The organism is Nocardioides renjunii (assembly GCF_034661175.1).
Taxonomy (GTDB): domain Bacteria; phylum Actinomycetota; class Actinomycetes; order Propionibacteriales; family Nocardioidaceae; genus Nocardioides; species Nocardioides renjunii.
Genome location: NZ_CP141058.1, coordinates 3,716,129 through 3,941,103 on the forward strand (window position 1 = coordinate 3,716,129; position 224,975 = coordinate 3,941,103).

Consider the following 224,975-nt stretch of genomic DNA (forward strand, 5'->3'; position numbering starts at 1 on the left):
CCCGAGCGGCCGCCGCTCTTGGCCTCGACGCGGATGTCGGTGATCACGGCGGCCTTGTCGACGGCCTTGACCATGTCGACGACGGTCAGCGCGGCCACCGAGACGGCGGTTAGGGCCTCCATCTCCACGCCGGTGCGGTCGGTGGTGCGCACGGTCGCGGTGATGTCCACCGACGCGTCGGTGACGGCCAGGTCCACCGTGACGCCCGAGAGGGACAGCGGGTGGCAGAGCGGGACGAGGGCCGGGGTCTGCTTGGCGCCCATGATCCCGGCCACGCGCGCCACCGCAAGGGCGTCGCCCTTCGGCACGCCCTCCCCGCGGAGCAGCTCGACGACCGCCGGGCTGACGAGCACCCGCCCGGTCGCGGTCGCCGTACGCGCGGTGACGGCCTTGTCGCCGACGTCGACCATGCGCGCCGCGCCGGTCTCGTCGACGTGCGTCAGCCGCTCGGGCGTGGACGGCCCCATCAGAACTCCTCGTCGAGACGGCGGATGGCGACCATCTCGCCGGCCTGGATCGCGGTGACGTCGGCGGGCACCTCGATGAGGCAGTTGGCCGTGGCCAGGTCGCCGATCAGGTGCGAGCCGTGGCCGCCGACCGGTGAGACGAAGGTGCCGCCGCGGTCGGTCTCGTGGAGCCCACGGACGAGCTGCACCTTGCCCGCGGGCGAGGACAGGCCGTGGGTGAGGCGGGCCCGGGCGGTGGGCCGGACGTAGGGCAGCTTGCCCATCATCCGGCGGATCGCCGGGAGCACGAACATCTCGAAGGAGACGTAGGAGGAGACCGGGTTGCCCGGCAGGGTGAAGACGGGGGTGTCGTCCTCGCCGATCGTGCCGAAGCCCTGCGGCTTGCCGGGCTGCATGCCGACCCCGCCGAACCACATCGTGCCGTGCTGCGACAGCGACTCCTTGACGACGTCGAAGTCGCCCTCGCTCACTCCCCCGCTGGTCACGACGATGTCGGCGCGCACCAGCTGGTCGCTCAGCGACTCGGTGAAGGCGTGCGCCTCGTCCGGGACGATGCCGACGCGGTAGGCGATGGCGCCGGCGGCTCGCGCCGCGGCCGCGAGGAGGTAGGAGTTGCCGTCGTAGATGGAGTCGTGGCCGAGCGGGGTGCCCGGGTCGCGGAGCTCCGAGCCGGTCGAGATCACGACCACCCGGGGGCGCGGCCGCGTCCGGACGGTCGCACGCCCGACGGCGGCGAGCATGCCGAGGTGCCGCGGCCCGAGGACCGTGCCCTCCTCGAGCAGCATGTCGCCCTCGGTGATGTCGTCGCCGGTCGGACGGATGTGCTGGCCGGGGACGGCCGGGCGCGAGATGCGGACGCTCACCACGCCGCGGTCGGTCCACTCGTAGGGGACGACGGTGGTCGCACCCGCCGGGACGGGGGCGCCGGTCATGATCTTGACCGCCGTGCCGGGCGACATCGCGAGGATGGACGACCGCCCGGCGCCGATCTCGCCGACCACCGGGAGCGTCACGGGCTCGTCCTCGCTCGCGCCGGCCACGTCGTCGGCGACCACGGCGTAGCCGTCCATCGCGGAGTTGTCGAAGCTCGGCAGCGAGATGGGCGCGACGACGTCCTCGGCCAGCGCGAGCCCGAGGGCCTCCATGAGGGGCTGCGGGAACGCCTGGAGCGGGGAGACGGTGGCGAGGATGCGCTCGACGTGGTCGGCGACGGGGAGCAGGCCGGGCACCGCGTCAGCCATGCTGCTCCTGCTCGTCGAGGACGGTGCCGCCCTCGACCCGCTTGGCCGCCTTGGCGCTCAGGGTGACGTCGCCGACGACCTTCACGTCGCGCCCGAAGGTCCAGTCGCCGTGGACGGTGAACGAGTCGGCCTCGCGCAGCGACGGCGCACCCTCGGGGAACCGCTTGTCGAAGTCGCCGACCAGCTTGTAGAAGTCGCCGTCCAGCGAGACGTAGGGCACCTCGTCACCCGACTGGTCGAGCACGAAGTCGCGACCGAGCTGGTAGACGTCGGAGCGCAGCACGAGCAGGTCGTCGGTCGTCTTCACCGGGACGAACCGCTCGCGGCTCACCTCGATCGTGCGCGCGCCCTCGAAGACCTCGATCGCGGCGCCCATCGCGGTCTCGACCTGGATGACCTTCGGCGTCGTCGGGTCCGCCGGGTCGAGCGTCTTGACGTTGCGGATCAGCGGCAGGCCGAGGATGCCGCCGCGGGCGTCGAGGGCCTCGACCATCGCCTGCAGGTCGAACCAGAGGTTGTTGGTCGAGCAGAACTTGTGGCGGGTCAGGTCGGCCAGCGCCTCGCGGTCCCTGTCGAGCGTCTGCGCGGACTCGCGCAGCACGATCCGGCCGTCCTGCTTGCGGCGCGCGAAGTGGCCGCCCTTGCGGTCCGAGGGCGTGCGCCGCACGGCCTCGATGGCGAAGGGAGCCCCGCTGCCCGCGAACCAGCCGGCCACCCGCGCGTCCGGGACGGCGCCGAGGTTGTCGGAGTTGGAGACGAAGGCGTAGCGGTAGCCGGCCTCGATCAGGCGGGTCAGCAGGCCGGTGCCGCGTAGCGCGGTGTAGATGTCGCCGTGGCCGGGCGGGCACCACTCCAGGTCCGGCGCCTTGGGGTAGGCGGCCGGCATGAGGTCGGCCTCGAGGAGCTTGGGCTCCTTGTTCTGGAGGAACTCCAGCGGCAGGCCCTCGACGGGCAGGTCGTCGTAGCGGGCCAGCGCCGCCATGGTGTCGGCCGAGGTGCGGAAGGAGTTCATGAACAGCAGCGGCAGGGTGGCGTCGTACTCCTGGCGGAGGTGCAGCACCTGCCGGGCGATGATGTCGAGGAAGCTCAGGCCGCGGCGCACGCACAGCAGCGACTTCGCCCGGTCCATCCCCATCGACGTGCCGAGGCCGCCGTTGAGCTTGATGACCGCGGTGCTGCGGATCGCCTCCGCCGCGGTGTCCCCGGGGACGTCGACGTCGGCCAGCGCCTCCATGTCGAGCGGCTCGATGGTGTCCTCGGCGATCATGCCGGTCTCACCGTGCTCGAGCAGTCGGTAGTAGTGCGCGAAGGTGTCGATCGCGACCTCGTCGACGCCGGCCTGTCGCATCTTCTCGCGTGCGAGCTGGAGGCCGCGGGGGTTGCCCTTGCTTGCCATGCTTCGATCGTAGGCTGCTCAGGTGGACGCGTCATGGGGCGGGGACGATCGGACTGGGTCGGAGACCGACGGCACGGTGGCCAAGGGCGCCCTGCGCGACCAGGTGCGGGCCGCCCGCAAGCGCCGCCCGCTGGGCGAGGCGGCCGCCTTCGCGGCCGGTGTCGCGGACGTCGCCCTGACCTGGGACGAGGTACGCCGGGCGGCCACCGTGGCGGCGTACGTCTCCGTCGGCAGCGAGCCGGGCACCGGCCTCCTGCTCGACGCGCTGCTGGCGGCCGGCAAGCGCGTCCTGCTCCCCGTCGTCCTGCGCGGGCTCGACCTCGACTGGGCCGTCCACACCGGCCGCGAGGACCTGGCCCCCGCCGTCCGCGGGCTGCTCGAGCCGACCGGACCGCGGCTCGGGGTCGAGGCGATCGGCCGGGCCGACGTCGTCCTCGTGCCGGGGCTGGCCGTCTCGGGTGCGGGCGACCGGCTCGGCCAGGGCGGTGGCTGCTACGACCGGGCGCTGCCCCGGGTCGTGCCCGGCACGCCCGTGGCGGTCGTGCTCCACGACGACGAGGTCGGGCTCGCCGTGCCGACCGACCCGCACGACGTACGCGTCGGCTTTGCCCTGACCGACCGCGGCGTGCGGGTCCTGGGCTGAGGCCTCACCCGGCCGGGACCAGCACCAGCCGGTCCTCGGCCGCCTCCTCGACGGCGGCGCGGGTGTAGGCCCACGGCAGCGTCTCGCCCTCGACGTAGAGCTCGGTCTGGTCGGCGTAGTGCGAGGACGCCGGGTGCCCGGAGACGCCGGTCAGGTTGATCCAGCGCGAGTCGTCCCAGTCGGCCAGCGAGACGACCATCCGCATCGACGGCGCCGCGGTGACCTCGAAGCCCTCGACGGCGTTCCACGACGTGGCGTCGACGATCGAGGAACCGCCGCCGACCTCCCAGCCGTCGCGGTTGAACAGCCGCTCGACCGGCCCGACGCCCGACTCGCCCAGGGTGGCGTTGTGGAGGTTCATCCGGTGCAGCCGCCCCCACTCCCACAGCCGCGGGTCGCGCGCCTGCCGCCGGGTCATCTCGTCGCGCGCCTCGAGCATCGCCGCGCGCAGGATGTCGTCGCGCCGCTCGACCTCGTCGGTCTCGACGTCGTCCCACCACGCGCCGGCCGGCTCGCTGAGCATCCGGCTGACCACGAGGAACCAGCGGTCGCCGCCGTCGGGCCACGTGCGCTGGCGCAGCTCGTCGTGGAACGTCATCTCGAGCAGGGTGCGCCACACGACGTTGAAGTAGGCCGCCGCGGCGCTGTCGGCGGGCTGGGTGAAGTCCCAGTCGCGGAGCAGGTTCTGCGCGTTGCGGTAGTAGGGCGAGGGGAGGTCCTGGATGTCGAGCAGGTAGGGCACGAGCGTCTCGGCCATCGGGTTGGTCGAGTCGAGCTGGAGGTCGGCCATCTCCTGCACGGACAGCTCGCCCTCGGCGAGGAGGGCCTCGCGGATCCGGGTGGAGCGGTAGCCGTAGTCCCAGTCCCGGGTGAGGAGGTAGGGGTAGCGCTCGTCGACGACGGCCTGGTTGGCGGTCGCGATGAACCCCTCCTCCGGGTCGAGCACACTCGGCAGCCCGTCGAAGGGGATGAACTCGCCCGTCCAGTCGTTGGCGCTGACCCAGCCCTCGACCGGCATGGTCCCGTCGTTGCCCGCCCGACGGATGGGGATCCGGCCGGGCGACTGGTAGCCGATGTGGCCCTCGCGGTCGGCGTAGACCAGGTTCTGCGCCGGCACCGAGAAGTGGGAGGCGGCCTCGCGGAACTCGTCCCAGTCGGAGGCGCGGTTGAGCTGGAGGATCGCGTCGGCGGTCGGGGCGGGCTCGAGGGCGGTCCACGCCAGCGCGACGGCGTAGCCGCTGCCGCGCACGCCGGGCTCGTCGGTCGGGGCGTTGGCGCCGACGGTGGCGAACTCCGTCGACACGTCGCTGATCAGCGGGCCGTGGACGGTCTCGCGGACCCGGAGCTCGACGTCGGCCTCGCCGCGCACCTCGATCGTCTCGGTGCGGACGTCCATCGCCTCGGCGGCGCCGTCGCGGACGTAGCGGTCGTCGCCCTCGGTCTGCTCGAGGAACAGGTCGGTGACGTCGGGCCCGAGGTTCGTGAAGCCCCAGGCGATGTCGGCGTTGTGGCCGATGATCACCCCGGGGACGCCGGAGAACGTGAAGCCCGACGTGTCGAGCGTGCAGTCGGGGCCGGCCTCGCGGCAGTGCAGCCCCATCTGCATCCAGATCCCCGGCTGGCTGATGCCGAGGTGCGGGTCGTTGGCCAGCAGCGGCATGCCGGTCGCGCTGCGCTCGCCGTCGACGACCCACGAGTTGCTGCCGATGCCGCGCCCCTTGCCGACGAGGTCCGGCATCGCCGCGAGCTGGTCCTGCACCCGCTCGAGGGCGGCCACGACGCCCGGGGGGTACGCCGGGCGGCGCGGGTTGCGGGTGGCGTTGCCCGACGCGTTCTGCTCGAAGACGCCGTCGACGACGCCGCCCCCGGACACGATCGGCGGGTGGTCGTCGAAGGGGTAGTCCGGCCAGAGGGTGGCGATCTCCTCCTCGGTCCGGTCGAGCGAGAGCAGCACCCGGTCGACCTCGGCGTCCATGTTGCCGCGCAGGTCCCACGCCATCGCCTTGAGCCACGCGAGGGAGTCGATCGGCTCCCACTCCTCGGGGGCGTAGTCGAGACCGGTGAGCCCGAGCACGCTGTACTCGACGGCCAGCTCGGACGGCGAGCGGTCGGCGATGTAGGCGTTGACCCCCTCGGCGTAGGACGTCAGCGCGTCGCGCGTCGCCGGCTCGATCAGCGCCCACTCCTGCTCGGCGACCCGGCGCCAGCCCATGGTGCGGATCATCTTGTCGGTCTCGAGGGTGTCGGCGCCGAAGATCTCCGAGAGCCGGCCGGCGGTCACGTGCCGGCGGAAGTCCATCTCGAAGAACCGCTCCTGGGCGTGGACGTAGCCCTGGGCCCGCATCAGGTCGTCGTCGGTGTCGGCGTAGACCTGGGGGATGCCCTGCTCGTCGCGGACCACCTCGACCGAGGCCGAGAGGCCCGGCAGCTCCGCCTCGCCGTCGGCCTGCGGCAGCGGGCGGCGTACGACGCCCACGACGGCGGCGGCGAGCACGACGAGCAGCAGCACCAGGCCGAGGGCGATCCACGCCGTCCACCTCACCGCCCGGGGAGCGCGCTTGACGGTCTGCCACCAGCGGGCCCGGGACGGGTCGGCGGTGTCGGGGGCGGGGGTTGGTGACGGCTCGCTCATCGCGTCGCCCATTGTGCCGTACCATTGGCAGTCGAAGGGCTCGAGTGCCAGCGCGTCGCGCCGGCCCGGCCGATCGCCCCCAGATCGCTCCCTGAGCCAGCACCCCGAGGACGCACATGCCCACCTACCAGTACGCCTGCACCGAGTGCGGGCACGCCTTCGAGCAGTTCCAGAGCTTCAGCGACGACGCCCTGACCGTCTGCCCCGAGTGCAACGGCAGGCTGCGCAAGCTGTTCAACGCCGTCGGCGTGGTGTTCAAGGGCTCCGGCTTCTACCGCACCGACAGCCGCGAGGGTGCGAAGTCCGCGGCGCCGGCGTCGGGCTCGTCCGGCTCGTCGTCGTCCTCGGAGTCGTCGGGCTCGTCGGGCTCCTCCGGGTCGTCGTCCGGGTCGTCCTCCTCCGGTTCGTCCTCCTCCGGTTCGTCCTCGTCGGGCTCGTCCTCCTCGGGCTCGTCCTCGTCGAGCGGCTCGAGCAGCTCCTCGGCCTGAGACCCGGCCGGCCCGCCCGGCGCGCCACGTGAAGCCTGTGGAGAGGCGGAGCGGGCCGGCGCGGATCGTCCTAGCGTCGGGCCATGCTCGCCACGGGACTTCCACCGATGCGCCGCCGCGTGCGCGCCGTGCGCCACCAGCTGCGGCGCCGGCGCCGGCTGATCGCCGCCGCCCTGACCGCCGCGGCGGCGCTGAGCGCGCTGCGCACGCTCGCGCCTCCCCCGGTCGACACCGTCGAGGTCCTGGTCGCCGCCCGTGACCTGCCGTCGGGCACCGTGCTGGACGACGACGACCTCGCTGCCCGGGCGTTCCCGCGTGAGCTCGCGCCGACCGGCGCCGCGTCCGACGCGACCGGGCGGGTGCTCGCCGGCCCGCTCACCCGCGGCGAGGTCGTGACCGACGTACGCGTCGTCGGCCCGGGTCTCGCGCTCGCCCAGCCCGGCGACACGGTGCTGCCGGTCCGGCTGCCTGACGCCGGGATGGCCGGGCTGCTGCAGGCCGGGGACGAGGTCGACCTCGTGGCGACCGACCCCGCCGACGGCACCTCGACGGTGGTGGCGCAGGACGTCCGGGTGCTGGCCACGCCGACGGGCGTCCCCGACGGGCCGGCCGGCGCGTCCGGCGGCGCGCTGGTCGTCGTCGGCACGTCCGCCACGGAGGCGGTCGAGGTGGCCAGCGCCGCGCTGTCGCAATTCCTGACGGTCTCCTGGAGCCGCTAGCGTGGCCCGCGTCCACGCACGCGCGGCCTCTCGGGGCCCGACCAGAGGGAATCGACCATGAGCGGCTTCAAGAACTTCATCCTCCGCGGCAACCTCGTCGAGCTCGCCGTGGCCGTCATCATGGGCACGGCCTTCGCCGCCGTCGTCACCGCGTTCACCGGGATGCTGCTCTCGGCCATCGCCAAGGCCACCGGCGGCGCGCAGCCCAACTTCGACGACTACGCCCCCGGCGAGATCGAGGTGGGCCCGTTCCTGACCGCTCTCGTCGCGTTCCTCATCCTCGCGACCGTCGTCTACTTCTTCGTGGTCATGCCCTACACGAAGGCCAAGGACCGCTACTTCCCGACGGAGGAGGCCGGAACGCCCGCCGACGTCGCGCTCCTCGAGGAGATCCGCGACCTGCTCAAGGCGCGCAACGACTCCGTCTGACCCGGGACCCTCGCTGGCATTCCGTCCAGCCTCGGGGTGGTCCGCGTCCAACGGCTGGTGCGAGGCCAGCCCCGACCAGCATTTTCGTTACGGACTATCCGGGCGCGGGTCAGCCGTGGTGGGGCGGGACCTGGTCGCGGTACCAGTCGTCGCCCTTGCCGGCCGAGTCCTCGCGGGAGTCGCGGTCGTCGCTGGTCTGCTCCGGCACGGCGTCACCGAAGACCGCGGCGAGGCGCCGACGCCGCTCCCACTCCTCGGCGGGGATGCGCGGGTCGCGGGGTGCGCTCACGCGCAGACCCCGAAGATGCGCTCCTCGGGCGGCGTCGTCTCGGCGGGGGTCTCCGTCGGGGACTCCGAGGCGGTCTCGTCGGGTGTCTCGCTCGGGGTCTCGCTGGGGGTCTCGGACGGCGTCTCGGACGGGGACTCGCTGCCGGTCGGCGTCTCCGGGCTCGGCGACTCGGTCTCGGCGGCGCTCGCCGGCGGCTCCGCGCTGGTGCTGTTGCCCTTGAGCAGCCGGGCCGGGATCTCCTTGTCGGCCTTGATGAGCTCCCAGATCTCGTAGGCCTCGGGCGTCCAGAAGACCTTGCCCCGGAACTCGGAGTCGCTGGGGTAGTAGTCGGTCGGCAGGGTGACGAACTTGATCTCGTCGAGCCCGATGCCGCGCAGCTGCATGGCCACCTTGCCCAGGCGGGTGACGGAGGCGAACTCCTCGTCGGTGGTCAGCGACTCGGTGGCCGCGTCGAGGAACCGGACGACCTTGTCGAGCCGGGACAGCGTGCCGGCGGAGAGCACCTCGCGGACGAGGGCGCCGATGAACTCCTGCTGCCGCCGGATCCGCGAGATGTCGTTCTGCTCGACCAGGTCGCCGACGTAGCGGGCGCGGACGTAGTCGAGCGCCTCGTCGCCGGTGAGGACGGACGGGTTGCCCTTCGGCACGAAGATCTGGCGCGGCCGGTCGACGATGTCCTCGGGCACGCACACCGGGACGCCGCCGACGGCGTCGACCATGGAGCCGAAGCTGGCGAAGTCCACCAAGACGAAGTGGTCGACGTAGACGTCGGCGTTCTCCTCGACCTGCGCCATCGTGCAGACCGGGCCGCCGACGCCGTAGGCGGCGTTCCACATCACGTTGGTCGCGGCCGGCGAGTCGCCGTCGTTGCACTCGGGACGCGTGACGATCGAGTCGCGCGGGATCGAGACGGCGTACGCCCGGCTGCGGTCGGCGGAGAGGTGGACGAGGATCGTGGTGTCGGACCCACCGCCGCCCTCCTGGTCGATGCCGCACCCCTCGCACTCGCGCGAGTCCGAGCCCATGACGAGGACGTTGAGCGCCTCGCCGTTGCCGTTGTAGACCTTCTCGGGCCGCTCGGCGTCGCCGAGGGCGTCGAGGGAGACGCCCTCGATGTTGCCGTTGAGGTGGCGGATCAGGTAGACCGTGCCGAGGCTGGTGACCAGTGCGAGCACCAAGACGCTGACGAGGATGACCCGCCCGACGGTGTGCTTTCGAGCCACCTTGCCCTTGCGCTTGGGCGCGCTGACGGGAGCCTCCGGGCGTGACTCATCGGACACGGGGCTCACCTTCGACACAGGGCTGACGTAATGACCGGGACTGAACCTACTTCACCGCGCAAGTTTTCCCGCGCTCGCGACACGTCCCGATCCGGGCTCCGGCACCGCCGGGTGCGGGTCGACGTGGCTGCTCGTGGCAGGATGCTTCCCGCCGCAGCACCTCAGGGCGAGGCGGCACCGCCCCAGTAGCTCAGTGGATAGAGCAGCCGCCTCCTAAGCGAAAGGTCGCAAGTTCGACTCTTGCCTGGGGCACCACCACGACCTCCGGGTCAGAGGGTCTCGAAGCGCATCCCCGCCGCCTGCAGCCGGGCGAGCAGCGCGTCGCCCATCGCCTGGGCGGGCGTGACCTGGCCGGCCGTCGCGGGGTTGTCGTCGAGGGCCAGGCACAGCGCGGCCTCGGACAGCATCTTCGCGGTCTCGGTGTAGCCCGGGTCGCCGCCCGAGACCCGGGTGTGCACGGTCGTGCCGGCGGCCTCGCCGACGAAGTCGACGGTGAACCACGACCTCTCCCGCTTGGACTCGTCGGGTCCCGAGCCGACCGGGACCTTGTCCTTGAGCAGCTCGCGCAACGGCCCGACCTGTGCCGCGACGGTGAGCGCGCCGACCCCCAGGGCGCCGGCGGCGGCGTAGCGCAGGGTCTTCGTGCCGGCCCAGTGCGAGTAGCGGAACCGGGGGCCGTACGCCTCCAGCGCGGCGCCGCTGCGAGCGACGACGATCGGGTCGATCGTCGGCAGCGGGAGCAACCAGTAGCCGAGCACCGGGTCGCGGTGCGGCTTGCCGCCGACCGAGCGCGACGAGCGGCCCTCGGGACGCACCTCCGCGCGACGGCGGGCGGCGTACGTCTTCCTCATCTCCTTGGCGCGCGCGAACTGGTTGAGCGCGGAGTGGAAGGTGCCGCCGGAGAAGGTGCCGCCGGAGCGGACCACGCCGCGCAGGGTGATCGGCTCGTCGGACGGGAGCTGCTGCACGGTGTAGTAGGCGCCGAGGTCGTGCGGGACCGAGTCGAAGCCGCACGCGTGCACCAGGCGCGCGCCGGTGCGCAGCGCGGTGCGGTGGTGCTCGAGGAACATCCGGTCGACGAACTCCGGCTCACCGGTGAGGTCGAGGTAGTCGGTGCCGGCCTCGGCGCATGCGGCGACCAGCGGCCCGCCGTGGTCGAGGTAGGGGCCGATCGTGGTGGCGACCACGCGGGCCCGGCGGGCGATGTCGGCGAGCGCGGCGGCGTCGGTCGAGTCGGCGACCAGCACCTCGACGTCCGCGCCGAGCCTCCGTCGTACGGCGTCCAGCTTGTCGGCGTTGCGCCCGGCGATCGCCCACCGCAGGTCGGCCGGCGCGTGGGCGGCGAGGTAGTCGGCGGTGAGGCCGCCGGTGAACCCGGTCGCGCCGAAGAGCACCAGGTCCAGCTCCCGGGAGGGCTCACGGGACCGGTCACGGGCGAGATCGGGGGCGTCGCTCATCGCGCCATCGTGCCACGCGGAACCGCGCGTCCCGGCCCCTCGTCCCACGACCATGAGCCTGCGCACGATCACCACCGGCATCGCCGCCGTCGCCACCCTGACCGCTGCCGCAGGCGTCGGCTACGTCGTGGGGACCGGGTCCGACGGCGACGACCGCCCGCCCACCGGTCCCCCGATCGCGTTGGCCAACGCCGACCTGGTCGCCACGGCGAGCTGCGAGGAGCTCCTCGACTCCTACGTCGACCGGGCGCTCGGCCAGGTCGGTCCCTATGGCTGGGGCGGCGACCTGCCGGTCTTCGCGATGGAGTCCGGCGACGCCGGGAGCTCGGACGCCATGTCGTCCGGGGTGGAGCGCTCGGCGGCCGCGACGTCCCGGTCGACCAGCGGCGCGTCCGGCACCAACGTGCAGGAGGTCGGCGTGGACGAGTCCGACGTCGTCAAGGTGTCCGGCTCCCTGCTGCTGCGGATGCGCGACGGCCAGCTGCTGGCCTACGACGTCTCGGGCGACGAGCCGTCGCTCCTGTCGACGACCCGCCTCGACGACGCCCGCGGCAACGACTGGGTGGGCGACCCGGGCGGCGAGCTGGTCCTCGTGGGCGGTCGCGCCGTCGTGATCGGGTCCTCGGGCGACGGGCTCTCGACGACGATCACGACCGTCGACCTCGCCGACCCCACCGCTCCGAGCGTGGTGGACGCCACCACCGTCCGGGGACGGGCGTCGGCGGTCCGGCTGCACGGCGACGTGGTCCGGGTGGTGCTCAACAACGGCCTGCCCGAGCTCGACTTCTCCCACCCCGACGGCACGTTCGGCGAGATCCGCTCGCGACTGCGCAACCGCTCGCTCGTGCGCGACACCACGCTCGCCGACTGGCTGCCCACCGTCGCCGGCCAGCCGCTCGTCGCCTGCGAGGACGTCGCGGTCCCCGAGGACGAGGACCTCCCCCTCGGCACCACCACCGTGCTCGCCGTCGACCCGGCCGCCCCGACCACCCGGACCTCGACCGCCGTCGCCACGGACTCCGACACGGCGTACTTCTCCACCGACCGCTTCTACCTCGCCGCCGCCGCGCCCGGGTGGGGGCCGTGGACCGACTGCTTCGACTGCCGCTGGGCCGGCAGCACGGCGACCGGCACCACGCCGCTCTTCGCGTTCGCGCTCGACGGCATGGACGCGACGTACGTCGCCTCCGGCGAGGTGGAGGGCACGATCGCCGACCGCTGGTCGATGGACGCGGTCGGCGGCTCGTTGCGCGTCGCGGTAGGCCCGAGCAGCGAGACGGGCAACTTCAACTCCGTCCTCACCCTGCGCGAAGAGGGCGCCGACCTCGTCGAGGCGGGCCGGGTCGACGACCTCGGCGTCGGCGAGGAGATCACGTCGGTGCGATGGTTCGACGACCTCGCGATCGTGGTGACGTTCCGGCAGACCGACCCGCTCTACGCCGTCGACCTCACCGACCCCGACTCCCCCGCGCTGCTGGGCGAGCTCAAGATCCCGGGGTTCTCGGAGTACCTCCACCCGCTCGGCGAGCAGCGCCTCATCGGGGTCGGCCAGGACGCCTCGCTGCAGGGGGTGACCCGCGGCGCGCAGGCGGCGCTCTTCGACGTCACCGACCTGACCTCGCCCAGGCAGGTCGACGTCGTCCGCTACCCCGCCAACAGCCTCGCCGGCGCGGGCACCGACCCCCGCCAGTTCACCTGGTTGCCCGAGCAGCGGGTCGCCCTCACCGTCGTGTCGCAGGGCTGGACCGGCACCACCGGCTGGGTGTCGGTGCTGTCGCTCGACGACGGGTCGATGACCAACCGGATGGTCGAGGTCGAGCACGGCACCGACGTCGCCGACGTACGCCTGGTCCCGCTCGCGTCGGGCAAGGTGGCGCTGGTGACCGGCGACGACGTGAGCTTCTTCACCGTCTAGCGCGAGATGCGTACGCTCGTGGCATGTGCCGCAACATCCGACCGCTCAACAACTTCGAGCCGCCCGCGACACGTGACGAGGTCACCGCCGCCGCCCTGCAGTACGTCCGCAAGGTGGCCGGCACGACCAAGCCGTCGCAGGCCAACGAGGAGGTGTTCTACGCCGCCGTCAAGGAGATCGCCCACATCACCGAGCACCTGCTCGACGACCTGGTGACCGGCGCTCCGCCGAAGAACCGCGAGGTCGAGGCGGCGAAGGCGCGGGCCCGCGCGCAGGTGCGGTACGGCGCGTGACCCTGAGCCGTTCGGCGTACGCCGACGCGCCCGCCGAGCGACCTGACGTAGCCGCGGAGGTCGACCCGGCCGCGGTGGAGGCGGCGCTCGACCTGCTCGCCACGCGGCCGGTCGTCGTGCTGACCGGGGCCGGGCTGTCGACCGACTCCGGCATCCCGGACTACCGCGGGCCGGGCGCACCGGCGCGGGCACCGATGACCTACCAGGAGTTCGTGGCGACGCCCGAGGCGCAGCGGCGCTACTGGGCGCGCAGCCACGTCGGCTGGCAGCGGATGGGCCACGCCGTCCCCAACGACGGTCACCGGGCGCTGGCCGCGGTCGACCCGCTCATGCTCATCACCCAGAACGTCGACGGCCTGCACGAGGCCGCCGGCTCGCGACGACTGGTCGCGCTGCACGGCCGGGTCGCCGACGTGGTCTGCCTGGGCTGTCGGAGCACGTCCTCGCGCGCCGAGCTGGAGCGCGTGCTCGACGAGCTCAACCCCGACTGGGTCGAGCGGCACGCGTCGGTCGCGTCGAACCCCGACGGCGACGTCGACCTCGACGACACGGCGGACTTCGTCGTGCCGACGTGCGCGTGCGGCGGCCCGCTCAAGCCCGACGTCGTCTTCTTCGGCGAGAACGTGCCACCCGACCGGGTCGCCCGCTGCTACGCCGCCGTCGAGGCGCTGGGCACCGGCGGCGCGCTGCTCGTGGCCGGCTCGTCGCTGACGGTGATGAGCGGGCTGCGGTTCGTCAAGCGCGCGGCCCAGGGAGGCACGCCGATCGTCGTCGTGAACCGTGGCGCGACCCGCGGCGACCCGTTGGCGTCGTACAAGCTCGAGGTGGGGTGCAGCGACTTCCTGACCGCGCTTGCTGGGCGGGTGTCGTCGGTGTCGGGTCCCGGTGGTTTCCCCGCATAGGCGGGGAAGTTCGAACTTCTGGGGGCGTGCACGCCTCGAGAAGTTCGGGTTTCCCCGCATAGGCGGGGAAACCACCGACGGGACGGCCAGGGACGACCTCAGCGGCGCACGAAGATGTGCTCGGCCGCCTCGACCACCAGCTCGGCGGTCTCGCCGCCGGACCCGATGAGGATGCCCTCGTCGGTGCGCGCGATGGTCACGGTCTTGCCGGGCAGGGCGCCGACGCGGCGCAGCAACCCCATCAGCTCCTCGTCCTTCTGCATCTCCTCGGAGATGCGCTTGACGTGGACGCGCTGGTCCTCGGACACCGCGGCGCCCGAGAGCGGCTCGACGTTGTCCATGAAGTCCTCGCCGGCGACGTCGCCGAGCTCGTCGAGGCCCGGGATCGGGTTGCCGTAGGGCGACTCGGTGGGGTGGTCGAGCAGGTCGAGCAAGCGGCGCTCGACGGTCTCGGACATCACGTGCTCCCACCGGCACGCCTCGGCGTGGACGAGCTCCCAGTCGAGGCCGATGACGTCGGTGAGCAGCCGCTCGGCCAGCCGGTGCTTGCGCATCACACGGACGGCGAGGCGCTGGCCCTCCTCGGTCAGCTCGAGGTGGCGGTCGCCCTCGACGGTGAGCAGCCCGTCTCGCTCCATCCGCGCCACGGTCTGCGAGACCGTCGGCCCCGACTGGTGCAGGCGCTCGGCGATGCGCGCCCGCAGCGGGACGATGCCCTCCTCCACCAGCTCGAAGATGGTGCGCAGGTACATCTCGGTGGTGTCGATCAGGTCACTCACACCGGTCATTGTGTCCCATGCGGCAACCGGCTCCTCCCACCCGCCCACCCGCCGGCCGTGGCACAGTGAGGCGGGTGACCGAGATGATCGTGCCGCGCCGCTTCTGCGGGCCTCCCGACTCCGGCAACGGCGGCTGGACGGCGGGCGCCCTGGCCGCGCTGGTGGACGCCGGTCCCCCGTCCGACCGGTCCGACGGGTGGCCGGCGATCGAGGTGTCGCTGCGCCAGCCCCCACCCCTCGACGCGCCCTTCGCCGTCAGTGAGGACGCGGGCGTGACGACCGCGGCCGTCGCCGGTGCTGCGGTCGCGACGGCGCAGCGGGTCGAGCGTGCGCTGACCGAGGTCGAGCCGGTGGACCCGGCCACCGCGGCGGCCGCCGAGGCGTCGTACCCGGGCCACGACTTCCACCCCTTCCCCACCTGCTTCGCCTGCGGTACGGCGCGGGAGGAGGGCGACGGGCTGCGGATCTTCCCCGGCCGCGTCGGCGCGGGCCCGGCGGGCGACCTCGTCGCCGCCACCTGGACGCCACACCGCAGCCTGCACGAGGACTGGCATGCGTACGTCGACGAGCACCCGCGCGCCTCCGTGGCCGCGACCTGGGCGTCCCTCGACTGCGTCGGCGGCTGGGCCGGCGACCTCACCGAACGGTTGATGGTCCTCGGCCGGATGACCGCGCGGGTCGACACCCTGCCGGTGATCGGGGAGCCGCACGTCGTCGTCGGCGAGGGCCGCGGCCGGGACGGCCGCAAGACCTTCACCGCCTCGACCCTCTACGACACGGACGGCCGGGTCGTTGCCACGGCCGAGCACACCTGGATCGCCGTGGACCCGGCGCTGTTCGGTGGGCGGACGCCCGTCTCCGGCAGTTGACCCGCTCCCGGTGCCTGTTGAGAGGATGACGGCATGGCCGATTTGAACGATCCAAGGACCTACTGGTGGCGCAACGCCGTCGTCTACCAGGTCTACGTCCGCAGCTTCGCCGACAGCGACGGTGACGGCATCGGCGACCTGCCCGGCATCACCTCGCGGCTGCCGCACCTGGCCGAGCTGGGCGTCGACGCGCTCTGGATCACGCCGTTCTACACCTCCCCGCAGCACGACCACGGCTACGACGTCGCGGACTACACCGACGTCGACCCGCTCTTCGGCACGCTCGCCGACGCCGACGACCTCGTCGCCCGGGCCCACGAGCTGGGCCTGCGCGTGGTCGTCGACCTCGTGCCCAACCACACCTCCGAGGAGCACGCGTGGTTCCGGGCGGCACTGGCCGCCGGGCCCGGCAGCCCGGAGCGTGCGCGCTACCTCTTCCGCGACAGCGAGGACGGCCCGCCCAACAACTGGAGCTCCGTCTTCGGCGGCCCGGCCTGGACCCAGGTCGACGACGGCCAGTGGTACCTCCACCTCTTCGACTCCACCCAGCCCGACCTCGACTGGCGCAACCCCGAGGTGCCGGCCATGTTCGAGGGCGTCCTGCGCTTCTGGCTCGACCGTGGCGTCGACGGCTTCCGCGTCGACGTGGCGCACGGCCTCTTCAAGGAGGCAAGCCTGCGCGACCAGGTCGTCGCGGAGGGCGCCACGGCGAGCTCGGGGCAGGTCAACGCCGACCACTCGATGGTCGCCCGCGAGCTCAAGGACGAGCCGATGTGGGACCAGCCCGAGGTCCACGACGTCTACCGCTCGTGGCACGACATCCTCGACGAGGTGGGCCCGGACCGGATGGCCGTGGCAGAGGCGTGGACCCAGACGCCCGAGTCGACCGTCGCCTTCACCCGCCCCGACGAGCTCGACCAGGCCTTCAACTTCGCCTGGCTCCTCGCGGACTGGTCGGCCGCCGCCTTCTCCGAGGTCGTCACCAGCACGCTCGAGGCCGTGAAGCCGGTCGGCGCCTCGCCGACGTGGGTGCTCAGCAACCACGACGTCGTACGCCACGTGACCCGCTACGGCGGCGGCGAGCAGGGCCTCGCGCGCGGCCGCGCCGCGACGCTCACCATGCTCGCCCTGCCCGGCTCGAGCTACCTCTACCAGGGCGAGGAGCTCGGCCTCGAGCAGGTCGACGTGGCCCCGGAGCACCGCCAGGACCCGTCCTACCTGCGCACCGGCGAGCCGGGGCGCGACGGCTGCCGGGTCCCGATCCCGTGGAGCGGCACGCAGGCGCCGTACGGCTTCGGGCCCGGGACGTCGCAGGCGTGGATCCCGCAGCCGGCGGACTGGGCGGCGCTCACCGTGGAGGCGCAGGCCGCTGACCCGTCGTCGACCCTGGCGTTCTACCGCGAGGCCCTGCGGGTACGGCGCGAGTTCGCCTGGTCGGCGGGCGACGAGGTCGAGGTGCTCGACCTCGGCGCCGACGTGCTCGCCTTCCGGCGCGGTCCGCTCACAGTGGTGCTCAACTGCGGCGACGCTGCCGTCGAGCTCCCCGCGGGCGACCTGCTGCTGGCCAGCGGTCCGGTGGACGACAAGCTGCCGCCCGACACCGCCGCCTGGCTGCGCTGAGCCTCAGTCGTCGCCGAGCCTCAGTCGTCGCTGAGCCTCAGTCGTCGCTGAGCGCGGTGTTGTAGGTCGCCAGCTGGCGGGCGAACAGCGCCAGGTCGGCGTCGGTCCAGTCGGCGAGCCGCTCGTCGAATCGCTCGCTGCGGACCTGGATCATGTGCGCGAGCCGCTTGCGGCCCTCGTCGGACGCGTCGAGCAAGATCGCGCGCCGGTCCTCGGGAGCGGGCTTGCGCTCGACGAGGCCGAGGTCCACCAGCGTCTGCACCTGGCGGCTCACGCCGCCCTTGTCCATGTCGAAGGCGTCGGACAGGTCGGCGCCGCGCATGGGCCCGTTGGCGGCCAGGTGGCTGAGGATGAAGTAGGTCATCGGGTGCAGGTCGGGGTGGACCTCGCGGGCCCGCTCCCCCATCACCCGCTTGACGCGGCGGATGAGGGTGCCGACCTCGGCCTCGATGCGACGCAGGTCGTCGGCGCGGGTGCTCATCGCTGGGAGTCTGCCTCGGCCATGAGCTCATCCTCGCGCTTCACCGACGTGCGCAGGGGGACTTCCTTGATGAAGAGCACGGCGATGAGGGCACCGACGGCGAAGGGCAGCGCCACCAGGAAGATGTGACCGGTCGCGTCACCGAACGCGCTCTCGAAGATGGCGCGGATCGGGGCCGGCATGTCCGAGACGTCGGGGATGCCACCCGTGTCGTGGCCGACCTGCGAGGCGAGCTCGGGGTGCTGGGCGACCAGCTTGCGCAGGCCGGACTCGACCGCGTCGGCGACCTGGTGGGCCAGCACGGCCCCCAGGGCGGCGATGCCGACCGAGCCGCCGAGCGAGCGGAAGAACGCGACCACGGAGGAGCCGGCGCCCATGTCGGACAGGGCGATCGTGTTCTGCACGGCGAGGACGAGGTTCTGCATGGTGGCGCCGAGGCCCAGGCCGAGGACGGCCATGAACAGCCCGGTGCGCCACAGCGGCGTGCTGGCGTCGATCGTCGAGAGCAGCGCGATGCCGGCGATGACGGCGACCATGCCGCCGACGAGCCAGCGCTTCCACACGCCGGTGCGGGAGATGATCCGGCCGCTCAGGATGCTCGAGACGAGCAGGCCGCCGACCATGCAGATCGACATGAGGCCGGCCCCGGTCGGGGTCATGTCCTTGGCGCGCTGGAAGTAGAGGCTGAGGTAGACCGTCGAGCCGAACATCGCGAGGCCGATCAGCACGGACGCGACGGTGGCGAGGGTCAGCGTGCGGTCGCGGAAGAGCCGCAGCGGGATGACCGGGTCGGTGGCGACGTTGGCCTCGACGTGCACGGCAGCGCCGATGACGACGATCGAGGCGGCGACGAGCAGGCCGCTGGTCCACGAGACCCAGTCGAAGTTCTGACCGCCGAGCGAGACCCAGACCAGCAGGATCGAGATGCCGCCGACGAGCAGGAAGGCACCGAGGTAGTCGATGGAGACGTCACGCTTGATCACCGGCAGGCGCAGCGTCTTCTGGAGCACGACGAAGGCGAGAGCGGCGACCGGGAGCCCGGCGAAGAAGCACCAGCGCCAGCCGACGGTGTCCACCAGCACGCCGCCGACGAGCGGGCCGCTCACCGTGGCGAGCGCGAACACGGCGCCGATGTAGCCGCTGTAGCGGCCGCGCTCGCGCGGGGAGACCATCGTGGCGATGACGACCTGGACGAGCGCGGTGAGGCCACCGACGCCGAGGCCCTGGATCACGCGGGCGCCGATGAGCACCTCCATCGACGGCGCGAAGCCGGCGATGAGCGAGCCGATCGAGAAGATGACCAGCGCGGACTGCACGAGCAGCTTCTTGTCGAAGAGGTCGGCGAACTTGCCCCAGATCGGGGTGGTCGCGGTCATCGCGAGCATCGTCGCGACGACGACCCAGGTGTAGCCGGTCTGGCTGCCCTCGAGGTCGTCGACGATGGTCGGCAGTGCGTTGCTGACGATCGTGCTGGAGAGCATCGCGACGAACATCGCGAGGAGGAGGCCGCTCAGGGCCTCGAGCACCTGGCGGTGGGTCATCGCGCCGTTCTGCTCGGCGCTGACGGTGGGAGCCTGGGTCACTGCGTTCCTTCGATAGTGGTTGCGTACCGCAATGGTTGTACTCAACAACTATATGCCTATGGACGCGTCACCGCCAGCCGGCTTCGGCGAGACCTGGGACACACCGTTGGGCCGTCCTACGCCTTGAGTCGTCCAGAGACTCAACGCGTAGTCCGGGCGTGTCGCCGCGCTCCCTCGGCCCTGAGTCGTCCAGAGACTCAACGCGTAGTCCGGGCGTGTCGCGGCGCTCCCTCGGCGTTGAGTCGCCCAGAGACTCAACGCGTCGTCCGGGCGTGTCGCGGCGTACGCGGAGGCGGGCGACGGGGCGGAGGGCGGGCGGGGAGCGTGTACGTCCTCCGGACATGCAGCGACCCGCAGGCCTGCTGCTCCTCGGGTGAGGAGCCCCGGGGGATGACACCGGGGGCCTGCGGGTCGGGTGGCTGCAGTGGATTCGCCGGCAGCTGTCGGCGATGCCGGGGCTGCCTAGCGGGCAGCCACCTCACTCATCCGAAAAGAACTCATTCTTCGGACCACCTCCTTTCCGTGTGCCACCACCGTACGTCGCCGAGCGGGGCCACTCAATGGGATATTCGCGCGGGCCTCAGCCCACCGCCTCCTCGGCCGGGGCCTCGAACTGGGAGCGGTGCAGCCGGGCGTAGGCGCCGCCCGCCTCGAGCAGCTCGTCGTGCGAGCCCTGCTCGACGATCGAGCCGTCCTCCATGACCAGGATCAGGTCGGCGTCGCGGATCGTCGAGAGCCGGTGCGCGATCACGAACGACGTGCGGTCCGAGCGCAGGGCCGCCATCGCCCGCTGCAGGAGCAGCTCGGTGCGGGTGTCCACCGACGAGGTCGCCTCGTCGAGGATCAGCAGCGCCGGGTCGGACAGGAAGGCTCGCGCGATGGTGACCAGCTGGCGCTCGCCGGCCGACAGGTTCGAGCCGTCCTCGTCGATGACCGTGTCGTAGCCGTCGGGCAGCGAGTGCACGAAGCGGTCAACGAACGTGGCGCGCGACGCCTCGAGGATCTGCTCCTCCGTCGCCTCGGGCCGGCCGTAGGCGATGTTGTCCCGGATCGTCCCGGCGAAGAGCCAGGTGTCCTGCAGCACCATCCCGATCCGGCTGCGCAGCACGCCGCGCGGGACGGAGGTGATGTCGACGCCGTCGATGAGGATCCGGCCGGCCTGGGGGTCGTAGAACCGCATGACGAGGTTCACCATGGTGGTCTTCCCCGCCCCGGTCGGGCCCACGATCGCGACGGTGCTGCCCGGTCGGGCCACCAGCGACAGGCCCTCGATGAGCGGGCGCTCCGGGTCGTAGGAGAAGGAGACGTCCTCGAAGCGCACCTCACCCCGTGCCGCGGCGCCGGTGGCGGGCAGGCCGTCGGCGTCGGCCGACTCCTCCGGGGCGTCGAGCAGCTCGAAGACCCGCTCGGCGGACGCGACACCGGACTGCAGCAGGTTGAGCATCGAGGCGACCTGCGTCAGCGGCTGGGTGAACTGGCGGGAGTACTGGATGAACGCCTGGACGTCACCCAGCGACATCGTGCCGCTGGCGACCCGGAGCCCGCCGAGCACCGCGATGACGACGTAGTTGAGGTTCCCGACGAACATCATGATCGGCATGATCAGGCCGCTGACGAACTGGGCGCTGTACGACGCCTCGTAGAGCTCGTCGTTCTGCTCGGCGAACACCCGCTCGGACTCCGCCTGCCGGCCGTAGACCTTGACGATGGCGTGCCCGGAGAAGGTCTCCTCGATGTGGGAGTTGAGCGTCCCGGTGCGGCGCCACTGCTGGATGAACATCCCCTGAGACCGTTTCATCACCGCGGCGGTGATGACCATCGAGATCGGCACCGACACGAGCGCCACCATCGCGAGGAGCGGCGAGATCCAGAACATCATCCCGAGCACCGCCACGACGGTCAGCAGCGAGTTGAGCATCTGGCTCATCGTCTGCTGGAGCGTCTGGCTGATGTTGTCGATGTCGTTGGTGACGCGGCTCAGCAGCTCGCCGCGCGGCTGCTTGTCGAAGTAGCCCAGCGGAAGCCGGTGGACCTTGTCCTCGACCTCCGAGCGCATCCGCAGGACGGTGCCCTGCACGACGTCGTTGAGCAGGTAGCCGCCGAGCCACGCGAGCAGCGACGCGGCGACGTAGACCGCGAGCACCACGAGCAGCACGTCGGCGACGGCGGCGAAGTCGACGCCGTCGGTCAGCGTCATCGACTCGAGCATCTCCGCACGGTCGTCCTCGCCCTGCGCGCGGAGCGCCTCGACGGCCTGCTCCTGCGTGGCGCCGCCGGCGAGGACGTCCTTGCCGATGAGCCCCGCGAAGACGAGGTCGGTGGCCCGGCCGAGGATCCACGGACCCACGGCGGTGGCGGCGACGCTGAGCACGGTCAGGACCAGGACGGCGTACGACTTGTGGCGCTCGGGGTGCAGCCGGGCGAGCAGCCGCTTGAGCGAGGGCCAGAACGTGTCGGCCTTCTGCCCGATCATGCCGCCGCCCATCGGTCCCCGGCCGGGCCCGGGACCGGACTGCACGCGCTCGGTCTCCTTCAGGGTGCCGGGCTGGGTCCCGGGCTGGGTGCCGGGCTTGGCCTCTGCGTCGGTGCTCATGCCACTTCCTCCGCGGTCAGCTGGGACCGGACGATCTCCTGGTAGGTCGAGCAGCTCTCGAGGAGCTCCTCGTGGGTGCCGGTGCCGACGACGGCGCCGTCCTCCATCACCACGATCCGGTCGGCGTGGCGGATGGTCGCGACGCGCTGCGCCACGATCACCACCGTCGCGTCCCGGGTGACCGGTCTCAGCGCCGCCCGCAGCCGGGCGTCGGTCGTCAGGTCGAGCGCGGAGAACGAATCGTCGAAGAGGTAGATGTCGGGACGGCGGATGACCGCCCGGGCGATCGCCATGCGCTGGCGCTGGCCGCCGCTGAGGCTCGAGCCACCCTGCGAGATCTCGGCGTCGAGGCGGTCGGGCATGGCCTCCACGAACTCCCGCGCCTGGGCGATCTCGAGGGCCGCCCACATCTCCTCCTCGGTGGCGTCGGGCTTGCCGTAGCGCAGGTTGTCGGCCACGGTGCCGCGGAAGAGGAAGGCCTTCTGCGGCACCAGCCCCAGGCGCGACCACAGCGTCTCCATCTCGATGCGGCGCACGTCGACGCCGCCGATGCGGACGGCTCCGCCGGTGGCGTCGAACAGGCGGGGCACCAGGTTGACGAGCGTCGACTTGCCGGCGCCGGTCGAGCCGACCACGGCCACCGTCTCGCCGGGCCGGGCGGTCAGCCGGACGTCGCGGAGCACGGGCTCCTCCGCGCCGGGATAGGAGAACGTCACGCCGTCGAGCTCGAGGGAGAGCCGCTCGGGCAGCTCGCCGACCGGGTCGGCCGGCGGGACGACCGACGACTCGGTGTCGAGCACGTCGGTGATGCGCTCGGCGCAGACGGCGGCCCGCGGCACCATCATCAGCATGAACATCGCCATCATCACCGACATGACGATCTGCATCAGGTAGGAGATGTAGGCGGTCAGCGCGCCGACCTGCATGTGGCCGCCCTCGACGCGGTGGCCACCGAACCAGACGACCGCGACCGTGGCGACGTTGGCGACGATCATCACCGTCGGGAACACCGCGGCCTGCCAGCGACCGGCCCGGATCGCCACGTCGGTGAGCTGGGCGTTGGCGTCGCCGAAGCGCCGCGCCTCGTGCTCCTCGCGGACGAACGCCCGCACCACGCGTACGCCCGTGATCTGCTCGCGCAGCAGCCGGTTGACCTCGTCGATGCGCTCCTGCATCAGCCGGAAGCTCGGCACCATCTGGCGGACGATGAAGCCGATCGAGAGGCCGAGGACCGGCACGACGGCGAGCACCAGCCAGGACAGGCCGAGGTCCTCGCGGGCGGCCATAATGATCCCGCCGACCATCATGATCGGGGCCGAGACCATCAGCGTGCCGCCCATCAGCACCAGCATCTGCACCTGCTGGACGTCGTTGGTCTCGCGCGTGATCAGCGACGGCGCACCGAACTGCTGGACCTCACGGGCCGAGAAGGTGCCGACCCGGTGGAAGATCGACGCGCGCAGGTCGCGGCCGAAGCCCATCGCGTTGCGCGCCGAGAACCACACCGCGGCGATCGAGCAGACGATCTGCACCAGCGAGACGGCCAGCATCAGCCCGCCGTGGCTGATGATGTAGGCGGTGTCGCCGGTGACGACGCCACGGTCGATGATGTCGGCGTTGAGGCTCGGCAGGTAGAGCGCGGCCATCGTGCCGACGAACTGCAGCCCCACCACGGCGGCGAGCGGAGCGGCGTAGGGCCGCAGGTAGGTGCGGACGAGACGCAGCAGCATCAGGACTCCTTCTCCAGCACGCCGTCGAGCAGCGTCCCGACGATCTGGGCGGGCGTGAGGACGTGGCCGTCGCTGATGTGGGGGTGGGTGCCGGAGAAGGTGAGCATCCGGAGCATGTGGACGAGCTGGACCGGGGTGCAGGTGAGGTGGTCGGCGTCGGTCTCGACCACGGCGACCATGATCTTCTCGGCCCGCCGGCGACCGTCCTCCATGTGCCGGTGCGCCTTGGGCGGTCCGACCATGCCCATCGCGCTCATCAGCAGGAACATGCCACGGAACCGGTCCTGCAGGTGCGTGCAGAGCTCGGTGAGCCGACCACGCAGGTCCTGGTCGAGGTCGATCGACTCGAGGTCGGCGAGGAACGGCTCCATGTCCATGGCCTTCTCCACGGCCGCTGTCACCAGGTCGTCCTTGGAGTCGAAGACACGGAAGATGGTGCCCTCGGCGACCCCCGCGGCGTCGGCGATCTGCTTGGTGGTGACGCTGCGCCCGTGCTCGTGGAGCAACGGGATCGTCGCGTCGACCAGCGCCTCGCGCCGGTCCTCGGGAGTCATGGGGCGGGCACGCGGGGTCACCCGGGAAGGGTAGATGAGTGAGCACTCACTCACAAACGGTTTTCGGCCGAACGAAGCCGGCTCAGGGCGCGAGGCGTACGACGTCCCAGCCGGCGCCGCTGCGCCGGTAGACCAGCCGGTCGTGCATCCGGCTGCGTCGGCCCTGCCAGAACTCCACGACCTCGGGCACCACCAGGTAGCCACCCCAGTCGGGCGGGACAGGCACCTCGCCGTCGTCGTCGTCGGGGCCGAAGCGCTCCTCCATCGCCGCGTACGTCGCCGCGAGCTCCGCGCGCGACCCGACCGGCCGGGACTGGGCCGAGGCCCAGGCGCCGAGCTGGGCGCCGCGGGGGCGGGAGTGGAAGTAGCTCTCCACGCGAGTGGCGTCGAGGAGCCCGGCGGTCCCCTCCACCCGGACCTGGCGCTCGAGCGGGTGCCACGGGAAGAGCAGCGCGCACTGCGCGTTGGCCGCGAGCTCCTCGCCCTTGCGCGAGGCGTGGTTGGTGAAGAACACGAACCCGTCCGGACCGACGCCCTTGAGCAGGACCATCCGGCTCGACGGACGCCCCTCGGGCGTCGCGGTGGCGACCACCATCGCGTTGGGCTCGTGCACCCCGGCGGCGACCGCCTGCTCGAGCCAGCGCTCGAACATCTCGATCGGGTCGTCGGCCAGGTCGGGGAGGTCGAGACCCCCGCGGCCGTACTCCTCGCGCAGTCCGGAGAGGTCCATGCCGCCGAGGGTAGCCGCCGGGGACCGGCCCGGGCGGTCGTGCACAATGAGCCGTCCCGTGCTGTTCTCCGGGACTCCCTGATCCCGGAGGAGTGGCATGAGCGAGATCCAGCACGGCCTTGAAGGCGTCGTCGCGTTCGAGACGCAGATCGCCGAGCCCGACAAGGAGGGCTCGGCCCTCCGCTACCGCGGCGTCGACATCGAGGACCTCGTCGGCCGGGTGCCGTTCGAGAACGTCTGGGGCCTGCTCGTCGACGGCTCGTACGACCCCGGGCTGCCGCCCGCCGAGCCCTACAACATCTCCATCCACACCGGCGACGTGCGCGCCGACGTGCAGGCAGCGGTCGCGATGCTCGCGCCGATGCTGGGGATGGGCCAGACCTACGACATCTCCGACGAGCAGGCGCGCCTGGACCTGTCCCGCGTCGCCGTCATGGTGCTGTCGTACGCCGCCCAGTCCGCGCGCGGCCTCGGCCGGCCGGTCGTCACCCAGTCGGAGGTCGACCAGGGCCGCACCCTCGCCGAGCGGTTCCTCATCCGCTGGCGCGGGGAGGCCGACCCCCAGCACGCCCACGCGATCGACGCCTACTGGTCCTCGGCGGCCGAGCACGGCATGAACGCCTCGACCTTCACCGCGCGGGTGATCACCTCCACCGGTGCCGACGTGGCCGCCGCCTTCTCCGGCGCGATCGGTGCGATGTCGGGCCCGCTGCACGGCGGGGCGCCCTCACGCGTCCTCGGGATGATCGAGGAGGTCGAGAAGCGCGACGGCGACGCGTCGTCGTACGTCAAGGAGCTGCTCGACAACGGCGAGCGCCTGATGGGCTTCGGCCACCGCGTCTACCGCGCCGAGGACCCGCGCGCCCGGGTGCTGCGGCGCACCGCCAAGGAGCTCGACGCACCGCGCTACGAGGTGGCGGAGGCCCTGGAGAAGGCGGCCCTCGCGGAGCTCCGCGAGCGACGCCCCGACCGGGTGCTGGAGACCAACGTCGAGTTCTGGGCGGCCATCGTCCTCGACTTCGCCGAGGTCCCCCCGCACATGTTCACCTCGATGTTCACCTGTGCCCGCACGGGCGGCTGGTCGGCCCACATCCTCGAGCAGAAGACGACCGGCCGGTTGATCCGCCCGTCGGCGGTCTACGCCGGGCCGGGCACCCGACCGGCCAGCGAGGTCGACGGCTGGCACGAGGCCTGGGGCGCCTGAGCGTCGAACCCGACAGCGCTCGGCCGGGTGGCACCGGTCAGCCGGCGGCCGGCCGGTCCTCGAGCTTGCAGGCGGGTGTGCCGCCGGGGAGCTTCTCGCGGTTGTCGGCCACCCAGCGGTAGGCGCGACGGGCGACGGGGTCCACGACCGGGGTGGTCATGATCCGGGAGACGACGCGCCACGGCAGCGGCCCCGTCCGCAGGATCGCGGCGAAGGCGCGGTGGCCGTAGTCGACCCGGCCGTCGGGGTGGACGTAGGGCATCTCGACCTGCGCCCGCTCCGGGTCGACGCCGAGGGCGTCGAGGTCCGCCGACTGCACCGTCGCGGCGTCGACGTCCACGCCCAGACGCGGCACGAGCGCGGCGGTGCGCATGCAGAACCCGCAGTCGGCGTCGTTGAGCATCAGGCCGCGGTCCATGCCTCGAGCGTACGTCGCCGGTCGTCAGCCGCTCGTCACACGGGCGGCGGCTGGGCAAGGTACCAGGACGTCAGGCCCTTCGCGCCCTTGCGGGTCAGCGAGATGTGCATGTGGTCGCGGTGGCGCAGCGTCGGGGAGCACGTGCGGCGGCTGCGGCAGCCCGAGCTGAGGTAGCGCTTGGGGACGAACGCGTCGTAGGAGGCGTACATCGTGTCGTCCCAGATGACGTACATGATGCCCATCCGGCGGGCCAGGGCGTGCGGCTGGCCGGTGTCGTCGGGGGCGAGGACCTCGTCGAGGAGCGCCGTGGCGAGGGCCTGGTCGAGCGGGTCGTCGGCGTCGAGGAGCCAGTCGAAGGCACGGGCCTCCTTGTGCTCGCTCCTGCTCGACCCGGAGCAGGACCGCCCAATGGGTCCGTAGCCGCCGCCGCGCGCGGTGAGCCACGCGGCGAGGGCCAGCACCCCGGCCCGGGGCGTGGGCTTGCAGCCCGTCTGCGGCTGGTAGCCGGCGTACGGCTCCACGGGCATGAGGTAGGGCGCCGACGACGTGACGGTCCCGCGCCGGCTGGCGGCGTCGTCCGCCGAGGCCGCGGGGACGGCGCCCAGCACCAGCGCGAGGGTCAGCAGGAGCGCTCCCCGGAGCAGCCCGACAGCGCGCAGTGACGCTCCCACGAGTCGTCCCACCCTTCACTGAGATCACACCTGACCCAGCGACCGTAGGGGGCGCCCGCAGCGGGCGTCAGGGGTTCTCGTGAACCACAGGACTGTAGTTCTCGAGCACCCGTCCGAAGCACCGGCTGAGCTCCGAGCCGCAGTAGTAGCCGTAGCCCGGGATCGGCTCGTAGCCCGAGGAGAGGTAGAGCGCGATGGCCTCGGGCTGCTTGAGGCCGGTCTCCAGGACGAGCGCCTGGATCCCGGTCGACGCGGCCGTGGTCTCGAGGTGCGCGAGCATCCGGCGCGCGAGCCCGCGGCGCTGCGCCGCCGGGACGACGTACATCCGCTTGACCTCCGCAGTGACCTCGGCGCCGAGCGCCGTGACCGAGCTGCGCCGCCACGCGCCCGTCGCCACCGGGGCGTCGTCGAGGTAGCCGACGAAGAACTGTCCGAGCGGGTCCTCGAAGTCCGCGGGGTCGATCGGGGACTCGTCACGACCGCCGTAGCGCTCGACGTACTCCTCCTGGACGGCCTCGATGAGCGCCTGCGCGTCGGGGTGGGTGATGGCGACCCGCTCGATGCGGAGGCCGGCGTTCATCGGGGATCCCCCATCGTGAGACGAGCGTGGGCGGGTGACACAATAGAGGCCTCTGACAGCGTCGTCAGGACCGCCCGTTCCCTTCACCGTGAGGCCCTCCATGACCGACGCCCTGCAGATCCCCGCCGAGCTCCTCCCGGCCGATGGCCGCTTCGGCGCGGGTCCGTCCAAGATCCAGACCAGCCACCTCGACGCGCTCGCCGCGACCGGCGCGACGCTCATGGGCACCTCCCACCGACAGGCGCCGGTGAAGCAGACTGTCGGCCGGGTCCGCGAGGGGCTCACCGCGCTGTTCGACGTGCCCGAGGGCTACGAGGTGGTGCTCGGCAACGGCGGCGCCACCGCGTTCTGGGACATTGCCTGCTTCGGCCTGGTCCGGGAGAAGAGCCAGCACCTGTCCTTCGGTGAGTTCTCGTCCAAGTTCGCCACCTCGGCCAAGAAGGCACCGTGGCTGGCCGACCCCTCGGTCATCACGAGCGAGCCCGGCTCGCGCCCCGACGCGGTCGCCGAGGACGGCGTCGACACCTACGCGTGGGCGCACAACGAGACGTCCACCGCGGTGATGGCGCCCGTACGCCGCCCTGCCGGCGTCGCCGACGACGCGCTCGTCCTCGTGGACGCCACCTCCGGCGCCGGCGGCCTGCCGGTCGACCTCACCGAGGTGGACGCCTACTACTTCGCCCCGCAGAAGTGCTTCGCGTCCGACGGTGGCCTCTGGATCGCCCTCATGTCGCCGCGTGCCCTGGCCCGCGCGGAGGAGATCGCGTCGAGCGGACGCTACGTCCCGCCGTTCTTCGACCTGCCGACCGCCATCGACAACTCCTCGAAGAACCAGACCTACAACACCCCCTCGGTGGCCACGCTCTTCCTGATGGCCGAGCAGCTCGACTGGATGAACGCCCAGGGCGGGCTGAAGGGGATGGTCGAACGCACCACGGCCTCGTCCGACGCCCTCTACGGCTGGGCGGAGCGGACGGACTACACGACCCCCTACGTCGCCGAGCCGGCCGACCGCTCGCTCGTCATCGGCACCATCGACTTCGACGACAGCATCGACGCGGCCGCGATCGCGGCGACGCTGCGCGCCAACGGCATCGTCGACACCGAGCCCTACCGCAAGCTGGGCCGCAACCAGCTGCGCATCGCGATGTACCCCGCGATCGACCCGGCCGACGTCGAGAAGCTCACCGCGGCGATCGACCACGTGGTCGCCCACGGCTGAGACCCGTCCGGCGCCCGTCAGCCGGTGAGGAGCTTGAGCACCGCCCGCTCGAGCGCCGCCTGCCGGGCGTCGGAGGAGTCGTACTCGCCACGGACCGTGATGGTCTGACCGCGCTCGTAGGCCTCGACGACCCGCGGGTCGACGTAGGACGTGCGAGCCAGGGTCGGGGTGTTGCCGAGGAACTCCGAGACCTCCTTCATCGCGCTGGAGACGGCGCGCTTGCGCGAGGCCTTGGTCTGCCCCGGCTCGGAGGTGTCGGCGAGGGCGGCGGCCGCGATCACGGTGGCGTGCCAGGTGCGGAAGTCCTTGGCCGTCGCATCGATGCCGAAGCAGCCGCGGATGTAGTCGTTGACGTCGCTCGACGACAGGTCGCGCCAGCGCTTGCCGTCCTTCCAGGCCAGCAGCTCGTCACCCCCGCCGCGCCGGCGTCGCATCACCTCGAGCGCCTCGATCGCCGACGGGTCGTCGATCTCGATGTTGTGCTCCACGCCCGACTTGCCGACGAAGGCGAACCGCATGCGGTCGCCGTGCCGCGACACGTGCTCCTTGAGCAGCGTCGTCAGGCCGAAGGAGCCGTTGGTGTCGGTGTAGACGTCGTTGCCGATGCGGAAGTAGCCGAGGTCGAGCAGCCGCACCGCCACGGCGCACGCCCGCTCGAGCGACATCCCCTCGGCGCCGATGTCGGTGAGCACCCGCTCGCGCGCCTTGGACAGCGCCTTGCCGAAGTCGAGGATCCGGTCGAACTTGGCGGCGTCGCGGCTGGCGCGCCACTGCGGGTGGTAGAGGTACTGGCGCCGGCCGGCGTCGTCGGTGCCGACGGCCTGCAGGTGGCCGTGGGGGTAGGGCGTGATCCATACGTCGCGCCAGGCCGGGGGGATGACGAGCGCCTTGCAGCGCGCGACCTCCTCGGGTCCCAGCTTGTCGCCGTGCTGGTCGAGGTAGGTGAAGCCCTTGCCCGAGCGGCGACGCGTCCAACCGGGCTGGTGGGGAGCCGTCCGCCGCAGTCGAGGCATGCGGCGAACCTACTGGGCGCACGGTCGGCGACGTGCCACCCGGAGGGAGGGCATCGGTGGGGGCCCACCGTCGGTCCGCCGACGCGGAGCAGCAGCGCCCCGGGTGTCCCGTCCGGGACGCCCGGGGCGCTGCCTCGCCGGTGGGTCCGCTCCGCTCGGGAGCGGACCGGATCAGGCGCGGATCGTGATGGTGCGCACGACCGTGCCGTTCTTCTTGATGGTCACGACGTGCGCGCCGGAGGCCTTGGCGGCGCGGGCGGACACGACGTCCTCGTCACCGAGGCCCTGGGTCAGCTCGGCCAGCTTCTCGCCGTCGAGCTTGACGACCCACCGGACCTTCTTGCCCACGACGTCACCGGCCGCGCCGTCGTCGGTGGTGAGCGTGACCTTGATGCCGCGGTTCACCTTCGCGAACGAGAAGCGGCCCTCGGCGTCCACGACGGTGACGACGCCGTTGGCGCCGGCCGGCCCGGTCGCGCCGGCCGGGCCCGCGGGACCGACCGCGCCGGCGGGACCGGCAGGACCGGCAGGACCGGCAGGACCGGCAGGCCCGGTGGCGCCGTCCTGGCCGTCCGTACCGTCCTGACCGTCCATGCCGTCCACCCCGTCCTGCGCCTGCGCGAGGCTGGTGAACTCGTAGACGGTCGAGCCGTACTGCATCCGCTCGATGACGCCCTCACCCTTGACCCCCGAGCCCAGCGAGAACCCGCCGAACGCGACACGCGCCTGCGGCAGTGCGGCCTGCCACTCGGCCAGCGTGCCGTACCACTCCGAGCCCTGACCGCCGGCGGCGACGCCCGAGGGGTCGGCTGTCTTCGCGGTGGTGGACGACGACGACGTCAGCCACCACACGTTCCCGTAGACGGACTCGCCCACGAGGATGTTGTAGTCGTTGCCGTTGCCGGCGATGCCATCGGCGTCGAAGACCAGCTGCTTGCCGGGCTCGGGCTGGCTGCCGGCCCAGGTCATCGAGGCCGACGAGGGGATGCCGCCGGTGAGGGCGAAGTAGCCCGCGGCCTTGTCGGTGGACGTCGAGCCCTCGGTCCAGACGTGCAGGCCGTCGCGCAGGAACTCCACGTGTCCGGTGGCACGCGTGTCGGCGGTGTTGAGGTCGCCGGGACGGATGGTGGCCGAGGCGGCGTGGGCCGGGACGGTCGTTCCGGCGACGGCGATGGCCGCAGCGGTGGCAGTGGTGACGAGGGCCGCGAGACGGCGCGTGCGGGATGACATGAGTGGTTGACCCCTTCGAGGGCGAGCGGCACCGTGCCGCTGCGCTCGCACCACTGCGGGGCCTCGACGCCGAGGTCCACCGGCCAGGTGGTGCGGCGTCAAGGACACCCTGTCGTCTGCCACACCAGAGGCGCGTTCGGCCACTGCCCGTCCACCGTTCGACCACAGTGGACGTGTGCCTCCCGTGGGGATCGGCCACCCCCAGCGCGCGGTCTGCCTCAGCGCGCGGCCGGGCCGCCTCGCAGCACCCGCCGGGCGAGCTCGGCCTGGCTGGCGGACAACAGCTGCTCGGGGACGATGACCGGGTCGCGGCCCTCCACGACGAACGTGTAGGTGAACATGTCGGGCATCGGCGGCGTGCCCGTCGTCGGGGCCGTCACCACGGCCTCGTCGACCAGCGCGCGCAGGCCCGGCTCGACGGTGTCGTCGAGGTCGACCTCGACCGACTCCGTACGCCCGGCGAAGCCGCCGCTGCGCTCGACGCGGAGCCGGCCCGCCGGCGCCCCCGCGGGCACCGGCTGCTCCGCCGGGGTCGACGCACCCGTCGGCGCCGCCGGCTCCACGCCGACCTGCGCCCACGCCTGCCGCACCGCGTCGGCGTGCTGCCCGGCGACCGCGACGGTCGCCGCGGCGAAGGTGGCGAAGTCGGAGTCCGTCGGGACGTCGCCGCTGACGAGGGCGTCGTACCAGATGCGGCCGGCGCCCTCGATCGTGCGGCCCCCGATCGCCACCGCGGCGAGCTGGAAGGCCTTGTTGGGGATCCCGGAGTTGAGGTGGACGCCGCCGTTGTCGTTGGAGGTCTCGACGTAGTCGTCCATGTGGCCGACCTGCGGGTCGGTGCCGAGGTCGGGGTCGTCGTAGGCCGTGCCGGGAGCGGCCATGTCGCGCAGCGCCCGGGCCTGCACCGACGGCAGGAACAGGCCCTCGCCGATGAGCCAGTCCCCCGCGTCGGCCGTCTGCTCGAGCAGCCACTGCTTGAGGCAGGAGGCGAAGGCGTCGGCGACGGACTCGTTGAGCGCGCCCGACTGGTCCTGGTAGGCCAGGCCGGTGGTGTGCTCGATGACGGCGTGGGAGAACTCGTGGGCCAGCACGTCGACCGGCTTGGTGAAGCGCTCGAAGACCCGGCCGTCCCCGTCGCCGAAGACCAGCTGCGTGCCGTCCCAGAAGGCATTGTTGTAGGCCTCGCCGTAGTGCACGGTGATGCTCACCGTGGCGCCCGCGTCGTCGTGGGAGTCGCGCTGGAGGGCCTCGGCGAACATCCGGAGCGTCTGCTCGATCCCCGTGGCGGCCTCGTCGACCGCCGTGTCGCCGGTCGCCGGCTGGTCCGCCTCTCGCGCCGGCGTGCCGGGCAGGGTCGTCGTCGATCCCGCGTCGTGGACGATCCAGTCCGGTCCCGTCGCCACCTGCGGGCCGGCCGTCGGTGTCGAACGCGCCTCGAGGGCCCGCCGCGCACGGAGGGCCTCGTCGTGCGCCGCAGCCTCGGGTCCGTCGACGCGCTCGACGAGCCAGGGCGGGATGAAGGTGCACCGAGGTGCTGCGGCAACCAGGTCGGCGGAGGTGTCCCGAGGAGTCATGGGACAGGTCTACCGCCTCGCTCCGACACCCGGTAGGCCCGCCACCCGCCGGACAGGCCGTCCTCCGGCGTCGGCCCCTCGCTCACGAAGTCTCGATCTGACGCTGCGGCCACTAGACTTCTTGGCGCTGCGGCCCTGCTGGCCGCGCCCGGCCCCTGTGGCCGCCTCGTCTCCGCCCCGGAAGGCCCCTGCATGCCCACCCAGTCCCGCTCCGACCTGCGCAACGTCGCGATCGTCGCGCACGTCGACCACGGCAAGACCACGCTGGTCGACGCGATGCTGCGCCAGGCCGGCGCCTTCACCGCGCACCAGGCCGAGAGCGTCGCGGACCGCGTCATGGACTCCGGCGACCTCGAGCGCGAGAAGGGCATCACCATCCTCGCCAAGAACACCGCGGTCCACTACGCCGGTCCGGCCGGCGGCGGCCAGCCGATGGTCATCAACATCATCGACACCCCCGGCCACGCCGACTTCGGCGGCGAGGTCGAGCGCGGGCTGTCCATGGTCGACGGCATCGTGCTGCTCGTCGACGCCTCCGAGGGCCCGCTCCCCCAGACCCGGTTCGTGCTGCGCAAGGCGCTCAACGCCGACATGCCGGTGATCCTCGTCGTCAACAAGACCGACCGCAGCGACGCCCGCATCACCGAGGTCGTCGACGAGTCCTACGAGCTCTTCATGGACCTGCTCGACGACTCGCACAGCCAGGACGCGCTGGACTTCCCCGTCGTCTACGCCTCGGGCAAGGCCGGCATCGCCTCCCTCGAGCAGCCCGAGAACGGCTCGATGCCGGAGGGCTCCGACCTCGAGCCGCTGTTCAAGACGATCCTGGAGACCATCCCGGCCCCGCAGTACGACGACGAGGCTCCGCTGCAGGCGCACGTCACCAACCTCGACTCCTCGCCGTTCCTCGGCCGGCTCGCGCTGCTCCGCGTCCACCAGGGGACGCTCAAGAAGGGCCAGACCGTGGCCTGGATGCGTCGTGACGGCGAGGTCAAGAACGTCCGGATCACCGAGCTCCTCGTCACCGAGGGCCTCGAGCGCAAGCCCGGCGAGTCCGCCGGTCCCGGCGACATCGTCGCCATCGCGGGCATCCCCGACATCACCATCGGCGAGACCCTGGCCGACGCCGAGAACCCGATCGCGCTGCCGCTCATCCACGTCGACGAGCCCGCGATCTCGATGACCATCGGCACCAACACCTCGCCGCTGGTCGGCAAGGTGAAGGGCGCCAAGGTCACCGCCCGCCTGGTCAAGGACCGCCTCGACGCCGAGCTCGTCGGCAACGTCTCGCTGCGCGTCCTGCCGACCGAGCGTCCCGACGCCTGGGAGGTCCAGGGCCGCGGCGAGCTGGCGCTGGCGATCCTCGTCGAGCAGATGCGCCGCGAGGGCTTCGAGCTCACCGTCGGCAAGCCGCAGGTCGTCACCCGCGAGGTCGACGGCAAGGTCCACGAGCCCTACGAGCGCCTCACCATCGACGCGCCGGAGGAGTACCTCGGCACGATCACCGAGCTCCTCGCCGCCCGCAAGGGCCGCATGGAGGGCATGACCAACCACGGCACCGGCTGGGTCCGCATGGACTTCGTCGTCCCGTCGCGTGGCCTCATCGGGTTCCGCACCGACTTCCTCACCGAGACCCGCGGCACCGGCATCGCGCACCACATCTCCGAGGGCTACCACCCGTGGGCCGGCGAGATCCGCTCGCGCAACAACGGCTCGCTGGTGGCCGACCGCGCCGGTGCGGCGACGGCGTACGCCATGACGTCGCTGCAGGAGCGCGGCGTGCTGTTCGTCGAGCCGACCACCGAGGTCTACGAGGGCATGATCGTCGGCGAGAACTCCCGCGCCGACGACATGGACGTCAACATCACCAAGGAGAAGCAGCAGACCAACATCCGGTCCGCCACCTCGGACAACTTCGAGAAGCTGATCCCGCCGAAGCGGCTCTCCCTCGAGCAGTGCCTGGAGTTCTGCCGCGAGGACGAGTGCGTCGAGGTCACCCCCGAGCAGGTGCGCATCCGCAAGGTCGTGCTCGACGCGAACGCGCGGGCCAAGACCGCGAGCCGCGCCCGCAAGGCCAACAAGTAGCCGAGGCGTCGTGACCTCCAGCCCCGACCAGCCGGCCCGTCCGCACGACGACGCGCTCGCCGGGCGGCTGGCTGCGTGGCTGGAGGGTCTCGGCCTCGCCGAGCAGCTCGGCGCTGCCGGGCTGCCGACCTACGAGCGCGACGAGGCGGGGGTCGTGCGCTGGCACGAGCCGGCGACCGGCGAGCCCCTCGACGCCGAGCGCCTCGAGGACCTCGACCGGCAGCTGCGCTCGGTGGGTGACGACCCGACGCACGGGGTGCCGGTGGAGCTGGTGCGGCTGCGGCGCGAGGGCCGCGTCCGGGCGGCGCTGCTCGACGGCGGCTGGTCGTCCTACGCCGAGGTGGGCCGGATGCGAGGCGTCTCGGAGAACGCGGCCAGGTTCGCGCTGCACAAGGCCGCGGGGCGCCGTACGGTCCTGCTGGTGCAGCACCAGGGCGAGACCCTGGTGCCGAGGTTCCAGCTCGACGACACCGGGGAGGTCCGCAGCGAGCTGCTGCCCGTCCTCGAGCCGCTGCTGGCCGCGGGCATCGACCCGTGGCGGGTGTGGGCCTGGCTCACCACTCCGGCGGCGCTGCTCGGCGGTGACGTGCCGCACGAGGTGGCCCGCGACCCCGAGGAGCTGTCGGTGGTGCAGCGCGCCGCCGTCGCGCTGGCCGAGCGGGCTCGCACGACGCGATGACCTGCGGCCCCCTCCGGTGACGGAGGTGGCCGCAGGCGCGTCGCCCCACGCGGTCAGTCGGTGACGACCGCGACGCCCTCGACCCGGACCGGGCCGCGGACCACGACGAGTCGCAGCTCGCCGGTGCGGGCCTTGCGGAGGTCGACCTTGCGCAGCACCTGGGAGCGGTTCTTGCCCCGCAGGTTGACCGTCTTGATCCGCTTCTGGCCGACGTAGACGTTGAGCAGCGCCGGCTGCTTCGTCGTCGTCACCACGAGCACGACCCGCGTCGCGCGCCGCACCTTCTTCGACAGCTCCGCTCCGCGGTCCTGCGAGGCGACGTAGTCGTTGCCATAGGCTTTGCGGTCCTTCACCCGCGTCCAGCGACCGGACTGCCGGAAGGCGCCGTCGTCGTGGGGACGCGTGAACGTCCGGCGCTCCGGGGTCGCGTCGGCGACACCGGCCGCGTTGACCGCGGCGACGACGAGCTCGTGGGTGCCGGGCTTGGCCCTCACCGTCAGGGACCCGTCCGCGCAGTCGACCTCCTTGCCGTCGAGCGTGCACTCGAAGGTGGCCGGTGCGGTGGAGCTGCCGAAGCGGAAGCGCTGCTTGCGCTCCAGCACGATGGCTCCGTCCTTCGGGCCCCTCTCGACGGTCGTCTCCGGGCTCGGGACGGCGGCGAGCTTGAACGAGGCGTCGTTGACGTCGAAGAAGTAGTTGTCGACCGCCTCGATCTTGATGCGTACGTCGCCGCTGGTGACGTTGGGCATCGTCAGCCGCTCGGACCCGTCGTTGGGCGTGCTGGCCGCGAGCACGGTGCCGAACGTCGTCCCGCCGTCGGTCGACAGCGAGACCTTCACGTTGGCCGCGAGCCGTTGGGTGTTGTTGACCGCCCAGGTCACCGGCACCGTGGCGCCGCCCGGGACCGTGGTCCCGGCCCCGGCCTGGGAGGTGACGAGGAACGGACCCGCGCCGGGGTCGATCCCGAGCGTGACGTCGTCGTGCGCCAGCCCCCCGCCGTTGGGGAACAGGTCGCGCGCCGTCAGCCGGAACCTGATCGCCGGTGTCGTGTTGCCGAGGCTGCCGAGGTACTCGGCCCCGGGGAGGAACTCGGAGTAGCAGTCGAGGAGCGTGTCGGGCAGCTGCCGGTTGGGCAGGCCCGTGGCCGGCGGGCAGCTGCCCGTGGCGGCGTTGGTGTTGCCGGCGAGGATCTGCGCCATGTCGGGGAACACCCGCGTCGGGCTGCCGTCGGCGAGATTGATGCCCGGCGACGGGGACTTCAGGCTGTCCTCGTCGCTGACCACCGCGTCGTCGCCGAAGACGCGGAACAGCGGACCGTAGACCTTGCGGTTGTCCGGCAGGCTGGTGCCCGAGCCGAAGTCGGCCTGCTCCCAGAGGTAGACGAGCGGGTCGCCGTCGACATCGGTGCCGGACCCGGTCAACGCGAACGGCGTGCGGATCGGGATCGTCCTCGCAGCGGGCGCCGTCACCACCGGCGCCGTGTTGTCGGCGAGCTCGTCGGTCTGCGGCAGGTCGATGCCGTTGTTGTCGGCCGGCCCGCCCTTCTCGGTCTCACCGACGAACCCGCTGACGCCGGCGCTGCCGCTGGCCACCGTCAGCGGCGCCTGGTCGAGGTCGGAGGGCCCGCCCTCGAAGAACATCCGCGGCTCCTCGTTGAAGATCACCTGGAAGCCGCGGTCGTCGATCGGCTCGACCAGGGGGTCGCCGTCCTCGTCGGAGTTGAACACCTCGTCGTAGCCCCACTGGGCGATCGACACGTCCTGGCCGGTGAGGGTCTCGACGGCCGCCTCGACGCCCGCGTTGGTGTAGTCGGTGCCGCGGGTGAGGGTGATCGGACCGGTGGCCCCCGGGAAGTCGAGGCTGATCGTCTCGCCGTCGGCGTCGAAGCCGCGCAGCGACACCGTCTGCACCTCGATGACGTTGTAGGGCGTCGACTGGACGGCCTCGACCTCGTCGACGGTGAGGAAGGAGAAGTAGGGGTCGGTGTGCGGCTGCAGGTCGTCGCGTCCGCAGATGCCGGCGTAGGCCATGACCGACGAGCCCGACCCCGGCTCGACCGAGGCCTCGGAGATGTTGTCGGCGCAGTTGCCGGCCGCTCCGTTGAAGGTGTGGTTGCCGCCGAACTGGTGCCCGATCTCGTGCGCGACGTAGTCGATCGCGAAGAAGTCGCCCTTGGGCTCCGCCAGCCCGGTGCAGCCGCCGCCCTTGTAGTCGCCGCCGACGACGCCGAGGTAGGCGACGCCGCCGCCGTCCTTGCCGAGCGCGATGTGGCCGACGTCGTAGCTGGAGGCGCCGATGAGCTGGCCCAGGACCGTGCGGTTCTGGCCGAGCGTGAGGATCGTGCAGCCGTCGAGGTCACCGGGGAGGTCGTCGTCCTCGGTGGTGGGGTCGCCCGGGTCGGCGACGTCGAAGCACGGCGCGGAGCCGCACGGCCCGTCGGGGCCGGTGGCCTCGGCCTCGGTGTCGAAGTTGAGCTTGTCGGTCTCGTTGACGAGGCGCAGCTCGGTGGCCAGGTCGTCGTTGTAGATCTGGTTGACGCGATTGATCAGCGTGACCTTCTCGGCCAGCACGTTGTCGGTGCCGAAGTAGGCCGCGTAGGACGGGTCGCTGGTGAGGGCGAGACGGTAGAAGTGGCGGTCGACGCGCTTGCCGGCGTCCGCGTCCTTGGCCTGCGCTGCCCGGACGGTGTCGCGCAGCGCGGTGATCTCGCCCTCCGTGCGCTCGCGCTGCGGAGCCGGCAGGTCGGCGGAGAAGTAGCTCAGGTGCGCGGTGGAGCCGCGGCGGTTGAAGGCCGGGTCGACGTACCAGTCGCTGCGGCCACCGGGCGTGCGGACGAAGGCGTGGAAGCCCATCGGCGTGATGTCGAGCGCGACGGTGGCGCGCGGGTCGTCCATGCCGCGTCCCGACCAGGTGCGGATCTCGGGGTGCGCGCCCGCGAGCCCCGACTCCATGCGCTGGGTCTGCTCGACGCGGAAGGCCTGCAGGGAGCCGTCCGGGGCAGGGATCCGCACCACGGCGAAACCCTCGCCGGCCGGGAGCTCGTCGCGCAGCCCCGCGAGGTCGACCCGCGTGGCGGCGTAGGCCCTGGGCTCGACACGGATCTTGGACCCGCTGAGGTCGAAGCCTCGCAGCGGGGCGAAGGTGCGGTCGTCGGGCGCCGCCGTGGCGACCGGGACGGTCGCGACGAGCACCCCCGCTCCCAGGACGACGACGAGACTGGCGGCGATGCTGCGGATCCGGTGCGACATGCGTGCTCCTCAGTGGCGGTGGACGCAGCCTAGGGCCGCTCACCGACAGGGCGCCATACCTCCCGACGCGGACCGCCCTGCCCCGACAGGGTCGGGGCAGGGCGGTCGTGGACGGTCGTCGTACGCGGTCAGCGGGTGGTGGTGATCGCCACGCCCTCGATGCGGACCTGCTTGTCCTCGGCCACCACGATCCGGAGGTTCCCGGAGGTCGCTCCGTCGAGGTCGACCGTGCGCAGCTGCTTGGTCCTGCCCTTGCCGCGCAGCGCGAACGTCTTGACCAGGTCACGGCCGACGAAGACCTCGACCGGGCCGGACGTCCTGCCGGTGCTCACGACGAGGCTCACGCTCGTGGCCCGGCGCAGCCGGTGCGACAGGGTCGCGCCCTGCTGCCGGGAGCGCGCGTAGTCGCCGCCGAAGGCCTTCGCCGAAGCCACGCGCTTCCAGGCCCCCCGGCTCTTCAGGGCACCGTCGTCGAGCGGGACGGTGAAGGTGCGCGTGACCGGGGTGGCGTCCACGTTGCCCGCGGCGTCGACGGCGGCGACGGACACGACGTGCGTGCCCGCGGACGGCTTCTTGACCTTGAGCGTGTCACCGCAGGCGATCGGCGCACCGTCCAGCGTGCACCGGAAGGTGGCCGGCGACTCGGAGGAGACCAGGCCGAACCGCGCCGTGCGCTTCAGCAGCACCGACCCGTCGGCCGGACCTGAGCCGATCGACGTGCTCGGCGCCGTGGTGTCGCCCGGGCCACCGGTCACGACCACCGTGAACGTGCGCTCCACCGGGTCGTTCGACCCGTCGGAGATCGTCACCGTGACGGGATAGGTCCCGGCAGCAGCGGTGACCTTGCCCCGCACCGCCCAGCGTGCCGTGGCGGGACGGACCCCGTCGGCGGTGGCCTCGACCCGGTCCAGGGTCAGCCCGGTCGGCAGTCCCGACGCGGTGGCGCTGATGCTGTCGGCGTCCACGGCGCCCGTGGTGGCCGACAGCTCCACGGCCGGGCTCACGCCCTGGCCGTAGGCCGCGGTCGTGGTGGTGGCGCCGGGGCCGTCGACCGACAGCGAGGGCCGGATCGAGAAGTCGGCGTTGTTGATGTCGAAGAAGTAGTTGCCGACCGCCTCGATCTTGATCCGGGCCTGCGTCGTCCCGTTGTTGGGCCAGGTGACCGGCGCGCTGCCGTCGTTGGGCGTGCTCTCCACCAGCACCGTCGGGAAGGTCAGCCCGCCGTCGGTCGACAGGCTGATCCGGACGTCGGGTGCCATCGTCGGCGCGTTCGTGCCCGCCACCGTCCAGGTCACGGTCTCGGTGCGACCGGCGACCGCGGCTCCGGGCGTGTTCTTGGAGTTCACCAGGAACGGGCCGGCGGCCTTGTCGAGGGTGAGCTTGACGTCGTCGTAGGCGTATCCGCCCGCCTCGGGGTCGAGGTCGCGAGCGGTGAAGCGGAAGTTGAGCGACGGCTCGGTGTTGCCGGCCGCTGCCGACCCGACGTACGCCGCCGTGGGCAGCCACTCGGCGAAGCACTCCACCACGGGCACCGGCACGTTGCTCGCACCGCCGGTCGCCGGCGGCGCCGGCATCGGCGGGCACTCACCGCTGACGTTCGTGTTGTTGGCCGCGATCTGCGCCATGTCCGGGAAGGTGCGGCTGGGGTTGCCGTCCGCGATGTTCTCCCCGGGCGACTCGATCTCGAGCGTGCCGGCCGGCGTCACCGGGGCGTACGCACCGAAGATGCGGAACAGCGGGCCGTCCGCCTTGGCCTGGCTGCCGAGGCGTACGCCGGTCGCGCCGCCCCTGTCGTTCTGCTCCCAGATGTGGACCAGGGCGTCGCCGTCGGGGTCGGTGGCCGAGCCGGTCAGCGTGAACGGCGTCCGGATCGGGATGGTCCTGTCCGCCGGCGCCGTGGCGACGGGTGCCCGGTTGGCCGTGGTCGTGACCTGCCAGCCGGCGTTGTCGATGGGGCCGCCCTTGGCGGTCTCGCCGACGAAGCCCGAGGCGTCGCCGCTGGCGACGGCCACCGAGAGCTGCGGCTGGTTGACGCCGGCGAGGCCGGGGCCGTTGAAGGTCACCTGGAAGCCGGCGTCGGTGAGGTCGCCGGACCCGCCGAACGCGGCCACCGTGACGGTGCCGGCACCGGTGACGGCCTCGATGGCCGCGTCGATGGCGGCCGTGGTCCAGGTCGTGCCCCGGACGATGGGCGCGGTGGTCTGGCCGTTGAAGGTGAGAATGATCGACTCGCCGTCCGTGTCGAAGCCGCGCAGCGACACGGTCTGCACCTCGTTGATGGCGGGGCGCGGAGTGAGGACGTAGGTGGTGAGGTCGGTGACGCTGCGCTGCGAGAAGTACGGGTCGGTGTGCGGCTGGAGGTTGTCCTGCTGGCAGATGCCGGCGTAGGCCATCACCGAGGTGCCCGAGCCGGGCTCCCACGGCGAGCCGTTGCGGTTGCCGCCGCAGTTGTACTCGGTCCCGTTGAAGGTGTGCGGACCACCGAACTGGTGCCCGAGCTCGTGTGCGACGTAGTCGATGGCGAAGAAGTCGCCCTCGGGCGTCGGCAACCCGGTGCAGCCGGCCGCCTTGCGGTCGCCACCGACGACGGCCAGGCCGGCGATGCCGCCGCCGTTGACGCCGAGGGCGACGTGGCCGACGTCGAAGCTGGACGCCCCGACGAGCTGGCCGAGCACGATGCGGTTGCGGCTCAGGGTGGAGCTGCCGCAGCTGGTGAGCTGGGCGGGGGTGAAGCACGCGGCCGCGCCGCACGGCCCGTTGGGCTCGGTCGCCTCGGCGGCCGTGTCCAGGTTGAGGGCGTCGGACTCGTCGATCAGCAGCATCCGGATCGCCAGGTCGTCGTTGTAGATGTGGTTGACCCGGTTCATCAGGGTCACCTTCTCGCTCAGCACGTTGGCGGTGCCGAAGTACGTCGCGTACGACGGGTCGTTGAGGAGGGCGAGGCGGTAGGTCCGGAGGCTCACCGCGGTGCCGGGCGCCTCGCCGGCGGCCTGCTGCTGGGTGAGGTCCTGGTGGAGGTCGTGATCGAGCTCGGGCTCGACGAGGCCGCGCTGCGGCGCCGGGACGTCGCTGCCGCGGTAGGAGACGTAGAGGCTCTGGTCGCCGTTGTAGGCCGGGTCGACGTACCAGGCGGCCTTCTCACCGGCTCCGCGCACCGAGGCGTGGAAGCCCGTGCGGGTCAGGTCGAGGCGGATGGACGCGGTGGGGTCCTCGACCCCGCGACCGGCGTACGTCCGGAGCTCGGGGTGCGCGGCGGCGAGGCCATCCTGCATGACGGGCGACTCGGTGACGGCGAACTCCACGAGCTCGCCGGTCGGCGCCGGGACACGCACCACGACCGGGTCGGCGGAGGCGTCCTCGGCGGGCGCCTGCTCGAGCCGCTGCGCGATCGCGGGGCGGTCGAGGGTGTAGGCCTCGTAGGCACGCGGCTGGACGCGGGCGTCGTTGCCGCCCTTCGCGCCGCGCTGCTGCTCGTTGGTGGAGGTCCAGTAGTCGTCCCCGGCTGCCGACTGCGCGGCTGGCGACGAGGTGGCCGGGGCGGTGAACGCCTGGAGGCCGGTGGCCGTCAGGACGACGGCGAGAGAGGTGGCGGCGATGGCGGCGGCTCTGCGCTGCGCCCGCCGGAGGGCGCGAGGGTAGGACAAGGACTGCTCCCGAGAGGGTCGAAGGGTGGCTCCAGCCCCTGTGACCGCTGGTGACAGTGGGATGGAAGCGTCAACCTAGATCCGCTCGCCCGGATTGGGAAGACGTCCACGTCCCATCGGGTGGGCCCCGTCAGGCAGCCGGTGAGGCAGCCGTGCGGCGCAGGGTCGGTGCGAGCACGACCAGGCCCAGGAGCGGGAGGACCGCGAGCACGAGGAGCGCGCCGGGCATGCCGAGCGGACCGCTCAGCCCGGCGACCACGGCGGAGCCGATGCTGCCACCGATGAGGAAGAGCAGCGTCGAGACGCCGAGCGCGACGCCCCGTACGTCCTCGTGCACGGCGTCCCCCACGACGGCGCTCAGCGCGGGCTGGCCGAGGCCGAAGGCGAAGGTGACCAGCACGATGCCGACGACGAGGACGGTCGCGCTGGCCCAGAACGCGCCAGCGGTCGCCACCAGCAGCGCGCCCGAGGCGACGAGGCCGGCGATCGCGAGCGAGCGGCTCGGCCCGATCCTGGCGAGCATCGGCCCCGTCACCTGCGGCACCAGCAGCGCGACGGCGGCGCTCGGCACCATGGCCAGACCGACCTGCCACGCCTCCCAGCCCTCGGCGAGCAGCACGGCGGGCAGCGCGATCAGCATGGCGAACCACGAGGCGGGCACGGCGGAGGCCGCGATCGCGCTTCGCACGACGGTCGCGTTGCGGATCACCTCGACCGGCAGGAAGCCGTCGGGGCGTCGTCGTACGCTCGCGCGCACCGCGGGCACGCCGAGCACCAGCAGGACGGCGCCGAGGGCCGCGACGACCAGCCCGCCTGACGGGGACTGCACGAGCAGGACCATGCCGGCGGAGGTCAGCGCGACGAGCACGGCGCCCACCACGTCGAGGCGGGCACCGCTGCCTCCGGTCGGCAGCGCGCGCCACAGCAGCGGCACCACGAGGGCGCCGAGGATGGGCAGCGCCATCACGGCGCGCCAGCCGAAGGCCGCCTCGACGACACCGCCGATGAGCGGACCGAGGCAGCTCACGGCGGCCGCCACGCCGGCGAGCCGGCCGAAGGCGAGGCCACGCACCTCACCGCTGTAGCGCGCGGAGAGGATCGTCACGCCGAGCGTCGGTACGGCGGCGGCGCCGGCCCCCTGCAGCATCCGCGCGCCCAGCAGCACCTCGAAGGTGGGCGCGAGCGAGGCGACGAGCGCGCCGACCGACATCAGCACGAGGCCGGCGAGGAGGGGGCCGCGGACGCCGACGAGGTCGGAGATCCGGCCGTAGAGCGCCGTCGTCACCGCGAGCATCAGCACGTAGAGGCTGATCGCCCAGGCGGCCAGGCCGGCGCTGACGCCGAGGTCCTCGCCGATCAGGGCGAGGGCGACCGCGGCGCTCGAGGAGCCCATGCCGGCGAGCCCGAACAGCAGCCCCAGCAGCATCGAGACGCGGCGGGAGTCGTCAGCCTGGTCGGTCGCAGGGTCGGTCTCGGTGGCGGAGGTCATCAAGGAGCGACAACCGCCGGTGGGGTCCGGTTGTTCCCGGGGGGCCCTCAGGCGGGGATCAGCAGGGCTTGTAGTCGAACGTCAGGTCACTGAGGAAGATGCCCTGGTTCGTGTCGACGCCGCTGGAGAACTGGTTGGCCCAGTTCCAGTAGGTGATCGTGAAGGTCGAGATCGGGCCGGCGTAGCGGACGCGGATGTTGCCGGCAGTGCTCGAGACGTCGTTGAGCGCGTTGTTGGGCGACGTGTTGTAGTAGCGCTGCGTACCGTTCGGACCGTTGTTGTCGGACGTGATGGCCGACCCACGCGACTGCTCGACGTAGCCGGGCGTCAGCTCCAGGACGTCGTCGAAGTCGCCCGAGTTGGAGTCGACGTCCGTGACCGTGAAGGTCAGGTTGCTGACAGCCCGAGAGAACGAGAACGTGTAGGAACCACGGTCGTTGCGGCCCTGGGGGCTCGCGGACGTCGTCGACTGGACCAACGTCAGGGCCGAGGTACCCAGCCCACCAGCTGCGGAGACAACCTGCAGCGCGTTGCCGAAGGCGGTCTCGTTGCCGGGCTTCATGTTGCCGGCGTACGACGTCGACAGGCTGAGCGTCAGAGTGGGCACCGGGCCAGTGAGGTCAGGGTCGAAGGTCGCGGACCCGCTGCGACGGTCCGTCGCCCGTGTCCACGTCGTGTTGGCGCTGTCCCAGTCCAGGACCTGGTTCGTCCGAGGGTCGCACGGCGACGCGGCGAAGGCGGGCGCGGTCGTCGCAACAGCGACCACGGGAACCGTCCAGGCCGCACTGCGCACGATGGTGCGGCGAGAGGGGCGAACCCCTTCGAGCAAGCTGTTGTCGTTCGACATGTGACGCGATCCCCCGGTGACTTCTGCGACCCCCACGGTCGCTCGATGTCACGACGGTAGGTCGCGGCCAGTTACGGGACAGTAACGAGAAATACCCGTCACCGACCCGGCTGGACCACGGATTCCACCGTGCCGCGTCGGCACGTGCGCCTGATCAGCAGCCGATCGCCGTGAAGTTCAGGTCCCCGAGGAAGACGCGGTGGTACTGCGTCCCGCCAGAATTGTTCCAGTAGGTGATCGTGACGGTCTTCACGTCTGCTGCGCCAGTCGTCGTCGTCGGGAAGTTGACCTGCACCTGCGCTCCTCCGGCGTTCTCACCCACGTTGCTGTCTCCGGCCCGCAGCCACGGATCGCCATTGACACCGTTGCCCGTGACCCCGTCCTTGACGTTGGCGAAGCCGACGATCGCTCCGGTGCCCGTGCGAGCAAGCACCTCGACCCGATCCGAGTAGGCCGGGTTGGTGATCGTGTCGATGTCGGTGACGTAGAAGCTGAGGCCCCGCACCGGTCGGGAGAACGTGATGGTGACCTCTTGCCGATTCCCACGACCGGGCGTGCTCGCCGCGTGGTAGAGCATCACGCCGCGCTCGCCCTGACGGCCGCCGAGGCTGGTGACCACCGGGTCCTGAGTGGTCCCCGTGCCAGTGTTCGCCGGCACCGTGAGGTTGCGCGTCTGGTCGGGGCGGTTGTTGCTCGTGGTCGTGTTGTTGACGACGTCGTTGCTGTAGCTGACGCTGGCGAACGAGACCGTCACAGCCGAGGAGTCCAGCGACGACACAGTCGCGGACGAGGCACGGAAGCTCGTGCGCGAGTACGGCGTCGTACCCCAGTTGAGCTGGTACGTGTACCGGTCGGAGCAGGGCGACGCGGCGAAGGCGGGAGCGGTCGCCGCCATCGTGACCACGGGCACGCTCCATGCAGCGCCGCGGACGAGGGCGCGCCGCGACGTGCTCAGGGTGGGCGTGGTTCCGGTATCGGCCACGGGAGTCGTCCTCAATTCCAAGGTTCGTCGAAGGTCGTTCGTAAGGAACGTTAAGCGGTCGTCATGAACGCGACGGTAACGATCGTGGGCGGCGATGGTGACGAAACTGCGGGTCGCCCTGTGTTCCGCCCCTCACTTCGGTGCAGGACGCGGAACGGATTGGTCCCGAGCGAGAAACTTCCCGGGCCCTCTCCAAGCGCCTGCGGGCGACCGTGACGACGACCTAGCCTTGCGCCATGACGACGTCCCACGGCGCCGCACCGGCCCCCGGTCCCGGTGACGAGGACCTCCAGAGCACGGACGCGGCTCGGGTCGAGGCCGTGCGCGATGCGCGACTCGCGTCGGACGCCGAGCGCGAGCTGGTGTGCGAGGTGCTCAACGGGGCCTTCGGCGAGGGCCGGCTCACCGCGGCCGAGCTGGACGACCGGACGTCCCGTGCGTTGGCGGCGCGCACACACGGTGACCTCGACGACGTGCTGGTCGGCCTGGCCGGACCGGGCGCGGCGATGCCGTGGGCGACCCGGCCCGAGCGCGGCATCCTCCCCCGCCTGATGTTCTGGGTGGTCGGGATCCTCACGTCACCCTTCGTGTTCGTCGGCTCGATGTTCCTGCTGTTCGGCTCCGACGGGGGCGACCGCATCTTCGGCATCGTGCTGATGGCGCTCTTCCTGCCCGGGCTCATCGCCCTCTACCGGTGGGCACACCCGCAGCGCTGACGCTCACGCCACGGCGCGATGGAGGCGCCGGGGCAGGCCGAAGAGCCACGTCCACCCGAGGCGTTCAGCGCCGACGGCGAGGACGACCGGCACGACCACACCCAGCGTCGTCCCGGCCACGAGGTGCACCCACGGGTCGGCGACCCCGAGCTGCACCAGCACGATGCGGGTGCCCGACGCGACGACGATGTGCGCGAGGAAGATCTCCAGCGACCTGCGCCCAACGAGTGCGACGGGTCCGGCGACCGGCGTGCGGGCGAGCAGGGCCGCGACGGCCAGGGTCGCGACCGTCCCGGCGCCGCACCCCAGCACGCCGAGCAGGATCGAGTCGACCGTGCGCGAGCCGCCGCCGGTCGTCGGAGTGGTGGGAACGGACGCGAGTCCGACCCACAGCCAGACGGTGGTGCCGACCACCGCCCCAGCCACGACGACGCCGCGCCGACGCGCGAGCGCGGCGTGCCCGGACTGCGTGACGACGCAGCCGATGAGGAACGGGAACAGCAGCGCCCAACCGCGGGTGAAGGCGTACAACGGGTCGAAGCCCCACACGGCCACCGCCAGCAGCCCGGCGAGGCCCAGCACGACGGCGGCCCTCGCCCGGCTCCGCCAGGGCTGCGTGGTCGCCGCGACGACGGTGACGCCGATGAGCCAGGGCAGGAACCAGAGCTGTCCCTCCGGTATCCACGCACGCGCGACGTCGCCCACGGTGACCGGCGTGTTGGCGACGGATGACGCGGCGACCCGGACCGTCCCCTGGATGACGGTCCACAGGAGGTACAGCCAGACGAACAGCGTCACCCGCCGGGTGAGCATCTGCCGCGTTCCGTCCCGCTCGACCGCACGCTTCACGAACAGGCCGGAGAGGTAGGCGAACGTGGCGAGGTGGAACAGGTAGAGCAGTCGGTCGATCCCGAGCGCGGTCTCGAGCGGCAGCAGCGAGGCCGAGGCCAGGCCCCTCTCGACGTGGCCGAGCACGATCGCGACGATGGCGACACCGCGGGCCACGTCGACGGACTGGTCGCGGGCGCTCGTCGGGGCCACGGATTCCACGGGGCACCACTATGGAGCACGGACCGTACGATGCGGGCCATGTCGTCGGCTCCCGTGGCAGCGCTCGTCGTCCTGCTGACGCTGGCCGCCGTGCTCGTCACGAGCGGGGTCGCCAAGGTCCGCGACCGCCGGGCGACCCGCGATGCGTTCGACGCGCTCCGGGTGCCGCCAGTCGTGCCCGCTGATGCTCTGGCCCCGGCGCTGCCGTGGTGCGAGATCGCGCTCGGCGTCCTGCTCCTCGTCGCGCCGGGCGGCTGGCTCGTGCCTGTCGCTGCCGCCACGGTGGCACTCATGCTGGCCTACACCTGGGTCGTCGCTCGCGCCCTCGGATTCGACGAGCCGGTCACCTGCTCGTGCTTCGGCAGCCTCGGCCGCCATGCCGTCGACCGCCTCACGCTCGTCCGCAACGTGCTCCTGTGCGTGCTGGCCGCGACCGCCCTGTGGCTCGCGCTGGACGGCGGGTCCGCGCCGTCCGCCCTCCGTGAGCTCGACCCCGGCGGCTGGTGGGCACTGCTCGCCACCGCGGCTGCGGCGACCGTGGCCGTGCTGGTGACCGGCGGAGGAGCCTCCACGCCGGTGGCCGACGAGGACCTCCTCGACTACGAGCGCCACGCCACGCCCTACGGCGCCCTCACGCTCCACGACGGCACGACGGCGAGCCTCGCCGAGCTCACGGCGACGCAGGCCCGGCTGCTCGTCGTGCTCAACCCCGGCTGCGGCCCCTGCGTGCGGGTCGCGGAGCGGCTGGACGAGTGGGCGGCCGCGCTGCACCCGGCCGTGGGCGTCGTGGCCGTCCACCCTGACGAGTCCTCCGCACGTGCCCAGTCGCTGCACTCTCCCCAGCTAGGAGCCTGGGAGCCCGAGCTCAACATCCGCCGCGTCTTCTCGGTCGGCACCCCGTCGGCCGTCCTCCTCGGTGCTGACGGCTTCCTCGCGGGTGGGCCGGTGGCCGGCGAGAAGTCCGTCACCGCCTTCGTCGCCGAGGTGCTCGACGCGGTCGCCGAGCAGCCGAGTCCGGCCGAGTGACCGGCCCCGGCTCCTAGGATCGTCGCGTGCCCGACCCCACGCTCTCCGTCGTCGTGCCCACCCGCGGTGGGGCCCACCGGCTCCCGGTGCTGCTCGACGCGCTGGCGACCCAGGACATCGCCGAGCCGTGGGAGGTGGTCGTCGTCCTCGATGGTGACGTCGACGGCAGCCGTGCCGTCCTTGAGGCGTACGCCGACCGGGTGCCGCTCCGGATCGTCGAGGGGGACGGCGGCGGGGTCGCGGCCGCGCTGGCCGCCGGCTACGCCGAGGCGCGCGGCGAGATCGTCGTCCGCTGCGACGACGACCTGACGCCCTCGCCCCGGTTCCTGGCGGGCCACCTAACCCACCACCGGTCCCGACCCGCTGGGGGGCCTCCGCTGGGACTGGTGTCGATGACGCGCGACGTTTTCGCCGACACCCCGTACGCCTCCGCGTACGGCCGTCCCGCCAACGAGCGCCTGCTCGCGGAGGCCTACGCGCGACCGGCCTCGGAGCGGTGGCGGCACTGGGCCGCGTGCAACTCCGTGCCGAGGGCCGCCTACGAGGCGGTCGGCGGCTTCGACGTGGCGATGGGCTACCGGGAGGACTCCGAGCTCGGCCTCCGGCTGGCGGAGTCAGGCGTGGAGATCGTCATCGACCCGGACCTCGAGGTCGAGCACCGCGGCCCCGCTCCCGACACGGCCAGCCGGGCGGCGCGGGCGTTCACGTCGGGCGCCTCGACCGTCGCGTTCGAGGAGCGGCACCCCGGCACGCACACCACTGCCCCGGCACCCGGCGGGGATCCGTGGAGCCGCGCGGTCCACGCCGCAGCGGCTCGGATCGGCTCGCGCGAGGATGCAGCTGCGCTCGGCCGGAAGGTCGACCGGCTCCTGCCCCGCCTCCCCGACCGTGCCCGCCCCAAGGCCGTGGCGTGGGCGGTGGAGGCCGCCGCCGTGGCCGGGCGACGCGTCGGCGACGCGGCCTGGGTGCGCGACGCCCCGGCGACGACGGTCGGCACGGTCAGCGTCGTCGTCCCGCACCACGGCGACCCGGCTCCGACGCTCGCGCTCGTCGACCAGCTGGCCGCCCAGACGCACCCGGTCCAGGTGATCGTCGCCGACGACGCCTCCCCCACCCCGTTCCCCGAGACAGCCGGCGTCCAGGTCGTCCGCCGCGCCGCCAACGGCGGCTTCGGCGCCAACGTCAACTCCGGCGCCGCTGCGGCGACGGGCGAAGCGCTGCTGGTCCTCAACAGCGACCTCACACTCGAGCCGACGTTCGTCGCGGACATGGTCACCGCTGCCCGGCAGCACCCGAGGGCCGTGCTGGCGCCGCGGATGGTCGACGAGCACGGCGAGGAGGCGTGGGTGGGCCGCGACTTCCCGCGCATCCGGCACCACGTCGCCGCCTGGCTGACACCGCTCGCCCGCTTCCGCGACACCGACGCGTGGCACCGCGCGGTCGGCCACGACGTGCGGGCCCGTCGTGCTGAGGCCGAGGTGGACTGGGTCGTGGGCGCCGCCATGTGGATCCCGATGCAGGACTTCCGGGCGGTCGGCGGCTTCGACGAGCGCTACTTCATGAACTCCGAGGAGATCGACCTGCAACGACGCCTGCGCGAGCGCGGCGTCGCCGTCGTCGCGCTGCGCTCCCCGACGGTCGTGCACGCCGGCGGCGGCTCGTCCCCGTCGGAGTCTCGGCGCAGGTGGCTCGTCGAGGGCATGCTGACGTACGCCGACACGTGGGGCTCGCGCCGCGCCCTGCAGGCCGCCCTCACCGCGGCGACCGGCGCCAACCTCCTCGTCAACGCCGCCCGGCGGGCGACCGGGCGGGACCTGCGGCCGCTCGAGGTCGCCCGGACCGAGCTGTCGATGATCCGGGGCCGTCGATGACGAAGGCACTGATCCTGTCCGAGCACGACCTCGACGCCTGGGAGGAGCGGTTCCGGGCAGGTGAGGTGCCGGCACCACTGCCCTACGGCGTCGACGCACTCGCCGACCTCGGGTGGACGCTCACCGGTTCCCGTCGATCCGCCGCACCCCGTTGGAAGCGGTGGCGCGACGCCGTTGAGCACCGCGCCGGCTTCCCGGTCGAGCGAGCCGTCCGCGGCATCGGCGAGGCCCGCCGCAGCGACGTGGTGCTCGCGCTGCTCGAGCAGCAGGGCGCAGCAGCAGCGGGGCTGCGCCGCGCGAAGGTGCCGCCCTACGGGTCGACGCCGCTGGTGGTGTGGTCCTGCTGGCTCGCCGATGACATCCGCTCGGCTGACCCCGCGCAGCGGCAGCGGCTGAAGCGACGCTTCGACGGGGCGGACCTCATCACCCACCTGTCACGGCACGAGACCGAGATCTTCACGGACCTCGGAATCAACGAGGACCGGCTCTTCCCGGTGACCTACGGCGTCAGCCATGAGTTCTACGTTCCCGGCGACGGCCCGCGTGACGTCGAGCTGCTGGCCGTCGGGCAGGATCGTGGTCGGGACTACGGGACTCTCTTCGACGCCGTGCGTGGCACGGACCTGGTGCTCGACGTGGTCTGCAAGCCGGAGAACCTGGCCGACCTCGCCGTGCCTGACAACGTGCGAGTGCACGGCGTCGTGCCGCTCACGGCCTACCGCGCCCTCCTGCAGCGTGCCCAGGTCGTCGTCGTACCGACTCGCGACCTGGCCTATCCGACCGGCTCGAGCGTCGCCCTGGAGTCGGCGTCGTCGGGTGCCTGTGTCGCCGTCACCGGCACCCGGGCCATGCGCGACTTCTTCACCGACGGTGTCGACTCGCGGCTGGTGGACGAGGGTGACGCCGACGGATGGCGCGAGGTGCTGACCGAGCTGAGGAGCGACGCGGAGCAGCGCCGGCGGCTGGGGGCAGCGGCCCGGGCCAGCGTCGCCACGACGTTCAACGCGCGACACATGTGGACCGAGCTCGCGGACGTCATGCGGGAGCGCGGCCTCGTCTGACCCAGGTCCGCCGGATCGTCTCGGCGAACCGGTCGCGGCCGTAGGTCTGCTGGGCCCACTTCTGCGCCGTGTTGGACCGTGACTGCGCGGGCCGCCCGTCGTCGAGCACCCGCGCCACGTGCTCCGCCAACACGGCCGGGTCGTCACTCGTCCCGGCGTAGAGGTCGTCGCCCTCGATCCCTTCCGCGCCCACGGTCGTCGTCACCACCGGTACGCCGTGGCACAGCGCCTCGACCGTCTTGAACTTCACCCCGGCGCCCTGCAGCACGGGCACGAGCGCGACGGCGGCGCCGGCGTACTCCGCGCTGAGGTCGTCGACGAAGCCCGCCAGCTCGACACCGCTGCCAGGAGGCAGGCCCGCCACCCGGCTGCGGAGCTCGTCGGTCGCCCCACCCCCGACGAACCGGAGCACGGCGTCCGGCCGCGCCGACCGCACGTGCGGCCAGACCGTGTCGATCGTCCACAGCGCGGCCTTGTTGTTCTCGTCGCGCGCGAGGTAGGACACCACGACGACGACCGGCTCTGCGGCCGGCTGGTGCGGCGGCTCGTCCCCAACCGACAGCGGCGGGTGGACGACGGTGTGAGGCGGATCGCCAAGGAGCTCGGCGTCCTTGCGGCTGAAGACGAGCACCTCGTCGAGGCGCCGGATCATGTCCCGCTCGTGGGCGCGTGACCGGGCGGCGACCCCGCCCCAGTAGCGCCGGTCCTCCGGGGTGTGCTGCGGCTCCCGGGAGAACGACTGGCTCATCACGTCGTGGAACGTGCCGGTGATGCGAGTCCGGGGGTTCAGGCGGCGCAGCAGGCGTACGAGCCGGATCGACTCCGAGTACTGCAGGTCGATCACGTCGGCGTCCCTGATCGCCCGCCGGGCCTGCCGCGACCTCATCAGGCCCAGCACGAACGGCAGGGACGGCGCCCCGGGGTCGCGCCGACGCCACCTCGTGTCGGCGGTCAGCACCGCCCGGTTGAGGACCTTGCCCAGCAGGCCGCGGCCACTCTCGTGGCCGAGGAGCAGCAGGGTGCGCGGCACGCCGGGCCTCGTCGCTGCCTCGTGGTTGAGCCGGTTGCCGACGGTCAGCATCGTCAGCTCGGTCTCGTCGTCGAGCAGGCGCTGCAGCTCGAGCAGGTAGCGACCACCTGCGTGCGGGACGCCCTCGTGACCGACGTACATGCTGATGAGCACCACGCGGGGACGAGTCACGAACCGCATCTTCCCAGACCCTCCGCCACCTAGACTTCCGTCCGTCCCGACGAAGGAGCACTGATGCTGCGGCTGATCCTGGCCCCCCACATGGACGACGAGGCCATGGGGTGCGGCGGCCTGATGGCCAAGCACCCCGACGAGTGCGTCGTGGTGGTGATGACCGACAGCGGCGAGGTCCGCGCCCGCGAGCACGTCGAGGCGATGAAGATCCTCGGCGTCGCCGAGTCGCGCCAGCTGGACTTCCCCGACGGCCAGACGCCGCAGCACATGACGGAGATGGTCGGTGCCATCGACGAGATCATGGCCGAGCTCAAGCCGGAGGAGCTCTACCTGCCCTACCCCTCGCTGCACCAGGACCACATCGCGGTCTACGAGGCCGGCATGCGCTCGTGCCGGGTCTCGATGTCGCTCGACCACTGGTTCCCGCCGAGCGTCTACGTCTACGACATCGCGGTCTACGACGTGAACCTCTACCCGACCGACCTGCGCTGGAACGTCTTCGAGGCCCTCACGGAGGAGCAGATCACCGCCAAGGAGGCCGCGTGCCAGGCCTACCAGTCGGAGATCCCCACCGACGTCCACCCCATCAACAGCGTGCGCCAGATCGCCGGCGCGCTCGGCCAGGTGCGGCTCGTCCCCTACGCCGAGCAGTACGCGCTGGTGCGGACGGTGCGCCGGTGAAGGTCGCGATCCACCAGCCGGACCTGCTGCCGTGGCCGGGCTTCTGGTTCAAGATGCTCAACAGCGACCGCTTCGTCCTCGCCGTGCACGACCAGCTGCAGAAGCACTGGGTGCAGCGCCGGGTGATGATGCGCGGGTCGTGGGTGACGCTGCCGCTGGAGACCAAGCCGCACCTCATCCCCATCAACGAGACGATCGTCAAGCCCGGCTGGCAGGACCACCTCGAGAGCTCGATCACCGGCCGCTACCGCGGGGCGCGGCACTGGAAGGACCGCAGTGACGACGTGCTCGCGATGATCCACGCCGTCGACTCGCATAACCTCGCCGACATCAACCATCAGCTGATCCTTGCCATGCGCGACCACCTCGGCATCACCACCGAGGTGGTGGTCACCGACCCGCCGCAGGAGAAGGCCGCCGACCGGGTGCTCGAGCAGCTGCAGATGGTCGGCGCGACGTCGTACCTGTCCGGCACCGGGGCGCGCGACTACCTCGGCGACGAGGCGCAGGCGAAGTTCCGCGAGCTCGGCATCGGCCTGGAGTTCTCCGACCACCACAAGACCACCGGCGACTCGATCGTGACAGTCCTCATGGACGTCGACGACCCCATGGAGATCGTGGCGAAGGCTGCCGCGCCGCACTGATCCTCAGTCGGGGAGCGCCCAACCCGTCGGGATGTCCCGCACGATGCTCCACCGCGGGTCCAGCTGCCACGCGGCTCCGCCGAGGTCCGTACGGATGTGGAACCACGGCGCGACCACCTGCTCCGGTCGACGGGACCGCCACGCGCTCAGGTACCCGCCCCAGTAGGAGAAGGTCGAGTTCGCCAGCACCAACCGGGACGCGTGGGCCAGGACGGCGAGGTGCACCTCGGGCGGCTGCCCGGTGTCCTCGAACTGGAGCGACTCGCAGTGCCCGGCGAGCCACGACAGGTGCTGCCGGCACCACTCGATGCCGTCAGACACGACGATGATGCGCCCGACGGGACCGCCCACCTCGACGCTGCGGGCGAGGGCGACGCGGAGGTAGTCGTCCACGTCGAAGCCGTAGTTGCGCCAGTTGGCCTCGTTGCTCACGTAGTCGCCGCGACGGACGTTGAACACGACGTCCTGCTCACCGGCACGGAGCGCCGTCGGGACCCGCTCGAGGTCGAGCATGCCGCTGGGCTCGAGGAACCCCTCGATGAACCGGGCCAGGTCCTGCTCGTCGAAGTGGGGACCGAACTCGTTGTGCAGCCCCTTCTCACGCCGGTCCGTCAGGCGCAAGTCGCGCGCGTCCACGACCAGCTCGGCCGCGGCCGCTCCGAAGACGGGCAGCCACCTGTCCATGGCCGGCGTCCGCAGGCAGACGACGTCCGCGCCGCGTCGGCGCATGTCCCAGGCGTGCATCCAGTCGTAGAGGAAGTTGCCGAGGTGGGCGGTCGGCTGGGTCCACAGCACCGTGCGGGGACCGCGGCGGACCCACCGGTCCTGGAAGCGGTCGAAGGCCTTGCGTGCGCGCCAGTGCATGCGGGTCAGCCCACGTCCGCCGCGGGATGGTCCTCGCCGGCGAGGACCCAGTCCGGCTGCCAGCCGCCGGGGAGGTCGTCGACGAAGCTCCACTGCTGGTCGTACTCGTAGCACCGCCCCGGCCCGTAGCGCTGCTGGAAGAACGCCGGCGCCCACACGCTCGTGCTCCCCAGCGCAGTGGCGGCCACGGCCGCTCCCCAGATCGAGAACGTCGAGTTGGAGATGACGAGGCGTCGGGACGAGCAGACGTCGCGGAAGTTGTCGATCGGGCCGTCCTCCGCTGCCGGGAAGGTGACGTCGGGCGCCATGTCGCGCAGCCACGGCAGCCGTCGGCGACACCACGCGACGTCATCGGAGACGACGTGGATCCGGCGCACAGCGCCGTCGGACTCCAGTGCTCCCTCGACGGCGAGTCGCAGGTAGGCGGCGAGGTCGATGGCGAACTCGGGACGGTGGTGCGGGTTGCTGTAGTAGTCGCCGCGGCGGACGTTCACGGTGAGCACGTCGCCCGTCGCGAGCTCGGAGTCGCGTACGGACGACAGGGCGGGCGCCGACAGCAGCCAGTCCGCGATGAACGCGGCACGGCTCGCGTCGGTGTAGCCGCGGCGGTCCCCCGCGTGCGCCACAGGGTCCGCCCAGAGGTGCGCTCGCTGGTCGAGCACACCGACGTCAGTCGGCTCCACCAGCCACGGGCGGACCGCCGGGAAGTGCGGGACCCAGTAGCGCATCTTGTCGATCACGAGCACGCGCGGCGAGGGCTGCTCGTCGCGGTGCGCGTGCGCCCACGCCCAGAGGTAGAGCTGGTTGCCGAACCCCATGAACTCAGGCGTCCAGTTGACGATCCGTCTGCCGAGGCGGCGTCTCGCGACGTCCAGCGCCGGCTCGGCCGTACGGCGCGCGAGCGCCTTGACGGTCCCGGCGGGGTTCATCGGCGCCGAGCCTCGAGCCGGTCCAGCACCCGTCGGCCCGTGCGGCGGGCCATCACCCGCGCACGGTTGAGCACGTCGGTGGCGGGCGCGTGCGCCTGGTAGTGCCGGAGCGTCACTGGATCGGGCAGCAGCGAGGTGGAGCCGGGCGCGGTGATGGCCTCGAACGCGACGCCCAGGCGTTCCCTCACCAGCCCTGCGCTGTGCCGCGACCTGACCCAGTCGCGCCCGCGGGCGGCGCGTTCGTCGAAGAGCGACCGGTCGTGCTCGAACCACTCCATCGCCTCGAGCGTGCGGTCACACATGTCGACGACGTCGGAGTCCGCGATCACCGACGCGTGCTCGGGACGCATGTACTCCTTCGCACCGTCGCCGGTGAAGCCGACGACGTAGCACCCCGACGCCATGGCCTCTGCGCCCGGCAGGCCGACGCCCTCGCGCTCGGCCCCGAACAGGAAGATCGCGGCTCGACCGAGCTCCTCGGCCACCTGCTGCTGCGTCATGCCGTCGATGAGCACGATCTCCCAGTCGGCGAGCCGGCCCGAACGCCGGACGAGCTGCACCGCTCCCAGGAGGTCCTCCCGGCGCCGTCGTGGCATCAGGGCGATGCGCTTCTCCTTCGGTGACGGCGTGAACCAGTCCTCGATCTGCACCGGGACGTTGTGGATCGGGAAGCCGGGGTGGCACGCCCGTTCGAGGAACGTCTGGATGGCGTCCGACACCGCGATCGCCGCGGTGGCCTGCGGCCAGCCGGGGTAGGCGCCGGGCTCGTCGGTGAGGAAGTCCGAGCTGGCGAACACGAAGTCCATCCCCTGGCAGAGCATGACGACGGGCTGCCTCTCGGACAGGAAGCCCCACTTCGACCCGCCGGTCTCCGGCATGACCAGGACGTCACCGGCTGCGAAGTCGAGCTCGGTCCCGGTGTCGACGGGAGCCGTCGACCCCCACGACTCGTAGGCGAACCCGGGGGTTCCGTGCCACACCCGCGCGTCGTGGCCCACCGCCCTCAGGTGCTCGACGTAGCGGTAGATCACCTTGATGCCGCCGCTGGGAGTCGGCAGGTCGGGCGCCATGAAGCGGATCACGCGACGATTCAAGCAGGAACCCACGGGGCGCGGACCCACCGTGCAAACTGTCCTCGTGCTCAGCCTGACGGGAAGACCGCTTCAGAGGTTGGCCGGCCTTCTCGGGTTCCCGCCCGGGACGGGCGAGCTGATCGACCAGCCGACCCGACGCCGGCTCGTGCTCTCGGTCGTGCTCTCGGTCGTGCTCGCCCTCCTCGACATGCTCGGGGTGGTCGCGATGCTGCCGATGATGCAGTACGTCACCGGCCAGCCCCTCGACTCCGGAGCCCTCGGCCGCGTCAGCGACCTGCTCGGGGACCCGTCGCCACGGACCCTCGTCCTCTCGATCGCCCTCATCATCTTCGGGACGTTCGTGGTCAAGGACATCGCCGCCCTGGTCGTCCGCCGGTGGCAGCTGCGGTTCATGGCCACGCAGAACGTCAAGATCTCGACCGCCTTGCTCGAGGGCTACCTCACGGCTCCGTACTCGTGGCACCTGCGCCAGAACACCGGCGACAAGCTGTGGACCATCCAAGGCGCTGTGTCGATGGGCTACTCGGGCGGGCTGACCTCTGCCCTTTCGGTCCTCACCGAGCTCATGACCATCGTCTTCGTCTTCGGCTCCCTGCTCCTGATCTCGCCCGTCATCGCGCTGGCGGCAGCGGGGTACTTCGGCGTGGCCGCCTTCATCGTGCAGCGCGTCATCCGGCCCCGGATCCAGGCGGCGGGTGAACGCACCCGGGCGGCATCGCAGGCCGTGTCGAAGTCGAGCCTGCAGTCGCTGAGCGCCGTCAAGGAGATCCGCCTGCGTCGCGCCCACCAAGCCTTCGTCGACGAGTTCCGGGAGAAGAGCGCGGAGGGCGCCGACGCAGACGTACGGGCGTCGATCCTCACCTCGATCCCGTCCTACTTCCTCGAGATCGTCTTCGTCCTCGGCATCGGCGTCCTCGCCGCAGTCGCCACGACGGGCGGGTCCGCGGAGGAAGGCCTTGTCCTGCTGGGTCTCTTCGTCGCCGCGGGGACGCGGGTGCTGCCGAGCTCCGTCCGTCTCATCAGCGCGCTCGCCGGTGTGCGCTACGCGCACGCCCCGCTCGAGCACCTGGTCCGCGTCAGCCGCGCCATGCGCACCCACACCACGGAGGAGACGGCACGGGTCGTCACGCGAGAGGTCCCGTCGGGCGACGTCTCCATGACCGACCTCAGGTACGCCTACCCGGACCGCCCCGACGTCGAGGTCCTCGCCGGCGTCGACCTCGACATCCCGCACGGCACCTCGCTGGCGGTGATCGGGATGAGCGGAGCGGGGAAGAGCACCCTCGTCGACCTGTTGCTCGGACTGCACCTCCCCACAGCAGGCGACATCACGGCCGGGGGCGTCTCGGTGTTCGACAACCTGCCCGCGTGGCAGCGGCAGCTCGCCGTGGTGCCGCAGGAGGTCACCCTGCTCGACACGAGCATCAGCGAGAACATCGCCTTCGACGAGGAGCTGGACGCAGGCCGTCTGCAGGAGGCGATCAAGCGAGCCCAGCTCGACGACCTGATCGCCGACCTGCCCGATGGCCTCGACACCACCGCCGGCGAGCGGGGCATGCGGCTCTCAGGAGGGCAGCGGCAGCGGATCGGCATCGCGCGGGCGCTCTACCGCAACCCGTCCTTGCTCGTGCTCGACGAGGCGACGTCGGCGCTCGACAACGAGACGGAGCGCCGCATCACCGAGACGATCGAGGGGCTGCACGGGTCGGTCACGGTCGTGGTCGTCGCGCACCGCCTGTCGACCGTCCGCCACTGTGACCGCCTCGTGTTCATGGAGAGCGGACGCGTGGCCACCTCGGGGACCTTCGAGCAGGTGCGCGCCACGAACGCGACGTTCGCACGGCTCGTGCAGCTGGGGTCCCTCGACGTCCCCGGCGTGGATGCTCCCGCCGAACCGGTCAGCGGTAGTCCTCGAACCTGAGCAGCATCCGGTCGTCGTGACGGACGTGCTCGAGGTGCTTCAGCGTCAACGGGTCGAGGATCCGGCCCAGCAGGTCGGTCCACGAGACCGGGTAGTCGGCGTCGTCGCCGAAGACACCACCCGGGTGGCGGGCGAGCGCCTCCTGCTTGCTCGTGAGCACGGCATCCATCTGCGCCAGCCAGGCCGCGGTCAGCGGCGTGTGCGATCGCATCATGAAGCCGCCCTTGCCGAACATCAGCCGGTAGTGAACGAGGATGTCGAGGCCCAGGCGGCCGCGCAGCTTCCCGATCCAGTTGGCGTGGCTGGCTCGGTAGCTCGTCACCCATGCCTCGGGGTCGGCGCTCATCCGTTCCCAGCTCGGCCTCCACGACCCCAGGGGCTCCTTGACGTCGACGTACGCGCCGCCGTGGTGGTGCATGAGGTAGCCGCGGAGGTAGTCGGAGCGATGGATGAGCGACAGGTGCTCGTAGGCCTCCGGGAGCGGGTGCCCGCTGACGATCCACCGCGGCAGCGTCGCAGGCGTGACCAGCTCGACTGGCAGGCCGATGCGGGTCCGTATCCGATCGACGTTGGCCTGCCTGTTGGGCGACATGTCGTTGTCCCCCGTCCACACGACGAAGGCACGCGCGGGAAACTGGCTCGGTGCCTCCGGCGTGACGTCTCGCGACAAGAACGTCCCGGAGTAGCGGGCCGGTCGGTACGCGTACGGCCTTACCCGCTCCACGTGCTTGAAGGCGACGGTGGACGCGTCGAACTTGAGCTGCTTGGCGCGTCGCACCCCTCTCTTCCGGACGACGAATGCGCCGTGCTTGGCCTCACGAGCCAGTGCTGTCAGTCCCACCCGGGCTCCAGGATCGCGTCGGGGTCCCACTCGCGGCTCCACGCGTCCAGCGCGACCGGGCGCAGCTCGCCGGCCGGGGACCACTCCAGCTCGGGGTGGCCGTGCCCCTCGAGCATGTCCCTCCAGATCGCGCCGAGCCGGTCCGACGACGACGCGCCCAGGTCTCGCCAGTGGTCGCCCCCGGCTCCGCCGCCGCGCGGTCCCACCAGCTGCAGGGCTGCGGCCCCGTTGGCGATCTTGCGCCGGAACTGCTCCTCGCTCCGCCACGGCATGTGCAGGATGCGGAGCGACTGGACGACACGGCCGGACCGGGAGACGCCGTGGTTGCCGTGGTGCAGCGCGGCGAGAGCGCGCGTCCGGTAGGCCACCTTCTCGAGGCGTGCGGGCGCTGTGTCCACGCGCCAGCGGGTCGACTCGCGCGCGGACGCAGGAGGCGCGTCGGGGGACGGGAAGACGTTGTGGATCACAGCGGACGCGATCGGGGCGCGCGAGGTCCTGAGGGTGTCTGCGAGCGTTGCGTCGGCGCCGAACCACCACTCGTCGGCGTCGAACGGCACGATCCAGTCCGCCCCACGCCGGGCGGCCCAGCGAGCGAGCAGCTGCATCTTCGGGGCCTGGAAGTAGGCCGGCTCGCGGTCGTCGCCCACGAAGAGGAACGCGCCGTCCTCCTGAGCACGGAGCAGCTCGCGCGTGCCGTCGGTCGACCCGTTGTCGACGACCAGGACGCCGTCCACCCCTTGCCGGCGGAGGTGGTCGAGCGTTCCGAGGATGACGTCGGCCTCGTTCTTGACCATGGCGACGGCCCACACCGAACCGGGCACCTTGCGGCGTGGTGGGGCGGTCGGCAGCACCACGCCGCGGGCCACCCTCCGACGCACGTCGCGACCGGCCGGGCTCCAGAGTCGGCTGGCCGCGTCGCGGGTGGCGCGGGCGTCCTTCAGCAGCAGCATCGACCGGTGCTTGGCCTGCTGCGCGACTCGCACCAGCGCCGTGGACACCGCCACAGGTTAACCGCCCCGGGCGGCTCCTCGTGTGCCACACTGCCCGGCGTGCGAGTGACCGACGAGGACCTGGACGCCATCCCGGGGTGGTTCGATGCCATCGACCGCGAGCTGTTCCGATGGTTCCTCGGGCCGGGCAGGGCCATCTCCGGGCCGGGCAACCTGGCCGAGCTCGGCGTCTACATGGGTCAGTCGGCCGTGCTCCTCGGAGGCTTCCTCGAGAACGGTGAGGAGCTCACGGTCGTCGACCTGTTCGAGTCGGAAGCCGGCGACACGGCCAACGTGCGGGAGAACGCCGAGTCCTACCCGGGCTTGAGCCGAGAGGCGTTCGAGGCGAACTACACGCGCGTGCACCCGGACCTTCCCCGCGTCCTGCAGGACTTCAGCGAACGGATCGTCGACCACGTCGCCCCGGGGAGCTGCCGGTTCGTCCACGTCGACGCGTCGCACCTGTTCGAGCACGTGCGCCTTGACGTCGTGGCTGCCGAGCAGCTCTTGGGGACCGCCGGAGTCGTGACGTTCGACGACTACCGAGCCGGCCACACCCCCGGCGTCGCCGCGGCCGTATGGGAAGCGGTTGCCAACCAGGGGCTCCGCCCGATCGTCCTGAGCCCCAACAAGCTCTACGCGACGTGGGGAGATCCCACGCCCTACCTGAGCGGGATCGCTCGGGAGACCCCGTGGTGGACGTCCGAGACGCAGTCCGTCGCTGGCGGGGACCTCCTGGTGCTGTCACCGGTGCACCACGAGTCGTACCGCTGGATCAAGTACCTCCCGCCGGCGGCCGTCCCGCTCGCGAAGCGGGCCCGGGCCGGGCTGGCCACGCTGACCAAGCGGTAGCCGTGCCCGCCACCTGCTCCGTGGTCATCCCGACCTTCAACGCCGCCCACGTCATCGGGCACCAGCTGGGGGCACTGGCGGACCAGGTCGACACACCTGCGTTCGAGGTGGTGGTCGCAGACAACGGGTCGACGGACGACCTGGCGGGTGCCGTCGACCAGTGGACCGACCGCCTCGACGTGCGGGTCGTCGACGCCTCCCGCGGCCGGGGCGTGTCCGTGGCACGCAACGTCGGCATCGAGCGCGCGCAGACCGACCGCATCCTCATCTGTGACGCCGACGACGTCGTGGCCCCCACCTGGGTGCGAGCGTTCGCCGACGCCCTGGACGTCCACCACCTCGCCAGCGGCCCCGCCGAGACGGTCTCCCTCTCCGGCCCGTCGGCAGGGTGGGTCCCGATCGACCAGCTGAGCACCGGGCTCTACGAGACCTGGGGCGGCCGGACGTACGGACTGGGCGGCAACACGGCGATGCGCCGCGAGGTGTGGGAGCGCGTCGGCGGCTACGACGAGAGCTTCCCCGCCGGCGCGGAGGAGATCGACTTCGCCTGGCGAGCGTGGGACCTCGGCTACCGGTTCGCGTACGTGCCCGACGCGCTCCTGCACTACCGGATCCGCACCGACCTGCGCGGCGTGCTGCGCCAGCAGTACAACTCGGGTCGGGGGACGGCGACCCTCTACGCCAAGTTCCGCCCACCCGAGGTCGTGCCGAAGTCCGCCCTGCGGCGGGCGCACCACGAGCTGCTGCTGCTCAGGCGGTTCCCGTGGCGCGGGAGCGGCGACGCTCGCCGGATGTGGCTGACCTTGATGGCGTTCGAGGCGGGGAAGCTCACCGAGGCTCGGCGGTTGGGCTGTCCTGCTCCCTGACCGGTTCCGGCTCACTACAGTGACCGGTGTGACCCTCGCGCGGCGACTGACCGAGGCCCGGCCCAGCCTCCGCTGGCGGTCCGGACAGGCGCTCACGCGACTGCTCTACTCCCGGTCGTTCGGCAGCATCGGAGAGGGAACGGTCGTGGTGCGGCCGCACAAGCTCCAGGGTGTCGAGCGCATCCACCTCGGTGCCGGCTGCTCGGTCTTCGAGGGCGCCTGGCTGGCGAGCGAGCCGGGCGGTGGCGAGCTGCGGATCGGCGACCACACCTACCTGGGTCACGACGTCCACCTCCACGCGCTCGACCCGGTGACGATCGGCTCCCGCTGCGTCGTCGCCGACGGGGTCCTCGTGGCGTCCTCCGACCACGACGGCGAGGACCGGCACGCGGTCCACAGCACCGGCCCGATCCACATCGGCGACGACGTGTTCCTCGGGCAGCGCTGCGTCGTCCTCGGCGGCGTGACGATCGGCGACGGCGCCACCGTCGGTGCCCATGCGGTCGTCACCCGCGACGTCGCGCCCGGCCAGACCGTGGTCGGCATCCCGGCACGCCCGGTCGGTGGTGGCTGAGTGCGGGTGCTGCTGGTCAGCCCGGGCTTTCACGGCTACCACTCCTCCATCGCCGCGGCGCTGGCCGCGCGCGGCCACGAGGTCGCGACCCACGTCTACGACGACCACGGCGGCGTGGTCGGCCGCACGTGGCACCAGGTGCGGCACCAGCTCCCGCGCCGGATCGGCGCCGGCTCGTTGCGCCGGCTCGCGCGCGAGGAGACCGGCCGGGCAGCCGCAGCCGTGGCGCGCGCCCGGCCGCAGGCGGTCGTCGTGGTCAAGGGCGACACCCTCGGCCGGCAGTTCTGGGACGCCGTCGGCGGGCTGCCCCGGATCACGTGGCTCTACGACGAGGTGCGGCGCACCCGCTGGACCGCCGACCGGCTGGCCGGCGTCGGTCCCCTGGCGACGTACTCCGCGCTCGACGACGTCGACCTCGAGGCCGCCGGACTGGACTCGCGGCACCTGCCGCTGGCCTTCGACCACCGGCTCGTGGCCTCGCCGACGCCCGTGCGTCGGCAGCAGGTCAGCTTCGTCGGCGCCCGCTACCCCACGCGGGAGGACGTCCTCACGCTGCTGCACGACCACGGTGTCCCGGTCCGCGCCTACGGACGGGACTGGTCCTCGCACCCGGTCGACCGGTTGCGCACGTGGCGGGTCGGCACTCCGGCCGTCCCGGCCGGGCGCGACCTGACCCGCGCCGAGGCCTACGACGTGATGGCCTCGTCGAGCGCCACGCTCAACCTCCACGGCGACCAGGACGGGTTCACGATGCGCACCTTCGAGGCGGCAGGGGTGGGTGCGGTGGAGCTGGTCGACCGCACCGACGTCGCGACGCTCTACGAGCCCGGCGCCGAGGTCCTCGCCTTCACCACCGCCGAGGAGCTGGTCGAGCTCTGCGACCGGGTGGTCGGCGACCCGTCCTGGAGCGACCCCCTGCGCGCCGCCGCACGCGCCCGCACGCTCGCCGAGCACACCTTCGACCACCGCGTCGCGGTCCTGGAGGCCTCGTGGGACACGGTCTGAGGCACCCCGGCGACCTCGTCGCCTGGCGGCGCTGGCACGAGTCGCGGCACCCCGTGCGCCGCGCGGTCCGCAGCGCACGCGCACGCGTCCGTCCGGCGCCTGAGGACCTGGTGGACCTCCTCACGCCGGGACCCGGTGCCGACGTCCTCGTCGCCGTCGAGGCGACGCACACCAGCGTCGACCGGGCCGTGGTGGCCCCGCTGGCCCACCTCGCGCCGGAGCGGACGGCGGTCGTCGTCCCGGTCGGCTGGCGGCCGCCGCCGGCGTACGCCGCGCACCGGCGCCGCACCGCGACGCTCCCCGAGCTGTCCGGCCTGGTGGCGCCCCGCGCCGTGCTGGCGGCGGGCCACTACACGGGGATCGGCGCCGCCGCCTTCGCCGTCGCTGAGGAGCGCGACGCGTCGTTCCTCGTCGCCCAGCACGGTGCCCTGACGCCGTTCGCCCCTCCCCTTCCCCGCTCCGCGCACCTGCTGGCGTGGACCGACCGCGACGGCGCCTTCTGGACGTCGGGTCGCCAGGACGTCACGGTGACCGCGACCGGCAGCCAGCTGCTCTGGGACGCGGGCAGCGGCGGTGCGCAGGGAGGCCCTGCTGGCGGCGGGAGCCTCACCTACCTCGGGCAGGGGCACGCCGCGGAGGTCTCCCGCGTCCGCCTCGCCCACGCGGCGCTGGCCACGTGCCGCGAGCACCACGCGGTCTACCGTCCGCACCCGTCCGAGAAGGACGTCACCTCCCGCGCGGTGCTCGCCGCCTACGCCCGCGCCGGGATCCGCGTGGACACCAGTGGTGTCCCGCTCGTCGACCTCGAGGCGCCCATCGTCAGCGTCTTCTCCACCGGCGTCCTGGAGGCGGCCGCCCGCGGGCGCGACGCCTGGGTCGACTTCCCCCGACCGCCCGCGTGGCTCGGCGAGTTCTGGGAGCGTTATGCCATGCACCGTCTCGGCACCGCTCCCACCCCCGCACCCGACCGTCCCGCGCAGGAGCCCGCCCGCCGGATCGCCGACCTGGTGACGGAGGCCGCGTCGTGACGTTGTGCGTGGTCCCGGCCCGCGGTGGCTCCAAGGGCGTGCCGCGCAAGAACCTGCTCGACGTGGGCGGCAAGCCGCTGATCGTGTGGACGATCGAGCAGGCGCTCGCCGTCCCCGGCCTCGACGTCCTGGTCTCCACCGACGACGAGGAGATCGCCGACGTCGCCCGCGCGGCCGGGGCGCGCGTGCCGTGGCTGCGCCCCGACGAGCTCGCCCGGGACACCACGCCCACGGAGCCGGTGGTCCGCCACGCCATCGACCAGGTGACGGCCGAGCGCGGCCGGCCCGACGCGGTGATGCTGCTGCAGGCCACCTCACCGGTGCGGCACGAGGGCACGCTCGCCCGGGCGCTGGCCGAGTTCGCCGACACCGGTGTCGACTCGATGGTCGGCGTCGTCGAGCAGCCGCCGTTCATCTGGCGGGCCGGCGACCCCCCCACCGCGGCGTACGACGTCGCGGCGCGACCGCGACGCCAGGACCTCACCGACGACATGCGCCGCTACCGCGAGACCGGGTCGCTCTACCTCACCCGCACCGAGGTCTACGAGCAGCACGACAACCGCCTCGGCGGACGCATCGGCCTGTTCGTGATGGCCGAGGACGAGGGCGTCGACATCGACACCGAGCTCGACGTGGCGCTCGTGACCCGCCTGCTCGCCCCTCGTTGAGCGGAGTGCCCGCGCGACACCGATCCTCTGGCTACGGTGGTCGCACACGTACTCGGACGGAAGGCCCCTGCGTTGATCATCGAGCGTGACCTCACGCCGTACGTCGTCTACTCGGGCGACCCGGTCCTGCGCGCCCTGGAGAAGATCACCGCCAACAAGGCCCGGGTCATCTTCCTCGTCGACTCGCACGGCCACCTCGACGGCGTGCTGTCCGACGGCGACTTCCGGCGCTGGGTGAGCACCGCCAGCAGCCTCACCGTCGACGTCCCCGCCCTGGAGGCCGCCAACACCTCGCCGCGCAGCCTGCCGATCGGCAGCAGCCCGGCCGAGATCAGCCACGCCTTCGGCTCGGGCATCGACCACGTCGCGCTCGTCGACGACCGCGGCCACCTCGTCGCCATCGCGATCAACCGCGCCGACGAGCTGCGCATCGGCCGTCACGTCGTCGCCCCGGACGCGCCGGCGCTGATGATCAGCGAGATCGGCATCAACCACCAGGGCGACGTGTCGCTAGCCAGGAAGCTCGTCGACCTCTCGGTCGAGGCGGGCGCCGACGTCGTGAAGTTCCAGATGCGCGACATGGAGTCGCTCTACCGGCAGGGGACGGCCGGCTCCGGCGGTGAGGACCTCGGCCCGCAGTACACCCTCGACCTGCTCGCGAAGTACGACCTCGGCGCCGACGGCCTCTTCGAGGTCTTCGACCACTGCCGCGACGTCGGCATCGACGTCATGTGCACCGCGTGGGACCCGGTCAGCGTCGACCGGCTCGTCGACTACGGCATCACCTCCCTCAAGGTCGCCTCGGCCGACATGACCAACCACGCGCTGCTGCGGCACATGGCGGCCAGCGGCACGCCGATGGTCATCTCGACCGGCATGTCGACCGAGGGCGAGATCCGCGAGACCGTCGACCTCGTCCGCAGCACCGGCATCGCGCACGCCTTCCTGCACTGCCAGTCGACCTACCCGGCACCGTTCAAGGACGTCAACCTGGCCTACCTGACCCGGCTCGCCGAGCTCACCCAGGCGCCCGTCGGCTACTCCGGGCACGAGCGCGGCTTCCACGTCGCCCTCGCCGCCGTCGCCCTCGGCGCGCGGATCGTCGAGAAGCACTTCACCGTCGACCGCGACCTCGAGGGCAACGACCACAAGGTCAGTCTGCTCCCGGGCGAGTTCGCCGAGATGGTGCAGCGCGTGCGCGAGGTGGAGGAGGCGCTCGGCACCGCGGCGCCGCGCGCCGTCTCCACCGGCGAGATGATGAACCGCGTCAACCTCGCCAAGTCGCTCGTCGCCGCCCGCCGGATCGAGGTCGGCGCCGTGCTCGGTGACGACGACATCGACATCAAGAGCCCCGGTCGCGGGCTCCAGCCCAACGCCTACGACCGGCTCGTCGGACGCACGACGACCCGTGCGCTGGAGCCCGGCGACTTCTTCTACGCCACCGACCTCGGTGACGCGGCGCCGCGCGGGCGGGCCTACGAGTTCCGCCGGCCGTGGGGCCTCGCCGTCCGCTACCACGACATCGACGCGATGACGAAGGACACCACTCCCGACTTCCTCGAGTTCCACTTCTCCTACAAGGACCTCGACCTGCCCGTCGCGGACGTCTTCGCGCGCTACGACGGCGGCCTGCCGATGGGCTTCACCACGCACTCCCCCGACCTGTTCGCCGGCGACTTCCTGCTCAACCTCGCCTCCGAGGACGACGCACACTGGGAGCGCTCCATCCGCGAGCTCCAGCGGGTCGTCGACACCACCCGCGAGATGCAGGCGTTCTTCACCCGGGGCGCCGACGCGAAGGCCGGGACGGAGGGTCCGGTCGTCGTGGCCAGCCTCGGCGGCTTCACCACCGACGCCTTCGTGCGTCCCGAGCAGCGCGAGGCGATGTACGACCGGGTCGCGGCCGGCCTGGCGCGGGTCGACGACTCCGGCGTGCGCCTCTGCGCCCAGACGCTGCCGCCCTACCCCTGGTACATGGGCGGCCAGCTCTACTGCAACCTCTTCGTCGACCCCCGCGACACCGCCGACTTCGCCGCCCGCCACGACCGCCGGCTCTGCTTCGACGTCTCCCACTCCAAGCTGTCGGCCAACTACCTCGGCTTGTCCTTCGCCGAGGCGACCGACCTCCTCGCGCCGCACACCGAGCACCTCCACCTCGTCGACGCCACCGGCGTCGACGGCGAGGGCGTGCAGGTCGGCGACGGCGAGATCGACTGGGCCGTGCTCGCGCAGCAGCTCGACGCGCTGTCACCCGGGGTGAGCTTCATCCCCGAGATCTGGCAGGGGCACGTCAACGACGGTGAGGGCTTCTGGATCGCCCTCGAGCGGCTGGAGCAATGGTTCTGACCCCACCCACCGCCCTGTGGGTGGTTCCGGTGAGCGACCTGGCCGGGGTGGCGCGTCACGTGCTGGACGTCGCCCGGATCGGCATCCCCGGGTGGCGGCTCACCGTCGTGGCACCGCCGGGCGCCCTCCCGGCGAGGCTGCGCGAGGTCGGCGCGTCCGTCGTCGAGGCGCCCTTCGGACCCGATCACGGACTGCGGTCGTCCGTCGCCGCGCTGCGTGACGTCGTACGCCGTGAGCGTCCGGCCGTGGTGCACAGCCACCTCTCCTACGCCGACATCGTCGTGGCGCTGGCCGCGGGCCGGCGTCCACGGCTGGTGACCACCGAGCACGGCATCGCGCGCGACGACGTCGTCTACCACCACTCCACCGCCAAGGCCCGCGTGATGGCGACGGCGCACGCCGCCCGCCTCCGCCGCTTCGACGCTGCGATCGCCGTGAGCGCGGCGACCGCCGACGCCATGCGCGAGAAGTGGCGGCCCCGGGTGCCCGTGACCGTGGTGCCCAACGGCGTCGACCGGGTGGACGCTGCGCTGGCGGCACCGAGGCCCGGGCTCCGCGTCCTCTCGCTGGCGCGGCTGGCGCCGGAGAAGCGACTGGCGGCCCTGCTCGACGGGTTCGCCGAGCTGCGCGCCTCGCACCAGGAGGCCACGTTGACGCTGGCCGGGACGGGGCCGGAGGAGCCCGCGCTCCGGGCCCGCGTCGAGGCGCTCGGCCTCGCGGACGCGGTCGACATGCCGGGCTTCGTCGACCCCGACGCGGCGATGGCCGACCACGACGTGCTGGCGATGCTGTCGGTCTGGGAGAACTGCTCCTACGCCCTGCTCGACGCCGCGGTCCGCGGCATGGGCGTCGTCGCGAGCGACGTCGGCGGCAACCCGGAGATCCTGCCGCGCACCTCGCTGGTCGAGGCCGATGACGCCCGTGCGGTCGCCACGTCGCTGGCCGTGCAGGGCCAGGACCTCGACGCACGTCCGCGGCTGACCGGCTGGCCCACGGTGGCCGACATGTGCGAGCGGATCGCGGAGGCGTACGCCTCGACGGGAGCCCGCTGATGGCCCGCATCGACTCGCCGTGGAACCTTCCGGACAAGACGGTCGAGCGCGCCGACGAGGCGGACCGGGAGATCCGGATCACCGACTTCGCGCTGATGGCGTCCCTGCCGCTGCGCACCGTCGAGGTCGCCGGCTTCCCGCTCAACGAGCTCACCATGGCCGCCCTGATCGGCCTGTGCCTGCTGCGTCCGGCGCGCGGCGGGGCGCGGATCCCGGCGGCGGTCGTGCTCGTCCTCGCAGCGCTGTTCGGGCTGCTGCTCTACTCCGGCGTGGTCAACCAGGTCGACTGGACGCGGCGGATGGGCCACGTCGCGATCCTCGCCGGGCTGGTCTGGGCCTTCAGCACCGGCCGGGTGTCGCTGCGCTCGGCGGGGGCCGGGCTGGCGACCGGCCTGGTGGCGGTCATGGCCCTGGCGGTCGTCGGGATCGGCGGCGACTACTACCCAGGGCGCCTCACGGGCTACCTCGGCGACCCCAACGCCGGGGCCTACTTCATCGCCGTGCTCGGCGTCCTCGCCGTCTTCTTCTGCGACGACCGCTGGAAGGTGCGTCTCGCCGTGGCGGTGCCCGTCGTCGCCGGGCTGGTGCTGAGCTACTCGCGCACCGGGCTCCTGGCCGGCGCCTTCGCCATCGTCTGGGTGCTGCTCGGGCGGCGGTTGGGCGCCGCCGGCGGTGCCGCGATGGCCTTCGGGCTGGTGTGGCTCGTCGACAACATCCCCCAGGGCCTGACGACCTTCGGCCCGTTCTCCGACCGGTCGGGCAGCGACGCCCTCCGCGACCGGATCGTCGCCCAGGAGCGCGTCGAGCTCGCCGCGGCCCCGTGGTACGGCAACGGCCCGGGCACCGCGACGGTCAACATCCGCGACCTCGAGTTCTTCTTCCACAACAGCTACCTCGCCACCCGCCAGGAGGGCGGCTGGGGCGCGCTGGTGCTCGTGCTCGCCCTCATGGTGCTCGCCTTCCTCCGACTCTCCCGGCAGGCCCGCGCCGGGGACCTCGCAGCCGCCGGCGCGCAGGCGGCGATCATCGCCGTCGCCGTCATGGCCGTGACGCTCGGCGAGGTCCTGCTCGACACCCCGATGGCCATCGCCGTCGGCTTTGCCCTGGGCCAGGCGCTCCGGGCCGCGCCCGAGGTCTCCGCCGATGGTTGAGCGGATCCACCTCGCCGCCAACAATCCCGACCTCGGCGGCGGGGAGCAGGTGCTCGTCCGGACCGCCGCCGCCCTCGTCGACCTGGGCCGAGCCGTCACCGTGGTGGCTCCGGACGCACCCACGGACGTCCTCGACGCCGCCTCCCGGGTGGGTGCCGACGTGGTGGCCATCCGGGCGGACGGGCGCCGCGACCACCTCCGGCGACTGCGTGCCTGGGACCGCGACGAGCGGGACGGGCTGCTGTGGTGCCACGGGCTCGTGCCCGCCCTCGCCACCGCGGGCCATGGTCGTCGCGTCGTCCACCTCCACCAGCTGCCGCGCTCGCGCCCCCAGTGGGCGGCGCTGTCCGTGGCGAGGCGCGGCAGTGAGCGGCTCCTCGTCCCGTCGGCGTTCCTCGCCGCGGCCGTCCGTGGCGCCGAGGTGTGCGCCAACTGGACGGACGACGTCGACCTCCTGGAGCGTCCGTCCGCACGGCGCCGGGTGGGCTTCATGGGACGGCTCGCGACCGACAAGGGCGCCGACCTGGTCGCCCGGGCACTCGCCGCACCGGCCCTCGCCGGCACCGAGCTGGTCGTGGCCGGCGACGACCGCTGGGTGCCGGCGGAGCAGCGGACCCCGGTGGCCGCTGCGCTGACCGCGCTGGGCCACGAGCGCGTACGCCGACTGGGCCGCGTCGCACCGGGGACGTTCTTCGCCGAGGTCGACGTGGCTGTCTTCCCGAGCCGCGTCGCGGAGTCCTTCGGCCTCGTCGTCGCCGAGGCGATGGCGGCCGGGGTCCCCTTCGTGATCTCCGACGCAGGCGCGCTCCCCGAGGTCGCGGGTCCGGACCACCCGTGGGTGGCCCGCGCGGGCGACGAAGCGGACCTGTCGCGGGTGGTCGGCCTCGCGCTCGCCGCCGGCCCGGAGGAGGTCGACGCCGTGACGCATGCGGCGCGCCGACGTTGGGAAGTGCACTACTCACCGGAGGCGGGCCGCCTGCGGGTGGCGCGACTGTTGGCGGAGCTGGGGGTGGGATGAGTCGGCCGAGAGTGGCGATCGCCCACGACTACCTCACCCAGCGCGGCGGCGCCGAGCGCGTCGTCCTCACGTTGATGAAGGCCTTCCCCGAGGCCGCCGTGCACACCACGCTCTACGACCCCGAGGGGACCTACCCGGAGTTCCGCCAGGCCGAGGTGCGCACCTCGGCGCTCAACCGCATCGGGGCGCTGCGCCGCGACCACCGGCTCGCGCTGCCCCTGCTGGCGCCGGCGGCGTCCCGGATGCGCATCGACGCCGACGTGGTGGTCGCCTCGAGCAGCGGCTGGGCGCACGGCTTCGACACAGGAGGCAGGACACGCACGGTCGTCTACTGCCACAACCCGGCGCGCTGGCTCTACCAGACCGACGAGTACCTCGGCGGGGCCGCGTGGCGCTCGCCGCTCGGACCGCCGCTGCTGGCGATGCGCCCCATCCTCAAGCGGTGGGACCGGCACCAGGCCGGCCAGGTCGACGTCTACCTCGCCAACAGCCGCGTCGTGCAACGGCGCATCCGGACGACGTACGGCCGCGAGGCCGAGCTGCTGCCGCCCCCGCACGGCATGGACGCCTCCGCCCCCCGTGAACCGGTGCCCGACCTCGCCGACTGGGACCCCGGCTACGCGCTGGTGGTCTCGCGGCTCCTGCCCTACAAGAACGTCGACGCGGTGATCGAGGCGGTGCGCGGCACCGGACGACGCCTCGTCGTCGTCGGCCGCGGACCCGAGGAGGCCCGGCTGCGGGCGACCATGCCCGACAACGTGCGGCTGTTCGGCGGGCTCAGCGATGCGCAGCTGCGCGCGGTGTACGGCGGCGCCGGCGTGCTGGTCGCGGCGAGCCACGAGGACTTCGGCCTCGCCCCGCTCGAGGCCGCCGCCTTCGGGGTGCCGGCGGTCGCGCTGCGCGGCGGCGGGTTCCTCGAGACCGTCCTCGAGGGTGAGACCGGGCTGTTCTTCGACCGGCCCGAGCCCGAGGAGATCGCCGCTGCCCTCACGACGTCCGACGCGCACGGCTGGGACGCTGACAGACTGCGGGCGCGGGCCGAGGAGTTCGGCGAGGCCCGGTTCATCGACAGGATCCGATCGATCGCTCTCGGGGAAGGAACGACCTGACGTGCGTCCCGACGGCATCCGCCTGCTCCCCTGGCTGATCGGCGCGGTGGACCTGCTGATGATCACCGCGGCGACGATCCTCGCCATCCGCTTCCGGCTGACTCTGTCCGTCTTCGACACCGCGGGAGACGTCCTGCAGAACACGGCGCTCGCCAGCGTCTTCTTCATCGCCACGTGGCTGGTGATGCTCGCCTTCTTCGGCACCTACGAGCGGCACGTCTTCGGCGCCGGCACCGAGGAGTTCAAGCTCGTCGTCAACGCGTCCTTCTTCACCGCGGCCCTCGTCGCCACGATGGCGTTCCTCATGCAGTACCCGCTGTCCCGCGGCTTCTTCGTCCTCTACTTCCCGATCGGCGTGCTCCTCCTGCTCGTCGGACGGCTGTTCTCCCGGCGCACCATCCAGCGCCTGCGCCGGGCCGGCCACTTCAACGAGCGGGTGCTGCTGGTGGGCACCCCCGGCTACATCGGCGAGATCTCGACCGTGCTCGAGCGCGAGTCCTGGTTGGGCTACCAGGTGATGGGCTGCCTCGTCCCGAGCGACTACGCCGGGCTGCAGATGACCTCCGCCGGCATCCCCGTGCTCGGGCTGAGCGAGGAGGTCCGCGCGGTCGTCGACGAGGTCTCCCCCGACATCGTCTTCTTCACCGCGGGGGCGGTGAGCTCCTCGACCCAGCTGCGGCGGCTGGCGTGGGACCTCGAGGACCACGCCCACGTGCAGATCATCGTCGCGCCCAACGTCACCGACGTCTCCAGCGAGCGGGTCCGCATCCGACCGGTCGCCGGCCTGCCGCTCATGCACCTGGGCCGCTCGCGCTCGCAGCTGGCCACCAACGACGCCAAGCGGGCCTTCGACGTGGTGGGCGCACTCTCGATCCTCGCCCTGACCTGGCCGGTCCTGGCGTTCCTCATGATCTGGGTGAAGCGGCACGACGGCGGCCCGGCCCTCTTCCGCCAGACCCGCGTCGGCCGCGACGGGGCGGAGTTCACCTGCCTCAAGCTGCGCTCGATGTCCGTCGACGCCGAGGAGCGCCTCGCCGAGCTCGAGGCCCGCGACCACGTCCTGTTCAAGAGTGCCGAGGACCCGCGCGTGACCCGGCCGGGCCGGTTCATCCGCCGGTTCTCGCTCGACGAGCTCCCCCAGCTGTGGAACGTCGTCCGCGGCGAGATGAGCCTCGTCGGCCCACGACCGCCGCTGCCGTCCGAGGTCGAGCAGTACGAGGACGACATGCTGCGCCGGCTCAACGTGCTCCCGGGGATGACCGGGCTCTGGCAGGTCTCCGGCCGTTCCGACCTCTCGTGGGAGGACACGGTGCGGCTGGACCTCTACTACGTCGACAACTGGTCGATGGTGCAGGACCTGCTGATCCTCGCCCGCACGGTCACCGCTGTGCTGGCCAGCCGCGGCGCGTACTGAGCCGACACCGACGACCGCGAGCGCTCAGGACCTGCCGACCTTGAGCGGCTTGCGGCGCCGGCCCTTGCCCGCGGTCGAGTACGCCTCGCGCGAGGCCTGCTCGGCCTTGTAGCCGCCGTAGCCCCCGTAGCTGCCGTAGCCGCCGCCGTAGGCGATCGCGGCCGCACCCTTGACCGGCGCCTTGTTGAGCACCACGCCGAGGAGGCGGCTGCCGACCTGGTCGAGGATGCGGCGGCACTGCTGGCTCTGCTCGATCTGGGTCTTGCCGGCCGCCTGCACGAGCAGGGCACCGTCGCAGAACGCCGACAGCAGGCCGGCGTCCGTGACGGGCAGGAGCGGCGGCGCGTCGAGGATGACGAGGTAGTCGTGGGACAGGTCGTCGATGAACTGCTTCATCCGCAGCGAGCCGAGCAGCTCGCTGGGGTTGGGCGGGATCCGGCCGGCGGCGAGCAGGCTGAGGTTGGCCATGCCCGAGTCGACGATCACGTCCCGCACGTCGACGTCGCCGGCCAGCGCCTGGGTGAGGCCCACGGCCCCGTCGATCTCGAACGTCGTCGCCAGCGTGGGCCGGCGCAGGTCGGCGTCGACGAGCAGGACGGGAGTGCCCGCCTGCGCCACGAGCCGGGCCACGTTGGCCGCGACGGTGGACTTGCCCTCACCGGCGAGCGCGGAGGTCACCACGATGCGGCGCGGCTCGTTGTCGACGTCGACGAAGCGCAGGTTGGTGCGCAGCTGGCGGAACGACTCGGCCGCACGCCCCAGGTCGCCACGGACGCCGCGGTGGGCGCGACCGAGCGACTCCTCCTGGGGGATGATCCCGAGCACGGCGGCGCCGGTGGCCTCCTCCACGTGCTTGGCCGAGCGGATCCGACGGTCGATCAGGCGCCGCCCGATGAGCACCGCGTAGGCCAGCCCGAGGCCGCCGATCGCGCCCTTCATCGCCGCGTTGCGGTAGTCGGGGGTGAACGGCGCGCCGGGCAGCTGCGCGGGCTGGAGCGGCACGATCCGCGTGAGGGGCGCCTCCTTCGGGTTGGCCTCCCCGGTCTCGATCTCCTGCGCGACGACGACCACGGCGTCGACGACCGCGTTGGCCAGGTCGCGCGCCTCCTCCGGCGTGCTGCCGATGGCGCTCACCGTCAGGGCGTTCACGGTGGCGTCGACCGAGGCGGAGAAGCGACCCGCGATCGCCTCCGGGGGCACGTCGAGGCCCAGGTCCTCGACGACCTGCTCCGCCACGGGCATCGTGGAGACGAGGAACGCGTAGAGGGTGGCCTTGTCCTCGGCGAGCTGCGAGTTGCCCTGCTCCTCGCCGGCGGTGGTCGCCTCGCCGACGCGGACCAGGCCCGACGAGGTGGCCGAGTAGAGCACCGGCTCGCGGGTCGTCTTGGCGATCATCAGGAGCGCTCCGAGGATCGTGCAGCCGATCAGCACCCACACGTAGGCGCGGCTCAGCCGTACGAAGTCCCCGAACGTCATGGCCGCGAGTCTAGGCCGTGTGCCGCCCGGGCCGACCCGATTCGCCGAGACGGCGCCGGGGTCGGCTGGCACCATGGGGTCCATGAGCGAGGACGCAGAGGGCCGCCACGCGCCCATCGCGGCCCGCGTCCACCTCGCCCACGCCGTCGTCCAGAAGCTCGCTGACGACCACCGGGTCGACCTGCTCCACCTCAAGGGCCCGGCCGTCCTCCCCGGCCTGCGCGCCGAGGGCCGCAAGTCCAGCGACGTGGACGTGCTGGTCCGGCCCAGCCACCTGGACCGGCTGGTGACCGCGCTGGAGTCCGTCGGGTTCGAGCAGCGCACCGACTTCTCCACCGGCTCGGTGTTCGCCCACGCGGCCAACTGGTGGCACGACGACTGGGGCTGGGTCGACGTGCACGTCAGCTGGCCGGGGGTGACGCTCGACGCGGAGGAGGCCTTCGACGTGCTGGCCCGCGACTCGCAGCCGCACGCGATCGCCCACTGGCCCTGTGCGGTCCCCGACCCGACGGCCCAGCGGCTGGTGCTGGTGCTGCACTCCGCGCGATCGGGTGGGACCAGCGACGTCGACCACGCATGGGGGGCCGCGACGCCCGGTGAGCAGGACGACGTACGGCGCCTGGCCGCGCGACTGGGCGCGGAGGTCGCCCTCGCGGCCGGGATCGGCGAGCTCGAGCTGCACCGCGGCGCCCCGACGTACGCGCTCTGGCACCACTTCCTCCACGGCGGCAGCAGGCTCGACGAGTGGCGCGCCCGGCTCGCCGCCGCTCCCACCGTCCGCGCCAAGGCGGCGCTCGTGACCGCCGCGATGCGGGTCAACCGCGACCACCTGCGCATGGAGCTCGGCCGGCCGCCGACCCGCGAGGAGGTCCGGGCCCGGCAGCGCGTGCGCGTCCGCAAGGCCGTCGACGAGGTGTCGAGGCGGGTGAGGCGCGCGTGACCCACCGCTACCGGATCGCCGACGACGTCGCGTGGGTCAGCCAGGAGGACCTCGACGGCGGCGACGCCCCCACGGCCTACCTCGCCCGCGTGCCCAAGGGCATGCCGATCCTGCTGGAGGGCTCGGGCTGCGTCGTGTGGCTGGCCCTCGCCGAGGGCGGCACGCTGGAGGAGGTGACCGCCGCGGCGGCGGCGATGTCGGGCACAGGGGCGGAGGACATCAGCGCCGACGTGGCGGACCTCGTCGACCAGCTCGTCGTGATCGGTGTCGTCCGAGAAGAGTGACCGCCACCGCGCCCACGAAGGCGCCGGCCGTGTTGGCGACGACGTCGACGACCTCGCCGACGCGGGCGAGGAAAAGCCACTGCACGACCTCGATCGCCACCGACCCGAGCGCCGCCCCCAGCGTCACCCACCACCACGGCCAGCGGGCCACGAGCACGGCGACCACACCGAGCGGCACGAACAGGACGACGTTGAGCAGCACGCCGTAGTGGTGTGGTTGCGCCCAGTCCGGCGCGACCGGCCACTCGTAGCGGAAGAAGGCGTAGAGCCGGACGGTCAGCCGGTTGAGCTGCCACCCCCACGGGCCGCCCACGAGCACGACCAGGGCGAGGAGGTAGGCCGACCCGAGTGCCACCAGCACGCGCCGGTCGCGCCACCCACCCACGTGCCCACCCTAGAGTGGACCGGTGACCTCCGAGCCGCGTGTGCCCGACGTGGTCGTCGAGGCGATGGGCGTGCCCGTCGGCATCCCCGTCACCGGGGCGGCGGTGGACCGGCTGCGCCACCAGTGGAGCCGCGCCCTCAGCGCCCGTGAGCCTGCGACGGTCGTCGGCCTCGAGGACCTCGACATCGACGACGACGTCGCCCACGACTACGCGGTCACCTCGCGCGTCACGCTGGCCGCGCTCGACGCCACCGCGGGGCGCCGGATCAACCTGCACGCGGGAGCAGTGGCCGACGGGGAGGGCCGCACGCTCGCCGTGATCGGGCCGTCCGGAGCCGGGAAGACCACCGCCGTCCGGCTGCTCGCCCAGCGCCTGGGCTACCTCTCCGACGAGACCACCTCCGTCGACGAGACGCTCACCGTCCACCCCCACCCCAAGCCGCTGTCCGTCATCACCGACCGCGACGTGCCGCTGGCCAAGCACTCCCTCTCGCCCGACGACCTCGACCTGCTGCGCCCACCCGTCGCGTCGTACCTCCACCGCATCGTGCTGCTGCACCGCGGCGACGACGACGCCGGGCTCGTGCCGCTCTCGCCCGCCCACGCGATCGCCGAGATCGTGGCGCAGACCTCCTCGCTGACCCTCCTCGACCACCCCGTCCTGCGGCTCGCCGACACCATCGACGCGTGCGGCGGGGTGTGGGGGCTGCACTACCGCGAGCTCGCCGACTGGCTCGACGACCTCGTCGACCTCCTCGACGCCGAGGGCCAGCCGCCGCCGCCGCGCCTGCACCACCCGGGGACCCCGGACGCAGGTCCCGCCGACGGCGCCTGGTCGCGGGTCCCGTGGCGTGACGCCGTGGAGTACGACGACGAGCTGGTGCTGATGGTCGAGGACCGGGTCCACGTGCTGGCCGGCCTCGGCGTCGTGGCGTGGCTCTCGCTCGAGACGCCGCGCACGCTCGACGAGCTCGTGCAGGAGGCGGAGGCGCTGTGGGGCGCCCACCCCGAGGCCGCCGGGCTGGTTGCCGGCGCGCTCGAGGTGCTGGCGGGCGAGGGCCTGCTCCGGCCGCCTGGGTGATCGCAGTAACGTGCGAGCCATGACCGCTCGCCGCCAGCTGCCCACCGACGAGGCCCGCGACCTGCTCGCCCTGACCCGCGAGATCGCGACCAAGGAGCTGGCGCCGCGCTCGACGGAGGCCGAGGCGACCGAGACCTTCCCCCGCGACGTCTTCCGGATGCTCGGCCGGGCCGGGCTGCTCTCGCTGCCCTACCCCGAGGAGCACGGCGGCGGTGACCAGCCCTACGAGGTCTACCTGCAGGTGCTGGAGGAGATCAGCGCGGTCTGGGCGTCCGTCGGCGTCGGCGTGTCGGTCCACGCGCTGTCCTGCTTCGGCCTGGAGTCCTTCGGCACCGACGAGCAGCGCGCCGAGTGGCTCCCCGACATGCTCGGCGGCGAGCTGCTGGGGGCGTACTGCCTCTCCGAGCCGCACGCGGGCTCCGACCCCGCCGCGATGCGTACGACCGCGCGCCGCGACGGCGACACCTACGTCATCAACGGCGCGAAGGCGTGGACCACCCACGGCGGGCACGCCGACTTCTACAAGGTGATGGCACGCACCTCCGACGACGCTGGTGCTTCTCGGGGGGCAGGCATCTCCTGCTTCCTGGTGCCGGCCTCGGCCGAGGGCCTCACCGCCGACCCGCCGGAGCGCAAGATGGGACTGACCGGCTCCGCCACGGCGACGATGCGGTTCGACGACGTCCGGGTCGACGCCTCCCGCCGGCTCGGCGCGGAGGGCGAGGGGCTGCGCATCGCCCTCGCGGGCCTCGACTCAGGCCGGCTCGGCATCGCCGCCGTCGCCACCGGCCTCGCCCAGGGCGCCCTCGACGCGGCCGTGGCCTACGCCCGCGAGCGCGAGACCTTCGGCACCCGGATCATCGACCACCAGGGCCTCGCCTTCGTCCTCGCCGACATGGAGGCGGCCGTCGTGTCGGCCCGCGCGACGATGCTGCACGCCGCCCGCCTCAAGGACGCCGGCCTGCCGTTCTCCCGCGAGGCGTCGATCGCCAAGCTGGTCGCCACCGACAACGCCATGAAGGTCACCACGGACGCCGTCCAGGTCCTCGGCGGCTACGGCTACACCCGCGACTTCCCGGTCGAGCGCTACATGCGCGAGGCCAAGGTGATGCAGATCTTCGAGGGCACCAACCAGATCCAGCGGATGGTGATCTCCCGCTCGCTCGCGAAGGACAACGCGGGCGGGATCGGCTGAGGCTCGGGCGGCTGGTGGGTCCTGGCGGCGTCGCCGGGTCTGGAGTCCCCGGATATCCGGTGACCACCGGGCTTACAGGTGGAGATCTCGACCGACAAGTACGCAACTCGGGTGCACAGTCCGGCCTCAGACGTCGGTGACCCGCACCCCGGCGTGCGCCTTGTAGCGCCGGTTGATCGAGATCAGGTTGGCGGTCAGCGCCTCGACCTGGTGCGCGTTGCGCAACCGGCCGCCGTACATCCCCCGCATGCCGGGTACGACGTCCGCCAGCGCCTGCACCAGGTCGGTGGCCTCGCGGTCGTCGCCGAGCACGAGCACGTCGGTGTCGACCCGCTCGACCGTCGGGTCCTCGAGCAGCACGGCGCTGACGTTGTGGAAGGCACCCACGACGGTCGAGCCGGTGAGGATCGCCGCGGCCTGCTGGGTGGCCGAGCCCTCCTCGACCGGGAGCGCGTACGCGCCCTGCTTGTCGAAGCCGAGCGGGTTGACGCAGTCGACGACGATCTTGCCCGCGAGCTCCTCGGTGAGTGACCGCAGCAGGTCCTCGTGACCGTCCCAGGGCACCACGACCAGCACCACGTCCCCGGCCGCGGCGGCCTCGGCGTTGCTGGCCCCGCGGACGCGACCCACCTCGGCCAGCGCCGCGGCGGCGTCGGCGGCCCGCGACGCGTCCCGCGAGCCGAGCACGACCTCGAGGCCGGCCGCGGCGAAGCGCCGCGCGAGCCCGCGACCCTGCGGTCCCGTGCCGCCGAGCACGGCGATGGTCAGCGAGGTGACGTCGTGGTCGCTCATCCCCCGGACGCTAGCGAACGCCGCACGGCGTCCCGCAGCCGCCCGTCGGGCGGACGGCACCCGGCTCACCCTTCTGTGTGTTGCCCCGACCCTGTGGGCGAGCGACGGTGGAGGACATGTCCAAGCGCATCGCATTCCTGACCGCTCCCGAGGGTGTCGAGGAGGTCGAGCTCATCAAGCCGTGGCAGGCCGTCGTCGACGCCGGTCACACCGCCGAGCTGCTCTCGCTCGACGAGGGCGAGGTGCAGCTCTTCCAGCACCTCGACAAGTCCAGCACGCAGCGCGTCGACCGCCGCGTCAGCGACGTCGCGGTGGCCGACTACGACGCCCTCGTCCTGCCCGGTGGCGTCGCCAACCCCGACGCCCTGCGGATGGACGAGGAGGCCGTCGCCTTCATCCGCGACTTCGTCGACTCCGGCAAGACCGTCGCCGCCATCTGCCACGCACCGTGGACCCTCATCGAGGCCGACCGCGTGCAGGGCAAGCGGCTCGCGAGTTGGCCGAGCCTGCAGACCGACATCCGCAACAGCGGCGGCGAGTGGGTCGACGAGGAGGTCGTCGTCGACGGCAACCTCATCACCAGCCGCAACCCCGACGACATCCCCGCGTTCTCCAAGACCCTCCTCGACGCCCTGGGCTGAGGATCCGCCTAGGCGTCCCGCTCCACCAGCCAGCGTCCCAGCAGCGTCCCGTCCTGCTCGAGCAGCAGGACGGGACGCAGCGCTGTGTCCACCTCGGCACCCGTGGCCATCCGTACGGCGTCGCCGCCGGTGAGCCGCGGCACGACGGTCCAGCACAGCTCGTCGACGACGTCGGCGGCCAGCAGGTCGGCGAACAGCGACGGCCCGCCCTCGCACAGCTGCTCGGACCAGCCCCGCGCCGCCAGTCCGGCCTTGAGCGCGGCGAGGTCGATCTCGTCCTCGCCGAGCACCATGACGTTGTCTTCCCCCAGCGCCTCGCGCGCCGCCGCCAGGCCGTCGGAGCTCGCCACGGTTGCCATCAGCACCCGGCCGGGCGGTGCGTCGGCGAGCGTCGGCGGCACGTCCGCGGACCGGCTCACGACGACCAGCGGGATCCGCGGGACGTCGTACCCCTCGGTGCGCAGCGTGCCGGCGCCCACGACCAGGCAGTCGGCTCGACTGCGGAGGGCGTCGAAGACCCGCTTGTCGGCGTCGTCGTTGATGCTCTTGCTGACCCCGTCCGACCCCTGGGCGGCGCCGTCGACCGTGCTGACGAAGTTCACCCGCAGCCACGGAATGCCCGGCGGGGCGTACGCCTCCGCCAGCTGGTCGTCGGACAGGTCGGAGAGGCGCTGGAGCTCGAGGTGTTCGGTCACGTGCCTACTGTTGCACCGTGATCACACTGGCCGACCTCGCCGCCCTGCACCACGCGCACGGCGGCGCGTGGGACGCCGCGGTGGCACCGGTCGTCCTCGACGGCCCTCGCGGCCCCGTCACGATCGGCGACGGGGCGGTGACCCTGATGGGCTGCGTCAACCTGTCCCGCGACTCGACCTACCGCGAGAGCGTCGCCACGAGCCCCGCCGACGCCGTGCGGATGGGCCGCGTCCAGGCCGCCCAGGGCGCCGAGGTGATCGACCTCGGGGCCGAGTCGAGCAACGCGCGCGCCGCTCGCGTGTCCGCGGCCAACCAGGTCGCCACCCTCGTGCCTGCGGTGAAGGAGCTCGCGCAGGAGGTCGTCGTCTCGGTGGAGACCTACGAGCCCGACGTGGTCCGGGCCTGCCTCGACGCGGGGGCCCGGGTGCTCAACATGACCGGCCGTCAGCACGAGGAGGCGATGCTCGCCCTGGCCGCGGAGTACGACGCCGCTGTCGTGATGTGCTTCGGCGAGACGGCCAACGTGCGCGAGATCGCCGACGTCCCTCCCGACGCCGACCCGATGCCCGTGCTGCTCGACCACTTCGCGCCGCGGGTCGAGCGCGCCCGGGCCGCGGGCGTCGACAAGGTCGTCGTCGACCCCGGCATGGGCTTCTACTACGGCAACCTCGTCGACCCCATGACGCGCGCGCGCCACCAGGCGCGGGTGCTCGCGCAGACCTTCCGCCTGCGCCCGCTCGGCGTACCGGTGTGCAACGCGGTGCCACACACCTACGACATCTTCGGCGACGAGTTCCGCAAGGCCGAGGGGTTCTACGGCACGTTCGCCGGCATCGGCGGCACCCACCTGCTGCGCACCCACGAGGTGGCCCACCTGCGCGTGGTCCTCAAGGCCCTCGCGGAGCTCGAGGTCCGCTGACGGGCCGAGCGGGTCACCCGGCGAAGCCCTGCGGGTTCTGCGACTGCCAGCGCCAGACGTCCTCGCACATGTCCTCGATCGTCTTCTTCGTGCTCCACCCCAGCTCGGCGTTGGCCTTGGAGGGGTCGGCGTAGGACGTGGCGATGTCGCCGGCCCGGCGCGGCACGATCTCGTAGGGGATCGGCCGGCCGACGGCCTTCTCGAAGGCGCGCAGCATCTCCAGCACGCTGGTGCCCCGGCCGGAGCCGAGGTTCCAGGTGTGCACCGCGACGTCGGAGCGCTCGAGCGCCTCCAGCGCCGCGATGTGCCCGGCGGCGAGGTCCTCGACGTGGATGTAGTCGCGCACGCCGGTGCCGTCGACGGTGTCGTAGTCGTCGCCGAAGACGAGCAGCCGGTCGCGCTTGCCGACGGCGACCTGCGCGATGAACGGCACGAGGTTGTTGGGGATGCCCGAGGGGTCCTCGCCGATGGTGCCGGAGGGGTGGGCGCCGACCGGGTTGAAGTAGCGCAGCAGCGCGAAGCGCATCTGCGGCGCCGCCACCGCCACGTCGCGCAGGATCTGCTCCTGCATCACCTTGGTCCAGCCGTAGGGGTTGGTGGCGTAGGTGCGCCGGTCCTCGGTCGCGCCCGCCTGCTCCTCGCCGTAGACGGTGGCGCTGCTCGAGAACACCATCTTGTCGACGTCGTAGCGCTGCATCGCGCGGACGAGGGAGAAGGTCGAGCCGAGGTTGTTCTCGTAGTAGTCGAGCGGCTTCTCCACGCTCTCGCCGACGGCCTTGTGCCCGGCGAAGTGGATGACGCCGTCGAAGTCCTCGGTGGCGAAGAGGTGCTCGGTCTTGTCGAGGTCGGTGAGGTCGAAGGAGTGCGCCGCGATGCTGGTCCCGGTCAGCGCCTCGAGGCGGCCGAGCACGGTCGGGTTCGCGTTGCTGAAGTTGTCGACGATCACGACGTCGTGGCCGGCAGCGATGAGCTGGATGACGGTGTGCGAGCCGATGTAGCCGGCACCGCCGCTGACGAGGATCTTCATGACCCCACCCTAACGACCGACGCGGCTGACAGAATGCCCGTCATGCCCAATGCTCTCATCACCGGAATCACCGGCCAGGACGGCCTCTACCTCGCCGAGCTGCTGCTCGAGAAGGGGTACGACGTCCACGGGCTGATCCGCGGCCAGAACAACCCGCGGCGCGAGCTGGTGTCCAAGGTGGTGCCCGACGTCGAGCTGCACAACGGCGACCTGACCGACCTGTCCAGCCTGATGCGGGCGATGCGCGACTCGCAGCCCGACGAGGTCTACAACCTCGGCGCGATCTCGTTCGTCGCCTACTCCTGGGAGAACGCGTTCGTCACCAGCGACGTGACCGGCATGGGCGTGCTCAACATGCTCGAGGCCGTCCGGCTCCACGCCGGCGACGAGCCCGGCAGCATCCGGTTCTACCAGGCGTCGAGCTCGGAGATGTTCGGCAAGGTGCAGGAGGTCCCGCAGAAGGAGACCACCCTGCTGTGGCCGCGCTCGCCCTACGGCGTGAGCAAGGTCTACGGCCACTACATGACCATCAACTACCGCGAGTCCTACGGCATGCACGCCTCCTCGGGGATCCTGTTCAACCACGAGTCGCCGCGCCGCGGCCCGGAGTTCGTGACCCGCAAGATCAGCCAGGCGGTGGCCCGCATCCACCTCGGCCAGCAGAAGACGATGGCGCTCGGCAACCTCGACGCGCAGCGCGACTGGGGCTACGCCGGCGACTACGTCGAGGCGATGTGGCGGATGCTGCAGCAGGACGAGGCCGACGACTACGTCATCGCCACCGGCGAGACCCACTCCATCCGCGACTTCCTCGACCTGGCCTTCGCGCACGTCGGCGTCGACGACTGGTCCGAGCACGTCACCCAGGACCCGCGCTTCATGCGCCCGGCCGAGGTCGAGCTCCTCATCGGCGACGCCTCGAAGGCCAAGGAGCAGCTCGGCTGGACGCCGACCGTGTCCTTCCCCGAGCTCGTGGCGATGATGGTCGACAGCGACATCGCGGCGGTCAAGGCGGGCTGGTGACCGCTCGCGCGTTCATCACGGGGATCGGCGGCCAGGACGGCACCTACCTCGCTGAGCGCCTGGTGGGCGAGGGCACGGAGGTCCACGCCCTCGTCTACTCCGCCGACGGGCACCCCCCGCACTGCCCCGACGAGGTGGTGCTGCACACCGGCGACCTCGGCGACCTCGCCGCGACCCGCCGGCTCGTCCTCGACGTGGCGCCGCAGGAGGTCTACAACCTCGCCGCGATCAGCTCCGTGGCGCAGTCGTGGGACGAGCCCGACCGCACCGCCCACGTCAACGGGCAGGCCGCCGTCGCCCTCATGGAGTCGGTCCGCCACCTCGACGGCGTACGACTCGTGCAGGCCTCGAGCGCCGAGATCTTCGGCGAGCCGGCCACCAGCCCGCAGACCGAGACGACCGCGATCCGGCCGGTGAACCCGTACGGCGCCGCGAAGGCGTTCGCGCACCTGTCCGCACACGTCTTCCGCCAGCGCGACCTCCACGTCTCGAGCGCGATCCTCTACAACCACGAGTCGCCGCGTCGCGCCGAGCGGTTCGTGACCCGCAAGATCACCTCGACGGTCGCCGCGATCGCGCGCGGCGAGGCCGACGAGCTGGTGCTCGGCAACCTCGACGCCCGCCGCGACTGGGGGTGGGCGCCGGACTACGTCGACGCGATGGTGCGGGCCGCCCGCGCCGACGAGCCGGCCGACTACGTCGTGGCCACCGGCCGCGCGCACTCGGTGCGCGACTTCGTCGCCGCCGCCTTCGCGGCCGCGGGGATCAGCGACTGGGAGCGCCTCGTCCGCCAGGACGCGGCCTTCTTCCGGCCCGCCGACCCGACCGAGCTCGTGGGCGACGCCTCGAAGCTGCGCGACGAGCTCGGGTGGGAGCCCACGGTGGCCTTCGAGGAGCTGGTGGCCCGGATGGTGGCCGCCGACCTCGGCTGAGCTGTGCACCCGAGTTCCGTACTTGTCGGTCGAGATCTCTACCTGCAACCCCGGCGGTCACCGGATATCCGGGGACTCCAGAGCCAGCGGAGAGCCAGCGCGGCCCAGAGCCAGAGCGGGCCAGCCCTCACCCGTGCTGCAGCAACCCCCGGAGGTACTCCCCGTAGCCGCTCTTGCGCAGCGGCTCGGCGCGCTCGAGCAGCTCGTCGTCGGACAGGAACCCCATCCGCCAGGCGACCTCCTCCGGCGCGCCGACCTTGAAGCCCTGCCGGCCCTCGATGGTCCGCACGAAGTTGGAGGCGTCGTTGAGCGAGTCGAAGGTGCCGGTGTCGAGCCAGGCGGTGCCGCGGGGCAGCACCTCCACGTGCAGGCGCCCCTCCTCGAGGTAGCGGCGGTTGAGGTCGGTGATCTCCAGCTCGCCGCGCGCCGACGGCTGCAGCTCGGCGGCGTACTCCACGACGTCGTTGTCGTAGAAGTAGAGCCCCGGGACGGCGTAGTCGCTCTTCGGGTGCACCGGCTTCTCCTCCAGCGACAGGGCACGGCCCTGGTCGTCGAACTCGACGACGCCGTAGGCGCGGGGGTCGGCGACGTGGTAGCCGAAGACGGCCGCGCCGTCGAGGTCCTTGAAGCGCAGCAGCTGGGAGCCGAGTCCCGAGCCGTAGAAGATGTTGTCGCCGAGCACGAGCGCGGACCGCTCGCCGCCGATGTGGTCGGCCCCGATGACGAAGGCCTGCGCGAGCCCGTCGGGGCTCGGCTGGACGGCGAACGTGAGGTCGATCCCGAACTGCGAGCCGTCGCCGAGCAGCCGGTGGAAGCCCTCGGCCTCGTGGGGCGTGGTGATGATGAGGATGTCCCGGATGCCCGCGAGCATCAGCGTGGAGAGCGGGTAGTAGATCATCGGCTTGTCGTAGACCGGCACCAGCTGCTTGCTGATGCCCTGCGTGATCGGGTGCAGTCGGGAGCCGGTGCCACCGGCCAGGATGATTCCGCGCATGCAACCACCCTAGGGGTCCGCGGACCTCCCGTTGCGCCACGGGGTTCGCCGCGGTTTGGCACCATGGGCGCATGCCGTCCAGCCGCCGTACGTCGACGCGCCGGCGGGTCCGGCCCTCGACGGTCATCGGTGGCCTCCTGCTCCTCCTCGTCGGGCTGGCCCTGCTCGCCATCCCCTTCCTCAAGGCACCGGGCCACGCCGAGGGCGCCCGCACAGACCTCGAGGCGGCGCGCACGTCCCTCGCGGCGGGCGACGTGGCGGCGGCTGAGGCCAGCGTGCAGAGCGCGCGGCGCCACGCCGACCAGGTCCAGGACGCGATGCAGGGTGTGGGCGGCGACATCTGGAGCCTCGTCCCCGTCGTGGGCCGGCCGGTGGGCGACGTACGCCACCTCGGCAACGCCCTCGACCACCTGACCACGGCGGCCGAGGTCGCCGTCGCGACGTGGCCGGCGGTCAACGGCAAGGACGCCACCCTCTTCGGCGAACGCTCCGTCGACGTGCCGACCCTGGAGAAGGTGGTGGGCGCGGTCGACGAGGCGAGCGTCCACCTCGACGCCGCCCAGCTCGAGCTCGGCGAGGTCGGGGACTCCGCCCTCGGCGTGGGCACCCGGCTGGCCGAGGCCCGCGACGAGGCGGCCACGACCGTCGCCCCCCTCGCGTCCGGCGCGAGGCGCGCCAAGCCCTTGGCCGACGTGCTGCCCCGGCTCTTCGGCGCCGAGGGCGACCAGACCTTCCTGCTCGCCCTGCTCAACCCGAGCGAGCAGCGCTTCTCCGGCGGTGCCGCGCTGACGCTCGCGCCGATGAACGTCTCCGACGGCCGGCTCGAGATGGGCAAGGCCCGCGACACCTCCGACCCCGACCTCTACCGCGTCGGCCGGTGGGAGAAGGTCGAGGGCAACCCGTTCCACGACGGCAAGCTGCGCCTGTCCACCTCGACCTTCGCCCCCGACTGGTCGGTCTCGGGCGAGACGCTCCTGCGCGGCTGGGAGCGGCGCACCGGCCAGGAGGTCGACGGGCTCGTCGCGGTCGACGTCGTCGCGCTGGCCGACATGCTGCGGATCACCGGACCGGTCGAGGCGCCGACCTACGGCCGGCTCGACGCCTCCAACTTCACCCAGAAGATGGTCGGCGACTACGACGCCTTCCCCGACAACGAGGCGCGCCACGACCTCAACCGGGCCATCGTGCCGGTGTTCGCCGAGCGGCTCTTCGAGCCCGGCAACGGCATCGAGAAGATCGAGTCCCTACGCGACTCGGCTCGCGGACGGCACTTCGCGATGTGGATGCGCGACCCCGACCTCCAGGCCGCCGTGGCCGAGGTCGGGCTGTCCGGCGACCTCTCCGACACCAGCCATGACTACCTCGCCGTCTTCAACCAGAACACCAACGCCAGCAAGGCCGACTACTGGCAGCGTCGCAGCGTGAGCAGCCGGGTCGTCCTGCGCGAGGACGGCTCGGCCAGGGTCCGGCTCACCATCTCGGTCCACAACGACTCCCCGCCCTATGCGCAGGCGTTCGCCGACCCGCGCCGCGGCACCTACGCCACGCGCTGGAACGGGATGACGCTCGGCGTCTTCCTGCCCCAGGGCGCCGAGGTCACCAGCGCCACGGCCGCCGGCAAGCCCCAGGGCACCGACGTCTTCGACTACTTCGGGCGCCCCTACAAGCTGCTGCGCCTGGTCCTGCCGCCGGGCGAGACGCGCGAGGCGGTCCTGGAGTACGACGTCCCTGCCGCCGCGGACGCCCCCGGTGACGGCACGCTGACCTACCGGCTCGACGCGACCCCGCAGGGCATGGTCGTCCCACAGTCGCTCGCGGTCTCGGTGCAGTGGCCCGAGGGCTACGACGTGGACGACCTGCCCGAGGGCTGGACACGCGCCGGGCGGGGCCGGGCGTCGTACGAGGTGCCGGCGCTGGTGGAGCAGCCGCGCTTCAGCATCACCGGCTCGGCCGCCTCCTCCTGAACCGGTCGGCTCCCCCTAGACTCCCGCGCATGGATCGCCTTCTTGTGACCGGCGGCGCGGGGTTCATCGGCTCGAACTTCGTGCACCACGTCATCGCCCACACCGACCTGCGCGTGACCGTGCTGGACAAGCTCACCTACGCCGCCAGCCGCGAGGCGCTCGCCGGGCTGCCGGAGGACCGGGTCGAGCTCGTCGTCGGTGACATCGCCGAGGCCGAGGTCGTCGACCCCCTCGTCGCCGAGCACGACGCGGTCGTGCACTTCGCGGCGGAGTCGCACAACGACAACTCCCTCAACGACCCGAGCCCGTTCATCCGGACCAACATCCTCGGGACCTACACGATCCTCGAGGCGGTCCGCCGGCACGACCGGCGCCTGCACCACGTGTCGACGGACGAGGTCTACGGCGACCTCGAGCTCGACGACCCCAAGCGCTTCACCGAGGACACCCCCTACAACCCGTCCTCCCCCTACTCCGCCTCGAAGGCCGGCTCGGACCACCTCGTCCGCGCCTGGGTCCGCAGCTTCGGCGTCCGGGCGACGGTCTCGAACTGCTCCAACAACTACGGTCCCTGGCAGCACATCGAGAAGTTCATCCCGCGCCAGATCACCAACGTCATCGACGGCGTCCGCCCCAAGCTCTACGGCTCGGGCGAGAACGTCCGCGACTGGATCCACGCCGACGACCACTCCTCCGCGGTGCTGCGGATCCTCGAGCAGGGCCGCGTCGGCGAGACCTACCTCATCGGCGCCGACGGCGAGAAGAACAACCTCGAGGTGGTGCGCCTGATCCTCAAGCTGATGGGCCGTCCCGAGGACGACTTCGACCACGTCAACGACCGCGCCGGCCACGACCTGCGCTACGCCATCGAGTCGGGCAAGCTCCGCCAGGAGCTCGGCTGGGCACCGAAGTTCCAGGACTTCGAGTCCGGCCTCGCCGACACCATCGCGTGGTACCAGGAGCACGAGGACTGGTGGCGCCCCCACAAGGACGCGACCGAGGCCAAGTACGCGGAGAAGGGCCAGTGAGCCTCCCCTCCCCCGAGACACTGCCCCGTCTGGAGAAGACGGCGATCCCGGGCCTCGTCGTCGTCCGGCTCGACCGGCGCGACGACGACCGCGGGTTCTTCAAGGAGAACTGGCAGCGCGAGAAGATGCTCGCCGTCGGGCTGCCCGACTTCGGTCCGGTGCAGAACAACGTGTCGTTCAACAGCGACCGTGGCGTCACCCGGGGCATCCACACCGAGCCGTGGGACAAGTTCATCTCGCTGGCGACCGGACGCATCTTCGGCGCGTGGGTCGACATGCGGCAGGGCGAGACCTTCGGCGCGACCTTCACGCTGGAGATGGACACCTCCGTCGCCGTGTTCGTTCCGCGCGGCGTCGGCAACAGCTACCAGACGCTCGAGGACGCCACGGCCTACACCTACCTCGTCAACGAGCACTGGCGCCCCGGCATCGCCTACCCCGCGCTCGCCCTGGACGACCCGACGGTGGCCATCGACTGGCCGATCCCGCTGGCCGAGGCGATCATCAGCGAGAAGGACCAGAACAACCCCCGCCTCGACCCGGCCACGGCCATCGCGCCCAAGAAGGTGCTGATCGTCGGGGCCCTCGGCCAGCTCGGTCGCGCGCTGCACGCCGCGCACCCCGACGCCGACCGGGTCGACCTGTTCCCCGGCGAGGGCGTCTCACAGCTCGACCTCGCCGACGCAGCGGCCGTCTCGGCGTGGCCGTGGCACGAGTACGCCGTCGTGCTCAACGCCGCGGCGTACACCGCCGTCGACGCCGCCGAGACCCCCGAGGGCCGGGTCGCGTCCTGGTCGGCCAACGCCACCGGTCCCGCGACGCTGGCCGGCCTGGCCCGCGAGCACGGCTTCACGCTCGTGCACTACTCCTCCGACTACGTCTTCGACGGCACCGCACCGCTCGACCCGGGCCACACGGAGGACGAGCCGCTCTCGCCGCTCGGGGTCTACGCCCAGTCCAAGGCGGCCGGCGACCTCGCGGTCGGCCTGGCCCCGCGCCACTACCTCCTGCGCACCTCGTGGGTGATCGGGGAGGGCAAGAACTTCGTCCGCACGATGCGGGCGCTGGCCGAGAAGGGCGTCTCCCCCAGCGTGGTCGACGACCAGGTCGGGCGGCTGACGTTCACCGAGGAGCTGGTGCGGGGCACCCGCCACCTCCTCGAGACCGGTGCGCCGTTCGGGACCTACAACCTCTCCAACGGCGGGGCGCCCATGTCGTGGCGCGAGATCGCGCAGGCGGTCTTCGAGCGCTCGGGTCGCAGCGCCGAGGACGTGTCGGGGACGACCACGGAGGCGTACGCCGAGGGCGTGCTCGCCCAGGGCAACCCGTTCGCCCCCCGGCCCCTCAACTCGGCGCTCTCGCTGGAGAAGATCCGCGCGACCGGCTTCGAGCCCGAGGACGCACTGGCAGCGCTGGACCGCTACCTGGGGTGACCGCCACTCACCTGCGGTGGGACGTCACCTCTCGCAGGGCGGGACGGACGTCGGCGAGGTAGACCAGCGCGGCGATGGTGAACGCCAGGCTGATGATGTTGAGCGGCGAGCCCAGCAGGATCAGCTGCGCGGCGAAGCCGAGGCCCGTGATCGCGCACCACGCGGTCTTGGTCAGCTTGCCGGCCGCGTCGTAGGCCTCGGCGGAGTAGGTCAGCGAGTTGATGAACGCGAAGCCCTTGATCGCGAGCAGCACCACGAGCACGACGAGGAACAGCGTGCCCTGGAGCTCGTAGATGTTCACAGGACACAGCGTAGGCGACGAGACGAAGGGCCCCGTCCGACGTGGACGGGGCCCTTCTCCTAGAACAGCGCGAGCTGACCGTGGTCAGCCTCGACGTCTCTTCAGTCGCCGACCTTCTCGGCGGCGTCCGCGACGGCCTTGACGGCGCTGGCGGCGGTCTTCGTGGCTGCGGTGCCGGTGGCCTTGGCGCTGCTCTGGGCCGCGGTCGTCTTCCTCGCGGCGCTCTTGCGCGCGGTCGTGGCCGAGGCCTTCGTGGCGGCCGACTTCTGGGCGGCCGACTTCTGGGCGGTCTTCTTCGCGGCGGGCTTCGCGGGGGGCTTGGGGGCAGCCTTGGTGGCGGCGACCTTGTCGGCGGCGGTGACGGTGGCGTCGGCGGCCTTGCGGGCCTGGGTCGCGGTGGTCTTCGCCTTCGAGACGGTGGTCCGGGCCGACCTTACGGTCGTGGTGGTCGACTCCTGGCGGCGGATGCGGCCCACGAGGGACTCGCCGCGCTTGACCAGCTCGGCGTACGTCGCGTTGGCCACGGCCACGTTGTCGTCGACGAGGGTCGACACCTTGGCGGGGTAGGCCTTGGCCTCGGCCTGCAGCTCGGCGACGCGCGCCTCGACGGCGGCGCGGACGGACGTGACGTCACGCTTCTGCACCTCGGCGACGAGCTCGGTGACGTCCTTCTGCACGGCGGTGAGGACCTTCTGGACGTCGGCGACAGCGTCACGGACGGCCTCGACGGCGAGGTCGGTGACACCGACGCCCGCGAGCACGGGCTTGAGGGCTTCGGTCTTGATGTCGAACTTGGCGGTCGCCATGTCCTTCTCCTTCTCCTGGGTGGGTGCTGCTGGGTGGGTGCTGCTGGGTGGGTGCTACTCAGCTGGTGGCTGGTCAGAGGCCGGCGGGCGGTCGTTGAGGGCCAGGAACGAGGCGTAGACGTCGAGCAGCGAGTGCTTCTGGCGCTCGGTGAGTCCGGTGTCGGCGAGGATCGCCAGCTCCACCGAGCCGGCCTGGCCGGGATCGGGGTGGACGATGCCGGCGCGGACGTAGAGCTGCTCGGCGGAGACGCGGAGCGCCCGGGCCAGCTGCTGCAGGACCTCCGCCGACGGCTTGCGCAGGCCGCGCTCGATCTGGCTGAGGTAGGGGTTGCTCACGCCGACCTGGTCGGCGAGCTGCCGCAGCGAGAGCTGGGCGGCGAGCCGCTGCTCACGGAGGTAGTCGCCGAGCGACCCGATGGAGTCGACGACGGCGCTCGTCTTCGCGCTCGTCTTGGCGCTCGTCTTCGCGCTCTTGTCCTTGGCCATGCCTACAGTGTGCTAACACCTGTTAGCGAAATGCAAACCAAGCGGCGGTGAGGACCGTCACAAAGCCGGATCCCCCGCGGTTCCGGGCGCTAGCTAGAAGGCAGCACGGATCTCGCCGACGGGGACGCCGCCACCGAGCAGCTCGAGCCGGCCGGTCCGCGCGACGGCGTCCGCGTCGACCCCGTCCTCGTCCAGCACGCCCGAACGACGCAGCGCCTCGGCCATCAGCACGGGGCGTACGCGTGCGGCGCCGTCGTCGGTCTTGAGCGCCCACGCCCGACCGTCGGGAAGAGCGACGGCGTAGCAGGACTCCGCGCCGGCCTTGCCGATCAGGCCGGGGACGGCCCGGTGCAGCGCGAGCTCGTCTCGCGTGGTGCCGCTGACGTTCTCCGGGTGCCGGCGGATCGCCTCGGCCACCCGGTGGGCCGGGCCCTCGGACGCGGTGGCCAGGGTGGCGAAGGCGCGGGCGAGCCCGATCAGCGAGGTCGACAGCAGCGGGGCACCGCACCCGTCGACCGCGACCGTCGCGACCGGCTCGCCCGTCAGGCGCTCGAAGGTCTCGCGGATGGCGACCTGCAGGGGGTGCGCGGGATCGAGGTAGGTGGCGGTGTCCCAGCCGCGCAGGACGCAGGTCGCCAGCATCGCGGCGTGCTTGCCCGAGCAGTTCATGAGGATCGACGTCTTCTCGCCGCCCGCCCGGATCACGGCGTCGCGCGCGGCGTCGTCGAGCGGGTGGTCGGGCGGGGTCTGCAGGGCCGACTCGTCCAGGCCCGCCGAGGCGAGGACGCGGCGTACGCCCTCGACGTGGAAGGGCTCACCGGAGTGGGAGGCGCAGGCGAGGGCGAGCAGGTCCGGCGGGAGGTCGAGCCCGAGCTCCACCATCGCGAGCGCCTGGACCGGCTTGTTGCTCGAGCGGGGCAGCACCGGTGCGGCCACCTCGCCCACGGACCAGTCGACCGAGCCGTCGGCGGCCAGCGCCACGACGGAGCCGTAGTGGTGCCCCTCGACGAATCCGGAGCGGACGATCTCGGCCACGACGGGCAGACCAGCGGCAGGCATGCGCGAAGGCTACCGACCGCCGGTCTGAGAGGATGCGCGGGTGATCCAGCACTGCCCGACGCCGACCGAGCTCGACGACCTGGAGCTCCTGGTCTCCGGCGCCTACGCCCCCCTGACGAGGTTCAACGAGCCCGGCAGCCCGGTCACCCTCGCCCTGCCGGAGGGCCACACGGAGGCCGAGCTGGTGGACCCCGAGGGCCTGCCGCTCGCCCGCGTCTCGAGCGACGGCACGCTGGAGCAGCTGACCCACGCGCAGCACGGCCCCTTCCGCCGGCTGCACCTCACGCCCGCGCAGGTCCGGGAGGCGTACGCCGGCGCGACGTTCGTCCCGGTCGCCGACGCGCTGACCGAGGGCGACCTCGAGGAGCTGCGCGGCCTCGGCCGTGTCGTCCTGGTGGCGCTCATGGGCACCGGCACGCCGTCGCTGTCCCCGGTCGCGCTCGTCCGCGCCACGCTGGCCGCCGCCGAGCTCCTCGACGACGCCGGCGTGGTCGCCGTACCCCTGCCCTCCCACGGCGACGCCGAGGCCGACCACGCCCTCGGCGCCCAGGTGGTCGGCACCTACGCGGGCCCCGATCCGGTGCACGCCCTGGGCGACTCCTCCGGCCCCTACCCCGCCGCCGTCGCAGCGATCGTCGACGAGGACCGCCCCGCGCCGGACGAGCAGGGACTCGTCCTCTTCTTCACCGGCCTGTCCGGCAGCGGGAAGTCGACGCTCGCGCAGGCCCTCATCGACCGGCTGCTCGAACGCGGCGGCCGCTCCGTGACCAGCCTCGACGGCGACGTCGTGCGCCGGCACCTGTCGGCCGGGCTGACCTTCTCCAAGGCCGACCGCGAGACCAACATCCGCCGGATCGGCTGGGTGGCCGCCGAGGTGGCCCGGCACTGCGGGGTCGCGGTCTGCTCGCCCATCGCCCCGTTCGCCGAGACCCGCGAGCAGGTGCGGCAGATGGTCGAGGCGGCCGGCGGCGCGTTCTTCCTGGTCCACGTCGCGACCCCCCTCGAGGAGTGCGAGCGCCGCGACCGCAAGGGTCTGTACGCCAAGGCGCGAGCCGGCGAGATCCCGGAGTTCACCGGCATCTCCTCGCCCTACGAGGAGCCCGAGGACCCGGCCGTGCGCGTGGACACCACGGGCCGCACGATCGAGGACGCGCTCGAGGACGTGCTGGTCGCACTGGACGAGGCGGGCTACCTCCACCTCGCCGGAGCGGTCTCGGCGGGCGCATGAGCGAACCGCTCAGGGTGCTCTTCGTGTGCACCGCCAACATCTGCCGCTCGCCCGCCATGGAGGTCATCGCGCGCGACCTCGCGGGCGACGCGGACGTCGTCTTCAGCAGCTCCGGCACCCACGCCCGCGACGGCCACCCGATGAACCCCGAGATGACCGCCAGCCTGCCCACGGGCACGTCCGGCTCCGTCGACGCGTTCCGCAGCCGGCACCTCTCCACTGCGGTGCTCGACGAGGCCGACCTGGTCCTCACGGCGGAGGCCGTCCACCGCCGGCACATCCTCGACGACCACCCGCAGCTGCACCGCCGGGTGTTCACCCTGGGGCAGTTCCGGGCGGCCGTCGCCGACCTCCCGGGGCTCAGCGGACGCGAGCTCGTGGCCGCCGCGGGACAGCGGAGCACGCCCGCCCTGCCGGAGCACGACGTCGCCGACCCCTACCGGCGCGGGAAGGCAGCCGCCGAGAGGGCGACCGGCACAATCACTGACATGCTGAGCGTCGTCGTTCCCAGACTCGTCGGAGACCGCTGATGCTCGAGTTCCTCACCGTGACCTTCTTCTCGATCCTCGCGGCCGGCTTCGTCGTCGGCATCGTGGTCGGGCTGACCGGCATGGGCGGCGGTGCGCTGATGACACCGGCGCTGATCTTCCTCGGCGTCGGCGAGGCGGCCACGGTCGTGACGGCGGACCTCACCGCGGCCGCGGTCTACAAGACCGGCGGCGCGATCGTGCACAAGCGCGAGGGCTCGCCCAACATGCAGCTGGCCAAGTGGCTGATGATCGGCTCCATCCCGATGGCGCTGCTCGGCCCGCACCTCGTCTCGTGGGTGGTCTCCCCCGAGGACATCGACGACGCCCTCAAGCTCTGCATCGGCTTCGCGCTCCTGCTCGCCGCGGCGACGTACGCCATGCGGCTCTACCTCAACCTCCGGCGGGTCCGCGGCGGCGAGCACCCCGACGACAGCCCGGCCATCCGGCCGGTGCCGACACTCCTGGTGGGAGCCCTCGGCGGCCTGCTCGTCGGCATCACCAGCGTCGGCTCGGGATCGGTCATCATGATCGCGCTCCTGATGCTCTACCCCGGCCTGTCGGCGGTGAGGCTGGTCGGCACCGACCTGGTCCAGGCCGTCCCGCTGGTGCTGGCCGCGGCGATCTCCAACATCGCGCTGCACGGCCTCGACTGGGGCATCCTCATCCCGCTCGTCCTGGGATCCGTGCCCGGAACGCTCATCGGCTCCGCCATCGCCCCGCGCGTGCCGCAGTCCTTCATCCGCCGCGGCATCGTCGTCGTCCTGACCATGAGCGGCGTCGCCCTGCTCGACAAGGCCGGCTGGGCGCCGCTCGGCAAGGAGGAGACCCACCCGATCCTCATCGCCGGGGTCGGGGTGGCGGTGCTCGTGGTCCTGCCCGTCGTCTGGGGCTTCCTGCGCAAGCAGCAGGGCCTCCCGATGTTCGGCTCCCCCACCATCGCCCAGCTCGAGGATCCCGCCTACCGACCCGGACTGGTCGGCATGAAGCGCGTCGACGACTCCTGATCCACAGCGAGTTCTCGTGCAGAGGCGCCACGGGCCCTCGGGCCCACCCATCCGAGACGGAACCGGGCGGGTAGGTCTGACGGCGCGCTGCGACCAGCCTCGGCACCAGGCTCTGCTCGTCGCTGCGCGCGTCACTAGTGCATGGCACCACTCCACCAGCGACTGACGCCCGCGGGAAACGTTCCTCCACAGGCCCTGGTGCGGCCCTCAGGACAGCCCGAGCAGCTCCCGGCACTGGGCGGGGCTCATGGGCGTGCGTTGCGCGATCCGGCCGAGGTCGACGGCGCGGGAGACGAGCTGGGCGTTGGACTCCACCGGCACCCCGCGGCTGATCGTGAGCACGTCCTCCATGCCGACGCGGAGGTGGCCGCCCATGGACAGCGAGGCCATCGCGACGGCGAGCGTCGAGCGGCCGATGCCGGTGGCCGACCACGACGTCACCTCGGGGGGCAGGGCGGCGACCCCGGCGACGAGGGCGGGGGCGGTGCCGGGCATGCCGCCCGGCACGCCCATCACGAAGTCCACGTGCACCCGACCGCCGACAGGGGTGCCGTGCTCCCGGATGAGGCGCCCGAGGGCGTGCACCTGGCCGAGGTCGAACAGCTCGAACTCCGGGGCCACCCCGCGCTCGAGGGCGAGCTGGTAGAGGTCCTTCACGAAGGGCCACGGGTTGAGGAAGACGTCGTCGCCGAAGTTGGTGGTGCCCATCGTCAGCGAGCAGGAGTCGGGCATGGCGTCCAGCACCTCGAGCCGCTCGTCGAGCGGGTCGTGCACCGAGCCGCCCGTGGAGAGCTGCACCACCAGCGACGACGACTCGCGCACGGCGGCCACCCACTCGCGCAGGAGGGACCGGTCCAGCGTCGGCTGGTGGTCGCCGTCGCGGACGTGGAGGTGGATCATCGCCGCGCCGGCCCCCTCGCACTCGGCCGCGGTGCGGGCGATCTCCTCGGGAGTGGTGGGCAGCTGTGGGCAGTCGGCCTTCGCCGTCTCGGCGCCGGTCGGGGCCACGGTGATCAGCAGAGCGTCGGACATGGCGGCATCCTTGCACCATGCGTGCGGTCATCCAGCGAGTGCTCTCCGCCAGCGTCCGGGTCGAGGGTGAGGTGGTCGGGGAGCTCGACGCCCCGGGTCTCCTCGTCTACCTCGGCGTCACCCACGACGACGGGCCGACCGAGGTGACGTGGACCGCCCGCAAGATCTGGGACCTCCGGCTGCTGCGCGAGGAGCGGAGCGCGAGCGACGTCGCGGCGCCCGTGCTGGTGGTCAGCCAGTTCACGCTCTACGGCGACGCGCGCAAGGGTCGCCGCCCGACCTGGCAGGCGGCAGCGCCCGGCCCGGTGAGCGAGCCCGCCTACGACGCGGTGTGCGCGGAGCTGGAGCGCCTCGGCGCCCGGGTGGAGCGGGGCCGCTTCGGCGCCGACATGCGGGTGGAGAGCGTGAACGACGGGCCGATCACCCTCGTGCTCGACAGCCCCTGAGGCGGGGCTGCTCGGGCTGAGTCACCTCGGTCCGGTCTCCCACACCCGCGCCCAGTCGACGTCCATGTGCTGGGGCAGCTCACCGTCGAAGCGGGGCAGCTCGTAGTCCGAGGACAGCAGGCTGAGGATGAGGAACTCGGGCTGGCCGGACGTCTCCCCCTCGAGCCGCTGCGTGACCTGGCCGTCGATGCGGAAGACGTACTCGTCGGGCGTCCACTCGACGGAGAACACGTGGTACTCCTCCGCCCAGTCGTCGCCGTACTGCTCGACGTCGGGGAGCCAGCCGCCCACCGTCTGCTTCTTGCCGCTCTTGTCGAGGAAGTAGGTGAAGCTGGTCAGGCCGCCCTCGGGGTGGTCGTCGCCGAAGTACTCGATGACGTCGATCTCGGCGCCGCCCTTCTTCGCCCCGCCGGACTTCTGCCCGCCGACCGTCTGCATCCAGAAGGCGGCGTGCTGTCCGCGGGCGGACTGGGTCCTGATGCGGGCGGCGGCGTAGCCGTAGGTGAACGACATGACGCCCTCGGTGCCCACGTGGCCGTTGAGGCGGTAGGCGTACTTCTTGCGCCGGCCGGGCAGCTGGCACTCGTCGTCGGTGCGCTCGGGGTCCTCGAGCACGCTCAGCCGCAGGACGCCGTCGGTCACCTCCGCGGCGCTGCCGTCGGCACGCGAGCACGTCCGGATGTCGATGTAGCCCTGGTCGCGGGTGTGCCAGCTGGCGCCGACACCGTCCACGGTGTCCTCGTCGAAGTCGTCGGTGAACGTCGGCTCGGGCGCCTCGTCGGTGGAGACCTCGGCCCCCACGGCGTCGTCACCGTCACCGACCACGACGTGGAGGTCGCCCGACACCCGGCTCGTCAGCGAGACGTGTCCCTCGGCGTCGGTCTCCTGCTCGTCGACGTCGCTCCAGCCGTCCTCCTCCTTCGCGACGAGGCGGACGGTTGTGCCCTCCTCCGCGCCCGCGACCGTGGCGTCCACGACCCACGCCGCGTCGTCGGCCGCCTCGACGTCCTCGCCGGTCGCGGCCAGCTGCGGGAGGACACGGGCCTTCACGCCGTCACCGGTCTCGTACGTCGGCGGCTCGGCGTCCCCGGAGGACGACGCGGAGCAGCCGGCCGTGACGAAGGCCACCGCGAGCATCCCGCAGAGCAGGCGCTGACGCAGCGGGGTGCGGGGCACGAGTCGGGAGGTTCGGCTCATTCGGCCGAGTCTGGCCGACCACGTCCGGCGACGCGAATTCACCGGGGCTTGCGACGTCGCTACGATGAGCGCTGCTGTCCCTAGAGAGGTCCTTGCCACGCCATGACCAACACCCACGTCGACTACCGGCTGAGTCAGCTCGACCAGCTCGAGGCCGAGTCGATCCACATCTTCCGTGAGGTCGCCGCCGAGTTCGAGAAGCCGGTCCTCATGTTCTCCGGGGGCAAGGACTCCATCGTCATGCTCCGCCTCGCGGAGAAGGCCTTCTTCCCGGCCAAGCTGCCCTTCCCCCTGCTGCAGGTCGACACCGGACTCGACTTCGCCGAGGTGCTCGAGACCCGCGACTCGTGGGTCGAGCGGCTCGGCGCGCGTATCATCGTGGCCTCCGTCGAGGACGCGATCGCGGCCGGCCACGTCGTCGACGACGGCAAGACCAGCCGCAACCGCCAGCAGATCGGCGCCCTGCTCAACGCCATCGAGGAGAACGGCTTCACCGCCGCCTTCGGCGGTGGCCGTCGCGACGAGGAGAAGGCCCGCGCCAAGGAGCGCGTCTACTCCCACCGCGACGACTTCGGCCAGTGGGACCCCAAGATGCAGCGCCCCGAGCTGTGGAGCCTCTACAACGGCCGCATCCACGCCGGCGAGCACATGCGGATCTTCCCGCTCTCCAACTGGACCGAGCTCGACATCTGGCACTACATCCACCGCGAGCAGATCGAGATCCCGTCGATCTACTTCGCCCACGAGCGCGAGGTCGTCGAGCGCGACGGCATGCTGCTCTCGATCGGTCCCGAGATCCAGCCCAAGGGCGGCGAGACGGCCGAGACCAAGATGGTGCGGTTCCGCACGGTGGGTGACCGCACCCAGACCGGGTGCGTGGAGTCCGTGGCCACCGACACGGCCGCCATCATCGACGAGATCGCCATCGCCCGAGTGACCGAGCGCGGCGCCACCCGTGGCGACGACCGGTTCTCCGAGGCAGCCATGGAAGACCGCAAGAAGGAAGGCTACTTCTGATGGCCAGCACCCCGCAGACCACTGACTCCCACACGACCGCCCAGGGCGAGATGGACCTGCTCCGCTTCGCGACCGCCGGCTCCGTGGACGACGGCAAGTCGACCCTCATCGGGCGTCTGCTCCTGGACTCCAAATCCATCTTCGAGGACCAGCTCGAGGCGGTCGAGTCGACGAGCCAGTCCAAGGGCTACGACTACACCGACCTCGCGCTGCTGACCGACGGGCTGCGCTCCGAGCGCGAGCAGGGCATCACCATCGACGTGGCCTACCGCTACTTCGCGACGCCCACCCGCAAGTTCATCATCGCCGACACCCCGGGCCACATCCAGTACACCCGCAACATGGTGACCGGCGCCTCGACCGCCGACCTCGGGCTCGTCCTGGTCGACGCTCGCCAGGGCCTCACCGAGCAGTCCCGCCGTCACGCCGTGCTGCTCTCGCTGCTGCGGGTGCCGCACCTCGTGCTGGCGATCAACAAGATGGACCTCGTCGACTGGTCGGAGGAGGTCTACGAGAAGATCCACAAGGAGTTCACGCAGTTCGCGACGAAGCTCAACATCCCCGACCTCGAGGTCATCCCGATCTCGGCGCTGCAGGGTGACAACGTGGTGAACCGCTCCGAGAACACCCCGTGGTACTCCGGCCCGACGCTGATGCACCACCTCGAGCACGTGCACGTGGCCTCCGACCGCGACCTCGTCGACACCCGCTTCCCGGTGCAGTACGTCATCCGCCCCAAGTCCGACCAGTACCACGACTTCCGCGGCTACGCCGGCCAGGTGGCCGGCGGCGTGCTGAAGAAGGGCGACGACGTCGTCGTGCTCCCCAGCGGGATGCCCTCGAAGATCGCGAAGGTCGAGCTCTTCGACACCGAGGTCGCCGAGGCGTTCCCGCCCATGTCGGTGACCGTCCACCTCGAGGACGACGTCGACGTCTCGCGCGGCGACATGATCGCCCGTCCCAAGAACGCGCCGAAGCCCAGCCAGGACATCGACGCCATGATCTGCTGGATGACCAACGAGCCGCTCCGGCCCCGCCAGAAGCTGGCGATCAAGCACACCACCCGCACCGGTCGGGCGATGGTCAAGGACATCCAGTACCGCCTCGACGTCAACACGCTCCACCGCGACCAGGACACCAAGGAGCTCGGTCTCAACGAGATCGGCCGCGTCCAGCTGCGCACCACCGTGCCGCTGCTGTGCGACCCGTACTCGAAGAACCGGACCACCGGCTCCTTCATCCTGATCGACGAGGCCACCGGCGTGACCGTCGGCGCCGGGATGATCAACAGCGGCAGCTGAGCGCACGTGTCCGGGGCCGCTCGAGGCGGCTCCGGACATGCCGTCAGGACAAAGTTGACTGAAATCAACTCCTCGTTGGCAAACGTGCACCACAATGGCCCGATGGACTCGCGTCAAGCCGAGCTGCTCGCGCAGACCGACCGTGAGGCACTGGGCCGTCGCCTGCGGTCCGAGCGCCAGGCCCGTGGACTCACCCAGGGTGAGGTGGCCGGCGACCTCATGTCGGTCGCCTACCTGTCGCGCATCGAGGCAGGGCACCGCGGGCCGACGTTCCCGCTCCTCGTCGCGCTGGCCGAGCGCCTCGACGTCACCGTCGAGTCACTCCTCGGCGAGCCGGACCGCCAGGTGGTCGACGAGATCCGCCTGGCGCTCGACTACGCGGAGCTGTCGCTGGAGTCGGGCCAGCCCCGCGACGCCGAGACGCACCTCGCCCGGGCGATCGAGCAGCTGCAGGGCTCTGCCGTCGCGGGGATGCGCGACCGGGCGAGGCTGCTCCGCGCCCGCGCGCTCGAGGCCACCGACCGCGAGGACGACGCCATCCTCGAGCTCGAGGCACTGGTCGACGACGACACCGACGGCCTGACCAGGATCAAGGCCGGCATCGCGCTCAGCCGGATCTACCGCGAGTCCGGCGACCTCGGTCGCGCGATCGAGTGCGGCGAGCGGATCCTCACCTACGTCGAGGACGCGGGCCTCGACGCCTGCGACGAGGCCGTCCAGCTCGCGGTCACCCTGGCCGCCGCCCACTTCGAGCGCGGCGACACCGGTCACGCCGTCCGCATGTGCAGCAAGGCCATCGCCCGCGCGGAGTCGCTGGGTACGTCGAAGGCGCGCGCCTCGGCCTACTGGAACGCCAGTGCCATGCAGGCACGGCGCGGTGACGTCGCCACCGCCGTCCCGCTCGCCGAGCGCGCCCTCGCGCTGCTGGGCGAGGGACAGGACGCCCGCAACCTCGCCCTGCTGCGTGGCGAGGTGGGCCGGCTCCAGCTCGAGCTCGACCCCCCGGCCCTCGACGACGCGCGGCACAACCTCGAGCAGGCTGCCGCCGAGATGGAGTGGAGCCCGTCCACGTCCTCCGACCGGGCCCAGGTGCTGCTCGGACTGGCCCGAGCCGCCTTCCTGTCCGGCGACGTGTCGGCGAGTCGCGACCTCGTCGCCCAGGTGCACGTCGTCGCCAACGGACACCTGCCGCTCGCCGAGGCCGAGGCATGGGCGCTGCTCGGCAGCACGTACGCATCGGAGGGCGACTCGGCCGAGGCGAGCTCGTGCTTCCAGCGAGCGGTCCTCACCCTGTCGGCGATCGGTGCCGACCGGGTCGCCGCGCAGCTCTGGTTCGAGCTGGCCGACCTCCTCCAGGGCGTGGGTCTGACCGAGGCCGCGTCGGACGCCTACCGGCGTGCGGCGGCCTCGACCGGGCTGCGGGCGCGCGTGGCTTCGCCCACGCTCGCCCGCAGCTGACCGATCGCCGCCGGATCCAGCCCGTGAGGGCCGTGTTCGCTCAGCAGCACCAGCCCGTCCGCGCGGTCTGACGGACCTGCGCCTCGGCGGGCGCGGCGAATCCGGCCAGGCTGACGAGGGCGACGGCGGCGACGAGGATGCGGGTGGCCTTGCGGTTCATGGTGTCTCCAGGGGCTAGGTGCTGAATGGGTGCGTCAACCGTCCCGAGCGGCCTGCACGAGAAATATTGTCAAAAGCAGTGCCGAGTCTGTTCCGGTTTGGCAAACTTGGGCAAGTCCCGTTGGCAAATACCTCGTATCGGCCATGGCGACGCCCCCGCGATCCCCCATCGCGGGACACGCACCGGTCCCCACCCGGTCGCGACCCGGACCCCTCGCACTCGATGCGGGGGGTCCTCGCGCGTGACGGGAGCGTCGAGCGGTCAGCGCGGCAGCACGACGGACACCGAGGTGCCCGCGACGGGGCTGCTCTCGATGGTGACCCGGCCGCCGTGCGCCTCGACGATGGTCCGCACGATGTCGAGCCCCAGGCCGCTGCCGGGCACTCCCAGGCGCCGGGCGTTGTCGCCGCGGTGGAAGCGGTCGAAGACGTGCTCGAGGTCCGCGGCATCGATGCCCTCGCCCTCGTCGGCGACGGTGAGCACGAGCTGGGCGTCGTCGGTGTCGGCGCCCTCGACGAGGGTCGTCGTGACGCAGCCGCCGGGCGGGCTGAAGGAGACGGCGTTGGCCAGCAGGTTGTCCACGACCTGGCGCAGCCGCATGCCGTCCGCGACGGCGACGACGCTCCGCGGGCAGTGGAGGACCAGCCCGACCCCGGCGCGCTCGGCGTCCAGCGAGGCCGCCTCGACGGCCTCGGCGAGGATCGTGGCGACGTCGACCCGGTAGGGGTCGACGAGCTGGGAGCCGGACGCCGCGCGGGTGACGAAGAGCAGGTCGGCGACGAGGTGCGACAGGCGCAGCATGCTGCGGCGGGCGGCGGCCACCTGCTGGTGGCCCTCGACGCTCACGTCGTCGGACTCGTCGAGCAGCTCGAGGTAGGCGAGCGCGGTCGTCAGCGGCGTACGCAGCTCGTGCGACACCGTGGAGACGAAGTCGTCCTTGGCCTTGGTGGCGCGCACCGAGTCCGTGACGTCGTGGTAGGCCAGGACGGCGCCGGTCAGTGCCCCGACGCGGTCGTGGAGCGGTCGCGAGGACACCGAGAGCGCGCGGCGGGAGCCGGCGTCCTCGCCGATCCAGAGGAGGACGTCGTCGAAGGACTCGCCGGTCACGGCCCGCACCGACGGCAGCTCCTCGACCGTCAGGAGCCGTTGCTGGTCGGCGTCGTAGGTGAAGCCGACGAGTCCGGTGCCACCGGGGTGGCCCTCGGGGAACGCGAGCCCGATGAAGTCGCGCAGCCGGGCGTTGTGGGCGAGGAAGCTGCCGTCGGCGCCGAGCTGGAGGATGCCGACCGTGAGGCTCTCGAACACCGCGTGGGCCGTGCGGCGCTCGGCGTCGGCCGCCGCCTCCGCCGCGTCGAGGCGCTCGACGAACGCCTGCCGCTCGGTGATGTCGGCGACCTGCGAGATGAAGTGGACCGGCTCACCGCCCGGCGTGCGCAGCAGCGCCACCGACAGGTCGCCGATCACCACGCCACCGTCGGCGCACAGGTAGCGCTTGGTGACCCGGTAGCTGCTGATGTCGCCGGCGAGGGCCTGGTCGACCAGGCGGAGGTCGGCGGCGAGGTCGTCGGGGTGGGTGAGGTCCTGGAAGCTCATCGTGGCCAGCGCGTCCGGCTCGTAGCCGAGCATGTCGCACAGCGCGGCGTTGGTCGTGAGGATGTCGCCGGCGGGCGACACGATGGCCATGCCGACCGGGGAGTGCTCCATGGTCAGGCGCCACAGGTCGTCGGTCGAGGGCACGTCGACGCGCGAAGCGACCACGACGACACCTCCCTGCACACGCGACCGGTGATCCACGGTACGAGGCCGGTGCCGCGGGCGGTGCGACCTTGCGGGAAACGGAGGGGAAAATGAGGGAATCGCCCTGCGCACGCGGCGCAGGGCGATCCTCGGACTGGACCAGTCGACGCGTCAGGCGCTGACGAGCACCTGCACCTCGGCGACGGAACCGGTCGCCGCGACGACGCGGGTGTCCACCGGCTGGGCCTTCGGCGCGAGGGTGCGCAGCGTCCACTCACCGTCGCCCGCGAAGAACCGGAAGTGGCCGGTGGCCGAGGTCGGGACCTCCGCGGTGAACTCGCCCGAGCGGTCGAGCAGCCGGACGTAGGCGTTGGAGACGGGCTCGCCGTCCGCCGCACCACCGCGCAGCACCTGGCCCTGGATCACGGCCTCCTTGGCGACGTTCACGCCGTCGAGCGAGAGGCCACCCTCCTTGGCTCCGCACATGTCAGGCCTCCCCGGGCTCGTCGCCGAGGGCCACCGGGACGCCGACGAGGGAGCCGTACTCGGTCCACGAGCCGTCGTAGTTCTTCACGTTCTGGTGGCCGAGCAGCTCGTGCAGCACGAACCACGTGTGCGAGGAGCGCTCGCCGATCCGGCACAGCGCGATGGTGTCCCGGCTGTCGTCGAGGCCCGCGGAGGCGTACAGCTCGCGCAGCTCGTCGTCGGACTTGAAGGTGCCGTCGTCGTTGGCGGCCTTGGACCACGGGACGTTGATGGACGTCGGGACGTGGCCGGCGCGCTGGGCCTGCTCCTGCGGGAGGTGGGCGGGGGCGAGGAGGCGTCCGGCGTACTCGTCGGGGCTGCGCACGTCGACGAGGTTCTTCACGCCGATCGCGGCGACCGTCTCGTCGCGGAAGGCGCGGATCGAGGAGTCCTGCTCGCTCGCGGTGTAGGAGGTCGCGGCGCGCTGGACCGGCTCGTCGGTCAGCTCACGGGAGTCGAGCTCCCACTTCTTGCGGCCGCCGTCGAGCAGCTTGACGTCCTGGTGGCCGTAGAGCTTGAAGTACCAGTAGGCGTAGGCGGCGAACCAGTTGTTGTTGCCGCCGTAGAGGACGACGGTGTCGTCGTTGGACACCCCACGCTCGGACAGCAGGGCCTCGAACTGCTCCTTGCTGACGAAGTCGCGGCGGACCTGGTCCTGGAGGTCCGTGGTCCAGTCGAGCTTGATAGCTCCCCGGATGTGGCCCTTGTCGTAGGCGGTGGTGTCCTCGTCGACCTCGATGAGGACGACGCCGTCGGTGTCGAGGTTGTCCTCGACCCACTGGGCGGTGACGAGAGAGTTCTCGCGGCTCATGGTGGTGTGCTCCTTGCTGGTGGTGAACAGTCGTGGATGGGTGCGCCGCCCGGTCGGGCGGCTCGGTCAGGCGGCGATGCGTCGGGCGGTGGCGCGGCGCAGCAGGAGGTAGACCTCGCACCCCAGGCAGAGGGCGAAGACGGCGTTGAGCAGGGCCGCGACGAGCGCTGCGCCCACGGCGACCTGGCCCACGACCGTCGCGCCGGCCAGCAGGGCGACGAGCCCTACGAGCGCGAAACCGAGGCCCACGGCCTGCGCGAAGCGCGGCGGCTCGGGCGCCTCCCACTCGCGCGGCGGGCCCAGGCGGGGACGCACCAGGGTGCGGAACACCCAGGCGTGGGGCGTCGCCTGGACGCCGCGGACGGCGCCGAGCGCGAACAGCGCCGCCTGGACGACGAGCAGCGCCACGGAGTACGGGGCCGGCAGCAGCAGGACGGCGACGAGCACCACGGCGGTCAGGCCGGCGGCGAGCTGCGGGCCCCGCGGGTCGATGGCGCCGTGCGGCGGCCCCGCGGTCGCCGCGGGGCGCGGCGTGGCAGTGGTGGACATGTCTCTCCTGGGTGGTCGTCGCGGCACCTGGCCGGGCGCGCCGGGGCATGGCCCGGCGCCGGGTCCCACCGTGAGCAGGGTCCAGCAGGTGCCGGACAGCGGTGCTCAGTCGTGCGGTGGGGCCACTACGACATTCGACACAGCGCCGAGCGCACGCGGCAGTGGTCCACTGCGCGGCGCTTGGTGAGCATGGTCGAGGACATGACGACGACAGTAGGCCGTCCGGACGCGCGCTCCGTCGCTGGTCTCATCATGTGGTCGTACCATCCGGATGGTGAGACACGGCGGCAGCCAGGGCGGTGAGGACCTGGTCCTTGGTCGGTGCGCCGGTCGCGCGGGTCACCTCGACGCCCGTGCGGTCGAGGACGATCGTGGTGGGCGTGCGCAGGATGCCGAGGGCCCGCGTCGCGTCGAGGTGCTGCTCGGCGTCCACCTCCACGTGCACGACGCCGTCCACGAGCCCGCTCACGTCGTCGAGGACGCGACGGGTGGCCCGGCAGGGGGCGCAGAAGGCGCTGGAGAACTGCAGCAGGGTGGCCCGCTCACCGAGCGAGCCCCCGACGGCCGTGACGAGGGCCGCGCCGGGCGGGACCACGTCGGACTCCCCGGTCGAGGCCTCGCGTGGCGCCTCACGGGAGGCGGAGTCCGGGGCGCCTGCCCCGCGGCGTACGACGTGCGTGCCGCGGAAGCGACCGTCGGTCGCGAGCCGCCACCCGCCGACGGCCAGCGCCACGACGACGGCCGCGACGGCGATCCAGGCTCCGGTGCTCACCCCAGGCCAACGGGTCGGGCGGGTGGTTTTGTTCCGGCCGGACGGGCGACAGGGCCCCGGGAAGGATCCCGGGGCCCTGTCGGTGGCGCAGCGAAGGGTCAGCCCTTCTTCACCTTGACGGTCTTGGCGATCTCGGCGTCGCCGAGCTTGCCCTTCGTGAAGGTGACCACGAAGACGAGCTTGTTCTTGCCCTTGGCCAGCTTCTTGAGCTTCACGGAGGCCTTGCCCTTGCGGAGCTTGCCCTTGCCGATCGACGTGTAGACCGGGGCGCCGTACTCGTCCTCGCGGACGAGCTTCTTGACGACGACGGTGCCCTTGATCTTCTTGGCCTGCTTCTTCTTGGCCTTGACCACGATCGAGGCCGTCTTGCCCGTGACCGAGACCTTGATCTTCGGCTTCTTCTTGATCACCTGGGAGCTGGTCAGCGCGATGCCGGACAGCCCGTCGTTCTCGGCGACCGTGCGCAGCACCAGGCGCTCGTTCTTGTCGGCGCTGGTGACCTGGTAGGTCGGACCGGTGCCCACGACGGCGCCGTCACGGAGCCACTCGTGGCTGTAGGTGGTGCCGCTCTCGATCGCCCACACGCCGGCGTACGCCGTCAGCTTGCCGCCGAGGTACTGCTTGCCCCGGATCTCCGGTGCGCGCAGCGCCTTGAGGTCCTTGCCCAGCGCCGCGTTGATCCCGGTGGCGGTCTGCCCGCTGGTGACGGTGACCGTCTTGGCCTTGGCGAACGTCGCGTCGTCGTACCACTCGGGCGCGTGCCGTACGACGACGCCCGAGCCGAAGTAGTTGCCGTAGTCGACGAACTGGACCTTGTAGGTGCCCGGGACGAGGTCGGTGGTGGTGTAGGTGCCGTTCTTCTCGGTGCCGACGCCCGAGGAGGCGTTGACCGGGTTGCCCTTCTCGTCGAAGAAGCTGACGACCACGCCGTCAACGGGGAGAGCGGACTCGGAGGTGACCGTGCCGCTGATCCCGCCGGTCAGGGGCAACGTGATGTTGGCACCGGGCGTCGAGGTGGCGAGGACCTTGGCGACGTCGTAGGACTGGGCGCCACCGAACCAGCGGTCGAGGCGGTCGTACTGACCCTCCTCCCGCTCCAGCACGTCGGAGGCCTGCAGCTTCCACGCGTCCTCGGTGGAGTCGTCGAGCTCGTCGAAGAAGTACTGGCCGGCACGGTTGGTGCGGACGAAGCTCCACGCCTCGGGACGGTCCGCGTCGGCGGGCGTGTCGTAGGCGACCACCTGGGCGCCGATCACGGGCGCGCCGGCCGAGTCGACCACCTGGCCGTAGACGTCGACCGTGGCGGGGTCCACGACCCGGCGGTTCGGGTCCAGAGCGAGCTCGGCGTCGAGGGAGACGGCCTGCTCGATGCCGACCGCGACGGGGTCGGCGGTGGCCCGGTCGGCCTTGTCCGCGTACCACTCGCCGAGGTACTCGCCGACAGGGTCGCTGAACTGGACCTTGTAGCTGCCGGCGCGCACACCGTCGACCCGGTAGACGCCGTTGGCGTCGGTCAGGTCGCTGTAGCTGTTGCCGTTGCCCTCGGGGAGGACGTCCACGCGGGCGCGCTCGAGCGGCACCCCACCGGGGCCGGTCACCCGACCCGCCACGACGCTGCCCTCGGTCAGGACGACCTGACCCACACCGGCGCCACCGGCGCCCACGGCGACGAGGTCGGCGCTGGCGAGGTCGGGCTTGTTGTTGAAGAACTCCGGTGCGTAGCCGGAGGCGGCGAAGGACAGCTTGTAGCTGCCCGCGGGGACACCGAACGCGAACCCGCCCTGCGAGTTCGTGGAGAAGGAGCGGAAGGGGAACGTGTCACCCTCGCGGTAGAGCGAGACCGAGGCGTCCTCGATCGGCTTGCCGTCGGGGGCGACCACCTGGCCCGACAGGGTGGGCGCGGCGACCAGTGACACGGGCGCCAGGACGGTGGCGCCGCTGACGACGACCGCGTCGGCCGTGTCGAACGTGGCCTTGTCGTTGTAGTACTCCGGGACGAAGAGCCCGTCGTCGTCACCGAACTGCAGCTTGTAGGTGCCCGGCTCGAGGGCCAGCGACACGACGCCGTCGGCGACGTACTTGAAGCCGCCGTTGGTGTAGCTGCCGTCCGCCTGCAGCTGGTCGTACCTCACGTAGCCGTCGATCGCGTTGCCGGCGGCATCGGTGAGCGTGGTGGTCACGGCCACCGGCGCCGCGTGGGCGGGCGCGGCGAGGCCGACCGTCATCCCGGCGAGGGCGACCGCTCCGGCGACGCCCCCTGCCACGAGGCGCGCGAGCGCTCCCCCTGGAACTGAATTCATCCTGTGTCCCCCTTGGACCTAGTGCGCGACCCTTCGTGGGTCGCAGGTGAGGAATCCCCCACCGGGGCGACATCAAACCCCCGACGCCTCAGGAGTTGTCAGCCGCCCGCGAACGGCGGCAGCAGCTCGACGACCGCGCCGGGGGCCAGGACGACCGTCGCGGGGTCCTGCGAGCGGACCGGCCGGTCACCGACGAGCACGGAGCAGACCGCCACCGTGCGCTCCATCCGCTCGTCCGGGTGCCGCTCCAGCACACGCCGGACCAGCACGTCGAGGGTCGTCTCGCCGGTGACCGGGAAGACGTCCTCGGCCGTCCCGGCGGCCGCGCGGGCACCGGCCCAGTAGCGCACGGTGACCGTCTCACTCCCCTGATCGGGCCCGGCTGCGGCGTCCATGCGGGATATCCTTCCTCATCCCCGGTGGGTAGCCCAGCACGAGAGGAGGGCCCGGTCATGAGCGCACTGCTGCTGATCACCAGCGCCCTGCAGCCCTCCGCCGAGGTGCTGCCGGGGCTCGCGCTGCTGGCCCACACGGTCAAGATCGTCCCGGCCCAGGGCAGCGCCCTGCTCGACGCGCCGGAGTCGGACCTCGTCCTCGTCGACGGGCGCCAGGACCTCGCGGCCGCCCGTGACCTGTGCCGCCTGATCCGCACCACCGGCGCCGACGCCCCGGTCCTGCTGGTCGTCACCGAGGGCGGTCTCGCCGTGGTCGCCCACGACTGGGGCATGGACGACGTCGTGCTGCACACGTGCGGCCCGGCCGAGCTCGACGCCCGGATCCGGCTCGCCATCGGCCGCGCGGGGGCCGCCACCCCCGAGGACCCCTCGGCCCACGTCATCCGCCGGGGCGAGGTCGTCGTCGACGACGCCACCTACACCGCGCGCATCGGCGGGCGGGCGCTGGACCTCACCTACAAGGAGTTCGAGCTCCTCAAGTACCTCGCCCAGCACCCCGGTCGCGTCTTCAGCCGCGAGCAGCTGCTCCAGGAGGTGTGGGGCTACGACTACTTCGGCGGCACCCGCACGGTCGACGTGCACGTACGACGCCTGCGGGCCAAGCTCGGCACCGAGCACGAGCACCACATCGGCACCGTCCGCAACGTCGGCTACCGCTTCGTGGTGCCGTCGCGCGACAAGGACGAGGACGCTGCCGTCGGCTCGTCGGGTCAGCCGAGCGAGATGCGTCCGTAGACGAACGTCCCGAACGCCTGGACGACGTCGCCGGCGACACCGACGGCGCTGTAGGACGTGGTGCGGCCGCTCCTGCGCACGGTGAGGCGCGGGCGTGCCCCGTCGACGTACGTCACGTGCTCGACCTCGTCCCAGGGCACGAGCTCCGTGGTCGGATCCACCAGCAGCCGCAGGCCGTCGACGCGGGTCGAGTGCTCGAGCAGCTGCTCCGGCGTCTTCTGCGGGCTGATCGGCGGGATCGAGTGGTACTCGCGGTGGCCCAGCGTCCTGATCGCGAGGCCGGCGTCCGTCACGTAGAGGACCGGGTGGGCGTAGCGCCAGTTCTGCTTCGTCACGACCACGGCCAGCACCTCCGGGCCGGCCGGGCCCTGCACCCGGCTGCTGACGGCGGGGTTCCAGGTGCGGGAGATCCCCTCGGCGCGCAGCACCTCGAGGAGCCACTCGCCGCCAGCCGGGTTGCCCGGCACCGCCTCGACCAGGCCGGCGACGTCGACCTCGGTGCCCGCCTCGTCGACGACCACGTCGGGGCGGTCCCAGCGGTGGACGTACGTCGCGTGCCCGGCGCCGACGAGGGCGCAGCGCACGAGCAGCTCCAGCACCGACCGCAGCAGGTCGAGGGCCTGGGGATCGTCCAGCCCGTGACCGGCCAGCCGCTCGGCGAGCTCGCGCCGCCGGCCGTGGGTGGCGAGGTGGACGACGAGGCTCAGGTCGGCGACCTCCGGCGTGAGGGAGTCGACCAGCGACATCACCCGGACGGCGCGCTCCTCGTTGCGCCGCCGCCCGCCGACCTCGGCGGCGCCCTCCCACGCCACGGGGGTGAGCGAGCTCTCGCGGGCGATGTGCGCCTCCACCTCGGCGATCGCCCCGACCGGGTCGGTCAGCACGCGCAGGGCCGGCTCGTCGCCGTCCGGCACCACGGCTGCGGTCTGCAGCTCGTGCGCCTGCTTCTCGATGCGCTGCACGCGGCGCGCGGTGGGCGGGTGCGTGTCGAGCGGGGACCGACGCTCCTCGGCGATCATCCGGTCCACGTCGACGTCACGGTGCGCGGGCACCGAGAGGAACTGCGCGTAGCCGGCGAAGACGCCGCGGGGCACCATGCCGACGCTGTTGCCCACGGACGCGTGGTCCTGCACGAACCGGTCCCACGACGCCGCCGTGCCGACGATGGCACGCAACGCGGAGACGCTCGCCTCGGGACCGGCCAGGGCGGCCGCCCAGCGGTCGGCGTCGAGCTCCTGGCCGCGAGCGACCGCGCGCACGACCCGGGCGTAGAGCGCGAGGTAGGCGCCGAACAGGCGGCCGAGCGGGCGCCGCGGGCCGAAGCCGTCGACGACCTCCACCAGCGCGACGAGACCACGCCGCGTCACCCCGGAGAGCGCCGTGTGGCGCTCGCTGTAGTGGCCCATCTCGTGTCCGAGGACGAACACCAGCTGCGAGCGCGTCAGGGTCTGGAGGAGCGGGACGCCGACGTAGAGGATGCGGGTGCCGGGGACCAGTCCCAGCCAGCGGGAGTCCTCGGACACGGCGGCGTTGGCGTCCGCCACCAGGCGGATCTCGTCCGGCGGGCGGGTCGCCACGGCCTCGGCGGCCTGACGCACCAGCGACCACAGGGCGGGTTCCCGCTCCGGGGGAAGCGCCACGCCGTCGGGCGCGTCCGGCGTCGCCTCTCGGAAGACCCGCAGCAGCGCCACCACGAGCACGAAGCCGACCGACGACAGGAGGAAGCCGAGTCCCGCCGCGCCGGCCGGCGCGTTGCGGAGGACCCACACGAGGGCGACGACCAGGCCACCGAGCACGCCGGCTGCGAGCACGAAGATCCCGACCAGCATCGCGATGGCGACCGCCGTGCGCAGTCGCGCCAGCATCCGAGCCTCCCCTGTGTTCCCCGTTGTTCCCCGTGCGTCCCGTGGCTCGCCGGGCGTTCCCGGGTCCCGAGCAGGCCTCATGCTGCCCGATCACCCCGGTCCCCGCAGGCAAGTCGGCGGAATCGCCGGTCGTCCGGCACCCGACCGGTCCGCCGGCCGGACCGCCCGTCGCTAGGGTCGGCACGTGGACGAGCACGTCGAGGTCATCCGGATCGCAGCAGCCGCCGAGGAGGTCGACGGCGCCTCGCCCCTCGACGAGGCGGCCCGCATCGCCCTCGCCGACGGGGCGGCCGCCGTCACCGTGCGACCCGGTGGCTTCGCGCTGCTGCACGACGGCGACCTCAGCCTCGCGGTGCACCCGGACGACCGCGGCCGGGGCCTCGGCGCCGACCTGCTGCGCGGCACCACGGCGTACGACGGCGAGCTGACCGCCTGGTCGCACGGCAACCACCCCGCCGCCGCCCGGCTCGCGGCGCGGCACGGGTGGAGCCGGGTGCGCGACCTGTGGGTGATGCGGCGCGCCAAGGCGCTCCCGCTGCCGCCGGTCGAGCCCTCCGACGGCGTCACGATCCGGGGCTACCGCGACAGCGACGCCGCCGACGTGGTCGCCGTCAACGCCGCCGCCTTCGCGCACCACCCGGAGCAGGGCGCCATGGACCTCGACAACCTCGCCCGGCGGATGGCGGAGCCGTGGTTCGACCCGGCCGGCCTGCTCGTCGCGGAGGACGACTCCGGGATGCTCGGCTTCCACTGGACCAAGCAGCACGACGCCCGGCTCGGCGAGGTCTACGTCGTGGGTGTGGCACCGACCGCGCAGGGGCGCGGGCTCGGCCGGCTGCTCACCCTGGCCGGGCTGCACCACCTCTCGCGCCTCGGTGTCGAGGAGGTCCTGCTCTACGTCGAGTCCGACAACGCTCCCGCGGTCGCGGTCTACTCACGCCTCGGCTTCGAGCACGCCGCCGCCGACACGCACGTGCAGTACCGGCGCGGCTGACGCCCTAGCGCAGGGGTCGGACGTGCAGGCCGACCTCGGGGTCGACGAGGACCTCCTGGGTCGCCGGCATCGAGTCGACCTCCACGGTGGCGTCCACCGCGACGTTGCGCTTGACCAGGGCCAGCGCGATCGGCCCCAGCTCGTGGTGGCGGGCGCTGGAGCCGACGAACCCGACGTCGCGCCCGTCGAGGGAGACCGGTGACCCCGCGGGAGGCAGCCGGTTCTCGGAGCCGTCGAGGTGCAGCAGCACCAGGCGGCGCGGCGGACGGCCCAGCGTGTGCACGCGCGCGACCGTCTCCTGGCCGCGGTAGCAGCCCTTGTCGAGGTGCACGGCGGGGCCGATCCAGCCCACCTCGTTGGGGATGGTGCGGTGGTCGGTGTCGATGCCGAAGCGTGGCTCGCCGCGCTCGATCCGCAGCGCCTCGAACGCCCACAGCCCCGCCGCGGGGCCGGCGGCGTCGGCGTAGGCCTCCATCCGGTCGCGCGGCACGAGGTCGTAGCGCCCGGCGTCGTCGCCCGGGCGCCACATGACCGCGAGGTCGTCGACCAGCGATACCTCGACGCGCGTCATGAACTTCATCCGCTCGAGCCACTCCACGAGCGCGACACCGGCGCCGGGCTCGGTGTGCGCGGTGAACGCCTCACCGTCGTCGACGCCGGCGAAGGCGTGCTCGACGTGCCCCTGCGGGCTGAGCACCAACGCCTGCGTCCACACCCCGGGGGCCAGTCCGTCGAAGTACTGCGTCGTGAGGTTGTGGAGCCAGGACAGCCGCTCGGGTCCGCTGATCCGCAGGACGTCGCGGTGCGAGAGGTCCACGAACCCGTCGCCGGAGGCGAGGCTGCGCTGCTCGGTGTTGAAGGAACCGTAGTGCGCGGCCACCGGGGCGTCGATGCCGTCGCCGGCGACGGCCCCGGGGAGGGCGAGGAGGGGGCTGACCATGCCCCGAGTCTAGGCCGCCCCCACACCCGGCCCCAGCGGCGATGACGGGTCGAGCGGCGCCGGGGCGTCGACGGGCGGTTCCTCCTCGGCCCGGGGGTCCGGCTCCGTCGTACGCCCGCGCAGCTCGTCGCGCAGCCAGAAGGCGACGTGACCCGCGCCGGCCAGCGTCGCGACCCCGATGACCAGGAAGATCCACCGCCAGTCCACCAGCGTCACCAGAGCGGCGCCGCCGGCGAGCGACACGGCGCTCGGCACCGTCATGACCACCTCGGCGGCCGTCGAGACCCGGCCCATGAGCCGCTGCGGCGTGCGCCGCTGGAGGATGGTCATGTAGGCCACCACCAGCAGCGGCAGGGACGCCCCGAACAGCACGATGCTCACCAGCACGCCCGCCATGGCCGGCGAGGCGGCGATGCCCAGGGCGCTGAGCCCGAGGAGCACCAGCCCGAGCGTGCTCGTCGCGACCTCGCCGAAGCGGCGTACGAGCCGGGCGGAGGCGACGCCTCCGGCGATCGCCCCGATGCCCTGGACCGAGACTATGACGCTGACGTAGGTCGCCGGCTCGCCGAAGTGGTCGGTGAGGGCGAAGATGGCCGACTCGGTGAAGCCGAGCACCAGCATGGAGAGCCCGAAGCCGATGAGCAGGTGGCCGAGCACCCGGTCACGGACGAGGTGCCGCAGGCCGTCGGTGAGCTGGTCCCAGTAGGCGCCCTCCTCCGGCTCGGGCGCCTCCTCCTCGACCCTGATCGTGGCGATCACGGCCGCGGCGACGAGGAACGACGCCGCGTCCACCAGCGCGACCGCCCAGCCGCCGAGCCAGGCGAAGAGCGCGGCGCCGAGGAGCGGCCCGAACAGCCGGTAGGACTCCTTGACGGTCTGGATGCTGGAGTTGGCGTCGACGAGCATCTGCTCGGGCATCAGCTCCTTGAGCAGTCCGTTGAGGCCGGCGGGCAGGACCACGAAGCTGACGCCGTAGAGCCCGGCGACCGTCCAGATGATCCACACGTCGCCGGCGTCGCGCACGAGCAGGAGCGGCAGCACCGCGACGGCCGAGAGGAGGTTGCCCCACACCAGCATCGGCTTGCGCCTGATGCGGTCGATCCACACGCCGACGAGCGGGGCGAAGATCGCGGGGATGCACATGAAGAAGAACGTGAACCCGGCCATCGCGCTCGAGCCGGTGAGCGTCTTCACCCAGATGCTGAGGACCAGCAGCATGATGGAGTCGCCGAGCATCGAGGTCGACAGCCCGGCGAACAGTCGCGTGAAGCCCGGTTGGGCGAAGGCGGCCCTCACCGGGAGACCGCGATCGCTGCGCCCCAGGCGACCATCTCCACAAGCCGCGACCCCTCGGGCCGCTTGTCCGGGTCGGCGAGGCGGTCCTCGTAGGACCGGATGATGCCGGCCACCTGCTCGTTGACCTCGCGCAGCTCCTCCAGCGTCAGCCACCCCATCGTCTGCGTGAGCTCCCCCGCGGCGCGCCACGGTGGATCGGACTCCGCGAGCCTGGAGGACGCGTCGAGGTAGCGGTCCACCCAGCGCTCGAGCATCGCCCGCGCCAGTGCCTCCCCGGCCCGGCGCTCCTCCGGGCCGGCGTCGTCCTCGTCGCCCCAGCTGAGCCCGATCCGGCTCATCCGCCACGGACGCTGCCGGCCGGTGCCGCCGTCGGCCTCCTCGATGAAGTCGTGCTCGGCGAGCTTGCGCAGGTGCCACGAGCAGTTCGCCGGCGTCTCACCGAGTCGGTCGGCGAGCTGGGTCGCGGTCAGCGGTCCCTCGATCGTGAGCAGCTCGAGGATCCCCATCCGGACCGGGTGCGCCACGGCGGTGAGGGCGCGCGGGTCACGCAGGCGTCGGTACTCCATCATGCATGGAAAGTACCCTTTCGAAAGACGTCTTGCAATAGGTCTTGTCAGGGATCCTCGGCCTGAGCGGCGCAGGACGCGCACTCGCCGAAGATGGCCAGGTGGCCCACGTCGACGGTGAAGCCGTCCTCCGCCAGCGCGGCCACGAGCGGGCCCACGAGCTCGGTGTCGTAGGAGCGCACCGAGTCGCAGCGCCGGCACACGACGTGGACGTGCTCGTGCTCGAGGGTCGAGTGGTAGGTCGGCGCCCGGTCGGTCAGGTGGGCGTGGCGCACCAGCCCGAGCTCCTCGAGCACCTCCAGGGTGCGGTAGACAGTGGAGGCGTTCACGGAGGTGACCTGGCCGCGGACGTGGGCGAGCACCTCGTCCGGGGTGGCGTGCCGCAGCTCCTCGACCGCCCGCAGGATCAGCCGGCGCTGCGGGGTGAGCCGCAGGCCCTGCTCGCGGAGCCGGGTGGCCAGGCTCTCCTCGGACCCTGTCGCCGCGTCCTCGCTCATCGGTGGCTCATCGCTGGCTCATGTGCTCAGGCCCGTTGCAGGCGCGCCCACGTGTGCGGCTGGAGCTCCTGGCCGACCGCGGCGAGGTCGTTGGCGTAGAGCAGGTCGCCCTCGACGTTGCCGTACATGCGCGACCCCGCCGCGACCTCCTTGGCGGTCTCGGTGAAGGAGACGCCGGCCGTGTGGATCTCCAGCTTGCCGCCCTCGGCCTCGCCGTACCAGATCTCGGAGATGCCGGTGTTGTGCGCGAGGAGCAGCTCGACCTTGCCCGGCTCGGGGCAGCGCAGGAAGCCGGTCTCCATCGCGCCGTCGCGGACGAACTCGCCGGCCTCGTCGACGATCCAGGCACGCGACATGTAGTGGAAGAACGGCCGGCCGTCGTGGGTGAAGATGAGCTCCTGGCCGAACTGGAAGGACTCGATCGTCGGGTACGCCCCGTGGCCGTTGCCGCGCCACGTGCCGAGCAGCCACGCGACGGGGCCGCAGTTGGGGTGCAGGTTGTCCGGCAGCTCGAAGGGCATGGCCTCACTCTAGTGTGGCTCCATGGCTCGCTCACTCGTCGTCAAGGTCACCTGCGGAGCCGAGGACGCCGAGCGGTGCAACCAGGGTTTCACGGTGGCGGCGGCCGCCGCCGCTGCGGGCGCCGAGGTCTCGCTCTGGCTCACGGGGCAGGCCGCCTGGTTCGGGGTCCCCGGACGCGCCGAGGAGTTCCGGCTCGACCTCGCCACGCCGCTCGACCAGCTCGTGGCGGCGGTCCTGACGAGCGGGTCGATCACCGTCTGCTCGCAGTGCGCCGCCCGCCGCGGCATCGTCGAGGCCGACCTGCGCGAGGGCGTCCGCATCGCCGGCGCGGCGGTGTTCGCCGAGCAGGTGCTGGGCGACGGCGTGCAGGCGCTCGTCTACTGATCCGGCTGCTCGCGACGTCACCGCGCGTTCACCTTCCGGTGCCACACTGGGCGGCATGTCCGACCCGGCCACCCTGACCAGCGCAGCCTCCCCGTCGGTCGAGGAAGGGCCGGTGGCCGAGCCGTTCGGCCACCCCACCGACACCTTCGACGTCGAGCCGCCCTACCTGCCCGACGCCGCCGCCATCGAGGCGGTGGAGAAGTTCGAGGACCGCTTCATCGACCGCGAGACCTCGTGGGTCCGGTTCAACCAGCGCGTGCTGGAGCTGGCCGAGGACCCGCGACTCCCGCTGCTGGAGCGGGCCCGCTTCCTGGCGATCTTCGCCAGCAACCTCGACGAGTTCTTCATGGTGCGCGTGGCCGGTCTCAAGCGGCGCATCGACGCGGGCGTCGCGGTCCGCGCGGCGAGCGGCCTCATGCCGCGCGAGCAGCTCGAGCAGCTCTGGACCGGCAGCCGCTCGCTGATGGAGCGGCACGCCCGCGCCCTTGCCGACCTGCTCCCCGAGCTCGGCGCGCAGGGGATCGAGATCGTGCGCTGGTCCGAGCTCGACCGCGAGGAGCAGAAGGTCTGCAAGAAGCTCTTCAAGGACCGGATCTTCCCCGTCCTCACGCCGCTGGCCGTCGACCCGGCGCACCCCTTCCCCTACATCTCCGGGCTCTCGCTCAACCTCGCCGTCGTGGTCCGCCACCCCAAGACCGGCACGGAGCACTTCGCGCGGGTCAAGGTGCCGCCCACCTTCGGCCGGTTCGTCGGGCTGGGCAACCAGCGCTTCGTGCCGATCGAGGACGTGATCGGCGAGCACCTCAAGAAGCTCTTCCCCGGCATGGAGGTGCTCGGCGCCCACACGTTCCGGGTCACCCGCAACGAGGACCTCGAGGTCGAGGAGGACGACGCCGAGAACCTGCTCAAGGCCCTCGAGAAGGAGCTGCTGCGCCGGCGCTTCGGCGCGCCCGTGCGGCTGGAGGTCGAGGAGTCGATCGACCCCAAGGTGCTCGACCTGCTGGTGTCCGAGCTCGGTGTCGGCCGGGGCGAGGTGGTCTCCCTGCCGGGTCCGCTCGACCTGACCGGTCTGCACTCCATCGCCGACCTGCCCCGTGACGACCTCAAGTACGCCGCGTTCCTGCCCACGACGCACCTGCAGCTGGCCGAGGTCGAGTCGTCGTCGCCCGTCGATGTGTTCGACTCGGTGGCCCGTCACGACGTGCTGCTGCACCACCCCTACGACTCCTTCGCCACGTCGGTGCAGCGCTTCCTCGAGCAGGCGGCCGCCGACCCGCACGTGCTGGCGATCAAGCAGACCCTCTACCGCACCTCCGGCGACAGCCCGATCATCGAGGCGCTCATCGACGCGGCGCAGGCCGGCAAGCAGGTCCTGGTGATCGTGGAGATCAAGGCCCGCTTCGACGAGCAGGCCAACATCCGCTGGGCGCGCAAGCTCGAGCACGCCGGCTGCCACGTGGTCTACGGGCTCGTCGGGCTCAAGACCCACTGCAAGCTGTCCATGGTCGTCCGCGACGAGCCCGACGGCATCAAGCGTTACGTCCACCTCGGGACCGGCAACTACAACCCCAAGACGGCCCGCGTCTACGAGGACCTCGGCCTGCTCACCGCGGACCCCGAGATCGGCGAGGACGTCGCGCTGCTCTTCAACAACCTGTCCGGCATCAGCCGCAACCGCACCTACGACCACCTCATGGTCGCGCCCCACAGCGTGCGCGAGGGCCTCGTCGCCCAGATCCACCAGGAGATCGCCCACCACGAGGCCGGGCGCCGGTCCGGCGTACGCATCAAGGCCAACTCGATCGTCGACGAGGCCGTCATCGACGCGCTCTACCTCGCCTCGCAGGCCGGCGTGTCGGTCGAGCTGGTCGTGCGCGGCATCTGCGCGCTGCGCCCGGGCGTGCCCGGACTGTCCGAGAGCATCCGGGTGCGGTCGGTCCTCGGCCGGTTCCTCGAGCACAGCCGGGTCTTCTGGTTCGAGAACGACGGCGACCCGGCCGCATGGATCGGCTCGGCCGACATGATGCACCGCAACCTCGATCGTCGTGTCGAGGTGCTCGTACGCCTGCGTGACACGCACGTCGTCGAGCAGGTCCGCGAGCTGCTGGACCTGTCCCTCGACCCCGCCACGACGGCGTGGGACCTGGGCCCCGACGGCGAGTGGACGCTGCACACCGGTGAGCGGCACCTGCAGGACGAGCTCATCGCCCGGCAGCGCAGCAGGCGTCGCTGAGGCAGCGCCCGGACGGCGGCGCCCCCGCGTGTGCGGCACGGGTCACAGCCGCGGCCGCACCGGGGCTCACGGTTGCGTCCCGAGGCGCATGACCCCCTAGCATGAGGCCGGTTCATCCGCCCCCCGTTCGGAGTTCACCGTGCGTTTGAAGTTCCGCCCTGTCGACAGCTCGTTCTACGACCTGTTCAGCGAAGCCGCAGGCCACCTGGTCGTCGGGTCCCAGCTCCTCAGCGAGATGCTGTCCGCGGGCAACTCCAAGGCCGAGATCGCCCAGCGCATGCGCGAGGCCGAGCACGCCGCGGACGAGACCACCCACTCGATCATCCGCCGGGTCAACAGCACGTTCGTGACCCCGTTCGACCGCGAGGACATCTACTCCCTCGCCTCGGCGCTCGACGACGTGATGGACATGATGGACGAGGCCGTCGACCTGGTCCTCCTCTACGAGGTCACCTCGCTGCCGCCCGAGACGACCCAGCAGGTCGAGGTGCTCCAGCGCTGTGCCGAGCTCACCGCCGCCGCCATGCCGATGCTGGAGTCGATGGGCTCGCTCGACGAGTACTGGATCGAGATCAACCGCCTCGAGAACACCGGTGACAAGTCCTACCGCCGGATCCTCGCCAACCTCTTCAGCGGCGAGTACGAGGCGCTCGAGGTGATGAAGCTCAAGGACATCGTCGAGTCGCTCGAGGGGGCGATCGACGCCTTCGAGAAGGTCGCCAACATCGTGGAGCAGATCGCCGTCAAGGAGTCGTAAGACTGATGGAGATCGGCATCATCATCGCCGTCGTCGTCGTCGCCCTGGTGTTCGACTACACCAACGGGTTCCACGACGCGGCCAACGCGATCGCGACGTCCGTGTCCACCGGCGCGCTCAAGCCCCGGGTGGCCCTGGCCATGGCGGCGGTCATGAACTTCGTGGGCGCCTTCCTCGGGCAGAAGGTCGCCCAGACCGTGTCGGAGACGATCGACCCCGGAGACGGTGTCCACGGCCTCGTCATCGTGATGTGCGGCCTGCTGGGCGCGATCACCTGGAACCTCATCACCTGGTACTACGGTCTGCCGTCCTCGTCCTCGCACGCCCTCATCGGCGGCCTGGTCGGCGCAGCCGTGGCCGCCGGCGCCACCGCCAACTGGTCCGTGGTGCTGGAGAAGGTGGTGCTGCCCATGTTCATCTCGCCGCTGGTGGCCTTCAGCCTCGGCTTCGCGGTGATGCTCGGGATCATGTGGGCCTTCCGCAACGCCAACCCCGGCCGCGCCAACCGAGGCTTCAAGGTCGCCCAGACGGTGTCCGCCGCGGCGATGGCACTCGGCCACGGCCTCCAGGACGCCCAGAAGACGATGGGCGTGATCTTCCTGGCGCTGCTCACCGGCGGCTACGTCGCCGCCGACGACCCCCTCCCCCTGTGGGTCATCGTCGCCGCCGCGACCGCGATCTCGCTCGGCACCTGGTCGGGCGGCTGGCGCATCATGCGCACCCTGGGCCGCCGCATCATCCACCTCGACCCGGCCCGCGGGTTCGCGGCGGAGTCGGTGGCGGCCTCGGTCCTCTACTCGACGGCCTACGTCTTCGAGGCGCCGATCTCGACCACCCACACCATCACGTCCGCGGTCATGGGCGTGGGCGCCACCAAGCGGCTCTCGGCCGTGCGCTGGGGCGTGGCGAAGTCGATCCTGACCGCCTGGGTCCTCACCTTCCCGGCCGCCGCCTTCGTCGCGGCGGTCTGCTACTGGATCGCCCACATCTTCCTCCCCTGACCCGCCCGCCCTCCTCCCCCGCTGCGTCATACGGAGCTGCACCCATGCGTGCCGGTTCGCACGTCGGCCCGGACCTCGGCGCGGGTGAGGCCCGCGGCGTAGAGCTGGGTGCGCGAGATCGCTCCCGCCTGTGGATCACCAGGGCGGGAGCCGACCTGTGGACGGCGGGTGGCCCACCACCCCCAGCCGGACGCAGGACTGCGTCATCCGGATCCGCACCCATCGGGTCGGATCCGTATGACGCAGGGAGGGACGAGCGGACCCGGGGTGGCGGGGGACGTCCTGGTGGGTTGACCCCCCGATCGAGCCACCAGGACGCGCCCCACCACCCCGGACCGGCGGTGCCGGCGCGCGCGTGCCGGGGCACGGTGGGCGCCGACCCGCCGCAGAGGCGATCAGCCGAAGCGACCGGAGATGTAGTCCTCGGTGCGCTTGTCGTTGGGGTTGGAGAAGATCGTCGAGGTGAGGTCGTACTCGACGAGCAGGCCGGTCCGGTTGCCCGTGGTCTCGTCGGGGCGGGCGGTGAAGAACGCCGTCCGGTCCGAGACGCGTGCCGCCTGCTGCATGTTGTGGGTCACGACGATGATCGTGTACTCGTTGCGCAGCTCGAGCATGAGGTCCTCGACGCGGGCGGTGGCGATCGGGTCGAGCGCGGAGCACGGCTCGTCCATGAGGATCACGTCGGGCTTCGTGGCGATGGTGCGGGCGATGCACAGCCGCTGCTGCTGACCGCCGGAGAGGCCGTAGGCCGACTGCTTGAGCTTGTCCTTGACCTCGTCCCAGAGCGCGGCGCCGCGCAGCGCCCCCTCGACCAGGTCGTCCATGTCGTCGACCTTCATGCCGGTGACCCGCGGGCCGTAGGCGATGTTGTCGTAGATCGACTTGGGGAACGGGTTGGGCTTCTGGAAGACCATCCCGATCTGGGTGCGGACGGCGATGGGGTCCACGTTCTTCTCGTAGATGTCCTGGCCGTGGTAGAGCACCTCTCCCTCGACGCGCGCGCCGGTGACGAGGTCGTTCATCCTGTTCAGGCACCGCAGGACCGTGGACTTGCCACAGCCTGATGGCCCGATCATCGCGGTGATCTCGTGCCGGCCGTAGGAGAGGTTCACGTCGTGCACGGCGTGGAAGTCGCCGTAGAACACGTTGAGGTCGCGCGTCTCCATCACCGGGTTGACCGGGGACTCGGGGAGCCGCCGCTCGGCGTTGACGTGGACGTCGCCGAGCGTGCCCATCTGGGGGAACGTGTCGGAGGAAGTGGCTGAAGCCATGTCGAGTGTCTCTCTCACCAGGATCGCTGGAACTTGTTGCGGATGAAGATGGCCAGGGCGTTCAGCCCGAGGACCATCGCAAGCAGGACGATGATCGCGGCCGAGGCGGCCTGCCTCAGCTCCTCGCGGGACTGGGAGGTCAGCGAGTAGATCTGCATCGGGAGGGCGGTGATCGGGCTCATGACCCCGGTGGGGTCGAAGAGCACGGAGCCGGCCAGCCCGACGATCACCAGGGGGGCCGCTTCTCCGATGGCACGGGAGAGACCCAGGATGGTCCCGGTCGCGATCCCGGGGATCGCGGAGGGCAGCGTCTGCCGCCACGTCGTCTGCCACACGGTGGCGCCCAGGGCCAGGGAACCCTGGCGGATGTCCCGCGGGACCGCCCGCACCGCTTCGCGGGTCGTGATGATGATGACCGGCAGGATGAGCAGCGCGAGTGCCAGCGCGCCACCGAGCACGGTGCCGGCGTTGCTGAAGCCCATGAGCGCCATGATCGCGACGGCCAGGAGCCCGTAGACGATGGCCGGGACGGCCGCGAGGTTCTGGAGGTTGACCTCGACGAAGCGGTTCCACCTCGTGGTCGAGTCGGCGAACTCCTCCAGGTAGAGGGCGGCCGCGATGCCGAGCGGCACGGCCATCAGTGCGGTGAAGACCATCAGCCACAGGCTGCCGAGGATGCCTGCCCGGAACCCGGCCGTCTCGGGCCGGACGATGGAGGTGTAGTTGGTGAGGAGCTCCATGTCGAACCGCGGGGCACCCGCGATGGCGGTGTCGACGATCAGTGCCACCAGCACGAGAACGCCGAAGAAGAGCGAGAACCACAGGCCGATGAGGAAGATCAGCGACACGGGAGTGCGGTCCTTGTTGCGGCCCGTCGCCAGGCTCCGCGTGACCTCGCGAGCAGTGGTCGAGGCGATGCTGCTCATCAGTAGACCTGCCTGAAGCGTCGTACGAAGCTGATGCTGAAGAGGTTCAGCACCAGGGTGATGACGAAGAGCAGCATGCCCACGGCGAAGAGGTTGTTGTACTCGATCGAGCCGACCGGGTTCTCGCCGCCTGCTGTCTGGGCCATGAAGCCCGTCATCGTCTGCATCCCCTCGCGCGGGTCGAGGCTGAAGTTCTTGAGCGCCCCGGCCGCGAGCGCCACGATCATCGTCTCGCCGACTGCCCGGGACATCCCCAGGACGACCGCGGCAGCAACACCGGAGAGCGCAGCCGGGAAGACCACCCGCAGGCTCGTCTGCATCCGGTTGGCGCCCATGGCGTACGAGCCCTGCCGCATCGAGTGCGGCACTGCCGAGAACGCGTCCTCGGCCAGGGAGGCGATCGTCGGGATGATCATCACCCCCAGCACCAGCCCGGCTGCCAACGCGTTGGTGAAGCCGACGCCGATGTCGAGGATCTCCTGCAGCAGCGTGGGGGTCACGAAGGTGAGCGCGAAGAATCCGTAGACCACCGACGGGACGCCCGCGAGCAGCTCGACGGTCGGCTTGAGGATCTTGCGGGCCCGCTTCGAGGCGTACTCGGAGAGGTAGAGCGCGGCACCGAGGCCCAGCGGCACGGCGACCAGCAGCGCGATCACGGTGACCATGAGGGTCGCCGTGACCAGCGGCAGGACGGCGAACTTGCCCTCCATCGCGAAGAAGTCACCGACCGGGACGTCGCCGAAGAACTCGATCACCGGTTGGATGAGTGCCGCGACGATGCCGAACGTGATGGCGATCGACGCGTAGGCGGAGAGCCGCAGGACGACCGTGATCACACGCTCGCCCGGGCGCGACTTCGCCCGGAGGTCGACACCGGCCGGCAGGCCCGTCCCGGAGGACGGGCCTGCGGCGCCAGTGGTGGCGTTGTTGCTCATGTCAGGGATCAGGCCTGGCTTCAGGAACCGAGGGACTCGAGAGCGGACTGCGTCTCCGAGTAGAGCTCGTCGCTCAGCGGGATGAACTGACCGATCTCGGCGATGTCCGCGAGGTTCTCGATGTAGAAGTCGACATAGGCCTTCGTCGCCTCGTTGTCGGTGTACTTCGCGTTGTTGACGTAGATGAAGAGCGGGCGGGCCAGAGGCGTGTACTCGCCGGCCTGAGCGGTCTCGGCGGAGGGCTCGACGCAGCCGTTGCCGTCGTCGATCGACAGCGCCTTCAGCGTGTCCTGGTTCTCCTCGTAGTAGGTGTAGCCGAAGAAGCCGACCGCACCCTCGGTGCCCCCGACGCCCTGGACCAGCACGTTGTCGTCCTCGGAGGACTCGACGTCGTCGCGCAGCGTCTCCGACTCGTCACCGACGACGTCGGCGGCCATGTAGTCGTAGGTGCCGGAGTCGGTGCCCGGGAAGAAGAAGGAGATCTCCTGGTCGGGGAAGCTCGGGTCGATCTCGTTCCAGTTGGTGGCCTTCGACTGCGGGCCGACGAGGTCGATGAGCTGGTCCGTGGTGAGGCAGTCGACCTCGAGGTCGGGGTGGACCGCAACCGTCAGGGCGTCGGTGGCGACCTGGAGCTCGGTGTACTCGATCCCGTTCTCCTCGCACACCGCGACCTCGTCCTCCTCGATGGGACGCGAGGCGTCGGAGATGTCGGTGTCGCCCGTGCAGAAGACCTCGAACCCGCCACCGGTGCCGGCCTCGCCGACGGTGACCTGGATCTCGGGGTTCTCCTCGTTGAGCAGCTCCTGCGCCGCCACGCTCATCGGGTAGACGGTCGACGAGCCGTCGACGGCGACGCTGCCGCTGACGCCGCTGGACGAGCCACCCGACTCGCCACCGTCGGATGCGCCGGCGTCGCCGCCGCCGCAGGCGGCCAGGGTGATGGCCAGGACGGCCGCACCGGACGCGGTGGCCCAGCGGTGAGAAGTGCGCTTCACTTCGTTACTCCTGAAGATCTCGGTGTGTTGACAGCGAGGACGCTAAGCAGGGCAGGAGAACGACCGCGGCGCCGTCGGTGAACGCGCGGTGAACTCGGCTGGACCGGTTGGCGTCACCCATTCGGGCGTGAGACGACGATCACATGAACTCGCCCGGCCGGGCTTGACGAACACGGACGAGCGGGTCTAGAGGTGCCGCCCGAGCAGCCAAGCGTCAGGGATCGACGACCTCGGTGGCCACGACCTTGCCCTTGCGGTGGTGGACCACCAGCATCGAGCCCGGCTCCAGGCTGACGTCGGGCACCTGCAGGGCGTCCAGCACGGTCGGCAGCACCGGGCGGTGGGTGCAGAGCACCGCGGCCTCGTCGCCGTCGAGCAGGTCGTCGACCAGCCCGACGACGCCGTCGACCGAGGAGTCCTCCTCGCTGAGCTCGTCGTAGAGCTTCACCGGCCAGCCGGTGGTGTCGACGTACGGCGCCACCGTCTGCGTGCAGCGGGTGCTCGAGGAGGAGTGCACGGCCGTCACGTCGAAGGCGGCGAGCAGCGGCACCAGCCGCTGGGCCTGGACCTCGCCGACGCGGAGCAGCGGCCGCAGCCGGTCGTCCCCGCGCCACGCGGCGCGGGACCTGGCCTTGCCGTGCCGCAGCACGACGAGGGCGCGCGTACGACGCCGCAGCGGCCGGGCCTCGGCGAGCGTCTCGCGGTCGTGGGGATAGGTGAGCCGCACGACCGCCTCCGACCAGTCGACCCACTCGACCCGGTCGATCTCGTCGTTGGGGCAGTAGCGGCTGACGTCGTCGCTACCGACCGCGCGGGCGGTCCAGTAGGCGACGGACTTCCACCGGCCGTTGGTGAGCCGGTAGCGCTGCGGCGACAGGGCCGGGCCCAGCCGGACGTGCAGCCCGGTCTCCTCGGCCACCTCGCGCACGGCCGCGGTCACGGCGTGCTCGCCGGGGTCGAGCTTGCCCTTGGGGAAGGACCAGTCGTCGTACTTGGGACGGTGCACCAGCAGCACGTCACCGCCCCTGCGCGTCACCACGGCACCGGCAGCGCGCACGTCGCGGGGCTCCATGGACGTAGTCTCACACCTCGCCGCCGGCCTGAGGAGACCCCGTCCCGAGGCAGGGCGCGCGCAGGCGGATCAGGAGCCGGAGGAGTCCTGGCGGGGCTTGGGGATGACCCCGAGCAGCTGGTCGATCTGCTCCTGCGAGAGGTGCTCGTCGGACTCGCTCGCGGCGATGATGAGCGTCGTGGTGAGCTCGACCTCGCCGAGGAGGTCGCCGTCCTCGAGGGTCACGTCGAACTGGTCGTGCACGTCACCCTCCCCTTTGTCGCGTTCGGTGCTCCGATCACCCAAGTCTAGGCGTCCCAGCCAAGTCTGGCGGAGAGCCACGACCGGCGGAATGACCCGAACGTGCTACTCGTGTGCGTAGTCTGCCCCGAAATGGAATCCGGCCCCACCCCTAAAGAGGGGATGGGGCCGAACTCGCGATCAGGTCTGGAACAGGTCCAGCCTTCTGCCGATCAGAGCGGGCGGACGTTCTCCGCCTGCGGGCCCTTCGGGCCCTGGGTGACGTCGAACTCGACCTTCTGGTTCTCGTCCAGCGACTTGTAGCCGTTGGTCTGGATGGCCGAGTAGTGCACGAAGACGTCGTCGCCGCCGTCCTCCTGCGCAATGAAGCCGAAACCCTTCTCGGCGTTGAACCACTTCACGGTGCCTTGAGCCATGTGCTCGGTACTCCTGTTATCGGAACGAGAAGCCGTCACTTCGACGACTCCGCACCAAGTGCGGTGACACGTCGCTCCGACTCACAAGCTGGAGGGCCCGAAGATGGAAACGCCGTTGGATCACAAACTCCGCGGGCGTCAACCTGCTGGAACTTGCACCTGTTGCGCCACGAACACTACCAACAAATCGCCGCACGTCACCGTCTGAGAACCACCTGTTCGTGAACGTTGGGCCAACGGGGCCGCCGCGCCGGGGCCAGCGCCCACCTGTCACGATCGGCCGGTGACCACGCCGACCCGTCCGCCGGCCCTCCCGCGGGTCGCGGTCTGCGGGATCAGCCTCGAGGCCTCCACGTTCTCGCCGGCCCTCACCACGGCGGCGATGCTCGCGCCCCGTCGCGGACGCGAGGTGCTGGACGCGTGGGACTTCTGGCGCCCCGGCGGCTCGCTGGCCGACCGCGCCGAGTGGATCGGCATCCTGCAGGCACGGAACATCGCGGGCGGCGCGATCCCGGCCGACGACCACGCCCTCCTGAAGGCCGAGATCCTCGCCGGCCTCGTCGCCGCGATCGCCGAGGCACCGCTCGACGGCGTGGTCCTCGACATCCACGGCGCGGCGAGCGTGGTCGGCCTCGACGACATGGAGGGTGACCTCGCCGTGGCGGTGCGGGCGGTCGTCGGTCCGGACTGCCTGATCAGCAGCGGGATGGACCTGCACGGCAACGTGTCCCGCACCCTGGCCGGGACGGTGGACCTGCTGACGACGTACCGCACCGCCCCCCACGTGGACTGGCAGGAGACCAAGGAGCGCGCGGCCCGCAACCTGCTCGACCGGCTCGCCCTGCCGCCCGGTCGGCGGCGTCCGGCCAAGGCCTGGGTGCCGGTGCCGATCCTGCTGCCGGGCGAGATGACCAGCACCCGCCAGGAGCCGGCGACGAGCCTCTACGCCCGGGTCCCCGAGATCGAGGCGCTGGACGGGATCCTCGACGCCGGGATCTGGATCGGCTACCCGTGGGCGGACGAGCCGCGCAACTGCGCGGTCGTCATGGTGATCGGCGACGACGCCGGCCGCGCGACGAGGGAGGCCGCCGCGCTGGCCCGCGAGCTCTGGGCCCGGCGCGAGGAGTTCGGCTTCGTCGCGCCCACCGGCACGCTGGCGGAGGTGCTCGCGCGGGCCGTCGCCGCCCCGACGGGGCCCTTCGTCATCTCCGACTCCGGCGACAACCCGACCGCCGGCGGCGCGGGTGACGTCACCTGGACCCTCGCGGCGCTGCTCGCCAGCGAGGAGCTGGCAGCCAGCGGCAAGCGCGCGATCTACGCCTCCATCCCCGACGCGCCGGCGGCGCTCGCGGCCGCCGAGGTGGGCGTCGGGGCGGACGTACGCCTCACGCTGGGCGCCCGGATCGACCCGCGGCCGGCCCCACCCGTCCAGGTGTCGGGCCGGGTCGTGGCGGTCGTGCCCTCGGAGGACAACGTCGAGGTCGTCGTGCGCACGCCCGCGGTGGACGTGGTCGTGACCCGGCGCCGGCGGCCCTACCACCTCGAGTCGGACTTCACGCGGCTCGGGCTGGACCCGCGCACCGCCGACATCGTCGTGGTGAAGATCGGCTACCTCGAGCCGGAGCTGTTCGACCTGGCGGCGGACTGGATGCTGGCGCTGACCCCGGGCGGTGTCGACCAGCACCTGTCCCGGCTCGGCCACCGCCGCGTCCGACGACCGATGTTCCCCCTCGACGACGTGTCGTCGGTCGACCCGGTGGCGGACGCCGTGCTGTTCCCCGGTGACACCGGGGGCTGAGGATCAGCGGCCGAGCGCCGCCATCACGTCGGCCAGCACCGCCGCGCTCGTCACGCTGCGACTCCCCTCGTCGTAGCCCGCCGACACCCCGGTGGACACCACCGTCCCCGGCGCCCGCAGGTGCACCTCGCGCGCCCCGGTCTCCGTGACGACCTGCGCGACGTTGCCCGGGCGCACGCCGCCACCGACCGCGATCCTCACGTCGTCGCCACCTCGCCGCACGAGGTCGGCGAGGAGCGGCAGGTGGTCCACCGCGGGACCGGCGCCGCCGGACGTCAGCACCCTCGTCACGCCGAGGTCGCCGAGCAGGCGCAGCGCCGAGGGCTTGTCCGGCACGGAGTCGAAGGCCTTGTGGAAGGTGACCGGTGCGTCCGCGCTGGCGGCGACGAGGCGTCGTACGGCGTCGGCGTCGACGGTGCCGTCGGGGGTCAGCGTGCCGACCACGAAGCCGAGCCGCACCGAGCCGTCCGCGGACGCGCGGACCGCCTCGATGTCGGCCACCATCACGTCGACCTCCTGCTCGGAGTGCACGAAGTCCCCGGCGCGGACCCGCACGAGCACGCGGATCTCGAGTCCGGGTGCGTGCGCGGCGCAGTGGTGGACGAACCCGAGCGTGGGCGTCGTGCCGCCGTCGACGAGGCCGGCGCATACCTCCAGCGCGTCGGCACCCGCCTCGGCGGCGAGCCGCGCTCCCCCGACGTCCTCGAGGCAGATCTCCACCAGGGTCTCGGCCAGGGGTGCGGCAAGGCGTGCGGCGGTCATGGACCCACGCTATGCCCGGGTGCTCGGTCCACTACGTTCGTGCCCGACCCCGACCCCGTCCCGAGCAGGAGAGCCCGTGAGCGTCCTCGTCTTCTACAAGCCCACCCCCGAGGGCGCCGAGGCCATCCGGGCCGGCGCGACCCAGGCGGCCTTCCACCGCACGGACCTCGTCGTGCACAACGTGCCCCTGGACGCGGCCGAGGAGGAGAAGGTCGTGGCCCTGGCCTCGGGCGCCGCCACCGGTGCCGGGGTGCCGCTCCGGACCGTCCCCGAGCCTGCCGACGGCTCTCCCGTCGACGCGTTCCTCGCCGCCGCCGAGACGGCGGGCGTGGAGCTGCTCGTGCTCGGGATCCGCCACCGCACGCAGGTCGGGAAGCTGATCATGGGCAGCACCGAGCAGCAGATCCTGCTGGACGCCCCGCGACCGGTGCTCGCGGTCAAGGCCTGACCGGGAGCCCGGGTCCCGTGCGGCACCACGTGGAGGTGAGCCTGCCGGCGACCCTCGAGCTCTCCGACCGGTCGGTCACCCTGCGCCGGGCGACTTCCGGCGACCTGTCGGCCGTCGTCGCGCTGCTGAGCGACGACCCGCTCGGCGCGACCCGGGACGGACCCACCGTCGACGGCGGGCTGACGCCGTACGTCACCGCGTTCGAGGCGATCGACGCCGATCCCGCCCAGCTCCTCGTCGTCGCGGAGGCCGAGGGCCGGGTGGTCGCCACGATGCAGCTGTCGTTCATCCCCGGCCTGTCCCGCCGCGGTGCGCTGCGGGCGCAGGTGGAGGGCGTACGCGTGCACGCCGACCTGCGCGGCAGCGGCCTCGGACGGGCCATGCTGACCTGGGCGGTCGACGAGGCGCGCACACGCGGGTGCGCACTGGTGCAGCTGACGAGCGACAAGCAGCGCACGCGGGCGCACGGGTTCTACGAGGAGCTCGGCTTCGTGCCCTCGCACGAGGGCTTCAAGCTGTCCCTCTGACCGGGCCGGCCAGCCTCCTCTGAGAGGATGCGCCTCAAGGTGTGAGGTCGCGCCGGGCGCTCGTCGCGCGGACGCACCCCTCCCCCGGGCCTCTAGCTCAATGGGTAGAGCAGCGGACTTTTAATCCGTTGGTTCAGGGTTCGAGCCCCTGGAGGCCTACCGCGCAGCACTCGCTCGACGCGGGCAGGCCCGGACCGCCGGGCCTCAGCCCGGCGGCTCCGGGTCGAGCGGCTGCCGGTCAGGCGCCGCCGACGCGGTCGGCCGGCACGCCGCGGGCGCCGGAGTCGGTGAGCTGCGACTCGCGCTCGGCGGCCTGCTCGAGCTCCTGGCGCCGGGTCTCCACCATCATCGCCCGCGTGGCGTCGTAGATGCCGGGGTCGCTCACCAGGTCGGCGGCACCGCGACGCAGCCGGGCCAGCGCGGCACGCGCGAAGATCTGCTGCTCGGTGGTGGTGCGCTCGGACCGGTTGTTGCTGATGAACGTGATCGCCCACCGCATCAGCGCGGAGACCTGGTTCTTGAAGCCGGTGAGGTAGACGAGGTGGACCCCGAGCCACATCAGCCAGGCGACGATGCCGGTGAGCCGGAGCTTGCCGACCATCGCGACCGCGCGGAACCGGCTGATGATGGCCATCGAGCCCTTGTCGAAGTACTTGAACGGCGGCTGCGGCTGCTTGCCCTCGACGCGGTTGCGGATCTCCTTCGCGGCGTACTTCGCGCCCTGGATCGCGACCTGTGCGACGCCGGGGAGGTTGTCGAGGGCGATCATGTCGCCGACGACGAACACCTCGGGGTGCCCGGGGAGGGTGAGGTCGGGGTTGACCGAGATCCGGCCCGCGCGGTCCAGCGGCGCGCCGCTCTGCTCCGACAGCGTCCTGCCCAGCGCGTTGGCCTGCACGCCGGCGGCCCAGATCTTGGCGACCGAGTTGATCCGCTCGACCCGGCCGTCCTTGAACTTGACCTCGAGGCCGCGCTCGTCGACGTCGGTGACCATCGCGCCGAGCATGACCTCGACACCGAGCTTCTCGAGCTCGCGCTGGGCCTTGGCGCCGAGCTTGGCGCCGAAGGGCGGCAGCACCTGGCCGGCCGCGTCGATGAGCACGACGCGGGCGTGGCGGGTGTTGATCGCCCGGAAGTCCTTGTTGAGGGTGCGGTGCGCGAGCTCGGCGATCTGGCCGGCCATCTCCACACCGGTCGGTCCGGCACCCACCACGACGAAGGTCAGGAGGTGGTCGACGTCGTCGCCGCGCGTGGCGCCGAGCTCGGCCATCTCGAAGGCGCCGAAGATGCGCCCGCGCAGCTCCAGGGCGTCGTCGATGCTCTTCATGCCGGGGGCGAACTCGGCGAAGTGGTCGTTGCCGAAGTAGGACTGGCCGGCGCCGGCGGCGACCAGCAGCGAGTCGTACGACGTCACGGTGTCGCGGCCGAGCACCTGCGAGGTGACGGTGCGGGCCGTCAGGTCGATGCCGGTGACCTCGCCGAGGATGACCCGCGCGTTGTCCTGGCCGCTGAGGACCTCGCGGGTGGGCGGTGCGATCTCGCCCTCGGAGAGGATGCCCGTCGCCACCTGGTAGAGCAGCGGCTGGAAGAGGTGGTGGGTGGTCTTCGCGATGACCGTCACGTCCACGTCGGCCCGTCGCAGCGCCTTGGTGCCGAAGAGCCCGCCGAAGCCGGATCCGATCACCACCACCTTGTGGCGGTGGGAGTCCTGCGTCGAGGTCATGGATGCTCCTGGTGTCGTAGGTGCGCTCACTGGTTCCGCTGTACCCATTCTCCTCCGCGCAGCACCGACCGCGAAACGCCGGGCGCGTCTTCTTGCTCACACCCCACTACCCAGCGCCCCGAGAAACTATGGTGTGGTCGAGGTTTGAAGCACCCGACACCGGGTAGAGACAGCCCCACTGGACTGTCGACACCCCCCTGAAAAGAGTCCCAGTGCCGCTGAGCTCCGAGTTGACGCTGGCGTCGTCGCCGCGCGCTGCGGCCGACGCGCGTCGCTGGGTCGGTCAGGTCTGCCACCGGCTCGAGCGTCCCGACCTCGTCGAGTGCGCCGAGCTGGGCGTCTCCGAGCTCGTCGCCAACGCCCTGCTCCACGCCACCGCCCCCTACAAGGTCCGCGTGCGGGGCACGGCCACGCACCCGCGCATCGAGGTCGTCGACGGGTCCCCGGTCCCGCCCGTGCCGCCGGCCCCTGTCGAGGTCGACGACCTCGACCTGCTGCTCACCTTCGGCCGCGGCCTGTCGATGGTCGCGCAGTGCGCCGTGGCATGGGGCGCCACGATCGAGTCCGACGGCAAGATCGTGTGGTTCGAGCCCGCGCCCGAGGTCAGCGAGGACGCGGCCGCCGAGTGGGTGATCGACCAGCACGACCAGATGCCGCCGGAGCCGACCAGCGAGGCCACGGTCGAGGTGCGCCTCGTCGGCGTGGACGTGCCGCTGCACGCGAGCCTGCGCCGGCAGTACCACGAGCTGCGGCGCGAGCTGCGCCTGCTCTCGCTCTCGCACCAGTCCGACTACCCCCTCGCCGGCGACCTGACCGCGATGTTCACCAACTTCGAGCGGCAGTTCCCCGACTCCTACCGCGACCAGCTCCGCGCCGCCGAGTCGCAGGGGCTGCACCAGGTCGACGTCAGCTTCCCGATGATGCGTGAGGCCGGGCCGATCTTCGTCACGATGACGGAGATGTTCGACGTCGCCGACGCCTTCTGCAAGGCCGAGCGGCTGCTCTCGATGGCCCGCACCTCGGCACAGCGGTCCCTGCACAACTGGCTCCTCGGCGAGCTCGTCCACCAGCTCGACGGCGCCGGCGCGCAGCCGTGGCCCGGCCATCCCGACACCGACACCGGCCCGCCCATGGCCAGCCAGGTCGGGTGACCACCCGCCGCTCGTCCGACCTGGCCCTCGTCGCGGCGGGTGGTGGTGCGGGCGCGCTGCTGCGCCTCGCGGTCGACACGGTGGCACCCGACACGCTCGTCCCGTGGCCGACGCTGGCGATCAACGTGGTGGGAGCGTTCGTGCTCGGCGTGCTGCCCGCGCTGGCCGTCGTACGCCGCTCGCCCCGCGTCGCGGTGACGCTGGGGCCGGGATTCCTGGGCGGCTTCACCACGGTGTCGGCGTGGGCCGGAGAGGTCCGCGAGCTCGCCGCCTCGGGGCACGTCGCCACGGCCGGCGCCTACCTCGTCGGCACGCTCGCAGCCGGTCTGCTCGCTGCCGCGCTGGGACGGCGGCTCGCCCGGCCGCGCGAGCCCGAGGAGGTCCTGCGGTGACGGCGCTCCTGGTCGCGCTGGGCGCCGCTGTCGGCGCCCCGCTGCGCTTCGCGCTGTCGAGGCTCGACGGCACCTTCCCCACCGGGATGCTGCTGGTCAACACGGTGGGGTCCGGGCTGTTCGGCGTCTTCGCCGCGCTGACCCTGGGCGACGCCGCCTGGGCGCTGCTCGGCACGGGATTCTGCGGCGCCTTCACGTCGTTCTCGTCCTTCGCCGTACAGGCGGTCGAGCGTCCGTCGGCCGTCGGAGGGACATATGTCGTCGCCACCACCGTGCTGTCCATCGCCGCATGCGCGGTCGGATGGACCGGGGTCACCCTTCTGGGCTAGGCCACTTGGTTAAATCTTGACGATCGTCAAGGTGCGAGGGCTAGCCCCAGCCGAGCTCGTGGAGCCGCGCGTCGTCGAGACCGAAGTGGTGGGCGACCTCGTGCACGACGGTGATCCGCACCTCCTCCTCGAGGTCGTCGACCGTGTCGGCCATGTCCAGGAGCGGTCCTCGGAAGAGCAGGATCCGGTCCGGGAGCATGCCGGCGTGGTTGGCCGGCCGCTCCGTCAGCGCCAGCCCGTCGTAGAGCCCCAGGAGGTCCGGGTCGTCGGCCGGCGCCTCCGGCTCGACCAGCACCACGACGTTGTCGACGAGGCGGGCGAGGTCGTCGGGGAGGCCGTCGAGAGCCCGCCCCACCATGGCGTCGAACGCGGCGGGATCCAGGTCGATCGGCATGGCCTCAGCGTAGATAAGCCCCGCAACACGGGCTCAGCGGCCCGAAATGCCGAACAGGGTGAGCCTGTGGCTCACCCTGCTCGGTCATGCGTTGGCGACCCCGACGGGACTCGAACCCGCGGCCTCCGCCGTGACAGGGCGGCGCGCTAACCAACTGCGCTACGGGGCCAGGTGGAACTTCGGTGGAACTGGTGAAGCGGGTGGAACTCTAACCCATGGTCTCCGGCGCCACACAATCGGCGGCACCCTCGCCCCAGGTCGCACCCCCAACCGGATTCGAACCGGCGCTACCGCCGTGAAAGGGCGGGGTCCTGGGCCGCTAGACGATGGGGGCCAGCTCACCGGGCGAGCCCGATCGAGCGTCGACCAGCATAGGGCCACCGCGCTCGGGCCTCCCAACCAACGGGTCCGACCGGGTGATTCGGGACACGACTTCGCAAGACTGCCAGCGATTTGCCACTCGACTTTACTAAACTTGCCGCGTGAGCCAGGAGTCACGGGAGCTGCGCTTCCTCGTCGTCGATGACAACGAGGACATCCGTGACGTCTTCTGCCGGCTCATCGAGCGTGCCGGGCACGTCGCGTCCACCGCCGTCGACGGCCTGGACGCGGTCGAGAAGCTGGAGGTCGAGTCCTTCGACGTGATGCTCCTCGACCTCACCATGCCGCGCATGAACGGCGTCGACGTGGTGCGGTGGCTCCGGGCTCGTCCGGAGGTCGCTCCGACGATGAAGATCGTGGTGATCAGCGCCTGGGCCGGCGAGCACCGAGCCGTCCTCCAGGAGCTGGGAATCGTCACCGTGATGCAGAAACCGCTGCGCATCCAGCAGCTGAGCGACCTGATCGAGCAAACCCTGCGCGACTCGGAGGCCTGAACCCGGCCCTGTCCCCTTTTCCGGGTGCTGGTCCCCGAGTGGTCCAGAGTCCGTGACCCATCCCTGAACGCACCACCGGGTCCCGATCTCTGGAGTGTCACCCCGCGAGCCGTCCGGTTCGCACCAACCCCAACACAACCCTGGAGAACCCCATGATGAAGCGCATCCGCACCCACCTCGACTCCAAGCGTGCCGCCACCCAGCTGCAGGCCGCCTACGCGTGGCGCCCCGCGCCGCCGCGTGGCTGACGCTCGGGGGACTCACCACCCGTGAGGCACCCCTAGTGGTGCACGTGGGCAGCGCCGAGTCGGCCGGTGGCCGACTCGGCGCTGTCCTCTCCGCTCCGCGGACCGGGGCCGTCGCGCTCGGTCCCCACGGCCCCTGGCTGGCCACGACCCCCGGCCTGGCCAAGCGGGTCCTGACCGACCCCGCCTCCTTCGACTTCCCCGGCGACGTCAGCCGCAGCGGCGACCTGTCCGGGAGCACCGGCGACACGCGGTCCGGGCACACGGTCTTCGCGCCCCTGGCCGCCGAGGACGTCGCGCGCGGCCGGGCGGTCTTCGGCGACGAGTGGCGCGCAGCCCTCCTCGCGCACGACCGCTCCGAGCCCGCGACGCCGTACGACGCCATGGCGCTGCTGCGTCGCCCCGTGGCCCGGTCGACCGCCGCCGCCGTGCTCCCGGGCCTCGCCACGCCGGAGCGTGACCTCGTGGCGGACCTCGTCCTCGCCTGGGTTGACGCCCTCGGTCCCGTCATCGCGGCGCGGCGACCGCCGCACCGGTGGAGCCGCGCCCGGCGGGCCGAGCGCGTCACGCGCGTCGCCCTCGAGGACGCGCTCGACCCGGTCGCCGACCGCGACCGGTCCGCCACCCAGCTCGCGACCATGCTGGCGGCCGGGACGCAGGTCCCGGTCGCGGCCGGCGCGTGGCTCATCGCCTGGCTGGCCCAGCACCCGTCGGAGGCGCCGGGAGAGACCGTCGACCCCGTCCACGCGGTGTGGGAGACCCTGCGGCTGACGCCGCCCACCTGGGTCACCGCACGCATCACGACCGCGGACGTCGACCTCGACGGACAGCTCGTCCCGCAGGGCCGCGTCGTCCTGGTCAGCCCCCTCCTCCTGGGCCGCTCGGAGGAGCTGGTGCCCGGCGACGGCGAGCGCCTGGCGGACTTCGACCCCGCCCGCTGGACCGACCCGGACCGGCGCCCGGGCGCGTGGCTCCCGTTCGGCGCGGGACCACACGCGTGCCCGGGCCGTACCCTCGGTCTGGCGCAGCTGGTCCACGTGGCACAGTGGGCCAGCGCCCAGGAAATCGCCCTGGTGGAGGACGTCTCGGTCGACCAGAGTCGGGGCATCCTTCCCTCGCCGTGCCGCTTCACCCTTGCCCCGAGGAGGGGGCCGTCACCGTGACCGAGCATCCCGCCCTGCAGGACACGACTGTCTGCGGGCCGGTCTCCCCGGAGGCCGCCGCCCTCGCCGGCACCATCCTCTCGGGTGCGATCAGCGTGGACGACGGCATCGGCCGGATCGCCACCCACTTCCTCACCGAGCCACGGGTCGAGGCGGTGGTGGCCGCGCTGACCATCTTCGCGCCGGAGGACGCCACGGGCTGGGTGAAGCTCGGCGGGCGGGCGTGGGTGCGCGAGTGGCTGCGAGCGGAGGACGACCGCTCGGTCCTCCCGCCCAGCGGCGCCGGTCCGGACGCGGCGCTGAGCATGCCGTGGGTCTCGCGGCACGCGCGCGCCCACGGGCTGGCCGCCGTCGTGGACAGGTCCGCCATCCCGGAGGAGCGCGACCGCGTCGAGCTCGAGCGGATGCGGGTGCGCAGCCTGGTGGCGACGACCTTCCTCTCGCGAGGCGAGATGTTCGGCAGCATGTCGGTCGTCAGCGGCGACACCGGCTCGTGGCCGCAGACCCTCATCGACGACCTGCGCCTGCTCAACGCCGCCCTGACCTCGCGGATCATGCTGGAGCAGTCCCGGCGGGCGCTGGCCGAGGCCATCGACGCGGGCGCCGAGGCCCAGCTCGGCTACCAGCACTTCTTCGGCTCGGTCGGCCACGAGCTGCGTACGCCCCTCGCGTCGGTCATGGGCTACACCGAGGTGCTCCTCGACGACGCCGAGCACGGGCTCGCGGAGTCGGTGGCGGCGGGCATGCGTCGCGACGGGCCGGTGATGCTCCGCGCCTGCGAGCAGCTGCTCACCATCGTCGACGGACTGCTCGGAGCCGGCCGCGCGCTCGGCAGCGACGACCAGCGCCAGGACGTCTCGGTCGCCGACGCGGTGGCCGACGTCGTCCACTGGCACCGCAACCCGGCCCAGGCCGCCGGCGTCTCGGTCGACGCCGACATCGACCCGGCGGCGACGGCCTGGGCCCACCCGTCCGGCGTGCGCCAGGTGCTCAGCAACCTGCTCGGCAACGCGATCGCCCACCACCGCCCGACGGGCGGGTCGGTCCACCTGTCCACGTCTTCCCTGCTCGGCGAGAGCGGCCGGCCGATGGTGCGCATCATCGTCCGCGACGACGGCCCGGGGCTCACCCCGGAGCAGCTCCAGCACGCCTTCGAGCCGTTCGTGCGCTTCGCCGCGCCCGGCACGACGGGGAGCGGGCTCGGGCTCTCGATGTCCCGCACGATCGCCGAGCGTGACGGCGGAGCGGTGCGCGGGGAGTCGACCGCGGACACCGGCTCGTCGTTCTGGGTCGAGCTGCCGGTGCGCAGGTCCTGAGCCGCGCCGAGCCGATTCCGCACCGCCCCCGTCGCTGTTGTATTCTCGTCCCGCTTGGGCAGGTAGCTCAGTTGGTACGAGCGATCGCCTGAAAAGTGATAGGTCGGCGGTTCGACCCCGCCCCTGCCCACAAGCACAGAAGGGCCCCGACCACGTCCCGGTCGGGGCCTTTCTGCGTCTCGGCGGTGCGTGTCGTCAGCCGAACCGTCCGTTGACGTAGTCGGAGGTGCGCTGGTCGCGCGGGCTGGAGAACATCGCCTCGGTGTCGCCGTGCTCGACGATGACCCCCGGCGTGCCCTGCGAGGCCAGGAAGAAGGCGCAGGTGTCCGAGACGCGGGCCGCCTGCTGCATGTTGTGCGTGACGATGACGATCGTGACCTGTCGCGCCAGGTCCTTCATCGTCTCCTCGATGACCCGCGTGGACGTCGGGTCGAGGGCCGAGCACGGCTCGTCCATGAGCAGCACGCGGGGCTTGATGGCCAGCGAGCGCGCGATGCAGAGGCGTTGCTGCTGGCCGCCGGAGAGGCCGCCGCCGGGGCTGTCGAGACGGTCCTTCACCTCGTTCCACAGACCTCCGCGGACCAGGCACTCCTCGACGAGCTCCTCCTTGGCCGACCTCCCCAGCCTCGTCCCGGTCAGCCGCAGCCCGGCCACCACGTTCTCCCGGATGGACATCGCCGGGAACGGGTTCGGCTTCTGGAAGACCATGCCGATGGCACGGCGCGCGTCGGTCAGCTTGCGCTGGGGGTCGTAGATGTCATCGCCGTCGAGCAGCACCTCACCGGCCAGCGCCGCAGACGGGACCAGCTCGTGCATCCGGTTGAGGATGCGGAGGAAGGTGGACTTCCCGCAGCCCGACGGGCCGATGAGGGCGGTGATGCCCGAGGCGGGCATGGTGAGCGACACCCGGTCGAGGACCTGGTGGCTGCCGAACCACGCGGTGATGTCGCGGGCCTCGAGGGTCGCGGGGCCGGCCGGTGGAGCTCCGCCGCTCGGCGCCTCAGGGGCGGCGGGGACGGCGGAGGCGGGCAGCGTGGACTGGGGCATGGCGGGATCTTCTTCGCGTCGAGGAGCTGGGGCGGGGCCCGGGCGGGGTCACTCCGTGACCGGTCCGGGATGGAGGCGGGCGGTTGTCAGCGGACCGCCCGCCTCCGACTCGGGAGGGTCGGGCGTCACTTGATGGTGATGACGAACCTGACCTTCGACGCGGCGAACGACGCGTTGCCGGCGTACTCCGCGACGAGCTTGTTCTTGCCCTTCGCGAGCGCCTTCAGGGTGACCGTGGCGACGCCACCGGCGACCTTGCCCCTGCCGACGGTCTTCTTGCCGAGCTTGATGACGACCTTGCCGGCGGCCTTGCCGGCGGCGGACTCCTTGACCTTGACCTTGCCCTTCACGGCGGCGCCCTTGGCGTAGCTCTTCTTGAACGACACCGCCAGCTTGGTCGCGGCCTTGGTGGTGGGGGTGGTGACCGGGACCGGGGCGGCAGCCCTCACCGTGACGTCGACCGGGGCGGAGGTGGAGCCGTTGAAGGCCGCGCCGGTGGGCGTGAAGGTGGCGGTGACCTGGTGCACGCCGGGGGTGAGCCCGGTGGCGGTGTAGGTCGCGCGGCCGCCGGTCACGACGCCCTGGCCCTTGACGGCGCCGTCGACGGAGAACGCCACGACGCCCTGGGGCTTGAGCTGCCCGCCGCCGCCGACGGTGGCGGTGAGGGTCGCCGCACCAGCGGCGTTGGAGGTGCCGGCGACGGTCGTGGTGGTGGTGACCTTGGCGGTCAGCAGGTCACTGGCCGCGGTGGCCGTCGTGGTGGCCACGCCGCACTTGCCGCCCTGGGCGGAGGAGAGCAGCTGCTCGAAGCCCGCGTCGAGGATCAGCGAGGCGGCGGCCGGCGAGCACACGTAGCCGTTGGGGCCGAACAGGCCCTGCGCCCAGGCGCTGCCGGCGTCGGCCTGCCGGACCACGTTGTAGAGCGCGCGACCCACCTGCCAGCCCTGCTCGATGCGCAGGGTGCCGAGCAGGCCCGCACGGCCCACGGAGAACGGCGCGATCGCGTTGGGGTCGGACTTGATCGGGGCGTCGTCGTGCTCCTGCACGAAGGTGACGCCGGGCCCGTAGGTGACGGTCGAGCCCTTGATCTTGTCGAGCTCCTTCTTGAAGAAGTCGCCCGTGCCGGAGCTCGTCTGCGGGGCGAGCGGCTTGATGACGCCCGCGGCGCCGCCGACCTGGCTCCAGTTGGTGACGGTGCCCTCGAAGATCTGCACGATCTGGGCCGGCGTCAGCGCGGCCGGCGCGTTGGACGACTGCGCGGTGGCGACCGCGAGGGTGTCCTTGGCGAACGGGAACGCCTGGAGGTTGGCGGCGGTCTCGTTGGCGTTGTTGCCCGAGGAGGACCGCGCGAAGCTCACGTCCGGGTTGTTGCCCGCCCCGTAGAGCAGGCCCTTGCCGCCGCCCGAGCCGTTGGGACGGACGATCGGGGCGGCGCCGGCGCGCAGGGTGACGCTGGCCGAGTTGGTCTGGGCGCCGGCGGAGTCGAACGTACGGGCGTCGAAGGACACCAGTCGCTGCGCGGGCGCGCCGGCGTTGTAGCCGGCCACGCCGCTGTGGCCGTCGGCCAGGTAGCCCAGGGCGTACATCGTGGTGTCGGAGCCGACGCCGACGATGTCGTCGGCGTCCGGGACGAACGCCGGGTCGGCCTGGGCCGGAGCGGCGACGGCGAGGGCCGCCGCCAGGACGGACGTGGTGGCCACGCCCGCGAGGAGCCTGCGAACAGACATGTGTGGGTCTTCCTTCTCTGGTGGTCGTGCACTGGGTGGAGCTGACGTCGATCACATGCGGGTGTCACATCAGGTTGGGCAGCAGGCGCATGACCACGTCGGTCGTGAGCCAGGCGACGGCGAGCACGACCGGGGTCGCGACCACCCACACCAGGGCGGCTCCGAACCGCTGCCGGGCGGCGATGACCCCGAAGGCCAGCGCCAGGAGCAGGGCCAGGCACAGGGTCAGCAGCGGCATGACCGCGCCCGACTCGGTGCCCATCGCCTGCTCCGGATCAGGGACCACGCGGGGCAGGCCCGCGGGGGTGTCGAAGGCCTCGTCGGCCTCGGCGTCGACGTAGACGACCTCGCCCGGCGACAGCGACGGGAGCCGGGAGCCGCTGGCCTCGCCGCTGACGAGGACCAGCCGGGCGGCGTCGTCCGGGCGCGGCTGCGGCAGCGGGTCGCCCGCACGACGTACGCCGATGACGCGGAAGCGGGTGGCGCCCTGGGCAGTCGTGACGTTGACCTGGTCGCCGGGCACGAGCTCGCCGATGCGCGCGAAGGGCGCCCCGTAGGTGCTCGCCCGGCCGAGGACGGCCGACGTGCCGCGCTGGCCGGGCAGCACCGTGTTGCGGAGGTGTCCCGGCCCGACCAGCAGGTCGCCGGAGGCCGTCCCCTCGACGACCACCTGCTCCACGCCGATGTGCGGGATGGAAAGGGTGGCGACGGGCTGCCCCACCTCCGTGACGGGACCGATGGGGGCCGTGCCGGCGGCGAGCTCCGCGCGGAACTGCGAGTACAGCGTGTCCTGGGCGCGGTCCTGCGACAGCCCGCCGAGGTAGACCATCTGCGCGACCATCCAGCCGGCGACCAGGCAGCACATCACCGAGGTCGTCGTGATGACCGACCAGACGTCGTCGCCGGCCGGCGCCGTCGGGCGCACGGGCGTCGTACGAGGTGCGGGGGGACCGTCCGCCGGCTCGGCGCCGGCTCGGGGCCTGCTGCTCGTCATCGTCACGACCGCCTCCTGCGGAGGTGTCGCAGCCGCAGCAGGTTGGCGCCGAGGGCGCTCACCAGCGTGACGAGCAGGAGCAGCGGCAGGGTGCGTGCGGCCACCGGGGAGGAGACCGCGGTGGTCGGCGGCATGACGAGGAGCTCCTCCTCGTCGTCCTTGTCCGCGTCCGCGTCCCTGCGATCCCCCTTGGTGCCCCGCTCCTTGTCGCGGCCCCCTCCGTTGCCGGCCCCGCCGTCGTCGTCGGTCGTCTCCTCGACCGTGGTGACGCTGCCCGGGCCCGGGGTGACGCCGCCGCCTCCGGCGCCGACACCGCCGCCGTCCTCGCCGTCCGTGCCGTCCCCGTCCGCCTCGTCCGTGCCGTCCTCGTCGGTCTCCGTCGCACCCGCCTGCTCGCCGATCGCGGTGGCGACCGCCTGGGCCTGCTTCCAGAGCGGACCGGTGACACCGGTCCTGCGCAGCGGGACGTAGCCCGGCGGCAGCTCGCCGTTGCCGAAGCCCTCCTGCTGGCCCTCCGTCGTGGCGACCTGGATGAACTGCGCGACCTTGTCCGCGTCCTCCTGCGGCAGGTTGGCCGTCCGGGCCGCGGTGTAGACGATCATCGTCCCGGGGTAGGCGTCCGCCTTGACGAGGTCGGCCATGTCCATGCGGAACGGCTCCTGCCCGCTCGTGCTGGGCTCGGCCAGCCGGAGGGCACGGCCGATCCCCGTGGCGGTGGGGGCGACGAAGTCGTCGCGGGTGGCGAGGAGCGCCTCGTCGAGGCCGAGCCGCTGGGCGTCACCCATGCTCACCACGCCGAGCATGAACCGGGAGCCGACGCCCTGGCGGTCGACCCGGCCGATCTTCCACGGGTCGGTGACCGTGGCGCGCTCGCACTTGGTCTGCACGTTGGGCCAGGCGTCGAGGATGGCCTCGGCGATCTTGCGCATCGACGGGACCGGCGCGGCGAGCTGGGTGAAGTACGGGGTGGGGTTCTGCTGGCGGCACTCGTCGTTGGTCACCGGCACGAAGTCGTCGAGCAGCGGCCACTCGGCCGTCGGCAGCTCGATCTTCTCGTAGCTCGGGTTGACCCGCATGCCCCACTCGTCCGGCTTCCCGTCGACCCACCTCATCGCCGCCTCGTCCTGGGCGACGTAGGAGGTCAGCGCCTCGATCACGTCGCTGGACTCCGACAGCGACAGCAGGGTCGCGGCCGCCTCCCGGGTGACGGTGTCGAGCCCGGGGTTGAGTGCCTGGAACTCCGGGTCGAGGTTGATGCCCACCGGGTTCTGGGCCATGCCCGGGTGGCCGCGGCCGAGCTCGCTGCCCAGGTAGGACTGCGTCATCAGCTTGGCGATGAGCCGCGGGTTGAGCTTGAGACCGGTGTACTCGCCGGCGTTGCCGGGCAGGTCGATGACGTAGCCGATCGAGAAGCCGGTGACGGCGGTCGGCGCGTACGCGATCGGGTCGGACCCCTTGGCCTCGTGCTTGCCGGACACGAACGCCGCCGCGCCGCCGCCGTTCTCGGCCAGGGCGAAGCCTGCGGCGTCCGCCATCCGGTTGTGCTGGAACTTGAAGCGCTCCTTGTCCAGGCAGAAGCTGGGCGACCACTGCAGGGATGCCTGCGCCATCAGCTCGGAGCCGTAGAAGCCCGTGGGCGCCCGCGAGTCGAGGACCGTGCAGGCGTCCGGGGGCAGCCCGAAGGTGATCGGCACCGAGAAGCGGTTGCGCCAGTTGGACGCCGACCACCACAGCATCGGCGACGCCGTCAGGTCGACACCCTGGTTGGAGTAGTTGCTGGCGCCGGCCTCGAACTGTCCGCCGCGGTTGCAGGCGGCGTGGTCGTCGAGGCAGCTGATGCCCTGGATCGGGATCACCACGATCGAGCAGGCGACGGTGTCGGAGCAGCCGAGCGACTCGTTCTCCACGGCCGAGCGCACCTCGAACTTGGCGTGGCCGTTGCCCTCGAGGTCGGTGAACGCCGCCTGCTCGGCGGGTGGGAACGCGGCGCCGATCGCGGCTTCGGGGGGCATCGTCTCCGAGGTGCAGCTGGCGTGGACAGTGCCGTTGGCGGCCCGGAACGGGGTCACGTGGGTGGAGAAGGTGGAGACGTCGTTGCACTCGGGCGGGATCGGCGCGAGGCCGAACTTCTGCCCGCGCTGCTCCTCGGTGGCGTGCTTGTCGTGGCGCCAGGCCGCCTCGGACTCGTCCGCGACCTGCGTGCGCTGGGTCCGCGAGGACGTCCAGCAGGTCTCCGGGGAGAGCTGCTGCTCCGGCGGCAGCGACGGGTCGTCGAGGCCCCGGCACTGCAGGATCACGACGGGGTACTCCTGGAGCTGACCCTGCTCGCCGAACGGGCTGGACGAGCGGCCTCCGGTGGGGTGCGCCCCGGTCCAGGAGATGTTCACCCGCTCCCGACCACGCAGCTCGGTCGTGCGGTCGACGGTGACGGTCACGTCCCGGGAGTCGATCTCGAGCTCCTGGCCCTGCACCGTGATCGTGCGGTCGAGGTGCTTCGTCTGGGTGAACGCCGGCTCGGTCGCGTCGGGCGCGGCCTGCGCCGCCTCCCCGGTCCCGGCGACCGCCGCCGGGAGCACGACGGCGACCGCGAGCAGCGCCGTGGCCACCAGGCGCAGGCGGCGGCTCATCGGCCCGCTCCCCGACGTCGTACGCCGCGGGCGAGCAGCAGGCCGGGGACGAGGATGAGGGCCAACAGCTCGAGGGCGGCCAGGGCACCGAAGGCCCGGCCGTCGTCGGGCCGGCTGGCGGAGAGCTCGGTCGGCGTCGCGTAGATCGGGTCGGTCGTGGTGGCCGTGCCCGCCGCGGCTGCGGCGGTGCCGTCGGCCGCCACGGCCTCGCCGGTGATCGGGTCGACCTCGGTGGCGGGAGGCTCCTCGCCCCCTCCCCCGCCTGCGCCGCCGCCCGGCCCCTGGTTCGCGTCGTCGCCACCCGGACCGCCCGCGCCGCCCTGCTTGTCCGTCGTGGGCGTCCCGGCCTCCTCCCCACCCTCGGCGGGCTCCTCCGGCTGCTCCTCGTCGGTCGACGGCTCACCGGTGCCCGTGGAGGTGCCGCACGGGCCCTCGCCCTGCTCGTCACAGGCAGCGGGCTGCGGCGCGATCTGGGCGAGCTTGTTCTGCTCGAGGTTGCCGGCCACGAACGTCGGGTTGTTGCAGCGCGTGGCGTCGCGGTTCTCGATGTCCACCGCCGGGTCGGCGGTCTTGAGCTTCGCGAGCTGGGTGAAGCCGGCCTGCACGAGGTTGAGCGGCAGCGGCGAGTAGCCGTAGGGACCGGCCTTGGCCTGGCCCTCGCACAGCGAGTAGTACATGAAGTCGCCGAGCGTCTGGCGCTTCGCCGTCGACATGCGCTGGTCCTGCGCACCGGTCGGGATGATCATGTAGCTGTAGGACGACAGCGGGTAGGCGCGGGGGTCCGTGGCGTTGTAGACACCGTCGAGGATCTGGGTGAGGTAGAGCGGCGAGCTCGTGTCCTCGTTGATCCGCGCCTTCGTCAGCGCGACGGCGACGTTGTACTGCGTCGGCTCGACGTAGTAGCCGCCCTCGTTGAGGACCTTGACGACCGGGTAGTCCTTGTTGAGCGGGTAGGCGTACTCGACGTAGCCGATCGTGCCGTTGCCGGCGAACCCGGAGATCGTGTTCATCACCTGGTCCGAGCCCGACTGGGCCAGCATCCGGCCCTTGCGCGGGTAGTAGGACGTGTAGCCGCTCTTGCCGAAGTAGGGCCGCCAGATGTCGGGGTGCTCCGCGTCCATCCAGGTGGTCAGCTGGGCCGTGGTGCCGGAGCCGTCGGAACGCACCACCGGGGTGATGGCGAGCTTGGGGAACGCCCGTCCGTTGTTGTCGTCGGTGATCGCCGGATCCGACCAGTCGGTGATCTCGCCGGTGAAGATCTTCGTCAGCGTCTCGCCGGAGAGCCGCAGGTTGCGGACCAGCTCGTCACCGATCTTGAGCTGGTAGGTGAAGGCCGTGCCGCCGGCCACGATGGGCAGGTAGGCGAACTCGCGGCCGTTGCTGTTGTCGGCGTTGCCGAACTCGTCGACGCCCGGGTAGGGGATCTCCGAGATGCCGAAGTCGGTCACGTTCTGCGCGAAGTTCTTGCGCCCCTGCGACGAGCCGCCGCCGTTGTAGGTGACCTTCATGCCGAGCGCGTCGACGTCGGAGATCCACTGCTGGACGATCACCTCGGACCAGGTGGAGCCGGAGCCCTCGATCTGGGCGTACGCCGCGCGCGCCGAGGTGTTGCCGAGGCGACCGTCGTCGGGCTCGCCGGGCACGTCGGCCTGGCCGGCCGCGGGGAGCCCCGGCGCGGAGAGTAGCGCGACGGCCGCGAGCGCGGCCACGAGGCGGAGGGATCGGGTGGTCATGAGGACTCCTCGGGAGCGACGCGCTGCGCGCGGGTCGTACGACGGGGGCGGGGACGGGCGCTCGCGCGCGCGGGGCGGGCGAGGAGCCGGGCGATGACGAACAGGACCAGCACCAGCACCAGCAGCGCGGTCGCGGCGGCGAAGGCCCGCTCGATGTCCATCGGCTCGGGGCTGCGGGCTCCCTTGAAGATGAAGAGCGGGAGCGAGTTCATGACGCCGTCGGTCGGGTCGGTGACGAGGAACGACGCGACGCCCGACGTCAGGAGGACCGGCGACGTCTCGCCGACACCTCGGGCGACCCCGAGGATCAGCGCGGTCGCGAGTCCTGGCCGAGCCGTGGGGAGCACGACGTGCCACACCGTGCGCCACCGACTGGCGCCCAGCGCCAGGCTCGCCTCGCGCAGGCCTCCGGGCACGACCCGCAGCACGACGTCGGCGGCGCGGGCGATGATCGGCAGCATCATCACCGACAGGGCCATCGCCGCGGCGAAGCCGGACCGCGGGAAGCCCAGCGCGACGATGAGCACCGTGTAGACGAAGAGCCCGGCCACGATCGAGGGCAGCGCGGTCATCGCCTCGACGATCGTGCGCACGACCGCCGCGAAGCGGCCGCCGACCTCGGTCATGAAGACCGCGGTGCCGATGCCCAGCGGCAGGGTCACTGCGACGGCGATGCCGAGCTGGATCGCGGAGCCGACGATGGCGTGCCCGATGCCGCCCTCGTCGAACGGGTCCCGAGGGCCGACACCGGCCATGTCGTCGGTGAAGAAGTTGAGGTGCAGCAGGGGCTCCCAGCCGCGGTAGACCACGAACACCACGGCACTGACCAGCGCAGCGCCGACGAGCAGCGCGCCCGAGGTCACGACACCGCTCACGACCCGGTCCACGACGTCGACGCGCCGGCCCGTCATCGAGGTGGTCACCGCGCTGACGACCAGACCGAGGGCGAACCAGGTGACCAGCAGCCACGCGGCGCCGCCGAGCGGCAGGAGTCGCTGGGTGATCAACCAGGCCAGGGCCAGCGCGCTGACCCAGGCGCCGACGACGGTGAACCGCTCCTCGGCCGTCGGCCTGCCCAGGCCGGGGCGGGCGACCGGAGGCGGTGCGTCCAGGTCGCGCTGCGGGAGGTGGGTGGTCGCCGTCGGCGCACCGCTCAGCGTCGTCGTCGCAGTCGTGGACGGGGCGCTCATGCGTCGGTCCCCGCCCCGGAGCGGCTGCGGGCGACGATCATCGCGGCCAGCGTGTTGACGACGAGCGTGATGAGGAACAGCACGAAGCCGGCGGTCAGGAGCGCGGAGAGCTGGGCGGCGCTCGCGTCGCCGAAGCGGCCGGCGATCAGCGCGCTGACCGAGCTGGTGCCCACCTCGAGGACACGCGGCTTGATGACGAAGTCCGGCGAGATGATGAGGAGCACGGCGATGGTCTCGCCGAGGGCCCGGCCGAGGCCGAGCATCGTCCCGCCGATGATGCCGCCGCGACCGAAGGGCAGCACGACGGTGCGGACCATGCCCCAGCGGGTCGCGCCGAGCGCGAGGGCCGCCTCCTTCTCGCCGGGCGGCGTCTGCGAGAACACCTGGCGCATCACGGCGCAGGACATCGGCAGCACCATCATGGCCACGGCGATGCCGGCGCAGAACGCGCTGCCGATGTAGCGCGACTGGTCCCAGACGGCCGCGTCGGGGTCCGCTCCCACGGCGAAGACCGGGATCCAGCCGAGGTGCTGGTGCAGCCAGAGGCTGAACGCCGCCGCGTGGGGCATGACGAGGAAGTAGCCCCACATCCCGTAGATGATCGAGGGGACGGCGGCCATCAGGTCGACGAGCGAGACGAGGGTCGGCTTGACGCCGGCGGGGGCATACTCGCTGATGTAGAGGGCCGTCAGCAGTGCCAGCGGGAAGGCGAGGACCATCGCCACGCCAGCGATCGACACCGTCCCGACCAGGACGGCGGCGATGCCGAGCACGTCGGACTCGGGCTGCCAGGCGCTCTCGGTGAAGAAGCTCCAGCCGTAGCGCTGCAGCGTCGGCACGGACTGCCAGGCGAGGAAGACGCCGATCCCGCCGGTGACGACGAGCACCGTCGCACCGACGGTGCGGGCGCCGACCTCGAAGACGCGATCGGCACCGGTGGCCTTGCGAGCCAGCCGGCGCGGGACCGGCGGCCCGGTGGGCACGATGCGGTCCTGGGCAGGGAGAGTTGTCACGTTGCACTTTCGACACGGGCCCGAGAGAACTTGCTGACGGTTGCCACGCGCCGACGGAGGTTGCCCTGCCGGCTGGTGAGCGAGAGCAAGTGTTGGGGAGCGCGGTCGAACGGCGCCGCCGTCCCAGGTGAACGCCCGGACAACGGTTGCGTCCCACTGACGGAACACGCCCGACCGCCTGGCCCGGTCGGGCCAGGAGGGGTGGTCACTGTGGGTGATTGGGGGCCGGTGGTCTGGTCCGGTGGTCGTTCCGATGGTCGGTGCGACGGCGGATTCCGGCGGTCGGGGAGGATGACCCGGTGCTCCCCCGCTTCGAGGTCGTCCGCCGGTTGCGTCCGGTGGACCTCGTGGCTCCGGGCGCCGTGCAGGTCGAGGTGGCGACTGCGGGCACGGTGCCGATGCCGGTCGTGGCGCCGTACGTCGGCGCCACGACGTCCTCACCGGCCGGGCCTGCGCTCCACCTGGCCGGGCACCGCTTCGCGGCGTCCGTGCGGGACGGCTCGGTGGTCCTCGACGTCGCGGACGGACGGACGTCGCGCGAGCTGCGGAGCCGACGCTGCCACCGCACGGTCGGCTCGTCCGCGACGGGGCTGACCCTCACCGGGACGCACGTGACGGCGTGGGTCCGCGAGGGATCGAGCTGGGTGGCCCGCGCGCGCCACGACCTGCGCGAGGTCCTCGACACCCGCGACGAGGCGGCGCTGGCCGACCTCCGGGTCGAGCTGCCCGAGGGCGGCGGGGTCGCCGGCCGCTTCGGCCAGCTCGGGCTGCGCGACGTCCGCTTCGTCACGACGGAGGACGGCCGCCCGCTGCGGGACGGCAGAGCGCTGTGGCTCACGGCCACGTCCGCCGGGCCCGGGTTCTTCGACACGGCGCACACCAGCGTGTGGCGGCTCGAGGGCCTCGAGGCGACGCACACCGCCGACCTGTTCTTCCGCCGCCCCGACCGGCCCGGGGTGTTCGGCGACCACGCGACCCACCTCGTCCGCAGTGGCGGGAGCTGGCTGGTGGCGACCAGCACGTGGGGCGACTTCGAGAAGCCGGCCTCGCGCGCGGGGCGTCGTACGCCGGCGGGGTTGCGGGTGACCCTCGCGGAGTCGGACGCCGACCTGCTGCACGGCGCGCACGTGCTCGACACGCGCGAGCTGCCCCTTCCCACCGACGGCCTGCGCTCCATCGCGACGTGGGACCCCCACCTGGTCCGGCGCGACGGCGAGTGGCTGGTGGGGTTCGTCAGTGCGCGCCGGTTCTTCGACTTCCACCCGGCCCTCGCGTCGGGGCCGTCCCTCGACGACCTCCGGCTGCGGGGTGCGGCCACGGACCGCCGCTCGACCGAGGGCACGACCCTCGTCGAGGTCGACGGCCGGACGGTGGTCCTCGCGAGCGACGGGCGTGACTCGCGCCGGGCCCACCGGGGCCGGTTCCCCGTCCTCGATCTGGCGATGGCCGACGTCGACCTGCTCGACGCGCCGTACCCCACGAACCTGCCCTGGCCGTCCATCGCGCAGGTGGACGACGGGTGGCTGATGGCGACCTTCGACGGCACGCCGAGGGGCGGTCGGATCCTCGGCTACGGCACCCACGGCGACCTGGTGCTGATGCGTGCCAAGGGATCGGCCGGGTCTACGCTGAGGTGACGGCGGTCACCACCCCTCGACCGCGCTGACCAGGTCCGCACACCCCGCGGCCGCACCCACCAGAAAAGGACCCAAGAGCATGTCTGGAGTACCCAGTTCCGGCGTCGACGTCTTCGAGCTCGGCAGCGAGCACGAGCAGGTCGTCTTCTGCAACGACCGCGCGACGGGCCTGCGGGCCATCGTCGCGATCCACTCCACGGCACTCGGCCCGGCCCTCGGCGGGACGCGGTTCTACCCCTACGCCAGCACCGACGACGCGATCGTCGACGTCCTCAACCTCGCCCGCGGGATGTCCTACAAGAACGCGCTCGCCGGCCTCGACCTCGGCGGCGGCAAGGCCGTCATCATCGGTGACCCGGCCGAGCTGAAGACCGAAGCGCTGCTCCGCGCCTACGGACGGTTCGTGCAGTCGCTCGACGGGCGCTACTTCACCGCCTGCGACGTGGGCACCTTCAGCGAGGACATGGACCACATCGCCCGCGAGTGCGACTTCGTCACCGGCCGCACGGTGGCCCACGGCGGCGCCGGCGACAGCTCGGTGCTCACCGCCTTCGGCACCTTCCAGGGGATGCGCGCCGCCGCCGAGCAGGCCTGGGGCGAGCCCACCCTCGCCGGCCGCACCGTCGGCGTCGCCGGCGTCGGCAAGGTCGGGCGCCACCTCGTGCGCCACCTGATCGAGGACGGCGCCACCGTGGTCGTCACTGACGTGCACGCCCCGTCGGTCGAGGCGATCCGCGAGCAGTTCCCGCAGGTCCAGGCCGTCGCGACCACCGACGAGCTGGTCGCGAGCGAGCTCGACGTCTACGCCCCGTGCGCCATGGGCGGCGCGATCAGCGACGAGGTGCTCGAGGTCCTGCGCGCCAGGATCATCTGCGGCGCGGCCAACAACCAGCTCGCGCACCCGGGCATCGAGAAGCAGATCGAGGAGCGCGGCATCCTCTACGCCCCCGACTACTGCGTCAACTCCGGCGGCGTCATCCAGGTCGCCGACGAGCTCGAGGGCTTCTCGTTCGAGCGCGCGCAGCAGCGTGCCGCCGGGATCCTCGACACCACCCGCAAGGTCTTCGAGCTCGCCAAGGCCGACGGGGTCACCTCGGCCGAGGCCGCCGACCGCCTCGCCGAGCGCCGGATGCGCGAGGTCGGCCGCCTGCGCGGCGTCTACCTCCGCTGACCGGGCACTTCCTGCCCGTCCCGCACGCCGACCGGGCACTTCCTGCCCGTCCTGGACACTGACCGGGCACTTCGTTGCGCAACGACGTGCCCGGTCGGTGCGTCACACCGGCACGACGTGCCCGGTCGGTGCGTCAGACCGGCACGACGTGCCCGGTGACCTCCGTGGGGGCGCAGTCGTACGCCCGGTCACCGGCCCGAGGGCGGTGACGGTGGAGGTGATCAGTCAGTCAGTCTGCGCGACGACGGGGATCGGCATAGTCCGACCACTCGTCCTCGTCAGGTGGGACCTCACTCGTCGTGGAGTGATGGTCCTCGCCGTGCAGCTCCTTCGCCAGCGCGCCGAAGTCCGTCTCGTGAGTCCGGTACTTCAGGTCGCGGGCAACCTTGGTCTGCTTCGCCTTCGCTCGGCCGCGCCCCATAGGGTCGACCCCCTCGCACACTTGGCCGGGGCTGCCGGGGGAATCCCCCGACGCGCCCGGTCTGATCGGTTACATATCGTGGGCACAACGCTACCTGAGCGGTGGCTGTTCCCGCACACCCTGTCCGGGAGATTCGTCCTCGAAGTGACGAATCTCCTCACCAGCCGGGGTGCTGGCCCTCGAGCAGCACGCGGCCACCGTTGTCGGCGTTCGCCCGCGCCTCGCCCGCGACCCACGCGCGCACGCCGTGGCCGGCCAGCACGGAGATCGCGGTGTCGACCGACTCGGGCGCGGTGAGGGACACCATGCCCACCCCGCAGTTGAGGGTCGCCTCGAGGTCGCGCTGCGACACCTCGCCCATCCGGCGTACGACGTCGAAGACCGGCTGCGGAGTCCACGTCGAGCGGTCGATGCGCACCGACAGCTCCTCGGGGAGCACCCGCTCGAGGTTGGCGGCGAGCCCCCCGCCGGTCACGTGCGACATGGCGTGGGTCTCGGTGCGGTCGGCGAGGTCGAGGCAGGCCTTGGCGTAGATCCGGGTCGGCTCGAGGAGCTCCTCGCCGAGGGTGCGGCCGAAGTCGTCGACCTGGCGGTCCACCGTCCAGCCGGCCCTCTCCAGCAGGACGTGGCGGACGAGGGAGTAGCCGTTGGAGTGCAGGCCGCTGGCCTCCATGGCGATCACCACGTCGCCGGGGCGGACCCGGCCGGGGCCGAGGAGCCTGCTGGCCTCCACCACACCGGTGGTGGCGCCGGCGACGTCGTAGTCGTCCGGGTCGAGCAGGCCGGGGTGCTCGGCGGTCTCGCCACCGATGAGCGCGCAGCCGGCGACCACGCAGGCCTCGGCGATGCCCTTGACGATGGCGGCGATCCGCTCGGGGACGACGCGGCCGCAGGCGATGTAGTCGGTCATGAACAGCGGCTCCGCGCCGCAGACCACCAGGTCGTCGACGACCATGCCCACCAGGTCGAAGCCGATGGTGTCGTGGACGTCCATGAGCTGGGCGATGGCGACCTTGGTGCCGACGCCGTCGGTCGAGGTGGCCAGCAGCGGACGCTCGTAGCGGGTGAGCGCGGAGGCGTCGAAGAGCCCCGCGAAGCCACCCAGGCCGCCGATCATCTCCGGCCGGCGCGCCTTGTCGACCCAGCCCTTCATCAGGTCGATCGCGCGGTCGGCGGCCTCGATGGAGACTCCGGCCGCGGCGTAGGCGTTGTCGGGCTGCTGGGTCACGAGGCTCCTCGGGTGGCGGCCGGCGGGGGCGCGGGTCAGGGGTTGTTGAGGACCGGCAGCGCGCGGCCCATCGTCGGCGACTGGAGCGTCGCCTCGAGCAGGTGCTTGCCGAGCAGGCTCTCGTCGGGCAGCTCGATCGGGTACTGACCCGTGAAGCAGGCCTGGCACAGCGAATCGGCCGGCTGGTCGGTCGCCTCGATCATGCCCTCGAGGGAGATGTAGCCGAGGGTGTCGGCGCCGACGCTGGCCGCGATCTCCTCCGGCGTGAGGCCGTTGGCGATCAGCTCGGCGCGGGTGGCGAAGTCGATGCCGTAGAAGCACGGCCACTTCACCGGCGGGCTGGAGATCCGCACGTGGACCTCGAGCGCACCGGCCTCGCGCAGCATCCGGACCTGGGCGCGCTGGGTGTTGCCGCGCACGATCGAGTCGTCGACGACGACGATGCGCTTGCCGCGGATCATGTGCTCGAGGGCGTTGAGCTTGAGCCGGATCCCGAGCTGGCGCAGGGTCTGGCTGGGCTGGATGAAGGTGCGGCCGACGTAGGCGTTCTTGACGAAGCCCTGGCCGAACGGGATCCCGGACTCGGCGGCGTAGCCGGACGCGGCGGGGGTGCCGGACTCCGGCACGGGCATGACCAGGTCGGCGTCGACGGGGAACTCCCGGGCGAGCCGGCGACCCATCTCGACGCGGGCCTCGTGGACGTTGCGGCCGCTGATCGTGGCGTCGGGGCGGGCGAGGTAGACGTACTCGAAGACGCAACCCTTGCGCGCGGGCTCGGCGAACTTGTGCGAGCGGAGCCCGTTCTCGTCGATGACGATCATCTCGCCGGGCTCGACCTCGCGGACCACGCTGGCGCCGATCGTGGCGAGGGCGGCGTCCTCGCTGGCGACGACCCAGCCGCGGTCGAGGCGGCCGAGGACGAGCGGGCGGATGCCCTGCGGGTCGCGGGCGGCGTAGAGGGTGTGCTCGTTCATCCACACGAAGCAGTAGGCGCCGCGCAGCTGGGGCAGCACCTCGAGGGCCCGCTGCTCGAGCGAGGTGTCGGGGTGGTGGGCGAGCAGGGCGGTGACGAGGCTGGTGTCGTTGGTCGCGCCCTCGACGCCCCTGATCTCCAGCTCACCCGCCGGGCCGGGCAGCGCCTGGACCATCTCGCGCAGCTCGTGGGTGTTGATCAGGTTGCCGTTGTGGCCGAGCGCGATCGAGCCGTCGGCGGTGGGCCGGAAGGTCGGCTGGGCGTTGTGCCACGTGGAGGCGCCGGTGGTGGAGTAGCGCGAGTGGCCGATCGCGAGGTGGCCCTTGAGCGAGTCGAGCGTCGACTCGTCGAAGACCTGCGAGACCAGGCCCATGTCCTTGTAGACGAGGATCTGGCGTCCGTTGCTGACCGCGATGCCCGCGGACTCCTGCCCGCGGTGCTGCAGGGCGTAGAGGCCGAAGTAGGTCAGCTTGGCGACGTCCTCGCCGGGGGCCCAGACACCGAAGACGCCGCAGGCGTCCTGCGGGCCCTGGTCGTGGGGGTCGATCGCCGTGGTGAGACGGCCGTCGCCGCCCTTCCGCTTGCTCGTCGCATCGGGCACGGCCCCAGTCTACGGGCGCGGCGCCCCAGCGCCGCACCGGCGACGCGTGGCCGTCTCAGGTGCCGGGCAGGACCGAGCGCAGGGTGTGCAGCGCCAGGCGGGCCGCGGCCCGGCCCGAGGCCGGCAGGGGTACGAGGTCGAGCGCCGGCAGCGGGCGCGTCCAGCCCGGGTCGGAGGACAGCGCACCCTCCGGGCCGGCGTACATCGGCGTGAGCGCCCGGTCCACTGCCTCCTCCACGCCGAGGAGCGGACCGCCGCCGTCCGGCGTCCACGTCCGGCCGGGCCGGCAGACCATGTCGTGGCGCAGCGACTCGATCAGCGACGTCACCGTCCGGAACGGCGCGGTCGTCACGAGGGCCGTCGCCAGCCCGACCAGCGCCGACGGCGCGACGGGCGCCGGCACCCGGACCCTCGACAGCCCGGCGCCGCGCCCGCAGGCGCGCATCAGGTCGGGGTAGGACAGGACGTCGGGGCCGCCGAGGTCGACGGCGCCCCGCGGGCCGTCGTCGCCGAGGGCGGCGTCGAAGGCGCGCAGCACGTCGGACACCGCGACCGGCTGCACCGAGCTGTGCATCCACGTCGGGACCGGCTGCACGAGGAACAGCGTGGCGATCTGCCTGATGATCTCGAACGACGTCGACCCGGCACCGATGACCACGCCGGCGCGCAGGGCGACCGAGCCGTCGATGGCGCCCAGCAGGATCCGCTCGACCTCGAGCCGGGAGGCGATGTGGGCGGACAGGTCGGCCTCGGGCACCTGCGGCACCAGGCCGGAGAGGTAGACGAGCCGGCGTACGTCGCTGTCGGCGACGGCAGCCGCCACGATCTCGGCCGCCAGCCGGTCCCGCTCGGTGAAGTCGGCGCGGTCGAGGGAGTGGACGAGGTAGACCACGGCGTCGACGTCCGTGACGGCCCGCGCGACCGCGTCCGCGTCGGTGACGTCGCACCGGATCGCGCGGACCCGGTCGTCCCAGCCGAAGCGGCCCGGGTTCGGCACGGAGGACGAGGCGGCGACCACCTCGTGGCCGCGCTCGACCAGGTGCGGTACCAGCCGGGAGCCGACGTAGCCGGTGGCGCCGAGGACGAGGACGCGCATCAGGCGGCCTCGGCTTCGCCGAGGTGCTCGAGGAGGTTGCGGGAGAACACCGTGCCCATGTGCTTGACGACCCCGGCCATCACCCGCTCGACCGCGGGACGGGCAAGCCCCGGCAGCGGGAGGGCGCACGAGATCTGCAGGTCGATGCTGACCTCGGTGCCGCCGCCGGGGTGGTCGGCCAGGTCGTAGGTCCCCATCACCGCGGTCATCTCCTCGGGCCGCTCGGGATCGTGGGTGAACACGATCCGGTCCCGGGGGTGCAGCTCCATCACCTCGGTGAAGGTCGGCGCCACCGAGATCCCCAGCACCGGGATGGTGCCCATCCGCCACGTCCAGCGGTCACCGGCGACGTCGATGGCCGTGACGAAGGGCGTGATGCGGGCGACCAGGTCGGCGTCGGTCAGCGCGGCCCAGACCTCGCCGCGCGAGGAGCGCAGCACGGCCGAGGAGCGGTTGCGGGCACGGAAGGTCGCCATGCCGTCACGCTACCGACGGCCCCACAGCGCGGGCTCACCCCTCCGTGAGAGCACCGAGGTTGCGCAGGAGCAGCGCCTCGGCCTTGACGACCCGCTCGAACTCCGCGAGGTGCAGGCCCTCGTTGGCGCCGTGCGCGCGGGTGTCGGGGTCCTCGACCCCGGTGACGAGCACGCTGGCGCGCGGGAACGCCTCGAGGAACTCGGCGATGAAGGGGATCGACCCACCGACGCCCATGTCGACCGGCTCGGTGCCGTCCCAGGCCTCCGCGAAGGCGGCGCGGGCGGCGTCGTACGCCGGACCGGTGGCGTCGATCTGCGTCGCCTCGCCGGTGTCGACCACCGTGGCGGTGAGCGTGGCTCCCCACGGCGTGTGCTTCTCGAGGTGTGCCTGGAGGCACTGGACGGCGTTGGCGGTGGTGTCGCCCGGGGCGATGCGCATGCTGATCCGGCAGCGGGCGGCCGGGATCAGGGTGTTGGAGGCGCCCTCCACCTTGGGGGCGTCGAAGCCGGTGATGCTGATCGACGGCTTGGTCCACAGCCGCTCGACGACCGAGCCGCTCCCGATCCACTCGATGCCCTCGGCCGCACCGGACTCGGCGCGGAGCCGTGCCTCGGGGTACTCCACGTCGGCGGCCGGGCCGGCGTGCAGGCCCTCGACGACCACGTCGCCAGCGTCGTCGTTGAGGCTGGCGATCAGCCGGCTGAGGGTCATGATCGAGTCGGGCACCAGGCCGCCCCACATGCCGCTGTGGACGGCGTGGGTGAGGGTGCGGACCTCCACGTCCATCCGCACCAGGCCACGCAGGCTCGTGGTGAGCGCGGGCTCGCCGATGTCCCAGTTGCCGGAGTCGGCGATGACGATGACGTCGGCCTCGAGGCGGTCCTTGTGGGCCTCGAGCAGCTCGACGAGCGTGTCGGACCCGACCTCCTCCTCGCCCTCGATGAACATCACCAGGTTGACCGGCAGGTCGTCGCCGAAGATCCGTACGGCGCCGAGGTGCGCGGCGATGCCGGCCTTGTCGTCGGCGGCACCGCGGCCGTAGAGCCGGTCGCCGCGCTCGGTGGGCTCCCACGGCGGGGAGTCCCAGTCGGCGTGGTCATTCTCCGGCTGGACGTCGTGGTGGGCGTAGAGCAGGACGGTCGGTGCGCCCTCGGGTCCGGCCTTGCGCGCGATCACGGCCGGCGGGGCGCCGTCGTGCGCGCGGACGATCTCGGTCTCGAAGCCCTCGGCGGCGAACAGGTCGCGGGTGGCCTCGGCGCTGCGCTCGACCTCACCGGCGCGCGCCGGGTCGGCGGAGACGGACTGGATGCGGACCAGGTCCTCGAGGTCACGGCGGATGCCGGGCATGACCTCGGCGAGGCGGGCGGCGATGTCGACAGTCATGGCCGCAACACTAGGACCAGCCTCAGCGGCCCTCCATGTGGGCCCAGGCCCCGCTGCGCTTCTCCATCATGAGCTGCTGCTCGGTCTCGGCGAACCCCAGCGAGCGGTAGACCCGGATGGCGTCCCCGTCGGCGTCCGCGACGATCACCAGCGTGCGTGCGCCGAGCTGCTCGCGGGCGTGGGCGCCGGCGGCGTGCACCGTGGCGGCGGCCAGCCCGCGGCGCCGGTGGTCGGGGTGGGTCTCGACGCTCTGGAACCGGGCGACGCCCTCCTCCGTGCGGAACACGGCGGCGGTGGCGACGACCTCGCCGTCGACGAAGGCGCCGAACCTGGTCCCGCGGGCGGCGGCCACGAGGGCCTTCTCCTGCACGTTGCGACCGCGGGCGAACTCCATGAACGTGTCGTCGTCCATCCCGCCGTAGAGCGCGTGGCTGAGCCGGGCGCGCCCCTCCCAGTCCTCGTCGGAGACCAGCGGCCGGACCTCCGCCTCGACCTCGCGGGGAGGGGTGAGGTGCTCGGCGGTGAGCACCGACGCGACGTCCACGGTCATGCCGGCCGCCTCGAAGGCCGCGCGGCACTCGGGTGCCAGGTCGGCCGTGTCGATGCCGATGCTGACGTGGTCGGCCTGCGGGAACTCGGTGCGGAAGGCGGCGACGACCTCGCGCTCGCCGCCCGGGAACGGCGGCCGCGCGAGCAGGAGGAAGTTGCCCCAGAAGAACGACGGGTTGGCCGGCGTGCGGACGACGAGGTGCGTGCCGCGGTCCTCGACGATGCTGCCGGAGGCGGTCAGCAGGGCCAGGTCGGTGCGGAAGCCGAGGGAGCTCACGTGCATGGGCGGAGGCTAGCCGCTGGCGGCGCCGCCCGTGGCCTCGCCGTCCAGCGGCAGGTAGGGCGAGAGGTCCGTGCGCTCGCCGCTGGCCAGCACGGCACCGGACGCGAGCGCCTCGGCCCACGTCGTACGCCCGGTCGCGACGGCGAGCCACGTGTCCGCGTCGGTCTCCACGACGGCCGGCGGCGTGCCGCGCGTGTGGCGCACGCCGGGCACCACCTGGACCGCCGCGTAGGGCGGCACCCGCACCTCGACCGAGCGGCCGGGGGCGCGCTCCTCGAGCACCGCGAGGTAGTGCTTGACCAGCGCCCGGGTGTCCGCCGTCGCGAGGGCTGCGGGGTCGAGCTTCCTGAGTCGGGCGGGCACCGTCCGAGCCTAGCCGCGGGCCCGCCGGTCGGACGCGACGGAGTCGAGGACCGCCACGCAGGCCGCCCAGGCGTCGCTCGTCGGGTCGATGACGTCGAAGTGGCCGCCGGTCACCTCGACGAGGACCGCGTCGGCGCCGGCCGCGGTGGCGGCGTCGACGTAGGTGGTCGCCTGCTCGAAGGGCACGACGTCGTCGTCGCGGGCGTGCACCGCCCACACCGGGGCCTCGAGCGGCACCTGCGACAGCGGGTCGGCCTGCTCGTACGTCGTCGCGTCGGCGTCACCGAGGAAGGCGAGCGCCGCGTCCTCGCCGAGGCCCAGCTCGACGGCCGCCCGCAGGTCGAGGACGCCGGCCTGGCTCACGACGTGGGTGACCGCCGGACCGCCGGCCCAGCGGTCGGAGCGTCCACGCGCGCCGGCCCACGTGGCGAGGTGGCCGCCGGCCGAGTGGCCGAGGGTGACGAGCGGCCCGGTGGCAGCGGCGGCGCCGGCCGCACCGGCCGCTGCGCCGATGGCGGCGTGGACATCGTCGAGGGTGGCCGGGAAGCCGCCGCCGTTGCCGACCCGGCGGTACTCCACGTTGGCCGCGGTCCACCCGCGAGCTGCGAGGTCCTCGGCCAGCGGGGCGCCGTAGTCGGCGCCGTACTGCGCCTTCCAGAACCCGCCGTGGATCACCACCACGAGGCCGAGACTGGGGCCCTCGGGGCGGTGCAGGTCGACCCACTGGCTGGGGTCGTCCCCGTAGGTGATCCGCTCGGTGCCGGCGCCTGGTCCGTTCTCCACGTCCCCCACCCTGCCGGACGGCTCGCCCGTGCAGGCGGCGAGGGCCGGCGCCACGCCGACGACGCCGGTCAGCACGAGGGCCGATCGTCGCGACAGGCTCACTCCGGTGCGCCGCCGTCGGGGTAGGGCTGGACGATGTGGACCAGGTGGTAGGTCCGTCGCCCGGGGGCGCGGCCGCGCGTGCGGTCGACCCACGACTGCACGACGTCGTCGAGGTCCTGGCGCAGCTGGTGGGCCTCCTCGTCGGTGAGCTTGATCGCGTGGTCGGAGGTGGAGAACACCCCGCTGCCCTCGGGGCGGTCGAGGACGAAGGTCCGCTCGACCAGCTCGTGGAGCTGGGCCAGCTTGCTGGCCCGGAAGACGTCCACCGCGGCCGCGCCGCCGGGCGCGTCGGTGAGCTGCTTGAGGTTGACGGTGAAGCCCTCGGCCGAGGTCGCCCGCCACACCCGGTCGCGCTTGTCGCGGGCCTCCTCGGGCGCCTCCTCGACCAGGCCGTACTTGGCCAGCTGGCGCAGGTGGAAGCTCGCCTGGTTGGCCGGGATGCCGAGCTCCCGGGCGACGTCCGCGGCCCGCACCGGCCCGGTGGCCGAGAGCTCCTCGAGGATCCGGGTGCGCACCGGATGGGCGATGGCGCGCAGGACGCGAGGGTCGCTGAGGGGCTGCGGCTCTGGCATGCGGGAATGGTAGCCGAGTTGCGCACGCACTGTTGCGCAACAACACGTGCGCATCATATGGTGCGGATATGCCCGGATACCGCCAGCTCGCCCGCAACCGGGACTTCACCGTCCTCTGGATCGGCGACACCGTCAGCGAGCTCGGCACCGCGCTGTCGACGTTCGTCTTCCCGCTCATCGCCTACGCGCTGAGCGGCTCGGCGCTGACCGCCGCGCTCGTGGAGGCGGCCTACCTCGGCGGCCTGTGCGCGACCCTGCTGCCCGCGGGGGTGCTGGCCGACCGCGTCGACCGCAGGCGGATCATGCTCGTGTCCAGCGCGACCGGCTGCGTGGCGTACACCTCGCTCGCGGTCGCCGGCGCTGCCGGCCGCCTCACCCTCCCCCACCTCGTCGGGGTCGCGCTGGTCGCCGGTGTCGCGGCGGGCGCGTTCAACCCCGCGCAGACCTCCGCGATCCGATCGGTCGTCACCACCGAGGACCTGCCGACCGCCCTGAGCCAGAACCAGGCCCGCCAGCACGTCGCCTCCCTGCTCGGCGGCCCGCTCGGCGGTGCGTTGTACGCGGTCACGAGGTGGCTGCCGTTCGCGGTGGACGCGGTCACGTTCGCCGTCGCGTGCGTGACCGTCAGCCGGGTGCGGACCGACCTGTCCGCGCCGTACCGCCGTCAGGAGCCGCTGCGCCGCCAGCTGTCGGAGGGGTTCACGTTCATGTGGTCGCGGCCGTTCTTCCGGGTGCTGCTGGCCTGGTCGTCGCTCACCAACCTGGTGACCAACGCGATCTTCTTCGTGGTCGTGCTCCGGATGGTGCAGGACGGGGTCCCGGCCGCGCAGATCGGACTGGTCTCGACCGCCGCCGGCGTGGGCGGCATCATCGGGGCCGTCATCGCGCCGAGCATCATCCACCGCATGCCGACCGGTCGGCTGACCGTCCTCATCGGCTGGATGTGCTGCCTGCCGCTGGTGCCGCTGACGATGTCGGCCAGCGTGTGGACCGCCTGCCTCAGCGTGTTCCTCCTGCTGCTGCTCAACCCGGTCGGCAACGCCGGCATCGGCTCCTACCGGATGGCCGTCACGCCCGCCCGGCTCCAGGGCCGGGTCGGCTCGACGAGCCAGTTCGTGTCGATGTCGGTGATGCCGCTCGCGCCCCTGCTCGGCGGCTTCCTCCTCGAGCGGGAGGGTGGCGCGACCACCATCGGGGTGCTCGTCGCCGCCTCGGCCCTGCTGGCCGTGCTGCTCACCTCGAGCCGGTCGATCCGGTCCGTCCCGCGGCCCTCGGAGTGGGTGGTGGACGCGGAGCCGGAGCCGGCGCCGACGGCGGCGGTCTGAGGCTCACCCCGCGCGCGAGAAGCGCGCACCCACCTCGGCGACCTTGGCGGCCAGCTCGGGAGGCGACTCCACGACGAAGGCGGCGCCGGATCCCGCCAGCACCATCACCGGCCAGTCGAGGTCGTCGACGTTCATCTCCAGCACGCAGCCCGCGCCGGTCCCGTCCGGCGTCACCGTCCCCCAGCGGCCGACCTGGGCGGCCAGGTCCTCGGCCGCCATCGACACCCGCACGCGTACGGCCCAGCGCTGGGGCATCCGGCGGATGCCCTGCTGGACGAAGGCGAGCGCGTCCTCGGCCGGCAGCTCGCGCGCGCGGAAGCGCTGCCCGGTCGGCTCGGGGCCGGAGATCCGGTCGAGCCGGAAGCTGCGCCAGTCCATCCGGTCGCGGTCCCAGGCCACGAGGTACCACCGGCGGCCCAGCGACACCAGCCGCAGCGGCTCGACCCGGCGGTGGGTCACCTCGGACCCGCGCGCGGCGTAGTCGAAGCGCAGCAGCTCGCTGTCGCGGCACGCCTGCGCGAGCGTGGTGAGGACCGCCGCGTCGAAGACGGGGGCGCCCTCCCACGGCCCGGGCGACTCCGTCTGCGAGGCGACCGCGTCCATCTGGCGGCGCAGCCGCGGGGGCATCAGGGACAGGACCTTGGAGAGCGCCTGCACCGACCAGTCGTCCATCCCGGCCACCGCGCCGGCCGCCGCCGTACGCAGCCCGACGGCGACCGCGACGGCCTCCTCGTCCTCCAGGAGCAGCGGCGGCAGGGAGCCACCGGCCCGCAGCTGGTAGCCGCCGGCCGCGCCCCGCACCGCGTCGACGGTGTAGCCCAGGTCGCGCAGCCGCTCGACGTCGCGCCGCAGCGTCCGGGGGCTCACCTCCAGCCGGTCGGAGAGCTCCGGGCCCGGCCAGTAGCGGTGGGTCTGGAGCAGGGACAGCAACCGCAGCATCCGCTCGCTCGTGCTCATGCCTCCCAGAATATTCGCAATGCGGTCATAATGTGACCGCATGCGTTCCTAGCGTGGTGGTCATGACCCACCACCACCACCACACAGGACCGGCGATCGTGACGCGTGGCCTGACCCGCCACTTCACCTCGCGCAAGCAGACCGTCGAGGCCGTCCAGGGCCTCGACCTCGAGATCGAGCAGGGCGAGCTCGTCGCCTTCCTCGGCCCCAACGGGGCCGGGAAGTCGACCACCCTCCGCATGCTCACCACCCTCATCCCGCCCACCTCCGGCTCAGCGAGCGTCGCCGGGCACGACGTGGTGACCGGCCAGCGCGCCGTGCGCCAGGAGATCGGCTTCGTCGGCCAGGGCAACGGCGCCGGGCACCGCCAGCTCGGCCGCGACGAGCTGATCAGCCAGGGCCGTGCCCATGGCCTCTCGCGCGTCGACGCCCGTCGCCGGGCGGCCGAGCTCGTCGAGGACCTCGACCTCGGCGCGGTCGCCGACCGCAAGGTCTCCTCGTTGTCGGGGGGCCAGCGCCGCCGCCTCGACATCGCGATGGGGCTGGTGCACCTCCCGCGCGTGCTGTTCCTCGACGAGCCCTCGACGGGGCTCGACCCCCAGAACCGCGCGAACCTCCAGGAGCTCATCCGCCGCCTGCACGCCGAGAGCGGCAGCACGGTGGTGCTCACCACCCACTACCTCGAGGAGGCCGACGCGCTGGCCGGTCGCGTCATCGTGGTCGACCACGGGCGGGTGATCGCCGACGACTCGGCCGTCAGCCTCAAGAGCGGGCTGGGCGACCTTGTCCGGCTCGGGTACGCCGACCCGGCGCAGGCGGCCCGTGCCGCGGACCGCCTCGAGCGGATCCCCGACTCCCGCGTCGAGGTGACCGACGACGCCGTCGACCTGAGGGTCAAGGACGGCTCGGCGATGGTCGGCGAGCTGCTCGCCGACCTGGCCGCGGACGGCGTACCCCCCGCCCGGGTGGAGGTCGCGCGCCCGACGCTGGACGACGTCTTCCTCGACCTCACCGGCCGCAGCCTGCGCGAGACGCAGCAGACCACCGATCCGTCCGACGATCCCACCCACTCCACCGAGATCGACAGCGAGGTTGCCGCATGAGCACGTTCGTGTCCGACACCGTCAACGTGATGAACCGCGAGCTCAAGCCCGTCTGGCGCGAGCCGATGGCCGTGGTGTTCGCGATGATCCAGCCGCTGGTCTTCCTCGGCCTCTTCGCACCGCTGCTGCCGCAGGTGGCGGAGGGCTCGGCGCTGCAGTGGTTCGTGCCCGGCATCGTCGCGATGACCGCCCTGATGGGCGCGTCCTTCACCGGCTCCAACCTGATGGAGGAGATGCAGTCGGGCTCGCACGAGCGCCAGCTCGTCTCGCCGCTGGGCCGCCCGGCGCTGCTCGTCGGCCGCGCGCTCAAGGAGGTCGTCCCGATGCTGATGCAGGTCGCGATCATCGTCGCGGTCGTCACGCCGTTCAGCTTCGACCTGCACCTCGGCGGCGTCCTGGTCGCCGCCCTCATCCTGTCGCTGTTCAGCATCGGCGTGGGCGCGCTGTCGTTCGCGCTCGCGCTGGCCTCCAAGGGGCAGGACTGGATGTTCTGGACGGTCCAGCAGACCCTCCTCTTCCCGGCGCTGCTGACGGCCGGGGTGCTGCTGCCGATGGAGGGCGCCCCCCGCTGGCTCGAGGTGGTCTCGATGCTCAACCCGATGACGTACGTCGTCGACGCGACGCGCGCGCTCTTCGCCGGGACGTACCCCGCCGACGTGGTCGCGCAGGGTGTCGCCGGCGCCGCCGTCGTGGCGGCGCTGGGGCTGTGGGTCGGCGTACGGGCGATGCGGCGGTCGAGCTGAGGGGTCGGCCCTCACTCGTTGCTGCCGTCTGACGTGGCGGGAGTCCCCGGATATCCGGGGACTCCCGTACCTACAGGTAGAGATCTCTACCTCGAAGCACGCAACTCGGGTGCTAAGTACGGCGCCGGCCCAAGGTGGCGGCAGACCGCACCCCCGAGGCCCCGTCAGCTGCAAGGTGCCGCCACCCACCACCGCCGCCGGCCCAAGGTGGCGGCAGACCGCACCCCCGAGACCCCCTCAGCCGCAAGGTGCCGCCACCCACCACCGCCGCCGGCCCAAGGTGGCGGCAGACCGCACCCCCGCAACCCCCTCAGCCGCAAGGTGCCGCCACCCACCACCGTCGCCGGCCCCAGGGTGGCGGCAGACCGCACCCCCGAGGCCCCCTCAGCCGCAAGGTGCCGCCACCCACCACCGTCGCCGGCCCGAGGTGGCGGCAGACCGCACCCCCGAGGCCCCCTCAGCTGCAAGGTGCCGCCACCCACCACCGTCGCCGGCCCGAGGTGGCGGCAGACCGCACCCCCGAGGCCCCCTCAGCTGCAAGGTGCCGCCACCCACCGGCGGACCGGCGTCAGGACCCCAGAGCGGCGGGCAGGGTCGCCCGCCAGGCCGCCTTGGCCTCGGCGACGGGGAGGTCGAGGACGCCCTCGACCGAGAGGGTGTCGCCGCCGGTGCGCCCGATCGGGGTGAGGGGTACGCCGTGCCGCTCGGCGAGCGCGACGAGCGCGTCGGCCTGCTCGTCGGTCACCGTGACGATCGCGCGGGCGGTCGACTCGGCGAAGAGGGCGAGGAAGGTGTCGCCGCCGGCCACCGAGGCAAGCGAGACGGAGACGCCGACGTCGGCGCGGAAGGTCGACTCGACCAGCGCCTGGGCGAGCCCGCCGTCGGACAGGTCGTGGGCGCTGGTGACGACGCCGTCGCCAGCGGCGTCCTGGAGCAGGGCGGCGAGCGCCTGCTCGGCCGCGAGGTCCAGGCGCGGCGGGAGGCCGCCGACGTGGCCGTGCACGACGTGGGCCCACTCGGAGCCGGACAGCTCCTCGCGGGTCTCGCCGAGCAGGAAGACCCGCTCGCCGGCGGCGCCGAAGCCGGTCGGCGTACGCCGGGTGACGTCGTCGATGACGCCGAGCACGGCGACGACCGGGGTGGGCAGGATCGCGGTCTCGCCGGTCTGGTTGTAGAGGCTGACGTTGCCGCCGGTGACCGGGATGCCGAGCTCGAGGCAGGCGTCCTTGAGGCCGCGGCAGGCCTCGGCGAACTGCCACATCACGGCCGGGTCCTCCGGCGAGCCGAAGTTGAGGCAGTCGGAGACGGCGAGCGGGCGGGCGCCGCCGGTGGCGACATTGCGGAACGACTCGGCCAGCGCGAGCTGCGCCCCGGTGTAGGGGTCGAGCAGCGCGAAGCGGCCGTTGCAGTCGGTCGAGACCGAGACGCCGAGGTTGGTCTCCGCGTCGACCCGCACCATGCCGGAGTCGGCGGGCTGGGAGAGCACGGTGTTGCCCTGGACGTAGCGGTCGTACTGGTCGGTGATCCACGACTTGTCGCACAGGTTCGGGCTGGCGACCAGGCGCAGCAGCGTCTCGCGCAGCTCGGCGCCGCTCGAGGGCCGCGCCAGCGCCTCGGCGCGGTCGGCCTGGAGGGCGTCCTGCCAGTCCGGGCGGGCGTAGGGCCGCTGGTAGGTCGGGCCGTCGTGCGCCACCGACCGGGGAGGTACGTCGACCACGCGCTCGCCGTGCCAGTCGATGTGCAGGCGGCCGGTGTCGGTCACCTCGCCGATGACGACGGCCTCGACGTCCCACTTCTCGCAGATCGTCATGAACGCCTCGACGTCGGCGGGCTCGACGACCGCCATCATCCGCTCCTGCGACTCGCTCATGAGGATCTCCTCCGGCGCGAGCGTGGAGTCGCGCAGCGGGACCCGGTCGAGCTCGACGTGCATCCCGCCGTCACCGGCCGAGGCCAGCTCGGAGGTGGCGCACGACAGGCCCGCGCCGCCGAGGTCCTGGATGCCGGCGATGACGCCCGCGGCGAAGAGCTCGAGCGTGCACTCGATGAGCAGCTTCTCCATGAACGGGTCGCCGACCTGGACGCTCGGCCGCTTGGCCGGGCCGCCCTCGTCGAAGGTCTCCGAGGCCAGGACGGACACGCCACCGATGCCGTCGCCGCCTGTGCGGGCGCCGTAGAGCACCACCTGGTTGCCCACGCCCGACGCCTTGGCGAGGTGGAGGTCCTCGTGGCGCAGGACGCCGACGCAGAGCGCGTTGACGAGGGGGTTGCCGGCGTAGGTCTCGTCGAAGACGGCCTCGCCGCCGATGTTGGGGAGCCCGAGGCAGTTGCCGTAGCCGCCGACGCCGGCCACGATCCCCGGCAGCACGCGCGCGGTGTCCGGGGCGTCGAGCGGGCCGAAGCGCAGCGGGTCCATCACGGCGACCGGGCGGGCACCCATGGCGAGGATGTCGCGGACGATGCCCCCGACGCCGGTGGCGGCGCCCTGGTGGGGCTCGACGAACGACGGGTGGTTGTGGCTCTCGACCTTGAAGGTGACCGCGTAGCCCTGGCCGATGTCGAGGACGCCGGCGTTCTCACCGATGCCGGCGAGCATCTCGCCGACGGGCGTCGTCTGCGGGATCTCGCCGAACTGCTTGAGGTGCACCTTGGTCGACTTGTAGGAGCAGTGCTCGCTCCACATGACCGAGTACATCGCCAGCTCCGAGCTGGTCGGTCGTCGGCCGAGGATCTCGCGGATCCGGGCGTACTCGTCGACCTTGAGGCCGAGCTCGGCCCACGGCTGGTCGCGCTCGGCGTCGGTGGAGGCCACGTCGACGGTGTCGAGGGTGCCGGTCGCACCGGACGTCGTCAGGCGGGAGCCCGTGAGGGCAGGGGACTGCGGGGCGGCGCTCGTGTCGGGCACGGCGCCAATCTACCGGCGGCCCTCCGTGTCGGCCGCGTCGGTGTCGGCCGCGAGATCCTCGACCGACACCTCCACCACCCGGAGGTCGGCCGGTCCACCCCCCTCGGCGCTGGCCGGAGCCTGCGCGCCCTCGTCGACCGCGTCGTCCCGCCCGTCCTCGTGCTGGTCCTCGCGCTCGTCCTCGTGCTCGTCGACCGGCTCCTGCTCGCCGTCGCGCCGCTCGCGCTCGGACTCCCGCTCGGCCCGCCGCTCGGCCCGCCGGGCGGCCCGCTCCGCGCGCTTCTCCTCGAGCGCAGCGCGCTTGGCCTCCCGGACGGCCTCCTTCTCGCGGGCGGCGCGCGCGGCGGCGTCCTCGGCCGGCGTGCGCTCCAGCTGGGGCGTCGCGAGCCGGTGCGGACCCGAGCGACCGCTGGCCATCCCGCGCGACATCGTGCCGGCCCGCGCGGCCATCGCTCCCGCGCCCATGGCACCGACGGGTGGCGTGCCGCTCGGCGCGCGGCTCGCCCCGCGCCGCCCCGCGACCGCTCCGGCTGCCGTCGCCGCGACGGTGCCGAGGGCGGCCGCGGAGAGGCCGGTGAGGTCGGGCACGGACACCGAGATGGGAGCGACCGGGGGAAGGCCGGCCACGCCGGCCCCGCCCGCGACGCCACCCTGGGCTGTGCCGACCACCGACGTGGACGGCGGCGCCACCATCCCGACGCCGGACTCCTCCTGGCCGGGGCCCGGCATCCCGGGGAACGCGCTCCCGCCCAGCGTCTCGAGCACGATGCGTACGTCGACGAGCTCGGCACGGGCGGCGCGCAGCCGGGCGCTCTCCTGGTCGAGGGCCAGCGCCATCCGTCCGCGGATCTCCTCGGTCTCCTGCTGGCCCAGGGTGACCGTGCCGCGCTCGTCGTCCGCCGACGGGTGGAAGACGAGGTGCCGGGACTCCCCGACCACCTCGTGCGGCACCATCGCGACCTTCACCCAGGCCTGGTCGAGCTCCTTCTGAAAGGAGGTCAGGATGGTGCTGACCGCCCGGAGGGCACCGGACACCTGGTCGGCCAGCGCGGTGAACCGGTCGAGGTTGGCCAGCACCTGGCGCCGGTGCAGCTCGTAGCTCTCGGCGGCCGAGGCGTCCCACCCCTCGGTGGCGCGACGCGCAGCGTCGACGATCTCGTCGCCGCGCCGGGTCATCAGCGTGCTGAGCTCGTCCCACCGCGTCGCGGCCACCTCGAGCGGGCGGACGTCCGCCCGCAGCTCCCAGGGGTTGGCGGGCATGTCAGCGACCACCCGGCTGGGCCGTCGAACCGGGCTCGATCTCCACCAGGTGGGTGGTCCGGTCGAGCTCGGCGGCCACCGTGTCGTCGGCGCGCACGGCGTCGTGCGCCGCGTCGAGCAGCCCGGCGACGCCCATGCCGAGCGTCTGGGCGAGGGCCTTGACGACCTCGCCGGCATCGGTGAGCGAGTCGGCGTAGGACGACGTGACGTTGAGCGTCCCCTGGGCGTCGCCCAGGGCGGTGCAGGCCGCGGACAGGTCGCCGAGCGCGGCGTTCCAGTCCTCGACCATCGCGGCCAGGGTGCCCTCGGACTCTGCGGCGAGCTCGACCAGCCGGGTCGGCTCGACCTGCAACAGCGATCGCTTCGCGGTTCCGCTCACCTCTGCGGGATACCCGCGGATCGAGGACCCAAACACGGCGTCGCGAAACCTGTGGGCGAGGAAATTCGGGCGCGCGCTGGTTTCGAGTGGCGCCCCGCGGGGAAGTCACCACACCAGCCCGACTCCCCCCGGACGCTCCAGGAGCTGCGATGAACGCCGTGATGACCGTCGACCTCTCCGAGCTCGACGCCTGGTCCGCCCAGGTGCAGCGCGCCAGCGACGACCTCAGCGGCATCGCCCGCAACGGCGGCCACGGCCTCGTCCAGACCGACTTCGGCCCGATCCTCGAGACGATGATGGGCGCCTACCACGCCCTGCTCCCGTCGGTGACCCAGTCGCTGGAGGACAACGGCATCGGGATGCGCGACCACGCCGAGGCGCTGAGGGCGACCGCCCGCGACTTCACGCTGACCGAGGACGGAGTCGTGCGGCACCACAACGCCCGGGGCGTCGACGGCCGCGACGGGTCGAGCAGCTTCTGGGACGTCGCCGACACCACCATCCGCCGCGCCGCCCCCACCGAGTCCAGCCTCCCGCAGATCAGCTTCGGGTTCCCCTACGACACCGTGTGCGACCTCGTCCGCATGCTCACCGGCTTCGACATCCGCGCCGAGCTCGCCGAGAAGATCGGCGGCGACGTCGTGACCGCCTCGACGCAGGGCTCGTGCTTCGGCAGCCTCGGCACGTCGATGAAGGGCGTCGCCGCCAACCTCGAGAGCGGCGGCCGGACGATCTCGCAGACCTGGCAGGGCGGCGCGTCCGACGCCGCCATCAAGCAGATCGGCACGTGGGTGGGCTCCCTCGACACCCAGGCCGGCCAGCTCGTGCAGATGGGGCAGAACATCGTGCAGATCTGCCGCGACGCGTGGCAGACCGCGCTCGCCGTCGTGCAGTGCGTGAAGGCGGCCGTGCAGACCGTGTCGTCCGCGCTCGCGACGATGAGCATCCCCGGCGTCGGCTGGGCCCGCGTCGTCCAGGCCGTCTACCAGGCCTTCCAGGCCGTGATGAAGGCCTACAAGGCGATCATGAAGCTCATCAGCATCCTCAAGCAGGTCGCGTCCTTCATCGAGACGGTGAAGAACTTCTTCGACGGCGACAAGGCACCGGTGTCCACGCCCACCGCGCCGACCGCGAGCGGCGCACCCCGCAGCGTGACGCGCGACCCGGGCTCGGTGACCACGCCGACCATCGGCCAGCGGCCCGCTCCGGTCGCCCCGGCAGCCCCGGTCGCCCCCGTACGATCCGCCTCATGAACGACCCCCGCAGCCAGGCCGAGATCCTGGCGGCCATCAGCGCGGCCCGCGAGGACCTGACCGCCGGCCTGGCCGACCTCCGGGCCACGGTCGACCAGCTCAACGCCCGGCCGCTGCTCACCGACGAGGAGAAGAAGGCCCTCGAGGAGCAGGCGGAGGCCGGCGAGCTCGGCGAGGACATGAAGACGCTCGTCGAGAAGATCCGCGGCGGCGAGGACACCTGGGAGCGGGTCTTCTCCGGCGAGTCCCCGCACGGCGCCCTCCTGCAGGGTCACCTGACCCGGATGTTCGAGGAGCACAAGGAGGACATCGCGCTGGCGTTCGAGGAGCTCATCGAGGAGGAGGAGGCCAAGGGCAACTTCATCTTCGACGAGGTGCCGACCAGCGACACCTGAGGCGACGCGTCCGAACTACAGCCCAGTAGTTCTTGCGAACCACTGTTACGGGTGTGACTGCTGTGGTTCGCTGGCGTTCGCTCGCCACTTCCCCGCAGCTGGAGTCACCATGCCCCGCCCCGTCCGCAGTCGTCCTCGCGCCCTCCTCGCCGCCCTCGCCCTGCTCCTCGCAGCACCCCTGGTCGGGCCGGCGCCGGCGACGGCCGGTGACTCGTCGGTCCCGAGCCCGCGGCTCGCCAGCCAGCGGCAGATCGCCCAGGCGACGCCCGGCGACTTCACCGGCCACGGCTTCGACCAGTGCCTGGCCCCGACCCAGTCGGCGATGGACACCTGGTGGCGAAAGTCGCCCTTCTCGGCGGTGGGCATCTACATCTCCGGCGACTCGCGAGCCTGCCGCTCGCAGCCCAACCTCAGCCCGACGTGGGTCGCGACGCAGGTCGCGCGCGGCTGGCGGCTGCTGCCGATCGCCCTCGGTCCCCAGGCCTCCTGCCAGCCGCGGTTCCCGCGCTACTCCGACGACGTCACCATCAGCCCCCGGCCGACCGGCGGCTACTCCGCCGCGGCCGGCCAGGGCGCGGCGGAGGCCGAGAAGAACGCGGCGGACGCGACGGCGTACGGCATCGGTCCGGGCAGCACGATCTGGTACGACCTCGAGGGGTTCGACCTCGGCGACACCCACTGCCGCGAGTCCGCGCTGGTGTTCACCAGCGCCTGGGTCACGCGGATCAAGGCGCTCGGCTACGTCGCCGGCTTCTACTCCAGCGCCAGCTCCGGCATCAAGATGCTCGACGACGCGCGGCGGCTGCGCCCGGGCCAGTTCGCGCTGCCGGACCGCATCTGGATCGCCCGCTGGGACGGCGCCGCCAACACCTCGACGACCTACATCACCGAGGACGGGTGGCGCCCGGGTGGTCGCATGAAGCAGTACCGCGGCGGCCACAACGAGACGTGGGGCGGCGTCACCATCAACATCGACAGCAACTTCATCGACCTCGGCACCGGCTCCGTCGCCGTGCCCGAGGGCCGCTGCCCCGGCACCAGGCTCGGCTACTGGAAGTACCCGTCGCTCTCGCCGGGCTCCGCGAAGCCGACGCGGGTCAAGGTCCTCCAGTGCCTGCTCACCGAGCAGGGCACCTACTCGGGCCCGCTCGACGGGTCGTACGACGCCGCCACCGTCGCCGCCGCTCGCGCCTGGCAGGCGTCGCGCAAGTTCACCGCGACGGACACCTTCGAGAAGCGGCACTGGACCGCCCTGCTCGCCGCCGGAGCACGTACGACGGTCAAGCGGGGCTCGACCGGCGAGGCGGTCCACCGCCTGCAGCGGGCCCTCAACGCCGCGGGGGCCGGCCGGTTCCGGGCGACGGGCGTCGTCGACGCGAAGACCGAGGCGGCGCTGCGGGACTACCAGTCGCGCCTGCGGATCCCGGTGTCGGGCGTGGCCACGCCGCAGACGTGGACCAAGCTGCAGCAGGGCAGGTAGCTCGGGCGGGCGGTCAGGCCGGCGGGCCCACGACCAGCGCGATGCCGGTCAGGCCCGCGACCGCCAGCACGCCGACGAGCGCACCCTGTGCGGGTCGCCGCAGCAGCCACGACGTCAGCCGCTCGACCGCACCGCGGGGTGCCTCGGAGCGCAGCCGCCAGGTGTCACCGAGCAGCCCCGCACGCTCGGCGTACCGCTCGAACGGCACGGTCGCGAAGGGCGGGATCGCCGCGGCCAGGCCGAGCACCAGCCGGCTGAGCGGCCACTTCTGGTCGACCCACAGCAGCACGGTGGTCAGGCAGTAGGCGATGAAGACGACGCCGTGCACCATCCCGAAGACCTGGACGCCGAGCTCGGTGGTCTCGGTGACGTACTTGAGGAACATCCCGGTCAGCAGCAGCGCCCACGTGACCGCCTCGGCGACGGCGACGACCCGGTAGAGGCGTCGCGGGGTGCCCAGCGCGCTCACGCGAAGGCCCGCTCCGCGAGCGAGGTGAAGAAGCCCAGCCCGTCGGTGCCGGGACCGGTGAGGTCCTCGACCGCGTGCTCGGGGTGCGGCATGAGTCCGACGACGTTGCCCTGCTCGTTGGAGATGCCGGCGATGTCGCGCAGCGAGCCGTTGGGGTTGCCGCCGAGGTAGCGGGCCACCACGAGGCCCTCCCCCTCGAGCCGGTCGAGGGTCGCCTCGTCGGCGACGAAGCCACCCTCGCCGTTCTTCAGCACGATCGTGACCTCGGCACCCTCGGCGTACGCCGACGTCCAGGGCGTGTCGACACGCTCCATGCGCAGCCGCTGGTCGACGCAGTTGAACTTGCGGTGGTCGTTGCGGATGAGGGCACCCGGCAGGAGGTGCGCCTCGCAGAGGATCTGGAAGCCGTTGCAGATGCCCAGGACGGGCATGCCCCTGCCGGCCGCGTCGACGACCGCGGCCATGACCGGCGAGAAGCTCGAGATCGCGCCCGCGCGGAGGTAGTCGCCGTAGGAGAAGCCGCCCGGCAGCACGACCGCGTCGACGCCGCGCAGGTCCTCGTCGCCGTGCCAGAGCGCAACGGCCTCGTTGCCGCCGATGCGCACCGCGCGGCGCGCGTCGACGTCGTCGAGCGAGCCGGGGAAGGTGACGACGCCGACCTTCATGCGCGTCCCGCCTCGTGGGCGACCTCGGAGACGGAGTGGTCCTCGACGTGGACCTCGTAGTCCTCGATCACCGGGTTGGACAGCAGCGTCTCGGCCACGCGGTCGATGTCGGCGAGCACCTCGGCGGTGATCTCGCCGTCGACCTGGAGCTCGAACCGCTTGCCCTGCCGGACGTCGGTGACGAGGTCGAACCCGAGGCGGGGCAGTGCACCGAGCACCGCCTTGCCCTGCGGGTCGAGGATCTCGGGCTTGGGCATGACGTCGACGACGACTCGGGCCACGGAGTGCTCCTGGGGACGGGCGGAGGTGGGCGGCGCCGATTCTAGTGAGCCCGGGCGCCATCTCGGGCATCGGGCATGACCGCGGACGAGCCGGGTACCCGGTACGGCGAGCAGGGGACGCAGGACGGGCGACGGGAGTCGGCATGGCGCGGGTCGGCATCTCGGGGTGGCGCTACGCCGGCTGGCGCGGCCGCTTCTACCCGCCCGGACTGCCGCAGCGCGCCGAGCTCTCCTACGTCGGCCAGCGCATGTCCACCGTCGAGGTGAACGGGTCGTTCTACTCCCTGCAGCGACCGTCGAGCTGGGCCTCCTGGGCCGAGCAGGTGCCCGACGACTTCGTGCTGTCCGTGAAGGGCCCCCGCTTCGTCACGCACATGAAGAAGCTGGTCGACGTCGAGGCGCCGCTGGGGACGTTCCTCGCCTCCGGCGTCCTCTCCCTCGGACAGCGCCTCGGTCCGATGCTGTGGCAGCTGCCGCCCAACCTCGGCTTCCACCCGGACCGGCTCGCGGGCTTCTTCGACCTCCTCCCCCGCACCACCGGCGAGGCCGCCGCGTACGCCGCCGCGCACCACGACGCCTCCAAGCTCAAGGAGCCGGCCGCCACGACCACCCCGGTCGACCGGCCGCTGCGGCACGTCCTTGAGGTGCGGCACCGGTCGTTCCGCACGCCGGAGTTCTGCGAGCTGCTGCGCGCCCACGACATCGGCATGGTGGTCGCCGACTCCGCGGGCACGTGGCCGATGTTCGACGAGGTCACCAGCACGGTGGCGTACGTCCGGCTGCACGGCGACACCGAGCTCTACGCCAGCGGCTACTCCGAGGCCGCGCTCGACCAGTGGGCCGCCAAGGTGCGGGCGTGGGAGGCCGACGGGCTCGACGTCTACGTCTACTTCGACAACGACGCCAAGGTCCATGCGCCCTTCGACGCCATCGCGCTGCAGGAGCGGCTGGGGATCACCCCGTCCGGCTGAGCCTCACCCGCGGCGACGCGCCGCGACGATGACCAGGCCGACACCGAGCCCGGCCAGCAGCGGGCCGAGGACCGCCCAGATGCTCTGGTCGGTCATCGGGCTGCCCTCGAGGTAGCCGAGGCCCTGGAACGTCCAGACGGCACCGACCAGCACCATCGCGACGCCGAGCGCGACGAGCAGCGCGCGCATCAGCTCAGCTCGCGCTTGAGGATCTTGCCGGTCGCGGTCATCGGGAGGGCGTCGACGAACTGGACGACGCGGGGGTACTTGTAGCCCGCCATCTGCTCCTTGCCCCACTCCACCAGCTCGTCCTCGGTCACCGTGGCGCCGTCGTTGCGGATGACGACGGCCTTGATCTCCTCGCCGTGGCTCTCGTGGGGCACGCCGATGACGGCCGCGAGCGAGACGTCCGGGTGGGTCAGCAGGACCTCCTCGATCTCGCGCGGGTAGACGTTGTAGCCACCGCGGATGATCATGTCCTTGGACCGGTCGACGATGTAGTACCAGCCGTCGGCGTCCTTGCGGGCGAGGTCGCCCGAGCGGAACCAGCCGTCGACGATCGCCTCGGCGGTGGCGTCGGGGCGGCCGTGGTAGCCCTTCATGATGTTGGGGCCCTTGATCGCGATCTCGCCGACGACCTTCTCGGGGTCCTCGCCGTCCTCCGCGTCCCGCAGGTCCTCGCGCACCCCGGGCTCGGGGCTGATCAGCTTCATCTCCACGCCCGGGATCGGCTTGCCGATCGAGCCGACGCGCGCGGGCTCGCCCCAGACCGAGAAGCTCGAGACGGGCGAGGTCTCGGACAGGCCGTAGCCCTCGAGGATGGTCACGCCGAAGCGGCGCTCGAACTCCTTGTGCACCTCCACGGGCAGCGCGGAGCCGCCGGCCGCCGCGACCCGCAGCGTGTCGGCGAGCTTCTTCACGTCGACGCCGGAGTCGTCGAGGGCGCCCAGCAGGCCCCAGTACATCGTCGGCACCCCGGCGAAGAAGGTGACGTCCTCCTTGTCCATGAGCGCCAGCGCCGGACCCGCCTCGAACCGCGGCAGCAGCACGACCGTGCCGCCGAACGCGAAGCCGGCGTTCATGATCACGGTCTGGCCGAAGGAGTGGAACAGCGGCAGCACGCAGAGCAGCGTGTCGGGATCATCTGCGTCGGCGCCGAACAGCGCGTCGCTGACGAGGGCGTTGGAGATCATGTTGCGGTGCATGAGCTCGGCGCCCTTGGGCTGGCCGGTGGTGCCGGACGTGTAGAGGATGACGGCCGTGTCGTCGGCGCCGACCTCGCGCGTCTCGAAGACCGGCGACTGGCCCTTCAGGGCCTGGCCCAGCGTCTGCGCCCCCTCGATGGGCGACTCGGCGGCCGGGTCGGCGGTGATCACGAAGAAGTGCTCGCACCCGTCGGTCTGCTCGAAGCCGGCGTGACCCTCGGCCCCGATGGGGAGCTCGGGGGTGCCCTGGAAGCAGAAGTAGGCCTTCGCGTCGGAGTCGTCGAGGTGGTAGGCCACCTCGCGGCCCTTGAGCAGGACGTTGAGCGGCACGACGGTCGCCCCGGCCTTGAGGATGCCGTAGTAGACGATCGGGAAGTAGGGCAGGTTCGGGCAGCTCAGCGCCACCTTGTCGCCCGCCTCGATGCCGCGCGAGACCAGCAGGTTGGCCACCTGGTTGGCTGCGGCGTCCACCTGCGCGTAGGTGAGCCGGGTGTCGCCCAGCACCACCGCCGTACGGTCGGGGTGCGCCTGCGCGGAGCCTTCGAGGAGCGAGGAGAGGTTGGCCATGGCGCCAACCTACTCAGGCCGCGTGACGCCCGTCACGCACCGCCGCGCGCCTCGAGGATCCGCCCCGCCTTGCGGAGGTCGGCGGCGATCGCGGCCGAGGCCATCAGTCCCGCAGCGCCGGCCGGCAGCGACCACAGGCCGCGGCCGGCGACCTCGCCGGTGGCGCGCACCCGGCAGCCGCCGGGCCGCTCGGTGAAGTGCAGCTCGAGGGTCGCGCTGACCCCGCGCCAGTGGCCGCGCTCGGCCCACACGCGGAAGGGCGTCAGCACGGTGGTCTCCATGTGGGGTCGTACGCCGACGGCCGTGCGCTCGCGCCACGTCTGGCCGAGGTGCGGCTCCTCGTCGGCCGGCACCTCGACGGACAGCAGGGAGGACTGCCACTCCGGGCGGTTGCGCGGGTCGCAGAGGTAGCGGAACGCCTCCGCGGCGGGGACCGACATCTCGACCGTGGCCGAGATCGTGCGTGCGCTCACCAGGTCTCCCCGGTCAGCAGCTCGTAGGCCTCGACGTAGCGCGAGCGCGTGCGCTCGACGACGGCGTCGGGGAGCGGCGGCGGCGCCTCGCCGGAGGACCGGTCCCACCCGGACTCGCCGGTCAGCCAGTCGCGCACCACCTGCTTGTCGTACGACGCCTGGGCGCGGCCCGGCTGCCACGCGTCCGCCGGCCAGAAGCGGCTCGAGTCGGGCGTGAGCACCTCGTCGGCGAGGATCGTCGTGCCGTCGGCCCGCCTGCCGAACTCCAGCTTGGTGTCGGCGAGGAGGATCCCGCGGTCCCTCGCGATGTCGTGGGCCCGGTCGTAGACCTCCATGGTCAGCATCCGCAGCTCGGCTGCGGCGTCGTCGCCGACCGCCTCCACGACGGCCTCGTAGTCGACGTTCTCGTCGTGGTCGCCCAGGTCGGCCTTCGTGGCGGGGGTGAAGATCGGCTCGGGCAGGCGGCTGCCGTCCTGGAGGCCGGCCGGCAGCGGGATGCCGCACACCTCGCCGGATCGCTGGTAGTCGAGCAGCCCCGACCCGGTCAGGTAGCCGCGCGCCACGCACTCGACCGGGAACATCTCCAGCCGCTCGCAGACCACGGCCCGTCCGGCCACGGCGGCGGGCACGTCGGTCGAGACGACGTGGTTGCCGACCAGCCCGTCGAGCTGCGCGAACCACCACAGCGACATGCGGGTGAGGATCTCGCCCTTGTCGGGGATCGTCGTGTCGAGGACGAAGTCGTAGGCCGAGATCCGGTCGCTCGCGACCATGAGCAGGCGACCCTCGTGCTCGCCTGCGTCGATGCGGTAGAGGTCGCGCACCTTGCCCGAGTGGACGTGGGTGGCGCCCTCGATCACCGGGGCGGCGGGGATGTTGAGGTCGGCCACGCGAGGAGCCTAGCCCTCACGCGCGGTGCAGCCACCAGCTCATCCGGCGCGTCATCCACGGGAGGAAGACGTACGTCATGAGCGGGGTCATCACCGAGGTCACCAGCACCACGCGCGGCACGAGCGGCCAGCCCGAGATGGTGCGCGAGGCGACGAAGTTGGCGAGCAGGCTCAGCGGCAGGAAGACCATGAAGATGACGACCATCTGCTTCCAGCGGGGCGGCGGCACGGGGGCGGCGCTGAGCGACTCGACCGACGCCGGCTCGTCGAACCAGCCCTCGATGCCCGTCCGCCGCTCGCGGCGCCTCTCCTCCACGCTCCCCTGCGCGGCCTCGAGCCACCACGCCCGCTGCGGGGAGGCCTCCCACGCGGCGAGCGAGTCGGTGTCGGCGAAGCGGTAGAGCATGTGCCAGTCGGCCGAGTCCTCGCTCGGCCGCACCCACCCCGAGCCGAGGAAGCCGTCGAACCGCTCCGCCAGCGACGTCCCGGCCTGCACCCACGCCAGCATCTCGCTGGAGCGCGACGGGTCGACGTGGCGGGTCACGGACACGGTGACGGGGGCGGTCATGCGCCCAGTGTCGGGCGATCGACGGCGCGCGGCGAAGCCGACGACGACGAGATCCCGGCCACGTGGCCCGTGGCGCGCAATTGTGCAGTGACCTAGTCTACAAACACACCCTTGCCACCCCCGGAGCCACCATGACCCGAGCCCCGCGCCCCGACTTCCTCGTCATCGGCGCCCCCAAGGCCGGCACCACCGCGCTGCACGCGGCGCTCGCCCAGCACCCGGACGTCTTCGTCACCGACCCCAAGGAGCCGAAGTACTGGCTCTGCGACGGCGCCCCTCCGCCGGCGTGGTGCGGGCCCGGCGACAAGCACTCGCAGCAGGAGTGGATCTGGCGCGCCGACCGCTACTTCCGGCTGTTCGAGCCCGCCGCCGACCAGCAGGTGCGCGGCGAGAGCACGCCCTTCTACCTCTGGAGCCGCGGCGCCCACCGGCGCATCGCCGAGGACCTCCCCGAGGTGAGGCTCGTCGCCGTGGTCCGCGATCCCATCGACCGCGCCTACAGCAACTGGATGCACCTCTGGTCCGACGGCCTCGAGCCCGTCTCGGACTTCGCCACCGCGCTCGAGCGCGAGGACGAGCGGGTCCGCGCGGGCTGGGCGCCGTTCTGGCGCTACCGCGAGCTCGGCCGCTACGGCGAGCAGCTCCAGCACCTCCACCGCTACGTCGACCCGCAGCGGATCCTGGTGGTCCGCTACCGCGACCTCGTCGACGAGCCGCGAGCGACGGTCGACCGGGTGAGCCGGTTCCTCGGCATCCGCGAGGGGCTCGTGGAGTCGATCCCGCGCGACAACTCGCGCGGGTTCGTCCCGCCGGGGTGGCGCCCCAAGGTCTTCGGGCCGGTCGTGCGGAGCGGCGCCCGCCTCGGCCAGTTCGCGCCGCCCCAGGTGTGGCGACGCCTCCACCCGCTGTCGATCGGCCTGCTGAGCGACCACGCCGAGGCCGCCCGGCCGAGGCTCGACGCCGTGCACCGCCAGCGGCTGGTGGACACGTACGCCGACGACATCGGCCTGCTGAGCGAGCTCACCGGTCAGGACTTCGAGGACTGGCTCTCACCCGAGAGCCGCGGCTCCTACGCGGAGCGGGCCGGCAGCGCGACGGTGACGTCGATCAGCGCACGCAGGTGACGAGGTCGTGCGCGCCGTCGTCGCGCGCGGCCTCGACGTAGTAGCGGACCCGGCCGTCCGGCAGCGGCACGGCGGTGGCGTAGCGGAAGGCCCCGTCGGAGTGCGGCGAGGCGATCGGCGGGTGGTCGAGGCGGGTCACGGCGGTCCCGTCCCAGGTCGCCACCCCGGTGGTCTCGAACCAGTTGGACTCCGCGTCCGGGCGACCGTCGTAGAGCACCGTCCCGTCGGGCAGGACCGCGCTGACCCGTGCCCCGCGCGCGTCCCACTCACCGTCGCGGCCGGCCAGCACCTCGCCGTGGTCCTCCCACGTGAGACCGTCGGGGCTGGTGAGCCGCCGGGTCGTCATGCGGTCCTCGTGGCCGGGCTCGTCGAGCGGGTGGCAGCACAGCCACATCTCGTAGCCGTCGTCGCCCACGGTGATGACCGGGTCCTTCACGCCGGTGTGCGCGTCACCCGCGTGCACCCGTCGGCGTACGCCGTCGGCGAGCGCCTCCACGGTGTCGGCCGTGAGGCTGTCGACCCACCAGTGCTTGGAGCCCGGCGTCGCGCACGAGAGGTAGAGCCGCCACCCGCCCTCGCGGAGCGGCACGAGCACGGGGCGCTCGAACGACTCGGCACCGAACGCCTCCCGCGCCACCTCGGCGACGGGCTCGAAGGCGACGCCGTCGGTCGAGCGGGCCACCACGACGGCGACGCCGCGGCCGTCGGTGAGCGGACGTCGCACGCGCCAGGTGAGCCAGAAGACTCCGTCGACCAGGACGGCGCTCGCCGCGCCGGCCCAGTTGCCGGCGCCGGGGCCCGGCGCGGGCACCACGACCTCGACGTCGTCGTAGGAGGGCAGGGTCGCGGTGGCCGTGGTCATGCGGACACGATAGTCGACAAACCCAGTCGAGTTTGGCGACCGCGCCGGGCTCAGCCGGTCACGTCGAACGAGGCCGCGCCCGTGGGCGTCGCCGCGCGCACGGCGACGTCGCCGACCTTCGCCGTCGAGGGGCCGGAGGCGCACCAGGCCACCAGCGCGTCCACGGCATCGTCCTCGCCCTCCGCGTGCAGCAGCACCGAGCCGTCGGGCTCGTTGCGGACCCACCCGGCGACGCCGAGCGAGCGGGCCTGCTCCTGCGTGTACCACCGGAACGAGACGCCCTGGACCAGTCCGGTCACCCGCGCCTGGATCGCCTTCATGCCCCCATCATGCGACCTTCGACGAACGTTTCCCGGACCACGGTCCGAGCGCCGTGGGGCCCGGTGGCAGGCTGGCGACGATGACCCAGCGCGAGCAGGCGGACGGCGCCGCCACCGACGAGCCGGCGTACGAGCCGGACCCACGCCGCTGGCGGGTGCTCGCGGTGTCCCTCGTGGTGGGCTTCATGTCGCTGCTCGACGTCACCATCGTCAACGTCGCGGTCCCCTCCATCCGCGAGAGCCTCGAGACGTCCGCGGCCACCATCCAGTGGGTCGTCTCCGGCTACGCCCTGGCGTTCGGCATGACCCTCGTCGCGGGCGGGCGGCTCGGTGACGCGCACGGGCGACGCCGGATGATGACGATCGGCCTGATCGGCTTCATCGTCTCGAGCGCCGCCGTCGGGCTGGCCCCCAACGCGGCGGCCATCGTCATGGCCCGGCTGGCGCAGGGCGCCAGCGCCGGCCTCCTGACGCCGCAGAACTCGGGCCTCATCCAGCAGCTGTTCCGCGGCGAGGAGCGCGGCCGCGCCTTTGGGATGTTCGGCTTCACCGTCGCGGTGGCCTCGGCGACGGGGCCGTTGATCGGCGGAGCGCTGATCGGCCTGCTCGGCGAGGAGAACGGCTGGCGGTCGCTCTTCCTCATCAACGTCCCGATCGGTCTGGTGGCGCTGGTGCTGATCCGGCGACTCGTGCCGGACAACGACGCCGGGACCGCGGGCACCGACGCGACCGAGCGCGACACCCGTGTCGACCTGCCGGGCGCCCTGCTGCTCGGCCTCACCGTCCTGTCGGTGCTCTACCCGCTGATCAGCCTGGAGGCCGGGGCCGGCCTGCCGCTGCTGCTCCTGCTCGCCTTCCCGCCCCTGGCCTGGGCCTTCGTGCGCTGGGAGGTGCGCACCGTGCGCCTCGAACGGCCGCCGCTGCTGGACGTGTCGCTGCTGCGCGGCCTGCCCGGCTACGCCAACGGCCTGCTGGTCGGGACGCTCTACTTCACCGGGTTCACCGGCATCTTCCTCGTGCTCTCGGTGCACCTCCAGGACGGCGAGGGCTTCTCGCCGCTGCAGGCCGCGCTGCTGATGACGCCGTTCGCGGTCGGCGCGGCGACCACCTCGCCGCTCGCGGGCCGGCTCGTCGGGCGCATCGGGCGCCGGATCACGCTGCTGGCGCTGTCGGTGATGATGACCGGCACGGCCCTCGCGGCCTGGCTGGTCACGTCACCGTCCGACTCGCTGTGGTGGACCCTCGCCCCCGCGATGTTCCTCGCCGGCGTGGGCGGTGGCGGGGTGATCTCGCCCAACTTCACGCTCACCCTCGCCGAGGTGCCGCCCCGGATGGGCGGCGCCGCGGGCGGGGCGCTGCAGACCGGCCAGCGCATCGGGTCCGCGCTGGGGGCGGCCCTGCTGATGACCGTCTACCAGGCCGTCAGCTCGGTCGCGTCGGCGCCGGTCGCCGCGCGCTCGGCCCTGCTCGCCGCGCTCGCCGTGCTCGCGGTCGCCCTCGCTGCCGCCGTACGGTCCTGGCGGCTCGGGGACTGACCGCAGCCGGGCCGGAGAGCCTGGGTCAGAGGATCGCGCCCGGGACGTACGCCGCCGCGTCGGGGTGGCGGGCCGCGAGGGCCTCGACCCGGGCGACGACCGCACGGGTCTGGGCCACCGCGGCGCCGGTGAACTCGATCGGGTCGGCGACGAGTGCCTCGATCTGGTCGCGGGTCAGCCCCAGCCGCTCGTCGGCGGCGAGCTTGGCGAAGACGTCGTTGTCGGCCTGGCCGCCGCGCATCGCGAGTGCGGTGCCGACGGCCGCCTCCTTGATCGCCTCGTGGGCGGCCTCGCGGCCGACCCCGTTGCGGACCGCGGCCATCAGCACCTTGGTGGTGGTGAGGAAGGGCAGGTAGCGGTCCAGCTCGCGCTGGATGACGGCCGGGAAGGCGCCGAACTCGTCGAGCACGGTGAGGAAGGTCTGGAAGAGCCCGTCGGTGGCGAAGAACGCGTCGGGCAGGGCGACCCGGCGCACGACGGAGTCGGAGACGTCGCCCTCGTTCCACTGGTCGCCGGCGAGCTCGCTGACCATGGAGAGGTGGCCGCGCAGGACGACCGTGAGCCCGTTGACCCGCTCGCACGAGCGGCTGTTCATCTTGTGCGGCATCGCCGAGGAGCCGACCTGGCCCTCCTTGAACCCCTCCGTCACCAGCTCGTTGCCGGCCATCAGCCGGACGGTGGTGGCGAGGTTCGAGGGGGCGCTGACCAGCTGGACCAGCGCGGACACGACGTCGAGGTCGAGGGAGCGGGGGTAGACCTGGCCGACGCTGGTGAGGACCTCGTCGAAGCCGAGGTGGGCGGCCACGCGCTGCTCGAGGTCGTCGAGCTTGTCGGCGTCGCCGTCGAGCAGGTCGAGCATGTCCTGGGCGGTGCCCATCGGCCCCTTGATGCCGCGCAGCGGGTAGCGGGCGAGCAGCTCCTCGACCCGCTGCACCGCGATGAGCATCTCGTCGGCGACCGTGGCGAAGCGCTTGCCGAGGGTGGTCGCCTGGGCGGCGACGTTGTGCGAGCGACCGGCCATCACGGTGGTCTCGTGCTCGGCGGCGAGCCGGCCGAGGCGGACCAGCGCGGCGACCGCGCGGTCGCGGACCACCTCGAGCGAGCGGCGTACCTGCAGCTGCTCGACGTTCTCGGTGAGGTCGCGCGAGGTCATGCCCTTGTGGACGTGCTCGTGGCCGGCGAGCGCGGAGAACTCCTCGATCCGCGCCTTCACGTCGTGGCGGGTGACCCGCTCGCGCGCGGCGATGGAGTCGAGGTCGACCTGCTCAAGGACCGCCTCGTAGGCCTCGACGACCCCGTCGGGCACGTCGATGCCGAGGTCGCGCTGCGCCTTGAGCACCGCGACCCAGAGCTGCCGCTCGAGGACGATCTTGTGCTCGGGCGACCAGATCCGGGCGAGGTCGGCGCCGGCGTAGCGGGTGGCCAGCACGTTGGGGACGGTGGGGACGCTCACGGCGCGATCCTCCCATCCGCGGGGGACCAGTCGTCCCACGGCGCCCACCAGCGGTCGTCGCGGTCGAGCAGGTCGGCGACCTCGCCCGCCGCGGTCAGCACCCCGAGCAGCTCGTCGTGGGTGATCCGGCCGTTGGCGAGCGTGGGCGCGAGGTCCTGCACGTCCTTCCACCGCCACGCGCCCTCGCGCGGGATGACGATGTCGAGCTGGAGGTCGTTGACGTCGATCCCGTCGGCGCCCCGGACGTAGGGCGTCTCGAAGTTGACGTAGGCCGACCGGAAGCCGGTGTCGTCGAAGAACCGCCACACGGAGTACCAGTCACCGACGCGGCGCAGCTTGAGCACCGTGGTGCCCTGCCAGGCGTCGAGGTGGCCCCACGGGTGCGGGAACGGGTGCTCGGGGAACGTCAGGGCCGTGCCGTCGCGCTGCAGGGTGGCCAGCACCCCACCCTCGGCCGGGTCGTCGGAGACGGCCGTCTCGGTCCACGACGCCCACTCCGCGCCGTGCAGCACCTCGCGCACGCGCACGTCGGCGCCCGGGTCGAACCGTGGCTGCTCAGCCACGGGACAGGGCGCCCTCGACGACGCCGAGCGGCTCGGCGGCGATGTCGCGCCGCCACTGGGCGCCGGGGAAGCTGATGGTCCTGATGCCCTCGTACGCCTTGGCGCGGGCGTCGGCGACGTCCGCCCCGGTCGCGCGGACGGCGAGCACCCGCCCGCCCGCGGTCACCAGCCCGGCGTCGGTGCGCGCGGTGCCGGCGTGGATGACGTCGACGTCGGTCTCGACCGTGAGGGTCTCGGTGCCGACGACGACGTCGCCGGTGCTGGAGCCCTCGGGATAGCCGGCGCTGGCCATCACCACGGAGACGGCGGCACCGGCCGCGAAGGTCGGCTGGGGGGCGGTCGACAGGTCTCCGTCGGCGGCCGCCCTGAGCAGCGCGCCCAGCGGCGAGGTGAGCAGCGCCAGGACCGGCTGCACGTCGGGGTCGCCGAAGCGGCAGTTGAACTCGATGACCTGGGGGCCGCTCGCGGTCAGCGCGAGCCCGACGTAGAGGCAGCCCACGAAGGGGGAGCCGAGGCGGCGCATCTCGGCGAGGGTCGGTGCGACCACGTCGGCCATGACCGTCTCGACGGTGCCCGCGGGAAGCCACGGGAGCGGCGAGTAGGAGCCCATCCCGCCCGTGTTGGGGCCCCGGCCACCGTCGAAGACGCGCTTGAAGTCCTGGGCCGGGAGCAGCGGGCGCCCCTGCGTGCCGTCGCAGACCACGAACAGCGAGAACTCGGGCCCGTCGAGGAACTCCTCGACGACGACTCGCGCGCAGCCCGCGGCGTGGGCCAGCGCCTCGTCGCGGTCGCTCGTCACGACCACGCCCTTGCCGGCGGCGAGGGCGTCGTCCTTGACGACGTACGGGGCGCCGAAGGCGTCGAGCGCCGCGGCCACCTCCTCCGGCGACGTGCAGGTGCGTGAGCCGGCCGTGGGCACGCCCGCGGCGGCCATCACCCGCTTGGAGAAGTCCTTCGAGCCCTCGAGGCGGGCGGCGTCGCCCGACGGGCCGAAGACCGCGATCCCGGCGGCGCGTACGGCGTCCGCGACGCCGGCGACGAGCGGAGCCTCGGGACCTATGACCACGAGGTCCGCGCCGATCGAGGTGGCCAGCGCCGCGACGGCCGGCCCGTCCATCGGGTCCACCGCGTGGAGGGTGGCGACCTCGCCGATCCCCGGGTTGCCGGGGGCGGCGTGCACCTCGGTCACCGCCGGGTCGCGCGACAGCGCGAGGGCGAGGGCGTGCTCGCGTCCGCCGGTGCCGACGACGAGCGTCCTCACCCGTGCACCACCACGGTCTGCTCGCGGCCGGGGCCCACGCCGACGCCCCAGATCGGGGCGCCCGACATCTCCTCGAGCGCCTGGACGTAGGCCTGGGCGTTCTTGGGCAGCTCGTCGAACGAGCGGCACCCGGAGATGTCGCTCTGCCAGCCCTCGAAGTACTCGTAGACGGGGGTGGCGTGGTGGAACTCGGTCTGCGTCATCGGCATCTCCTCGACGCGCTGGCCGTCGATCTCGTAGGCCACGCAGACCGGGATCTGCTCCCACGCGCCGAGGATGTCGAGCTTGGTGAGGAACAGCTCGGTGAGGCCGTTGACCCGGCTGGCGTAGCGCGCCACGACGGCGTCGTACCAGCCGCAGCGGCGGGTGCGGCCGGTGGAGACGCCGATCTCGCCGCCGAGCTGCTGGAGCTGGACGCCGTCGTCGTCGAAGAGCTCGGTCGGGAACGGTCCCGACCCGACGCGGGTGGTGTAGGCCTTGATGACGCCGACGACCCGGTCGATGCGGGTCGGGCCGATGCCGGCGCCCACGCACACGCCGCCGGCGACCGGGTTGGAGGACGTGACGAACGGATAGGTGCCGTGGTCGACGTCGAGCATCGTCGCCTGGGCGCCCTCGAAGAGGACGGTCTGGTCGGCGTCGAGGGCCTTGTTGAGCAGCAGCGAGGTGTCGCACACCATCGGGCGCAGCCGGTCGGCGTAGGACAGCAGCTCCTCGACCACCGCGTCGACCTCGATGGCGCGACGGTTGTAGACCTTGGTCAGCAGGTGGTTGCGGACGTCGAGCGCCGCCTCGACCTTCTGGGTCAGGATCTTCTCGTCGAAGAGGTCGGCGATGCGTACGCCGACGCGGTTGATCTTGTCGGCGTAGGCCGGGCCGATGCCGCGGCCCGTGGTGCCGATCTGGTTCTTGCCGAGGAAGCGCTCGGTGACCTTGTCGATCGTGGCGTGGTAGCTCGCGATCACGTGCGCGTTGGCGCTGACCTTGAGGTCGGCCACCTCGACGCCGCGGGCGATGAGCCCGTCGAGCTCGCGGAAGAGCGCCTCCGGCGAGACCACCACGCCACCGGCGATGACCGAGGTGGCACCCGGCGTCAGGATGCCGCTGGGCAGCAGGTGGGTGGCGTACTTCTCGCCGTTGATGACGATGGTGTGGCCGGCGTTGTGTCCGCCGCTGGTGCGGACCACGTAGTCGATCGGGTCCGTGGTGGCCAGCAGGTCGGTGGCCTTCCCCTTGCCCTCGTCGCCCCACTGGGCGCCGAGCACGACGATCGCGGGCATCTCAGCCCTCCTCAAGTCACGTCAGCAGATTGGTGAGCAGTCGGTCAGCATGGTGCGGGTGTGTGAAATGGCAAGTGCCCCGGGCACAAGGCGCCGGGGCTCTTGCGGCGCCACGCTACCGCACCTCGGGGACCGCGCCGTGCGGGTGGACTGCGGCCCGCCGACGGTGGGCTAGTGTCCGGCCGTGCGTTCGCTTCTCGTGATCACCAATGCCGAGGCCGGTACCTCCGACGAGGAGCGCCTGGCCTCGGCCCTCGACGTGCTTCGCGAGAAGGCGTCGGTGGAGGTCGCGAGGACGACCAACCCGGGTGAGCTCGACGGCGTGCTGCACCGGGCCGGCGGACGTACGGTCGTGGTGGCGGGCGGCGACGGCAGCATGCACGCCGTCGTGACCGCCCTGCACCGGCGCCACGAGCTCGCCGAGGCGACGCTCGCGCTGCTGCCGATGGGCACCGGCAACGACTTCGCCCGCGGCAACGACATCCCGCTCGACATCGAGCAGGCCGCCCGGCTGGTGCTGTCCGGTCGCCCGCGACCGGTCGACCTCATCATTGACGAGACCGGCAGCGTGGTGGTCAACAACGTCCACGTGGGCGTCGGGGCGCAGGCCAGCCGCAAGGGCGCCAAGTGGAAGGGCCGTCTCGGCGCGGTCGGCGTCGGCAAGGTCAACCTCGGCAAGCTCGGCTACCCCATCGGCACGCTCCTGTCGGCCTTCCACCCGCCGAGCTGGCGGCTGCGCGTGGAGCTCGACGGCACGGTCGTCAACGACGTCGACCGCCCGGTGCTGATGGTCGCGATCGGCAACGGGAGCAATGTCGGCGGCGGCACGGAGCTCAACCCGGACGCCGACACCGAGGACGGCCTGCTCGACGTGATGATCAGCCGCTCCGTCGAGCCGCTCGCCAAGCTCGGCTACGTCGCCCGGCTGCGCAAGGGCGAGCACGACGAGCGCGACGACGTCGTCACGCTGCGCGGGAGGTCGGTCAAGGTCAGCGGCGACGAGTTCTGGCTGTCCGCGGACGGCGAGATCTCCGGACCCGAGCGCAGCCGGAGCTGGCGCCTGGAGTCGGCGGCGTACTCCATGATCCTGCCCTGACGCGCTCCGCGAGCCGTCAGAGCCAGCCGCGGCGCACGGCCTCCACACCGGCCTGGAAGCGGGTCTCGACGCCGAGCTCGGTCATCAGCCCGGCCACCCGGCGACGGACCGTGCGCAGCCCGATGCCGAGCTTGCGCGCGATGACCTCGTCGGTGGCACCGGCCATGAGCTGCTCGAGGAGGAACTGCCGCTCGTCGGGACGGCCCCGGCCCGCCTCGAGCTCCGGCACGGGGGCGGCCCGCGACCAGAGCAGCTCGAACCACAGGGTGAGCGCGGCGACGATCGAGCGCTGGCGCACGTGCACGCGCGGCTCGTCGGAGAAGCCCAGCGGCTCGGGCAGCACCGCGTGGGCGTCGCCGAAGATGAACATGCGCGTCGAGACCTCCGACATCACCCGCACCTGCTCGCCGAGGCGGGCGCGCGTGCGCAGCGCCTCGGGCGCCTCGTCGAGGGCGCGGACCGGGTAGATCGCCCGGGACCGCCGCCCGGTCGCCATCGCCTCGGCCAGCACCTCGCTCACCCGCGACTCCCGGGGCATGGCCCACGCGTCGGGGCGCAGCCACAGCATGTCGCCGCGGCTCGTCCGGATCATCAGCTGCAGCAGCTCGAGCGGGTTGCCGCCCGAGCTGAGCTCGCCGTCGAGCGGGTGCACGTCGGTGAGGTCGCCCTCGTCGGGGCGGGTGGCCGCTGCGACCAGGTGCGGCATCGCCGCGGCGAGCTCGCCGAGACGGGCGGCCGACAGCGCGGCCTGCCGCGACTCCTGCTGCACCAGCGCGGAGAGGGCCTCGGCGAGGGGCGGCACCACGATGCGGTCGCCGGTGAAGGTGACCAGCCCGAGCTGCTGCAGCGGTGCCAGGGCGCGCAGCAGCTGGGCGGGCGGCTGCTGCACCAGGCGGGCGGCGCCGGCGACGGTGTGGCCCGACACGGGGACCAGGCGGAAGTAGAGCTGCTCGGCCCGCCGGTCGAGGCCGAGGGCCGCCAGCACCGAGGACGGGTCGCGAGCCATGCTGGCAGTTTAGTGCCATCGGCACTCGCGACCTAGGTGGCAGGGACCGGCCACTCCATACTGGGGCCGCCGAGTCGCGTACGGGGGTGTGCGGCAAGGCCTGCTCCGACGGAGCACAGCGTCGGAGTCGCCACGGGGGACGACTCCGGCGCTCCCCTGTCGGCGTCTCACCGATAGCCTTGCGGCCATGGCGCGAGGCAGGCAGCAGGGCGATCCGGTCGACTGGGTGACGCGGGCGGCGGACGACGCCGTACGCCACGCCGGCGAGGGCAAGCCCGTGACCGTCTCGTCCGGCGCCTCGCCGTCCGGACCGGTGCACCTGGGCAACCTGCGCGAGTTCCTCACCACCCACTTCGTCGCCGACGAGCTGCGCCGCAGGGGCATCGAGGTCCGCCACCTCCACGTGTGGGACGACTACGACCGGTTCCGCAAGGTGCCCGCCGGCGTGCCGGCCGAGTGGTCCGAGCACATCGGACGACCGCTGACCGCCGTGCCGGACCCGTGGGACTGCCACGACTCGTGGGCCACGCACTTCAAGGCACCGCTGCAGCAGGCGCTGTCCGACCTCGGGGTGGAGATGGAGGAGATCTCCCAGACCGAGCTCTACGGCAACGGCACCTACCGCGACGACGTCCTCCGCGCCGTGCGCGCACGCCACGAGATCGACGCCGTGCTCGCCCGCTACCGCACCAAGAAGCCCGCCGCGGCCACCGACGCCGAGCCGGGCAGCGAGCTGGAGTCGCAGGAGGCCGCGGCCCTGGCGGACTCGGTGGCCGCCGACGAGGAGACCGGCACGACCGAGCTGGCCCGCTTCCCCTTCAAGCCCTACTGCCGCGACTGCGGCCGCGACACCGTCACCATCACCTCCTACGACGACGAGACGACCGACCTCGCCTACACGTGCGAGTGCGGCGGCTCCTTCGTCACCAACCTCGCGACGCAGGACGAGGGCAAGCTCGTGTGGAAGGTCGACTGGCCGATGCGCTGGGCGCACTACCACGTCGACTTCGAGGCCGCCGGCGCCGACCACGCGACCCCCGGCTCCTCGTTCACGGTCGGGCACGAGCTCGTCGAGCGCTTCTTCGACATGCCGCGGCCCGCGTGGTTCGGCTACGGCTTCGTCGGCTTCGCCGGCGTGCAGAAGATGTCGTCGTCGGCGGGCGGTGTCCCGACCGCGATCGACGCGCTGGAGGTGCTGGAGGCGCCGATCCTGCGCTGGCTCTACGTCCGGCGCGCGCCCAAGCAGACCTTCACCGTCGACTTCGGTCCCGAGGTGGTCCGGCTCTACGACGAGTGGGACGCACTGGCCCGCAAGGCCGCCGACCCCGAGAAGCGCGACGGCGCCGTGCTCGCCTGGGAGCGGGCCGCGCGCGTGGCGTCAGGACCGCTGCCGACCTCGAAGGTCGCCGTGCCGTTCCGCACGCTGTCGTCGGTCGCCGACGTGACCGCCGGCTCGAGCGAGCTGATCAGCCGGGTCATCGACGACCTCGGGTTCGAGCACGACAGCGTCGAGGACCTCCAGCCGCGCCTGGGGCGTGCGATGTCGTGGACCGCGTCGCTGCCGGAGGACCAGCGCACCACGGTCCGCGAGAGCCCGGACACGGAGCGCCTCGCCTCGCTCGGCGAGGACGAGGAGCTGTGGCTGCGGATCTTCCTCGACCGCCTGCCGGACGAGGCCGATCTCGACGCAGTCACGAGCGTCGTCTACGGCGTGCCGAAGGTCGCCCGCGGCCTCGGCTTCAAGGACGCCCCCACCGACCAGGTGAAGGCCGACCAGAAGGACTTCTTCCGGCTGCTCTACAACCTGCTCGTCTCCGCCGACCGCGGCCCGCGGCTGCCCACGCTCGTCGTGGCGCTCGGGCCGGCGAAGGTGCGTCGGCTGCTCGGCGCCTGACGGCCCGGCCCGCTCGCCCCGCGCGGGTCAGCGCGGGTCAGCGCCGGAAGGTCGGCGGCTCGCCGAGGTAGCGCTCGAGGTCGGCGCGCACGGCGTCGCTGATGGGCCACGCGGCCTGTGCCGCGTGGTCCCAGAGGACGTTCACGCACTCCCAGACCGCGGCCGGCGCGCCGCCCGACTCGACGCGCAGCTCGGCCGCGACGGTGAAGGAGGACCGGCCGACCCGCGTCACCCAGAGCGAGGCCAGGAACGGCTGGTAGGGCACGAAGCGCATCTCGCCGTGGTACTCGATCGACTGGGACGCCACCAGCTCGGACACCCCCGGGCCGGCGGCGTGCAGCAGACCGGTCGCCTCCGGCGGGAGGCCGGGCAGGCGGGCGAACCGCAGGAACTCGTAACGCGCCTCGTCGAGCACCCGCACCGCCTCGACGTTGTCGACGTGGCCGGCGAGGTTGATGTCGCGGTAGCGCGCCTGGATCTCGGTCGTGAACGTCTCGCCCATGGCGGAAGTCTGTCCGACCGGGTCCGGGCCTAGGCTGGCGGGCATGACCTCCGGACCCTTCGGCGGCGACCTGATGGCCGGTCCCCCGCCCACCCACCTGCCCGCCGACCCCGCCGACGCCGAGCTCGCCGGAGGCGACGCCCCGGCCGCGGTCGTACGCCGTCACCCGGCGTCGCCGGCCGCCTGGGCCGCGCTGGCGCTGCAGGCCAAGGACGCCGGCGCCGACGACGTGACCGTCTACGCCTACGCGCGCGTCGGCTACCACCGCTCCCTCGACATGCTGCGGCGCAACGGGTGGAAGGGCCACGGGCCGGTGCCGTGGGAGCACGAGGCCAACCGCGGCTTCCTGCGCTCGCTCGCGCTCCTCGCCCTGGCCGCCCGTGCCATCGGCGAGACCGAGGAGTGGGAGCGCTGCTCCACCTTCCTGCGCGACTCCAGCGCCACGGCGGCGGACGAGCTGCTCGGCTGACCTGACCGTTCGTCGCGTCAGACGGACCGCTGGCCGCGACACGGCACCTGCGGGCGGAGTGACGACCGTCACCGCGGGCGTAGGGTCGCGCGCATGAGTCTCGGCAACAACTCCCCTCAGTCGCGCCCGGATCCCGAGGTGCCGCCCACCGACATGCGCAAGATGGCGCTGGCCGGCGTCCTGCTCGCCATCCCGATCGTCGTGCTCCTGTGGGTGCCGCACTACGCGAAGGTGGAGCCGACGCTCTTCGGCTTCCCCTTCTTCTTCTGGTACCAGTTCCTCTGGGTCTTCCTGTGCTCCGCGATGACCTACGCGGCCTTCCGCCTGACGCTCTCGGCCCGCGGCAAGACCTCGCACAAGGCCGGTGAGGACCGATGACCCCCGAGCTGACCGTGCTGGCCGCCGACACCGACGGCGTCAACGGCGTCGCCCTGGCCGTGCTGGTCGTGCTGTTCCTGATCGTCACCGTGGCCGGGTTCATGGCCAGCCGGTTCAAGCGCGCCGACTCCATGGAGTCCCTCGACGAGTGGGGCCTGGGCGGGCGGTCGTTCGGCACGTGGATCACGTGGTTCCTGCTCGGCGGCGACCTCTACACGGCCTACACCTTCGTCGCGGTGCCGGCGGCGATGTTCGCGACCGGGGCGGTGGCCGGCTTCTTCGCGGTCCCCTACACGATCATCCTCTACCCGATCATCTTCATCTTCATGGCGCGGCTGTGGTCGGTGAGCCACCGCCACGGCTACGTCACGCCGGCCGACTTCGTCCGCGGCAGGTACGACGACCGCGGGCTGTCGCTCGCCGTCGCGGTCACCGGCTTCGTGGCGACCATGCCCTACATCGCGCTGCAGCTCGTCGGCATCCAGGCGGTGCTCGAGGTCGTCGGGCTCGGTGGCGGCGACAACATCATCGCCAAGGACGCCCCGCTCTTCATCGCCTTCGCGGTGCTGGCGGCCTACACCTACTCCAGCGGCCTGCGCGCGCCGGCGGTGATCGCGTTCGTCAAGGACATCCTCATCTACCTCGTCATCATCGTCGCGGTCATCTACCTGCCCGGGCAGGTCGGCGGCTGGGAGGCGATCTTCGGGGCGGCCGAGGACAAGATGGACGCCAACAACGCGGCGGCGGTCGAGGCCGGGCTCAACCCGACCTCCTCGTTCGTGCCCGGCTCCGGTGCCTTCTGGGCGTACGCGACCCTGGCGCTCGGCTCGGCCATGGCGCTGTTCATGTACCCGCACTCGGTGACCGCGTCGCTGTCGTCGAACTCGCGGAACACGATCCGCCGCAACGCCTCGATCCTGCCGGCGTACTCCTTCGTGCTCGGGTTGCTGGCCCTGCTCGGCTGGGTCGCCATCGCGGCCGGCACGCAGCCGATCGGGCTCGACGGCGAGCCCAACGCGCAGCTGGTGATCCCGCAGCTGTTCGAGGACATGTTCCCGTCGTGGTTCGCGGGCGTGGCCTTCGCCGCCATCGCGATCGGCGCGCTCGTGCCGGCCGCGATCATGTCGATCGCCGCGGCCAACACGTTCAGCCGCAACATCTACAAGGAGTGGATCAACAAGGGCGCCACCCCGGCCCAGGAGGCGAAGGTCTCCAAGCTGATGTCGCTGCTGGTCAAGGCCTTCGCGCTGGTCTTCGTCCTGACGCTCGACAAGCAGAACGCGATCAACTTCCAGCTCCTCGGCGGCATCTGGATCATGCAGACGTTCCCGGCCATCGTGTTCAGCCTCTTCACCCGGTGGTTCCACCGCTACGGCCTGCTGCTCGGCTGGGCGGTCGGCCTCGTCTACGGGACCGTCGAGGCCTACCAGGTCGTCAACCCGGTCACCGGCAAGCACTTCGGCGGCTCGACGGCCCTCATCCCGGGCATCGGCGAGCTCGGCTACATCGCCGTGACGGCGTTCGTGCTCAACGTGGTCGTCGCCGTCGTGGTGACCGCAGTCATGCGCGCGATGAAGGTCTCCAACGGCCACGACGAGACCATCCCGTTCGACTACTTCGCCGACGCGGACGACCCGCGCGTGCAGAAGGACCTGGTCGAGCACGACGCGGACGTCGCCACCGACGCCCGGGCGCCGCACCACGAGGCCGACGGCGACGACGTACCGGGCAGCACACCGGCCCGCTGACGCCGTACGACTCTACCGGGCGGTGGGTGAGGCAGGTTCTCGACGCGGGGAACCTGCCTCACCCACCGCTGCCCGTCGGACGCCGGCGGAATCGATGTCCGCGGCCCGGTGTTCACTGGGACCGTGACTGCGACCGACGCCCGAGGGACGACCGACCGGACCGACCAGACCAGCCCGTGGCCCGCCCTGGTGGCGCTGTGCATCGGGTTCTTCATGATCCTGGTCGACACCACGATCGTGACGGTCGCGACGCCAGCGATCATCGAGGACCTCCAGGCCGGGGTCAACGAGGTCGTGTGGGTGACCAGCGCCTACCTCCTCGCCTACGCCGTGCCCGTGCTGATCACCGGCCGGCTGGGCGACCGCTACGGCCCCAAGAACCTCTACCTCGTCGGCCTCGTCGTCTTCACCGTCGCCTCGCTGGCGTGCGGGCTCACCTCGACCATCGAGGGCCTGATCGTCGCGCGCGTCGCGCAGGGGCTCGGCGCGTCGATGATGACTCCGCAGACGATGTCGGTGATCACCCGCATCTTCCCGATCGAGCGCCGCGGCTCCGCCATGGCGCTGTGGGGCGCCACCGCCGGTGTCGCGACCCTGGTCGGCCCGATCGCGGGCGGCGTCCTGGTCGACACGCTGGGCTGGGAGTGGATCTTCTTCGTCAACGTGCCGGTCGGCGTGGTCGCGTTCGCGCTCGCCTGGCGGCTGGTCCCGCGGCTGGAGACCAACGACCACCGCTTCGACTGGCTCGGGGTCGCGCTGAGCGGCGCCGGAATGTTCCTGCTGGTCTTCGGCATCCAGGAGGGCGAGCAGTACGACTGGTCGACGATCGTCGGGCCCATCACGGTGTGGTCGCTGATCGTCGCGGGCCTGGTGGTGCTGGCGCTCTTCGTGCTGTGGCAGGCGCGCAACCGCGACGAGCCGCTGGTGCCGCTGAGCCTGTTCGCCGACCGCAACTTCTCGGTGTCCAACCTCGCCATCACGACCGTGTCGTTCGCCTTCACGGCGATGGGGTTCCCGCTGATGCTGTGGGCCCAGCTGGTGCGCGGCTACTCCCCCACCCAGGCGGGCCTGCTGCTCGCGCCGATGGCGATCACCTCCATCCTGGCCGCACCCGTGGCCGGGCGGCTCACCGACCGGGTGCACCCGCGGGTGTTGACGCTGGGCGGGTTCGCCGGCCTCGGGGTGGCGCTGCTGGTCCTGCAGGCCGTCCTCACGCCCGACACCCCGCTGTGGCAGCTGGTCGCGGCGTTCGCGCTGATGGGCGTGGGCAGCTCGTTCCTCTGGGGCCCGCTGGCCACCACGGCCAACCGCAACCTGCCGCCGCAGCGTGCCGGCGCCGGCTCGGGGGTCTACAACGCGACGCGCCAGGTCGGGGCCGTCCTCGGCTCCGCCGCGATCGCGGTGCTCATCGACGCCCGCCTCGCGGCCAACGGGCTGACGTTCTCGCCCTCCGAGGGCTCGGCCGGTGGCGGCACGCTGCCGGCGCAGGTCGCCGAGCCGTTCACCGAGGCGATGGCGCAGTCACTGCTGCTCCTGCCGGCGGTGCTGCTGCTGGGCCTGCTGGCGGTGGTCTTCTTCGAGCGGCCCCGCCACTTCGCCGCGCGTCCGGGCACCGAGGAGACCTCCGCGGCCTGAACGCGGTCGAGCGGTGGCCCAGCCACGTTCCGCGTGAGTGGAACGTGGCCCGGCCACCGCTCGGTCCGGGGTCCGGGCGGGACTCAGCCCGCGAGCGAGGTCCCGGCGGAGCGCAGGTGCTGGCACGCCTCGACGATGCGCTCGGCCATGCCGGCCTCGGCGGCCTTGCCCCAGGCGCGCGGGTCGTAGGCCTTCTTGTTGCCGACCTCCCCGTCGACCTTCAGCACGCCGTCGTAGTTGGCGAACATGTGGGCCGCGACGGGGCGGGTGAAGGCGTACTGCGTGTCGGTGTCGACGTTCATCTTCACCACGCCGAAGTCGACGGCGTCGCTGATCTCCTGGGCGGTCGAGCCGGACCCGCCGTGGAAGACCAGGTCGAAGGGCCGGTCGTCGGCGCCGCGGCCGAGCTCGGAGGCGGCGGCCTCCTGGGCGATCTTGAGGATCTCGGGGCGCAGCTTGACGTTGCCCGGCTTGTAGACCCCGTGCACGTTGCCGAAGGTGAGCGCGGTCAGGTAGCGGCCGTTCTCGCCGGCGCCGAGCGCCTTGATCGTGGCGACCGCGTCCTCGGGGGTGGTGTAGAGCTGGTCGTTGATCTCGTTGGCGACGCCGTCCTCCTCGCCACCGACCACGCCGACCTCGATCTCGAGGATGATCCGCGCGGCCGCGCACTTGGCCAGCAGCTCCTCGGCGATCTGGAGGTTCTCCTCCAGCGGCACCGCGGAGCCGTCCCACATGTGCGACTGGAAGAGCGGCGCCTCGCCGCGGGCGACCCGCTCGGCGGAGATGTCGAGCAGCGGGCGCACGAAGCCGTCGAGCTTGCCCTGCGGGCAGTGGTCGGTGTGCAGCGCGATGTTGACGGGGTAGTTCTTGGCGACCTCGGCGGCGTAGGCGGCGAAGGCGACCGAGCCGCTGACCATGTCCTTGATCGACGGCCCGGAGAGGTACTCCGCACCACCGGTGGAGACCTGGATGATCCCGTCGGAGCCGGCGTCGGCGAAGCCCTTCAGCGCGGCGTTGAGGGTCTGGGAGGACGACACGTTGATGGCCGGGTAGGCGAAGGACTTCGACTTCGCGGCGTCCAGCATCTGCGCGTACACCTCGGGGGTGGCGATGGGCATCGGAGATCTCCTCGTGAGCGGCTCGTACGGTCCGGCAGGCGTTGCCAACCCTAGTGGCTACCGGCCAGTCGCGATCCTCGCCCGACGGCGTCTCACCACGTGACGACCGGCCGGTCGCGGCCTACCCCCGCCAGGCGTCCTCGCCACCGAGGTCGGCGTGGGCGCGCACCCAGCCGTGCATCGCGATGGCCGCGGCCGCGCTGGCGTTGATCGAGCGGGTGGAGCCGAACTGCGCGATCGAGAAGGTGGCGTCGCAGACCTCCCGCGCGGTGGCGGAGAGCCCCGGCCCCTCCTGCCCGAACAGGAAGCACACCCGCCGCGGCAGCTCCATCGTCTCGAGGTGCAGCGACCCGGGCAGGTTGTCGATGCCGAGCAGCCGCACGGGCTCGCCGTCGGGCGTCGGCAGGTCGTGGAGGTACGCCGCCAGGCCGGCGGCGTCGGCGTGGTGGCGGACGTGCTGGTAGCGGTCGGTGACCATCGCCCCGCGCCGGTTCCACCGCCGGTTGCCGACGATGTGGACCTCGGCGGCGAGGAAGGCGTTGGCGGTGCGGACGATCGTGCCTATGTTGAAGTCGTGCTGCCAGTTCTCGATCGCGACGTGGAAGTCGTGCCGCCGGGTGTCGAGGTCGCTGACGATCGCCTCGAGCGTCCAGTAGCGGTAGCGGTCGATGACGTTGCGCCGGTCCCCGTCGCGCAGCAGCTCGGGGTCCCAGTGCGCGCCCTGAGGCCACGGGCCCTCCCAGGGCCCCACCCCGACCTCGGGCGGGCCGTGCGGCATCGGGTCGTACGGCGCCCGCTCCTCGTCGCCGGATCCTGGCTGCATGGGAGCACCCTAGGCAGGCCCGGACGGGGCGCCGCTGGCTAGGGTGGCGCCCGTGAGCGCACTGGGGGACCTGCCTGCCGTCGTACTGCCGATGCTCCTCGGCATCGACTGGATGGACCCCAACTGGCTCCTGGACCGCTTCGGCGCCGAGCTCTTCTGGATCAGCCTGGCCATCGTCTTCATCGAGTGCGGGCTGTTCTTCCCGGTCCTGCCCGGCGACACGCTCCTGTTCGCGCTCGGCCTCTTCATCGCGACCGAGCAGCTCGACCTCGTCCCGGGACCGGCCTTCGCCGAGCTCCTGGTCGTGATGGCCGCGCTCGTCGCGGCCGGCTTCCTCGGCAACGTCGTCGGCTACGAGATCGGCCGCAAGCTCGGACCACCGCTCTACGAGCGCGACGGCAGGATCATCAAGCGCAAGTACTTCGACCAGACGACGGCGTTCTTCGACCGCCACGGCAACAAGGCGCTGGTCATCGGCCGCTTCGTCCCGTTCGTGCGCACCTACATCACCGTCGTGGCCGGGGTGACCCGGATGGACCGGCGCCGCTTCTTCCTGTGGAGCCTGGTCGGCGCGGTGCTGTGGGTGGCGTCCATCTGCCTGCTCGGGTTCTTCCTCGGCGACGCGTTCCCCGCCCTCGGCGAGAGCATCGACAAGCTGATCATCGCGATCCTGGCGTTCTCCGTCGTGCCGATCGCCATCGAGTGGGTACGCCACCGGCGCACCCACGCACCGGGCGCCGAGGTCGGCCCCCACGACGGCGGGCCGGACCGCGACATCACGGGCCGCGACCTGGACTGACCGGCCGGCCCTGCCCGCGTGCGGGCCACCGTCAGCGGTGGACGGAGTCCAGGTCCGCGCGGGTGAGCACGGAGCGGACCTCCAGGCCGACGTCGGCCAGGGGGTCCTCGCCGGCCGGTGAGCGGTCGATGGCGCAGACGACCACCTCGACCGTCGCGCCGGCGTCGCGCAGCGCGCGGGTCGCGTCGCGCACGGCACCGCCCGTGGTGATGACGTCCTCGATGACGGTGATGCGGCGGCCCGCCACGTCCGGGCCCTCGGCGAGCTTGCAGGTGCCGTACTCCTTGGCCTGCTTGCGCACGAAGAGCGCCGGCAGCCCGGACTTGGCCGACACCATGGTGGCGATCGGGATGCCGCCCAGCTCGAGTCCGCCGAGCAGCTCGGTGTCCGGCGGCAGCAGGTCGAGCATCCGTGTGGCGACGCGGTCGAGCAGCGCCGGCTGGGCCTCGAAGAGGTACTTGTCGAAGTAGGTGTCGGCGACCTGTCCCGACCTGAGGGTGAACTCCCCGGTCAGGCGGCAGGCCGCGTCGATGTCGCGTGCGAGCGTCTCGTCAACCACGCCCGCAGCCTAGCGACGCGGCCCGTCGCCGGCGTCACCGTCCGGTCGGCTCCCGCGACGCCAGGTGGCCGAACGCCACCAGCCGGTCGTCGGTGTGGAACAGCTCCGAGCAGGTGGTGACGGTGATGAGCCGCTGGCCCGGACGCTGCTCGGGCTGCACACCGCCCTCGGGGTTCGCAGGGAGGTCGTCGAGCACCCAGCCCGCGGTGAACGGCACCGTCAGGTCGTCGCCGCCCGTGTCGAGGACGTAGCGGTAGGTCCACCGCGGGGTCTCGACCAGCACCTCGTCGCCGGGCTCGAGCTCGGGCATGTCGCGCAGCGGCTCGCCGTGCGTGACCCGATGGGCGGCGATCGCGAAGTTGCCGAGGCCCCCGGCGGCCGCCGCGTCCGTGAAGCGGCCGAAGCCCGCCGCGAGCACCTCGTCGTCCGTCCCCTCGAGCAGCGGCACGGCGTAGTCCTCGCCGAAGCGCGGGATCCGCACGATCGCCGTCATCGCGCCGTGCTCGGTGAAGGTGACCTCCTGCGCCGGTGCGGTCCCGTCGACCTCGGCGGCCCGGTCCCACTCACGCCGGGCACCCTCGACCAGGTCGCGGTGGGTGCGCTGCGCGACGACGTTGGTCCCCCACACCTGCCACGCCACCCAGCCCCCGAGCACCAGCCCGGCCACGACCAGCACCGCACCCAGCACCCCCGTCCAGCGGGCTCGGGCGGAGGCTGCGGACATGCCCCGAGTCTGCCCCACGGGGACGGCACGGCGCCGGGCTAGCCTCGGGTGCATGTCCGTCGTCGCCCGCCGCCTCGCCCACGTCCCGCCGACCGTCTTCAGCGAGATGTCCGCGCTCGCGGTGCGCACCGGCGCCCTCAACCTCGGCCAGGGCTTCCCCGACGTGGACGGTCCGGCGTCCGTGGTCGCCGCCGCCGAGGCGGCGCTGGAGGCGGGCGCCAACCAGTACGCACCGGGCATCGGCATCCCGTCCCTGCGCGGCGCCATCGCGCGCCACCAGCAGCGCCACTACGGTCTCGACGTCGACCCCGACCGCGAGGTGGTCGTGACGACGGGGTGCACCGAGGCCGTCGCGGCGGCGCTGCTCGGCCTCGTCGACCCCGGCGACGAGGTGGTCGTGCTCGAGCCCTACTACGACTCGTACGTCGCCATGCTCGACGTGTGCGGCGCCGTCCGCCGCCCGGTCACGCTGCGCGCCCCGGACTTCCGACCGGACCTCGACGAGCTGCGGGCGGTGGTGGGCGACCGGACGAAGGCGATCCTCCTCAACACCCCGCACAACCCCACCGGCACCGTCCTCACCCGCGAGGAGCTGCAGGTCGTGGCCGACCTCGCGATCGAGCACGACGTCCTCGTGCTGACCGACGAGGTCTACGAGCACCTCGTCTTCGACGACGCCCGCTCCCCGGAGGGACACGTCCCGATCGCCACGCTGCCGGGGATGTGGCACCGCACGCTGACGCTGTCCAGCGCGGGCAAGTCGTACTCGTTCACCGGCTGGAAGGTCGGCTGGGCCACCGGACCCGCGCCCCTGGTGCAGGCGCTGCTCGCGGCCAAGCAGTGGCTCACCTTCACCTCCGGTGCGCCGCTGCAGCCCGCGGTCGCGCACGCCCTCGACCACGAGCCCGACTGGCCGCGGACGCTCGCCCGCGACCTCCAGGCCCGGCGCGACCTGCTGTGCGACGGGCTCGCCGCTGCCGGGCTCACGCCGCGGGTGCCCGAGGGCACCTACTTCGCGACCACCGACATCTCCCACCTCGGGTGGGCCGACGGGCGCGAGTTCTGCCTGGCCCTGCCCGAGCGCGCCGGTGTCGTCGCGATCCCCACGCAGGGGTTCTACGACGACACCGAGGCCGGGCGCCAGCTGGTGCGCTGGGCGTTCTGCAAGGAGCCCGACGTGATCCGGGAGGGCGTACGCCGGCTGGGCGAGGCCGAGCTGGCCCGCTGAGCGGACCGGCGGACCGGGCGCGTCAGCGGCCCGGGTACTCCCTCGGCGGGTGGTCGGAGCCGCCCTCGGCCGGCGGCTGCTGGCCGTAGGGGTTGTCCCCGGACGAGGGGTACTGCGGGCCGGCGTCCGGGCCGGGCTCGATGCCCGGCTGGGCACCCGTCTGGGACCCGGGCTGGCCGTAGCCGCCGCCGTACTGGTCGGGCTGGCCGGGCTGGCCGTAGGACCCACCGCCGTAGCCGCCCGCGTAGCCGCCGTACTGGCCGCCGGGGTAGTCGCCGCCGGAGGAGCCGGTGCGCTTGAACCAGTCACCGGCACCGCCCACGAAGAGCAGCACGATCACCGCGACCGCCGCGACCAGAGTGACGAGCGAGATGCCGCTGGAGACGGAGAGGAGGGAGAACAGCGCGGTCACGACGGCGGAGATGACGAGGAGGATGCGGGCCACGTTGGACCGCCGCAGCACCAGCACGGCCAGCACGATCGCGATGATCGCCCAGATGACGAGCCCACCGACGACGGCCACGACGGCACCGATGGCGGTGTCCGCGTCGATGTTGGCGTCCTGGAACTCCGGGACCCGCTCCATCTCGTCGATGACCTCGTCGCGCGCGACGAACAGCGCCAGGGCCGCGAAGCCGAACAGGGCCGCGGTGAGCGCGGAGAACACGATCGTGATCCAGGCCGCGGCGGTCACCGTGCCGGGACGCTTGTCCGACACGGGCTGGCCGTAGGCCGGCTGCCCGTAGGAGGGCTGGCCGTAGGACGGCTGCTGGCCGTAGGGACTGTTCTGGCCGTAGGGGTCGCTCATGGTCCTATCTCACCATGTCCGCGGTCCTCCACGGCAGTGCCGCAGGCTCAGCGCGGGTCGGGCGAGAACCAGCGCCGGACCTCGACCCGCCGCAGGCACACGACCGTCGCGACGGCGGCCACCGCCGGCACCAGCACGAAGGGTGCGGTCAGCACCAGGGCGAAGCACGCGCCGGCGCTGAAGGCGGCGCTGACCATCAGGCCACGCCGGGCCCAGTCGCGCCGCGCCATCGCGAAGCCGGCGAGGACGAGCGCCGCCGAGCCCCACACGAAGGCACCGCTGGCGAGGGCGAACACCGTCGTGCGCACCTCCCCACGCGTCAGGCCGTCCTCCATCATCTGCGGCTGCTGCTCCTCGAGCACGCTCATCAAGAAGTCGGGCGAGAAGCCGGCGATCGCGAACCAGAGCAGGGACAGCGCGAGCAGCCCACCGGCCGTGACCACCGTGATGACGAACGCCGCGACCATCGCCCCGGGACGCGTGTCGAGGGGACGGTGCTGCTGCCACGGCGGCGGCACCTGCGGGAGCCGGTCCTGCGCCCAGGGCTGCGGCGGCCGGCTCGGGTCCTGCGTCGGGGCCTCGGCGTACGCCCCCGGCGGGACCGGCTGGCCGTAGGCGTTGTGCGGCACGGGCTGGTGCTGGCCGAACGGCCGGTCCGCCGGCGGCGGGCCCGGCGGCTGGGCCGCACCCGCACCCGGCTGGCCCTGCGGCGGCTGCGGCGCCTGCGGACCGGCACCCCAGGACCCGCGGTAGTCCTGCGTGGCGCCGGTCGCACCCTTGTCGGCCTTGCCGGACCGGCCCGGCTTCTCGACGTCGCGGGCGGGGGCGGGCGGCGTCCACCGGCCGGTGGCGAACCACTCGCGGGCCGGGTTCACCCAGAGCATCGCAGCTCCTGCGGCGACGAAGGAGCCCGCGAGCCCGCCGGCGGTGAGGCCGGTGACGAAGACCGGCACGGCCAGCAGGCTGAGGGCGAGGCGGGCTGAGCGGTCCGGCTTGCGGACGTACCAGCCGAGGATCGCGGTGCCGCAGGCGGCGGCCGCGGCGACCATCCCGCTGATACGCAGGAGACCGGTCGCGCCCTCGACGTCGAGGCCCAAGGAGGAGAAGGGCGGCTCCGCGAGGAGGTCGCGGATCGACTGCTGGGTCTCGAGCGACCCCAGCGAGGAGACGCGCTCCCAGGCGGTGAGCAGCACCATCACGGAGGCGAACATGACGATGCCCGAGGCCAGGGTGACCTGGGGCGGACGCTGCTCGGTGGGCTGGCTCACGGAGCCATTGTCCCAAGGACGCCCCAACGCCGCTGCATCGCGGCGCCACCGGAGCCGCAGGCGCGGCCGCTGGGGGGTTTCTCAGGGTCGCTCTCAGGGGTCGACCCGGCACTGTCCCCGATGCGGTGGCGCCCTCCGCGCCGCGAGGGTTGACCCATGATCAGCGTCGAGTCCCTCAGCAAGCAGTACGGCCGGTTCACGGCCGTCGACAACGTGTCGTTCACGGCCGCCACCGGTCGCGTGACCGGGTTCCTCGGTCCCAACGGAGCCGGCAAGTCCACCACCATGCGCATCATGGTCGGCCTGACCCGGCCCAGCACCGGCCGGGTCACGATCACCGGTCGCGACTACCGCGACCTCGTCAACCCGGGCCTCGAGGTCGGCGTCCTGCTGGACGCCTCGGCCCAGCACGCCGGCCGCACCGGCCGCGAGATCCTCACGATCGCGCAGCAGACCATGGGGCTGCCCAAGGCCACCGTGCCCGAGACCCTCGCCCGGGTCGGGCTCACCGAGGACGAGGCGCAGCGCCGGGTGCGCAACTACTCCCTCGGCATGCGCCAGCGCCTCGGCCTGGCCACTGCCCTCATCGGCGACCCGGAGGTGCTCATCCTCGACGAGCCCGCCAACGGCCTGGACCCCGCCGGCATCCGCTGGATGCGCGACCTGCTCCGCGGCTTCGCCGACGACGGCGGCACCGTGCTGCTGTCCTCGCACCTGCTGCACGAGATCGAGGTCATCGCCGACGACCTCGTCGTCATCGGTCAGGGCCGCATCGTGGCCCAGGGCAGCAAGTCCGAGCTGCTCGCCGCGGCCGGCACGCTCGTCCGCACCGCCGACCCCGACCGGCTGGCCCGCGCCCTGCACGAGGCGGCCGTCGTGACCACCCCGATCGACGGCGGCCTCCGGGTCGACGCCGACCCCGAGCTCGTCGGCGAGACGGCACACCGTGCCGGCGTCGTCCTGCGGGAGCTGCGCGCCGCCGACGGCGCCGGCCTCGAGGAGATGTTCCTCGAGCTCACCGCCCTGACCGCCCGCGAAGAGACCGCTCTCGAAGGAGCAGCAGCATGAGCACCACGATCCCCGTCCAGACCCCGGCCGAGCCGGCGGCGCCGGCCCACGCCGTACCCGCGCACCGGTCGACGGCACCCGCGCGGACGATCCGGCCCATCCCGATGACCCGGCTCGCCAAGGTCGAGCTGCGCAAGATGTTCGACACCCGTGCCGGCTTCTGGCTGATGGCCAGCGTCGGGATCGTCGCGGTCCTCGCGACCGCCGCGGTCATCCTGTGGGCACCCGACTCCGCGATCGACCAGGAGACCTTCTCCAGCGCGATCGGCTTCCCGCTGTCGGTGATCCTGCCGATCATCGGCCTGCTGTCCGTCACCAGTGAGTACAGCCAGCGCACCGGACTGACGACCTACACGCTCGTGCCCTGGCGCGGCCGGGTGATCACCGCCAAGATGCTCGTCACCCTCGCCATCGGCGTCGCCTCGATGTTCCTCGCGCTGGCCGTCGGCGCCGTCGGCAACCTGGTCGGCTCCGCCATCACCGGGCTCGACCCGGTGTGGAACGTCTCGGTCGGGGAGTTCGGCCAGATCGTGCTCGCCAACGTCCTCGGCATGCTCATCGGCTTCACCCTCGGTGTCCTGATGCGGAGCTCCGCCGCCGCGATCGTCGGCTACTTCATCTACTCCCTGGTCCTGCCGGCCGCCCTCGGGGCGCTCGCCGCCTTCCAGGAGTGGTTCCGCGACCTGCAGCCGTGGGTGGACATCAACTTCGCCACCACCCGGCTCTTCGAGGACACCATGACGGCCGAGAACTGGCAGCAGCTGGGCGTCACGACGCTCGTGTGGCTCTGGATCCCGCTCGCCCTCGGGCTGCGCGCGGTCCTGCGGGCCGAGGTGAAGTAACGCACCTCAGGCGGGTCAGCGGCTGCCGGTCGGGGGACCGGTGGCCGCTGGCTGCATGTGTGGGGCGGGTGTCTGGAGTCCCCGGATATCCGGGGACCACCGTCCTTGCAGGTAGAGATCTCCACCTCGAAGCACGGAACTCGGGTGCAAAGCTCCCGCCGGACGAAGACCGGCGGCGGACCACCGCCCGCCTCTGACAGGCTGGGCGCATGCATCCTGACGCCTGGCTGGTCGTCATCGACCCGCAGCGGATCTTCGCCGACCCGGCGAGCCAGTGGGGCTCGCCGATGTTCCCCGACATCGTGGAGCCCGTACGCCGACTCGCCGCCGCGGCCGGTCGGCGCACCGTCGTCACGCGCTGGGTGCCCGCCACCGACCCGCAGGGCAGCTGGCGCTCGTACCTCCAGGCGTGGCCGTTCGCCGACGTGCCGGAGGGGCACCCGCTGCTCGAGCTGGTCGACGACATGGGTGACCTCGCCACCGAGGTCGTGTCCGTGCCGACCTTCGGCAAGTGGGGCCCCGAGCTCGAGGCCGTCACCGGTCCGGTCCCCCACCTCGTGCTCGTCGGCGTCTCCACCGACTGCTGCGTCGTGTCGACCGCCCTGGCCGCCGCCGACGCGGGCGCGACCATCACCGTCGTCACCGACGCCTGCGCGGGGTCGTCACCCGCCAACCACCGCTCGGCGATGGAGGTGATGGCGCTCTACCCGCCGCAGATCACGCTCGCCACCACCGACGAGGTCCTCGCGGGCAGGTCGAGGTGAGCCGGGTCATCCACACCGGCCAGGCCCTGGTCGACGTCGTCGTCGAGGTGCCCGACCTCCCGGTCCGCGGGCAGAACGTGATGGCGTCCTCGGCCACCGACTACGCCGGCGGCTCCGTGACGGTGCTCGTGGCCGCGGCCCGCTTCGGCGCGGACTGCGTGCACGCCGGGGCGCACGGCATCGGCCCGCACGGTGACCTGGTCCGGGCCGCCCTCGCCGCCGAGGGCATCGCGGCGTCGGCGCCGCCGGTCGCCGACCTCGACACCGGCATCTGCGTCGTGATGGTCGAGCCCAGCGCCGAGCGGACGTTCGTCACCACCCTCGGCGCCGAGCGCCGGATCTCGGTCGACTCGCTCGCCACCTCCGAGCCCCGGCCCGGCGACCTGGTGTGCGTCACCGGCTTCTCGCTCGCCCTGGCCAGCACCCGCGACCCGCTGCTGGCCTGGCTGCCCACGCTGCACCCCGACGTCGTCGTCGTGCTCGACCCGGGCGCCGCGTTCGCCGGCCTGCCGGAGGACGTACGAGCGGCGATGCTCGAGGTCACCGACGTCTGGTCGAGCAACTCCGAGGAGGCCGAGGACGTCCTGCGGGCCGTCGGCGAGGAGCCGCCGACGGACCTCGCGGACCTCACCACCGCCGTCGCTCCCCTCCTCCGCGGCGACGCCGTCGCGATCGTCCGCGACGGCCCGGCCGGCTGCGCCGTGCGCGTCGGCGGCACCACGACGTACGTCGCCGGCTTCCCGCAGACGCCGGTCGACACCAACGGCGCGGGCGACACCCACACCGGCGCCCTGCTGGCCGAGGTCGCCGCCGGTACGCCGTGGGTCGAGGGCTGCCGACGGGCCAACGCCGCGGCGGCGATCAAGGTGACGCGGCGCGGGCCGGAGTCCGCGCCCACCGCGGCGGAGGTCGACGACTTCCTCGCGCGCACCTGATCGACACGGCGGCCCACCGACCCGGCGACCGATCGCCCCGGCGGCCGACCGACCCCGGTCAGCGCACGAGGCAGGGACGCTTGGGGTCGAAGCTCCAGTCCGGCACGAGGTACTGCATCGCGACGGCGTCGTCGCGCGCCCCCAGCCCGTGCTCGAGGTAGAGCTCGTGCGCCGCGGCCAGCCGGTCGCGGTCGAGCGTGACGCCGAGGCCGGGGGTCGTCGGGACCGCGACGGCACCGTCGCGGATCTCGAGCGGCTCGGTCGTCAGGCCCTGGCCGTCCTGCCAGATCCAGTGCGTGTCGAGCGCGGTGATCTGCCCCGGCGCGGCGGCACCGACCTGGGTGAACATCGCGAGCGAGACGTCGAAGTGGTTGTTGGAGTGCGAGCCCCAGGTGAGGCCGAAGTCGTGGCAGAGCTGCGCGACCCGCACGGACCCCGCCATCGTCCAGAAGTGCGGGTCGGCCAGCGGGATGTCGACGGCGTTCGTGCGCACCGCGTCGGCCATCTGCCGCCAGTCGGTGGCGACCATGTTGGTGGCCGTGCGCAGGCCGGTGCGGCGCTTGAACTGCGCCATCACCTCGCGTCCGGAGTAGCCGCCCTCGGCCCCGCACGGGTCCTCGGCGTAGGCCAGGACGTCGTCCGTGCCCTGCAGCAGCCGGACCGCGTCCTCGAGGAGCCACCCGCCGTTGGGGTCGAGCGTGATGCGGGCGTCGGGGAACCGCTCGTGCAGCGCCGTGACGGCCGCGACCTCCTGATCACCGGCCAGCACGCCGCCCTTGAGCTTGAAGTCGCTGAACCCGTAGCGGGCCTGCGCGGCCTCGGCGAGGCGTACGACGGCCGCGGGGGTCATCGCCTCCTCGCGCCGCACCTTCTCCCAGTCGTCGGGGCCGCCCGGCTCGTCGGTCGGACGCAGGTAGGGCAGGTCGGTGCGGTCGGGGTCGCCGACGTAGAAGAGGTAACCCAGCATCGGCACGCTGTCGCGCTGCTGGCCGTCGCCGAGCAGCTCGGCCACGGGGACGCCGAGCGCCTGGCCCGACAGGTCGAGCAGCGCCGACTCCAGCGCGGTCACGGCGTGGATCGTCGTGCGGAGGTCGAAGGTCTGCAGGCCGCGACCGCCGGCGTCGCGGTCCGCGAAGCGGGCGGCGACCTCGCGCAGCAGCGAGCGGAACCGCGCCACCGGCTGGCCGACGAGGAGGTCGGCGGCGTCCTCGATCGTCGTCCTGATCGCCTCGCCGCCCGGCACCTCGCCGAGCCCCGTGCGGCCCTCGGAGTCGGTGAGGATGGCGATGTTGCGGGTGAAGAACGGACCGTGCGCACCGCTGAGGTTGAGCAGCATCGAGTCGTGGCCGGCGACCGGCACCGCCTCGACGCTCGCGATGCTGGCGTTCACTCGAGGTCTCCGTCGATGCGGCGGCGCAGCCCCCACGGGTTGTCGTCGCGCACGGCCTCGGGCTGGAGCGCGGCCGGGACGTCCTGGTAGGCGACCGGGCGCTGGAAGCGCTCGATGGCGAGGCTGCCGACGCTCGTGGTGCGGCTGTCGGAGGTGGCGGGGTAGGGCCCGCCGTGGACCATCGCGTGCCCGACCTCCACACCGGTCGGCCAGCCGTTGAAGAGGATCCGGCCCGCCCTGAGCTCGAGCACCGGCAGCAGCGCGGCGGCTGCGTCGGCGTCGGCGGAGCTGGCCGGGTCGGCGTGGACGGTCGCGGTGAGCTGGCCCTCGAGCTGCTCGAGGCGCGGCAGCAGGTCGGCCACGTCGTCGTAGCGCACGACGACGCCGGAGGCACCGAACACCTCGTCGGTCACGGTGCTGTCGTCGAGTGCGAGCAGCTCGGCGGGCGCCTCGTAGACCACGGGCGCGGGCGCGTGGTCGCCGGTGGCGGAGCCCTCGCCGACGACGCGGATGCCCTCGGTGCCGCGGAGGCTGGCGGTGCCGCTGGCGTACGCCTCGGCGATGCCGGGCGTGAGCATCGGCTGGCCGGCGGCGTCCGTGACGGCCCGGCCGGCGGCCCGGAGGAAGGCGTCGCCCTGCTCGCCGCTCGGCAGGAAGAGCAGGCCGGGATTGGTGCAGAACTGGCCGGCGCCCAGCGTCAGGCTGCCGACGTAGGCCGTCGCGAGCGCGTCGACGTCGCCGTCGAGCGCCCCGGGCAGCACCACCACGGGGTTGATCGAGGACATCTCGGCGTAGACCGGGATCGGCACCTCGCGGCCGGCGGCGGCCCGGACGAGGGCGAGGCCGCCGCCGCGGGAGCCGGTGAACCCGACCGCGGTGATCCGCGGGTCGACGACGAGCTCCTGGCCCGTCTCGATGCCGCCGAGGACGAAGGAGAAGACCCCGGCGGGCAGCCCGGACGCCTGCACCGCGCGAGTGATGGCGCGGGCGACGAGCGTGCCGGTGACGGGGTGGGCGGGGTGGCCCTTGACGACGACCGGGCAGCCGGCCGCCAGCGCCGAGGCGGTGTCGCCCCCGGCGGTGGAGAACGCGAGCGGGAAGTTGCTGGCACCGAAGACGGCGACCGGCCCGAGCGGCACCATCCGCTGGCGGATGTCGGCCCGCGGCAGCGGCGCACGGTCCGGCAGCGCCGGGTCGATGCGGACGCCCAGGTGGTCACCGGACCGGACGACGCCGGCGAACATCCGCAGCTGTCCCGTCGTACGCCCCACCTCCCCGGTGATGCGGCCCTCGGGCAGTCCGCTCTCCCGCACGGCCTCGACGATGATCGCGTCCTGGTCGGCCTCGATCTCGCCGGCCACCGCCTCGAGGAAGGCACCGCGCTCGGCGGGCGAGGTGGCGCGATAGGCGGCGAACGCCTCGACGGCTGCCGCGGTCGCGGCGGCGACGTCGGGCTGCTCGGAGTCGGCGCCGGCGATGACGGAGGTCGCGGCGATCGTCTGGCTGTCGGACATGGGGTCCTCTCGGTAGCTGTGCTGCTCGTGCTGCTCGTGCTGCTCGTGCTCGTGGTGCGGCGGGTCAGGCGTTCGAGCCTGCCACCTTGTCGACGAGCGTCTGGAGCTCGTCGCGCTCGGCCTCGAGCAGGTCCGACAGCGGCGGGCGCACCGGACCGGCCGGACGTCCCACGGCGGCCAGGCCGGCCTTGACGATGGACACCGCGTAGCCGGACTCGCGGTCGCGGATCTTGGTGTAGGGGATGACGAAGTCGTTGAGCATCGCGTAGACCGTCGCCTGGTCCTGGCGACGGACGGCGGAGTAGAAGTCGAGCGCGAACTGCGGCACGAAGTTGAAGATCGCCGAGCTGTAGGTGGTCACCCCGAGCTGCAGCAGCGGCAGCGCGAAGACCTCCGCGGTGGGCAGGCCGCCGACGTAGACGAGCCGGTCGCCGAGCTGGGCGTAGGTGCGGGTCATCTGCTCGATCGAGCCGACGCCGTCCTTGAAGCCGACGAGGTTGCCGTTGCGCTGGCACGCCTGCTCGAGTGCGTCGGTGCCGAGCACCGCGTTGGCGCGCGAGTAGTAGATGACCCCGAGGCCGGTCGCGGCGCACACGGCGCTGACGTGCTCGACCAGCCCGCGCTGGCCCGCCTCGGTGAGGTAGGGCGGCATGAGCAGGATCCCGTCCGCACCGGCCTCCTCGGCCGCCCGGACCTGGGCCACCGCGTTGACCGTCGAGCCGGTGGCGGGTGCCAGCACGGGCACCTTCCCGCCGGCGCCGGCGATGGCGCTGCGGACGACCCGGTCGGTCTCCTCGGGGGTGAGCGAGAAGCCCTCGCCGGTCCCGCCGGCGGCGAACAGCCCGGCCACCGGGTAGCCGCTGAGCCACTCGAGGTGCTCGCGGTAGGCGGGCTCGTCGAACTGCAGGTCGGCGTCGAAGTGGGTCACCGGGAACGACAGCAGGCCGCTCCCCAGGGTCTCGACGAGCTCGGTGGGGCTGTACTTCGTCACGCTGCGTCCTTCAGTCCGAGGCCGGTGGTCCCGCCACTGGTGTGGCGCTGCTCACCAACCTAGGAACGAGCGACGATGCCTGTCCAAGCCCGTTTCTGAATCCCGTGATGCGTCGACGGCATCATGCCTCGGGCCGCTCGATAGGTTGCGCCCCATGACCTCCGACGTCCTCCTCGTCGGCGCCGGCGACCTCGGTGCCGCCGTGGGCCTCCGGCTCGCCGACCTCGGCCACGACGTGCTCGCACTGCGTCGCGACGCCGCCAAGGTGCCGGCGCCGCTCGTCGGCCGGTCGGTCGACCTGACGGCCGGCGCGCCGGACCTGTCCGACGTACGCCCCCGCTTCGTGGTCGTGGCGCTGACCGCGCGGCCGCGCACCGAGGAGTCCTACCGCGCGACGTACGTCGACGGGATGGCGCGCGCGCTCGACGCGCTGCCGGTCGTCCCCGAGCGGGCGGTGCTGGTGTCCTCGACCGCCGTCCACGGCAGCCGCGACCAGCCGCCGCTGGAAGACGAGACCGCGCCGACCACGCCGGCGGACGGGCCCGGCCGGATGCTGGTGGCGGCCGAGGTGGCGTTCCACGAGCGGGTCCCGGGCGGGACGGTCCTGCGGCTCTCCGGCCTCTACGGCGGCAGCAGCACCCGGCTCGTCGACCAGGTGCGCGAGGGTCGCGTCGAGGACCCGCACCGCTGGACCAACCGCATCCACCGCGGCGACGCGGCGGCCGCGGTCGTCCACCTCCTGACGATGGCGGGGCAGCCGGACCGGCTCTACCTCGGCACCGACGACGAGCCGGCGCAGCTGGGCGACGTCGCGGCCTTCCTCGCGCAGCGGCTCGGCGCGCCGGCTCCCCCGCCTGCCGACCCGGCCCGCGGTCACGGCAAGCGGCTGTCCAACGCCCGGCTCCGCGCAACGGGCTGGGCGCCGGCACTGCCGACCTACCGCGAGGGGTACGCCGCGGTCGGGGCCTAGCCGGCGGGCCCGGACAGCCCGGACAGCCCGGACAGGCCGGACAGCTCCGCGAGCCTCGCCAGGCCCGGCCCGGTGCTGGCCGCGATCCGCTCCCGGACGTGGTCGAGGGCCGGCGTCGACGGGTGGTCCGGCGGCACCCGGGCCGGGTTGAGCGTGACCCGGCTGGCCCACGCGGCGATGTCCGGCTCCGCGGAGAACGACGTCGAGGCGCGCGTACCGAGGACGTTCATCGCCGCCCACTGGGCCAGCGTGTTGCCGTAGTGCGACGGCGGGCAGAGCCGGTTCTTCTCGTCGTCGTCGGTGCGGGTCGCCTCGACGTAGCCGGTCACGGCCGCGCCGAAGCACGGGAAGCCCGCACGGACCGGCTGCAGCGTGATGTCCCCGGGTCGCCACACCGGCACCAGCGGCGGGTTCTTCAGCCCGTCCGCCGCACAGTGCACGACGACCGCGTCGTCGGCGACCCGCACGGTCGAGCCGTCGGTGAAGGTCAGACGGCCGCGGTCGACCGCGCGCAGGTGCCCGCGTCGTACGACGTCCTCGATGCTGCGCAGCAGCTCTAGCTCCCACGTGCCCAGCGTCGGCGCCTTGGCCATGGTCGGCGTGACCGAGCGGTCGATCCGCATCATCACGCCGGCCCCCTCGAGCCGGAGGAACACCTCGTCCAGGCTCGACGAGGCCGCCGCCGACTCGAGGATCGCCGCCGGCACGCCCAGGAAGATCTCCGGGTCGGGCTGGATGAGGGCCCGGTCGAGCATCCACGGGTCGCGCGGTCGCACCCAGCAGATCGCATTGGGGTCGACGCCGTGCTGCAGCAGCCAGACGCAGGTGTCGGTGGCGGTCTTGCCGGAACCCACGACGACGTACTGGCTCGGCGCGGCCTCGAGGCGTACGACGTCGTTGGCCGGCACCACGTGCGCGTCCGCGGAGACGGCGAAGGGCGGCGGCACCTCGGCAGGGATGCCGGGCGCCAGGTGGTGGGCGTTGACGACGCGGCACCGCTCCGGCACCACGAACCGCTGCCCGGACACCCGCGAGACGACGGTCCGGTCACCGACGTGGTCCGCGCCCGTGAGCAGCTCCACCCGTCCGGTCTGCCGCAGCCGCTCGACCACCCGGTCGTAGTAGGCCACGATCTCGGGCTGCGACGCGCGCTCCTGCAGGCCCGCCTCGGGGCCGTGCTGCTGCAGCCGGCCGCCGCCGAGGACCGTCGAGGCCACGCCGTAGAAGGCCGACGCCTGGTGCAGCCGGACGAAGGGGTAGGCCTCGAGCCAGTGGCCGCCCGCACCGTGGCGCCGGTCCACGACGGCCACGCGGACGTCGGCGTGGTCGACCAGCGCGTCGGTGAAGGCCATGCCCATGGCACCGGCCCCCACGACGAGGTAGTCGACGTCGAGCAAGGTCTCCATGGGGTCACCGTCGCACCGGCGGGGCGCCGGGTCCAAGCCCGCCGCGCCCGGTCGGCACTCGACGCGTCACATGGTGACGGGCTGTCCCCCAGTGACCGCGATGACCTCGCCGGTGATGTAGCTGGACTCGGGCGAGGCGAGGTAGACGAACGCCGTCGCCACCTCGGCGGGCTGGCCGGCCCGGCCCATCGGGGTCTGCTGGCCGAACGTCTCGACCTTCTCCGGCGGCATGGTCGCCGGGATGAGCGGCGTCCAGATCGGGCCCGGCGCCACCGCGTTGACCCGGATGCCCTGCTCCGCGACCATCTGCGCCAGGCCGCGGGTGAAGTTCACGATCCCGGCCTTCGTGGTGGCGTAGTCGAGCAGCTCCGGCGACGGCGAGCTCGACTGCACCGAGGAGGTGTTGATGATGCTGGCCCCGGCCTTCATGTGCGGCAGCGCCATCTTGCACAGCCAGAACATGGCGTAGATGTTGGTGCGCATCACCCGGTCGAGCTGCTCGGTCGTGATGTCGGCGATGCCGCCGGGCTGCGCCATCTGGTAGGCCGCGTTGTTGACCAGGACGTCGATGCGGCCGAACTCCTCGACCGCGCGGTCCACGAGCGCCCGGCAGGCCTCCTCCTCCACGAGGTCGGTCGGGACCAGCACGACCCGACGCCCGGCGTCCTCGACGAGGCGCGCTGTCTCCTCGGCGTCCTCGTCCTCGCCGTCGAGGTAGGCGATGACCACGTCGGCGCCCTCGCGGGCGAAGGCCAGGGCGACGGCGCGGCCGATGCCGGAGTCCCCTCCGGTGATGACCGCGACCTGGTCGAGCAGGCGGTCGTGGCCGCGGTAGGTCTCCTCGCCGTGGTCGGGCTTCTCGTCCATCTCACTCGTGACCGAGGCCTCGTCACCCGGCTCCGGCAGCTGCTCGCCCTCGGTGTCGGGCTGCTCGTGCACCTGGGTCGGGTCCTGTCGGGTCTGCTCGGACTGTCCCTGGTCGCTCATGGCAGGTCCTTCCTCGTGGTTCGTCGCATCGTCGGGCCGGTCTGGAGACGCCTCCGTACCCGGCATACGACGGTCGATGCGAGGGCACCGGAGGGCATGGCACCCAAGGACGCAGCCGTCGCCGCGACCGACCGCTGGACCGACCCCGACGGCTTCCGCGCGCCCGCCGGCCTGGTCCACGCCTGGCTGCGCGGCACCAACCAGACGCTGTGCGGGGTGCCGCTCAGCAAGGCCCGGCTGCACCGGTTCCCGCACGTGCAGTGGGTGGACGCCCAGCCCGCCACCGGGCGCGACGCCGACGAGGTGCGCGAGGTGTGCCGCCGCTGCGCGGCCGGGATGGGCGAGAAGCGCGACAGCAGGCCGTGGACCCGGACCAACCCGCGCCCCTGAGGCACGACCCGCACCACCGACCGGCCACACTTCCCCCGTGGACGTGACCATCACCCGCGCCGACTTCGCTGACCCCCGGCTCGGCGCCTTCCTCCAGGCCCACCTCGACGACATGGAGCCCACGGCACCGCCGGAGAGCCGGCACGCGCTCGACCTGCGCGCGCTGCAGGCGGAGCACGTACGCCTCTGGGTGGCCGCCGTCCCCGACGTCGAGGGCGTCGCCGGCACGGCGGCACTGGCGGGGCTCGACGAGCGGCACGAGGAGCTCAAGAGCATGCGGACGGACCCCCGCCTCCGCGGCCGCGGGATCGCCTCGGCGCTGCTCGCCCACGTCCTGGACGACGCTAGGTCGCGCGGGGTCGAGCGGGTCTCGCTCGAGACGGGCAGCATGGCGTTCTTCGAGGCGGCGCGGACCTTCTACGCGCGGGCGGGCTTCGAGCCCTGCCCGCCGTTCGGGTCCTACGTCGAGGACCCGATGAGCACCTTCATGACGCTCGCGCTCACTGCGCGCTGACGCTCGCGCTCAGTCCGCGCTGACGACGTCCTCGGCGAGGACGCCGGTGTACGCCGGCAGCGTGACCGTGGCCGTCGTCCCACGGCCTCGCTCGGAGTCGAGCCCGACGGTGCCGCCGTGCCGGTTGACGATCCGGGCCACGATCGCCAGGCCGAGCCCGGTGCCGGGCCGGGTCAGGGCGGCCGGGTTGGTGGAGCGGAAGAACTCGCGGAAGAGCTGCTCCTGGTCGGAGGCGGAGATCCCGATGCCGGTGTCGGTGACGGTGGTGACGACGTCCGCGCCGTGGCTCGCGATGCGGACGACGACCCGGCCGCCGGGGTCGGTGTACTTGATGGCGTTGGTCATCAGGTTGGTCAGCAGCCGGTGCAGCTCGTCGGGCTGGCCGGCCACCATGGCCGGCGCCTCGGGCAGGTCGGCCTCGACCGTGACCGACCCCGCGTCGGCGCCGGCGCGGCACTCGTCGATCACGTCGTGCACCACCCGGCGCAGGTCGACCGCCACCGGGTCGAACTCGCGCCGTGGGTCGGAGACCTGGGCCATGGTGAGCATGTCCTCGATGACGGCGCGCATCCGCACCGCACCGCGGGTGGCGGCCTCCACCGACCGCCGGGCGTCGGGGTCCAGGCTCGCCATGTCGAGCAGCTCGAGGTTGGCGCTCATCGAGAAGAGGGGGTTGCGCAGCTCGTGACCGAGGGTGTTGACCACCTCGACGCGATAGCTGTCGAGGCGGCGCAGCCGGTCGATGACCGCGCGCTCGAGCTCGAGCTGCCGGGCGTTGGCGACGGCGAGCCCGAGGTCGCGGCCGATGTCGAGCGCGGCGTCGCGCTCGAGGTCCGTCCACGGCCGGGCGTCCGGGGCGCGGGTGAGCACGAGGAATCCGAGGCACGCGGGACCGACGCCGAGGGGGACGAAGAGGACCGAGCCGAGGCCGATCCGGTCGAGGAACTGCACGAGCCGCTCGGCGTCCTCGGGCGGCAGTCCCGGCTGGTCGCGGTTGGCGGACGAGAACGGCGCGACGTACTGGTCGGCCCAGTAGCGGTGCGCCAGCCCCACCACGACGTCGTCGATCTCGGAGAAGGGCGGCGCGATGTCGCTGTCGCGGGAGTAGAACGTCGTCGAGGTGCCGCTGCCGTGCTCGTCGAAGGCCGTCAGCCACATGCCGATGGCGTCGAAGCACGACACCAGCGTCGCGCGGCAGGCCTCGAGGACGAGGTCGAGCGTCGGCTCGATCAGCGCCTGCCGGACGATCGCGCGGGCCTCGGTGGCCATGCGCACCCGCTCGTGCAGGTCCTCGCGCTCGAGGGCGAGCAGGATCAGCGTGCGGGCGACGCCGGCGTAGCGGGTGAGGACCTCGAGCTTCTCCGGCCCCGGCAGGCGGCCGTCGCGCGGGCTGTCCACGCCAAGCACGCCGCGCAGCTCGCCCTGGTCGTCGTGGAGGGGGGCGAAGAGCCAGTCCAGCGGGTGCCACGCGTCCTCACCCTCGAGCGGGGTGATGTCGGGGATGTGGCTGTAGTCGAGCACCTCGTCGCCGACGCGGTCGTGCGGCACGAAGCGCCAGGCGCCCCAGTCGTCGGAGCGGGCGAGCTCACGCTCGATGGCCCAGGTCGGCGTCGTGGAGCCGATGAAGCCGTCGGCGACGCTGGCCGCGGCGACCACCTGGAAGACCCCGTCGCGGCGCAGGAGGACCGCCGACTGCTCGAAGCCGGCCAGCGTCGCCACGCCCTCGACGAGCACCTGCAGGTGCTGCCGGGTCTGGTCGTCGGCCCACGGGGCGAGCGCCGCGGGACCGTCCGCGCTGGGCTCGCCGGTGCGGCCGGCGTCTGGTTCGTCGTGCATCGCACCCCTCTCCGGGGTCGATTCCACCACGTCGGCGGTCACCGCAGGGGTGGTTCGCCGCAGGACGCGCAAGGAAGCCTTGACACCGCGCCGCGCGCGCCTAGGGTCCGACGCGCGCCGTCACGACGTCCAGCACCCGTCGTACGACGGGGGTGATCGCCTCCCGCGACCAGATCGCGTGCAGCTCGACCGGCCGGTCGGGGTCGGCGTCCACGCGGGTGTCGCCGCCATGGTGGGCCAGCTCCTTGAAGACCACCCCGTCGACGTGCAGCGACGCCGCCGAGGCGGGGGCCAGGGTCACCCCCCGCTCCGCGGAGACGAGGAGCATCGCGGTCAGCACCTGGTGCACCCGCTGGTCGACGCGGGGGTGGGCGTTGGCGAAGAACCGCACCGACAGCTCGTGGAAGTAGCGCGACTGGTCGGGGTTGTAGCCGATCACCGCCTCGCCGTCGAAGTCGCCGGCGGCCAGCGGCCGCGCGACCGAGGCGAGCGGGTGCGAGGCCGGCACGACCGCCATCAACGGCTCGCGCAGGACCACCCGCGAGCGCAGCAACGAGGTGTCGAAGGGCGGCCGGGCCAGCCCGACGTCGAGCTCGCCGCGACGGATGCCGTCGACCTGGGCGTTGGTCACGCGCTCCGACAGCACCACCTCGACGTCCGGCAGCTCGGCGGTGAGGCGGCGCAGCAGCGGCCCGAGGATCGAGATCGCGGAGACGGCGGTGAAGCCGAGGCGTACGACGCCCGCCGCCCCGGCGTCGACGCGCCGGGCCAGGTCGCCGGCGCCCTCGACGAGGTTGAGCAGCCGGTAGGCCTCGTCGAGGAAGGCGACGCCCGCGCCCGTCAGCTCGACGCGACGGTTGTCGCGCTCGAGCAGCCGCGCACCCACCGACTTCTCCAGCTTTTGGATCTGTCGCGACAGCGGCGGCTGCGTCATCCGGAGGCGCTCGGCGGCCCGCCCGAAGTGCAGCTCCTCGGCCACCGCGACGAAGGAGCGGACCTGGTCGAGGGTGATCACCAGCCGAGGCTACGATGCACGAGTTGGATCAGTCCATGCCGAATCGGGCTTGGACCGGCATCGTCGTGCAAACCTAGTGTCGGTGGTCACACCCCTGACAAGGAGCACCACCATGCGCAAGCAGACCCTCAGCCTGGCGGCCGTCGCCACCGGCACGGCCCTCGCCCTCTCGGCCTGCGGCGGCGTCTCCACCACCACCGGTGGCGACGACGGCGGCGAGTACCCCTCGGGCTCCGTCGAGATGTACGTCGGCGCCGACCCGGGCGGCTCGTCCGACCTGATCTCGCGCCAGATCGCCACCGGGCTCTCCGACGAGCTCGGCGAGACGTTCTCGGTGCTCAACCGCTCCGGCTCCAACGGCGCGCTGGCCGCCGCCGAGGTGCAGCAGGCCGAGCCCGACGGCAACATCATCTCCGTGCAGAACGCCTCGCTCTTCGCCATCACGCCCCTCGCGGTGGCCGAGGACGAGGTCACCAGCATCGACGACTTCGACGTCGTCGGGGGCGTCTCGCGCGACGACTACGTGCTCGTGACCAACTCGGAGAACCCCTGGACAACGATCGACGACCTCAAGGGCGCCGGCAAGAAGGTCACCTACGGCACCACCGGCGTCGGCACGGGCGCCCAGCTCGCCTGCGCGCTGACCTACGAGAGCGGCGACATCGACTCCGAGGCCGTGCCGTTCGACGGCGGCGCCCCCGCCCTCACCGCGCTGCTCGGCAACCAGGTCGACACCGCCTGCCTGCAGACCGGCGAGGCGATCGAGAACATCGAGAACGGCAAGCTCACCGCCCTGTCGGTCTTCGCCCCCGAGCGCATCGAGTTCCTCCCCGACGTGCCCACCGCCACCGAGCAGGGCCTCGACGTCGAGGTCTACCAGTACCGCTTCATGACGACCCCGAAGGGCACGCCCCAGGACGTCAAGGACACCATCTGGGAGGCGATGCAGACGACGTTCGAGTCCGAGGACTACCAGGCCTTCAACGAGCAGAACAGCCTCACGCCGATGGAGGTCCCCGGCGACGAGGTGGCCGAGGCCCTCGAGACCGACAGGCAGCGCTACGCCGACCTGGTCGAGGAGTACGACATCGACCTGGGCGACGCCAGCTGACCACGCCAGCTGACCACCCCCCGGGCGCCCACGGCCGCCCGGCTCGCACCCGCACCATCACGACACCAGCGCAGAAGGACCGACGATGAGCGACGAGCGCACGACACCCCGGGCCGGCGAGGGCGACATCCTCGCCGAGCTCGAGGCCGAGGTCGCCCACGAGCTCGAGGAGCACCGACCGGCCGCGGGAGGACCGGCGTACCAGGTCGTCGCCGCGCTGGTCACCCTCGCCATCGGCCTCCTCGGCGCGGTGCTCGCCCAGGGCTACGGGCTCGGGTCGCTGGAGCGGCCCGGACCGGGCCTGTGGCCGATGGTGGTGTCGGTGGTCATCGTGGTGCTGTCGCTCACGCTGCTGCTCGTCGGCCGCGGGCTGAGGGACAGCGAGCGGTTCAGCCGCGCGAGCGTGCTGCCGCTGGTGGGGGTCGCGACGTTCATCGCGCTCGCCTTCCTCATCCCCACCCTCGGCTTCGAGATCCCGGCCTTCCTGCTGTGCGTGGTGTGGCTGCGGTTCCTGGGCGGGGAGTCGTGGCGCTCCACGCTCGCCGTCTCCCTCGGCACCGTCGCCGCCTTCTACGCCCTGTTCCTCTACGGCCTGCGGATCCCGCTGCCGCACCTGTTCTGAGAGGCGGACCGACATGGACGCGTTCCTCGACGGCTTCGCCGTCGTCACCCAGCCCGGCAACCTGCTCTACTGCCTGATCGGCGTGCTCATCGGCATGCTCATCGGCGTGCTCCCCGGCCTCGGCCCGGCCGCCACGATGGCGATCCTGCTGCCGATCGTCGTCACGGTCGACCCGGTCGCCGCGGTGATCATGCTCGCCGGGATCTACTACGGCGCCCAGTACGGCGGGACGATCACCTCGGTGCTCCTCCGGCTGCCGGGCGAGGCGTCGTCGGTGGTCACGGTCTTCGACGGGTTCGCCCTCGCCAAGCAGGGCAAGGCGGGCACCGCGCTCGGCATCGCCGCGATCGGCTCCTTCGTCGGCGCCACCGTCTCCATCGTGGCCCTGAGCCTGGCCGCGCCCGTCGTGGCCGGCTGGGCGCTCGACTTCGGCCCCGCCGAGTACGCCGCCCTCGCGCTGCTCGGCGTGCTGCTGATCGCCACCATCGGCAGCGGCCACCCGGTCAAGGCGCTGATCGCCGCCTCGATCGGCCTGCTCCTCGCCACGGTCGGGCGCGACAGCTTCAACAACTCGCAGCGCTTCACCTTCGACAGCCTCCAGCTCGCCGACGGCCTCGACTTCGTCGTCGTCGCGATGGGCCTCTTCGGCGTCGGCGAGATCCTCTACAACCTCGAGGAGCGGCACGGGAAGGTCCACGTCCCGGCGGCGGTCGCCAACATCTGGCCGTCGCGCAAGGAGCTCCGGGTGGCGGCCCCCGCCATCGGCCGCGGCTCGGTGATCGGCTTCTTCCTCGGCGTACTGCCCGGCGGTGGCGCCGTGATGGCCTCGCTCGCGGCGTACGCCACCGAGAAGCGCGTCTCGAAGACGCCCGAGCGGTTCGGCCGCGGCGCCATCGAGGGCGTCGCCGCGCCGGAGACCGCCAACAACGCCGCCGCGACGTCGTCGTTCATCCCGCTGCTGACGCTCGGCATCCCGGCCAACGCCTCGATGGGCATGCTGTTCGCCGCCCTGCTCGTCCTCGGCATCACCCCCGGACCGCAGCTGCTCGAGGAGCGCCCCGACCTGTTCTGGGGCGTGGTGAACTCGATGTACATCGGCAACCTGCTGCTGCTCCTGCTGAGCCTGCCGCTGGTGGGCGTCTTCGTGCGGATCCTGCGGGTGCGACCCGCGATCCTGGCGCCGATCACCGCCCTCATCACGGTCCTGGGCGTCTACACGATCAACAACTCGGTCTTCGACATCTTCGTGATGATCGCGTTCGGGATCCTCGGCTACCTGATGAAGAAGGTCGGCTTCGAGCCCGGCCCGATGGTGCTGGCGTTCGTGCTCGGCGCACTGCTGGAGAACAACGTCCGCCGCGCGCTGCTCATCTTCGAGGGCGACCCGACCGGCTTCGTCACCCGCCCGATCTCCGGCACGATCCTCGCGCTGTTCCTGGTCGCCGCCGTGTTCCCCGTCGTCCAGGCCGTGCGCCACCGGCGTGCCGCCACCGTCCCGGACGAGACCACCCACCGAGAGGACGCCCTGCGATGACCATCGTGATCGGCTACGTTCCCAGCGCCGTCGGGGAGGCGGCCCTCGAGGCCGGCCTGGCCGAGGCGGCGGCCCACGGCGAGGACGTCGTCATCCTCAACAGCCCGCGCCGGCGCAGCACCGTCGACGTCGAGCTCATCGACGAGACGGCCGCGGACGAGCTCGTCGCGCGTGCCGAGCAGGCCGGCGTGACGGCGCGCGTCGACCACGCCGACCACGGCGACGACCTGGTCGAGACGTTCCGCGCCCTGGTCGCCGCCACGTCCGCCCGGCTCGTGGTCATCGGTCTGCGCCGCCGCTCCCCGGTCGGCAAGCTCGTCACCGGCAGCGACGCGCAGCGCCTCCTGCTCGACCTCGACGTGCCGATCCTGGCCGTGAAGCCCGCGAGCTGAGCGCGCCGGTGAGCCGCAGCCGCATCTCCCGGGTCGTCGTCACCCCCGTCGCGTTCGGCGACCCGCCCCTGCTCAACGTCGTCGGCGTGCACCAGCCCTACGCCCTGCGCGCGATCGTCGAGCTGCACACCGACTCCGGCCTGCTCGGCCTCGGGGAGACCTACGCCGACGATGCGCACCTCGCCCGGCTGGACGCCGTCGCGACCGCGCTGCCCGGCCACGACCCGTACGACCTGCACGGCCTGCGCCGGCGGGTCACCGACGTGCTCGGCCGCGAGGTGGGCGGCGGCGGTGCGTCGTTCGGCGGGATGCTCGACGTCGACTCCGCCATCGACACGGTCTACTCCCCCTTCGAGGTCGCGAGCCTCGACCTGCAGGGCCGCGAGGCCGGCGTGCCGGTGAGCGACCTGCTCGGCGGCGCCGTGCGCGAGCGGGTGCCGTTCAGCGGCTACCTGTTCTACAAGTGGGCCGGGCACCCCGGCCACGCCCACGACGCGTGGGGCGAGGCGCTGACGCCCGAGCAGGTCGTCGCGCAGGCCCATCGGATGGTCGACGGCTGGGGCTTCGGCTCGCTCAAGCTCAAGGGCGGCGTGTTCGCCCCGGAGGAGGAGTGCGCCGCGATCGAGGCGCTGCGCGACGCCTTCCCGGAGATGCCGCTGCGGCTCGACCCCAACGGCGCGTGGACCGTCGAGACGTCGTTGGAGGTGGCCTCGCGCCTCGCCGGTGTCGTGGAGTACCTCGAGGACCCGACGCCGGGCATCGAGGGGATGGCCGCGGTCGCTGCCGGCACCGACGTGCCGCTGGCCACCAACATGTGCGTCATCGCGATGGAGCACCTGCCGCCCGCGATCGCGCAGCACGCCGTCCAGGTGGTCCTGTCCGACCACCACCTGTGGGGCGGGCTGCGGAAGTCCGCGCTGCTCGGCGGGATCACCGACGTGTGGGGCCTCGGGCTGTCGATGCACAGCAACTCCCACCTCGGCGTCTCGCTCGCCGCGATGGTCCACCTCGCGGCGGCGACGCCGAACCTCACCTACGCCTGCGACACCCACTACCCGTGGAAGACCCAGGACGTGGTGGCGGACGGGGTGCTGTCGTTCTCGGACGGCTCGGTCGCCGTGCCGACGGGGCCCGGACTCGGCGTCGAGCTCGACCGCGACGCCCTCGGCGAGCTGCACGAGCTCTACCTCTCCTGCGGCGTCCGCCGGCGCGAGGACACCGTCTACATGCGCTCGATCGAGCCGGGCTTCACCCCCAACACCTCGCGCTGGTAGTCCGGCCCCACTACACGTGACCGGGCACTTCGTGCCCGTCCTGGCCGCCGACCGGGCGGTTCATGCCGGTCCTGCACGCCGACCGGGCGGTTCGTGCCCGTCCGGACAATCGGATCACAACTTCGCTCTTGCCTTATATAAGGCCGACATGAAACAGTGGGCGCATGTTCGATGTAGCCAAGCACCTGGGCGCCACCACCCGCGCCGTCGAGGACAGCACCCACGAGGGCACGCCCGTCAAGGTCGTGGTCGCCTCCCGCACCTACCCCACCGACGTCGACGACCTCTGGCAGGCCGTGACTGACCCCGAACGGATCCCCCGCTGGTTCGCCCCCGTCTCGGGCGACCTGCGACTCGGTGGCCGCTTCCAGGTCGAGGGCAACGCCGGCGGCGAAGTGATCGCCTGCGACCAGCCGCGGCACCTCGCCATCACCTGGGAGTTCGGCGGTGACACGACGTGGGTCGACGTGCACCTCGAGGAGAGCCCGGACGGCGCCACGCTGACGCTGCGCCACGCGGCCGACGTGTCCGGCAACGAGCACTGGCCGACGTACGGCCCGGGCGCGGTCGGTGTCGGTTGGGAGCTCGGCCTGATGGGTCTCGCCGAGCACCTCGCGACCGGCAGCTCGATCCCGCACGAGGAGGTCGAGGTCTGGGGCGCGTCCCCCGACGGCCAAGCCTTCATGACCGGCGCGGCGACGCAGTGGGGCGAGGCCGACGCCGCCGTCTCCGACGACCCGGACGCCTCCCGCGCGGCGGCCGCGCGCACCGCGGCGTTCTACACCGGCGCCGAGGCGCCGGCCTGAGCCGTGCACGCCTTCGACGTCCTCGGCGATCCCGTACGCCGCCGCATCCTCGAGCTGCTCGCGGCCGGCGAGGCGAGCGCCGGGGACGTGGCCGCTCAGGTGCGCGACGAGTTCGGCATCAGCCAGCCGGCGGTGAGCCAGCACCTCAAGGTGCTGCGCGAGCACGGGTTCGCGAGCGTACGAGCCGAGGGCGCCCGCCGGCTCTACTCGGTCGACCCCACGGGGATGCAGGAGGTCGACGCCTGGGTCGAGCAGTTCCGGGTCTTCTGGGACACCAGGCTCGACGCCCTCGGGACCGAGGTCGCCCGAGGCAAGAAGTCCCGCCGCTGACGGGCACGAAGTGCCCGGTCAGCGTCCAGGACGGGCACGAAGTGCCCGGTCAGCGTGCAGGACGGGCACGAAGTGCCCGGTCAGGTGACGCGGCGGCGAGTGTTGCCCAGGTGCAGCCGCATCGCGGCGCGGGCGGTCTCCACGTCGCCGGCCAGCACCGCGGCGGCGACGTTGTCGTGCTCGCGCTGGACGCGCTCGACGTGGGAGGCGTCGGTCATGGAGTACGCCTCCCGCAGGCGCGTGCGGGGCAGCATGATCATCATCGGCCCGAGCGAGCCGAGCAGGTCGACGTAGAACCGGTTGTGGGTCGCCCCCGCGACCGCGAGGTGGAAGGCGAAGTCGGCCTCCACCGCCCCCTCGTGGCCCGCCCGTACGAAGCCGTCCATGGCCGCCGAGATGGCCTCGGCATCCGCCGCGGTGCGGTGGCGCGCGGCCAGCGCCGCGGCCTCGCTCTCCACCCCGATGCGGAAGTCGAGCATCGCCATCACGTCGGCGTGCGTGCGGATCGCGGACGACTCGACGCTGAACGTCGACGGCTCCGGCACGGCGAGCACGAACGACCCCCGACCCTGCTGGGTCTCGACGAGGCCCTCCGCCCGCAGCCGGGTCACCGCCTCGCGCACCACGGTGCGCGAGACGGCGTACTCCTCGATGAGCTCGGCCTCCGACGGCAGCTTCGCGCCGGGGGCCAGGTCGCCGGCCAGGATCTTGTCCTTGAGCCCGGCCACCACGCGCTGCGCGAGGGTCGTGTTCACGCGCCGAAGGTAGCGGTGTCCACGGTGAGGGAGCGCATCGTATCGGTCAGCGTGAAGCCGAGGCCCGGCCGGTCCGGCACGAAGATGCGGCCGTCGCGGATCTCGATGCGCTCCTCGAACAGCGGGTCCAGCCACTCGAAGTGCTCGACCCACGGCTCGGTCGGGTACGTCGCCGCGAGGTGCAGGTGGATCTCCATCGCGTAGTGCGGGGCGAGGTCGAGGCGGTGGTGCGCGGCGAGGGTGGCGAAGCGGAGGAACGGCGTGATGCCGCCGATGCGCGGGGCGTCGGGCTGCACGATGCCGCGGTAGCCGGCGTCGACCAGGCCCATGTGCTCGTCGACCGACGTCAGCATCTCGCCGGTGGCGATGGGGGTGTCGAAGGTCCGCGACAGGTCGGCGTGGCCGACGTGGTCCCACGCGTCGAGCGGCTCCTCGATCCACACCAGGTCGAACCGCTCCAGCTCGCGGCACATCCGGCGGGCACGGGCGCGGTCCCACTGCTGGTTGGCGTCCAC

Annotated in this window: 217 protein-coding genes and 5 tRNA genes (2 of these 222 running past the window's edge); 101 read left to right on the plus strand and 121 right to left on the minus strand. The window is 72.4% G+C overall.

Annotated elements, in window-relative coordinates; translation table 11 throughout:
* The 3 genes in view from moaC to SHK17_RS17840 are tightly spaced (each overlapping or abutting the next) and all read right to left on the minus strand, a layout consistent with a single transcriptional unit that may run on beyond the window.
* A protein-coding gene (moaC, locus tag SHK17_RS17830; protein WP_172266708.1) for a cyclic pyranopterin monophosphate synthase MoaC crosses the window boundary here: on the minus strand, positions 1-467 show its 5' portion. Its footprint begins 16 nt before the window's first position; only the first 467 of its 483 coding nucleotides appear in the window; the start codon lies at positions 465-467; its stop codon lies off the left edge, out of view.
* Positions 467-1,708, minus strand: a complete 1,242-nt coding sequence (glp, locus tag SHK17_RS17835; protein WP_322920200.1) for a molybdotransferase-like divisome protein Glp — start codon at positions 1,706-1,708, stop codon at positions 467-469. Before glp ends, moaC begins: the two co-directional genes overlap by 1 nt.
* A complete protein-coding gene (locus tag SHK17_RS17840; protein ID WP_322920201.1) occupies positions 1,701-3,104 on the minus strand; it encodes a UTP--glucose-1-phosphate uridylyltransferase in 1,404 nt (467 codons plus the stop codon). Before SHK17_RS17840 ends, glp begins: the two co-directional genes overlap by 8 nt.
* 22 nt (positions 3,105-3,126) lie before the next feature.
* Between SHK17_RS17840 and SHK17_RS17845 the strand changes: the two genes are divergently transcribed.
* Positions 3,127-3,747, plus strand: a complete 621-nt coding sequence (locus SHK17_RS17845; RefSeq protein WP_322920202.1) for a 5-formyltetrahydrofolate cyclo-ligase — start codon at positions 3,127-3,129, stop codon at positions 3,745-3,747.
* A 4-nt stretch (positions 3,748-3,751) separates the two neighbouring features.
* Here the strand turns inward: SHK17_RS17845 and SHK17_RS17850 are convergent, their stop codons facing one another.
* Positions 3,752-6,379, minus strand: a complete 2,628-nt coding sequence (locus SHK17_RS17850) for a penicillin acylase family protein (RefSeq protein WP_322920203.1) — start codon at positions 6,377-6,379, stop codon at positions 3,752-3,754.
* Between the two features lie 116 nt (positions 6,380-6,495).
* On the opposite strand from SHK17_RS17850, the gene SHK17_RS17855 reads away from it, so the two are divergent.
* From SHK17_RS17855 to SHK17_RS17865, 3 genes are all read left to right on the plus strand, one after another.
* Positions 6,496-6,867: an FmdB family zinc ribbon protein gene (locus SHK17_RS17855; protein WP_322920204.1), complete on the plus strand. Its 372-nt coding sequence runs from the start codon at positions 6,496-6,498 to the stop codon at positions 6,865-6,867.
* Between the two features lie 83 nt (positions 6,868-6,950).
* Positions 6,951-7,586: an SAF domain-containing protein gene (locus SHK17_RS17860; RefSeq protein ID WP_322920205.1), complete on the plus strand. Its 636-nt coding sequence runs from the start codon at positions 6,951-6,953 to the stop codon at positions 7,584-7,586.
* A 57-nt stretch (positions 7,587-7,643) separates the two neighbouring features.
* Positions 7,644-8,015 (plus strand): MscL family protein, encoded by a 372-nt coding sequence (locus SHK17_RS17865; RefSeq protein ID WP_322920206.1) that lies wholly within the window; start codon positions 7,644-7,646, stop codon positions 8,013-8,015.
* A 109-nt stretch (positions 8,016-8,124) separates the two neighbouring features.
* Here the strand turns inward: SHK17_RS17865 and SHK17_RS17870 are convergent, their stop codons facing one another.
* Together SHK17_RS17870 and SHK17_RS17875 are read right to left on the minus strand one after the other, a co-directional pair.
* Entirely contained in the window at positions 8,125-8,304 is a 180-nt protein-coding gene (locus SHK17_RS17870; RefSeq protein ID WP_172265507.1) for a hypothetical protein, read from the minus strand.
* A complete protein-coding gene (locus SHK17_RS17875) occupies positions 8,301-9,584 on the minus strand; it encodes an LCP family protein (protein ID WP_322920207.1) in 1,284 nt (427 codons plus the stop codon). Before SHK17_RS17875 ends, SHK17_RS17870 begins: the two co-directional genes overlap by 4 nt.
* 179 nt (positions 9,585-9,763) lie before the next feature.
* Between SHK17_RS17875 and SHK17_RS17880 the strand changes: the two genes are divergently transcribed.
* Positions 9,764-9,839, plus strand: a tRNA-Arg gene (locus SHK17_RS17880).
* 14 nt (positions 9,840-9,853) lie between these two features.
* Here SHK17_RS17880 and SHK17_RS17885 read toward each other — a convergent pair.
* Entirely contained in the window at positions 9,854-11,041 is a 1,188-nt protein-coding gene (locus tag SHK17_RS17885; protein ID WP_322920208.1) for a saccharopine dehydrogenase family protein, read from the minus strand.
* Between the two features lie 52 nt (positions 11,042-11,093).
* Between SHK17_RS17885 and SHK17_RS17890 the strand changes: the two genes are divergently transcribed.
* From SHK17_RS17890 to SHK17_RS17900, 3 genes are read left to right on the plus strand one after another with little or no spacing between them, the layout of a single operon-like run.
* Positions 11,094-12,956, plus strand: a complete 1,863-nt coding sequence (locus SHK17_RS17890; protein ID WP_322920209.1) for a beta-propeller domain-containing protein — start codon at positions 11,094-11,096, stop codon at positions 12,954-12,956.
* A 23-nt stretch (positions 12,957-12,979) separates the two neighbouring features.
* Positions 12,980-13,249 carry a DUF2277 domain-containing protein gene (locus SHK17_RS17895; protein WP_172266746.1) on the plus strand — a complete coding sequence of 90 codons (270 nt, stop codon included), beginning with the start codon at positions 12,980-12,982 and terminating at the stop codon, positions 13,247-13,249.
* Positions 13,246-14,151 carry a Sir2 family NAD-dependent protein deacetylase gene (locus tag SHK17_RS17900; protein ID WP_322920210.1) on the plus strand — a complete coding sequence of 302 codons (906 nt, stop codon included), beginning with the start codon at positions 13,246-13,248 and terminating at the stop codon, positions 14,149-14,151. The genes SHK17_RS17895 and SHK17_RS17900 overlap by 4 nt, the downstream gene beginning before the upstream one ends.
* Before the next feature lie 98 nt (positions 14,152-14,249).
* On the opposite strand, the gene SHK17_RS17905 is transcribed toward SHK17_RS17900, so the two are convergent.
* Positions 14,250-14,930 (minus strand): iron dependent repressor, metal binding and dimerization domain protein, encoded by a 681-nt coding sequence (locus tag SHK17_RS17905; protein WP_172266749.1) that lies wholly within the window; start codon positions 14,928-14,930, stop codon positions 14,250-14,252.
* An 83-nt stretch (positions 14,931-15,013) separates the two neighbouring features.
* Between SHK17_RS17905 and SHK17_RS17910 the strand changes: the two genes are divergently transcribed.
* A complete protein-coding gene (locus SHK17_RS17910; RefSeq protein ID WP_405030416.1) occupies positions 15,014-15,799 on the plus strand; it encodes a hypothetical protein in 786 nt (261 codons plus the stop codon).
* Positions 15,800-15,832: 33 nt separating this feature from the next.
* On the plus strand, positions 15,833-17,419 hold the full coding sequence (locus tag SHK17_RS17915; RefSeq protein WP_322920212.1) for a glycoside hydrolase family 13 protein: 1,587 nt from the start codon (positions 15,833-15,835) through the stop codon (positions 17,417-17,419).
* A 37-nt stretch (positions 17,420-17,456) separates the two neighbouring features.
* Here SHK17_RS17915 and SHK17_RS17920 read toward each other — a convergent pair whose 3' ends face one another.
* The 6 genes from SHK17_RS17920 to pdxH all read right to left on the minus strand — a co-directional run bounded on the left by SHK17_RS17920 (position 17,457) and on the right by pdxH (position 25,090).
* Positions 17,457-17,900, minus strand: a complete 444-nt coding sequence (locus SHK17_RS17920) for a MarR family winged helix-turn-helix transcriptional regulator (RefSeq protein ID WP_172266755.1) — start codon at positions 17,898-17,900, stop codon at positions 17,457-17,459.
* Entirely contained in the window at positions 17,897-19,483 is a 1,587-nt protein-coding gene (locus SHK17_RS17925; protein ID WP_322920213.1) for an MDR family MFS transporter, read from the minus strand. The genes SHK17_RS17920 and SHK17_RS17925 overlap by 4 nt, the downstream gene beginning before the upstream one ends.
* Positions 19,484-20,063: 580 nt before the next feature.
* On the minus strand, positions 20,064-22,076 hold the full coding sequence (locus SHK17_RS17930) for an ABC transporter ATP-binding protein (protein ID WP_322920214.1): 2,013 nt from the start codon (positions 22,074-22,076) through the stop codon (positions 20,064-20,066).
* A complete protein-coding gene (locus SHK17_RS17935; RefSeq protein ID WP_322920215.1) occupies positions 22,073-23,806 on the minus strand; it encodes an ABC transporter ATP-binding protein in 1,734 nt (577 codons plus the stop codon). The genes SHK17_RS17930 and SHK17_RS17935 overlap by 4 nt, the downstream gene beginning before the upstream one ends.
* Entirely contained in the window at positions 23,806-24,381 is a 576-nt protein-coding gene (locus SHK17_RS17940) for a TetR/AcrR family transcriptional regulator (RefSeq protein WP_322920216.1), read from the minus strand. Before SHK17_RS17940 ends, SHK17_RS17935 begins: the two co-directional genes overlap by 1 nt.
* A 61-nt stretch (positions 24,382-24,442) precedes the next feature.
* Positions 24,443-25,090, minus strand: a complete 648-nt coding sequence (pdxH, locus tag SHK17_RS17945) for a pyridoxamine 5'-phosphate oxidase (protein ID WP_322920217.1) — start codon at positions 25,088-25,090, stop codon at positions 24,443-24,445.
* A gap of 97 nt (positions 25,091-25,187) precedes the next feature.
* Between pdxH and SHK17_RS17950 the strand changes: the two genes are divergently transcribed.
* A complete protein-coding gene (locus SHK17_RS17950) occupies positions 25,188-26,294 on the plus strand; it encodes a citrate synthase 2 (RefSeq protein WP_172266770.1) in 1,107 nt (368 codons plus the stop codon).
* A gap of 37 nt (positions 26,295-26,331) precedes the next feature.
* Here SHK17_RS17950 and SHK17_RS17955 read toward each other — a convergent pair whose 3' ends face one another.
* From SHK17_RS17955 to SHK17_RS17965, 3 genes are all read right to left on the minus strand, one after another.
* Complete coding sequence (locus SHK17_RS17955) at positions 26,332-26,712, minus strand: thiol-disulfide oxidoreductase DCC family protein (RefSeq protein ID WP_172266773.1); 381 nt, start codon at positions 26,710-26,712, stop codon at positions 26,332-26,334.
* A gap of 35 nt (positions 26,713-26,747) precedes the next feature.
* Positions 26,748-27,383: a hypothetical protein gene (locus SHK17_RS17960; RefSeq protein WP_322920218.1), complete on the minus strand. Its 636-nt coding sequence runs from the start codon at positions 27,381-27,383 to the stop codon at positions 26,748-26,750.
* A gap of 67 nt (positions 27,384-27,450) precedes the next feature.
* A complete protein-coding gene (locus SHK17_RS17965; RefSeq protein WP_322920219.1) occupies positions 27,451-27,963 on the minus strand; it encodes a GNAT family N-acetyltransferase in 513 nt (170 codons plus the stop codon).
* A 100-nt stretch (positions 27,964-28,063) separates the two neighbouring features.
* Here SHK17_RS17965 and serC point away from each other — a divergent pair, with 100 nt between their 5' ends.
* Positions 28,064-29,185 (plus strand): phosphoserine transaminase, encoded by a 1,122-nt coding sequence (gene serC / locus SHK17_RS17970; RefSeq protein ID WP_322920220.1) that lies wholly within the window; start codon positions 28,064-28,066, stop codon positions 29,183-29,185.
* 17 nt (positions 29,186-29,202) lie between these two features.
* Here the strand turns inward: serC and SHK17_RS17975 are convergent, their stop codons facing one another.
* From SHK17_RS17975 to SHK17_RS17985, 3 genes are all read right to left on the minus strand, one after another.
* Positions 29,203-30,198 (minus strand): DNA topoisomerase IB, encoded by a 996-nt coding sequence (locus tag SHK17_RS17975; RefSeq protein ID WP_322423196.1) that lies wholly within the window; start codon positions 30,196-30,198, stop codon positions 29,203-29,205.
* Between the two features lie 171 nt (positions 30,199-30,369).
* Entirely contained in the window at positions 30,370-31,428 is a 1,059-nt protein-coding gene (locus SHK17_RS17980; RefSeq protein ID WP_322920221.1) for a hypothetical protein, read from the minus strand.
* A 218-nt stretch (positions 31,429-31,646) separates the two neighbouring features.
* Complete coding sequence (locus SHK17_RS17985) at positions 31,647-33,002, minus strand: protealysin inhibitor emfourin (RefSeq protein WP_322920222.1); 1,356 nt, start codon at positions 33,000-33,002, stop codon at positions 31,647-31,649.
* A 192-nt stretch (positions 33,003-33,194) separates the two neighbouring features.
* On the opposite strand from SHK17_RS17985, the gene typA reads away from it, so the two are divergent.
* Positions 33,195-35,087: a translational GTPase TypA gene (gene typA, locus SHK17_RS17990; RefSeq protein ID WP_172266791.1), complete on the plus strand. Its 1,893-nt coding sequence runs from the start codon at positions 33,195-33,197 to the stop codon at positions 35,085-35,087.
* A 10-nt stretch (positions 35,088-35,097) separates the two neighbouring features.
* On the plus strand, positions 35,098-35,766 hold the full coding sequence (locus SHK17_RS17995; RefSeq protein WP_322920223.1) for a hypothetical protein: 669 nt from the start codon (positions 35,098-35,100) through the stop codon (positions 35,764-35,766).
* Between the two features lie 53 nt (positions 35,767-35,819).
* Here SHK17_RS17995 and SHK17_RS18000 read toward each other — a convergent pair whose 3' ends face one another.
* The 5 genes from SHK17_RS18000 to SHK17_RS18020 all read right to left on the minus strand — a co-directional run bounded on the left by SHK17_RS18000 (position 35,820) and on the right by SHK17_RS18020 (position 45,976).
* Positions 35,820-39,014 (minus strand): reprolysin-like metallopeptidase, encoded by a 3,195-nt coding sequence (locus tag SHK17_RS18000; RefSeq protein WP_322920224.1) that lies wholly within the window; start codon positions 39,012-39,014, stop codon positions 35,820-35,822.
* A gap of 128 nt (positions 39,015-39,142) precedes the next feature.
* The gene (locus SHK17_RS18005; RefSeq protein WP_322920225.1) at positions 39,143-42,658 is read right to left on the minus strand and encodes a M12 family metallo-peptidase; all 3,516 of its coding nucleotides are present in this window, start codon (positions 42,656-42,658) and stop codon (positions 39,143-39,145) included.
* Between the two features lie 130 nt (positions 42,659-42,788).
* Positions 42,789-44,147, minus strand: coding sequence for an MFS transporter (locus tag SHK17_RS18010; protein WP_322920226.1), 1,359 nt, complete (start codon positions 44,145-44,147; stop codon positions 42,789-42,791).
* Between the two features lie 58 nt (positions 44,148-44,205).
* Positions 44,206-44,754: a hypothetical protein gene (locus SHK17_RS18015; RefSeq protein ID WP_322920227.1), complete on the minus strand. Its 549-nt coding sequence runs from the start codon at positions 44,752-44,754 to the stop codon at positions 44,206-44,208.
* Positions 44,755-45,148: 394 nt separating this feature from the next.
* A complete protein-coding gene (locus SHK17_RS18020; RefSeq protein WP_322920228.1) occupies positions 45,149-45,976 on the minus strand; it encodes a hypothetical protein in 828 nt (275 codons plus the stop codon).
* Between the two features lie 236 nt (positions 45,977-46,212).
* Here SHK17_RS18020 and SHK17_RS18025 point away from each other — a divergent pair, with 236 nt between their 5' ends.
* Positions 46,213-46,692 carry a DUF1707 SHOCT-like domain-containing protein gene (locus tag SHK17_RS18025; protein ID WP_322920229.1) on the plus strand — a complete coding sequence of 160 codons (480 nt, stop codon included), beginning with the start codon at positions 46,213-46,215 and terminating at the stop codon, positions 46,690-46,692.
* A gap of 3 nt (positions 46,693-46,695) precedes the next feature.
* Here the strand turns inward: SHK17_RS18025 and SHK17_RS18030 are convergent, their stop codons facing one another.
* Entirely contained in the window at positions 46,696-47,742 is a 1,047-nt protein-coding gene (locus SHK17_RS18030) for an acyltransferase (RefSeq protein ID WP_322920230.1), read from the minus strand.
* Positions 47,743-47,781: 39 nt separating this feature from the next.
* Between SHK17_RS18030 and SHK17_RS18035 the strand changes: the two genes are divergently transcribed.
* Genes SHK17_RS18035 through SHK17_RS18045 form a run of 3 tightly spaced genes read left to right on the plus strand, consistent with a single transcriptional unit; the run spans position 47,782 to position 51,700 of the window.
* On the plus strand, positions 47,782-48,768 hold the full coding sequence (locus tag SHK17_RS18035; RefSeq protein WP_322920231.1) for a TlpA family protein disulfide reductase: 987 nt from the start codon (positions 47,782-47,784) through the stop codon (positions 48,766-48,768).
* Between the two features lie 26 nt (positions 48,769-48,794).
* A complete protein-coding gene (locus tag SHK17_RS18040) occupies positions 48,795-50,639 on the plus strand; it encodes a glycosyltransferase family 2 protein (protein ID WP_322920232.1) in 1,845 nt (614 codons plus the stop codon).
* Positions 50,636-51,700 (plus strand): glycosyltransferase, encoded by a 1,065-nt coding sequence (locus SHK17_RS18045; protein ID WP_322920233.1) that lies wholly within the window; start codon positions 50,636-50,638, stop codon positions 51,698-51,700. The genes SHK17_RS18040 and SHK17_RS18045 overlap by 4 nt, the downstream gene beginning before the upstream one ends.
* On the opposite strand, the gene SHK17_RS18050 is transcribed toward SHK17_RS18045, so the two are convergent.
* Positions 51,675-52,901, minus strand: coding sequence for a glycosyltransferase (locus SHK17_RS18050; RefSeq protein WP_322920234.1), 1,227 nt, complete (start codon positions 52,899-52,901; stop codon positions 51,675-51,677). The two genes, SHK17_RS18045 and SHK17_RS18050, sit on opposite strands and share 26 nt — an antisense overlap.
* Before the next feature lie 63 nt (positions 52,902-52,964).
* On the opposite strand from SHK17_RS18050, the gene SHK17_RS18055 reads away from it, so the two are divergent.
* Positions 52,965-53,585, plus strand: coding sequence for a PIG-L deacetylase family protein (locus SHK17_RS18055; RefSeq protein ID WP_172266824.1), 621 nt, complete (start codon positions 52,965-52,967; stop codon positions 53,583-53,585).
* Positions 53,582-54,229 (plus strand): WbqC family protein, encoded by a 648-nt coding sequence (locus tag SHK17_RS18060; protein WP_322423209.1) that lies wholly within the window; start codon positions 53,582-53,584, stop codon positions 54,227-54,229. Before SHK17_RS18055 ends, SHK17_RS18060 begins: the two co-directional genes overlap by 4 nt.
* Positions 54,230-54,232: 3 nt before the next feature.
* Here the strand turns inward: SHK17_RS18060 and SHK17_RS18065 are convergent, their stop codons facing one another.
* Genes SHK17_RS18065 through SHK17_RS18075 form a run of 3 tightly spaced genes read right to left on the minus strand, consistent with a single transcriptional unit; the run spans position 54,233 to position 57,104 of the window.
* A complete protein-coding gene (locus tag SHK17_RS18065) occupies positions 54,233-55,093 on the minus strand; it encodes an alpha-1,2-fucosyltransferase (RefSeq protein WP_322920235.1) in 861 nt (286 codons plus the stop codon).
* Positions 55,094-55,098: 5 nt separating this feature from the next.
* Positions 55,099-56,022, minus strand: a complete 924-nt coding sequence (locus tag SHK17_RS18070; protein ID WP_172266833.1) for an alpha-1,2-fucosyltransferase — start codon at positions 56,020-56,022, stop codon at positions 55,099-55,101.
* The gene (locus SHK17_RS18075; protein ID WP_322920236.1) at positions 56,019-57,104 is read right to left on the minus strand and encodes a glycosyltransferase; all 1,086 of its coding nucleotides are present in this window, start codon (positions 57,102-57,104) and stop codon (positions 56,019-56,021) included. The genes SHK17_RS18070 and SHK17_RS18075 overlap by 4 nt, the downstream gene beginning before the upstream one ends.
* A gap of 88 nt (positions 57,105-57,192) precedes the next feature.
* On the opposite strand from SHK17_RS18075, the gene SHK17_RS18080 reads away from it, so the two are divergent.
* A complete protein-coding gene (locus SHK17_RS18080; RefSeq protein WP_322920237.1) occupies positions 57,193-59,037 on the plus strand; it encodes an ABC transporter ATP-binding protein in 1,845 nt (614 codons plus the stop codon).
* Here the strand turns inward: SHK17_RS18080 and SHK17_RS18085 are convergent.
* Positions 59,015-59,815, minus strand: coding sequence for a glycosyltransferase family 32 protein (locus SHK17_RS18085; RefSeq protein WP_322920238.1), 801 nt, complete (start codon positions 59,813-59,815; stop codon positions 59,015-59,017). The genes SHK17_RS18080 and SHK17_RS18085 overlap by 23 nt on opposite strands.
* A gap of 53 nt (positions 59,816-59,868) precedes the next feature.
* A complete protein-coding gene (locus SHK17_RS18090; protein WP_322920239.1) occupies positions 59,869-60,876 on the minus strand; it encodes a glycosyltransferase family 2 protein in 1,008 nt (335 codons plus the stop codon).
* Positions 60,877-60,927: 51 nt separating this feature from the next.
* Between SHK17_RS18090 and SHK17_RS18095 the strand changes: the two genes are divergently transcribed.
* From SHK17_RS18095 to SHK17_RS18150, 12 genes are all read left to right on the plus strand, one after another.
* Positions 60,928-61,719: a class I SAM-dependent methyltransferase gene (locus SHK17_RS18095; RefSeq protein WP_322920240.1), complete on the plus strand. Its 792-nt coding sequence runs from the start codon at positions 60,928-60,930 to the stop codon at positions 61,717-61,719.
* A gap of 2 nt (positions 61,720-61,721) precedes the next feature.
* Entirely contained in the window at positions 61,722-62,585 is an 864-nt protein-coding gene (locus tag SHK17_RS18100) for a glycosyltransferase family 2 protein (protein ID WP_322920241.1), read from the plus strand.
* Positions 62,586-62,613: 28 nt separating this feature from the next.
* The gene (locus SHK17_RS18105) at positions 62,614-63,159 is read left to right on the plus strand and encodes an acyltransferase (protein WP_172266854.1); all 546 of its coding nucleotides are present in this window, start codon (positions 62,614-62,616) and stop codon (positions 63,157-63,159) included.
* Positions 63,160-64,164, plus strand: a complete 1,005-nt coding sequence (locus tag SHK17_RS18110; protein WP_172266857.1) for a glycosyltransferase family protein — start codon at positions 63,160-63,162, stop codon at positions 64,162-64,164. It begins immediately after the preceding gene.
* Complete coding sequence (locus SHK17_RS18115) at positions 64,149-65,192, plus strand: hypothetical protein (protein ID WP_322920242.1); 1,044 nt, start codon at positions 64,149-64,151, stop codon at positions 65,190-65,192. Before SHK17_RS18110 ends, SHK17_RS18115 begins: the two co-directional genes overlap by 16 nt.
* Positions 65,189-65,860: an acylneuraminate cytidylyltransferase family protein gene (locus SHK17_RS18120; RefSeq protein ID WP_322920243.1), complete on the plus strand. Its 672-nt coding sequence runs from the start codon at positions 65,189-65,191 to the stop codon at positions 65,858-65,860. Before SHK17_RS18115 ends, SHK17_RS18120 begins: the two co-directional genes overlap by 4 nt.
* Positions 65,861-65,932: 72 nt before the next feature.
* Complete coding sequence (locus SHK17_RS18125; protein ID WP_322920244.1) at positions 65,933-68,206, plus strand: N-acetylneuraminate synthase family protein; 2,274 nt, start codon at positions 65,933-65,935, stop codon at positions 68,204-68,206.
* Positions 68,207-68,235: 29 nt separating this feature from the next.
* Entirely contained in the window at positions 68,236-69,258 is a 1,023-nt protein-coding gene (locus tag SHK17_RS18130) for a glycosyltransferase family 4 protein (protein WP_322423221.1), read from the plus strand.
* Entirely contained in the window at positions 69,258-70,409 is a 1,152-nt protein-coding gene (locus tag SHK17_RS18135) for a hypothetical protein (protein WP_172266866.1), read from the plus strand. The genes SHK17_RS18130 and SHK17_RS18135 overlap by 1 nt, the downstream gene beginning before the upstream one ends.
* On the plus strand, positions 70,402-71,427 hold the full coding sequence (locus tag SHK17_RS18140) for a glycosyltransferase family 4 protein (protein ID WP_172266869.1): 1,026 nt from the start codon (positions 70,402-70,404) through the stop codon (positions 71,425-71,427). Before SHK17_RS18135 ends, SHK17_RS18140 begins: the two co-directional genes overlap by 8 nt.
* Positions 71,424-72,536 (plus strand): glycosyltransferase, encoded by a 1,113-nt coding sequence (locus tag SHK17_RS18145; protein WP_172266872.1) that lies wholly within the window; start codon positions 71,424-71,426, stop codon positions 72,534-72,536. The genes SHK17_RS18140 and SHK17_RS18145 overlap by 4 nt, the downstream gene beginning before the upstream one ends.
* Position 72,537: 1 nt before the next feature.
* Positions 72,538-73,950, plus strand: a complete 1,413-nt coding sequence (locus tag SHK17_RS18150; protein ID WP_216652048.1) for a sugar transferase — start codon at positions 72,538-72,540, stop codon at positions 73,948-73,950.
* Between the two features lie 24 nt (positions 73,951-73,974).
* Here the strand turns inward: SHK17_RS18150 and SHK17_RS18155 are convergent, their stop codons facing one another.
* Entirely contained in the window at positions 73,975-75,426 is a 1,452-nt protein-coding gene (locus tag SHK17_RS18155; protein ID WP_172266875.1) for a polysaccharide biosynthesis tyrosine autokinase, read from the minus strand.
* Between the two features lie 82 nt (positions 75,427-75,508).
* Here SHK17_RS18155 and SHK17_RS18160 point away from each other — a divergent pair, with 82 nt between their 5' ends.
* Positions 75,509-76,366 (plus strand): nucleotidyltransferase family protein, encoded by an 858-nt coding sequence (locus SHK17_RS18160; protein WP_172266878.1) that lies wholly within the window; start codon positions 75,509-75,511, stop codon positions 76,364-76,366.
* Positions 76,363-76,650, plus strand: coding sequence for a PqqD family peptide modification chaperone (locus tag SHK17_RS18165; RefSeq protein WP_322920245.1), 288 nt, complete (start codon positions 76,363-76,365; stop codon positions 76,648-76,650). Before SHK17_RS18160 ends, SHK17_RS18165 begins: the two co-directional genes overlap by 4 nt.
* Here SHK17_RS18165 and SHK17_RS18170 read toward each other — a convergent pair.
* Complete coding sequence (locus SHK17_RS18170) at positions 76,586-77,035, minus strand: VanZ family protein (RefSeq protein ID WP_322920246.1); 450 nt, start codon at positions 77,033-77,035, stop codon at positions 76,586-76,588. The two genes, SHK17_RS18165 and SHK17_RS18170, sit on opposite strands and share 65 nt — an antisense overlap.
* A 22-nt stretch (positions 77,036-77,057) precedes the next feature.
* Here SHK17_RS18170 and SHK17_RS18175 point away from each other — a divergent pair, with 22 nt between their 5' ends.
* Together SHK17_RS18175 and SHK17_RS18180 are read left to right on the plus strand one after the other, a co-directional pair.
* The gene (locus tag SHK17_RS18175) at positions 77,058-78,116 is read left to right on the plus strand and encodes a P-loop NTPase family protein (protein ID WP_322920247.1); all 1,059 of its coding nucleotides are present in this window, start codon (positions 77,058-77,060) and stop codon (positions 78,114-78,116) included.
* 19 nt (positions 78,117-78,135) lie between these two features.
* Entirely contained in the window at positions 78,136-79,311 is a 1,176-nt protein-coding gene (locus SHK17_RS18180) for an acyl-CoA dehydrogenase family protein (RefSeq protein ID WP_322423230.1), read from the plus strand.
* A 126-nt stretch (positions 79,312-79,437) separates the two neighbouring features.
* Here the strand turns inward: SHK17_RS18180 and npdG are convergent, their stop codons facing one another.
* Positions 79,438-80,103 (minus strand): NADPH-dependent F420 reductase, encoded by a 666-nt coding sequence (gene npdG / locus SHK17_RS18185; RefSeq protein WP_322423231.1) that lies wholly within the window; start codon positions 80,101-80,103, stop codon positions 79,438-79,440.
* Between the two features lie 116 nt (positions 80,104-80,219).
* On the opposite strand from npdG, the gene SHK17_RS18190 reads away from it, so the two are divergent.
* A complete protein-coding gene (locus tag SHK17_RS18190; protein WP_322920248.1) occupies positions 80,220-80,744 on the plus strand; it encodes a type 1 glutamine amidotransferase domain-containing protein in 525 nt (174 codons plus the stop codon).
* Between the two features lie 8 nt (positions 80,745-80,752).
* Here the strand turns inward: SHK17_RS18190 and SHK17_RS18195 are convergent, their stop codons facing one another.
* Positions 80,753-81,439, minus strand: a complete 687-nt coding sequence (locus SHK17_RS18195; protein ID WP_322920249.1) for a dihydrofolate reductase family protein — start codon at positions 81,437-81,439, stop codon at positions 80,753-80,755.
* A 17-nt stretch (positions 81,440-81,456) separates the two neighbouring features.
* Between SHK17_RS18195 and SHK17_RS18200 the strand changes: the two genes are divergently transcribed.
* The gene (locus SHK17_RS18200) at positions 81,457-82,359 is read left to right on the plus strand and encodes a dihydropteroate synthase (protein ID WP_322920250.1); all 903 of its coding nucleotides are present in this window, start codon (positions 81,457-81,459) and stop codon (positions 82,357-82,359) included.
* A 13-nt stretch (positions 82,360-82,372) separates the two neighbouring features.
* Here the strand turns inward: SHK17_RS18200 and galE are convergent, their stop codons facing one another.
* Positions 82,373-83,386, minus strand: coding sequence for a UDP-glucose 4-epimerase GalE (gene galE / locus SHK17_RS18205; protein WP_172266905.1), 1,014 nt, complete (start codon positions 83,384-83,386; stop codon positions 82,373-82,375).
* Positions 83,387-83,428: 42 nt separating this feature from the next.
* Here galE and gmd point away from each other — a divergent pair, with 42 nt between their 5' ends.
* Positions 83,429-84,409: a GDP-mannose 4,6-dehydratase gene (gmd, locus tag SHK17_RS18210; protein WP_322920251.1), complete on the plus strand. Its 981-nt coding sequence runs from the start codon at positions 83,429-83,431 to the stop codon at positions 84,407-84,409.
* Positions 84,406-85,341: a GDP-mannose 4,6-dehydratase gene (locus tag SHK17_RS18215; protein WP_322920252.1), complete on the plus strand. Its 936-nt coding sequence runs from the start codon at positions 84,406-84,408 to the stop codon at positions 85,339-85,341. Before gmd ends, SHK17_RS18215 begins: the two co-directional genes overlap by 4 nt.
* A gap of 127 nt (positions 85,342-85,468) precedes the next feature.
* Here the strand turns inward: SHK17_RS18215 and rfbA are convergent, their stop codons facing one another.
* Positions 85,469-86,335 (minus strand): glucose-1-phosphate thymidylyltransferase RfbA, encoded by an 867-nt coding sequence (gene rfbA / locus SHK17_RS18220; RefSeq protein WP_322920253.1) that lies wholly within the window; start codon positions 86,333-86,335, stop codon positions 85,469-85,471.
* Between the two features lie 71 nt (positions 86,336-86,406).
* Here rfbA and SHK17_RS18225 point away from each other — a divergent pair, with 71 nt between their 5' ends.
* Genes SHK17_RS18225 through SHK17_RS18235 form a run of 3 tightly spaced genes read left to right on the plus strand, consistent with a single transcriptional unit; the run spans position 86,407 to position 90,760 of the window.
* The gene (locus tag SHK17_RS18225) at positions 86,407-88,299 is read left to right on the plus strand and encodes a DUF4012 domain-containing protein (RefSeq protein WP_322920254.1); all 1,893 of its coding nucleotides are present in this window, start codon (positions 86,407-86,409) and stop codon (positions 88,297-88,299) included.
* Between the two features lie 29 nt (positions 88,300-88,328).
* Positions 88,329-89,327: a dTDP-glucose 4,6-dehydratase gene (gene rfbB, locus SHK17_RS18230; protein WP_322423238.1), complete on the plus strand. Its 999-nt coding sequence runs from the start codon at positions 88,329-88,331 to the stop codon at positions 89,325-89,327.
* Positions 89,324-90,760 carry a sugar nucleotide-binding protein gene (locus SHK17_RS18235; RefSeq protein WP_405030382.1) on the plus strand — a complete coding sequence of 479 codons (1,437 nt, stop codon included), beginning with the start codon at positions 89,324-89,326 and terminating at the stop codon, positions 90,758-90,760. The genes rfbB and SHK17_RS18235 overlap by 4 nt, the downstream gene beginning before the upstream one ends.
* A gap of 7 nt (positions 90,761-90,767) precedes the next feature.
* Here the strand turns inward: SHK17_RS18235 and SHK17_RS18240 are convergent, their stop codons facing one another.
* The 4 genes from SHK17_RS18240 to SHK17_RS18255 all read right to left on the minus strand — a co-directional run bounded on the left by SHK17_RS18240 (position 90,768) and on the right by SHK17_RS18255 (position 93,412).
* Positions 90,768-91,061 carry a DUF2516 family protein gene (locus tag SHK17_RS18240; RefSeq protein WP_172266920.1) on the minus strand — a complete coding sequence of 98 codons (294 nt, stop codon included), beginning with the start codon at positions 91,059-91,061 and terminating at the stop codon, positions 90,768-90,770.
* A gap of 101 nt (positions 91,062-91,162) precedes the next feature.
* Positions 91,163-91,867 carry a hypothetical protein gene (locus SHK17_RS18245; protein WP_322920255.1) on the minus strand — a complete coding sequence of 235 codons (705 nt, stop codon included), beginning with the start codon at positions 91,865-91,867 and terminating at the stop codon, positions 91,163-91,165.
* Between the two features lie 54 nt (positions 91,868-91,921).
* The gene (locus tag SHK17_RS18250; protein ID WP_322920256.1) at positions 91,922-92,353 is read right to left on the minus strand and encodes a helix-turn-helix domain-containing protein; all 432 of its coding nucleotides are present in this window, start codon (positions 92,351-92,353) and stop codon (positions 91,922-91,924) included.
* A gap of 93 nt (positions 92,354-92,446) precedes the next feature.
* Positions 92,447-93,412, minus strand: a complete 966-nt coding sequence (locus tag SHK17_RS18255) for an asparaginase (protein ID WP_322920257.1) — start codon at positions 93,410-93,412, stop codon at positions 92,447-92,449.
* A gap of 40 nt (positions 93,413-93,452) precedes the next feature.
* Here SHK17_RS18255 and cysC point away from each other — a divergent pair, with 40 nt between their 5' ends.
* Genes cysC through SHK17_RS18270 form a run of 3 tightly spaced genes read left to right on the plus strand, consistent with a single transcriptional unit; the run spans position 93,453 to position 96,174 of the window.
* On the plus strand, positions 93,453-94,640 hold the full coding sequence (gene cysC, locus SHK17_RS18260; protein ID WP_322920258.1) for an adenylyl-sulfate kinase: 1,188 nt from the start codon (positions 93,453-93,455) through the stop codon (positions 94,638-94,640).
* Entirely contained in the window at positions 94,637-95,170 is a 534-nt protein-coding gene (locus SHK17_RS18265) for an arsenate reductase/protein-tyrosine-phosphatase family protein (protein WP_322920259.1), read from the plus strand. The genes cysC and SHK17_RS18265 overlap by 4 nt, the downstream gene beginning before the upstream one ends.
* Positions 95,170-96,174: a sulfite exporter TauE/SafE family protein gene (locus SHK17_RS18270; RefSeq protein WP_322920260.1), complete on the plus strand. Its 1,005-nt coding sequence runs from the start codon at positions 95,170-95,172 to the stop codon at positions 96,172-96,174. Before SHK17_RS18265 ends, SHK17_RS18270 begins: the two co-directional genes overlap by 1 nt.
* A gap of 207 nt (positions 96,175-96,381) precedes the next feature.
* On the opposite strand, the gene SHK17_RS18275 is transcribed toward SHK17_RS18270, so the two are convergent.
* Positions 96,382-97,206 (minus strand): BKACE family enzyme, encoded by an 825-nt coding sequence (locus SHK17_RS18275; protein WP_322920261.1) that lies wholly within the window; start codon positions 97,204-97,206, stop codon positions 96,382-96,384.
* 17 nt (positions 97,207-97,223) lie between these two features.
* Here SHK17_RS18275 and dtd point away from each other — a divergent pair, with 17 nt between their 5' ends.
* Entirely contained in the window at positions 97,224-97,652 is a 429-nt protein-coding gene (gene dtd, locus SHK17_RS18280; RefSeq protein ID WP_322920262.1) for a D-aminoacyl-tRNA deacylase, read from the plus strand.
* A 21-nt stretch (positions 97,653-97,673) separates the two neighbouring features.
* Here dtd and SHK17_RS18285 read toward each other — a convergent pair whose 3' ends face one another.
* Complete coding sequence (locus SHK17_RS18285; protein ID WP_322920263.1) at positions 97,674-98,849, minus strand: glycoside hydrolase family 16 protein; 1,176 nt, start codon at positions 98,847-98,849, stop codon at positions 97,674-97,676.
* A gap of 102 nt (positions 98,850-98,951) precedes the next feature.
* On the opposite strand from SHK17_RS18285, the gene cysD reads away from it, so the two are divergent.
* From cysD to SHK17_RS18300, 3 genes are all read left to right on the plus strand, one after another.
* Positions 98,952-99,866, plus strand: a complete 915-nt coding sequence (gene cysD / locus SHK17_RS18290) for a sulfate adenylyltransferase subunit CysD (RefSeq protein WP_172266948.1) — start codon at positions 98,952-98,954, stop codon at positions 99,864-99,866.
* Complete coding sequence (gene cysN, locus SHK17_RS18295) at positions 99,866-101,167, plus strand: sulfate adenylyltransferase subunit CysN (protein WP_172266952.1); 1,302 nt, start codon at positions 99,866-99,868, stop codon at positions 101,165-101,167. Before cysD ends, cysN begins: the two co-directional genes overlap by 1 nt.
* 102 nt (positions 101,168-101,269) lie before the next feature.
* Positions 101,270-102,625: a helix-turn-helix domain-containing protein gene (locus SHK17_RS18300; protein WP_322920264.1), complete on the plus strand. Its 1,356-nt coding sequence runs from the start codon at positions 101,270-101,272 to the stop codon at positions 102,623-102,625.
* 421 nt (positions 102,626-103,046) lie between these two features.
* On the opposite strand, the gene SHK17_RS18305 is transcribed toward SHK17_RS18300, so the two are convergent.
* The 7 genes from SHK17_RS18305 to SHK17_RS18335 all read right to left on the minus strand — a co-directional run bounded on the left by SHK17_RS18305 (position 103,047) and on the right by SHK17_RS18335 (position 109,874).
* Entirely contained in the window at positions 103,047-104,543 is a 1,497-nt protein-coding gene (locus tag SHK17_RS18305) for a PAS domain S-box protein (RefSeq protein ID WP_322920265.1), read from the minus strand.
* Positions 104,544-104,693: 150 nt separating this feature from the next.
* On the minus strand, positions 104,694-105,008 hold the full coding sequence (locus tag SHK17_RS18310) for a DUF1416 domain-containing protein (RefSeq protein WP_172266962.1): 315 nt from the start codon (positions 105,006-105,008) through the stop codon (positions 104,694-104,696).
* A gap of 1 nt (position 105,009) precedes the next feature.
* The gene (locus SHK17_RS18315) at positions 105,010-105,858 is read right to left on the minus strand and encodes a sulfurtransferase (protein WP_172266965.1); all 849 of its coding nucleotides are present in this window, start codon (positions 105,856-105,858) and stop codon (positions 105,010-105,012) included.
* Positions 105,859-105,924: 66 nt separating this feature from the next.
* A complete protein-coding gene (locus SHK17_RS18320; protein WP_322920266.1) occupies positions 105,925-106,407 on the minus strand; it encodes a DUF4395 domain-containing protein in 483 nt (160 codons plus the stop codon).
* A 250-nt stretch (positions 106,408-106,657) separates the two neighbouring features.
* A complete protein-coding gene (locus tag SHK17_RS18325; RefSeq protein ID WP_322920267.1) occupies positions 106,658-107,179 on the minus strand; it encodes a TlpA family protein disulfide reductase in 522 nt (173 codons plus the stop codon).
* A gap of 98 nt (positions 107,180-107,277) precedes the next feature.
* A complete protein-coding gene (locus SHK17_RS18330; RefSeq protein ID WP_322920268.1) occupies positions 107,278-109,479 on the minus strand; it encodes a carboxypeptidase-like regulatory domain-containing protein in 2,202 nt (733 codons plus the stop codon).
* A 98-nt stretch (positions 109,480-109,577) separates the two neighbouring features.
* A complete protein-coding gene (locus SHK17_RS18335; RefSeq protein WP_172266978.1) occupies positions 109,578-109,874 on the minus strand; it encodes a MoaD/ThiS family protein in 297 nt (98 codons plus the stop codon).
* Between the two features lie 57 nt (positions 109,875-109,931).
* On the opposite strand from SHK17_RS18335, the gene SHK17_RS18340 reads away from it, so the two are divergent.
* Complete coding sequence (locus SHK17_RS18340) at positions 109,932-110,669, plus strand: winged helix-turn-helix transcriptional regulator (RefSeq protein WP_172266981.1); 738 nt, start codon at positions 109,932-109,934, stop codon at positions 110,667-110,669.
* Here SHK17_RS18340 and SHK17_RS18345 read toward each other — a convergent pair.
* A complete protein-coding gene (locus SHK17_RS18345; RefSeq protein WP_322920269.1) occupies positions 110,645-112,534 on the minus strand; it encodes a M48 family metallopeptidase in 1,890 nt (629 codons plus the stop codon). The two genes, SHK17_RS18340 and SHK17_RS18345, sit on opposite strands and share 25 nt — an antisense overlap.
* A 184-nt stretch (positions 112,535-112,718) precedes the next feature.
* Here SHK17_RS18345 and mshD point away from each other — a divergent pair, with 184 nt between their 5' ends.
* Positions 112,719-113,528 carry a mycothiol synthase gene (gene mshD, locus SHK17_RS18350; protein WP_322920270.1) on the plus strand — a complete coding sequence of 270 codons (810 nt, stop codon included), beginning with the start codon at positions 112,719-112,721 and terminating at the stop codon, positions 113,526-113,528.
* Positions 113,529-113,532: 4 nt separating this feature from the next.
* Here mshD and ygfZ read toward each other — a convergent pair whose 3' ends face one another.
* From ygfZ to SHK17_RS18375, 5 genes are read right to left on the minus strand one after another with little or no spacing between them, the layout of a single operon-like run.
* Positions 113,533-114,468 carry a CAF17-like 4Fe-4S cluster assembly/insertion protein YgfZ gene (gene ygfZ, locus SHK17_RS18355; protein ID WP_322920271.1) on the minus strand — a complete coding sequence of 312 codons (936 nt, stop codon included), beginning with the start codon at positions 114,466-114,468 and terminating at the stop codon, positions 113,533-113,535.
* A 9-nt stretch (positions 114,469-114,477) separates the two neighbouring features.
* Complete coding sequence (locus SHK17_RS18360) at positions 114,478-115,764, minus strand: MFS transporter (RefSeq protein ID WP_322920272.1); 1,287 nt, start codon at positions 115,762-115,764, stop codon at positions 114,478-114,480.
* The gene (locus SHK17_RS18365; RefSeq protein WP_322920273.1) at positions 115,761-116,333 is read right to left on the minus strand and encodes a helix-turn-helix domain-containing protein; all 573 of its coding nucleotides are present in this window, start codon (positions 116,331-116,333) and stop codon (positions 115,761-115,763) included. The genes SHK17_RS18360 and SHK17_RS18365 overlap by 4 nt, the downstream gene beginning before the upstream one ends.
* Before the next feature lie 44 nt (positions 116,334-116,377).
* Positions 116,378-116,827 (minus strand): Fur family transcriptional regulator, encoded by a 450-nt coding sequence (locus tag SHK17_RS18370; RefSeq protein ID WP_322920274.1) that lies wholly within the window; start codon positions 116,825-116,827, stop codon positions 116,378-116,380.
* Positions 116,828-116,853: 26 nt separating this feature from the next.
* Entirely contained in the window at positions 116,854-117,348 is a 495-nt protein-coding gene (locus SHK17_RS18375; protein WP_322920275.1) for an FABP family protein, read from the minus strand.
* Positions 117,349-117,370: 22 nt separating this feature from the next.
* Here SHK17_RS18375 and SHK17_RS18380 point away from each other — a divergent pair, with 22 nt between their 5' ends.
* The 4 genes from SHK17_RS18380 to SHK17_RS18395 all read left to right on the plus strand — a co-directional run bounded on the left by SHK17_RS18380 (position 117,371) and on the right by SHK17_RS18395 (position 121,724).
* A complete protein-coding gene (locus SHK17_RS18380; RefSeq protein ID WP_322423258.1) occupies positions 117,371-117,733 on the plus strand; it encodes a DsrE family protein in 363 nt (120 codons plus the stop codon).
* 55 nt (positions 117,734-117,788) lie between these two features.
* On the plus strand, positions 117,789-119,966 hold the full coding sequence (locus SHK17_RS18385) for an RNA degradosome polyphosphate kinase (RefSeq protein WP_322920276.1): 2,178 nt from the start codon (positions 117,789-117,791) through the stop codon (positions 119,964-119,966).
* Between the two features lie 139 nt (positions 119,967-120,105).
* A complete protein-coding gene (locus SHK17_RS18390; RefSeq protein WP_322920277.1) occupies positions 120,106-120,723 on the plus strand; it encodes a DUF47 domain-containing protein in 618 nt (205 codons plus the stop codon).
* Between the two features lie 5 nt (positions 120,724-120,728).
* Positions 120,729-121,724 carry an inorganic phosphate transporter gene (locus SHK17_RS18395; protein ID WP_322423260.1) on the plus strand — a complete coding sequence of 332 codons (996 nt, stop codon included), beginning with the start codon at positions 120,729-120,731 and terminating at the stop codon, positions 121,722-121,724.
* 395 nt (positions 121,725-122,119) lie between these two features.
* Here SHK17_RS18395 and pstB read toward each other — a convergent pair whose 3' ends face one another.
* From pstB to SHK17_RS18430, 7 genes are all read right to left on the minus strand, one after another.
* On the minus strand, positions 122,120-122,890 hold the full coding sequence (gene pstB / locus SHK17_RS18400) for a phosphate ABC transporter ATP-binding protein PstB (protein ID WP_301539435.1): 771 nt from the start codon (positions 122,888-122,890) through the stop codon (positions 122,120-122,122).
* A gap of 119 nt (positions 122,891-123,009) precedes the next feature.
* On the minus strand, positions 123,010-123,921 hold the full coding sequence (pstA, locus tag SHK17_RS18405) for a phosphate ABC transporter permease PstA (protein WP_172267018.1): 912 nt from the start codon (positions 123,919-123,921) through the stop codon (positions 123,010-123,012).
* Positions 123,921-124,856, minus strand: a complete 936-nt coding sequence (gene pstC, locus SHK17_RS18410; RefSeq protein WP_172267021.1) for a phosphate ABC transporter permease subunit PstC — start codon at positions 124,854-124,856, stop codon at positions 123,921-123,923. Before pstC (SHK17_RS18410) ends, pstA (SHK17_RS18405) begins: the two co-directional genes overlap by 1 nt.
* A 20-nt stretch (positions 124,857-124,876) precedes the next feature.
* Positions 124,877-125,851, minus strand: coding sequence for a phosphate ABC transporter substrate-binding protein PstS family protein (locus SHK17_RS18415; protein ID WP_172267024.1), 975 nt, complete (start codon positions 125,849-125,851; stop codon positions 124,877-124,879).
* A 214-nt stretch (positions 125,852-126,065) separates the two neighbouring features.
* Positions 126,066-126,923 (minus strand): NUDIX hydrolase, encoded by an 858-nt coding sequence (locus SHK17_RS18420; RefSeq protein WP_322920278.1) that lies wholly within the window; start codon positions 126,921-126,923, stop codon positions 126,066-126,068.
* Between the two features lie 69 nt (positions 126,924-126,992).
* The gene (locus SHK17_RS18425) at positions 126,993-127,166 is read right to left on the minus strand and encodes a hypothetical protein (RefSeq protein ID WP_172267030.1); all 174 of its coding nucleotides are present in this window, start codon (positions 127,164-127,166) and stop codon (positions 126,993-126,995) included.
* A gap of 209 nt (positions 127,167-127,375) precedes the next feature.
* The gene (locus SHK17_RS18430; protein WP_045548871.1) at positions 127,376-127,579 is read right to left on the minus strand and encodes a cold-shock protein; all 204 of its coding nucleotides are present in this window, start codon (positions 127,577-127,579) and stop codon (positions 127,376-127,378) included.
* A gap of 283 nt (positions 127,580-127,862) precedes the next feature.
* On the opposite strand from SHK17_RS18430, the gene SHK17_RS18435 reads away from it, so the two are divergent.
* Positions 127,863-129,377 (plus strand): M81 family metallopeptidase, encoded by a 1,515-nt coding sequence (locus SHK17_RS18435; RefSeq protein WP_322920279.1) that lies wholly within the window; start codon positions 127,863-127,865, stop codon positions 129,375-129,377.
* A 3-nt stretch (positions 129,378-129,380) separates the two neighbouring features.
* Here SHK17_RS18435 and SHK17_RS18440 read toward each other — a convergent pair whose 3' ends face one another.
* Positions 129,381-130,139, minus strand: a complete 759-nt coding sequence (locus tag SHK17_RS18440) for a copper homeostasis protein CutC (RefSeq protein WP_172267035.1) — start codon at positions 130,137-130,139, stop codon at positions 129,381-129,383.
* A gap of 76 nt (positions 130,140-130,215) precedes the next feature.
* Between SHK17_RS18440 and SHK17_RS18445 the strand changes: the two genes are divergently transcribed.
* The 3 genes from SHK17_RS18445 to SHK17_RS18455 all read left to right on the plus strand — a co-directional run bounded on the left by SHK17_RS18445 (position 130,216) and on the right by SHK17_RS18455 (position 131,273).
* Positions 130,216-130,587, plus strand: coding sequence for a universal stress protein (locus SHK17_RS18445; protein ID WP_322920280.1), 372 nt, complete (start codon positions 130,216-130,218; stop codon positions 130,585-130,587).
* Positions 130,588-130,604: 17 nt separating this feature from the next.
* Complete coding sequence (locus SHK17_RS18450; RefSeq protein WP_322920281.1) at positions 130,605-131,114, plus strand: GNAT family N-acetyltransferase; 510 nt, start codon at positions 130,605-130,607, stop codon at positions 131,112-131,114.
* Between the two features lie 86 nt (positions 131,115-131,200).
* Positions 131,201-131,273: transfer RNA gene (locus SHK17_RS18455), tRNA-Lys, on the plus strand.
* Between the two features lie 79 nt (positions 131,274-131,352).
* Here the strand turns inward: SHK17_RS18455 and SHK17_RS18460 are convergent.
* Positions 131,353-132,837, minus strand: coding sequence for an NAD(P)/FAD-dependent oxidoreductase (locus SHK17_RS18460; RefSeq protein WP_322423267.1), 1,485 nt, complete (start codon positions 132,835-132,837; stop codon positions 131,353-131,355).
* Positions 132,838-133,049: 212 nt separating this feature from the next.
* On the opposite strand from SHK17_RS18460, the gene SHK17_RS18465 reads away from it, so the two are divergent.
* Genes SHK17_RS18465 through SHK17_RS18475 form a run of 3 tightly spaced genes read left to right on the plus strand, consistent with a single transcriptional unit; the run spans position 133,050 to position 134,709 of the window.
* Entirely contained in the window at positions 133,050-133,988 is a 939-nt protein-coding gene (locus SHK17_RS18465; RefSeq protein ID WP_322920282.1) for an ATP-binding protein, read from the plus strand.
* Positions 133,985-134,380: a FluC/FEX family fluoride channel gene (locus tag SHK17_RS18470; protein WP_322920283.1), complete on the plus strand. Its 396-nt coding sequence runs from the start codon at positions 133,985-133,987 to the stop codon at positions 134,378-134,380. The genes SHK17_RS18465 and SHK17_RS18470 overlap by 4 nt, the downstream gene beginning before the upstream one ends.
* Entirely contained in the window at positions 134,377-134,709 is a 333-nt protein-coding gene (locus SHK17_RS18475) for a fluoride efflux transporter FluC (RefSeq protein WP_322920284.1), read from the plus strand. The genes SHK17_RS18470 and SHK17_RS18475 overlap by 4 nt, the downstream gene beginning before the upstream one ends.
* A gap of 40 nt (positions 134,710-134,749) precedes the next feature.
* Here the strand turns inward: SHK17_RS18475 and SHK17_RS18480 are convergent, their stop codons facing one another.
* From SHK17_RS18480 to SHK17_RS18490, 3 genes are all read right to left on the minus strand, one after another.
* Complete coding sequence (locus SHK17_RS18480; protein ID WP_172267054.1) at positions 134,750-135,103, minus strand: metallopeptidase family protein; 354 nt, start codon at positions 135,101-135,103, stop codon at positions 134,750-134,752.
* A 92-nt stretch (positions 135,104-135,195) separates the two neighbouring features.
* Positions 135,196-135,272: transfer RNA gene (locus SHK17_RS18485), tRNA-Asp, on the minus strand.
* A 92-nt stretch (positions 135,273-135,364) separates the two neighbouring features.
* Positions 135,365-135,437, minus strand: a tRNA-Glu gene (locus SHK17_RS18490).
* Between the two features lie 148 nt (positions 135,438-135,585).
* Between SHK17_RS18490 and SHK17_RS18495 the strand changes: the two genes are divergently transcribed.
* The 4 genes from SHK17_RS18495 (at position 135,586) to SHK17_RS18510 (ending at position 138,832) form a co-directional block, all read left to right on the plus strand.
* Entirely contained in the window at positions 135,586-135,978 is a 393-nt protein-coding gene (locus SHK17_RS18495; protein ID WP_322920285.1) for a response regulator, read from the plus strand.
* A gap of 292 nt (positions 135,979-136,270) precedes the next feature.
* Positions 136,271-137,386 carry a cytochrome P450 gene (locus SHK17_RS18500; RefSeq protein ID WP_322920286.1) on the plus strand — a complete coding sequence of 372 codons (1,116 nt, stop codon included), beginning with the start codon at positions 136,271-136,273 and terminating at the stop codon, positions 137,384-137,386.
* Positions 137,383-138,702 carry a sensor histidine kinase gene (locus tag SHK17_RS18505; protein WP_322920287.1) on the plus strand — a complete coding sequence of 440 codons (1,320 nt, stop codon included), beginning with the start codon at positions 137,383-137,385 and terminating at the stop codon, positions 138,700-138,702. Before SHK17_RS18500 ends, SHK17_RS18505 begins: the two co-directional genes overlap by 4 nt.
* A 56-nt stretch (positions 138,703-138,758) precedes the next feature.
* A tRNA-Phe gene (locus tag SHK17_RS18510) sits at positions 138,759-138,832 on the plus strand.
* Positions 138,833-138,897: 65 nt separating this feature from the next.
* Here SHK17_RS18510 and SHK17_RS18515 read toward each other — a convergent pair.
* The 7 genes from SHK17_RS18515 to pstC (SHK17_RS18545) form a co-directional block, all read right to left on the minus strand.
* Complete coding sequence (locus SHK17_RS18515) at positions 138,898-139,749, minus strand: phosphate ABC transporter ATP-binding protein (protein WP_322920288.1); 852 nt, start codon at positions 139,747-139,749, stop codon at positions 138,898-138,900.
* Between the two features lie 125 nt (positions 139,750-139,874).
* Positions 139,875-141,476 carry an Ig-like domain repeat protein gene (locus SHK17_RS18520; protein ID WP_322920289.1) on the minus strand — a complete coding sequence of 534 codons (1,602 nt, stop codon included), beginning with the start codon at positions 141,474-141,476 and terminating at the stop codon, positions 139,875-139,877.
* 64 nt (positions 141,477-141,540) lie between these two features.
* Positions 141,541-142,470 carry a sortase gene (locus SHK17_RS18525; RefSeq protein ID WP_322922054.1) on the minus strand — a complete coding sequence of 310 codons (930 nt, stop codon included), beginning with the start codon at positions 142,468-142,470 and terminating at the stop codon, positions 141,541-141,543.
* 2 nt (positions 142,471-142,472) lie between these two features.
* Positions 142,473-145,097 (minus strand): hypothetical protein, encoded by a 2,625-nt coding sequence (locus SHK17_RS18530; protein WP_322920290.1) that lies wholly within the window; start codon positions 145,095-145,097, stop codon positions 142,473-142,475.
* Positions 145,094-146,830, minus strand: a complete 1,737-nt coding sequence (locus tag SHK17_RS18535; protein WP_322920291.1) for a PstS family phosphate ABC transporter substrate-binding protein — start codon at positions 146,828-146,830, stop codon at positions 145,094-145,096. The genes SHK17_RS18530 and SHK17_RS18535 overlap by 4 nt, the downstream gene beginning before the upstream one ends.
* The gene (gene pstA / locus SHK17_RS18540) at positions 146,827-148,020 is read right to left on the minus strand and encodes a phosphate ABC transporter permease PstA (RefSeq protein WP_322920292.1); all 1,194 of its coding nucleotides are present in this window, start codon (positions 148,018-148,020) and stop codon (positions 146,827-146,829) included. Before pstA (SHK17_RS18540) ends, SHK17_RS18535 begins: the two co-directional genes overlap by 4 nt.
* A complete protein-coding gene (gene pstC / locus SHK17_RS18545; RefSeq protein ID WP_322920293.1) occupies positions 148,017-149,033 on the minus strand; it encodes a phosphate ABC transporter permease subunit PstC in 1,017 nt (338 codons plus the stop codon). Before pstC (SHK17_RS18545) ends, pstA (SHK17_RS18540) begins: the two co-directional genes overlap by 4 nt.
* A gap of 299 nt (positions 149,034-149,332) precedes the next feature.
* Between pstC (SHK17_RS18545) and SHK17_RS18550 the strand changes: the two genes are divergently transcribed.
* Together SHK17_RS18550 and SHK17_RS18555 are read left to right on the plus strand one after the other, a co-directional pair.
* A complete protein-coding gene (locus tag SHK17_RS18550) occupies positions 149,333-150,670 on the plus strand; it encodes a hypothetical protein (RefSeq protein ID WP_322920294.1) in 1,338 nt (445 codons plus the stop codon).
* A gap of 79 nt (positions 150,671-150,749) precedes the next feature.
* Positions 150,750-151,841 (plus strand): Glu/Leu/Phe/Val family dehydrogenase, encoded by a 1,092-nt coding sequence (locus tag SHK17_RS18555; protein ID WP_172267087.1) that lies wholly within the window; start codon positions 150,750-150,752, stop codon positions 151,839-151,841.
* A 229-nt stretch (positions 151,842-152,070) separates the two neighbouring features.
* Here the strand turns inward: SHK17_RS18555 and SHK17_RS18560 are convergent, their stop codons facing one another.
* From SHK17_RS18560 to SHK17_RS18605, 10 genes are all read right to left on the minus strand, one after another.
* Entirely contained in the window at positions 152,071-152,262 is a 192-nt protein-coding gene (locus SHK17_RS18560; protein WP_172267090.1) for a DUF3073 domain-containing protein, read from the minus strand.
* 157 nt (positions 152,263-152,419) lie between these two features.
* Positions 152,420-153,490 carry a phosphoribosylformylglycinamidine cyclo-ligase gene (gene purM, locus SHK17_RS18565; protein ID WP_322920295.1) on the minus strand — a complete coding sequence of 357 codons (1,071 nt, stop codon included), beginning with the start codon at positions 153,488-153,490 and terminating at the stop codon, positions 152,420-152,422.
* 35 nt (positions 153,491-153,525) lie between these two features.
* Positions 153,526-155,064, minus strand: coding sequence for an amidophosphoribosyltransferase (gene purF / locus SHK17_RS18570; protein ID WP_172267096.1), 1,539 nt, complete (start codon positions 155,062-155,064; stop codon positions 153,526-153,528).
* Positions 155,065-155,119: 55 nt separating this feature from the next.
* Positions 155,120-156,160 carry an NAD(P)H-binding protein gene (locus SHK17_RS18575; protein ID WP_322423280.1) on the minus strand — a complete coding sequence of 347 codons (1,041 nt, stop codon included), beginning with the start codon at positions 156,158-156,160 and terminating at the stop codon, positions 155,120-155,122.
* A complete protein-coding gene (locus SHK17_RS18580) occupies positions 156,160-156,636 on the minus strand; it encodes an SRPBCC family protein (RefSeq protein ID WP_322920296.1) in 477 nt (158 codons plus the stop codon). The genes SHK17_RS18575 and SHK17_RS18580 overlap by 1 nt, the downstream gene beginning before the upstream one ends.
* A gap of 34 nt (positions 156,637-156,670) precedes the next feature.
* The gene (locus SHK17_RS18585) at positions 156,671-158,020 is read right to left on the minus strand and encodes a dipeptidase (protein WP_322920297.1); all 1,350 of its coding nucleotides are present in this window, start codon (positions 158,018-158,020) and stop codon (positions 156,671-156,673) included.
* A gap of 22 nt (positions 158,021-158,042) precedes the next feature.
* The gene (locus tag SHK17_RS18590) at positions 158,043-158,852 is read right to left on the minus strand and encodes a GNAT family N-acetyltransferase (RefSeq protein ID WP_322920298.1); all 810 of its coding nucleotides are present in this window, start codon (positions 158,850-158,852) and stop codon (positions 158,043-158,045) included.
* Positions 158,853-158,861: 9 nt separating this feature from the next.
* Positions 158,862-159,215, minus strand: coding sequence for a sterol carrier family protein (locus SHK17_RS18595; RefSeq protein ID WP_322920299.1), 354 nt, complete (start codon positions 159,213-159,215; stop codon positions 158,862-158,864).
* A 9-nt stretch (positions 159,216-159,224) separates the two neighbouring features.
* Positions 159,225-160,073 (minus strand): alpha/beta hydrolase, encoded by an 849-nt coding sequence (locus SHK17_RS18600; RefSeq protein ID WP_322920300.1) that lies wholly within the window; start codon positions 160,071-160,073, stop codon positions 159,225-159,227.
* Between the two features lie 23 nt (positions 160,074-160,096).
* The gene (locus SHK17_RS18605) at positions 160,097-160,672 is read right to left on the minus strand and encodes a helix-turn-helix domain-containing protein (protein WP_322920301.1); all 576 of its coding nucleotides are present in this window, start codon (positions 160,670-160,672) and stop codon (positions 160,097-160,099) included.
* 68 nt (positions 160,673-160,740) lie between these two features.
* On the opposite strand from SHK17_RS18605, the gene SHK17_RS18610 reads away from it, so the two are divergent.
* The gene (locus SHK17_RS18610) at positions 160,741-161,997 is read left to right on the plus strand and encodes an MFS transporter (RefSeq protein WP_322920302.1); all 1,257 of its coding nucleotides are present in this window, start codon (positions 160,741-160,743) and stop codon (positions 161,995-161,997) included.
* A gap of 3 nt (positions 161,998-162,000) precedes the next feature.
* On the opposite strand, the gene SHK17_RS18615 is transcribed toward SHK17_RS18610, so the two are convergent.
* Positions 162,001-162,954, minus strand: a complete 954-nt coding sequence (locus SHK17_RS18615) for a helix-turn-helix transcriptional regulator (RefSeq protein ID WP_322920303.1) — start codon at positions 162,952-162,954, stop codon at positions 162,001-162,003.
* Between the two features lie 62 nt (positions 162,955-163,016).
* On the opposite strand from SHK17_RS18615, the gene SHK17_RS18620 reads away from it, so the two are divergent.
* Both SHK17_RS18620 and SHK17_RS18625 read left to right on the plus strand, forming a co-directional pair.
* Complete coding sequence (locus SHK17_RS18620) at positions 163,017-164,057, plus strand: ATP-binding cassette domain-containing protein (RefSeq protein ID WP_322920304.1); 1,041 nt, start codon at positions 163,017-163,019, stop codon at positions 164,055-164,057.
* Positions 164,054-164,800, plus strand: coding sequence for an ABC transporter permease (locus SHK17_RS18625; RefSeq protein WP_322423288.1), 747 nt, complete (start codon positions 164,054-164,056; stop codon positions 164,798-164,800). The genes SHK17_RS18620 and SHK17_RS18625 overlap by 4 nt, the downstream gene beginning before the upstream one ends.
* 568 nt (positions 164,801-165,368) lie before the next feature.
* Here the strand turns inward: SHK17_RS18625 and purL are convergent.
* The 3 genes from purL to SHK17_RS18640 are packed head-to-tail and all read right to left on the minus strand — an operon-like array spanning position 165,369 to position 169,344.
* A complete protein-coding gene (gene purL, locus SHK17_RS18630) occupies positions 165,369-167,654 on the minus strand; it encodes a phosphoribosylformylglycinamidine synthase subunit PurL (RefSeq protein ID WP_322922055.1) in 2,286 nt (761 codons plus the stop codon).
* Positions 167,655-167,714: 60 nt separating this feature from the next.
* Positions 167,715-168,965 (minus strand): hypothetical protein, encoded by a 1,251-nt coding sequence (locus tag SHK17_RS18635; RefSeq protein WP_172267121.1) that lies wholly within the window; start codon positions 168,963-168,965, stop codon positions 167,715-167,717.
* 1 nt (position 168,966) lies between these two features.
* A complete protein-coding gene (locus tag SHK17_RS18640) occupies positions 168,967-169,344 on the minus strand; it encodes a hypothetical protein (protein WP_172267122.1) in 378 nt (125 codons plus the stop codon).
* A gap of 149 nt (positions 169,345-169,493) precedes the next feature.
* Here SHK17_RS18640 and SHK17_RS18645 point away from each other — a divergent pair, with 149 nt between their 5' ends.
* The 3 genes from SHK17_RS18645 (at position 169,494) to SHK17_RS18655 (ending at position 172,472) form a co-directional block, all read left to right on the plus strand.
* Complete coding sequence (locus SHK17_RS18645) at positions 169,494-170,597, plus strand: hypothetical protein (RefSeq protein ID WP_322920305.1); 1,104 nt, start codon at positions 169,494-169,496, stop codon at positions 170,595-170,597.
* Positions 170,594-170,992, plus strand: coding sequence for a hypothetical protein (locus tag SHK17_RS18650; RefSeq protein ID WP_322920306.1), 399 nt, complete (start codon positions 170,594-170,596; stop codon positions 170,990-170,992). The genes SHK17_RS18645 and SHK17_RS18650 overlap by 4 nt, the downstream gene beginning before the upstream one ends.
* Before the next feature lie 109 nt (positions 170,993-171,101).
* On the plus strand, positions 171,102-172,472 hold the full coding sequence (locus SHK17_RS18655; RefSeq protein ID WP_322920307.1) for a glycoside hydrolase domain-containing protein: 1,371 nt from the start codon (positions 171,102-171,104) through the stop codon (positions 172,470-172,472).
* Positions 172,473-172,485: 13 nt separating this feature from the next.
* Here the strand turns inward: SHK17_RS18655 and SHK17_RS18660 are convergent, their stop codons facing one another.
* The 3 genes from SHK17_RS18660 to purS are packed head-to-tail and all read right to left on the minus strand — an operon-like array spanning position 172,486 to position 173,887.
* Positions 172,486-172,941: a DUF3817 domain-containing protein gene (locus tag SHK17_RS18660; RefSeq protein ID WP_172267126.1), complete on the minus strand. Its 456-nt coding sequence runs from the start codon at positions 172,939-172,941 to the stop codon at positions 172,486-172,488.
* On the minus strand, positions 172,938-173,606 hold the full coding sequence (purQ, locus tag SHK17_RS18665) for a phosphoribosylformylglycinamidine synthase subunit PurQ (protein ID WP_172267127.1): 669 nt from the start codon (positions 173,604-173,606) through the stop codon (positions 172,938-172,940). The genes SHK17_RS18660 and purQ overlap by 4 nt, the downstream gene beginning before the upstream one ends.
* Positions 173,603-173,887 (minus strand): phosphoribosylformylglycinamidine synthase subunit PurS, encoded by a 285-nt coding sequence (purS, locus tag SHK17_RS18670; RefSeq protein WP_172267128.1) that lies wholly within the window; start codon positions 173,885-173,887, stop codon positions 173,603-173,605. The genes purQ and purS overlap by 4 nt, the downstream gene beginning before the upstream one ends.
* A 143-nt stretch (positions 173,888-174,030) precedes the next feature.
* Here purS and SHK17_RS18675 point away from each other — a divergent pair, with 143 nt between their 5' ends.
* Positions 174,031-174,858 (plus strand): DUF72 domain-containing protein, encoded by an 828-nt coding sequence (locus tag SHK17_RS18675; protein ID WP_322920308.1) that lies wholly within the window; start codon positions 174,031-174,033, stop codon positions 174,856-174,858.
* Between the two features lie 3 nt (positions 174,859-174,861).
* On the opposite strand, the gene SHK17_RS18680 is transcribed toward SHK17_RS18675, so the two are convergent.
* Genes SHK17_RS18680 through SHK17_RS18700 form a run of 5 tightly spaced genes read right to left on the minus strand, consistent with a single transcriptional unit; the run spans position 174,862 to position 178,561 of the window.
* Positions 174,862-175,047, minus strand: a complete 186-nt coding sequence (locus SHK17_RS18680; protein WP_172267131.1) for a hypothetical protein — start codon at positions 175,045-175,047, stop codon at positions 174,862-174,864.
* Positions 175,047-176,630: a long-chain-fatty-acid--CoA ligase gene (locus tag SHK17_RS18685; protein WP_172267133.1), complete on the minus strand. Its 1,584-nt coding sequence runs from the start codon at positions 176,628-176,630 to the stop codon at positions 175,047-175,049. Before SHK17_RS18685 ends, SHK17_RS18680 begins: the two co-directional genes overlap by 1 nt.
* A gap of 32 nt (positions 176,631-176,662) precedes the next feature.
* Positions 176,663-177,103, minus strand: coding sequence for an SRPBCC family protein (locus tag SHK17_RS18690; RefSeq protein ID WP_172267135.1), 441 nt, complete (start codon positions 177,101-177,103; stop codon positions 176,663-176,665).
* Entirely contained in the window at positions 177,100-177,993 is an 894-nt protein-coding gene (locus SHK17_RS18695; protein WP_322920309.1) for a phosphoribosylaminoimidazolesuccinocarboxamide synthase, read from the minus strand. The genes SHK17_RS18690 and SHK17_RS18695 overlap by 4 nt, the downstream gene beginning before the upstream one ends.
* A 16-nt stretch (positions 177,994-178,009) precedes the next feature.
* A complete protein-coding gene (locus SHK17_RS18700) occupies positions 178,010-178,561 on the minus strand; it encodes an antibiotic biosynthesis monooxygenase (RefSeq protein ID WP_322920310.1) in 552 nt (183 codons plus the stop codon).
* 131 nt (positions 178,562-178,692) lie between these two features.
* On the opposite strand from SHK17_RS18700, the gene SHK17_RS18705 reads away from it, so the two are divergent.
* Positions 178,693-179,685 carry a sulfotransferase family protein gene (locus SHK17_RS18705; RefSeq protein WP_322920311.1) on the plus strand — a complete coding sequence of 331 codons (993 nt, stop codon included), beginning with the start codon at positions 178,693-178,695 and terminating at the stop codon, positions 179,683-179,685.
* On the opposite strand, the gene SHK17_RS18710 is transcribed toward SHK17_RS18705, so the two are convergent.
* A complete protein-coding gene (locus tag SHK17_RS18710; RefSeq protein ID WP_322920312.1) occupies positions 179,669-180,547 on the minus strand; it encodes a hypothetical protein in 879 nt (292 codons plus the stop codon). The genes SHK17_RS18705 and SHK17_RS18710 overlap by 17 nt on opposite strands.
* Positions 180,548-180,597: 50 nt before the next feature.
* Complete coding sequence (locus SHK17_RS18715) at positions 180,598-180,867, minus strand: acylphosphatase (protein ID WP_322920313.1); 270 nt, start codon at positions 180,865-180,867, stop codon at positions 180,598-180,600.
* An 80-nt stretch (positions 180,868-180,947) separates the two neighbouring features.
* On the opposite strand from SHK17_RS18715, the gene SHK17_RS18720 reads away from it, so the two are divergent.
* The gene (locus SHK17_RS18720; RefSeq protein WP_322920314.1) at positions 180,948-182,402 is read left to right on the plus strand and encodes an MFS transporter; all 1,455 of its coding nucleotides are present in this window, start codon (positions 180,948-180,950) and stop codon (positions 182,400-182,402) included.
* 25 nt (positions 182,403-182,427) lie between these two features.
* On the opposite strand, the gene purB is transcribed toward SHK17_RS18720, so the two are convergent.
* Genes purB through SHK17_RS18740 form a run of 4 tightly spaced genes read right to left on the minus strand, consistent with a single transcriptional unit; the run spans position 182,428 to position 186,959 of the window.
* Positions 182,428-183,855 carry an adenylosuccinate lyase gene (gene purB, locus SHK17_RS18725; protein WP_322920315.1) on the minus strand — a complete coding sequence of 476 codons (1,428 nt, stop codon included), beginning with the start codon at positions 183,853-183,855 and terminating at the stop codon, positions 182,428-182,430.
* Positions 183,852-184,418, minus strand: coding sequence for a DUF402 domain-containing protein (locus SHK17_RS18730; protein ID WP_322920316.1), 567 nt, complete (start codon positions 184,416-184,418; stop codon positions 183,852-183,854). The genes purB and SHK17_RS18730 overlap by 4 nt, the downstream gene beginning before the upstream one ends.
* Positions 184,411-185,679 carry a phosphoribosylamine--glycine ligase gene (gene purD / locus SHK17_RS18735; protein WP_322920317.1) on the minus strand — a complete coding sequence of 423 codons (1,269 nt, stop codon included), beginning with the start codon at positions 185,677-185,679 and terminating at the stop codon, positions 184,411-184,413. Before purD ends, SHK17_RS18730 begins: the two co-directional genes overlap by 8 nt.
* Positions 185,676-186,959: an adenylosuccinate synthase gene (locus SHK17_RS18740; RefSeq protein WP_322920318.1), complete on the minus strand. Its 1,284-nt coding sequence runs from the start codon at positions 186,957-186,959 to the stop codon at positions 185,676-185,678. The genes purD and SHK17_RS18740 overlap by 4 nt, the downstream gene beginning before the upstream one ends.
* Positions 186,960-187,143: 184 nt before the next feature.
* Here SHK17_RS18740 and SHK17_RS18745 point away from each other — a divergent pair, with 184 nt between their 5' ends.
* Positions 187,144-188,055, plus strand: a complete 912-nt coding sequence (locus tag SHK17_RS18745) for a diacylglycerol/lipid kinase family protein (RefSeq protein WP_322920319.1) — start codon at positions 187,144-187,146, stop codon at positions 188,053-188,055.
* A gap of 16 nt (positions 188,056-188,071) precedes the next feature.
* Here the strand turns inward: SHK17_RS18745 and SHK17_RS18750 are convergent, their stop codons facing one another.
* The gene (locus SHK17_RS18750; RefSeq protein ID WP_172267160.1) at positions 188,072-189,061 is read right to left on the minus strand and encodes a helix-turn-helix transcriptional regulator; all 990 of its coding nucleotides are present in this window, start codon (positions 189,059-189,061) and stop codon (positions 188,072-188,074) included.
* Positions 189,062-189,248: 187 nt separating this feature from the next.
* On the opposite strand from SHK17_RS18750, the gene lysS reads away from it, so the two are divergent.
* The gene (lysS, locus tag SHK17_RS18755; protein ID WP_322920320.1) at positions 189,249-190,955 is read left to right on the plus strand and encodes a lysine--tRNA ligase; all 1,707 of its coding nucleotides are present in this window, start codon (positions 189,249-189,251) and stop codon (positions 190,953-190,955) included.
* A gap of 37 nt (positions 190,956-190,992) precedes the next feature.
* Here the strand turns inward: lysS and SHK17_RS18760 are convergent, their stop codons facing one another.
* Entirely contained in the window at positions 190,993-191,457 is a 465-nt protein-coding gene (locus SHK17_RS18760; RefSeq protein ID WP_172267166.1) for an acyl-CoA thioesterase, read from the minus strand.
* Positions 191,458-191,500: 43 nt separating this feature from the next.
* On the opposite strand from SHK17_RS18760, the gene SHK17_RS18765 reads away from it, so the two are divergent.
* From SHK17_RS18765 to SHK17_RS18780, 4 genes are all read left to right on the plus strand, one after another.
* Positions 191,501-191,926 carry a DUF3151 domain-containing protein gene (locus SHK17_RS18765; RefSeq protein WP_322423311.1) on the plus strand — a complete coding sequence of 142 codons (426 nt, stop codon included), beginning with the start codon at positions 191,501-191,503 and terminating at the stop codon, positions 191,924-191,926.
* 93 nt (positions 191,927-192,019) lie between these two features.
* Positions 192,020-192,304, plus strand: a complete 285-nt coding sequence (locus SHK17_RS18770; protein ID WP_253943021.1) for a DUF3311 domain-containing protein — start codon at positions 192,020-192,022, stop codon at positions 192,302-192,304.
* Positions 192,301-194,052 carry a monocarboxylate uptake permease MctP gene (gene mctP, locus SHK17_RS18775; RefSeq protein ID WP_172267172.1) on the plus strand — a complete coding sequence of 584 codons (1,752 nt, stop codon included), beginning with the start codon at positions 192,301-192,303 and terminating at the stop codon, positions 194,050-194,052. Before SHK17_RS18770 ends, mctP begins: the two co-directional genes overlap by 4 nt.
* 123 nt (positions 194,053-194,175) lie before the next feature.
* The gene (locus SHK17_RS18780) at positions 194,176-195,687 is read left to right on the plus strand and encodes a DHA2 family efflux MFS transporter permease subunit (protein WP_322920321.1); all 1,512 of its coding nucleotides are present in this window, start codon (positions 194,176-194,178) and stop codon (positions 195,685-195,687) included.
* 83 nt (positions 195,688-195,770) lie between these two features.
* Here the strand turns inward: SHK17_RS18780 and fbaA are convergent, their stop codons facing one another.
* A complete protein-coding gene (fbaA, locus tag SHK17_RS18785; protein ID WP_322920322.1) occupies positions 195,771-196,805 on the minus strand; it encodes a class II fructose-bisphosphate aldolase in 1,035 nt (344 codons plus the stop codon).
* A gap of 121 nt (positions 196,806-196,926) precedes the next feature.
* Positions 196,927-197,628, minus strand: a complete 702-nt coding sequence (locus SHK17_RS18790; RefSeq protein ID WP_405030383.1) for a TrmH family RNA methyltransferase — start codon at positions 197,626-197,628, stop codon at positions 196,927-196,929.
* Between the two features lie 52 nt (positions 197,629-197,680).
* Here SHK17_RS18790 and SHK17_RS18795 point away from each other — a divergent pair, with 52 nt between their 5' ends.
* Entirely contained in the window at positions 197,681-198,427 is a 747-nt protein-coding gene (locus SHK17_RS18795) for a DedA family protein (protein ID WP_322920323.1), read from the plus strand.
* Between the two features lie 31 nt (positions 198,428-198,458).
* On the opposite strand, the gene pyrE is transcribed toward SHK17_RS18795, so the two are convergent.
* Together pyrE and SHK17_RS18805 are read right to left on the minus strand one after the other, a co-directional pair.
* Entirely contained in the window at positions 198,459-198,986 is a 528-nt protein-coding gene (gene pyrE / locus SHK17_RS18800) for an orotate phosphoribosyltransferase (RefSeq protein ID WP_172267178.1), read from the minus strand.
* 34 nt (positions 198,987-199,020) lie between these two features.
* Entirely contained in the window at positions 199,021-199,710 is a 690-nt protein-coding gene (locus SHK17_RS18805) for a class E sortase (RefSeq protein ID WP_172267181.1), read from the minus strand.
* Between the two features lie 52 nt (positions 199,711-199,762).
* Between SHK17_RS18805 and SHK17_RS18810 the strand changes: the two genes are divergently transcribed.
* Positions 199,763-200,938, plus strand: coding sequence for a pyridoxal phosphate-dependent aminotransferase (locus SHK17_RS18810; protein WP_172267184.1), 1,176 nt, complete (start codon positions 199,763-199,765; stop codon positions 200,936-200,938).
* Positions 200,939-200,960: 22 nt separating this feature from the next.
* Here the strand turns inward: SHK17_RS18810 and SHK17_RS18815 are convergent, their stop codons facing one another.
* Both SHK17_RS18815 and SHK17_RS18820 read right to left on the minus strand, forming a co-directional pair.
* Positions 200,961-201,746: a hypothetical protein gene (locus SHK17_RS18815; protein ID WP_216652053.1), complete on the minus strand. Its 786-nt coding sequence runs from the start codon at positions 201,744-201,746 to the stop codon at positions 200,961-200,963.
* A 47-nt stretch (positions 201,747-201,793) separates the two neighbouring features.
* Complete coding sequence (locus SHK17_RS18820) at positions 201,794-203,014, minus strand: hypothetical protein (protein ID WP_322920324.1); 1,221 nt, start codon at positions 203,012-203,014, stop codon at positions 201,794-201,796.
* A gap of 156 nt (positions 203,015-203,170) precedes the next feature.
* On the opposite strand from SHK17_RS18820, the gene SHK17_RS18825 reads away from it, so the two are divergent.
* The 4 genes from SHK17_RS18825 to SHK17_RS18840 all read left to right on the plus strand — a co-directional run bounded on the left by SHK17_RS18825 (position 203,171) and on the right by SHK17_RS18840 (position 206,623).
* Positions 203,171-204,082 carry an ABC transporter ATP-binding protein gene (locus SHK17_RS18825; protein WP_172267190.1) on the plus strand — a complete coding sequence of 304 codons (912 nt, stop codon included), beginning with the start codon at positions 203,171-203,173 and terminating at the stop codon, positions 204,080-204,082.
* Positions 204,079-204,924 (plus strand): ABC transporter permease, encoded by an 846-nt coding sequence (locus SHK17_RS18830; protein WP_172267193.1) that lies wholly within the window; start codon positions 204,079-204,081, stop codon positions 204,922-204,924. Before SHK17_RS18825 ends, SHK17_RS18830 begins: the two co-directional genes overlap by 4 nt.
* A gap of 209 nt (positions 204,925-205,133) precedes the next feature.
* Complete coding sequence (locus SHK17_RS18835) at positions 205,134-205,688, plus strand: cysteine hydrolase family protein (RefSeq protein WP_322920325.1); 555 nt, start codon at positions 205,134-205,136, stop codon at positions 205,686-205,688.
* Positions 205,685-206,623: a PfkB family carbohydrate kinase gene (locus SHK17_RS18840; RefSeq protein WP_322920326.1), complete on the plus strand. Its 939-nt coding sequence runs from the start codon at positions 205,685-205,687 to the stop codon at positions 206,621-206,623. Before SHK17_RS18835 ends, SHK17_RS18840 begins: the two co-directional genes overlap by 4 nt.
* Positions 206,624-206,681: 58 nt before the next feature.
* Here the strand turns inward: SHK17_RS18840 and SHK17_RS18845 are convergent, their stop codons facing one another.
* The 3 genes from SHK17_RS18845 to kdgD all read right to left on the minus strand — a co-directional run bounded on the left by SHK17_RS18845 (position 206,682) and on the right by kdgD (position 210,518).
* Positions 206,682-208,013: an enolase C-terminal domain-like protein gene (locus SHK17_RS18845; RefSeq protein WP_322920327.1), complete on the minus strand. Its 1,332-nt coding sequence runs from the start codon at positions 208,011-208,013 to the stop codon at positions 206,682-206,684.
* Positions 208,010-209,527, minus strand: a complete 1,518-nt coding sequence (locus tag SHK17_RS18850; RefSeq protein ID WP_322920328.1) for an aldehyde dehydrogenase (NADP(+)) — start codon at positions 209,525-209,527, stop codon at positions 208,010-208,012. Before SHK17_RS18850 ends, SHK17_RS18845 begins: the two co-directional genes overlap by 4 nt.
* 64 nt (positions 209,528-209,591) lie before the next feature.
* Positions 209,592-210,518: a 5-dehydro-4-deoxyglucarate dehydratase gene (gene kdgD, locus SHK17_RS18855; RefSeq protein WP_322920329.1), complete on the minus strand. Its 927-nt coding sequence runs from the start codon at positions 210,516-210,518 to the stop codon at positions 209,592-209,594.
* Between the two features lie 154 nt (positions 210,519-210,672).
* On the opposite strand from kdgD, the gene SHK17_RS18860 reads away from it, so the two are divergent.
* On the plus strand, positions 210,673-211,488 hold the full coding sequence (locus tag SHK17_RS18860; RefSeq protein ID WP_322920330.1) for an NAD-dependent epimerase/dehydratase family protein: 816 nt from the start codon (positions 210,673-210,675) through the stop codon (positions 211,486-211,488).
* Here the strand turns inward: SHK17_RS18860 and SHK17_RS18865 are convergent.
* Complete coding sequence (locus SHK17_RS18865) at positions 211,485-212,894, minus strand: NAD(P)-binding protein (RefSeq protein ID WP_322920331.1); 1,410 nt, start codon at positions 212,892-212,894, stop codon at positions 211,485-211,487. The two genes, SHK17_RS18860 and SHK17_RS18865, sit on opposite strands and share 4 nt — an antisense overlap.
* A gap of 66 nt (positions 212,895-212,960) precedes the next feature.
* Entirely contained in the window at positions 212,961-213,881 is a 921-nt protein-coding gene (locus tag SHK17_RS18870; protein ID WP_322920332.1) for an SDR family oxidoreductase, read from the minus strand.
* Positions 213,882-213,977: 96 nt separating this feature from the next.
* Here SHK17_RS18870 and SHK17_RS18875 point away from each other — a divergent pair, with 96 nt between their 5' ends.
* Both SHK17_RS18875 and SHK17_RS18880 read left to right on the plus strand, forming a co-directional pair.
* Positions 213,978-214,271, plus strand: a complete 294-nt coding sequence (locus SHK17_RS18875; RefSeq protein ID WP_322920333.1) for a hypothetical protein — start codon at positions 213,978-213,980, stop codon at positions 214,269-214,271.
* Positions 214,272-214,308: 37 nt separating this feature from the next.
* Positions 214,309-214,785 carry a GNAT family N-acetyltransferase gene (locus SHK17_RS18880; RefSeq protein ID WP_322920334.1) on the plus strand — a complete coding sequence of 159 codons (477 nt, stop codon included), beginning with the start codon at positions 214,309-214,311 and terminating at the stop codon, positions 214,783-214,785.
* Between the two features lie 9 nt (positions 214,786-214,794).
* Here SHK17_RS18880 and SHK17_RS18885 read toward each other — a convergent pair whose 3' ends face one another.
* Positions 214,795-216,621 (minus strand): sensor histidine kinase, encoded by a 1,827-nt coding sequence (locus SHK17_RS18885; RefSeq protein ID WP_322920335.1) that lies wholly within the window; start codon positions 216,619-216,621, stop codon positions 214,795-214,797.
* Positions 216,622-216,721: 100 nt separating this feature from the next.
* Positions 216,722-217,636 carry a LysR family transcriptional regulator gene (locus tag SHK17_RS18890; protein WP_322920336.1) on the minus strand — a complete coding sequence of 305 codons (915 nt, stop codon included), beginning with the start codon at positions 217,634-217,636 and terminating at the stop codon, positions 216,722-216,724.
* A gap of 112 nt (positions 217,637-217,748) precedes the next feature.
* Here SHK17_RS18890 and SHK17_RS18895 point away from each other — a divergent pair, with 112 nt between their 5' ends.
* From SHK17_RS18895 to SHK17_RS18925, 7 genes are all read left to right on the plus strand, one after another.
* Positions 217,749-218,747, plus strand: coding sequence for a Bug family tripartite tricarboxylate transporter substrate binding protein (locus SHK17_RS18895; protein WP_322920337.1), 999 nt, complete (start codon positions 217,749-217,751; stop codon positions 218,745-218,747).
* Positions 218,748-218,832: 85 nt separating this feature from the next.
* Positions 218,833-219,369, plus strand: coding sequence for a tripartite tricarboxylate transporter TctB family protein (locus tag SHK17_RS18900; RefSeq protein WP_322920338.1), 537 nt, complete (start codon positions 218,833-218,835; stop codon positions 219,367-219,369).
* Between the two features lie 13 nt (positions 219,370-219,382).
* Positions 219,383-220,903, plus strand: coding sequence for a tripartite tricarboxylate transporter permease (locus SHK17_RS18905; protein WP_172267235.1), 1,521 nt, complete (start codon positions 219,383-219,385; stop codon positions 220,901-220,903).
* Complete coding sequence (locus SHK17_RS18910) at positions 220,900-221,295, plus strand: universal stress protein (protein WP_172267238.1); 396 nt, start codon at positions 220,900-220,902, stop codon at positions 221,293-221,295. Before SHK17_RS18905 ends, SHK17_RS18910 begins: the two co-directional genes overlap by 4 nt.
* Positions 221,296-221,303: 8 nt before the next feature.
* A complete protein-coding gene (locus SHK17_RS18915; protein WP_322920339.1) occupies positions 221,304-222,569 on the plus strand; it encodes an enolase C-terminal domain-like protein in 1,266 nt (421 codons plus the stop codon).
* A gap of 164 nt (positions 222,570-222,733) precedes the next feature.
* The gene (locus SHK17_RS18920; protein ID WP_322920340.1) at positions 222,734-223,375 is read left to right on the plus strand and encodes an SRPBCC family protein; all 642 of its coding nucleotides are present in this window, start codon (positions 222,734-222,736) and stop codon (positions 223,373-223,375) included.
* A 3-nt stretch (positions 223,376-223,378) separates the two neighbouring features.
* On the plus strand, positions 223,379-223,705 hold the full coding sequence (locus tag SHK17_RS18925) for an ArsR/SmtB family transcription factor (RefSeq protein WP_322920341.1): 327 nt from the start codon (positions 223,379-223,381) through the stop codon (positions 223,703-223,705).
* Positions 223,706-223,785: 80 nt separating this feature from the next.
* Here SHK17_RS18925 and SHK17_RS18930 read toward each other — a convergent pair whose 3' ends face one another.
* Together SHK17_RS18930 and SHK17_RS18935 are read right to left on the minus strand one after the other, a co-directional pair.
* Positions 223,786-224,460: a FadR/GntR family transcriptional regulator gene (locus SHK17_RS18930; protein ID WP_322920342.1), complete on the minus strand. Its 675-nt coding sequence runs from the start codon at positions 224,458-224,460 to the stop codon at positions 223,786-223,788.
* Positions 224,457-224,975, minus strand: the 3' end of a protein-coding gene (locus SHK17_RS18935) for an L-talarate/galactarate dehydratase (protein ID WP_322920343.1). It continues 666 nt past the right edge of the window; only the last 519 of its 1,185 coding nucleotides appear in the window; its start codon lies beyond the right edge, outside the window; it ends in the stop codon at positions 224,457-224,459. The genes SHK17_RS18930 and SHK17_RS18935 overlap by 4 nt, the downstream gene beginning before the upstream one ends.

Bases quoted from the DNA above. Each gene is read 5' to 3' on its own strand.
- SHK17_RS18480 (WP_172267054.1), bottom strand. From the start codon at position 135,103: ATGCCGATCGACCTGGATCCCGCCGCGTTCGACGCCATGGTGGGGCGG.
- SHK17_RS18760 (WP_172267166.1), bottom strand. From the start codon at position 191,457: ATGGGCGAGACGTTCACGACCGAGATCCAGGCGCGCTACCGCGACATC.
- SHK17_RS18225 (WP_322920254.1), top strand. From the start codon at position 86,407: ATGCCGTCCAGCCGCCGTACGTCGACGCGCCGGCGGGTCCGGCCCTCG.
- SHK17_RS18335 (WP_172266978.1), bottom strand. From the start codon at position 109,874: ATGGACGCCGCAGCCGGGCCCGATCAGGGGAGTGAGACGGTCACCGTG.
- SHK17_RS18635 (WP_172267121.1), bottom strand. From the start codon at position 168,965: ATGCCCGCCAACCCCTGGGAGCTGCGGGCGGACGTCCGCCCGCTCGAG.
- SHK17_RS18285 (WP_322920263.1), bottom strand. From the start codon at position 98,849: ATGAGCCGAACCTCCCGACTCGTGCCCCGCACCCCGCTGCGTCAGCGC.
- SHK17_RS18625 (WP_322423288.1), top strand. From the start codon at position 164,054: ATGAGCACGTTCGTGTCCGACACCGTCAACGTGATGAACCGCGAGCTC.
- SHK17_RS17965 (WP_322920219.1), bottom strand. From the start codon at position 27,963: ATGAACGCCGGCCTCCGCATCGAGCGGGTCGCCATCACCCACCCCGAC.
- SHK17_RS17975 (WP_322423196.1), bottom strand. From the start codon at position 30,198: ATGCCTCGACTGCGGCGGACGGCTCCCCACCAGCCCGGTTGGACGCGT.
- SHK17_RS18810 (WP_172267184.1), top strand. From the start codon at position 199,763: ATGTCCGTCGTCGCCCGCCGCCTCGCCCACGTCCCGCCGACCGTCTTC.
- SHK17_RS18045 (WP_322920233.1), top strand. From the start codon at position 50,636: ATGACGAAGGCACTGATCCTGTCCGAGCACGACCTCGACGCCTGGGAG.
- SHK17_RS18910 (WP_172267238.1), top strand. From the start codon at position 220,900: ATGACCATCGTGATCGGCTACGTTCCCAGCGCCGTCGGGGAGGCGGCC.
- SHK17_RS18575 (WP_322423280.1), bottom strand. From the start codon at position 156,160: ATGCGCGTCCTCGTCCTCGGCGCCACCGGCTACGTCGGCTCCCGGCTG.
- SHK17_RS18315 (WP_172266965.1), bottom strand. From the start codon at position 105,858: ATGAGCCGCGAGAACTCTCTCGTCACCGCCCAGTGGGTCGAGGACAAC.
- glp (WP_322920200.1), bottom strand. From the start codon at position 1,708: ATGGCTGACGCGGTGCCCGGCCTGCTCCCCGTCGCCGACCACGTCGAG.
- pdxH (WP_322920217.1), bottom strand. From the start codon at position 25,090: ATGGACCTCTCCGGACTGCGCGAGGAGTACGGCCGCGGGGGTCTCGAC.
- SHK17_RS17855 (WP_322920204.1), top strand. From the start codon at position 6,496: ATGCCCACCTACCAGTACGCCTGCACCGAGTGCGGGCACGCCTTCGAG.
- SHK17_RS17950 (WP_172266770.1), top strand. From the start codon at position 25,188: ATGAGCGAGATCCAGCACGGCCTTGAAGGCGTCGTCGCGTTCGAGACG.
- SHK17_RS18920 (WP_322920340.1), top strand. From the start codon at position 222,734: ATGTTCGATGTAGCCAAGCACCTGGGCGCCACCACCCGCGCCGTCGAG.
- SHK17_RS17920 (WP_172266755.1), bottom strand. From the start codon at position 17,900: ATGAGCACCCGCGCCGACGACCTGCGTCGCATCGAGGCCGAGGTCGGC.
- SHK17_RS18035 (WP_322920231.1), top strand. From the start codon at position 47,782: ATGTCGTCGGCTCCCGTGGCAGCGCTCGTCGTCCTGCTGACGCTGGCC.
- SHK17_RS18710 (WP_322920312.1), bottom strand. From the start codon at position 180,547: ATGACCACGGCCACCGCGACCCTGCCCTCCTACGACGACGTCGAGGTC.
- SHK17_RS18740 (WP_322920318.1), bottom strand. From the start codon at position 186,959: ATGCCCGCGATCGTCGTGCTCGGCGCCCAGTGGGGCGACGAGGGCAAG.
- gmd (WP_322920251.1), top strand. From the start codon at position 83,429: ATGCCCAATGCTCTCATCACCGGAATCACCGGCCAGGACGGCCTCTAC.
- SHK17_RS17915 (WP_322920212.1), top strand. From the start codon at position 15,833: ATGGCCGATTTGAACGATCCAAGGACCTACTGGTGGCGCAACGCCGTC.
- SHK17_RS18430 (WP_045548871.1), bottom strand. From the start codon at position 127,579: ATGGCTCAAGGCACCGTGAAGTGGTTCAACGCCGAGAAGGGTTTCGGC.
- SHK17_RS18610 (WP_322920302.1), top strand. From the start codon at position 160,741: ATGCCCGGATACCGCCAGCTCGCCCGCAACCGGGACTTCACCGTCCTC.
- SHK17_RS17885 (WP_322920208.1), bottom strand. From the start codon at position 11,041: ATGAGCGACGCCCCCGATCTCGCCCGTGACCGGTCCCGTGAGCCCTCC.
- SHK17_RS18140 (WP_172266869.1), top strand. From the start codon at position 70,402: ATGGTTGAGCGGATCCACCTCGCCGCCAACAATCCCGACCTCGGCGGC.
- SHK17_RS17890 (WP_322920209.1), top strand. From the start codon at position 11,094: ATGAGCCTGCGCACGATCACCACCGGCATCGCCGCCGTCGCCACCCTG.
- SHK17_RS18685 (WP_172267133.1), bottom strand. From the start codon at position 176,630: ATGGCCAACCTCTCCTCGCTCCTCGAAGGCTCCGCGCAGGCGCACCCC.
- SHK17_RS18520 (WP_322920289.1), bottom strand. From the start codon at position 141,476: ATGTCTGTTCGCAGGCTCCTCGCGGGCGTGGCCACCACGTCCGTCCTG.
- SHK17_RS18515 (WP_322920288.1), bottom strand. From the start codon at position 139,749: ATGCCCCAGTCCACGCTGCCCGCCTCCGCCGTCCCCGCCGCCCCTGAG.
- SHK17_RS18160 (WP_172266878.1), top strand. From the start codon at position 75,509: ATGAGCGAGGACGCAGAGGGCCGCCACGCGCCCATCGCGGCCCGCGTC.
- SHK17_RS18320 (WP_322920266.1), bottom strand. From the start codon at position 106,407: ATGTCCACCACTGCCACGCCGCGCCCCGCGGCGACCGCGGGGCCGCCG.
- galE (WP_172266905.1), bottom strand. From the start codon at position 83,386: ATGAAGATCCTCGTCAGCGGCGGTGCCGGCTACATCGGCTCGCACACC.
- SHK17_RS18700 (WP_322920310.1), bottom strand. From the start codon at position 178,561: ATGACCGCCCCCGTCACCGTGTCCGTGACCCGCCACGTCGACCCGTCG.
- pstA (WP_322920292.1), bottom strand. From the start codon at position 148,020: ATGAGCGCCCCGTCCACGACTGCGACGACGACGCTGAGCGGTGCGCCG.
- SHK17_RS18190 (WP_322920248.1), top strand. From the start codon at position 80,220: ATGTCCAAGCGCATCGCATTCCTGACCGCTCCCGAGGGTGTCGAGGAG.
- SHK17_RS18675 (WP_322920308.1), top strand. From the start codon at position 174,031: ATGGCGCGGGTCGGCATCTCGGGGTGGCGCTACGCCGGCTGGCGCGGC.
- SHK17_RS18535 (WP_322920291.1), bottom strand. From the start codon at position 146,830: ATGACCACCCGATCCCTCCGCCTCGTGGCCGCGCTCGCGGCCGTCGCG.
- SHK17_RS17935 (WP_322920215.1), bottom strand. From the start codon at position 23,806: ATGCTGCTGCGTCTCGTCCGCACCTACCTGCGGCCCTACGCCGCTCCG.
- SHK17_RS17930 (WP_322920214.1), bottom strand. From the start codon at position 22,076: ATGAGCACCGACGCAGAGGCCAAGCCCGGCACCCAGCCCGGGACCCAG.
- SHK17_RS18720 (WP_322920314.1), top strand. From the start codon at position 180,948: ATGACCCAGCGCGAGCAGGCGGACGGCGCCGCCACCGACGAGCCGGCG.
- SHK17_RS18750 (WP_172267160.1), bottom strand. From the start codon at position 189,061: ATGGCTCGCGACCCGTCCTCGGTGCTGGCGGCCCTCGGCCTCGACCGG.
- SHK17_RS18275 (WP_322920261.1), bottom strand. From the start codon at position 97,206: ATGTCCGACGCTCTGCTGATCACCGTGGCCCCGACCGGCGCCGAGACG.
- SHK17_RS18265 (WP_322920259.1), top strand. From the start codon at position 94,637: ATGAGCGAACCGCTCAGGGTGCTCTTCGTGTGCACCGCCAACATCTGC.
- SHK17_RS18055 (WP_172266824.1), top strand. From the start codon at position 52,965: ATGCTGCGGCTGATCCTGGCCCCCCACATGGACGACGAGGCCATGGGG.
- SHK17_RS18705 (WP_322920311.1), top strand. From the start codon at position 178,693: ATGACCCGAGCCCCGCGCCCCGACTTCCTCGTCATCGGCGCCCCCAAG.
- SHK17_RS18255 (WP_322920257.1), bottom strand. From the start codon at position 93,412: ATGCCTGCCGCTGGTCTGCCCGTCGTGGCCGAGATCGTCCGCTCCGGA.
- SHK17_RS18815 (WP_216652053.1), bottom strand. From the start codon at position 201,746: ATGAGCGACCCCTACGGCCAGAACAGTCCCTACGGCCAGCAGCCGTCC.
- SHK17_RS18770 (WP_253943021.1), top strand. From the start codon at position 192,020: ATGAGTCTCGGCAACAACTCCCCTCAGTCGCGCCCGGATCCCGAGGTG.
- SHK17_RS18865 (WP_322920331.1), bottom strand. From the start codon at position 212,894: ATGGAGACCTTGCTCGACGTCGACTACCTCGTCGTGGGGGCCGGTGCC.
- SHK17_RS18850 (WP_322920328.1), bottom strand. From the start codon at position 209,527: ATGTCCGACAGCCAGACGATCGCCGCGACCTCCGTCATCGCCGGCGCC.
- SHK17_RS18530 (WP_322920290.1), bottom strand. From the start codon at position 145,097: ATGAGCCGCCGCCTGCGCCTGGTGGCCACGGCGCTGCTCGCGGTCGCC.
- SHK17_RS18590 (WP_322920298.1), bottom strand. From the start codon at position 158,852: ATGCACGTGAGCTCCCTCGGCTTCCGCACCGACCTGGCCCTGCTGACC.
- SHK17_RS17840 (WP_322920201.1), bottom strand. From the start codon at position 3,104: ATGGCAAGCAAGGGCAACCCCCGCGGCCTCCAGCTCGCACGCGAGAAG.
- SHK17_RS18895 (WP_322920337.1), top strand. From the start codon at position 217,749: ATGCGCAAGCAGACCCTCAGCCTGGCGGCCGTCGCCACCGGCACGGCC.
- SHK17_RS18010 (WP_322920226.1), bottom strand. From the start codon at position 44,147: ATGACCTCCGCCACCGAGACCGACCCTGCGACCGACCAGGCTGACGAC.
- SHK17_RS18145 (WP_172266872.1), top strand. From the start codon at position 71,424: ATGAGTCGGCCGAGAGTGGCGATCGCCCACGACTACCTCACCCAGCGC.
- SHK17_RS18885 (WP_322920335.1), bottom strand. From the start codon at position 216,621: ATGCACGACGAACCAGACGCCGGCCGCACCGGCGAGCCCAGCGCGGAC.
- SHK17_RS18180 (WP_322423230.1), top strand. From the start codon at position 78,136: ATGACCGCTCGCCGCCAGCTGCCCACCGACGAGGCCCGCGACCTGCTC.
- lysS (WP_322920320.1), top strand. From the start codon at position 189,249: ATGGCGCGAGGCAGGCAGCAGGGCGATCCGGTCGACTGGGTGACGCGG.
- SHK17_RS18905 (WP_172267235.1), top strand. From the start codon at position 219,383: ATGGACGCGTTCCTCGACGGCTTCGCCGTCGTCACCCAGCCCGGCAAC.
- SHK17_RS18830 (WP_172267193.1), top strand. From the start codon at position 204,079: ATGAGCACCACGATCCCCGTCCAGACCCCGGCCGAGCCGGCGGCGCCG.
- rfbA (WP_322920253.1), bottom strand. From the start codon at position 86,335: ATGCGCGGAATCATCCTGGCCGGTGGCACCGGCTCCCGACTGCACCCG.
- mctP (WP_172267172.1), top strand. From the start codon at position 192,301: ATGACCCCCGAGCTGACCGTGCTGGCCGCCGACACCGACGGCGTCAAC.
- SHK17_RS18715 (WP_322920313.1), bottom strand. From the start codon at position 180,867: ATGAAGGCGATCCAGGCGCGGGTGACCGGACTGGTCCAGGGCGTCTCG.
- SHK17_RS18245 (WP_322920255.1), bottom strand. From the start codon at position 91,867: ATGGCGACCGCCAAGTTCGACATCAAGACCGAAGCCCTCAAGCCCGTG.
- SHK17_RS18340 (WP_172266981.1), top strand. From the start codon at position 109,932: ATGAGCGCACTGCTGCTGATCACCAGCGCCCTGCAGCCCTCCGCCGAG.
- SHK17_RS18580 (WP_322920296.1), bottom strand. From the start codon at position 156,636: ATGGCGACCTTCCGTGCCCGCAACCGCTCCTCGGCCGTGCTGCGCTCC.
- SHK17_RS18655 (WP_322920307.1), top strand. From the start codon at position 171,102: ATGCCCCGCCCCGTCCGCAGTCGTCCTCGCGCCCTCCTCGCCGCCCTC.
- SHK17_RS18155 (WP_172266875.1), bottom strand. From the start codon at position 75,426: ATGACGTTCGGGGACTTCGTACGGCTGAGCCGCGCCTACGTGTGGGTG.
- SHK17_RS18585 (WP_322920297.1), bottom strand. From the start codon at position 158,020: ATGACTGTCGACATCGCCGCCCGCCTCGCCGAGGTCATGCCCGGCATC.
- SHK17_RS18860 (WP_322920330.1), top strand. From the start codon at position 210,673: ATGACCTCCGACGTCCTCCTCGTCGGCGCCGGCGACCTCGGTGCCGCC.
- SHK17_RS18310 (WP_172266962.1), bottom strand. From the start codon at position 105,008: ATGTGCGGAGCCAAGGAGGGTGGCCTCTCGCTCGACGGCGTGAACGTC.
- SHK17_RS18790 (WP_405030383.1), bottom strand. From the start codon at position 197,628: ATGCAGCCAGGATCCGGCGACGAGGAGCGGGCGCCGTACGACCCGATG.
- SHK17_RS18605 (WP_322920301.1), bottom strand. From the start codon at position 160,672: ATGCCAGAGCCGCAGCCCCTCAGCGACCCTCGCGTCCTGCGCGCCATC.
- SHK17_RS18375 (WP_322920275.1), bottom strand. From the start codon at position 117,348: ATGCCCTTCGAGCTGCCGGACAACCTGCACCCCAACTGCGGCCCCGTC.
- SHK17_RS18345 (WP_322920269.1), bottom strand. From the start codon at position 112,534: ATGCTGGCGCGACTGCGCACGGCGGTCGCCATCGCGATGCTGGTCGGG.
- pstB (WP_301539435.1), bottom strand. From the start codon at position 122,890: ATGGAGACGCGCGACCTCAACGTGTTCTACGGCGACTTCCACGCCGTG.
- SHK17_RS18135 (WP_172266866.1), top strand. From the start codon at position 69,258: ATGGCCCGCATCGACTCGCCGTGGAACCTTCCGGACAAGACGGTCGAG.
- SHK17_RS17865 (WP_322920206.1), top strand. From the start codon at position 7,644: ATGAGCGGCTTCAAGAACTTCATCCTCCGCGGCAACCTCGTCGAGCTC.
- SHK17_RS18070 (WP_172266833.1), bottom strand. From the start codon at position 56,022: ATGAACCCCGCCGGGACCGTCAAGGCGCTCGCGCGCCGTACGGCCGAG.
- SHK17_RS18460 (WP_322423267.1), bottom strand. From the start codon at position 132,837: ATGACCTCGACGCAGGACTCCCACCGCCACAAGGTGGTGGTGATCGGA.
- SHK17_RS17980 (WP_322920221.1), bottom strand. From the start codon at position 31,428: ATGTCATCCCGCACGCGCCGTCTCGCGGCCCTCGTCACCACTGCCACC.
- SHK17_RS17895 (WP_172266746.1), top strand. From the start codon at position 12,980: ATGTGCCGCAACATCCGACCGCTCAACAACTTCGAGCCGCCCGCGACA.
- purQ (WP_172267127.1), bottom strand. From the start codon at position 173,606: ATGAAGGTCGGCGTCGTCACCTTCCCCGGCTCGCTCGACGACGTCGAC.
- SHK17_RS18560 (WP_172267090.1), bottom strand. From the start codon at position 152,262: ATGGGGCGCGGCCGAGCGAAGGCGAAGCAGACCAAGGTTGCCCGCGAC.
- SHK17_RS17985 (WP_322920222.1), bottom strand. From the start codon at position 33,002: ATGACTCCTCGGGACACCTCCGCCGACCTGGTTGCCGCAGCACCTCGG.
- SHK17_RS18370 (WP_322920274.1), bottom strand. From the start codon at position 116,827: ATGAGCGAGGACGCGGCGACAGGGTCCGAGGAGAGCCTGGCCACCCGG.
- SHK17_RS18065 (WP_322920235.1), bottom strand. From the start codon at position 55,093: ATGCACTGGCGCGCACGCAAGGCCTTCGACCGCTTCCAGGACCGGTGG.
- SHK17_RS18525 (WP_322922054.1), bottom strand. From the start codon at position 142,470: ATGACGAGCAGCAGGCCCCGAGCCGGCGCCGAGCCGGCGGACGGTCCC.
- npdG (WP_322423231.1), bottom strand. From the start codon at position 80,103: ATGAGCGACCACGACGTCACCTCGCTGACCATCGCCGTGCTCGGCGGC.
- dtd (WP_322920262.1), top strand. From the start codon at position 97,224: ATGCGTGCGGTCATCCAGCGAGTGCTCTCCGCCAGCGTCCGGGTCGAG.
- SHK17_RS18025 (WP_322920229.1), top strand. From the start codon at position 46,213: ATGACGACGTCCCACGGCGCCGCACCGGCCCCCGGTCCCGGTGACGAG.
- SHK17_RS18555 (WP_172267087.1), top strand. From the start codon at position 150,750: ATGTCTGGAGTACCCAGTTCCGGCGTCGACGTCTTCGAGCTCGGCAGC.
- SHK17_RS18395 (WP_322423260.1), top strand. From the start codon at position 120,729: ATGGAGATCGGCATCATCATCGCCGTCGTCGTCGTCGCCCTGGTGTTC.
- pstC (WP_172267021.1), bottom strand. From the start codon at position 124,856: ATGAGCAACAACGCCACCACTGGCGCCGCAGGCCCGTCCTCCGGGACG.
- fbaA (WP_322920322.1), bottom strand. From the start codon at position 196,805: ATGCCCATCGCCACCCCCGAGGTGTACGCGCAGATGCTGGACGCCGCG.
- SHK17_RS18270 (WP_322920260.1), top strand. From the start codon at position 95,170: ATGCTCGAGTTCCTCACCGTGACCTTCTTCTCGATCCTCGCGGCCGGC.
- SHK17_RS18250 (WP_322920256.1), bottom strand. From the start codon at position 92,353: ATGGCCAAGGACAAGAGCGCGAAGACGAGCGCCAAGACGAGCGCGAAG.
- SHK17_RS18680 (WP_172267131.1), bottom strand. From the start codon at position 175,047: ATGCGCGCGCTGCTCGTCGCGCTCGGCGTCGCGATGGTGCTGGTCGGT.
- SHK17_RS18620 (WP_322920304.1), top strand. From the start codon at position 163,017: ATGACCCACCACCACCACCACACAGGACCGGCGATCGTGACGCGTGGC.
- SHK17_RS18385 (WP_322920276.1), top strand. From the start codon at position 117,789: ATGTCCGACCCGGCCACCCTGACCAGCGCAGCCTCCCCGTCGGTCGAG.
- cysN (WP_172266952.1), top strand. From the start codon at position 99,866: ATGGCCAGCACCCCGCAGACCACTGACTCCCACACGACCGCCCAGGGC.
- SHK17_RS18875 (WP_322920333.1), top strand. From the start codon at position 213,978: ATGGCACCCAAGGACGCAGCCGTCGCCGCGACCGACCGCTGGACCGAC.
- SHK17_RS17955 (WP_172266773.1), bottom strand. From the start codon at position 26,712: ATGGACCGCGGCCTGATGCTCAACGACGCCGACTGCGGGTTCTGCATG.
- cysD (WP_172266948.1), top strand. From the start codon at position 98,952: ATGACCAACACCCACGTCGACTACCGGCTGAGTCAGCTCGACCAGCTC.
- SHK17_RS17860 (WP_322920205.1), top strand. From the start codon at position 6,951: ATGCTCGCCACGGGACTTCCACCGATGCGCCGCCGCGTGCGCGCCGTG.
- SHK17_RS18330 (WP_322920268.1), bottom strand. From the start codon at position 109,479: ATGAATTCAGTTCCAGGGGGAGCGCTCGCGCGCCTCGTGGCAGGGGGC.
- SHK17_RS18900 (WP_322920338.1), top strand. From the start codon at position 218,833: ATGAGCGACGAGCGCACGACACCCCGGGCCGGCGAGGGCGACATCCTC.
- SHK17_RS18765 (WP_322423311.1), top strand. From the start codon at position 191,501: ATGACCTCCGGACCCTTCGGCGGCGACCTGATGGCCGGTCCCCCGCCC.
- SHK17_RS18000 (WP_322920224.1), bottom strand. From the start codon at position 39,014: ATGTCGCACCGGATCCGCAGCATCGCCGCCAGTCTCGTCGTCGTCCTG.
- SHK17_RS18870 (WP_322920332.1), bottom strand. From the start codon at position 213,881: ATGAGCGACCAGGGACAGTCCGAGCAGACCCGACAGGACCCGACCCAG.
- SHK17_RS17910 (WP_405030416.1), top strand. From the start codon at position 15,014: ATGATCGTGCCGCGCCGCTTCTGCGGGCCTCCCGACTCCGGCAACGGC.
- SHK17_RS18380 (WP_322423258.1), top strand. From the start codon at position 117,371: ATGGCTCGCTCACTCGTCGTCAAGGTCACCTGCGGAGCCGAGGACGCC.
- typA (WP_172266791.1), top strand. From the start codon at position 33,195: ATGCCCACCCAGTCCCGCTCCGACCTGCGCAACGTCGCGATCGTCGCG.
- SHK17_RS18615 (WP_322920303.1), bottom strand. From the start codon at position 162,954: ATGAGCACGAGCGAGCGGATGCTGCGGTTGCTGTCCCTGCTCCAGACC.
- SHK17_RS18835 (WP_322920325.1), top strand. From the start codon at position 205,134: ATGCATCCTGACGCCTGGCTGGTCGTCATCGACCCGCAGCGGATCTTC.
- rfbB (WP_322423238.1), top strand. From the start codon at position 88,329: ATGGATCGCCTTCTTGTGACCGGCGGCGCGGGGTTCATCGGCTCGAAC.
- SHK17_RS18300 (WP_322920264.1), top strand. From the start codon at position 101,270: ATGGACTCGCGTCAAGCCGAGCTGCTCGCGCAGACCGACCGTGAGGCA.
- serC (WP_322920220.1), top strand. From the start codon at position 28,064: ATGACCGACGCCCTGCAGATCCCCGCCGAGCTCCTCCCGGCCGATGGC.
- SHK17_RS17850 (WP_322920203.1), bottom strand. From the start codon at position 6,379: ATGAGCGAGCCGTCACCAACCCCCGCCCCCGACACCGCCGACCCGTCC.
- SHK17_RS18805 (WP_172267181.1), bottom strand. From the start codon at position 199,710: ATGTCCGCAGCCTCCGCCCGAGCCCGCTGGACGGGGGTGCTGGGTGCG.
- SHK17_RS18645 (WP_322920305.1), top strand. From the start codon at position 169,494: ATGAACGCCGTGATGACCGTCGACCTCTCCGAGCTCGACGCCTGGTCC.
- SHK17_RS18365 (WP_322920273.1), bottom strand. From the start codon at position 116,333: ATGATGGAGTACCGACGCCTGCGTGACCCGCGCGCCCTCACCGCCGTG.
- SHK17_RS18420 (WP_322920278.1), bottom strand. From the start codon at position 126,923: ATGGAGCCCCGCGACGTGCGCGCTGCCGGTGCCGTGGTGACGCGCAGG.
- SHK17_RS18825 (WP_172267190.1), top strand. From the start codon at position 203,171: ATGATCAGCGTCGAGTCCCTCAGCAAGCAGTACGGCCGGTTCACGGCC.
- pstA (WP_172267018.1), bottom strand. From the start codon at position 123,921: ATGAGCAGCATCGCCTCGACCACTGCTCGCGAGGTCACGCGGAGCCTG.
- SHK17_RS18440 (WP_172267035.1), bottom strand. From the start codon at position 130,139: ATGACCGCCGCACGCCTTGCCGCACCCCTGGCCGAGACCCTGGTGGAG.
- ygfZ (WP_322920271.1), bottom strand. From the start codon at position 114,468: ATGGTCAGCCCCCTCCTCGCCCTCCCCGGGGCCGTCGCCGGCGACGGC.
- SHK17_RS18650 (WP_322920306.1), top strand. From the start codon at position 170,594: ATGAACGACCCCCGCAGCCAGGCCGAGATCCTGGCGGCCATCAGCGCG.